The following is a 226167-nucleotide window of genomic DNA, read 5'->3' as shown; positions in this document are numbered from 1 at the left end:
GATCCAGGGAAGGTCCGCCAGATGGCCGCGCTGATCCCGGGGGCGATGCGCGGACTTATCTCCGAGCACACGTTGGGCACCTACGGCAACCTTGATGACGCCCGTGCGGGAATGTCGGGCGCTATCGTCGCCTATCTGTCAGAGTGACGCGGTGACATCGCCAGGTCCGCGTATGTGTGCTGCCCGCATCCGCATACTCGCCGCGTCGACCATCGTCGTCGCGATGCTCGCGGGTGCGATCGTCGGGGGACCTGCGGTCGCGGCGCCACCGACACACGGTTCGACGGCTCCCGCACCGGGCCCGGCGACCGGACTCGGTCCGGTCGGAACGTCGCTGATGCACGGTGACCTGTGGTCGTCGGACTCGACGCCGTTCGCCGGACCGGGAAAGTCCGCGCGTCTCGCGGCGTCGTCGATTCCCGGCGGTGCCTGCGCCGCGACGTTCGTGGGACGCGACGGGATGCCGGTGTCGCTGTGTACCCAGTTCGTCGGCACGGCGCCGCTGCAGGTCGCGGTGGCGACGGTGACGCTCTTCGATCCGACGACCGCGGTGCCGATCGCACGCAAGCAGTTGACCAAGGGTGGGCTGCTCGGAGGTGTGTACGGGTATCTCGACGATCGCGATCGCGTGGTCGTCGCCGACGGGTCCGGCGCGATTCTGCGTGTGGCACATCGGCATTCGACGCAGGGGTGGCAGCTCTACGTCGACGATCGCGTCGACCTGAAGGCGCATATCCCCGCGGGCGACGCCATCACCGCGCTAGCGCCGGACTTCGCGGGACGCGTCTGGTTTGTGACCACCCACGGCGTCGTCGGCACGGTTGACGCCGCTCGACGTGTGCGGTCGATGCATCTGCCCGCGGGCGAGGACCTCGGAAACGGCCTCTCGGTGCGAGCATCGGGAGTGTCGGTCATCTCGACGCACGCTCTCTACGAGATGCGAGCGGGCGTCGACGGAACACCAGAGGTGGTGTGGCGCCGCGCGTATGACCGAGGAACCGCACGTCGCCCCGGCCAATTGACCTGGGGATCCGGCACAACACCCACCTACTTCGGCCCCGGTGGCGACGGATGGGTTGCCATCGTCGACAACGCCTCCCGACCCCAGTTGATCGTCTACGACAGCAACACCGGCTCGACGGTGTGCCGCATGCCCGCGTTCGGCAGCTCAGGACAGGGCACCGAGAACTCGCCGATGGCCTGGGGCAACTCGCTCATCGTCCCCAGCACCTACGGCTACCAGTACCCGCCCATGGCCGTCAGCGGTCCGAGCGTGCCTGCCAGCGCGCCCTTCGTCGGCGGATCGACACGCATCGACGTGTCCGCGGGGGAGTGCCACCGCGTGTGGGAGAACGGCGACCGCCTCGCATCGCTGCCCCGACTCTCGCGCGCCGACGGACTCATCCACGGCCTCGGGTACGGGCCCTATCGACCGGGATCGATCCAGCAGGTCGGGCCGATCGACTACATCGCCACCGATTTCGCGACGGGCGCCCGCGTACGCACGTTGCGCGTCGGCGACGGACCGGTCGACGAGCCCCTCGAACTGACCGGCACCATCGCGCCCGACGGCTCGCTCTGGCAGGCGACGGTGAGTCGGATGCTGAAGATCGCGAGGCGTTGAGAAGTCGGCCGCCGGTCGTCGAGTCCCGGATGCTCAAGATCGGGCGCCGGTGACGGTGCGACAATCGTCACCATGACCGACCCTGATGAGTCCGATCGCATCCCGACGCAGGCCGAACTCGACGCCGAGGACCTGGCGGCGATCGAGCGTCGGTCGAAGGACAAGGACGAGGCGGTGCTCTATCCGTCGCGACCGACCGATCCGGGTCCGGCGCCGCGCGCGCTGACCGTCCACGCGCGCGTCGCGTTCTGGGGAGCAGCAGCCGCTGGACTGGTCGCGTTCGTCTACGGCTTCGTCAACGTCGGGACGATCAGAGGCCTGCTGAGGGACCGTCTGCGCGAGGGACTCGCAACCGATCCGCGCAACGCGGCGCCGGCCGACCGCATCGACCCGATGGCGAACTTCTTTCCGCCGTTCATGCTGATCATGATCGTCGTCTTCCTCGCGATCGAGTACGCGCTGCTGGTCGCCGCGGCCACGCATCACAGTCGCAACTGCCGCAACTTCTATCTCGCCGCGGTCGTCGTCAACCTGCTCTGTATCCCGATCGGGATAGATCTGCTGTTCCGCTACCCGGACGTGTGGTCGGCTCTGCCGGTCATCGGCTGGATTCAGTTCGCGCTTCTCGTGATCTCAGCACTGTGCACGATGCAGAAGTCGGTGAACCGGTGGCTCCCGCAGTCGACGCGGATGCGTCCGACACGGATGGTGAAGGGCCGCTGATACTGCGCGGCTCCATGCGCCGACCCCCGAGTGGTGTGCACCGCCTGCGGACGCGAGGTCGGCGCAGGCGGCACACGGGCGCAGCACTGTGACGTGCTTCCACTCTCGAGTCGAATGATGCGGAGATTCGAGTAGGCGGAGATTCGAGCTGTGCGAAGAGTCGAGCTACGCGAAGAACAGCGAACCGAACGTGATGGTCGTGCTCGCCGCGAGAAGCGTGAGTATGACGATCCCCGACCTGGCGGACGCGATCAGCGGGATCGGTTCGTCGATTCCAGTCGCTGTGGCAGCGGCCGGGACATGGTCTGAATCAGCGGTCGTCGTGATCTGCGACATGAGTCTCTCCTCACTCGAATGTCGTCACGAACGAGGCGCCGCGATGAACTGACGTCGACGTTACGGACCGCCGTGACGCGTTGACCAGGGCCGCGGCAGTACTGACACCGCACGGCAACCCATGGTCACGAGAAGGTCACGGCGGCCGTGTCGGGGACGGCGGCGACGGTGACTTTCGCCTATTACGTAAATGGATGGTTAGCTAAGAAGATGACGCGCCTATCTCGACGATCCACCTACCACTCGTCGGTGTTGGCCGCCGACGACTTGTCGATGGAGGTGGTCATGCAGTTCGCGCCGGTTCGCCGTCTGTCGGACGGTGCGCTCGCTGCTGTCGAATTGCAGGTTCGAGGTCTGGCCGGAAGCGCGATGGGTACCGCAGAGGCACTGCGTCGAGCCGCACGCCTGATGGAACAGAAGGCGCCGCTCGATAAGCAGAAGATGGTGTTCGCCGACTCGCCGCAGGCCGTGGAACTCGCCGAGATCCTCCCGGTGCTCGTCGCAGTCGACATGGACTCCATCCCGCAGCACGAACTCGACGCGTTGCCGTCACCGGCAGCCCTGCAGCGTCTGGTTTTCTCGGTATCGCCGGCGCAGTTGCTCAGCCGTCCGCACGAGGCGCTCGGCGCGGTGAAAGCGGCACGTAGCCGTGGCCGCGTGATCTGCGTCGACGGCATAGGTGTCGACCCGCACGCGATCTCGATGCTCCCACTTATCGAACCCGACGTGATCATCACCGGACCCGAGTTGCTCTCGGTTGCCACGGAACCCGACATGGCCGAGGTTGCGCATGCGCTCGCCGCGCACGTCGAACGCAGCAACGCTGTCGTCGTGGCAGAAGGCGTCCACGACGAGCAGTCGCGATCGGCAGCGATGACCATCGGAGCGACATTCGGCACCGGACGGCTCTACCCGGCCGTCGCCAACCCGTCGGAGCTTCCGGCTGACGAGGTGGTGCCCTTTCCGGAGGCGCCGGTGTGGTCGAGCCCAGCGCCGTCGGCCGACACCCCGTATGCACTCGCGTCGGTCATGCAGGAGCCGCGCCGCGGAACCAAACGACTTCTTGTCGAGATGAGCAAAGCGCTCGAAGCTCAGGCGGCATCTGCCGGCCAGGCGATGATCGTCGTCGGCACCTTCCAGCACGCGCAACACTTCACGGACACCACGTCACAGCGGTGGCGCGAGCTCGCAGACGTCACGGGCTTCGCCGGTGTCTACGGTGTCGGACTGTCGCACATGGTCGAGGGCAACGTCAGACACGCGCCGCTCGACGCCGCCGACGATCTCGTCAACGAGTGGACAGTCGCGATACTCGGACCTCACTTCGCCGCGCTGCTCTCGGCACGCGATCAGCACGACGATGGCCCCGACCTCGAGCGCACCTTCGACTTCGTGCAGTCGTTCGACAGGCTCACCGTGACGCAGGCGGTCCACAGCGTGCTGGCCCGTTTCAGCTGACCTTCGGCGAGTTGTGTGGGACCCAGAGGTGCACAATTGCACCCCCAGGTCCCACACAACTCGAAACCTTCACGTCCTATGACAGGGACGCGACCTCTTTGGTGAACTCCGCCTCGTCGATGCGAGTGCTCCGACCGTCCGCGATCACCACGTCGCCGTCGACCATCACGACGTCGACTATCGAGCGTGACCCGGTGGTCAGCAGTGATGCGCCGGGGTCGCGGACCGGCAACGTCGCATAGTCGCGGTCGAACCGGACAAGCGTGAGGTCGGCGGGCGCGCCGACGCTCACGCCGCCGATGACCTCGGGTAGACCGAGCGCCACATTCGCTCCGCCACAAGCGATGTCGAGCATCGTCTCGAAACCCATGAGGTCGGCGCGCTTGTGTGCCGCGCGTTGTAGATACGCTCCGATGCGGAACGTCTCGAGCATGTCCTGTGTGTCGTTGCTCGCCGCTCCGTCGACACCGAGTCCGACGCCGACACCGCGGTCGAGCATCGCGGGGATCGGCGCGATACCGCTACCGAGCCGCATATTCGACAACGGGTTGTGCGACACCGCAACTCCGCGTTCGGCGAGGATCGACTGCCCGACGTCGTCGAGTTCGACGCAGTGCACCGCGAGGAGCCTGTTCCACAAGAAGTCGTTGGAGTCGAGGTACTCGACCGCGCCGAGTCCCGCATGCTCGAGACACATCACATCGTCGGTCGGTGTTTCGAGCAGATGGATCATCACCGACATGTCGCGTTCCTGAGCGAACTCGCGCAGTGTGACCATTCCCGACTCGGTGACCGATCGCGGGTTCGGAATGGCAAGTGCCACACTGATCGTCGACTCTGCAGTCTGCTCGCGCAGGTGCTCGACATGGTCGAGCACCTCATCGAGCGGCTGCATCAGCCGTGGCTCGAATCCCCACTTGCGGGTGGCGTCTGGCCGATCGGCGACACCGCGTCCGAGAACCGCACGAATCCCGGTGTCGCGCAACGCCTGAATCACTGCGCCGTGGACCTCGGTGGACGGGTGGGGCCACATGTGCTCGACGACGGTCGTGGTGCCCGACCGAAGCATCTCCAGACTTGCCGCAACGGCCGCCGTGTACGCACGCTCGGGTGTGATGGCGACCGACTCCTCGCCGACCGCGAGTAGCCACTCCAGTAGCGGCGTGCACTCGGCGATACCGCGCATCAGCGACTGCTGCAGGTGGGTGTGCGTGTTGACGAAACCCGGAATCAGGTAGCCGCCGGTCGAAATCGATTCAGCGGCAGCAGTTGTCGACGACGCGTGGGGCGAGATCGATTCGACGACCCCGCCGACCACGCGAACATCCTGATGCTCGAGCCAGATGCCGCCCGTGTACACGGCGACGTCGGAGAACACCGAGCTGGATAACACCGAGCTCGACTGTTCTCCCGAGGTCACGTCGTCGCTCATTTGGCGAAGTTCGCCGCGATGCGCTGAGCGATGTAGTCGCCGCCGGTGATCGCCGGGTACTTGCCTGCGGCGCTCTCGATCAGGGCGTCGGTGTTGGCCTGCGCGAAGTAGGCGATGGTGTAGCGCGGGCCGGTGTACTCGCCACGACGCGGTGCGCGCACGCGATGGAAGTTCGACGGGAGCTTGTCGTCGGACCAGCGCATCAGCATGTCGCCGATATTGCAGGTGATCGCCTCGTCGGACGGCTCGACGGGAGTCCACGCCTGCGTGGAGGCCTCGGCACCCGGAAGCACCTGGAGGCCGCCCTGGCCCGCACGCTGGAACAGCAGCGTCAAGGCGTCGAAATCGGTGTGTGCGCCTGCACGCCAGACGTTCGGCTCGTCGAGCATGGCGTCGGGGAAGGCGTAGTAGTGCAGCAGGCGCAGTGTGCTCTGGTAGGTCTCGGTGCTGGGATCGTGTGCGCGAGTGAAGAACTCACGGTCGAAGCCGAGCTTCTCCGCGAAGCAGCCGAGGATGTCCATCGCGAGCTTCCAGCACTTGTGCTCGAAGTCGAGCAGCGTTGCCTGGAATCCGGCGAGTTCCTCTTCGGTAGGCCACAGACCGTCCATGCGGGGAGGGTGAGCTGGTAGGACTCCTTCTGATCAGGCGTGCCGACCGACGGGCGGACCTGGCTGGAGAACTCCCAGCCGGCGTTCTGGCCCTTCTTGAGGGGGAACTGCTCCTTGACCTCGCGGGGTAGCTCGAAGAACTTCGCCGACATCTCGAAGGCGTGGTTGACCTCGGCCATGTCGATGCCGTGATCGACGATCTGGAAGAAGCCGATATCGGTTGCGGCGGACCAGAGTTCGTCGGCGATCTGGGCGCGACGCTGCTCGAAGTCGGCAAGGCTGATGCGGCGGACCTCACGGTCGGTGGTCTCGGTGCCCACACCGCCCATCTGCGCTTCGCGATTGAGTTCTGTCATCGCGTACGAGTCGGCGGAGGCGGTGGCCCGAGTGGTGGTGTTGCTCATGGGTGTGTTCTCTCTTCACGAATGAGATCGCGTGCGCTTTTCGACGCGGGACCCGAGAGAAGGGCCGTCACGGACGCGAACATCGGGACTCTTCCCCGTTGCTACACGTGATCTCGTGGGAGCAACGATACGACAGCCGCGCAGAGGGCGCCACTCGAGAACGTGGCGGGTCTCGCGATGTCGTGCCGCGTCAGACGATCGGTAGTCCGAGGGTCTGGTCGGCTCCGGCGTCGATCGACACCGGAATCGGGCGCATCCCGCCGCGGTAGTTGGTCGATCCGCCGGAGACGACAAGGCGTAGTCGGTGTCCCGGAGCGAAACGGTGGACGAATGCGGGGATGGTGATGGTCATCGGTACGCGGGGGTCCGATATCCGCACGGGCGCAACAAGATTACCCACGGTCGTCGACGATCCGTCGGCGCCGACGTCGACGATTCGGGCGAAAAGGACAAGCTGGTCGGCCAGTGGCGCGCCGACGTCGAGGGGCGCGGACACACGCAGGCGCAGCGTCGGCGTTCCGACGACGTCGAGCGCCGACCGCAGGGGCGCGGTGTCCCACCAGGCGTACGTGCCCGCGACGTCGCGTTCGGGAAGGCTGACGAGTCCGAGTGCGTCGGGCACGTCGTGCGTGGTGGGCAACCCTGCCGGCGGTGTGGTCAAGCGCGCGGTGCCCGGTCGGGGTGGCGTGGCCGACGGCACCAATCCGGTGGCGCCGGAGAGGGCATACTGCGCCCGGCTGCCGACGTCGACGCTGCCTGCCGTCGCATAGGCGGGTGCGGCGATGCCGCGGTAGTCGATCCAGTCGCGGTAGTAGGCGAACCTCGGGCCGGTTCCCGGGCCGCTGCCCTTCAGGTAGTGGTCGAGCCATCCCACCGCGCGCTGGGTGACGTATTGGGTGTCGGGGTTCGGTGTCGTGGAGGAGTAGTCGCCGGCGGCGGGCGTGCCCGAGTGTCCGCCGGAGAACCAGATCATCGCCGTCGGAACACCTTTGGCGGAAAGGCCGCGGTAGGTTGCCAACGCCTCCTGGATGTTGAACAGGGTGTCCTTCTGGCCCTGTACCAGCAGAGTCGGAACGGTGACGCGGTCGAGGAACGATGCGACCGACCCACGCCGAAACCCGTCGAGGATCGACCGGTCGACTGTTCCGCTCGTCGCCGACCCGACGAGTGCGGAGCACACCGCGGCAGGGAAATCGGGGCAGCCCGTCAGGCGCTGCGGTTCAACCGATGCGTGCTGCACACCGGACATCAGTCCCGCAGCAGCCAGAGACGCGCTCCAGTTGATCTTGACCGCACCCTGCGTCGGGGTGGTGACACCGACGGACTGTCCGGTGTTGTTGGGGGACAACGAGTATGAGAGATCGTTCCAGGTCACCATCGGGACGATCGCGTCGATTCGGGGATCGACCGATGCTGCCGCGAACTGGATGTGGCCGCCGTAGGAGCCGCCGATCATGCCGACCCGCGGGTCGTCGGATCTCCGGGTGCCCCTGTGGTCGACGCCGTCATGTACGACGGCGTCGAGTCGAGGTGCCGGCTTCGTATGTGCGGCGTCGCGGAAGGCGATGCCGGTCGCGCCACCCAGATAGCTGACGAGGCGCGACGCCGCTGCGCCGTCGGGAATCGGACTGTCGAAAGTGATGCGACAACTCGATCCACCGAAGCCCAAGCCGGAATAGGCGAGCACGACGTAACCGCGCGAGGCGTACATCCGTGCCAGCGGTGCCTGACTGTCTTTACTGCCACCGAAGCCGTTCGTCGTCAGCACAGCCGGTGCGCGGTTACTCGGCGAAACACCGTGCGGAACATAGAGATCGCCGACGACGTCGCAGCGTGGGCCCGAGTCGTGAGCGGCGTCGAAGTGCAGTGTGATGACCGTGAAGGCGTCGGACGCATATGCCTGCGGCGCCACGGCGATCCCGACTGCCGCAAGCAGCAGTGCGAGTGTGCTGACGACGAGCGTGCGCATGAATCCCCCGATGCTTCGGACAACCCTGCGAGCATGACAGTCGGGGGCCCGCGCGCGGACCGGTTTGGCCGATCCCGAATCCATGTGCGGGGCCACGGGTGCTCCGGCACCCGATCTGATTCTGGAACTTCTCCAAACAATGGACTAATTCCAGAAACGTGGCTATGGTGGAGTCATGCAGGATCGACAGGCGCTCGTGCAGCAACTCCGTGAGGCAGGCATGCGGGTCACCGCTCCGCGCCTCGCGGTGCTCGAGGTCTTGGCGGAGCACCCACATTCGACGGCGGACGTCGTCGCGCGTGGTGTGCGCGAGCAACTCGGCGCGGTGTCGACGCAGACCATCTACGACGTCTTGCGCTCGTGCACCGATAACGGACTGCTTCGAAGCATCGAACCTGCAGGATCTGCGGTGCGCTACGAGACGCGCACAGCAGACAATCACCACCATCTCGTCTGCCGCACGTGTGGCGAGATCGTCGACATCGACTGCGTCGTCGGACAGGCCCCCTGTCTGATTCCCGACGATGACCACGGCTACTCGATCGACGAAGCCGAGGTGACGTTCTGGGGTCAGTGCCCGAGTTGTCGAGCGGCGGCGTCGAACGTGAAACCCGCGTAACACCAACATTTTTCACACCAGTGTGTTCTCGACCGCCGCGGCCGGCCCGCCGCAGCGGAAGCAGCGAGCGAGACGACGACGTCGTCGCTCGTGAACCGACCTCAGAAGCGAACAGCCCCGTCAACGAAGGAGATTCGCACATGACACCACGTACCACCACGAACACCGGAATTCCGGTCGCAAGCGACGACGAGTCGTTGACGGCGGGAACGCAGGGACCGATCCTGCTCCACGACCACTACCTGATCGAGAAGCTCGCCCAGTTCAACCGTGAGCGCGTGCCAGAGCGAATCGTGCACGCCAAGGGCGGCGGGGCGTTCGGCGAACTGGTGGTCACCGGCGACGTGTCGCGCTACACCAAGGCCAAGCTGTTCCAGCCTGGCGCGAAAACCGAATCGCTCGTGCGCTTTTCGACGGTGGCGGGCGAGCAGGGCAGCCCCGATACCTGGCGCGACCCGCGCGGATTCGCGATCAAGTTCTACACCGAGGACGGCAACTACGATCTGGTGGGCAACAACACGCCGGTCTTCTTCATCAAGGATCCGATCAAGTTCCCCGACTTCATCCGTTCGCAGAAGCGACTGCCCGGTTCGGGGCTGCGCGATCACAACATGCAGTGGGACTTCTGGACGCTGCGGCCCGAAACCGCGCACCAGGTCACCTGGTTGATGGGCGATCGCGGCATTCCGAAGTCGTGGCGGCACATGGACGGATTCGGCTCGCACACCTATCAGTGGGTAAATGCCGACGGCGAACGCTTCTGGGTCAAGTACCACTTCAAGACCGATCAGGGCATCGAGTTCCTCACGCAGGCGGAGGCCGACACGTTGGCGGGCAGTGATCCCGACTATCACCGCCAGGATCTCTACGAGGCGATCGAGAACGGCGAATTCCCGAGCTGGACACTCAAGGTCCAGATCATGCCGGTCGACGAGGCGGAGGACTACCGCTTCAATCCGTTCGATCTGACCAAGGTCTGGTCGCAGCAGGACTACCCGCTCATCGAGGTCGGCACCTGGACACTGAACCGCAATCCGCAGAACTTCTTCTCCGAGATCGAGCTGGCATCGTTCGAGCCGTCGAATGTCGTTCCCGGAGTGGGCTTCTCACCCGACAAGATGTTGCTCGGCCGGGTCTTTGCCTATGCGGACGCACATCGTTACCGCATCGGCACGAATTACGCTCAGTTGCCGGTCAATTCGGCGAAACGCGCGGAGGTCAACACCTACTCCAAGGAGGGCGCGATGGCATACAACTTCTCCGCTCCCGACGTTCCGGTGTACGCGCCCAACTCATTTGGTGGACCACACGCCGATCCGAGTGCTGCGGGCGACGAGGGGCTCTGGTCCTTCGACGGTGCCGCGGTGCGCGCGGGCTACATCGAGCACGCCGAGGACAGTGATTGGGCACAGGCGGGCACGATGGTGCGTGACGTACTCGACGATGCAGCACGCGAACGCCTCATCGACAACATCGTCGGACACGTACTCGGTGGTGTCAGTGAGCCGGTGCTCTCGCGGGTCTTCGAGTACTGGCGCAACATCGACGAGGATCTGGGCAAGAAGGTCGAATCGGGCGTCCGCGCAGGCCTGCAGAACTGAAATCTTGCTGAACATCCGCGATCTCGGAACACCACGGTCGCGAGAGCTGTTGTAAGACAAAGAAGTAGCACATCATAGGCAGTACCCAGTCACGCAGTATCTGAGTCTCAGAGGAGTACACATGGCTATCGAACCCGCTTACACCATTTCGTCCACGGCGACCGGCGGCGGCCGCGACGGCGAGGTCGTTTCCGCAAGCGGACAGATCGATCTGGACCTGCGCCCACCGAAGGAACTCGGCGGCAGCGGAGAAGGCAGCAACCCCGAGGAGCTCTTCTCGGCGGGCTACGCGGCCTGCTTCCTCGGCGCTCTGCGTGCGACCTCCAAGAACGCCGGATCGCCTGTTCCCGACGAGTCGACGGTCACCGTCACCATCGGCATCGGCAAGGACCCGGCCGACGGTGGGTTCGGACTCGTCGCCGACATCGAGACCTACATCCCCGGCGTCGACGAGACCAAGGCGAAGGAACTTGCCGAGGGCGCACACGCCTTCTGCCCCTACTCGAAGGCCACGAAGGGCAACATCGCCCACAACCTGACGGTCCGCGTCTGAGCAACTGACGCGCCCGTTGCGAGCCCGGCGCCACAGCCCGGCGTCGGGCACAACCGCAAGCCCGCCTACCGGCGGCAGCATTCAAGTCCGCCTATCGGCGGCAGCGAGAGAGAGTAAGGAGTCACACAATGACGAACACTCCGATCACGAGCACCCTGACCGATGAGCAGAAGACCATCACCGGCAACGCTCTGCAGCAGACCCTGGTCGATCTGATCGATCTGTCCCTGGTCGCCAAGCAGGCCCACTGGAACGTCGTCGGGCGGAACTTCCGTTCGGTCCACCTCGAACTCGACGAGCTGGTCACGGTGAGCCGCGAGTTCACCGATCAGGCCGCTGAGCGTGCCACCGCGATCGGCGTCTCGCCCGACGGTCGGGCCGAGACTGTCGCCAAGACGGCCGGCACCACCGGATTCGGTGACGGATGGACGTCCGATACCGAGGTCATCACGTCGATCGTCGAGAACCTCAAGGCTGTGATCGCCGGTCTGCGTACGCGGATCGACGAGACGGAAGAGGCCGATCCGGTCACCCAGGATCTGCTGATCTCATTCGCCGCGAAGCTGGAGCAACTCCACTGGATGTGGCAAGCGCAGATTGCGTGAGACGCCCGCGCTGTAGCGTCTAGTCCGTGAATGATCTGGGGGTCATGGTCGGCCTTGGGCTCGTTGCAGCCACGGTCGCGACCATCGCATACGTCCGAACCCGCGAGCGTGAAGCCGATCGATTGGCTCGCGCCGCGGGTTTGGCGCGTGAATTGCGCGAGCTCGCCGACGGCGATCCGGTCCGCCTCGCGGCCGTTGAGGAGTACGAGGTCACGCTCTATCAGCGGCTGTTCTACTCGTCGATCGTGACGCCGCGTCTGCGCGGCGCGGCCTGGGCGCTTCTCGCTGCCGTGCTCTCCGCGGTGGGAGCCGTCGCATCGCGCGGTGACGGAGTGGTGCTCGGCGCGGTGCACATCGGCGCCGTGGTGCTCGCGGTGCTCTTCGGAATCGCCGCGATCGTCTACGGCGTACTCGCTCTGATCCACGTCGCCACCACCCCGCGCGTCTCTTTCAGCGAGTCATACGACGACGCGCCGACCGGTGACGACGACGGCACCGAGACTGCGTCGAGCGTCAGCGCACCCGAGGCAGTGTCGGAGACCGCCGCGGCGTCGAAGAATCCCGAGGCGTCGAAGAACGACGGCTAGCCCGCCTGTTGGGCGGCGAAGCGTCGGCGATAGGTGGCAGGCGAGACGCCGACCGCTGACGCGAAATGGTGGCGCAGGAGGGTCGCCGACCCGAATCCGGCCTGCGTGGCGATCTGTTCCATCGGCAGAGATGTGGTCTCGAGTAGCCGACGCGCGTGTGCGACGCGCTGTTCGGTGAGCCATTTGTGCGGGGAAACGCCCACTTCGTCGCCGAAGCGCCTGGCGAAGGTCCGTGGCGACATGTGCATGCGGGCGGCCATCTCGTCGACCCGGACCTCGCGGTCGAGGTTCTCGACAAGCCAGTCGAGCATCTCGGCAAAGCCCTTCGAGCCGCATTCGGGGATCGGGGTGTCGACGAATTGTCGTTGACCGCCGTCGCGATGCGGCGGAACGACCATGCGACGCGCGATCAGATTGGCTGCCTCGTGCCCCATTTCCTCGCGGACGAGATGCAACGCGGCGTCGATCCCTGCCGCGGTGCCCGCGCTTGTGGTGACCGGGCCGTCGTCGACGAACAGGACGTCGGTGTCGACGCGGGCCGCTGGAAACATGTGCGCGAGTTTCTCGCCGTAGGCCCAGTGGGTAGTACAGCGTCGGCCGTCGAGTAGTCCGGCAGCCCCCGCGACGAACGCGCCCGAGCACACCGTCAGCACCCGTCCGCCGTTGTCGACGACCGCGCGCAAGGTATCGAGGATCTCCTCGGGATAGTCACCACTCGTGCTGCCGCCTGGGATGGCGACGAGGTCGACGTCGCGCGCGGCGTCGAGTCCATGTGTTGCGACGATGCTCGCGCCGTTGCCGATACTGAGCGGCTCGAAAGGGTCGGGTGCGCAGACGCGGAAGTCGAATGGCGGGCCACCGAGATCCGTGCGATCGAGGCCGAACACCTCGTTGAGCACGCCGAATTCAAAGAGTGCGACGTTACCGTGCAGGATCGCTGCCACCTTGCTGAGCACGCAACCAGTATGGCAGAAAATTGTCGAACGTTGGCTTTAGTGCCACTGGTGGCGGAATTTGTGCGGGCGGATGATTTCTGACATGACATTCTCAGACGTTCTTCTCCTCGTATTTCTCGTTCTCGTCTTCGTGGTCCCCGTCGTCTACGCGGTCATCCGCGTGCACTGGGATCGCGATCTGCCTGCGATACCGTTCGGCTTCGATCACTCCGGCGGACACGGCGACTGGGCGCGCGGTTCGGTGACACCGTCGGCCGACGCCGACGCGCAACGCATCGCCGACGAGCTATCGGTGCTGCGGCTGCACCGCCGCGACTGCGCGTGACGAGCCGTATGCGATCCGGGCGGGAACCTGGTTGTTACGTTGGTTGAGCACGTCGGCGCGAGTACTCTGCATCGGGGTCGTAGGGCAGCGGGGTCCTAGAGCACTCGAGTCGTAGGCAATCGGGAGGGGAGTGACGCGTCGGTGGTCTCACGCGGACGAGCAGTCGCCCTCGTGGCGGCACTCATCGTGATCGCACTCCTCACCGCCGCGTCGACGGTCCCCCGTATGTCCGACGTCGCGGTCTTCGCCGCCCCGGCGATCGAGCCGCAGGTCGTCGATGCGCCGAGCAGTCCCGCAGTTTCTTTGAGCAGCAAGCTATTTCGCAGCTCGAGTGACGCCGTGGTCGTCACTGACTCCGCGACGCGCGAGGACTGGAAAACTGTCGCCGAGACCGCTGCGACCCGGCACGTTCCGGTCTTCGCGGTACGCCCCGCGACCAGTGCGGACGTCGAAGCAGAACTCCATCGACTCGGCACGCGGTCGGTATGGGTCGTCGGTGCAGGCGACACGGGCTTTCACTCGACGTCGCAGTTCTCGACGACGCAGGTGTCGACGCCCTCGGCCGACCTCGCCGGACTCCGTGGCAACCCGGCCCCCGACGGTCCGAGGCCGCTCGTCTTCGCGGCGGGGCCGCTCGAACCCGACCTCGCAGCCACCGCGGCGGCAGGCGGAACACGACTCGTCGACGTCGCGGTACCGGACCCGCGCGCGAGCGGCGAATCGGTGCGGGCGCTGCGCGAGGCGCGCGGCACAGTTCCCGTGATCGCTGTGGGACGGGCGTTCGGCGACACCCCGACGTTCGCCAGGAACGTCGAGCAGGCCGTCACCCTGCCGGAGATCCCGGGCGGTGGGCAGCTCGTGGCATCCGGCAGGCGCATGGTGGCGCTGTACGGATCTCCCGGTTCGCCGTCGCTCGGGCCACTCGGCCGCCAAGGCCTTGACGCGACGATCGCACGGGTCAAGGGCATCGCGGCGCAATACCAACGGGTGAGCCGCGAATTGGTGGTGCCTGCCTTCGAGATCATCGTGACCGTCGCATCGGCGTCGCCGGGTGACGGCGGCGCCTATACCTCGATGATCGATCCCGCGCAGATTCGGCCGTGGGTCGAGGCTGCCGGGAGGGCGGGCGTCTATGTCACGTTGGATCTGCAGCCCGGGCGGATGAACTTCCTGACGCAGGCCAAGCGTTACGCACACCTACTCGCGATGCCGCATGTCGGACTCGCGCTCGACCCCGAGTGGCGGCTCAAACCCGACCAGGTGCACCTCACGCAGATCGGTTCGGTCGGGGCCGCAGAGGTCAACGCGACGTCGGACTGGCTCGCGGGCCTGACACGTGAGCATCGGTTGCCGCAGAAATTGTTCGTGCTGCACGAGTTCGACACCGACATGCTCGCGAACCGCCAACAGATCGTGACGACGCGACCGGAGCTCCAAACCGTTATCCACGCCGACGGACACGGGATTCCCACGGTCAAGATGGACACCTGGCGTCGAATTCTGGTCGACCTACCGCCGAACGTGGTGATGGGGTGGAAGAATTTTTACACCGAGGACACCCCGATGCTGACGCCTTCCCAGACGATGAATGTGGAGCCGCGACCATTCTTTGTGTCGTTCCAATAGATAGCAGAATCTGCGACCGCCGCTTTCGTGACACGATGACTCACTTTTTGTGTCGGAATCAAGAAGTTCCGTTCTCCTCGAACCGGATTGGGTTACGTTAAACATGAAAGTGGTTTCGAGAAGATGAGTGCCGCGATCCGTAATGGGTCGGCGGGCGTCAAGCTGCGGCTCAGCAGAGCCTCGGCCGCTTTGTCATGCGTGAAATATTGCTGCCAAATGGCTGTGAAATCCCTGTTAGGGCAATAAGTCCCGCTCTTGTTCGGATCTGTGTCACTCCGGCACAAAGATGGACATCGTCGCGAATCCGACGCTAATCTCTGGCCCATGCTTAGCCAGAACTCCTCACCGCGGACGGTAATTCGCAATGTGAATGTATTCGATGCTGTCGGTGATTCGGTGCGTAAGAACGCCGATGTTGTCGTAGAGGGATCGCGGATCAGTGCCATCTCCGACTCGCCCGTTGGCGAGACGCCCGGAACCCCGACGACTGTCATCGACGGTGGCGGACGCTTTCTCATGCCCGGACTCACCGACGCCCACGTCCATCTCATGGGAAATGCCAACAACTACCTCGACTTCGTGATGGGCGCGACTGGCTTGCTCTTCGGCAACACGATCGCCGAAGCCCGTCGTATGTTGCTCCGCGGGTTCACCACCGTCCGGGACATGGGCGGAGACACCGCTCCGGTGAAGGGCCTCATCGACAAGGGCGAGTTCGACGGACCGCGAATCTACCCAAGTCAGGCGATGATTTCGCAGACGTCGGGTCACGGTGACTTCGCGTTTGTGTACGAGACCCCGTACGCGTTCGACGGAGGTCCCAGCCGTACCGACTCGATCGGTTTCACGCGCGTCGCCGACGGTCCTGCGCATGTGCTGACGGCAGTGCGGGAGCAACTCCGCAAGGGCGCATCACAGATCAAGCTCACCATCGGCGGTGGCGCGGCGTCGATGTACGACCCGCTCTACACCCTGCAGTTCACGTCGGACGAGATCCGCGCGGCGGTTCAGGCTGCCGAGGACTATGGCACCTACGTCGCGACGCATGTCTACACCGTCGAGGGAATCCGACGGGCGATCGATGCCGGAGTGCGCTCTATCGAGCACGGGCATCTCGCCGACGAGCAGACAATCGCACTCATCGCGGAGAAGGAGATCTGGTTGTCGATGCAGCCGTTCTTCGAGCACGATCACAGCTATCCCGATGCCAACCGTGCGGGCAAGAATCGCGAAATCTGTAACGGCACAGGCGATGTGTACGCGTGGGCCAAGAAGTACGGGGTCAAGACGGCGTGGGGCACCGACCTGCTACTCGAGCCGGAATCTGCTCCGCGACAGAGTGAGATGGCCGCACGCCTGGGCGAGTTCTACCCGAATCAGCAGGCTCTCAAGATGCTCACATCGGGTAACGCCGCACTATTTGCCATGGCGGGCGACCGTGATCCCTACGGTTCCGCGCCGCTTGGTGTCATCGCGGAAGGTGCCTGGGCGGACCTGCTCGTCATCGACGGGGACCCCATCGCCGACATCTCACTCATCTCCGACCCGGAGAAGAACTTCTCGTTGATCATGAAGAACGGCTCGGCCGTGAAGAATAGCCTGCCCGTTCTCGAACCCGCCGTCGCTGCATCCGTGAGCTGAGCCGACCATGACAGACGGTGATCCGGTAACCGCGCCCATCGCGGTGGAAAAGTCCACTGGCAGCAGCGATGCCGCGGGTATCGACGACGAGGTGCTCCTGCGTGCCGACGGAATCGGTGTGCGCGCGTCGTGGGGCCACATCTTCGGCCCGACCGATGTGACGATTCGGCGCGGTGGCGTCACGGTGCTCGTCGGCTCCGGTGGGCGCGGTCGAACAGCGCTGCTGCTGACTCTGGCCGGTCGAATGCGCCCGTCGTCGGGAGAACTGCACGCGTTCGGCAGGGTCAACAACGCCCAGCATTTGTTCTCCCGCTCGGCGGTCGCGTGGATCGACGAGGTCGACGGCATCGAACAGACCATTCGGGTGCGCGACGTTGTGACCGAGCAAATACGTTGGGCGGCAAAGTGGTACAAGTGGGTGGGTCGTGCAACGCCAGATGACATGGAACGAATTTGCCGACCAGTCTTCGGTCCGTACTCCCTGCCGGACATCGACGACTACGTGGAGGAACTGCCCGAACTCACCGCGGCGATGTTGCGGATCGCCGTCGCAAACATCCGCAAGCCGCCACTTCTCGTGGTCGGCGGCATCGATCGGCTGACCCGAATCGACAGTGCGAAGAAGCTCCTCGATCGACTGGCGGCACTCGGTGAACACCAGACGGTTATCACCGCAGATGTCAACGGGACATTTCCCGACGCTCACGTGCGAGACGTGATCGAAGTTCACAATTTGACCGACCATGAGTTCGTGCAACTCGAGACCGAGGACCGTGTCTGACATGCTCGCAGCGTTTTCTCCGGGTAGCGATTTCAAGCGCTACTACCGCGGCCGGATGCCCCGCCTCGCACTCATCGTCATCATCCTCATGCCGCTGATGTATGGCGCGCTCTATCTCTGGGCCTTCTGGAATCCGTTCAATGCGGTCGACAAGATCCCCGTCGCCTTGGTCAATGCCGACGCGGGTACCACCGTGCAGGGCACCAAACTCGACGCAGGTGCGCAGGTTGCACAGGGCCTCATCGACTCGAAACAGCTTGACTTGCATGAGGTTTCGGAAAAGGATGCGGCAGACGGGGTGCGTGACGGGAAGTACTACTTCTCCATCACGCTGCCCAGTGACTTCAGCGAGTCCGTCGCGTCGCCGACCGGCGACAATCCGCGTTCGGCGCGATTGATCTTCACCTACAACGATGCCAACAACTACCTGTCGACGGTGATGGGGCAGGACGCGGCACAGCAGGTCGTCAACAAGGTCGGCGCGCAGGTGGGTGCTCAGACTTTCGATATCGTGCTCAGCGATGTCAGCAAGTTGATTCCCAAGCTCAAAGAAGCGCAGGCTGGGGTCAATCAGCTCAATGCCGGCATGAAGACCGCGAATCAGGGCGCGCAGGAACTCTCCACCAATCTCGTCACCGCGAAGAACGGAGCGGGCGAACTCGCCGGCGGACTGAACGAACTCGACTCGGCTGTCACCTCGGCGACGGACCCGATCCTGGCGGCGCTGAACAACGCTGGAGGTAGCGGACTTTCGACAGCCGAACTGACCGCGGCGGCTGATCGGCTGGGGACCAACTCCCAGACGGTGTCGACGCAGTTGGCAAGTGCGTCGACGACCCAATCTCAGGCGAGCACACTCGTCGACAACGCTGTCGCGCAGCTCGCGCAGAGCACCGATCCCAACATGAAGGCGCTCGCGGCTGCACTGGGGCCGGTCCAGAGCTTCCTCAAGACGCAGGGACTCGGTCCGGACGCGAATAATCAACTGACACAGGTGAAGAGCGACGCGGCCGTGGTCTCGGCGCAGATGAGCAATCCGCAGAGTCCGGTACGGCAGGCACTCACCCTCCTCGAGAGTGGAAAGCTGCGGAACGACGTCGTTGCTGCGCGTAGCGCGGCGAACGAGCTCAGCAGCGGCGCGAACCAGCTCAGTTCGGGTCTCGTCGAGCTGAGTAACGGTGCGAACGAACTATCCAGTGGTACTACGCAACTGGCGAACGGTACGCAGCAACTGGCGGGCAAGGTCAACGAGGGTGTCGCGGATATACCGAAATGGTCCGAGAAACAAAAGGAGCAGTTCGCGCAGTCCCTTGCGCAGCCCGTCGCGCTCGAGGAGAACACCCTCAATGAGGCGAAGACGTTCGGTACCGGCTTCACGCCCTTCTTCTTCGGGTTGGCACTCTTCGTCGGCAGCATCATCGCGTGGATGCTCTTCACCCCGCTGCAGGCGCGACCGATTGCTCAGGGGCTCAACTCATTCCGGGTGATCCTCGCTTCCTACGCACCGACCTTCCTGGTCGGGGTCCTGCAGGCCGCGATCTTGTATCTGGTCGTCGTGTTCGCCATCGGGCTTCGTCCAGCGCACCCATGGGCCACCTTCGGTTTCATGCTTCTGATGGTGGCGATGTTCATGGCGATGATCCAGATGTTCAACGCGTTGTTCGGCCCGGCTGTCGGCCGTGTCGTCACACTGGCCTTCCTGATGATCATGTTGACGTCGGCGGGAGGTATCTACCCCGTGCCGACAACGACGAAACCGTTCCAGTACATCCACTGGGTAGACCCGATGACGTATACGGTCACCGGCCTGAGGCAACTCACCGTCGGTGGCGTCGACAGTCGATTCTGGATCGCCCTGGCAGTTGTCATAGGCCTGACAATTGTGTTCCTCGCGGTCTCGACATTGGCCGCGCGAAGAAACAGGCAGTACAACATGGACCGCCTGTATCCGCCGGTCGAAGTGTAGGAGTGACTGCCTACGAAACCTCGCCTTCTGACGTCCCCCCGACCCACAAGCACAACGAAAACCCGAGGAGATCTCAATGTCCAAGTCACGCAAGCACACCAACGCGCGTGCGACCACCAACAACACCGAATCGATTGTCCTCAACCCGGTATTCGCGCGTCCGGGGGAGGCGACCGAGTATCCGAAGTTCACCATCCCGGACTCGATGAGTCTGCCCGAGACCGCCTATCAGATCGTCCACGACGAGGCGATGCTCGACGGCAACGCCCGGTTGAACCTGGCGACGTTCGTCTCGACCTGGATGGACGACGAAGCTCGTCGGTTGTACTCGGAAACCTACGACAAGAACATGATCGACAAGGACGAGTATCCGGCGACCGCGGCGATCGAAGACCGCTGCTGGAAGACCATCGCCGATCTGTGGCATGTGCCCGACGTCAGCTCGTCGATCGGAACGTCGACCATCGGTTCGTCCGAAGCCGCGATGCTCGGAGGCCTTGCGCTCAAACGGCATTGGCAGCATCGACGTAAGGCAGAGAACAAGCCGATCGACAAGCCGAACCTGGTGCTGTCCACGGCGGTACAGGTCTGTTGGGAGAAGTTCCTCAACTACTTCGAGGTGGAGCCGCGCTGGGTTCCGGTCTCCGAGGAGCACTTCGTGTTCGACGGCCACGACCTCGAAAAGTATGTCGACGAGAACACCATCGGAGTCGTCGCCATCCTCGGCGTCACCTACAACGGGCTGTACGAGCCGGTCAAACAGATCTCGGAGAAGCTCGACGAGATCCAGGCATCGACCGGCCTCGACATCAAGATCCACGTCGACGGGGCGTCGGGTGCAATGGTGGCGCCCTTCTGCCAGCCCGAGCTCGAATGGGACTTCCGCGTACCGCGCGTGGTGTCGATCAATACGTCCGGCCATAAGTACGGTCTGGTCTATCCCGGACTCGGATGGATCATCTGGCGCGACACCGAGGCGTTGCCCGAGAGCATGGTGTTCCACTGCAGCTACCTCGGCGGTGACATGCCCACTCTCGCCCTCAACTTCTCGCGGCCCGGCGCCCAGGTCCTGTTGCAGTACTACAACTTCCTGCGACTGGGGCGCGAAGGTTACCGGGCGATTCAGCAGGGCTCGATCGATGTCGCGCTGTATCTCTCGCACGCCATCGCGGGGATGGGACCGTTCGATCTCGTCAGCCACGGAGACACGATCCCGGTGTTCGCGTGGAAGCTCAAGGAGGGGTACACCGACAAGTGGTCGCTCTACGACCTCTCTGATCGCTTGCGGCTCAAGGGCTGGCTTGTCCCTGCCTATCCGATGGCCGACGGCCTGGCGGACTGGACGCTGCAGCGAATCGTGGTGCGGGCGGGCCTGAGTCACGACTTGGCTGCAGCCCTGCTCGCCGACATCGAGAGTGAAGTGGCGTTCCTCGACAAGCTCGAGACGGCGATGCCGCGCGAAGGAACCGGCTCGCACTTCCACCACTGATCGTCACCGCTACTGATCGCGGTCATCACTGAGCATTGCCCCCCTCCTGTTCTCGCAACTGCGGGGGAGCGGATACCCGCTTCCCCGCAGCCGGGCCGTCGTCGTGACGGCAGCAGGTGCGGAGTAGGGCGCGTGCTCTCGGTACCTGACAGAATGGAGCAGTTGTCGTGACCTCTGCCGCTGTGGAGACCCCCGACTGGCATCGCGCGTTGTTGACTCCGACGCTGACCAAGCAGTGTTGGGGCTTCATGATCGGCTCCGCGCTCTTCGCGTTGGGGTCGGCGCCGTGGATCGGCATTTGGATGGGCGCCTCCAATGCGAACATCTGTTACTTCATCGGCGCCTGGTTCTTCACCGCCGCAGCGTTGGTGCAATTGCTGCGTAGCGGCGCGATCACCGTGCCCGTGGACTACTCGCCGGGGACGATGGTGCGCGCGGAATGGCTTGCGGCGGCTACACAATTCTTCGGAACTCTGATGTTCAACACCAGCACCGCGGCCGCGCTGTCCGCGCGCAACATCGCATCGGAGAAGCACCTCGTGTGGTCGCCGGATGCCGCAGGCTCGGTGATGTTCCTCATCAGCGGAATATTCGTGCTCGTCGCGTACAACCATAACCACAAGGCCTGGAATCCCGGCGATGTCTCCTGGTGGTCGGGGCAGATCAACCTGTTGGGCTGCATAGCATTCGGTGTGAGTGCAGTGGGTGCGTACATCACGCCCGACGGCAATACTGTCGACAACGTCCTGGCGAATAGTTGCACGTTCATCGGTGCCGTCTGCTTCTTCGTCGCGTCGATGATCGTCCTGCCGCGTCGAACTTCTGAACGGTCGTAGGTGAATGGGCAAGCGCGCGGAGAAGCGATTCGATACCGGACGGGTGCACGACTGGTACCGCCGGGTGGGCACATCGCCCCAACTCGGAAGCGCCTCGTCACGGCATCTGCACCGCAGCGGAGCCGCCGACGCCGCGAACTACATGCCGACATTTGTGCTGGAACCCCATGGCGGAGAAGAGGATTTCGACGAGTATCTCTTCTGGCGTCCACTGTCCTTCGTCCTCACCTACGTGCTGCTCCGCACGCCGTCGACGATGCACAGGACTGCCCAGTGCATTTCGGAATACAACTCTGACTTCGTTCTGTTCGGTACAACAGACTCCATCGTGGACGGTTTTGTGACCTCCGGTGATCGCGACTATTCGTTCACCTACTCGAATCCACTTGCCGCGCTGTCGATGTCGGAGACCTTCTCGATCACCAACATGACGACCGCCGAGTACGCGAGCGTCTGGGTGCCCGCCGACATGGTCGACGACGCCGACCTCGCCGAAGCCGATCCCGTGATAGAGGACTCGCCACTGAGTCGGGCTACGGCGGTGTTCCTGCGCAACTTTGCCTACGACGTCGCGGTGCGGGGCGCCGACGTCGACCTCGACGCCGAGATGGCGGCGATCGACCTCCTTCGGTCCACCCTCAATCCACGTCGGTCACGGGAAGCGCACACCGTCGACAGTCCGGCCGTCTTACGAGGGCGGGTGACCGATGCGATCGACCGCAACTATCGGAACCCGGATTTCGACGCGGAGTCGCTCGCGGGTCTGCTTCATCTCAGTCGACGTCAGCTCTACCGGCGGCTCGCTGAATTCGACGAATCCCCAGCGGAGATGATCGCGCAGCGTCGGCTCGACAGGGCGCGGGAGTTGATCGCGCGCGGCGGTCCCTATGGTCTCAGCGGAATCGCGCACGCCTCGGGGTTCTCGTCCGTTGCCACCCTTCGAAATCGTTTCACGGCGCGGTATGGAATCACGCCGCTCGAGTATGCGCGAGAAGTCGCCGATGGCTAGCGAGGCGATGAACGGCATACGATCCGGCGACGTTCGGCCGTCGCTGACCCAGGATGTCGTCGTGCGGTGGAAACGGAGCCTCGGGGTTGGACTCCCCGGGCGTGCGCCGCGCACGCTGTCGGGGCGAAGCGGATTGGCGCAGTTCTCGGACGTGGCGATCGCAACTGCAGAGGACCCCAGCAGTTTCGATGCGCTCAGCTATCAGCGGACCCTGTCGATGCTGCGCGTGTACGCGCAGCTCGCCACCCCGTACCGATTGACACGCGGGGCGGGAGCGGGTCGGGGAACCACGGGCGAGGTTGTCGTTGTGGTCCACGGTCTGAGCGCGTGCAGTCACGTCAGAGTGGGCGACGACGTGGCCACGCTGAGGCCGGGACAGATGGCGGTGATCCCGTCTCACACTCCCTTCGCACTCTGGACGACGGCGGTCACGGACCCGAAGATCCTGCTGGTGCGTGAGGAGGCGCTCGGCGTCGCGGACGCGGTGCTCCCCGATAGCTCGGGTCTTCTTCCCCGCACGGTTGCGGCGTTCGTCCAACGCTTCGTCGCCGACGCCGCGACCGCGAATCGGCCGGTGGGTGCAGAGGCCGAACGCATCGTCGTCGAACTCCTGCGCGCCACCGTTACGCACGGCAATCAGCTCGGACGACACCTGTCGTCGAGCGCACCCGTTGTCCGTCAACGGGTGCGCGAAATGATCGAGGACCGGTACACAGATCCTGAATTTTCCCCGGATTCGATCGCGCAGGAATTGTTTATGAGTCGGAGGCAGCTCTACCGGCATTTCGACGACACGGGAACGACGCCGTCGAGGTTGATCAACGAACGGAGGCTCAGGCGTGCCCGCGAGCTTCTGAGTGGCGACCAAGCGATACTTCTCGGCGAAGTAGCGCATCGGTCGGGGTACACATCGGTCAGCACATTGCGAAACCGGTTCAAGTCCGAGTTCGGCATCGCGCCCCGGCAATTCAGCGAAAGAGCGATTGCGCAAGCGGAAGTATCCACTGTTTGGGACAATCACATCGATCCTCCGGGGATTCCGATCCATGACACCGATTTCGAGCCAGGTGACGATGTCCGAAAGCGCGATGTTCGAACGCACACCGAAGGCTGACGGCACACCGAAAGCCGACGGGGGTTCTGTGCGTGGCGCGGCAGGACGTGAGCTCACTCCGCAGGTCGTTGCCGACTGGCATCAGCGTATCGGCGCTACCGAAATGCACGGGGAGAACCTGCCGCGACACACCTGCTCGGCCGACAGCGGGGCGTCGGACTTCATCTCGGCAATGTCGGTCGAACCGCTACACGGCACGCAGCTGCAGCAGCACGTCTTCTGGCGCACCTTGGGGGTGACGTCGGTGTTCGCGCTGCTTCGCACCCCGTGCACGACGACGCGCACCGCCGAACTGATCAAGCAGCACCGCTCGGATTACGTACTCGTGGCGACGCAGCAGCTGCCGATGTCGGGTCAGATCCGCCACGGCCGTCGCACGCACCGCTACGGGAAGTCGGATCGACTGGCAATCATCGATAATCGCTCCCCGTTCGAGTCGGAATCCTTCGACATCACAGATCCGCTGGGCATGTGGGTGCCGACAGAACTGTTGGGTGATGATTTCCTGCCGGGCCGGCAATCATCGGCTCCTATCATCATGGGGTCGGCACTTGGTTCGGCGATCGCGGCTTTTCTGGTCACATTTGTCCGCGAAGCCGCGGTGCGCGGGAAGCACATCGACTCCGAAACCGAGATGAGTGCGGTGGATCTGATCCGAACCGCCATCCGACAGTCCGACCTGAGCTCCTTACGCGAAGAGGGCGATGCACGCTTCGCACAGGCTGCGGCGCGCAGGCTGATCGATCAGAACTATTGGGATTCTGATTTCGACGTAGATGTGCTCGCACGACGGCTGTATATGAGCAGGCGTCAGATCTATCGGTACCTCACGCCGTCGGGACATTCTCCTGCGGAGATGATCGTCGAACGACGGCTCGAATGTGCGCGAGAACTGCTCAGCGGCGAGGCCGATATCAGCGTCGCCCGTGTTGCACAGTTCTCCGGTTTTCCGTCGGCCAACGCACTGCGGAACAGGTTTCGGGCCCGCCACGGTGTCACGCCGCAGGAGTTCCGACGTCGTGTCCTGACGCAGCAGGCGAACGCCGATATCGCGAGCCTCACCCGCGACGATGGCTCGAGCGATGACTGAGGCTGCGTCGCCGCGACTCGACGACAGAGCCGTCGACGCGTGGAAACGTGAGTTGATGGCCGCAAGCCCCGATACCTCGATGCTGATGCGCGGTGAGCCGGGTGTCGCGGCCTATTCGGCCGGGTTCGGAAGGGTCACCGTGCCGGAACCGGCCTCGTTCATGGCCTCGGTCTTCTACCGTCCGTTGTCGACGGTGCACACATTCTGCGAACTGTCTGCTCCGCGGCGCACGGAACGCACGGCAGACGACGTAGCAGCGCAGGAGGGGCCGCCGCTGGTGATCGCCGCGGTACATCGCCTGGCCGGAACGCTGCGATTTCGCCAGTTCGGGAGGACGAAACGCTACGTGTCCGATCAACTGGCACTGATCACGACGGCGAGCCCGTTCGTGGGCGACTTCGACGCCGTGTGCGAATCGGCGATGCTGATGATCCCGGCTCACAAGATCGACGACCGCCTGACCTCTGCGCGTAGTGGCATGCTGCCGACTGTCGAGGACACGACGTTGGGTCTGGCGACCGCGGGATTTGTCCGAGCGTTCGCCGTCGATGCCGCGGTGCGCAATCAAGCCGTTTCCGAAGAGGACGAGTTGGCCGCGATCAGCCTGATCCGCAGCACGATCGGCTACATGGGTACTCACCACATCGGCAACACGCGTGCGGTCATCGCTGCCGCGCGTGAGACCACCGAGCGGCACTTCGCCGATCCCGAGTTCACTGCGGACGTGATGGCGGAAATGCTCGGAATCGGTCGGCGACAGCTCTACCGGCACTTCGTCACTTCAGAACAGTCGCCGGCAGAACTGATCGTGGCACGACGGGTCGCCTACGTGCGTGAGCTGCTCGACCACGACGATTCGTCGGCGCTTGACGTGATTGCAGCGAGGTCGGGGTTCACGTCCGCCGCGTTGCTGCGCAAGCACTTTCGTGACGAGTTCAAGATGACCCCCAGCGAGTATCGTGCCGCGGCCATCGAGGCGCGACGACAAGCCGACCACGGTACGGCGCCGTCGACGTGACACGATCCCCGCGATGTGAGTTACTCGAAGCATGACCGATTCCACGGCTGTCGACTCCATTCGCGCTCGCGTCCACGAGCTGATGCCACAGGCCCGCAGCGACCTCGCCGAGATGGTTGCCTTCAAATCCGTCTACGACCCCGCCGGAGAGCCACCGCCCGACTGCGACGAGATGGTCGAGTGGCTGATTGCGGCGTTCACCGAGGTCGGGGTGCACGACGTCGAAGCGCATGTGACCGCCGACGGAAGCAAGGCCGTGACCGGACACATCCCCGGACCGCCCGGCGCGCCGACCGTGCTGCTCTACTTTCACCACGACGTGCAGCCGCCGATGGACCTCAACGCGTGGAAGTCGCCCGCATGGGAGCTCACCGAACGCGACGGCCGCTGGTACGGGCGCGGTGCGGCAGATTGCAAGGGCAACATCGCCGTCCACCTCACCGCGCTGCGCGCACTCGCGGGCGAGGCCGGAGTGAACATCAAGATCATCGGCGAGGGCTCGGAGGAGCAGGGCTCGGGAGGCATCGAGGACTTTGTGCCGAAGCATCCCGAATTGCTCGACGCCGATGCCATTCTCATCTGCGACTCCGGCAATTGCACTGTCGGACAACCGACTTTGACGACGAGTCTGCGTGGTGTCGCCAACGTGGTCGTGAGTGTCGAAACACTGGAATCGGCAATGCATTCGGGCATGTTCGGGGGTGCGGCTCCCGACGCCTTGGCGGCATTGATCTCGATGCTCGCGAGCTTGCGCGACGAGCACGGCAACACCACGGTCCACGGGCTGGACGCCACACAGGAATTCGACGGTATCGACTACCCCGCGGAGAATTTCCGACGCGACGCCACCGTGCTCGACGGCGTCGATGTCGTTGGCTCCGGCCGTATTTCGGACATGGTGTGGGCGCGCCCCGCCGCCACGGTGCTCGGCATCGACTGTTCGCCGGTCGTCGGGTCGTCGGCCGCGGTGACTCCGCGAGCACGTGCACGCATCAACCTGCGGGTGCCGCCCGGCATGGACGCGAAGGTCGCACAAGACGCGCTGATCGCGCACCTCGAAGAGGTCGCGCCCTGGCACGTCAAGATCTCGATCGAGCGTGAGGCCATCGGGGCGCCGTTCTCGGGCTCGACCGAGGGGCCTGCTTTCGACGCGTTGGTCGACGCGATGAGTTCCGCATACGGGCGCGACGTGGTCATGCAGGGGCAGGGTGGATCGATTCCACTGTGTACCGTGCTGCAGCAGACCTTCCCCGACGCCGAGATCATGCTGCTCGGCGTCGAAGAGCCGTCGTGTCTGATCCACGCGCCCAACGAGAGTGTGGACCCGTCGGAGATCGAGAACCTGGCCATCGCGGAGGCCTTGTTCCTGCGCGACTACGTGCGGCCGGAGTAGTCGACGACTAAAGCTTCTCGCCGCTGAAGCGTTGCAGGAGTAGGCCTTTCAGTTCGGGGCGACTTGCGGCGACAAGGGTGAACGTCGCTTCGCGGGAGAGTCGGTCGGCGTCGCTTCCGACAATCAGTGCGCGGCCGCCGTCTGCTGCCACGAGCGCGGCGGCGGCGTCGACGGCCAGTTGCGCTCCGTCGGCGCGTGCGGCGAGCAACGCGTCGGCGTCGGCGAGTGAGGTGTCGAGGCGGGTGCGGATCTCGCTGCCGCGCTCGCGGAGTCGTCGTGCCTGCGCGGTTGCGCCACCGCGGTCGAGCAGCGCTGTGCATCGGCGGATAATTCCGAACGGCAGTGCGCCGTTGAGTCGGATGCCGATGTTCTGGTTGGCGAAGAAGGCGTCGAGCGCGACTCTGCTGACCACGAGTGCGTCGGGAACCGGCAGCGAATCGACGCGCAGGCTGACGGTGTGCGACGCGTTGGCCGCGGTGAGTCGCATCGGCGAGACCGTGATGGCTGCCGACATCGGGTGCGTGGGAACGATAGCGGCGATGACGTCGTCGGTGTCGACATCGCGCGCGGAGATCTGCAGCAGGTCGATGTGGCCCCACCCGCTGACGAACGGCGCGTAGCCCGAGAAGACCCAGCCGCCGTCGGTACGCGAGGCACTCATCCGTGGCGGTGTTGGCACGGCACCCGCGTAGGCGACGCCCGCGCGAGTGCGGCCTGTCACGGCGTCGTCGAGGAGTTCGGTGCGTAGGGCGTCGTTGGTGGTGCTTGCCAGCGAGATGACGACGCCGTGGTGCTGCAGCCAGGTGAACGCCGTGGAGAGGCAGCCGCTGGTGAGGACTTCGATGATCTCGATGACCTGAGTGAGTTCGAGCCCGGGCCCGCCAACTGTTTGCGGTGCTGCGACGCCGTACAGCCCGGCGTCGGCGAGTGCCGTCCAGTGGGAGGCAGGCACCTCTCCCGTGCGGTCGACCTCTGCTGCGTCGGGAAAGAGGAGGTCGTCGGCGATGCGGTAAGCGGCGTCGATGAGCGCGGTGGGGCTTGGCGCGGTGTCCACGCGTTCAGGGTAATCGGCCGGGCGGCGAACTCGAGCCGAGCTCGCCGCCCGGATTGATCAGACGGCCCGGGTGATCAGACGGTGCAGAGCGGCGAGTAGTCCGAGCGGCCACCCGTGATGGGGGAGATGAGGAAGGTGCACGAGTTGAAGCCCAACGACTCCGTCTTGAGCCGCAGCATGTGCAGCTGCTCGTTGCTCACGACCTTTTCTCGGCTCAGCACGAAGCCCGACAGTCGGTACGGGTCACCGACGATCGCGTACTCATAGGGACCCTTCGGATCCTTGCCATCCGCGACCCACGCGATCACGTAATTGGGGAACGAACCGGTGTTGATCGTGTTCGGGATTCCCGGAAAAGAGACTGCCAGCGCGGCATTGCTCTTCTTGGGATCGACGACCGTCGCTTTTCCCTTGATTCCGTCGGGTTGTCCGGTGAAGCTGGTGCATTTGTTGTCGACGCCGACCGTCGTCGAGTTGATCAGTGTGTAGGTGGCGTTGGTGTCCTTGGCGCAGCGGATTCCGTAAAACGCCGGAATGGTGGCCTGCTGCCACCAGGTTCCGAGGTAGCGCTCGACGTCGAGGTTCTTCACCGGCTGGAGCGTGGTGTCGGCGCGTGCGGGCGCGGGTATCGACAGCAGCGCTGTCATGGCGGCGAGCAGTGCTGTGGCGAGTACGACGAGAATCCGGACGGGACGCTGCGTGTGCATCGGACGACTCCTGGGGTCGGGTGGGGTCATGGAACGTTGCAGGATTCGACGCCGATGACACGGCGGATTGGTTCGCAGGCCACGTCTGTCTCGCAAAGAGTGCGGTCCCGATCAGCGGCTTGCCCGTTTTCAGTCATTTTCTCACCGACCTTCGATGACGACCTGGGCTTTTGCCGATCGACACCGCCCCAAATGACTGAAAACGGGAATGACTGAAAACGGGCGAGCCCTTGTCCAGGGCTCGCCCGCTTTGTTGTGAGTTGGCAGGTCAGGGAGTCAGCGTGTCAGACGACGTCGGGTTCCCAGGTGGACACGGCCCAGATGACCACGATGTCGAGGACGATGATCAGGATCGCCCACCACGGGTTGTAGGGCAGCCAGAGGAACTGCGCGATGATCGAGAGGGACGCGATGATGATCGCCGAGACTCGCGCCCATCCGGAGCCGACCGCCAGGCCGCCCGCGACGATGATCGCGATGATGCCGATGATCAGATGAATCCAGCCCCACGTGGTGAGGTTGAACTTGTAGATGTAATCGGGAGTGGCGACATAGAGGTTGTCGCCCGCGATCGCGGAGATACCGGCGAAGACTCCGACGATGCCCGCCACGAACAGAAGTGCAGCGGCCACGACGGTGATTCCGAATGCGGTGCCTTGTTTCGCCTCGTACTTCTCGAACTCACTACTCATGTGCCCGTACCTTTCGCATTGTCGATTCTGATGAATTGGTCGCGCTGGTCGAGAGGTGATTGTTCTGGTTCGGACACTAGTGACCACAGGGGCAGATGTGTCCTTTTTGTGTGGGAGTGATGCCAAACCTTGTCTCAGAATGCGTTGTTCTGAGTCCTTGGGCGATCACGGTGGTCGGATTGTGTTCCCGTGATTCCCGGTGCCCGCGTCTGAATTCGCGCTGTGCGGCCGCCTGTTCGTGTTGGCTGCAATCGGCACTCTGACCAGGCGATTTAGTGGCTGGGCGGTCGCGGGGGTAAGCTATCGCAGGTTGCACACGGGGTGTGGCGCAGCTTGGTAGCGCGCTTCGTTCGGGACGAAGAGGTCGTGGGTTCGAATCCCGCCACCCCGACAACGGATCTGGTTGAACCCGATCCGACAGAGCTTCTTGTGGTTGAGAAGTAGTAGCAGGCCCTGACCCGGAGTGATCCAGGTCAGGGCCTCCTCGTTTGTATGGGGCTATGGGTTTCTATGGGGCTATCGCGTTTTTCTGCGGGGCTGTCCGCCTCGAGCCGTCAGCTCGTCTCGGAGGCCAGCTGCGGCAGCGAGTGGTCTTCGTCGAATTCGGCGTCGCCGTGCGAGACCGGAGTGAGCGTCAGCAGGCTGGCCTCGGGGCGGCAGCAGAACCGCGCGGGCGCCCACGGTGAGGTGCCGAGTCCGGCGCTGACGTGCAACTTCATCGACGTGCCCCAATTCGACGGACCCTTGACGCGGGAACGGTCGAGGTGGCAGTTGGTGACAATGGCCCCGATGCCCGGCAGGCAGAGCTGTCCGCCGTGGGTGTGGCCGGCCATCACGAGGTCGTAGCCGTCGTCGGCGAAGCGGTCGAGGACGCGCGGCTCGGGTGAGTGCGTCAATCCCAGGCGCAGGTGCGCGAGTGGGTTCGGGCGCCCTGCGATGGTGTCGTAGCGGTCGCGCTCGATGTGCGGGTCGTCGACGCCCGAAGCGACGACGCGGACCCCGGACACCTCCAGCTCGCGTACGGAGTGCGTCGCGTCGAGCCAGCCGCGCTCGATGAACGCCGCACGCAGATCCTGCCAGGGCAGCGGGGTGCCGTGTGTGCGCTCGTGATCGGTCTTGAAGTACTTCAGCGGGTTCTTGGGGCTCGGACCGAAGTAGTCGTTGGAACCGAACACGAAAAGCCCTGGGCGCGAGAGCAATCCACCAAGCGACTGGATTACGGCAGGCACCGCGCCGGGGTGGGCGAGGTTGTCGCCGGTGTTGACGACGAGGTCGGGTTCGAGCGACTCGAGCTCAGACACCCACGCCTGCTTGAGGCGCTGGTTGGGCGTCATGTGGAGATCGCTGATGTGCAGGACGCGCAGCGGTGCGGCGCCCGGTTCGAGGACCGACATGGTGGCGTGCCGCAACGTGAAGGCGTTGCGCTCGATCACCGTCGAATAGAAGAGTCCCCCCGCGGCGAGGCCCGCCGCTGCGCCGACCGCACGCGCGGTGCGGTGCGACGCCAGTTGCTCACGGAACAGCCCCGAAGGAGTGGACGACGCGATAGACGAGATTGCGGCCCGCACCCGTGATGCGGCATCCGAGTGGACATCAGACATTCACCCAGGATACGCGCCACGGTGGTCGGCCAACCACCTCAACAGCACGCCTCGGCGAGCGCATGCCGGCGAGCTCAGCCCTCCGGCGTCAAAGCCGGGGAGCCCCACCGGTCGGCGTCAGCCGGGGAGCTGAATCACCACCGGACCGACGCCCGGTACCTGCACCGTGGTCTGTGTCGGGCCGGGGCTGTCGCCGCTGTCGTTCTTTCTGCCGTTGCTCACGTAGATCGTGACGGTGCTGCCGGGCATCGCCGAGTCGGACGGCGCTGTGAACACCACCGTGCCCTGCTGCCTGCCGCTGTCGACCTCGAGCTGGTTCACCTTGAAGCCCGCTTCTTGCAGACGCGACGTCGCGTCGCTGGCGGGCAGCCCCGTGACCTGCGGTATCCGACCGCTGTTGTTGCCGTTCATGTAGCGCGGGTCGGCGGGTGGGAGGCTGACCGGACCGAACTTCGTCGCGATCGGGGTGAGTGCCGAGTACCACGTCCGAGCGGGTTCCATGCCGCCGTAGATGTCGCCTTCGCCGCACAGCCGTGCCGGTCCGGAGCAGACACCCGACGGGTTGGGGCCGTCGGAGTAGACGTAGGTGGCCGCAGCCATCTGGTTGGTGAACCCGACGAACGCCGCCGAGCGGTGTGCTTCCGTCGTACCGGTCTTGCCCGACATCGGAAGGTTCCAGCCCGATGCGCCTGCCGCGCCCGCGGACGTGCCGCCGCCCCTGTCGTCCTGGCTCATCAGATTGGCCATCGTGTTGGCCATGCCGGGTTCCACGACCCGTTCACATCCGGGCGGATTGAACGCGACCGGAGTGGTCGCGGGCTTGCCGTCGGGGTCCAGGACCGGGTTGCCGTACTGGTCGCGCTTGATCTTGCTGATCGACTTGATCGGGTTCGGTGGGCACCACATGCCGCCGGAACCGAGGGTCGCGGCGACGTTCGAGAGCTCGATGGCGTTGACCGGCCAGGGGCCGAGGGTGAACGAACCGAGATTGCCGTCCTTGACGTACTGCGCGATGCTCTTGTCGCCGAAGCCCGATGAGCCGGGCACCGTGTACGAACGCATGCCGAGGCGGACGGCCATATCGACCGCGGGCTTCACACCGACCTGCTGCAGCAACTTGACGAAGGCCGTGTTGGGCGACAGTGCAAGTGCCTGCGTGATCGACATCGACGCCGGGTACTTACCGTCGTTCTTGACGCAGTAGAAGTTGACCGGGCAGCCGAAGGCTCCGCCGCTGTCGCCCATGCCCTCGACTGCGATGCTGCCGGGCACCGGGATGTTGGAGTTGCCCGGCAGACCCTTCTCGAGGCCCGCGGCAACGGTGAAGATCTTGAAGACCGAGCCCGCGCCGTCGCCGACCAGCGAGAAGGGTTGCGGCTGCACGGTCTGGGATGCGTTGGCGTTGAGTCCGTAGTTGCGGCTCGACGCCATCGACAGGACGTCGTGCGAGCGGGTGCCCGGCCGGATCACGCTCATGACAGCGGCGACACCGTCGGCGTCGGGGCTGACGTTGGCTTGCGCCGACCGCACGCTGTTGCGTTGCACCTCGGGGTTGAGAGTGGTCTGGATGATGTAGCCACCGCGCGTAACCGACGATCGCGACATGCCGTTCTCGGCCAGGAACTGCAGTGCGTAGTCGCAGAAGAAGCCGTTGTTGTCGGCGCCGATACAGCCCTGGACGGGCGTCCGCGGCTGGGGGAGAACACCGAGCGGAGCCTTCTTGGCTGCCTCGAGCTCTGCGCGCCGCTCGGGGAAGTTGACGATCATCGTGTCGAGGACGGTGTTGCGTCGCTCGGTCGCCGCCTCGGGATTGCTGTACGGATTGAGTGCAGAACTCGACTGAACCATGCCGGCGAGCAGTGCCGATTCGCCGACGTCCAGATCCTTGGCGCTCTTGCCGAAGTACGTCTGTGCCGCAGCCTCGATGCCGTACGCGTTGTTACCGAACGGCACCACGTTGAGGTAGCGGGTGACGATCTGCTTCTTCGCCTCCTGCTTGGCGGCGGCGTCGTCGAGTCCCTTTCGTTTCGCCTCGTCGCGAAGCGACTGTTCCATCGTGAGCGCCATGCGCACCTCACGCAGCTTGCGCGCGGGCGTCGTCTCGATGGCTGCCTGGCGGTCGGCTTCGGTGCGGGCGAGCACGAGGAGTTGGTAGTTCTTGATGTACTGCTGATCCAGCGTCGATGCACCCTGCTGTACTTCGCCCGACGACGAGTTCTTGAGGAATGCACGGATCGTGCCCTTCCAGTCGACGCCGTCGTGCTCGAGGAAGCGTCTGTCCTCGATCGAGATGATCGCGCGGATCATGTCGGGGGAGATGTCGTTGTATCCGACCTGGTACCTGTACTGGTCGAAGAGTCGCGCGATGGGTGTCCCCGCCGCGTCGGTCATCGTCGTGACCTCTGGCAGCGTTCCGCTGAGCAACTCCGACGAGACGTTCTCTACTGCCGACGCCGCGCGGTTCGACGCGATACCCACGCCGCTGGCCGCGGGATAGAGCAATCCGGCAACAAGCACGCCGGCCAGCACGCATGCCCCTGCGAGCGACCACAGCTTCTTCGACTTCGGCACATCGGACAGGATACGTGTGATTTCTGAGACAACCGCGTGGCCCGCCGATGAGGTGCCCGACGGTCTGCTCCGGCGCGCAACGTCGGCCTGAATCCGCACCCGGCGCGTCGAGTCGATGGGGTCTTTGTCGGCGGTTTTGTCTGTTTCCCTGCGAGTTTGCACGGTTGTGCCAGTTTTCTCCGGTTCAGGGGTTGCGGACGCATGCACAGATCCTTAGATTGAGTGCAGAATGTGACTCACATAACAACGGAGACCAGAAGTGGTACGGGCATCTACGAATGGTCGACCGCCGCGGAATCGGTGACGTGGTGTGGGAGGCGAGCATTCGCCGGCAACGACGCAGGGTCGTTGTGCCGGGCACGGGTCGCGCACAGCGCGCAACGACAAGGGGCGCGCACAGCGCGCAACGACAAAAAGACAGGGGTCGGCTCATGGCGACAGCGGCGGTATCGACCAACGAAACTCGACTGACGTGGGTGGCACGGGCGCGTTGCCGTGGCGAGGATCCCGATGAACTCTTCGTTCGTGGAGCGGCTCAGCGGAAAGCCGCAGTCATCTGCCGCCACTGCCCGGTGCAACTCGAATGCGGAGCCGACGCTCTCGACAACCGCGTCGAGTTCGGAGTGTGGGGTGGCATGACCGAACGTCAGCGTCGTGCGTTGTTGCGTCAGCACCCCGAGGTGACCTCGTGGGCAGAGTTCTTCGCTGCCCAGCGCCGACGCCGCGAGGTATCCGTCGGCTGATCTCGCCCCGGGTTCAACCCCAGGGTGAACGGGGAAACCCGTTGCGCAGGAACGAGATTAGCAATGCATTGAGTGCGTCGGGTTGCTCAGCGGGCACCATGTGACTGCCCGGCAGTACCGCCAGACGTGCATGCGGGAGTGCGGCTACGACAGCCGAACTGTGATCGAGTGTCACCTCGTCGCGGTCTCCCTGCAGAACCATCGTCGGAGTCATGATCGACGTCAACGAGTTCAGATCTATCCGCGGTTCCGTGGCGAACAGGTGCTTCATCTTCGCGTCGAACGTCGTGAAATGGTCGGCGCCGTCGGGCGAAAGCGCAGCGTACTGCGACCGCAGGCCCGCCATCGCACTCCCGGAATCGAGAAGTTCGGTCAGCGGGCTGTCGGCAACCTTGCCGTCGTCGTTGTAGTACTGGCCGATCAACACCATGCGCGTGATCTCCTCGGCGCGATCGCGCGCCGCCAATAAAGCGACAGCGGCGCCGTCGCTCCAGCCGACGAGATGTGCCGGACCCTCGACGTGACGCTCGAGGTAGGCGACCGTGTCGTCGGCCATCGCCTGATACGTGATCGGGCCGTCGACGTCGGGCGTGCGCGCGTGCCCCCGACGTTCGGGGACGTGCACGCGGAATCCGGCCTCGACCAACACCGGCGCGGTGAGCGCCCACGACGACGCCCCGCCGTACCCTCCGTGCAGCAGGACGACGGCCGGTCCACTCCCCGCGACCTCGTGCCATTCGCGGTGGCCTGCGACGTCGACGTAGGAGCCGTCGAATCCGCGGAGCGTGGCGGTCGGCTGCGTGCGTGCCTGCCGACGTTGCGCCATCAGATGTTCAGCCCCTGCCGGTGATCTCTTCCGCGACGGCGTGCAGCGCGTCGAGGTCGGCGACCTCGAACGGCAGCGACGGAACGCCGACGATCGGAACCGTCGGGTGCGACGCGGTAAATCGTTGCAGGAGGTGCAGTTCGCGCTTGCCGGTGGCCGCGCGCGCGGCGTGCAGTCTGAGCACGCCCTCGGTGAGGTCGTCGGTGACTCGTTCCAGAGCGACGTGGGCAGCCTCTTCGGAGATGCTCGTCAGGTTGGGGTGTGTGCGGTTGAGGATCAAGCCCGCCAGGGGCATCGACTCCTCGCTGAGACGGTCGACGAAGAACGCGGCCTCGCGCAGGGCGTCGGGTTCGGCCGCCGCGACCACCGCAAACCGGGTGCCGGGTTGTTTGAGCAGCTCGTAGGTGCGCAGTGCGCGCTCCTGGAAGCCGCCGAACATCGAATCCAGTGACTGCACGAATGTCGCGACGTCGCGCAGCATGTCGCCGCCGATGATCGTCGACACACCTCGCATCGCGAGGCTCATCGCGCCGGTGACCATGCGCCCGACGCCGCGTCCGCCGCCGACGAGCACCTTCATCAGGCGTCCCGACAGGAACGAGCCGAGGCGTTGCGGGGCGTCGAGGAAGTCGAGTGCATTCCGCGACGGTGGGGTGTCGACGACGATGAGGTCCCAGCGATCCTGCTCGAGCAGCTTGCCGAGCTTCTCCATCGCCATGTACTCCTGCGTGCCGGAGAACGACGACGCGACGGTCTGATAGAAGGAGTTCTCCATGATCGCCGCCGCGCGCTCGGGCGTCGAATGTTCGAGCACCATGTCGTCGAAGGTGCGTCGCATGTCGAGCATCATCGCGTCGAGCGAACCGGAGCCGTCTGCTGTGACCGGTGAGACGGTGACCGGCTGAGGGTCGTTGGTCAGCTCGGTCATGCCGAGCGACTGCGCGAGCCGTCGAGCGGGGTCGATGGTGAGAACCGCGACGTTGCGGCCGTGCTCGGCGGCGTACACAGCCATCGCGGCGGCGGTGGTCGTCTTGCCGACACCGCCTGCGCCACAACAGATCACGACGCGGGTTTCGGGGTCGGTGAGAACGGAGCCCATCTTGAGGTCGAGCGGCATCACGCACCGGCTTTCTGCAGCAGGTTGGCCAATTCGTAGAGCGAGCCGAGGTCGATGCCCTCGTCGAGCAGCGGTAGCTCGAGTGTCGGCACCTCGACCTCGTCGAGCTGAGCCTTGGCGACCTGCTGGGCCTGCAGGCGCGTCGCGTGCTCGATGCTCTCGGTGAGCAGACCCGCGAGGTCGGCCTCGGAGACCGGCATCTGCGCGTCGGCGAGACTCGACGCGATCCTCGGGGCGTCGATGACTCCCTCGGCGATCGCGTCGATCTCATCGGCAGGGAGGTAGACGGGACTGACCTTGTTGATGATGAGCGTGCCGACGTTGACGTCCTTGGACCGCAGGTCGTCGACGGCCTCGACGGTTTCCTGGATGGGCATCGCCTCGAGAAGTGTCACCAGGTGGACGACGGTCTCTTCCGAGTGCAGCAGCCGGGCGACGCCGTCGCTCTGATTGCGGATCGGTCCGGTCTTCGCCAGATCGGCCATCGCGGTGGTGACGTCGAGGAAGTTGCCGATCCGGCCGGTCGGCGGGGCGTCGACGACGACGGCGTCGTACACGCGGTTGCCCGCCTTGTCGGTGTGGATGATGCGCTCTTTGATCTTGCCGGTGAGCAGCACGTCACGGAGGCCGGGCGCGACCGTCGTGACGAAGTCGATTGCGCCGATGCGCTTCATCGCGCGCCCGGCGAATCCCAGGTTGTAGAACATGTCGAGGTATTCGAGCAGGGCGTGCTCGATGTCGATGGCGAGCGCCCACACCTCGCCGCCCCCCTCTGCGGTGGCGATGCGGGTGTCGTTCGGTGGGAGGGGCGGGATGTCGAAGAGCTGCGCAATTCCCTGACGTCCCTCGCACTCGACGAGCAGCACCCGTTTGCCGTCGGCTGCCAGCGCCAACGCCAGGGCTGCTGCGACGGTTGTCTTGCCGGTTCCGCCCTTGCCGGAGACAAAGTGCAGGCGCGCACGTGAAGCGCTGTCCGGCCAGGTGTTCTCGGCTTCGTCGGCGGTGCCTGGCAGTGTCTCCCCGTCGGCTGTTTTGTCGGCCACAGGTTCACCTTAGATGCTGGGTGTCTCGGGATAGGGTGGGTCCATGACTGAAGTGACCGCCTGGGAGTACGCGACGGTGCCGCTGCTGACGCACGCCACGAAACAGATCCTCGACACCTGGGGTGCCGACGGATGGGAACTGGTCAGCGTGCTGCCCGGTCCGACCGGCGAACAACACGTGGCATATCTCAAGCGACCCAAGGGCTGAGGAGCGTTCCATGAGCTGGAGTGAGCGACTTCCGCAGATCGGCATCGTCCTGCCTCCCGCAGCCAAGCCGGTGGCCAATTACGTTCCGGCCGTGCGCATCGGGAACCTGGTCTACACGTCGGGGCAGTTGCCCTTCGTGTCGGGCAAACTCGAGTTCCGGGGCAAGGTCCATGAGGGTGCCGACGGCACCGTCACCCCGGAACAGGCGGTCAGTGCTGCCAGGCAGTGCACGCTCAACGCGTTGTCGGCGATCGACGCGCTCGTCGGACTCGACTCGATCACTCGCATCGTGAAGGTGACCGGATACGTCGCCTCCGGTCCGGGCTTCTCCGGCCAGCCGCAGGTGCTCAATGGAGCGTCGGATCTGCTCGCCGATATCTTCGGCGAAGCCGGTGTCCACGCGCGTTCGGCCGTCGGCGTCGCCGAACTGCCGTTGGCGTCGCCCGTCGAGGTCGAGCTGATCGTCGAGGTCACGCCCGAGTCGTGATACCCACCGACTGGTGAGTCTCGACGTCGTAGTCCTCTTCGTCGCGGCTGTCGCCGCGGGTTGGGTCGACGCCGTCGTCGGCGGTGGCGGGCTGATCATGATCCCGGCGTTGCTGATCACCAACCCCGGACTGGCGCCGGCGACGGCGCTCGGGACCAACAAGCTGATGGCGATTTTCGGGACGTCGTCGGCCGCGTGGCGCTACTCGCGTCGGGTACCGATGGATATTCGACGTCTCGCCCCGGTCTTCGCCTGCGCGGTCGTCTTCTCCGCTCTGGGTGCGCTCGTCGCGGGTCTGCTGCCCGCCGACGTCTTCACCCCGATCGTGCTGGTCTTGCTGGTCGCCGTTGGTCTGTTCGTCGCTCTCAATCCGCGCTTCGGCTCCCACGAGATGACGGGAAAGTCGCGCCGGTCGATCATTCTCGGGCTGGCGATCTGCGGTGTCGTCATCGCGTTTTACGACGGCGTGCTCGGACCTGGCACCGGCACGTTCCTGATCATCACGCTGACGGCGCTCGTCGGCACGAGCTTTCTGGAGAGTTCCGCGATGGCCAAGGTCATCAACACCGGAACCAACCTCGGCGCGCTCGCGGTGTTCGCGGCGCAGGGGAACGTGATGTGGCTGCTCGGCCTGGCACTGGCCGTCGGAAACATCGCGGGCGCGCAATTGGGTTCGCACATGGCGCTCGGGCGGGGGAGCTCGTTTGTGCGGTGGGTGCTGCTCGCGGTCGTCGTCGTGATGGTCGCGAAGCTCGGCTTCGACATGTGGAGCAAGTAGGGAGCAGCGGTCGGTCGTCGTGGGAGGGCGGCCACATGCGGCCGATGTGAGCCGCATTACGCTGTGTGCATGACGAGTCCAGGCGATCGTGACGACCTCGCCACCACCGCATCCGACGCCACCACCGCATCCGACGCCTCCGGCACGCCCGACGCCGAAACCGATTCGGGCGTATCGCATCCCGCGTACGGGGTGCTGCGTGAGGTGACGCCGTTCGCGTCGGTTCTGTTGTGCGAGAACCCCGGAATGATGGAGCTCGACGGCACCAACACGTGGGTGCTGCGTGCTCCGGGAAGTGCCGAGTGCGTCGTCGTCGATCCGGGGCCGCGCAAGCACAAGAAGCATGTCAAGCGCATCGCGGAGCAACCGGGAATCGCGCTGACGCTGATCACGCATCGGCACGGCGACCACACCGGAGCAATCACGGCGTTGCACAAGCACACCGGCGTGGCGACGCGGGCGCGGCTTGCTGAACACTCGCGTGGCGCAGCACCTCTCGCCGACCGCGAGGTCATCGAGATCGCCGGGCTGAAGATCACCGTGCTGCACACGCCGGGCCACACCGGCGATTCGGTGAGCTTTCTCGTCGAGTGGGAGGACCAGCGCGCGGTTCTCACCGGCGACACCATCCTCGGAAGTGGCACCACCGTGCTGGATCCCAGCGACGGCACGCTGCGCGATTACCTCAACTCGTTGAACCGGTTGATCGTCGAAGGTGAGGGCGCGGCACTCCTACCCGCGCACGGCCCCGACCATCCCGATCTGGGTCCCGTTGCGCGGTACTACAAGAAGCACCGTGAGGATCGGCTCGACCAGATCGTCGCCGCACTCGACGACATGGGTGTCTCGGCGAAGAAGGCGAAGCCCATGAAGGTGGTCCGCAAGGTCTACGCCGACGTCGACAAGAAGCTCTGGCCTGCCGCACGTATGTCGGTCAAGGCGCAGTTGGAGTACTTGAAGGCGACGTAGGAAGAACTAGCGCGCGCGGCGTGCGAGGCGCTCGGAGTCGGCGATCAGGACGCTCTTGCCCTCGAGGCGCAGCCAGCCGCGCTGTGCGAAGTCGGCGAGAGCCTTGTTCACGGTCTCGCGGGATGCGCCGACGAGCTGGGCGATCTCTTCCTGGGTCAGGTCGTGGGTGACGCGCAGTGCGCCGCCCTCCTGGGTGCCGAAGCGCTGTGCGAGCTGCAGGAGCTGCTTGGCAACGCGTCCGGGAACGTCGGTGAAGATCAGGTCGGCGAGGTTGTTGTTGGTGCGGCGCAGGCGTCGGGCCAACACGCGGAGCAACTGCTCGGCGATCTCGGGGCGATCCTTGATCCAGGCGCGTAGCGCGTCGCGGTCCATCGACACTGCGCGGACCTCGGTGACCGTGGTGGCCGACGACGTGCGCGGGCCCGGGTCGAAGATGGAGAGCTCGCCGAACATGTCCGACGGTCCCATGATGGTCAGCAGGTTCTCGCGTCCGTCGGGCGAGCGTCGTCCGACCTTCACCTTGCCCGACAGGATGATGTAGAGGCGGTCTCCTGGCTCTCCCTCATGGAAGATCACGTGTCCACGCGGAAAATCCACGGGCTGTAGTTGCTTGGTCAGCGCCGCGACAGCGGAGGGCTCCACACCCTGGAAAATTCCCGCCCGCGCCAGTACTTCCTCCACCTAAGGAACCTTTCTCATCGGCCGCGTGAACGACACACGCACTCAGTAACGCTACTCTCGCCCTGAAGCATATGTGTTGGATGGGTCACTAGCGCCACTTTGGGGCCGTGTTGCGCGTGCTGAATTGATGTTCCGGCGGGGCCTTGTGGATCGTGGAGATCGGCCTACGAGGGCGTGATCATCGGATGGTCGACGACGTCGACGTGGTTCGCTTCGTGTGTCGGACGAGGGTTGCGCTCAGCTCGCGCGACGCTCGCGCAGCTCGTCGAGCGCTGCCGGAAAACCGTCCCTGGCCAGCGTGTCCACGTGCTGTGACTCGGCTGATTGCAGAAACTCCTCGACGTTGTCGCGGGAGACGCTGAGCCGGTCCGTGTGGTGCTGAACCTTCTCCATCGCGAGTGCGAAGAGCATCAACACAGCAGGGAAGAGCAGTGCGGCGAGTCCTTGCATACCGATCAGTAAACACCGACCGCCGACGAGGCTCATAACTGGAATCGTCGCCTTCACTGACTTGTTATCAAGCCGTCGCCACCGACCTGGTCGGAGTCGATGGCTAACCTGAATCGTGTGAGTGCACGTAAGACGGCTGCGGGAGCCAGGACAGAAACCCATCTCGGACTGGTTCGCCGTGCACGCCGCATGAACCGTGAACTCAAGGTCGAGTTCCCACATGTGTACTGCGAATTGGACTTCACCAACCCGCTCGAATTGTCCGTCGCGACCATCCTGTCGGCGCAGTGCACCGACGTCCGCGTGAACCAGGTGACGCCCGCGCTGTTCGCCAAATACCGCACCGCCGACGACTACGCGGGTGCTGATCGCACCGAACTCGAGGAGATGATCCGCTCGACCGGCTTCTACCGGAACAAGGCCAACTCGATCATCGGGCTCGGGCAGGCACTCGTCGAACGTTTCGACTCCACGGTGCCGCACACCCTGAAAGAGCTGGTCAGCCTTCCCGGATTCGGCCGCAAAACCGCCAACGTCGTGCTCGGCAACGCCTTCGACATCCCGGGCATCACCGTCGACACCCACTTCTCGCGTCTCGTGCAGAGATGGGGGTGGACCACCGAAACCGATCCGGTCAAGATCGAGCACGCCGTCGGCGAGCTCTTCGAGCGCAAGGAATGGACCAACCTCTCGCATCGCGTGATCTTCCACGGACGGCGCGTGTGCCATGCGCGCAAGCCCGCGTGCGGCGTCTGCGTGCTCGCCAAGGACTGTCCGTCCGTCGGACTCGGTCCGATGGACAAAACAGAGGCGGCAAAGCTCGTGAAGGGGCCGGAAACCGACCACATCCTCGAACTCGCAGGGATCTCCGCGTAGTGGGCACATCCGCGACGACATCGGGACCCGACGCCCCGACCCCGCACGACGACCCACCGCCGCAGCGTCGAGGCAGCCGTTTTCCGTCCTCACTGCGCTGGACCCTGGTGTTCTTCGTCGTCATGGTCGCGTTGATCGTCGCCATCTGGCCGCGCGATTCGGGATCGTCGAACAACCTCGGCAGCCCGACCGACAACTCAGGTGTCGCGGCGGTCCCCGACGCTAAGGTCGACGACGCCACGCTCGCCAAGGCGCGTGCCGACGCCGCCGTCGAACCCTGCCCGAACAACGGCTTGCCCGAATCGAGTGGCGCAGTGCTTGCGGGCGTCGTCGCGCCGTGTCTGGCGACCGGAAGTGCTTACAACCTCGGCGCAGGAACCGCCGGAAAGCCCGTGCTCATCAATATGTGGGCGGTGTGGTGCCTGCCATGCCGGCGCGAACTACCGGTACTCGCCGAGTACGCGCGGCGCGCGGGCGATCGGGTTACGGTGCTCACCGTGCATGCCGAACAGGGCGCGGGGAATCCGTTCGCGGTCTTGACGTTCCTGCGCGAGGTCGGCGTCCATCTCCCGACGGTCCTCGACGTCGACGGCAAGGTCGCAGCGGCACTTCGGGCACCGAGAGTCTTCCCCTCGACCATCCTGCTCCGACCCGACGGGACCATCGCCACAACACTTCCCAAGGAGTTCGGCAGCGTCGACGAGGTTGCCGACGCCGTGCGCGACGCCACCGGTGTCGCCACGTGACGCGCACCGATCAGCCGTCGCAGGAGCCGCACGTCGGGCAACTTGTCGACACAGCGAAGGTTCCTCCGTGGTTGCGGCAGCTCACCGGCAATGTCTCGGCCGTGACCGACAGCGTGCTCGATCGTGGTGGTGACCGCTCTCGCTGGGCGTCGATGCTGCGTCGCGACCGACGCGCGGCGTCGGTGCTGATCCTGTTCTCCGGCTCGTGGGATGCCGACCCCGACTATCCGGGCGGCCTGCCCGCCGACGCGGAGGTGCTGCTCACCGAGCGCGCCCCGACGCTGCGGCAGCACAGCGGGCAGGTGGCTTTCCCCGGCGGCTCGTTCGATCCGGGCGACGACTATCCGGTCGGTACCGCACTGCGCGAAGCGACCGAGGAGACCGGACTCGAGGCGAGCAGCGTCGACGTCCTCGCGAATCTGCCGAGCTTTCCCGTGCCGGTGTCCAATTTCGAGGTGACCCCGGTTGTCGCGCATTGGCGTGAACCGGGGCCGGTCGACGTCGTCGACTCCGCGGAGACGTCGCGGGTTGTGCGGGTGAACCTGCGGAAGATGTTGGCAGCGCAGAACCGTTTTCAGGTGCAGCGCTCGGTGCTCGGTGCGCGCGCCTATCGCGGTCCAGCGTTCTTCGTCGACGGACTTCTGGTGTGGGGCTTCACCGGCGGGCTCATCGCGGCGATCAGCGACGCGTCGGGGTGGGACGTCCCGTGGAACCACGACGACGTCCGGCCTCTCGAAGAGGCGATAGCTCGGGCGGGATCGCCTCAGCTGAGCGGATTTCCGACGCTGAGCCGCGCTGTCGACCACGGTGACGGGGATGCCGAGACGTCCGAGGATGCAGCTCGGTGAGCGGGTCGACGTGGGTTGACGTAATCGTCATCGCACTCGCATTGCTGGCTGCTCTGAGTGGATGGCGACAGGGCGCGGTGGCGTCGGGGCTGGCGGTCGTCGGCGTGATACTCGGCGCGATCGCAGGCATTTTGATTGCGCCACATGTGCTTTCGCGGATCGATGATCGGAGTATGCGGCTCGTCGTCGGGGTCGCGCTGCTGGTGGTGTTGGTGATCATCGGCGAGACGTCGGGCATGGTGCTCGGGCGCGCGGCCCGGGGCGGGATCAGGTCGACGGCGCTGCGGCACGTCGACAGCGTGATCGGGTTGATGCTGCAGGTGGTCGCGGTGTTGGTCGCGGCCTGGTTGCTGGCGATTCCGCTCGGACGCGCGTCGTCGCCCGAGATCGCAAGCGCGGTACGCGGATCCACGATCCTGGGTGGCGTCGATTCATTCGCCCCGACGTGGCTGCGGGATTTCCCGACCCGCGAGCTGGGGCCGATGCTCGACGATTCGGGTCTACCCCAGGTGATCGGCCCGTTCGTGCAGACTCCGGTCGCGAACGTCGGCCCGCCCGACACATCGCTCGAGGATTCCGCCGTGGTTTCGCGGGTGCGTCCGAGCGTCGTGAAGATCGAGGGTGTCGCCCCGAGCTGCCAGCAGGCGTTGGAGGGCAGCGGATTCGTCGTCTCGGCCGAGCGGGTCATGACCAACGCGCACGTCGTCGCGGGTACCCGCAGACTGACGGTGCAGACCGTTGGCGGCGACTCTCTTGCCGCGAAAGTGGTGCTCTTCGACAGCCGCAACGACATCGCGGTCCTCGACGTCCCCGGATTGCGCGTCAGCGCACTGCAATTCGACGACTCGTCGGCGAAGCCGGGAGCCGACGCCATCGTGCTCGGCTATCCCGAGGCCGGGCCGTTCACGTCGACCGCGGTGCGCGTGCGCGAGACGATCAACCTGTCGGGGCCGGACATCTATCGGACCGACCAGGTGCTGCGCGAGGTGTACACGGTGCGTGGCACCATCCGGCAGGGCAATTCCGGCGGACCGATGATCTCTCCGGACGGCGACGTGCTCGGCGTCGTCTTCGGTGCCGCCGAGGACACCGCCGACGACACCGGCTTCGTGCTCACCGCCAAGCAGGTGAAGTCCGACCTCGACGCCTCCGAGCGCCGCACCGCCCGCGTGAGCACGGGCCAGTGCGTGCATTCCTGACGCACACTCGGCCGTAGGAAGCGCACAGTCGACGGGTTTTGCGGTCGAGCGTGCGCTCGAGAGCGTCGACTGTGCGCTAGTCGTCGCGGTCGGTGTGGGCGAGAAGGTCGCCGAGCAGCTTGCTGACCTCGGCGGGCCGCTCCTGGTGGGCGAAGTGGCCGCTGCCGGGGATGGGGCGGTAGTCGAAGTCCGAGGCCCATTCGGCGCTGGCACCGACTGATTCGTCGGTGATGTAGGGATCGTCGACGCCGCGCACCGCGAGGACCGGGATGGACAACTGCTTCTCCATGAGGTCCATGAAGCGGACGCCGTCGGGTCGGAATTGCGACCGGAACACCCAGCGCTGGTACTCGAGGCTGCAGTGTGCCGCTCCGGGTATCTGGATCGCGGATCGGTTCTTGTCGACGGTGTCGGTGTAGTCGTCGGTGTCCTGCCATCCGAGGCCCGACCGCTCGGCGAAGTACTCGCCGATGAATGCGCCGTTGTGTCGGGTCAGTCGTCGTTCGGCCATGCGCGGCACCTGATTGCTCAAGAAGTTGCCGAGAAACGACGACCGCTGCTCGGCGTCGCGCAACACGTCGCGCCGCAGAACCCGCGGATGGGGTGAGGAGATGACCGCGATCGCGCGCACGGCGCGGGGGTGCAGCGTGGCGGTTGCCCAGCATGCCAACCCGCCGTCGGCATGGCCGATGAGCGTCGCGGACGTATGTCCGAGCGCACGGACGAGTCCGTTGGTGTCGCCGGCCAGGGTCCACCCGTCGTATCCGCGTGGGGGTTTGTCGCTGTCGCCGTAGCCGCGCAAATCCACCGCGACAGCGCGGTACCCCGCCTCGGTCAGGTCGGCCAGTTGGTGCCGCCAGCTCCACCAGAACTCGCCGAAGCCGTGAAGCAGTAGCGCGAGCGGGCGGTCGGGACTCGGCGACGACGTGGTTGGACCGTCGGCTTCGACAGCGTGGAACCGCACCCCGTTGGCGCGAACGTCGAGATGACGCCAGGGCCCGGCGAACCGGACACTGGACGGGTCGGGGGCTGCGGCCAAATCTCAGGCCTCGCGTGCGGGCGGTATCGCGGGATGACTACCGCCGTGCCCGATCGCCGCGTCGTCGTGGCGGCCCGGCAGCACGTTCTGCACTTCCTTGACGCTGCTGATCGTCTTCTTCGGACCGCGGACCCTCTTGAACACGAGGTAACCGACGAACGCTGCGATCAGCGTGATGAAAACGAGGATCGCGAACACGATCAGGAACGCGAGCCAGCGCGACACCCAGTTGTCGAGCAGTTCGGCGAGGAAGAAGAAGAAAAAGAAGCTCGCGTACAGAGCCATCACGCCCGCCACGATCAGCAGAGCGGTACCGGCACCCGCCTTCTTCGCGTCGTCGACCAGCTCCGCCTTGGCCAGCGCGACCTCGGACCGGAACAGCGTCGAGACACTCGCGGTGGCGTTCTTGACCAGGCTTCCGACGCTTGCCTCGCCGGACGAGTCGCGGTCGGCGTCACTCAGCGGGATCGACGGTGTCTTCCCCCCTGCGTTGCGGTAGTCGGACCGGCCGGACTCGTTTCCACTCACAGCATCCTCCGTCTTTGGCGTTCTCCTGCCATATGTTGCCATGCGCCGGTCTCTGCGGTCGTGCCCGCCGCCACGTCGACGTGGCGTGTGGTGCGTGCCGCCCGATCATGAGCGGTGTTGTCGCAGCGTGGCGAGTGCGGACACTGCGGGATCGTGGTCGGCGATGTGCGCGTCGAGGATGTGCGCGGCTACCTCGCCCGGCAGGTCGACGAGTGCCTGGGCGAGTCTGCTGCGCGCTCGCGAATCGAGATTGTCGCTGTCTAGGAGTCGGCCGAGTTCTGTCGCGATGTCGTCGGCGGTAGCGGCGGCGTGCGCGAGATCGCGGAGCCTCTCGGCGGCGTCGACGTCATGGCTGCCGTCGACGATCATGTCGATCAGCCGCGGAATCATGTCGGCGTGACCTCGTGATCCGAGGACGAGGGTCGCGGCATCGGCGACGGCGCGGTCGGAGTCGTCGAGTGCTCGCCGCAGGAGTTCGTCGGCCGTGTCGGTGCTCAGCTTCGAGATCGCCGACACCGCGCGGCGTCGAATCTCGGGGTCTGCGGAGTCGAGCCCCGAGCCGAGAGCAGCCTCGGCGGCGGGATCTGCGGCACTGGCGAGCGCCCAGACGAGCGTGCCGGCGACATTCGTATCGGTCTCGGCCAGAACGGCTTTCGCGAGCGCCTCCGGTGAGAGTCGCCCTTCGCGCGCGGTCAGCGCGGCCCGCTGGCGTAGGGCCGCGGAGTCGGAGTCGAGATCGTGGAGCAGTTTCACCGAGTTCAGCACGTCCTCCCAGTCGGTGGGCGCGGCGTCGGCGATGCGGGTCAGGAGCGTGAGCAACTCGGTCTCGCGCGAGATTCGTTGGCGCGTCTGCGCGATGAGCTCGTCGACCATGTCTGCGGGCTCGGCGGTCCCCGGGGTGTCGAGCAGCGTCTTGATGCCCGCCAGTGGCACACCGAGCGCGCGGAGCCCGACGACGCGGAACAGCCGCGCGATGTCGTCGGGGGAGTAGTCGCGGTACCCGCCCGTCGTGCGTGTCGCGGGTCGCACCAGTCCTAGCCGGTCGTAGTGCCGCAGCATCCGGACGCTGACGCCCGAATGCCGCGACACCTCACCGATCAGCATCGTCGACGCGGACGGGTGCACCACGCAGGGTCAGTGCGCGCCGTGCCTGCTCGACCGCGTCGGCGAAGTCGCCGTCCGGGTCGTTCATCAGCTGCCGGGTGGCGTCGGCGTGAATGCGCACCGCTTCGGAGTCGCTTGCGCTCGCCGCGTCCACAACGTCGGCTGCCGACTCACCGAGGGCACTCAGCGCCCGACTGAGACTGCGCTGCACCTCCCGGTCGCCGCGGCCGAGCTCTGCGGCCAGGGCGGCTGCGAGATCGGCGACGTCTTCATCGGCAACGAGCGCGACCGCCGTCCGCCACGCGGTCCGGGCCACGTCGTCGTCCGGATCGTGCAGTAGGCCCGTGACGTGCCGATAGACACTGCGATCGCCGATCTTCGACAGCGTGTGCAACGCCTGACTGCGCGCCTGCGCCGATGTCGAATCCAACTGCGCGAGTATTCGGGGCACCGTCGCTGACGGCGGTGTCCGGGTGAGCGCCCAGGTCAGCATGTCGCGGACGAAGAAGTCGGGTTCAACGCCGCTGCAGTGGACCAGTGCGTCGACCAGCGCTGGATCGGGTTCGGTCCCCGCCGCCAGTGCCGCCCGCAGCCGCGTCGACGAATCCGGCGCCGACAGCGCGTCGATCAGTGTCTGAGTCATTGTGATCACCTCCACGACCCAGTCAAAACCCTGTCACCGTGTCAGGGTCAAGAGCAAGACCGCCTTGAGATGGGATCGCCAGACGCGGCTCGCCCGTTTTCAGTCATTTTTTCGTCGGCCGTCGACGCCGACCTGGGCTTTTGCCGGCCGGCGCCGCGCCGAATGACTGAAAACGGGCGAGCAGTACGTGCGGATCAGCCTTTTCGGCTGCGAATCGCCTCGAACACCGATGGGTCGACCAGCGTCGAGGTGTCGCCGAGCTCGCGGCCCTCGGCGACGTCCTTGAGGAGACGTCGCATGATCTTGCCCGAGCGGGTCTTGGGCAGTTCGGGCACGACATTGATCTCACGCGGCTTGGCGATCGGGGAGATCTCCACCGACACCTGCTCGCGGAGCTCCTTGACCAGCTGATCTCCGGTGTTCTCGACACCTTCGCGCAGGATCACGAACGCGACGATGCCCTGCCCGGTGGTCTCGTCGGCGGCTCCGATCACGGCGGCCTCCGCGACACCGGAGTGTCCGACCAGCGCCGACTCGACCTCCGCGGTGGAGATGCGGTGACCGGAGATGTTCATGACGTCGTCGACACGGCCGAGGACCCAGAGCGCGCCGTCGTTGTCGTAGCGCGCGCCGTCGCCCGCGAAGTACCAACCCTGCTCGGCAAATCGCGACCAGTAGGTGTCGCGGTAACGCTCGTCGTCGCCCCAGATGCCGCGAAGCATCGACGGCCACGGCTGGTCGAGGACCAGGTAGCCCTGCTCGCCCGCTCCGACGGGTTGGCCGTTGTCGTCGACGATCTTCGCCGAGATGCCGGGCAGCGGTCCCATCGCCGAACCGGGCTTGGTCGCCGTGACACCGGGTAGCGGCGAGATCATGATCGCGCCGGTCTCGGTCTGCCACCAGGTGTCGACGATGGGTGCCGAGTCGGCCCCGATGACCTCACGGAACCACTTCCACGCCTCGGGGTTGATCGGTTCGCCGACGCTGCCGAGAAGTCGGATGGAGCTCAGGTCGTGGGCGTCGGGGATCTGGCGTCCCCACTTCATGAAGGTACGGATCAGCGTCGGGGCGATGTAATACGTTGTGACACCGTACTTTTCGATGATCTCGAAGTGGCGGTGCTCGTTGGGGGAGTTGGGGGTTCCCTCGTAGACCACCTCGGTCGCGCCGTTGGAGAGCGGCCCGTAGACGAGGTACGAGTGGCCGGTGACCCAGCCGATGTCGGCGCCGCACCAGAAGACGTCGCGGCCTTCCTTATGGTCGAAGACGTAGTGGAAGGTGTAGCTGGCCTGGGTCAGGTAGCCGCCCGAGGTGTGCACGATGCCCTTGGGCTTACCGGTGGTGCCCGACGTGTAGAGCAGGAACAGCGGGTGCTCGGCGTCGAAGGCTTCTGGTTCGTGATGAGTCGACGACTCGTCGACGGTGTCCTCCCACCACACGTCGCGACCTTCGACCCAGTTCAGATCGGGATCGTGGTTGGTACGACGCACGACGAGGACCTTCTCGACGGACTTCGCGGCGTCGTCGCCGGTGCCGAGTGCTTCGTCGACGGCGGTCTTGAGAGGTGCGGGCTTGCCGCGGCGGAACTGGCCGTCGGTGGTGATGACGAGTTTGGCCTCGGCGTCGTCGACGCGGGAGCGCAACGCGCCCGCGGAGAATCCGGCGAACACCACCGAGTGGGTCAGGCCGAGGCGTGCGCACGCGAGCATCGAGACGAGCGCCTCGGGAACCATCGGCATATAGATGGCGACGCGGTCGCCGGGAACCAGGCCGATCGAGGCGAAGTAGTTGGCCGCCTTGGACACCTCGTCCTTGAGCTGGCTGTAGGTGAGGTCACGCGAGTCGCCGGGTTCGCCGACCCAATGGATGGCGACGCGGTCGCCCTTGCCCGCGGCGACGTGGCGGTCGACGCAGTTGACCGCGACGTTGAGTTTGCCTCCGACGAACCACTTCGCGAACGGCGCGTCCGACCAGTCGAGGACCTGGTCGAAATCGGTGTCCCAATCCAGGCGCCTGCCCTGCTCCGCCCAGAACTCGAGGCGGTCGGCGTCGGCGTGGTCGTAGAGCGCGGCGGTGCCGTTCGCCTGCGCGACGAACTCGGGCGACGGCGGATACACCTGTGTGGTGGGGTGTGCAGCTGTGGACATCTCTGAGCAGGGCCTTTCACTCTCGGTGTGCATTCACGCGACTCCACCCGCAGTGAGGTGGGGCGTGCCGGGGTCTCATTGTGAGGGTAGTCACGTTGGGGTGGCGTTGCAGTCGCCGGGGGACTGGCGGCACAGCTCGCGCGCCGAGCTGTCGATCGGGTGCGACGAACGGTTCACACGGCGTCTGACACCGGAACAACGATCTGGGTGATCATGTCCTCGGGATCGGCGTCGGGAGTCGGCTGAGTCAGATAGATCTCCCACACGACGTCCCCGCGAACCAGCGAGTGATCGGCAATCCATGCGAACAACTCCGCGTAGACGTCGGACAGGTAGTCGTAGTTTCCGCGGTGGTCGTAGGTGACTGCGCGACCTCCCGGCGTCTGGAACGGCGCCACGTCATCGGTCACTTCGACGACTCCGTCGACGGGGAACCCGACACCGACATCAATGGTGTCGGTGGGGAGGCCGAAGGTCAGCCCACGTGGCGGGCCGGTGATCGCCAGCCCCGACGACGCGATCGCCGCGGGCAGTCTGCCGAACGCGTCGTCGTAGAAGCCGCGCAGCGCGTCAAAGGTCACGGTCGCGCGTATCAGCGCTAGTTGCTCGGCGTCTACGGAGGTGATCTGTGGTTCCTGCGTGAGAAGAGGCATGCTTCGACGGTGTCACAGTTGGGTGGCCGCGACCGGGTATTGGCCGGGCGGGCTCCAGCTGGGTGGGGGTATTTGCGGGGTAGGTGCGCGCCGGGGCACGATTCGTGGCTGCGCCGGCATCGATTACCGTGGCGAACTGTGACTACCGACCCTCTCGCGCCGCTTGTGGAGTTGCCCGGCGTGCGCGAGGCCGCCGACCGTGCGCGCGATGCGCTCGGCGCCGTGCACCGGCATCCGGCCAATTTGCGTGGCTGGAACAACACCGCGACAGAGGCGTCGTGGCGAGCCGGCCGATCGTCTGCGGCGATCGACGGGGGGAGCGTCGAACTGAGGCGCGACGGAGACTTCGACGACCCGATCCTTGCCGGCGCGATGCGGGTGGCCCAGGCGCTCGACGGCGATTCGCTCGATGCGTTGACGTCGGTCTACCGACGCGCACCCGCGCAGGCGTTCGCGCGACTGCACATGCTGGCCGCCGCCGACCTCGTCGACGACCCCGACCTGCTCGGCCGTCCGCGACCCGGCGCCGACGTCGCGACGCGCCTCGAACTCCTCGGCCAGTTGATCACCGGCGCGACGTCGGCACCTGCACCGGTGCTCGCCGCAGTGGTGCACGGCGAACTGTTGACGCTCGACGCCTTCGGTAGCGCCAGCGGTGTCGTCGCCCGCGCGGCGTCGCGCCTGACGTCGACATCGAGTGGTCTCGATCCACACAACCTCGGCGTGCCGGAGGTGACCTGGTTCAAGAAAGTCGACGAATATCATTCGCTGGCAACAGGATTCGGTACCGGTGAGCCAGCAGCGCTGGGCGCGTGGATCGTGTTCTGCTGCGAGGCGATGGTGGCGGGAGCGACAGAGGCGAAGTCGATTGCCGACGCCGCCCGCGCGGGATGATGGCTGCCTGATTGGTGCCGGGGAGCCGGATACTGATGAGCGAAGACTTGCCCCGGACAGCACTGCGGGCGGCCCACCTGTCTCTCGACAGGTTGCCGCCCGCGTAGCACGGACCCAAGTTACCAAGCGTGCTGCGGTGGGTTGTGGTCACCGCCTCGGCGAGGGATCACGTTCTGCGAGAACAGGTCTCCTCCGTCGCGCTGCCCTTGCTCTCTGGCCCGCTCACGGCATCCGTCGATGTCGGTGCCGGACGAACTCTCGGGCCAGGCGTGGCGCTGCAGTTGTCGGAGTTGTTGCTCGAAGCCGCGATGTCGCAGGCGCACAACACTTGTGCCTAATGCGGCGTGCTCCGCGTGGGTGCTTGCCGCCCGTGCTGGGAGTGCTCGCCGGGGGGTTCGGTCCTTCTCTTCCGGATCGGACTTTGCTCGACGAGGTTTCCGTGATTTACGTTTTACACCGTGATCGGCGTCACATCAACCCCCTCGGCGCACTGCTCCACAGAACTCATTCGAGGAAGCTCGGCGGACGGGAATGTGGACCCGAACCGGGGCTCGGGATCATGCCCGAAAGGCGCCCAGCGGTCGTTTGACCCACACGGAACCCTCGCGGATTCGGTTCGACATCTTTAACCTCGATCGACGCGCAAGAGGACTAGTCGGAATATGCGCAGGTCCAGGCCTTACGCGACTCAAACGCCGTTCAGGACGAGCGACCGCTCGGCGAACTATCACAAATGCTGCAATCACTATTCTCACCTGCGGTTCACATGTGTATAGTCAGTGCTACCCGGTTCTTTATTGAACCGGCGCCTTTCAGCCCGACCCCCCGGGGCTGAAACGCGACAACCCCGGCCCCCTCCCCCCCTGGCCGGGGTTGTCCTCTGTCCGGGGTCTTTCATTTTTCGGCGCGGCGGGTGGCCGCGTTCAATCGCCGGGCTGGGCGGATCTGGACGCGTCAATCTGCGGTCAATCAATGTGATGAGCGTACACCATTGTTGAGCAGATTCAGTATAGTGAATCTGCTTACATCGAACCGCCCATCGAGGCCCGCGTGCGTCTCATCCACAAGCGCGCCTGAGTCCACAGATGTGCCCACTCCTTGCGGTGTCGGGCGTACCGGCGACCGATGCGACGCATGCTCAGTTCATGTCCGACGACCTCCTCGCCCTCGTGGCCGAACACCTGCACGACGACGTTGCCCGGTGCGCCGCAGCAGCGGGATATCGGTTGATCCCAGGTGACGCACGTGAGTGCCGACGGGACTGGCTGAGAACGCGGGCGGTCGTGCTCGATCCGCCCGCAGTCACGACACTCGCGCCGAGCTCGCTGCCACGACGTGGCGGCGTCGTGCTGATCTCCGATACTGAACCCGCTTCCGCGACGTGGCGCGGTGCGCTTGATCTCGGCGCCGTCGACTCCGCGGTTCTTCCAGAAGACGAGTCTCACCTGGTGCGGATTCTCACCGAGTTGCGGCTGCCGGCGTCACGCCAGGCAGGAGCGTTGGCGTTCATTCCGGCGCACGGCGGGGCCGGAGCGTCGACACTCGCCGTCGCGAGCGCGCTGGCCGCCGTCGAGAGCGGAGAGCGAGTGTTGCTGCTCGACATCGACGAACTCGGGGCAGGGTTGGATCTCACGCTCGGAGTAGAGGCGCGCGAAGGGCTCCGGTGGCAAGACCTCTCCTTCGACGAGGGTGCGGTCAGCGGTGCCTCGCTCCGAAACGCGTTGCCGCGCTACAACGACAGGCTCGCGCTGGTGACCGGTAGGCGTGACGACATCCGACCGCTCACCCGTGGGCCCGTGCTCGCAGCGGTAGACGCCGGTCGCGCTCATGGCGACCTCGTTATCGCAGACCTCCCGCGTGCCGATACCCCCGTGGTCCGCGCGGTGGCCGAGTCGGCCGAGTTGGTGGTGGTCGTGACGACACCGACTGTCGCGGGAACTGCCGCCGCACGTCTGCTGATCGCTCGATTGTTGACGTCGTGCCCACGCGTCGAGCTCGTGATCCGCGGGCCGTCTCCTGGCGGGTTGCGAGCGGCTCAGGTTGCCGACGCCGTCGGTGTGCCGTTGATCGCCGCGTGCCGACCCGACCCGCGCCTGGCCATGCGCCTCGAGGCCGGACGCCTGCGGGTCGCGCCGCGCAGTCCGCTGGGCCGAGCAGCGTCGGCCGTGTACTCGCGATTCACCGACGCCCGAGTGGCGGCATCATGAGTAGTGCGGCACCACAGAGGGTGTCACGGCTGCAGTCGACCAATGCGACCTCCGACGACGCTCTGATCGATCGGGTGCGCGAGCGCCTCGCCAAGGAGTCGGCCGAACCGACGGCCGCGGTCATCGCGGAGGCTATTCGCGCCGAGTCGGGTGGCGTCCTCGGCGACACCGATCTGCTTGCGGCACTGCGACATCTGCAGACCGAACTGACGGGTGCGGGCCGACTCGAAGTGCTTCTCGCCGAACCCGGCGTCGCCGACGTGCTCGTCGTCGGACCGCAGCGGGTCTGGGTCGATCGGGGCGGTGGTCTCGAACCGACAGGTATCACCTTCGATGACGACGCGGCAGTTCGACGACTCGCGAGTCGGCTGGCGCTCGGCGCTGGTAGACGTCTCGACGACGCGCAACCGTGGGTCGACGCCCAGCTCACGTCTCTCGGCAGACGCGGACTCACCGTACGACTCCACGCGGTCATCCCTCCGCTGGCCGCTGACGGCACGTGTATCTCCCTGCGGGTATTGCGCACCGCCGGAATGGATATGGCGGGACTGATCGCGTCGGGGGCGGTCCCGCCCGAGTTGGTCGAGGTGCTCGAAGCGATGGTCGCCGCACGTCTGGCCTTTCTCATTGTCGGCGGGACCGGATCGGGTAAGACGACTCTGCTGAACGCGCTGATCGGAGCGATGGCCCCGACCGATCGGGTGCTGTGCGTCGAGGACGCCTTGGAACTCGCCCCTGCGCATCCGCATGTGGTGCGTCTCGTCGCGCGAACGTCGAATGTCGAAGGGATGGGCGAGGTTCCGGTGCGTGTTCTCGTCCGTCAGGCGTTGCGAATGCGTCCCGATCGCATCATCGTCGGCGAGGTTCGCGGCGCCGAGGTCATCGACCTCCTCACCGCGCTCAACACTGGTCACGAGGGTAGCGGCGGGACGTTGCACGCGAACTCGACGTCGGAGGTTCCCGCTCGCATGGAAGCGCTTGCGGCACTTGGGGGAATGAACCGGGAAGCCTTGCACTCACAACTTGCCGCAGCTGTTCGAATAGTTGTCGGGGTGAGTCGTACGGCCGGTGGCGCGCGTGGGATCGTCGAAGTCGGACTGGTATCACGGAACGCCGACGGGTGGGTCACGATACTGCCGATCTGGCTGCGCAACAGTGGGTTCACCGATCATCGTGCCGAGTTCGACGCGATGGTCGAGGAACGCACATGAGTATCGTGCTGGCGACGCTTGCGGTCGCGGTGATGTGGTGGCCGACGAGTCGGGTCGAGCACCGTATGTCCACGCTGACGGGGATGGCGGCGACGCGGTGGACCCGGTTGCAGCCGAGCACGTTTGGGTTGATCTGCGCCCCGTTGGTGGCGTTGCTCGTCGGAGGCATCGCCGGTGCGGTGGCGGCGTCGATTGCGGTGGGACTGGTCGTCTGGCTTCGTCGGCGCAGGGCTCGGGCGGCTGAACACGAGACTCAGCGCGACGAGATGCTGACGGCTCTGGCACTGATGATCGCCGAGCTGTCGGTGGGAGCACCTCCGGCCCACGCATGTGCTGTTGCAGCGCAGGAGATCTCGCGGGGACGAGAGGTGCCATCGGAGGTGGCCGAGGGGCTGACCGTCCTGGCCGCGCGCGCAGAGCTCGGCGGGAGCGTCGTCGTCGACGAGGTGTCTGACCGTCGAGGGCAGTTGTCCGTCTCGGATTCCGGGAGTTCGGTTTCAGGGGGCTCGAGGTCGGCGGCGCAGTCGTGGCGACGGATCGCCGTCGCGTGGCGGACCGCAGAGCATTCGGGCGTTCCGATGGGGGAGTTGCTCGAGTCGCTGCGCGCCGACCTCGCCGCGCGACGCGCATTCATCGAGCGCACGCGTGCCGGTCTCGCGGGTCCGCGCGCGACCGCCGTTGTCCTGGCCGGACTTCCGCTTCTCGGGATCGCGCTGGGCCAGGCGACGGGCGCACGCCCGATCCAGGTTCTACTCGGCGGAGGTCTCGGCGGCATGCTGTTGGTGATCGGCACGGCGCTCGTCGCGGCGGGAATGGTGTGGACCGAACGCATAACCGACAGGGTGGTGCGCGGATGACGGTGCCGATGTTGCTGCTCGCAGTGGCGTTGCTGACCCTGCCGCCGCGGCGGTGGCTGCTGTATCGGGTTGTCGAGCCCCCGGATCGTCCATCGGGCGAAGCGCGGTGGCTGGGCAAGAACCGTGAGGTCGACGATCCGTTTGCCGTTGCCGCAGGCCTCGACCTGTTTGCGGTGTGTCTGCGTGCGGGTCTCACCGTCCCGGCCGCCGCGCTCGCCGTAGCGCAGACGGCGCCTGCGGTGTTGGCGGAACCGCTGACCGCTACGGCAGAGCTACTCGAGCTGGGCGCTGAGCCCGAGCGCGCGTGGTCGACGCCGCTCGGAGATCTATCCGTGCGCCGAAAGTCCTCCGACACAGACTATTTCGAACAGTTGTCGATGCTCGCTCGGCGGTCGGCTCGTGCTGGGTCGGCGCTGTCGGCTCAGGTGGGTGAGCTCGCTGCCGAGACCCGACGTCGCGCCCACGACGACGCGCATGCTCGTGCGGAGCGGGCCGGCGTGCTGGTCAGCGGGCCGCTCGGCTTGTGCTTTCTCCCGGCGTTCGTGTGTCTCGGCATCGTTCCGGTTGTGATCGGCCTCGCAGGCTCGACACTGTCCGGTCTGTAGAAACTCGATGGATCTTTTCGTGGGTTCGCAGCGTCAGAGCAGTGCAGCAACAACTAGTTCCACCTCAACCGAAAGGCACATCATGAAGATCCTTGACGCGACCCGAAGCGGAATCGAGCGAATCGCGGGTCGTACCAACGCGAACCTGACCAGATTGATCACCGACGACGAAGGCATGAGTACGGCAGAGTATGCGACAGTTCACTTTTACACCCGTCCTGACGTGCGAATTTACTACCTCTTCTCGTAGCATCAGCGCATGCCAAGCACTGCGTAAAGGAGATTAAGGGGATGACACCGTGGCCAACCGCGCTCGCGACGCTCGTCGTAGGCCTGCTCGCTGGATGGGTTGCTACGAGGAATGCGCGCAAGACTCCGCACGAGAACCTGAAGGCACTTACCGAGATTCGAGCAGCGTTGGCCGATGATGATGAGACAGCAACCATGGTGCTAAACGAAGCGATCAAGTACGAGATCGATCGCTTGGCGCGCCTGAGTGCGGCGAGGCGGAGGGGTTCGCTCGCCTACGCGCGCGAGGTTCTGCGACAGCGCCCCGTGACGGTCGCCGTCGTCGTATCGCTGGCCATCACGTTGCCTTTTTCGTTCCTAGTGACTTGGGCAGTCGTCGCGGCCGGGGCCGCAGACAGCGCCGAGGGTCTCGGCGACTACGCAAACCTGGCAGCGCTGTTCGCCGCCCTTGCGGCATTTCCTATTGGCTGCGTGACCTACGTCGTGGTCGATAGCCGTTCTCGACGCGCTGATTAAGGACTTGCGTATCGACCTTATGGACTCGCTGTCAAAGTCTCTTACAGTCCTCACGTAACCGCCCCACCGACGAAAGGACACGACATGACCGCGCCCACACCCAAGATGACCGAAGCTCGCGCCGATGCGAAGCCTGCCAAGGAACCTGTCGACGTTGAGTGACGATGTGGCTGCGTCCCCGGCCAGCAGTGTGGTCGAGGGATGTGCCCGCTCCGTGACCGCGACCATCGTCGGTTCCCTGTTCTGCGAGCAGCACGAGCACTTCGGCGACGACCAATTCGACGAGCAGGACTACACGACGTAGCAGAACCGCTCCGAAAGAGACCCTCAGCGCAAAGCTGGGGGCCTCTCGCGTGGTCACGCGCATATCGACACATGCACTCATCACGTGGGCGCTATGATCGCGTCGATGATTCAGGATTCGATCCCGTGGAAAGACGAACTACTCAAGGTTGCGAAACGCCTTGAGGCGAAGGCCAAGCAGCGGCGATGGACCGAGCGATCGGGATTTCTCGTCGAACGTGACGTGATGGTGAGTGCATATGCAATTCGCAAGCTCATTGAGGGATTCAAGGTGTCGGATGCGCTGGCGGCTCGCCAGCTTCCCGTCACGAGGTTTGACCTAAGGGGCTCGAAAGCGCCAGATGTGTTGGACAAGTATGAGTTCTGGGAACACTACAATCTCGACCACGGAATTAGGGAAACACTCTCTGTAATTGGACTTTGCAATCAGCTAATTCATAGCTGGATGTGGTCGATTTCTGCAGACGAGCAGACTACTCTCTTTAACGGGCTGTATGTGTCGTCCGATCGACAGCGCAAGAGAAGTATCTACTTCCTTTCTATCTCTGACCTCATCCAGCTCATTTACGACGTCGGCAACGAGGATGTCTACTCCAAGACAATCACTCGGAACGCTGATGGAGCAGCCTTTACACAGATATTAGGCCGTCCGTATGCCTCAGACGCTTGATCGCGCACACCGCACCAACACCTGCTGCGTCGTTGAGCGACGACGCTCGTGCAGTGTTCAGCCCTTCGCACGTGCACAGGCGGAGGTGATTGCTTCCTCAGCGATGCGTCGCTCGAGCCCGGCGCCGAACTTCTGCAAATCTATGGATGAGGTTGGCACGCTGTTCATATGAAGCCCCTATGGGGTGGACCACACCAACCCAACTGCTGCCCCTCAGAGGGGCGGGTGTGGACGCGGCAGATGTCAGGTGAAGGTGAACTTGCCGAGGCGTGGGCACACGACGTTGTGGCCGACGCGAACGGTTGCACGTCCCCTCATGTGCGAACGCAACCATGAACTCATCAGCATCCGACCCCCACCGACTTGCCGATGCGGAGGCCGAGCGCGATCGGTTGGCTGGTGTTGTCGAAGCACTGCAGAAGCAGTCTGTGGAAACTCGATGGATCTTTTCGTGGGTTCGCAGCGTCAGAGCAGTGCAGCAACAACTAGTTCCACCTCAACCGAAAGGCACATCATGAAGATCCTTGACGCGACCCGAAGCGGAATCGAGCGAATCGCGGGTCGTACCAACGCGAACCTGACCAGATTGATCACCGACGACGAAGGCATGAGTACGGCAGAGTATGCGATCGGGACGATTGCGGCAGCCGCGTTCGGGGCGATCTTGTACACAGTGGTCAGTGGTGACAATATCGTCAGCGCGCTGACCGGGATCATCACCAAGGCGCTCAACACGTCGGTGGGTTGAGATGCGGCCGCGACGGATTGTCGACGACGAGTCGGGAATGGTCACGATCGAGGGAGCGTATGCGATCTCGGCTGTCGTGATCGTGGTGATTCTCGCGGTGGGTGTGGTTACGGCGGTGACAACCCAGATCCGCTGCACCGATGCCGCCCGCGAGGTGGCTCGGCTGACGGCTGCGGGTGATGATCACGCCCGCGCCGCCGGCGAGCAGATCGTGCCGGGGGCGCAGATCTCCATTGCGGCGCAGCAGGATCGGATCGTCGTCGAAGTCCGTCGTGGTGCGCCGATGGTGCCGGGTCTGACACTGTTGGCGCGGGCCGTCGCCGTTCCCGAGCCGGATGGTGCCGACCAGGTCGACGTCGCGCCGGAGGTGGTGCGGTGAACTGTCGCTGGTCGGGTGGAGCGCGGGCGCAGCGGGATTCACGCCTCACTCGACTTCTCCGCGACGAGGGCGGCTACGCCACCGTGGCTGCGGCGGGTGCGATCGCGGGTATCGCGGCACTGATCGTGTTGGTCATTTACGTGGGTGCGGCGACGCTGGCTCGTCATCGGGCGCAGTCGGCGGCCGACCTCGCAGCGTTGGCGGCTGCGGCAGATCATGTTGCGGCGCTGAATGATCCGTGTGCCACGGCAAGATCGCTCACCGTCGAGCAGCGGCCGCGGGCGGAGGTCTTCGAGTGCACGGTCGTCGGTGAGGATGTCGTGGTCGGTGTGCGTGTGTCGGTGTCGTTGGGGGCGTTGGGAATCCGAGCGGCGTCAGCGCGGGCGCGTGCCGGTCCGGCAGATGACCCGTGACGCCCTCCGCTCCCGCCGGCAGGTGGCGAGCCGTGTGGTCTGTTCGTACGCAAACGTCGACTTTCCCCTGATCGAGTGACATCGGCAGAGCGCCGGGCTGGGTACCGTCCAGTGGCGCAGTACTGTTCCGTTTGTCCGAATCTCGGAGGTCGTCCATGAAGTTCTCCCGTTCCGCTGGCGCTGCTGCACTCTGTGCTGCCGCGGTGGTCCTGTCGATGCCTGCTGCCGCTCACGCGGGGGGCACCAAGGACCCGCGGTACGCGGCACCGCCCGCTTCGTCGGCGCCGACATCAGCATGCTCGGATCGTGCGCCGTACACGGGGCAGTGGGTTGGGCACGGGCGGTCGATCGATCTGCGCGACAACGGTTCCGGAACCATCACACTCGGCAGCGGTGCGTCGAACAGTGAGACGTGGACGCTGGGCTGGAAAGCGCAGAAGACCACCGTGTTCCCCGACTGCGGCATCCTGACCGAGGTCAAGGCACAGACCAAGAAGATCGGTGAGGGCAGCTACGGACTGCTGGCCGCCGGGAAGCAGTTCGAGGGTGCGTTGGGTAAGCGGGAAGGACACACGGTTCTGCTGATGTCACTGCATCCCGGACAGGACTCGATTGCGTTCTGCCGCAAGGACGACTACGCCCGCGACTGCGGCGCGTAGTTCCCTATCCTCGCAAGGGTCTCTGTCATTGCGGGGGAGATCAGGCTCCGCACTCCCGTGAGTAGCCATACTTGTCCTGGTTGCACCAGGGCAGGGAGTGTCCGGCGGCGGTGAAGCCGGCCATCTGCATATAGGTGACTGCTTGTGAATCCTTCACCAGCACACCGTGATAGACGGCGCCCGCGTGCATCGAGTTGTCTCCCAGACCTTCGCCGTGCTTCGAGATCTGTTCTCCGAGCGTCATGGTGGCGCCGCTGGAGTCAGCGCTCCAGGTGAGTGCCCACTTCTCGCCGTCGGCGGCACCGATCGATACCGACATGTCGCCGGTGCCGTCGGCGTTGAGATTCATGTCTCGCGTGTGACCCACCCATGCCCCGGTGAAAGCGTCGGCACCCGAGGGAGCTTTCGGGGTTGCTGATGCCGTCACGGTATTCACGGGCGTGCCAGGGTTCACGGGTGCGGCAGAGTCGACCTCGGTCGGGTCCGTGGTGCCGGGGGCGGTTTCGGATTCGGTGACGGTCGACGTCACGACGACAGGTGTCGACGGACTGGGCGTCGCGGAGGAGTTCTCGTCGGGACTGCAGCCGGTCGCCGTCAGCGCCAACGCGATTGCGGCAGAACCGAGTACGCACGCCCTCGCGAGCCGTGTTCGGTTTCGTCTGATGTCGGGCTGATCGATGCGCATGACCGTTCCTCTCGATGACTGGACCCGATAGGTGCTCGATCCGACGACGACTCGAACAAGCAATCGTGACTCGACGAAGCGCGGGCCTCTCACCGACTATCGCAACCAATGGCCGCGGCGTATCACCACGTCATTCAGCTGAACGGCGGTCGGTACGGCGAGGTCGGCGCCATGTGGGGGCAGAACTCAGAGAGCGTCGTCGCCGATGTGGATGCGCTTGGGGTACACCCGTGTCGAATCCATCGGGGCGAACCAGACCTGCGAGAAGGAGACCTCGGCGTCGCCGCGGTAGGCGAGTCGGAGTCGGCCCGGCCCGGCCTTGGAAATCGAGCCGGGAATGGAGCCGTCGGCAAGGTCGGCACTTGCAACGCGGCTGTTCGGAATGCGCGGTGCCACTGCGTCGACGAACGGGGCCCAGTGCACCACCTCGCTCTCGGTGAGGAACGCGCCTGCGGCGGCGTTGACCTCGCCGGTCTCGGTGTCGGTGGCGAGATAGACCTCGCCGAGTGCGGTGGCGATGCGCGGCCCGACCATTGCGCTCTGCAGGTACCACTGCGCGTTGTCGACGACGTCGGCGTCGAAACGGGCGGCACACCAGGCGAAGTGGATGTCGAGTGCATCGAGTGCCTGCGCCTCGGAGTAGAACACGTCCGGCTCGCCGATCGACGCCGGCAGAGTATCAGCGGAACCCGTCGGACGAGCCAGTAGGAAGAACGCTGGGCGCGCGCGGGTAATGAGCGGCGACGGTGTCACGCGATCGGGGGTCCCCTCGTACATCGTTCAAGTATCCCTGAGAACAGTCTGTGACAGGCGGTAGTGACCGGATTGGTCAGATTCGACGTGTTGGGGAACGGTCCAATTCGCGGCTGACCTCGGCTGAGCGGTCAGCGGGACGGCACTGGTCAGACGCCCAAGCGGAGGAACACTGCCGCGTGTGGCGCGATTTGCAAGGTCCAACCTGAGAGTTCGCTGAGACTGTGCGCTGGGAGCCTTCACTGCACCTCCGCCACACCGATTCACACCCACACACCATGTCTGCAGACGGCACGCCTACAGTCACCACGCCCGCTACCACGCCCGCGGGCTCTGGCTCAGCGACCCCGCGATAAACTGCTGACCAGCGGTCGGGCGCTCTGCGGGGAGTGCCTGTCCGGTCCGCTCTCGCCTATTGAATTTGCTGCGGGCAGTGCTGCCTACGGGGCGTATGTCCGCGGCGTGTGTTGCCTACGGGAGATGATCGGGTGTCGGCCGAATGTGTCGCGGAGCGGTCCGGCGACGACGCACAACCCGACGACGCACAACCTGAGGACGCACAACCTTCAGGGCACGTGCGTCGCGGGACGTTGCTCGGTCGCGAACGTGAACAACGTGAAATAGGCGCTGTCATCGACTCCGTAATCGCAGGCCACTCGGGAGTCGTGCTGGTGCGCGGCGAACCGGGCGTCGGCAAGACGGCACTGGTGACTGCCGCGGCAGACGGTGCAGACCGGGCCGGGGCCGCGGTGTTGCTCGGGCGCGCGGTCGCCTTTGAAAAGTCCCTCCCCAACGCGCTTCTGCAGGTGCTTCTGTTGCATCTCGTCGATGGGTCGACAACTGTTGCATCGCAGCATGTCTCGACGCTGCGCCTCGCGCTCGGACTGGAGGCCGGGGAAATGCCGACGTCACCAGCGCTGGCGGATGCTGTTGTCTCCCTCGTTGCCGAGATATCTACTCGCGCAACGGTAGTCATCGTCGTCGACGATCTCCAACACGCGGACCAGAGCTCGAAGGAGGTGCTCGACGCACTCGTGATGGCGCGGCTGCCACGTGTGGCGGTGGTGGCAACCGCTCCGGCGCACACGCAGTGCGGGCTCGGCTCGTGCACGGTCATCGACGTCGTGCCACTCGTCGACGACGCCGCGTCGAAACTCCTCTCTCCGGCCCACCCGAACATGGCACTCGAGGTCCGGCGCCGCATACTGGCACTCGCCGAAGGCAATCCACTCGCGCTGCGCGCGTTGCCCGCCGAGCTGCGACACGACCACCTCGACGGCTCGGCGTCGTTGCCACCGGTACTTCCAATGTCAACTGTGCTGCGAGACAGACTTTTTCCCGACGTCGCGGAGCTTCCCGGTGTGACGCGGCGCCTGCTCTTGATGCACGCGTTGGCGCCCGATGTTCCGGTCAACGATCTTCTCGCGGCCCTCGGCAGTCGCACATACTCGGACGTCGTCACTCCCGCGCTGGACGCGGGGGTCGTCGAAGTGAGCGTCTTCGACGGCGAGGCCACGCCCGCGGAGCCGCAACGAATCCGCTTCACCCGAGCGCTCTTCGGCTCGGCGCTGATGAGCACGGCAACCGATGACGAGCGCTCGGCGACGTATCGATCGCTGGCACGGGTTACCTGCATCTCAGCCGGGATCGAATCCGATTTTTTCGAATCCGACTTGTCTACGGGAAGAACGAGATTCGACGACGCGCTGGCGACTCGACTCGAAGTGGCCGCGGAGGCCGACCTGTGCACCGGCGAGTGGCGTTCGGGGCTGGACCGACTTCAGCGAGCCGTCGAGCTGACCGGTGACCGCAGTGAGCGTCACCGGCGACTGGCTCGCGCAACGCAGGTTGCCGCGCGCGTCGATCGTGAAGTGGCGGCACAGATGTTCGTCGGAATGCAGACAGGGCAGCGGCATTTCGAGAATTCGATCACCGACGCACTCGCCGCGTCGGCTGTCATCGTCATCGACGACGACGGCGATGTCGACACGGCGTATCGAATGCTGATGGATGCCTTCGAACGCACTGCGCCGCATGACGCCGACGATCCGGTGGTTCTCGAGGCCGTCGAGGCGCTGCGCGAGTTGTGTTGGCTCGGTGGGCGGGCGGAGTTGTGGGACGGTTATCGGCGGGTCGTCGACGAGGTGGCTCCCGAGGCGTCGTCTGCGCTCGGACTTATGGCGGCACTCTGGAGGGGGCCGTCGACACTGTCAGCCGTGCAGCGGACCACTCTGGACGCGCTGATCGCCGGATTGTCGGTCGATCAATCTCCGTTGTGGATCGGCGAGGTCGCCGAGATGGCAGCGACATTCGACCGGATCGACGAATGTCGTGCGGTACTCGATGAGCTGATCGACGGCATCGACACCTACCGCGACGTGACGAGCAGGCCGTCGATCGCGGCGGTGTGGGCGATGCTGCTGCTGGCGCAGGACGCGTTCCACCGTGGTAAATGGTCCACCACAACCGAATTGGCGCGGCGAGCCAAGGCGGTCTGCGGCGTCGACGGCCACGATCACCTCGGCTGGCTCGCCGACTACCTGCTCGGTATGGTGGCCGCGGTTCGTGGTGAGGTCGACGTGGTGGATCAACTCGCGGCGCGCATGCGTGCCTGGGCGATCCCGCGCCGTGCCTTCGTGCTCATCCGGTTCGCCGAACACCTGTGGACGTTGGTCGCCGGTGGGCGAGGGGACGTCGGTTCGGTGTACATACATGCAACGGCGGTCAGTCCGGTCGGTCGGCTCGGACCCTACGTGTCGATGTCGGGAATGATTGCGCTCGATCTCGTCCGATCGGCGACACGCACCGGTCGTGACGACGACGCGCGGGCGCATGTCGCCGCCATCGAAGAAGCTCAGATCGGTCGAATCTCTTCGCGGCTGAACCTGATTGCGCTGGCGTGCCGGGCCATGATCAGCGGCGACGATTCGGGCCGCCTGTTCGAGGAGGCGCTGGCGTTACCCGGAGCCGACCAGTGGGTCTTCGAGTACGCGCGTATCCAGTACACCTACGGCATGGAACTGCGACGTAACCAGGAACTCGTCGCTGCCAGGAGGCAACTGCGAGCAGCATTGTCGACGTTCGTCGAAATCGGTGCCACGCCGTGGGCCACGCGCGCCGAGGCGGAACTCGACGCCACAGCACCGACACGCAACGTGGCGGCCGCAGACTCGGAGCTGACCGCCTACGAGCGGCGCATCGCTGAGATGGCCGCGGCCGGACTCACGAACAAGACTGTCGCAGAACGACTCGACATCTCTCATCGGACCGTCGGCAATCATCTGTATCGGATCTACGCGAAGCTGGGAGTGACATCACGGGTCGAACTGCGAGACGTGCTCGCAGTATCGAAGCCGAAGACCGGCAGCCCCGCCGGCCGACTGGTCAGGTGAAGAGGGCGCAATCACGCAGTGCCGTACGGGATCTGACTCCGACGGTGCGGTATACGTGCGAAAGATGGCTTCCGACCGTGCTCGGTGCAATGCCCATCCGAGCTGCGATGGCACGGTTCGACATTCCGGATACGGCCATCTCGGCGATGCGATGTGCCGTGGCGGAAATCTGTGGGGATCTACGTGGCGGCGTGAAGGTGGTGACCGACTCGCCGAGCAACCGTAGTTCATCGGCGGTTCGTGCAGACCAGTGGTCGGCGCCGAGCACGGTGAACGTCGAGAGAGCTTGGTAGAGTTCCTCTCTCGCGGCGCGACCGAGGCCGTTCATGCGCAACCGACGCCCGAAGTGTAAGCGCACTCGCGCGACGTCGAACGGCCATCGGTCGGCGCCGGGCGTTGCGATCGCAGAGCGATATGCCTCGACATCGTCGGTGACGATCGCGTACGAACCCGCACGCAGAAAAGCGAGCCGGAGATCGGGCCCTGGACCGACTGCGGTCAACGCCTGCGCCACCGACTCTGTTGCCGAACGTGATTCGCATTCGGAGGCGGCCTCGGCGAGGTCGATGATGGCGCGGTCGCCGCGAGTGATGACGTCGGCGGGCCCATCTTTGGAGGCGCGGAAGATGCGTAGCGCGCTCCGCGGATTACCCGCGCCGAGAGCCGTGACCGCCTGGAGGTGGCCATGGTGTCGCGTGACGCCGACCCCCTTGGATATCCACTCGGGTACCGCGAGGGATGCGGTCGATGTCGAGAGCAGCTCCCCGCGGTACGCCGACAACAGTTTTCGTGCACTGACGAGATAAGCCTGTGCGTAGAGCTGCAGGCCCGACTCGCGGCACAGGGCAATCCCGCCGTCGAGAATCCGCTGTGCCTCGTCCCAGCGTCCCGCACCGAGATAGTGCGAGCCGAGCATCCATGCGGCACACACCGACGAGGTAACCGACGAGCGGGGGTCGCTCCACACGCGATGCAACGCGGCACGCCACCAGTAGCTGCTGCTGCGCGAGGTTGCGACAAAAGCGCTGCGCACTACATCAGCGCTGTCGGTTGAGTGTTGCAGGGTGTCGATCAGTCGGTCGAGCCGAGTATCGAGGTGCGCATGCGATGCGCGATCGGGCGAAAGTGTCTGCGCCGCAATCAGTGCCCATTCCGGTGCTGTCGCCGCGTGTTGGGTTACCAGGGCGGTGAATTCTGACCAGTGCTCCGGCCGGTCGTCGAGATGGCACAGCTGGTAGTGCGACCAGAGTGCGTCGTCGAGGATGCGGTCGCCCGGAATCGACGGCTGTGCGCGAATCGCCCGCGCGAAGGTTCGCTGTGCCTCGCGGATCGACTCCGGCGCCTTCGCCGACAGGTACGAGCGCGCAACGACGGCTTCGAGCGAGCGCGTCGCTGTGGCGTCGGTGCTCAATGCGTCATCGAGAAGTGCACTGGCGGTGGGGATATCGGCGCTCACAGCAGAGACCAGAGCCGACGCCGCCGCCAGTCGTCGAGCCTTGGCAGGCGGGTCTGTCGTGCGGGCGGCGCTGAGTCTGAAATTGTCGGCGGCAGTGTGGGAGTCGCCGTGCCGAAGTGCCTGCGCTGCGGAACGTTGGAGAAGATCTGCGACGTCGTCGTAGTCCAGTCCGACTGTCGCGGAATCGCTCTCGGGAAGTGCTGACTCGGTCGACGCGATGGCGAGATAGCCTGCGCGGACCAGTTCGCGGGGGCGGCCGTCTCCGCGAAGCGTGATGCGACGACGATCGGCGGAATCAAGGCTCGGAAAGTGTAGGCGCAGAAAGCGATCGGACGACGACTCGTCGAGCGGATGGACCGCGAGCGCGACGTCGACCGCATGGCTGGGAAGACCTGCGACACCCGGCACGCAGGTGGTGACGAACTTGACCCGGCTGCCGGTCAGGCGTCGGCACAGGAACGAGAGTGTCTGTGCGGCAGTGTCGTCGAGCTGGTCGGCGTCGTCGAGTCCGATGAGTAGCGCGTGAGATCGAGGCCGACGCGCAAGGCTGAGCAGCGTCTGTCGCAGATCGGTGGCGGCATCGTCCGCGACTGTGTCCGAGTGGGACTCCGATGTGTCGGATTCGCGGAGGTGGGCGGCCAGTTCGGTCAGGACTGACTCGGAGCCGGCGCGGGTGTTCAGCCGCGCAAGTCGGTACCCGGCATTCGACGCCATACGTTCGGCCGCGGCCAGCAGTGCTGTGCGCCCGGTGCCCGGTGCGCCGACCAGCGCAATCGAATGGTCAGTCGGCGACGAGACGAATGAGCTCAGTGATGCAAGAAGCCGGTCGCGCGCCGTCAGGGTGTGTGACACCACCGCCCGGTGACCTCCCCTGTGAGCTAAGTTACTTGCAAGTACAAGCAACAATGTAGCTCACCCCGGGGGCGCGCAGATGTCCGGGTTGCCGGAAGCAGGAGTCGGCACGTCCGGCCTTGCACGGTGGCAGAACACAGCGACGCCCACGACCGTGGTGGTCGTGGGCGCCGCGTTGTTCGTGGAGATGCTACTTCGAGGCGGAGCCGCTCGTCGACGACGAGTTCGACGCGTTGCTGCTCGAAGCCGACGACGGTGACGACGTGGGGTCGGAGTCGGCCGAGGCGGTGGCGTCGGAGCTCGCGGCTCCTCCGGCTTCGGCAGAACCGGCGTCAGCAGAACCCGTGCCCGCAGAACCCTTGCCGGCAGTGTCGGTGCCGTTCGTCGTGCCGTTCGTCGTGGCGGGATTCGTAGCGGGGGAGTCGTCGGTCGCTCCGGCCGTGTCGTCCCCGGCGGTGGCGGGTGCAGAGGCGCCGCCCGACCCCGTCACACCATCACCCGTGGCACCTGACCCCGTGACGCTCTCGCTCGGCGTGACCACACCGGCGTCGGACGAACCGGAGTCCGTGGATTCCGACGAGGTAGCGGACTCCGCGAGATCCGTTGCGGCCGTTGCATCCTGGGCTTCGGACGCTACCGGCGTCGCAGCCCTGACAATCGGCGCGCTCGCGACTGACGACGCATCGACGGTGTACGACGTCTTCGGAGGTAGCGGAGCCAGCGCAGTCGCGATTGACGTCACGATGTGCTGCAGGGCGCCGAGCGTGCCCGGCAGGAGGATGTTGAGCTGACCGTCCTCGTCGAAGCTGCTGTCGAGCGCGGGGTGCAGCAGACCACCATTGATGACGGGGAAGTCGCCGAGACCGATGATGTTGCCGACGCTCGGGCCATAGCCGCCGTTGAGGAGGCCGTCGAGCATGACGCCCGGAGCTTGCATCAGCGCGGTCGCGACCTGCCCGATATCACCGGCTTCGGCGCCGTCGACCACGCTCTGGACAGCATGCCCGACCGCTCCGAGGCCGCCGGCCAGCGGACTGATGATGCCGATTCCGGCGAAGAGCACGACCTCGGGCACCTGATAGACCAGGCGCTTGCCCGCGGCGAACGGCTCCGACAGCGCGGCGCTGATTCGATCGTTCGGGATCGCCCCGGCGAGCGCCAGTCCGGCGTCGAGCGGCACGTCGAGGATCTTCATCAGTGCGGGCATCACCGATCCGGTGGACGGATTGATTGCCGCGTAGATCGGCGCGACGGCGACCAACAGGATGTTGTTCATCGCCGACTCGATGTCGCCCGCTTTCAGGGCAGCGGTGACGGCGGCGAGCAGTTGCGGAACGTCGTTGCGCAGTGCGTCGGCAACGTCGTTGACCGCGCCCGACAGCCCTGGGCCGACGCCGGCGGCGGCCTCGGACGCCTGCTTCCACAGCGCGGCGAAATCGGGGCTGGTGCCCGCCTTCCACTCGCCGTTTACAGCGCCGTCGGCGACGCCCTTGACGAGATTGAGCTGGTTCTCCAACACCTGGCTCAGTATCGGCAGCGCTTTGTCGGGCGAATTGGCTTGCAGCGTTTTGATATTCGCGAGCGCCCGCTCGATCGCGTCCGCGTAGATCTGCGTCGGGTCGGCATCGGCGGCCAGGGTGGTCAACGCATGCGCGCCGACGGTTGCGGTGTCCGCGACGAGCTGCGTCGTCGACGCTGCCCCCTCGGTTGCGGCCACCGTTGCGGCCTGGCTCATCGCCGGGACTGCTGCGATCACTGCGGCACTCGCGATGGACATTCCGGTGAGGGCCAACGCGCCCACCCCCGGGCGAACGACAGCGTTCTTCATGGTCACTCCTTGTCAGTGGCGGCACCAGAACCTCGTCCGCCCCCGAGCGACCCGATTGCGGCGCGCACCACCACCCGACGCGCCGTCGTCGAGGGTGCCTCGTTCGCACAGCGAAATGACGGGATACGCGCAAGCCGGTAGCCGCGTGACTCAGCTTGTGACGCGGAACACGTCGCACAAACGCCTCGACGCCCGCGGAAAACGTGTCCGCGGGCGCCGAGGCGTCGTGAGTGGTGTGGCAGATCAGCGTGTTAGCTTTCGCTCGACGCTGAGCTCCCTGCCGAGTCGGATCCGGACTTCGACGTTGCGGAGTCCGCAGACTCCGTGGTGTCTGCCGCGTCGGCGTCAGCGTCATCATCAGCGTCGGCAGCCGAGCCGGTTCCCTTCGACTCCGCAGAATTCGAACCCGTGCTGCTCGAACCCGCGCTGCTGGATCCCGCAGAACTCGAACCCGCGCTGCTCGACGTCGAGTCGGTAGCGGACTCCGAAACGTCTGCCGTGCTGGATGATTCGACGCTGCCCGACTCATCGCCGGAAGACTGCGCGGGTGCCTCTGTGGAATCGGCAACCGTTGCCGTCGGCGCAGCCGCATCCGAAGCAGCCGCATCGGAAGCGGTCGCAGCCGCGTCGGAAGCAGTCACGGTCGAGTCGGTCTGAGCCGCGACCAGCGTGGCCATGTCGGCGCTCACAGTCTTCGGTGGCACCGGCGTGATGGCCTTGAGGATGTCTGCCTGAAGGCGCTGAAGCACCCAGCCCGTCCCCGGAATGATGGTGGCGCGGTTGCCGTCGGCGTCCTTGCCGAAGAGCTGCAGCGCGCCTCCGAGCAGGCCGCCGCTGACGACGCGCACTCCGTTGACGCCCACCAGTCCGCCGACGCTCGGTCCGTAGCCGCCGTGCAGGAAGCCGTCGAGTGTGATGGCCGGCGCCTGGACGAGTGCTGTCAGTGCGCCTTCGAGATCGTTGGTGCCCAGGGCGTCGATCACGTTCTGCACGCCGCGACCGAAGCCGCCGATCCCGCCTGCGACCGGGCTGATGATCCCCATCCCGATGTAGGCGAAGTCGGAGCCGATCACGTTGTTCACCTTGATGGCGTTGCTGATCGGTGTCGAGATGGCGGCGGCGATGTCGGCGTTCGGGATCGCACCCGCGGCGATGAGGCCGGCGTTCAGCGGAACGTTGAGCAGCTTGACGAGCGTCGGGACCACGCCGCCTGCCTTGGTCGGCTTGATCACGGAATACACCGGCGTGACCACGGCGAGCAGCAGGTTGTTCATCGCGCCTTCGATGTCGCCGGACGAGAGCGACGTCGAGACGGCTTCGAGCAGCTTGGGGAGCTGATCGGAGAGTGCCGCGGTGACGTTGGCTTCGATGCCCGCGGAGTCCAAGCCGTCGAGTGCGGCCTGGATCTGGGTCCAGATCGGCGAGAAGTCGGCTGCCTTGCCCTCTTTCCACTCACCGGCGACGGCCCCGTTGATGATGCCGTTGACCAGCGCGGTCTGGTTCGCCAGCAGCTGGTTGAGGATCGGGTACTCGGTCTTCGACGCCGTCTTCTTCAGCTTCTCGATGGCAGCCTGTGCCTTGGTGAGCACCTGCTGGTAGATCGCCAGCGGGTCGGTATCGGTAGCGGAAGGTGTTGCGGCAGAGGGTGTTGCTGCAGAAGGTGTTCCGGCAAGTGGCGTCGCCAGCGCTGCGGCGGCCGCAACAGCGGCGTCCTGCGTCACGGCCGTTGGCGTTGCTGCGGCATACGTGGCTGCCTGGCTCATCGACGGGACGGCCCCGATCACCGCGGCACTCGCCACGGAGAACCCGGCGAGGGCCATCATGCTCGCCCGTGGGCGAACGGCAGCGTTCATCATTGTCACTCCTAGAAACCGGTGGCGAGCAGTCGTGAGTAGTCGGGGTCGCCAGGTGGACCCCGCAGGTGGACGCCGTCGCCACTCGCCGGCGCTCACCGCCGATGACTGTGCATGCCGAATCGACAAAAGGGACGAATCGTCGCAACGCCGTGGACAAATGACTCAGCTTGCGAGGTGGGTCATATCCCGCAGCAGGTGTGTGATAGATCGCAGCACGCTCAGGGCTCCCGCCTTGTCAAGCGGTTCATTACCGTTGCCGCATTTCGGCGACTGCACGCACGACGGACATCCAAGCTCGCAGCCGCATTCGGAGATGGCGTCCGCGGTCGCCGCGATCCAGGTCGCGAACTGCGCGTACCCACGCTCGGCGAAACCCGCGCCGCCGAGATAGCCGTCGTAGACGAAGACGGTCGGAAGTCCGGTGTCGGGGTGCAGGTTGGTCGAGAGCCCTCCGATGTCCCATCGGTCGCACGTCGCGACGAGGGGCAGCATGCCGATCGCCGCATGCTCCGCGGCATGCAGGGCACCCGGCAGGCGCGTGGCGTCGATACCCGCGTCGGACAGCGACTCCGGCGTCAGCGTGTACATGACCGCGCGCGTGTGCAGGGTCTGACGCGGCATGTCGAGTTCGACGGCGTCGAGCACCTCGCCAGACGGAAGCGACCGCAGATATCCGACGACCTGATGGCTGACGTCGACATCGACGAACGCCACCGACAGCGGTCCGTAGGTGTTCGACGAGACGACGGACGTCACCGATACGTCCGTGGTCTCACGCGCCGACGTCGTCCAGTCCGGCTCCTCGGGATGAGCCAGCGCGAGGCCCTCGTCGAGATCGAGTTCGTCGAGGACGTAGCTCTCGCCCTGGTGGATGTGTAGCGCTCCGGGATGCACCGTCGCGGGTGCGCGACCGGCGTCGACGGTCCCGAGCAGCTCCGACGTCGTCGCATCGACGATGAGGACCTGCCCGCCGATTCCACCGCGAATGTCTATGTCGCCGTGGGGTTCTACGCCCGCGGCCGGATACCAACCCGCCTTACGCTTGCGGAGTAGACCGTCGGCGGCGAGTTGCTGCACGGCGTCGCGCGCGCCCCAGCGCTCGATCTCGTTGTCCCCCAACGGGTACTCGGTGGCTGCGCACAGCAGGTGCGGCGCGAGGATGTACGGGTTGGTCGGATCGATCACGGGCGCCTCGACCGGCGTGGCGAGTAGCGCGTCGGGATGGTGGACCAGATAGGTGTCGAGCGGGTCGTCGCGCGCGATCAGGACGACGAGTGCATCGCCGGATTCACGTTGGCGCCCAGCACGTCCCGCCTGCTGCCAGAACGAGGCGATGGTTCCCGGGTAGCCCGCAATGATCACTGCGTCGAGTCCGGTGATGTCGACGCCGAGCTCGAGTGCGTTGGTCGTCGTCACCCCGACGAGCCTGCCGTCGGAGATCGCGGCTTCGAGTCGACGACGATCATCGGCGAGATACCCCGCGCGATACGCGGCCACCTTGTCGACGAGGTCGGGAGCGCTGTGCGACAACAGATCACGAGCCCGCAGTGCCGCGATCTCGACGCCCCGTCTGCTGCGTCCGAAACACAGTGTGCGAGCGCCCTCCACGACGAAGTCGGCCAGCAGGCGGGATGCCTCTGCATCCGCTGATCGTCGTACCGGAGCATTGTTCTCGCCGGTCACGCCCGGCACGAAATCGGGTTCCCACAATGCGACTGTCCGCTCACCTCGCGGCGATCCGTCATGTGTGACCCCGACCGCGGGTTCGCCGATGAGTCGTTCGAGTGCGGCGGCGGGATCGGCGACGGTCGCACTGGCCGCGATCACCGTCGGCTCCGAACCGCACGCACGTGCCAGACGCAACAGTCGACGCAGCACCATCGCGGTGTTGGACCCGAACACCCCACGGTAGTGGTGACATTCGTCGACGACGATGTATCGCAGGTGCGCGAAGAACTGTCGCCATTGGCCGCGCGACGGGCCGCCGGTGTGTGTGCCAGGCGTGGCGACGCCGGTGAGTATCCCCAGGTGCAGCATGTCGGGATTGGTGAAGATCCACCGTGAATGTGCGCGAGCCCACTGTCGGATCTCGGAATCGGTGTCGCCGTCGTACGCGCACGGTTGGAGGTGAGAAAAGTCGCGGCGTCCGGAGATGATCGACGTGAGTGCCTTGAGTTGATCGGCGCCGAGGGCTTTAGTCGGGCTGAGATACAGTGCGGTCGAGTGTGGTTCGGCGAGAAGCGTCGTCAAAATTGGCATTTGGTACGACAACGATTTGCCAGATGCAGTTCCGGTGGCAATCGATACATGTCGGCCTGCGAATGCGTGGTCGGCGGCCTCGGTCTGATGAATCCACGGTCGTTCGATTCCGCTATCGACGAGAGCGGAGCGGACCTCACTCGAAATCCATTCCGGCCAGGGCGCGAAAGTTGCTGAGCGGGAATCGATTACCGAGAGATGAGTTACCGGACTGGAGTCCGGATCTGTTCCGGCCAGTGAGCGACGAAGAAGTTCGGTGCCGAACGTGGAGTGGTGCATAGACGAAATGTCGTGGTGATCGGGCGATCTCGGTTCGCGAGGCCCCAATCGGTGCGAGTGCGTGATTATGTCCTAGAGCCAGCCGGTTTTCATTGCATACGATGTTACCTTTCGGTCTCGAACGTCGAAAAATCGGGTGCTTTTGGCTCAGAGTGATTGCGACGACTATCCAAGTCGCCCCGAACATGATTGACTGAGTTCGGCCGCAGCTCCCGGGCGGCCATCGCTGATTGCGGTGATCGCGCGGGATCGGGTTGCAGCCGTGGTACTGAAGTTGTCAGGCCGAATGGTGTTCGTCCACGAACTCTTCCATCGGCGTTCTCCGAGGTATGGCGGTACGACCGGCCGCGACACGTGACCAGCGTGTCGGGACAGTTTGAATGTATGTAAAGGATTGCAGGAATGGCACAGGGGACTGTGAAGTGGTTCAACGCGGAGAAGGGCTTCGGCTTTATTGCTCCCGATGAGGGCAATGACGACGTGTTCGTCCACTACTCGGAGATCCAGGGCAACGGCTTCCGTACCCTCGAGGAGAACCAGCGCGTGGAGTTCGAGGTCGGACAGGGCACCAAGGGTCCGCAGGCGACGGGCGTCCGCGCCGTCTGAGACTTCGGCTCAACAGACGAGCTTGATCGATGCAACGCTCCCGTCCTCTTTCGAGGGCGGGAGCGTTCGTCTGTCAGCGTTCCTTTGTCTCCGACGACGATCGGTGACGCGGCGTTCGACGTCCCCGCGTTCGACGTCCCGGTGTTCGACGCCCCAGTAGGCAAGGCACCAGTATTGTCTGGTGCGTGGGCCAATTGGCGTTCTTCTCCGCCGAACTCGACGAGCCGTCGCTCGACGACCTCGGTGGTCTTCTCGCAGCGCACGGACAGTCGTCGCGCGTCGCAGGTAGCGGGTCGGGCGCGGGTGGTACGCGCGTATCGATCGTGCTCTCGGCGCCATGGCGCGCGTCGGCCGTGGTGGAGGAGATGAAGGCCTGCGGTGTCGACACCGAGCTCGCCGAGTCCGACGAGGGCAATCCGCTCGCACGCACCGCGCTCACTCCGCTCCTCGACACTCTGCATGCAGCCTGGTCGCGCGGCGCGGTCAAGGCAGTTCCCGCAGGCTGGGTACCCGGCCCGCGTGCGCTGCGACTCTGGACGATCGCCGCGGGCTCGACCGATGCCGGGCACTACCAGCTCGGACTCGATCCACATGCGCCGGATACGCATGCGCAACTCGCGACTGCGCTGATGCGGACCGGGATTGCACCTACCCTTGTTGGCACGCGAATCCATTCGCCCGCTCTACGGATCTCGGGTCGTCGTCGACTCGCTCGTCTCTGCGAGTACGTCGGCGAGGCACCTCTTATCGCGGGGGCGCAGGCGGACTGGCCGGACGTCGGGGACTGACGAACGACACACATCGTTTCGCGCTCGGCATATTCAGCGTTGACCTGGCGTTATGGTCGGCAGCGTCGTCGAATCGCGTGGTGGATACCCGCCCATCGTGAATTCCGATGTGCAAATGGCGCTATACATAAGGTACAAACCTCAAACGAGACGAGACCCCACCCGCCGGCCAACCGGCACGCGGCGGGCGGGTCCAAACCGAAGGACACCCGTTGGCCGAGACCAGCACCACCGCACCCGCAAAAGGAGAAGCGATCCGACGACTGGTGATCGTCGAGTCGCCGACCAAGGCGCGCAAGATCGCGGGGTATCTGGGGGGCAACTACGTCGTGGAGTCCTCGCGCGGTCATATTCGTGACCTGCCACGCGGTGCCGCCGACGTTCCGGCGAAGTACAAGGGTCAGCCCTGGGCGCGGCTCGGTGTCAACGTCGACGACAACTTTGAGCCGCTGTACGTGGTCTCGGCAGACAAGAAGTCGACGGTCTCCGAACTGAAGTCGTTGATGAAGGATGTCGACGAGCTCTATCTCGCGACGGACGGCGACCGCGAGGGAGAGGCGATCGCCTGGCACCTGCTGGAGACGCTCAAGCCGAAGATCCCGGTCAAGCGCATGGTGTTCCACGAGATCACCGAGCCTGCGATCCGCGCCGCGGCCGAGAACCCGCGCGACCTCGACATCGACCTCGTCGATGCGCAGGAGACCCGACGCATCCTCGACCGCCTCTACGGCTACGAGGTCTCACCCGTGCTGTGGAAGAAGGTCATGCCGAAGTTGTCGGCGGGCCGTGTGCAGTCGGTGGCAACGCGCATCATCGTCGAACGTGAACGCGAGCGCATGGCGTTCGTGTCGGCCGAGTACTGGGACGTCGACGCCACGCTCGACGCCGGTGAGTCGACGACCCCACGCACCTTCTCGTCGCGGCTCGTGTCGGTCGACGACGCGCGGGTCGCCGCCGGTCGCGATTTCGACTCACGCGGCAACCTGAAGCGCGCCGACGGCGTCGTCGTACTCGATCGGGAGCGGGCGACGGCCCTGGCCACAGCCCTCGACGGTGCCGACATGACGGTCACCTCGGTCGAGGAAAAGCCCTACACGCGCAAGCCGTATGCGCCGTTTATGACCTCGACGCTGCAGCAGGAGGCGGGCCGCAAGCTGCGCTTCACCTCCGATCGCACGATGCGCATCGCGCAGCGCCTGTACGAAAACGGCTACATCACCTACATGCGTACCGACTCGACGACGCTGAGCGAGTCGGCGATCAACGCCGCACGAGCCCAGGCTCGCGACCTGTACGGCGCCGACTTCGTGCACGCCACGCCGCGGCAGTACACCCGCAAGGTCAAGAACGCTCAGGAGGCGCACGAGGCGATCCGACCGTCGGGCGAGACGTTCCGGACTCCCGGCCAGGTTGCCGGTCAGCTCGAAGCAGACGAGTTCCGGCTGTACGAGCTGATCTGGCAGCGGACCGTCGCGTCGCAGATGGCCGACGCGCGCGGCACCACGCTGAGCCTGCGCATCGCCGGAACCGCGAGCGGGCAGGGCGGCAACGGCGAGCGTTGCACGTTTGCGGCGTCGGGTCGGACCATCACGTTCCCGGGCTTCCTGTCGGCGTACGTCGAGACCGTCGACGAGCAGGCAGGCGGCCAGGCCGACAACGCCGAGACACGGTTGCCGCAGCTCACCGAGGGGCAGCACCTCACCGCCACCGACCTCGAGGCCGACGGTCACTCGACCAACCCGCCCGCGCGCTACACCGAGGCGTCGCTGGTCAAGGTGCTCGAAGAGTTGGGCATCGGCAGGCCGTCGACCTATGCGTCGATCATCGGGACCATCCAGGACCGCGGCTACGTGGTGAAGAAGGGCAGCGCGCTCGTCCCGTCGTGGATCGCATTCGCTGTCGTCGGGTTGATGGAGGCGTACTTCGAGAACCTCGTCGACTACGACTTCACGGCGTCACTCGAGGACGATCTCGACCAGATCGCCAACGGCAACGAGAACCGCACCCGCTGGCTGACCGAGTTCTACTTCGGCGACAAGGCGGCCGACGAGTCGTCGAGCGGTGATCAGGGCGAAGTGCCCGAGATCGCAGGCTCCGACATCGCCAAGCACGGTGGATTGAAGAAGCTCGTCGGGGTGAATCTCGAGGAGATCGACGCCCGCGAGGTCAACTCGATCAAGCTGTTCGACGACGAGCAGGGCCGCCCGGTGTACGTCCGAGTCGGCAGGTTCGGGCCGTACCTCGAACGCAACGTGGCGACGTCGCCGGACGCGGAACCGGATCTCCAGCGCGCCAACCTGCCCGCGGATATGACCCCTGACGAGCTGACGCTCGAGGTTGCGGAGAAGCTGTTCTCGACGCCGCAGGAGGGTCGCTCGCTCGGCGTCGACCCGGTCAGCGGGCACGAGATCGTCGCGAAGGAGGGGCGGTTCGGGCCGTACGTCACCGAGATCCTGCCGTCCGACGACGACGAGGACGGTTCGGGTGGCGGCGCCGCCCCGTCCACAATTCCTGCAGGTCCTACTCCTCGTGATGGTGGCGAAGGCGGTGTGGTGCCGCTCGACGACGCGCCCGCGGGCGGTGGCACGGCCACCAAGACGGTCGCGAAGAAGACTGCCAAGAAGGCCGCGAAGAAGGCGGGACCCAAGCCGCGGACGGGTTCGCTGTTCAAGTCGATGGACATCTCGACGGTCACGCTCGACGACGCGCTCAAACTGCTCTCGCTGCCGCGGGTCGTCGGCGCCGACCCGGAATCCGGCGACGAGATCACCGCGCAGAACGGCCGCTACGGACCGTATCTGAAGAAGGGCACCGACTCGCGGTCGCTGGCCAACGAAGACCAGATCTTCGGGATCACGCTCGACGAGGCGCTCAAGATCTACTCCGAGCCCAAGCGTCGGGGACGGCAGGCCGCAGCACCCCCGCTGCGCGATCTCGAGAAGAACGACGAGGTCAGCGACAAGCCGATGGTGATCAAGGACGGCCGATTCGGCCCGTACGTCACCGACGGCGAGACCAACGCCAGCCTGCGCAAGGGCGACGACGTCGCGACCATCACCCCCGAGCGGGCGATGGAACTCCTCGCCGACCGCCGCGCCCGCGGCCCGGCGAAGAAGGCCACGAAGAAGAAGGCCACCGCGAAGAAGACGCCCGCGAAGAAGACCGCAACCAAGACGGCCGCGAAGAAGACCGCGGCCAAGAAGACCACGGCTGCGAAGAAGACGACCGCGAAGAAGACTGCCGCGAAGAAGAGCACCCCGCCGGCCGAGGAATGATCTCGACAGGCTCGATCAGCGGTGCACCCCGCTGGTTGAGCAGGCCGCGAGCGTAGCGAGCTGCCGTGTCGAAACCACGTTGATCTCGACAAGCTCGATCAGCGGGTTGGCGCTCGATCAGCGGGTGGGGAGCTCGATCAGCGGTGGGGCCCGATCAGCGGGATGCTACCTAGCGCCGATACGGCGACAGGTGCGGGCGGGCGAGCAGCGTCTCGATGCCGCGGCCACGCAGCTCGACGCCTTCGCCGATGTCCCAGTTCTTCGCCTCCTCGCTGGAGGCGAGGAACACCGCGCGGGCCGAGCCGAGCACGCGGGTCGGTTCGTCCTTCGCCAGTTCGGTGAGGCGGGCGGCCTCGTTGACCGGGTCGCCGATCACCGTGTACTCCAGCCGCTGCTCCGAGCCGATGTGGCCGGCGATGGCCTTGCCTGCGGAGACGCCGATACCGATGTCGGTGTCGCCGAGTGTCTCGTACAACTCCTGGCGCATCTCCCGCGCCGCGGCGAGTGCCTGACCGGCGAAGTCGTCGAGGTTCAGCGGTGCGCCGAAGATCGCGAGCGCGGCGTCGCCCTGGAATTTGTTCACGAATCCGCCGTGACGTCCGACGACGGCCACCACGACTCGGAAGAACTCGTTCAGCAGGTCGACGACCTCTCGCGGTGGCCGATTCACGGCCAGCCGCGTCGAGCCGACGATGTCGACGAACAACACCCCGACGTAGCGTTCCTCGCCGCCGAGTTCTGTCCCGGTCTCGATGGCCTTGCGCGCGACATCCTCGCCGACGTACCGGCCGAACAGGTTGCGTAGCTGCTGCCGCTCGCGCAGGTCGGCGACCATGTCGTTGAAGCCTGCCTGCAGAAGCCCGAGGTCGGAGCCGTCGTAGATCTTGACGGCGGTGGTCAGGTCGCCTTCGCTCACTCGTGTCTGGGCAGCGCGGAGTTGCTTGATGGGGTCGTTGATGGCGCGTACGACGCGCACGATGGCCAGCAGACTGAACGCCAGCGATGCCAGGCACATCCACAGAATGGGGCGCAGCAGCCCGGTGGCGTCGGTCGCGATGAAGTGAATGCGCTGTAGCAAGATGAGGCCGACGATCACGACCATCGGCGCGACAACGCTGATCACCCAGAAGACGGCGATGCGTGTGGTCACGCCCGGCGCGATCGCGTCGTCGGGGTTGTTGGCCATCGCTGCGACGGTGATGGGGCGCAGCACCTTTTCGGACTGGAGGAAGCTGAGCACGCAGGTCACGAGTGCGCCGATCGCGCTGGCGACGGCAACGATGAACGCATCCTTGTGTGAGACGGTCAGGTTGACTGCGGTGAACAGCACACCGCCGATGACCCACAGACCCAGGTTGACCAGCGACAACGTCACCGGCAGACGCAGCGCCCGCTTGCGGGCCATGTCGTTGTCGAGTCGCGTTCGACGTCGGTGCCACACGAGTACCGGCAACGACAGTTTGATACTCAGCGCGCCGCCCACGATCATCGCCAGGAGAAGATAGGCGAGGAAGATGCCCTGATTGAGTGCGGTGATGTCGTTGAACTGGAACGAATCCTGCGACGGCATACCGAAGCGAAGAAACGCGAAGGTGAACAGCGCGCCAACGAGATTTGCGCGCAACAGGTCGAGAGCGAGGATCGGCCACGGCGTGCGCGCAAGCCATTTGGCCAGGTGCAAGCCGTAAGACAGCCTGGATCGACGTTCAACCACGACCTTTACGGTATCTGGCTGCTTGCAATTGTTAAACGTTCATCCACAAGCCGGGGTGTCCGAACTGCGGATTACGCTGGTGATGTGACAAATGTCTTCGACCGGCTCACCGGGCAGCGGGCTGTGGCGCAGGAGCTGACCGACGCCGCAACGGCGGCCAGGGTCCTCGCCACGCGCCTCGACGCAGGCCCGTCCACCCCCGCTGACTTCGACGCCGTAGAGCTCGACGCATCGGTCCTCGACGCTGCCGACTTCGACGACCCAGACATCGACGAGCCAGACTTCGACGACCCGACCTTCGACGGCCCCACTCCGGCGTCCCTCGTCGTGCCGCGTGCGTCGATGACGCATGCCTGGCTGTTCACCGGTCCGCCCGGGAGTGGTCGATCGGTCGCAGCGACGTGCTTTGCGGCCGCTCTGCAGTGCCAACATCCCGATGTCGTCGGATGTGGTGAGTGTCGCGCATGCGTGACGGTCATGGCCCAGACGCATGCCGACGTCCGGCACATCGTGCCGCAGGGACTGAGCCTGTCCGTCGACTCGATGCGCGAGATCGTGCAAGCCGCCGCGCGTCGGCCTGGTACCGGTCGCTGGCAGATCGTCGTCGTCGAGGACGCCGATCGGCTGACCGAGCAGGCGGCCAACGCACTGCTGAAGGTCGTCGAGGAGCCGCCGTCGCGCACGGTCTTTCTGCTGTGCGCGCCGTCCGTCGACCCGGAGGACATCTCCGTCACACTTCGTTCGCGATGCAGGCATGTCCCGCTGGCAACTCCGACCGTCGCCGACATCGAACGCGTCCTCATCGACCGCGACGGACTCGACGCCGAGGCCGCGCGGTGGGCGGCGTCGGTCTGCGGCGGCCACATCGGACGTGCCCGACGCCTTGCCACCGACCCCGAGGCTCGCGAGCAACGCGACAAAGCATTGGCACTCGCACGCGCGGCCACCCGCGATTCGACGGCCTACGCGGCCGCGGAGGAATTGGTGAAGTCGGCCGACGCTGCCGCGAAGGCGATCAGTGCCGAACGAGACGAAGCCGAGACCGAGGAGATGAAGACCGCGCTTGGCGCCGGCGGCACGGGTAAAGGCACCGCCCGACCGCCCCGCGGAACGGCGGGCGCACTCAAAGAGCTTGAGAAGCGCCAGAAGTCGCGCGCCACCCGCGTCGGACGCGACACCCTCGACCGTGCACTCGTCGACCTCGCGGCTCTCTACCGCGACGCCCTCGTCGTCTCGATGGGTGCACAGGTCACTGCGATGCACCCGGACAAGGCTGCCGACATCGCTGTTCCGATGGCCGCGTATGCCTCTCCGGAGCAATTGCTCCGCTGTGTCGAAGCCGTGCTGGAATGTCGTGAAGTCCTTGACCAGAACGTGAAGCCGAAATTCGCTGTCGACGCGATGGTTGCCACCATCGGACAGGTCATGCGCCCGAGCTGACCTCCGGGGTGGCCACTTGTCGCGCTCGGCGCCCGGAGTAACCGCCGGGTAATCACGGTGAAACACAACGCTTCTAGCGTGGCAACTCATGACATCTGCACAGGGGGCGACGTCACGCGCGTCAGAGCGGCCGCCGGGGACCGGCATCGACATCTCCGGATTGACCAAGACCTTCACCAGCCGATCGGTGCGTGGGACCAACACGGTCACCGCGCTCTCCGACGTGTCGTTGAAGACCTCGGAGGGTTCGTTCCTGTCGTTGCTCGGTCCGTCCGGATGCGGCAAGTCGACGGTGCTGCGCATCCTCGCGGGACTCGAGGAACCGACGTCGGGTACCGCGTTGATGAACGGCCAGTCGCCGACCGAACTGCAACGAGATCACTCGCTGGGCATCGCCTTTCAGGATTCTGCCCTGTTGCCGTGGCGGACCGTCGAATCCAACATCAGGTTGCCGCTCCAGGTCGGACACATGCCCTCCGACGACGCGTTGGTGTCGGATCTGATCGAACTCGTCGGCCTCACCGGATTCGAGAAAGCCAAGCCGGCAATGCTGTCCGGCGGTATGCGACAACGTGTTTCCATCGCGCGGGCGCTCGTCGTGCGCCCTACCGCGCTGCTGCTCGACGAGCCGTTCGGCGCCCTCGACGACATGACCCGTCAGCGTCTCAACATCGAATTGCTCCGTATCTGGACCGAGAAGCCCGCCACCACACTCATGGTGACCCATGGGATCGCCGAGGCGGTCTTTCTCTCCGACGTCGTCGCTGTGATGAGTCCGCGCCCCGGTCGCGTCGTGGAAGTGGTGCCCATCGACCTTCCCCGGCCGCGCGTTCCCGAGATGATGCGCACGCCGGAATTCCATGCGCTGCATGACCATTTGTCCGGCTTGCTGTTCGGCGGTACGACATCGGGCGGTCCTGTGAAGTCCCAACCCGCCGCGTCCGAGCCCGACAGGGATGTCCCCGACACCGCGGACGCCGACGCGATCTCCGAGGCCACGAGTGGCTAGCGCCGTGGTGGAACGGACGTCGTCGGCGCGCACGGTTGCAGGCGCCGACCGGTGGGCCGCGGGACTCATCGGCATCGTCGCCGTGCTGGTGCTCTGGTCGATGGCCGGAGCGTTGGAGTGGTTTCACGGGACGATTCCCACTCCCTGGGCCGTCGTGCAGACCATCGCCGACACCGGGTGGAGCTATTACGCCGAAAACTTCTCGTCCACAATCGGATTGGCGCTCCGCGGCTTCTTTTGGGGCAATCTGCTCGCGATCCTGCTTGCCTTGCTGGTGATCGTGATCCCCCCGATCGAGGGCTTGGCGACTCAACTCGCGATCATCTCCTACTGCACACCCATCATCGCCGTCGCGCCGATCATCCAGGTGGCCTTCGCGCAGGTGCAGACGATGATCATCTTCCTCGCGGCCATCTCGGTGTTCTTCACGACCATGATCGGAACGCTCAGTGGTTTGCGGTCTCCGAACAAAGCAAGCCTCGACCTGATCCGCGTGTACGGCGGTGGCCGTTGGTCGCAGTTGCGGCGCGTGCGGATCGAGGCTGCACTTCCGAACACGTTGGCCGCGATCAAGATAGCTGCACCGGCCGCGGTTCTCGGGGCCGTCCTCGGAGAGTTCCTCGCGATGCCGGACAAAGGCGCAGGCCCGGCGATGATCGTCGCGCAGCAGCGCGGCGACATCCCGCAGGTGTGGGCGATCGCGCTGATCTGTGGTGCCGTCGCGGGCGTCGGCTACGCGATCGTCGCCGTCGTCGCCCGGTTCGCAACGCGATGGGCCGCGGGCAAGGAGGTGTTCGGATGAGCGCTCCCACAACCGATTCGACGACCGACGTGGTGGTCGCCGGTACACCGACACCATCGAACGGACAGCCAGAAAGCGTTGCTACAGGTCCGAACATCGGAGCGCTGCTCTGGCAGATCACCAAGTTCCTCGGATCACTCGTCACCTCCTTTGTGTTGATCCTGGTGATCTGGTGGCTGTTCCTGCTCGCCTTCCCCGACATCGGACCCATCATCGGACGCACCCCTGTGCAGGTGTTCCAATACCTGTTCACCGAGCCCGGCGCTGCGGACGCGAGGTCGGAGATCTTCGACAATCTCGCCATCACCCTGACCGACGCCGCGATCGGCTTCGTCGTGGGAATGACCGCGGCGCTGCTCGTGGCGGCACTGTTCGTCGTATCACGCCCTGCCGCACAGACATTCATGCCGATAGCGATGCTGCTGCGCTCGGTGCCGTTGGTCGCGATGACACCGCTGATCACCCTCGTCGTCGGGCGCGGAATCGGGGTGGTCGCCGTGATGGGTGGCATCGTGGTGTTCTTTCCCGCGCTCGTCATGATCATGACCGGCCTGGCGAACGCGCCCACACAGATCAACGACGTGATCGCCGTGTACGGCGGCAATCGATGGACTGCGTTGCGACGCTCCGCGATTCCCTCGGCGGTGCCCTCGTTGTTCAGTGCCGCCAAGATCTCGGTTCCCGGTGCGCTCGTCGGCGCGACCGTCGCCGAATGGCTCGGCACCAACAAGGGACTCGGTGCAACGTTGCAGCAGGCGCTGCCCGCGGCGGCATACAACGAGCTGTGGGCGTCGGTACTCGTCATCACCGTTGCGTCGATCATCCTCTACGCGATCGTCGGCGTCGTCGAATCAATTGTCCTGGCCCAGATGGGTATGCAGCAGAACTGAGGCTGCTGATCGTGGCCAGCCCGGTCGGGTGATCCTCGCCCGATCCACCTGAAAGGAAGAACACCCAATGAGTAATTCCGTGCGTAACGGCGGCGGACTCGATCGTCGCGCATTTCTTCGGTACTCGCTCCTTGCGGGCGGTGCCGCGGGTGCACTGGGCGTGTCCGGGGCGCTCGCGGCCTGTAGCAGTGGCAGCAGTTCGTCCGGCGGGGCGTCGTCGGACAATCCCAAGGTGCAGCTCTCGTGGCAGAAGAACATCGAGTTCGCCGGGGAGTACTGGGCTTTGGAGAAGGGCTACTACAAGGCGGGCGGTCTCGGAACGCCCGAGCTGATCACCGGTGGCGGCGCCGGTACCGGTGTCGAGACCGGACTGACGTCGAACAAGGTGTGGATCGGTACCACCGCACCGCAGCTCACCGCGCCGGTGATCCTGCAGGGCGCCAAACTGATGACCGTCGCGGCCACCTACCAGAAGAATCCGTTCTGCATCGTGTCGTCGGCCGAGAAGCCGATCAAGACACCACAGGACATGGCGGGCAAGAAGATCGGCGTGCAGGCATCCAACGAGAATGTGTTCAAGGCACTGCTCACCGCCAACGGGATGAAAGAGTCCGACGTCCAGAAGATCTCGGTGCAATACGACCCGACGCCACTCACCAAGGGCGAGGTCGACGGCTGGGTCGCCTACGTGACCAACGAGCCGATCACGTTGGCCGAGAGCGGTTTTGCCAACACCAACTTCCTCTTCGCCGACTTCGGACTCCCGCTGGTCGCCGAGACACTCGTGGTGAAGCAGGAGACCATCGACAACGAGCGCGACAAACTCAAGGCGTTCCTCAAGGCCGAGGTGCAGGGCTGGAACGACGCCGTCGCCGATCCCGCGGGTTCGGCGAAGCTCGCCGTCGAGAAGTACGGCAAGGATCTCAAGCTCAACCTCGATGAGCAGACCAAGGAAGCGACGGCCCAGAACACGCTCGTCGTGTCGGAGGACACGAAGAAGAACGGTCTGCTGACCATGACCGACGCCCTGATCGCACAGAACATCGAGGCACTCGGCAAGGCGGGCTACACCCTCAAGCCCGAGCAAATCTTCGACATGTCGCTGATCAACGAGGTTTTCAAGGAGAACCCGGATCTGATCAAGGCCTGATCTCCTTCACGACACACCTGCGGGGCGGCGAGCGCGTGACGCGTTCGCCGCCCCTGTGGGTACGAGGACTGTCAGGATCGCGCAGCGGTGACCTCCGCGGACAGTGCTCGACGCAGCTTGGCGATCCGCCCGGGGGCATCGACGGCCACTGCTCCGACCACGCGGTCGCCGTCGGAGTAGAGCACGACGCCGTCGTCCAGGCTCTCGGTGACCGTGCCCGACGGGTCGACCTCGGTGGCGCCGACGATCTGGATGCGGTGACCGTGCCACGACGACCAGGCGAACGGTACCCCTGCATATGTCTGTTGCGCGCCAACCGCATTCGCGCCCGCGACGAATCCCTGCGCGGTGGCAGAGGTCCAGTGCCCGCCGGGGGCGCCGTCGACCGAAGCGACATCGCCCGCTGCCCACACCGCCGGCGCGCTGGTCGCCATCGTCGAATCGCAGATCACCGCACCCGACGTGGGATCGAGTTCGACGCTGCTCGCCGCGAGCCAGTCGGTGGCGGGCGTCGAGCCTATGCCGACGACGACGGCGTCGACCGGGACGTCGCGTCCGCACGATGTGCGGATCGAGTCGATCCTGTTGTCGTGCGACGAGATACCTGCCAGGCCGGAGTCGGACACGAGTGTCACGCCGGCGTCCTCGTGCAGTGTTGCGAGCATGCGTCCGGCGAGCGGGCCGACGCTGCGGGCGAGCGGGAAAAGCGACGTGCCGATCAGGGTGACGTCGATACCTCGCGCGGCAGCGGCCGACGCGATCTCCGAGCCGATGAAGCCGGTACCGAACACAGCCAGACGTGTTGCGTCGCGGAATGTTTCGCGGATTGTGACCGCGTCGTCGAAGTGACGGAGCGTGTGGACGTTGTCGAATCCGTCGAGCGCGCCGATCGTGCGGGCGCGATGCCCGGTAGCGAGTACGAGCGCGTGGTAGTCGATCGGGCCCGCGTCGGTGAGCAGTCTCCGGCGCGTGACGTCGATTCCCGTTGCCGTGGTGGACATTCGCAGGTCGATGTCGAGTGCTTCCCAACTCTCTGCCCGTCGCAGGGTGGGCAGTTCGGGTTGCTTGTCGGCGTCGAGCAATGCTTTGGACAGCGGCGGGCGGTCGTAGGGGAGATGCGGCTCGTCGCCGATCATGACGATGGCGCCGGTCCACCCTTCGGCGCGGGCGCCCTCGGCGGCGCGTACCCCCGACAAGGACGCGCCGACGATGACGAGCGGAAGAGTGTCAGATGACATGAGTGGTGCGGACACGGCGGACCTCAGTCGAGCATGCGTAGGGCGGATACCGGGCAGGAGTCGACGGCTGCGCGCACGTAGGTCTTGTCGCTGTCGGGGACGTCGGAGGTTGCTACCTCGACGATGCCGTCGTCGCCGATCTGGAAGTACTCGTTGGCCTGTGTTTCGCACATGCCGATGCCCTCGCAGGTGGGGCGGTCGACCTGGATGTGACTCATGATTCTCTCCTTCGATAGCGGGCTGATGAACGACTATCTGTTGTCATCTTGACCGGGAGATGCGTCACAAACATTGGTCCTCGCACCCAATCTGACGCTATCGACTGTGCAATCACACAGTCTCTGGCAGTTTGGGGTGATGACCGAGATCGCCGACTGGCTGGAGATGTTCGTCGCCGACCAGCAGAGCCCGACTGCGCTCGAGGACTGGGTGTCGACCACCGTCGATGCGATCATCGCCGGTGTCGATCTGCCCGCCGACATTCGTCCGGTGCTGGTTGCCGCGGTCGAGGAGCACTGGCTTGCGTTCCTCGGTGGCGTGACCGTCGACGCGGACGGGGCCACCGAACTCGTGCCGGCAGCGGGGGATCTGTCGATACAGATCGCGCGGCACCATCTGGGACTGCCGGTGCTGTTGAAGGTCTACCAGAGCGCGCAGGAGGCGTCGTGGGATTTCGCCGTCGACGTAGTCGGGCATGCGCCACAAGATCTCGATCACGAGTCGCTCCTGGTGTGGTTTTGGACCAAGGCCAACCGCTGGTTCGCCACCTCGGTCGAACTCTCCGTCGCGTTGTATCAGGACGAAGTGGAGCGGATTCGACGACGCGGAGATGCGCGACGCTACGAGTTGGTCGTCGATGTCCTCGATGGGAAAAGCGTTGGCTCGACGGAACTCTCGGCAGAACTGGGCGGCCATCCGATCGCCGGCGTCACACAGGTCGCAGTCATCGCGCACGCGATGGACGCCGACTCCATCGAGCGGCTCGAACCAGCGCTCGTCCGCCTCGCGTCGTCGATTCCCGGGGCACGGCTGGCCGTCGTCCGACCGGGAGGCCGCGAACTGTGGGGATGGCTGGCGCTGAGTACAGCGCCGAGTACTGCGGCACAGTGGGATTCGCGCGGCGTCGATCCCGCGCAGATCCGGTTCGCGATCGGAGAGGCGGCCGAGGGTATCGAGGGATTCGTCCGTTCGCATCGCGATGCTCGTGCGGCGCAACGTGTCGCGCTGTCGCCGCGTCGACATATCGCGCTGACCGTGTATGAGGACGTCGCCGCGCTGACTCTCCTGACCGGAGATCCCGACGCCGCAGGGCGTTTCGCGCGTGCGGTGCTGCGTGGACTCGCCGCACCGGAACTCGACGAACTGCGCGGCACCGTCCGCTACGTGTTGACCACCGCCGACAGTGCAGACCAGGTCGCGACATCGCTTGGTATACACAAGAACACGGTGCGCTACCGGATACAGCAAGCAGAACGCCTGCTCGGACATCCCATTCGGGAGCGAGCAGGCGATCTGGTGTTGGCGCTGGACTACTTCGACGCCTTCCTCGGCTGAGGCGGGTCGCGGGTGACTACGCGCTGGTCTCCTTCAGGGGGATGAAGTCGACTTTCTCGCGCACACCGCAGTCCGGGCAGGTCCAATCGTCGGGGATCTCCTTCCACGCGGTACCCGCGGCGAATCCCTCGAGTTCGTTGCCCACCGCGACCTCGTAGGTGTAACCGCAACCGGGGCAGCGGGCCGCGGCGATGTCGTCGTTGATCGCGCCGGGCGTCGCGTCGTCGAGAAGCGACTCGTCGAGCGTCGTCTCGCTGGGGATGGGGAACCTGCGGGTGAGACGGTCGAGCTTTCCGGGAGCGACGTTGGCGAGTCGGACGTCGCCGTCGAAGTGTTCGACGACGCGGTGGTCCATGACCCGGCGCCACAGCGGCGGGAAAAGCGCGAGGACGATCATTCCGGCGTAACCGGTTGGCAGTGCGGGTGATTCGCGATAGTCGCGCAGTGTCTGGTAGCGGCGAGTGGGGTTCGCGTGGTGATCGCTGTGTCGCTGCAGGTGGTACAGCAGTACGTTGGTCGCGATGTTGTTGGAGTTCCACGAATGCATGGGAAGCACGCGCTCGTAGCGTCCGGCTTTGGTCTGCTGCCGCAGCATGCCGTAGTGCTCGAGGTAGTTGACGATCTCGAGTAGCGAGAAGCCGACGACCGCCTGCAGCACGAGGTAGGGCAGAATCCCGACGCCGAGCCAGATGATCAGCGCGGCCCACAGCACGACGGTCATCAGCCAGGCGTTGAGTACGTCGTTGCCGATGTGGAACGGGTGAGTGTCCTTGCGGCGGTATCGTTTTGCCTCGACCTGCCATGCGCTGCGGAGCGAGCCCGACACGGTGCGGAACCAGAACCGGTAGAAGCTCTCACCGAGTCGCGACGACGCAGGGTCTTCCGGAGTGGCGACCCGCACGTGATGTCCGCGGTTGTGCTCGATATAGAAGTGGCCGTAAAAGCTCTGTGCCAGTGCGATCTTCGACAGCCAGCGCTCGTGGCTCTCCTTCTTGTGCCCGAGCTCATGCGCGGTGTTGATCCCGATGCCGCCGATGAAACCGAGTGTCACGGCGAGCCCGATGCGGTTGATGATCGGCCAGTCCGCGGTGGCGATGAGATACATCGAGAGGATGAAGCCCGCGTACTGGATCGGCAGAAAGGCGAAGGTGATGTAGCGGTAGTACTTGTCGTTCTCGAGTTCCTCGATCACGTCGTCGGGCGGGTTGGTCGGGTCGAAACCGGCGACGAAGTCGATCAGCGGGACCGCGCCGAGCACGATGATCGGACCGACCCACAGGAAGACACCCCACCCGGTGAGTTCATAACCACCGATGGCGATGAATGCGAACGACGGGACGATCAGACCGATCAGCCACAGATAGCGCTTGCGATCACGCCACCTTGCGGTGCTTCCTTCGGCAACGGTGCCGGTGGCCTCGAGTGCCATGATGTACCTCCTGAACACGGGCTGTATTTCTGAACTGTTGTCAGAATCCACGCGTTCTGGATCACAATCACCGTGCTATTCACCCAATGTGCGGAGTCGGACTGTGTGATCACACAATCAAGTCGTGGACGCCAGCGCGACGTCGAGAAGCTCTCGAGCAGGTCCGCGCACCGTGATGTGCGAGGTCCACACGGCACGGAGTGGACGCACCATCGACAACCCGTCGACATTGATGCGCACGAGGCGTCCGGCCGCGATGTCGTCGGCGATCGACAGTCGCGACAACACCGTCACCCCGTTCGACGTCAACACCGATGACCGGATCGCGGTGACCGACCGCAGTTCGATGAGTGGGTCGGCGGCGACGAGTCCGAGTTCCGACAGCGCCTTTTCGTAGGTGATCCGTGTTCCGGAGCCGGGTTCGCGCTGGATCAGCGGCGTCGACGCCAGTTCGTCGGCCGACACCATGCCCGTGCGTGACCACCGATGGCCGGGAGCGGCGACCACGTACAACTCGTCGGTGGCGACGAGCGCGGCGTCGAGGTCGGCTGTCTCGCCGGGACTTTCGACGAATCCGAGGTCGGCGTCGCCGGACCGCACCGTGTCGATGACCTCGGCGGAATTCATGGGGCGCACCGAGATTCGTGCTCCGGTGCGTGAGGTGAGCGTGGTGAGCCAGCTCGGTACCAGGTACTCGGCGACGGTCATCGACGCTGCGACGACGAGCGTCGCATGCCTGTTGCCGATCAGGGTGTCGACGCCTGCGACGAACTCGGCTGCCCGCTCGACGAGCGCGTTGGCCCACTCGAGGACCAGGCGACCGTTCTCGGTCGGTTCGACGCCCGCGGGGGAGCGTACGAAGATCTCGACGCCGAGTTCGTGCTCGACGCCGCGCACGCGCGAGCTGACGGCCTGCTGGCTGAGTCCAAGGTCGCGGGCGGCGGCGCCCATGCTGCCGAGCCTGCCGACCGCGACGACGACCTCCAGCGCTGTGATGTCGGGAAGTCGGCGTGCGGGCATGGCGATGACGTTAGGCAACGCCTCGTCTGGTCACAAGCATGATCTGTGGGCTTGTAGGGTGGTCACTGCGCGGCCTGCAGTGGGGTCGTGCGGTGCGTAGGATTCCCGACCACTGACGAGGGAGCGAGATGTCGGACTTCATCAAGAAGATCAAAGACGACGCGAAGGCCGTCGGTGCCGCCATCGACAACGAGCTGACCGTGCTCGAAGGCGTTCCCGGCTACGACCCGCTGGCCGACGACGATGCCACAGGTGACGAGACCGAGGCCGCTGCGGACGAGAGCGCGGCCGACACGCCTGAGGCTGAGCCGAAGAAGTCCTAGGGTCTCGGACCTCACGCCAACGCGGCGCTCGACTCTCGACGCCGCTGCGGGTCGGGATACGGCACGGCGTCGAGCAGTGCGCGGGTGTACTCGTCGCGCGGCCGGGTCAGCACGTCTCGCGCAGACCCGTGTTCGACGACCCGCCCGTTGCGCAGCACGTACACGCGGTCGGACACCTGCTCGACGACGGCGAGGTCGTGGCTGATGAACAGCGCCGCGAAGCCCAGCTCGTGCTGTAGGTCTGCGAACAGTTCTAGCACGCGTGCCTGTACCGACACGTCGAGCGCGCTGGTCGGCTCGTCAGCGATGAGCAGCTTGGGCCGCACCGACAGCGCCCGCGCCAGCGCGACACGCTGACGCTGACCGCCGGAGAGCTCATGCGGAAGTCGGTCGGCGAACGAGCGAGGCAGATGCACCGCGTCGAGCAACTCCTCGACGCGGGTCGATTGCTCTGCGCGCGTGCCGATGTGCTGGATGTCGAGCGGTTCGCGAATCGACTCGGCGACGGTGAAGCGCGGGTCGAGCGACGCGGTCGGGTCCTGCGGCACGAACGCGATGGTGTGGCGCAGCGAGCGCAACTGTGTTCGGTCGACGGCGTCGAGGTCGTGTCCGTCGACCAGGATCTTGCCACCGCTGAGATGTGTGAGCCCGCCGATAGACCGGCCGAGAGTCGTCTTACCCGAGCCTGATTCGCCAACCACCCCGACAACTTCGCCGGGATCGACGTGCAGCGAGACGTCGTCGAGTGCGACGACGGGCTTGCGTCCGAAACCGCCACGATGCACCGCGGTGACATGCTCGACGGCGACGATGGGAACGGGTGACCCAGCGTCGTCGATATCGGTGCTGGTGTCGGAATCTGATGCCGCGCCTGCACTCTCGTCGTCCGTGGAGTCGTCGTCGGTGGAGTCGTCGGTCGGCAGCTTCGGCACGGCGTCGAGGAGTTGGCGGGTGTACGGCTGTGTTGGCCGCGCGAAGATGTCGAAGACCGTTCCGCGTTCGACGACCTCGCCGAGTTGGACGACGACGACGCGGTCGGCGATGTCGGCGACGACGCCGAGATTGTGTGTGATGAGCAGGATTCCGGCGTCGATCCGGCCACGCAGCCGCAGCAGCAGGTCGAGGATCTCACGTTGGACCGAGACGTCGAGCGCCGTCGTCGGCTCGTCGGCGAGGAGCAGTGCTGGGTCGTTCGCGAGTGCGAGGGCGATCACCACGCGTTGTTTCTGGCCGCCGGAGAGTTGATGGGGGTAGTAGTCGACGCGCTGCTCCGGGTCGGGGATCTCGACGAGCGAGAGCAATTCGACGGCGCGGCGTCGAGCATCTCGTTTCGAGATCGACTGATGTGTCCGCAGCGCCTGGCGCAGTTGCCATCCCACCGTCTGGGCAGGGTTGAGTGCGGTCTGCGGCTCTTGGAAGATCATGGCGACACCGGTGCCACGGATCGTGTTGAGTTCACGTTCGGAGGCGTTCAACACCTCGACGCCGTCGACCTTGACCGATCCGGTCGCGACCGCGTGCTCGGGGAGCAGGCCGATCGCCGCGCGTGCGGTCATCGTCTTGCCGGAGCCGGATTCGCCTACCAGAGCGACGATCTCGCGCCGATTGACGCGCAGACTGATGTCGGAGACGGCCGGACGCGGGTAGTCGAAGGTGACTCGAAGGGAGTCGACCTCCAGTGCGGGTGCGGGATCGACTGCGTGGTCTTTGTCTGCAGCGTTGGTCATCTCACTGCCTCCTGCTGCGCGAAATGGACTGGGAAATCAGGTAGAAGCCGAGGACAAGTGCCGTGATCACGATGAGCGGCGCCACGGAGAACCACGGATTGGTCTCGAGGTAGCTGTTTCCCGACGACAGAATGCCGCCGAGGGACGGCGTCGGGGGAGTCACACCGATGCCGAGGAAGCTCAGTGCCCCTTCGACGAAGACGGCGAGCGATAGCGACAGCGCGAACTGGACCCCGAGTGACTCGATCGAATTGGGCAGTACGTGGCGGCGGAGAACGTAGCTGTTGCGCGCGCCGCTCACACGCGCAGCCTCCACGTAGGGCAGTTCTCTGACGCGCAGCACCGATGTGCGGGCGAGTCGACCGAAGATGGGAATCTCCGCGAGCACGATGACGATTCCGATTGTGGTTGCGCCGGGCGACAATACGGCGGTCAGGGCGATACCGAGGACGAGCGCGGGAAAGGCGAGGATGACGTCAAAGGTACGCTGCGCGATGACATCCGAAATCGGGTGAGAGACCGTGAGGACACCGATCGCGGTACCGAGAAGGGCGCCGATCGGTACCGCGATGAAGATGATCAGCAGATCCACCCGGATGCCGTAGAGCACCCGTGTCGCGACGTCGCGATTGAGGTCGTCGGTGCCGAACCAGTGGTCGGCGCCGGGCGGCAACAGGTATGCGCCGTCGATCTGCTGGTCCGGTCCATACGACGTCAGTAGCGGTGCGAGCAGGGCGAGCGCCACGATACCGAGCACCAGAACGCTTCCGACTAGGCCGCTCCCGGTGAGGAGACTGCGCCACAACGGCGTTCGGATTCGACGCCGCTCCTTGTCGATGGGCGACTCCGGGATCAGACCCGGTTCGATATCTACGGCGGAGGCCCCGGTCGCGGACGTCGAGCCGGACGAGGTGGTCAGTGAGGTCGACATCAGTTACCTGCCAATCGGATTCGGGGATCGAGCCACGCATGCAGCACGTCGGCGAGCAGTTGGAGCACGACGAACACCGCGACCGACAGCAGCACGAGTACCTGCACGAGCGGATAGTCGCGGGCGAAGATGCCCTGCTCGGTCAGGAGTCCGAGCCCGGGCCAACCGAAGATGGCCTCGACCAGGATCGCCCCGCCGAGAAGGCCTCCGGTCACCAGCCCGAGTGCGGTCAGGCTCGGTGGTAGCGCATTGCGCAGCGCGCTGTGAATGACGATGTCTCGCTTCGACACTCCGAGAGCTCGGGCCGTCGTCGCATACGGTTGCCGTAGTTCGGTGCGCAGCGCCTCGGTCAGGAAGCGGGCGAGTGTGGCGCCTGCCGGGAGCGCCAGAGCGACAGCGGGTAGCAGGAGGTACTGCGCGGTGATGCCTGGTTGGCTGAAGAGTCCGTCCGGCGGTGTGCCGCCTGCGGGGAGAAGTCGGAATTTGACTCCGAACACCAAGATCAACAAGGTGCTGACAACGAAGGTCGGAACCGCGATCGCTACCGCATTCACGCCGGTGACAAGGGAATTCACGAAGCGGTTCTCGTAGATCGTTGCCGACAAGCTCAACGCCAGTGCCAGGAGGACGGCGAGGATCAGTGCGGTGACGGTGAGCAAAATGGTGTGGACCAGTCCGAACGAGACGAGCGAACTGATCTCGCCACCGACCTGGTAGCTCTTGCCGAGATCGAACGTGAAGATGCCTGCGATCCAGGTGGCGTATTGGGCGATGAAGCCGCGATCAAGGCCGAGGTCGTGCCGGATCGCCGCCAACTGCTCGGGAGTGGCGTCGGGACCCGCAAGCGCTGATTCCGGTCCACCCGGGATCAATCGGACGATCGCGAAGATCAGCACGGAGGCCACGAACAGCACCAGGATCGCCGTCGGTATGCGGCGCAACAGATATCCGGTCATCAGGAGTTCCGTCCTTGCGTGTTGAGGTAGGTCTCGCCGAGGTGCAGTTGGGCACGCCTGTCCCAATCGACGTTTCCGACGGCGGGCGACGCCGCGGACTGTTGGAACACCACACCGATCTCGACGAGGAACAGATCGTTCAACCAGATGTCATCGAGCTGCCGATACGCGGCCAGCGCCGCGGGCGACGTCGGATCGGGAGCATTCCAGGCCGCGTTGGCGGCCTTCGCGTAGTCGGGGTTGACGTAGTTGGAGGAGTTCTTCGCCGCGTTGAACGGGTACGCGGAGACGGCGAGCGTCGACGGCGTGAACTGTGCAAAGGCATGCTGCAGCAACCAGATTCCGTCGAACTTGCCGCCGATCAGCTTTGACGACTGCACGGTGTTGTCGTTGGGGCGCAACTCGACCGGGATGCCGACATCCTTGAGGTTCGACTGCACGATCTGCGCCACCACCCGGTCGACTCCCTGGGTGGAGTAGTCGAGAGTGATCGGTGCAACCTGCCCGTGCTCGGCGACGAGCTGGCGGGCACGGTTCACATCGCGTGTGTACGTCGTGTTCTTCGACGCGTCGTATGCGGGAGACCACTTGGGCCAGGGCAGGTTGACGACGTACCCACTCTTGCGGAAGACGTCGTTGATGATGCGTTCGCGGTCGATGGCGAAGGCGATCGCCTTGCGCAGGCGGACGTCGGCGAGGGCCGGGTTGGCCACGTTGATTCCCACGTACTCCTGCTGTTCGGCGCCGGTGTAGGTGATGCTGTTGAATCCGTATCTGCGCGTTGCCAATTCCTGGTCGTGATTGTTGAGTCCGTAGGCGAGGTCGATCTGGCCCGTGCGTAGCCGGGTGTAGAGCGCCTGCTGGTCGGTGATGATGTTGAGGTCGATGGCGTCGAGATTGGCTCGGGGACCCCAGTAGGACTCGTTGCGCACCAGGCGAACATCCGAGTTCGGCTGCCACGACGAGAAGCGGAACGGTCCCGTTCCGTTGAACACCTTGCCCGCACGCAGCCCGTCGAGGGTGTTGCCGTCGATAATCGGTGCAGAGTCGAGCAGGTCGAAGACGTTGCTGAGCGGATGGTCGAAGGTCAGCACCACGCGGTGCGGATTGCTGGTGTCATATCCGGTGATCGCAGCGGCGGTCCGCTTGAACTGCGGTGTCCACGGCCCGGCGGTGTACGCCTTCAGCGAGCTCTCGACGTCGGCGGAGGTGAAGGCCCGACCGTCGTGGTAGCGCACGTCGTCGCGCAGATCGAGCGCGAGCGAGCGGCCGTCCGGGGCGAGTTGCCAGCGTGTGGCCAGCGACGGCCGGACGGTCAGATCATCGCGCGAGTAGCGGATCAGGGTGTCGAAGACGTTCGACACCACGTGGCCGTTCATGCTGCCCGTGCCGATCTGCAAGAAGGTCTTCGGGCTCAGGTCGTTGAGCACCCCGACGCGCAGCGTGCCGCCCTGTGGCGGCTTGTGACCCGGCGGCAGGGCAGTCGCTGTCGAGTTCTGCTGCTGTGAGACAGCGGAGGTGCACGCGGTTGCCGTGGCCATCGTCAGCAGTGCGACGAGCGCGAGCAGTGCGGCTCGTGTGCGAGTGGGCATGGTCTTCGGATTCTCTTCCGTCCGATGGGCTGGGGAATGGGGCCGGGGGTTGGGGCTGGGGGTTGGGCGTGGTCGGTCATGCGGCAGAAGCCGCTCCGGACATCGACCACCCGACGCACGGCCGCGGGTCGGTGTACGTCGTCGAATACGAGCAACTGTGAGGGCATACGGGTGGCGACTTCAAGCTCACGGCGCCTTTCTCGGCAGCGTCGGAGAAAGGGTTGACAGACCGACCCACCGTGCGAATGGTGTGTGATGCGTAACCGCGGACAGCGGTGGTCGCACGATCTTCGAGGAGTGACGATGGCAGACGGCAACAGCGAAATACCCGACTACGCAAGAGGTTACGAAGGCTTCGAGGGTCGGGTCGGACGCACGTCGTCGCAGTCGACACCCTGGTGGAAGCCCGAACCGAGTGCACCGGCGGGTGCTCCGAACATCGTCGTCGTGCTCATCGACGACATGGGCTACTCCGACATCTCGCCGTTCGGTGCGGAGATCGATACCCCCAACATCGCAGCGCTCGCAGAGCGTGGATTCCGGCTGTCGAACTACCACACGACGCCGGTCTGTTCACCCGCTCGAGCCGCTCTGCTGACGGGACTCAACCCGCATCGTGCCGGCTACGGCAGTGTGGCGAACTCCGATCCGGGCTTCCCCGGTCTACGTCTCGAACTCGCCGACGATGTGCTCTCCCTTCCGGAGATATTGCGCGCCAACGGCTATGCGACGTACGCGGTCGGTAAGTGGCACCTCGCCCGCGACGCCAACATGAGTCCCGGTCGTACACGCGACTCGTGGCCGCTGCAGCGCGGGTTCGACTCCTATTACGGCTCACTCGAAGGGCTGAATTCGTTCTTCTATCCCAACCAGCTCATCGCCGACAATTCAGTCGTCGACGTCGACGAGTACCCCGATGACTACTACGTCACCGACGACCTCACCGATCGTGCTGTCGCGCAGATCAAGTCGCTGCGGGCTCACGATGCCGACAAACCCTTCTTCCTCTACTTCGCGCACATCGCGATGCATGGTCCGCATCAGGTCAAGGAGTCCGACCTCGAGAAGTACCGCGGAAAGTACGCGGACGGGTGGGATGCTGTGCGCCAGAGACGATTCGAACGACAGGTCGAGGAAGGTCTCTTCGACGAGGGCACCCCGATCGCCGAACGCAACACCGAGCCCGGCTACGACGCGCCACCCTGGGACGAACTCGACGTTGCCGAGCAGGAGCGCTTCGCGAAGTACCAGGAAGTGTATGCGGCCATGGTCGATTCGGTCGATCAGAGCGTCGGGCGCATCGTCGACACCCTGACCGAGCTCGGCGAACTCGACAACACGATCGTCGTGTTCACGTCAGACAACGGCGGTACCGCCGAAGGCGGTCCGGTCGGAACCCGTTCGTACTTCAGCCAATTCGTGCACGGCCCGGTGCCGTCGGACTGGGAGCGCGACGTTCCCCACGACGAGGACCTGATCGGCAGTGAGGCTCTCGGGGTGCACTATCCGCGGGGGTGGGGCCAGGCGTCGAACACGCCCTTCCGCTTCTACAAGGGGCAGACCTTTGCCGGAGGTGTTCGGGTGCCGTTCGTGCTGTCGTGGCCGGACGGCCTGCCGCGTCGTGCGGACGACAGCGGTGTTCGCCGACAGTATGCCTACGTGACGGATCTGGTGCCGACGCTGCTCGAGTTGGCAGGCGTCGAGGCTCCGACCGAGCGGCACGGCAAACCCGCGCAATCGCGCGACGGTGTCAGTGCCGCAGTGTTTTTGCGCGATGGAGCGTCGAACTCGGATCACACCGAGCAGTACGCAGAGTTCGGCGGACACCGTGGGTTCTATCGCGAAGGGTGGAAGCTGCTGTCGCTGCACCGGGATCCCGATCGCGTCGACGACCCGGAGTGGGAACTCTACGACGTGACAACCGATCCCGCCGAGACGCACGACGTCGCCGCGGAACATCCGGACGTCGTTGCCGAGCTGGCGCGCGCGTGGGACGAAGCCGCATGGCGCAATACTGTGTTTCCGCTGTACGATTCGCCGGCCGATCAGGGACGTCGACGACCCGACGAAGAACGCTACAGCGACCCGGTGCGCATCCTCGCCGGCACACCGACACTCGAGCGGTACCGGTCGAGCAAGCTCATCGCATACCGAGACTTCGACATCGAGATCGAACTGCGCGACTGGACACGTGCCGACGAAGGTGTGCTGGTCGCACACGGCGATCCCCAGGGCGGCTATCTGCTCTACATCGAAGACGGCACAGCACATTTTGTGTTCAACAGCTACGGCCGTATTGCGCGCGTGTCCGGTGAGCTACCCGACGGTGTCGACACCGTGGTACTCCGTGCCGTCGCGACGCCCCAGGTGCGGTGGGACTTCGTACTCGAGGCGTCGAGTGGCGGGCAGGTCGAGGTAATCGCCAAGTTGGACAACCAGTTCCAGCTCGTCGGCATGGCCCCGTGGACGGGAATCTCCGTCGGGCTCGACGCGCGCGGTCCCGTCGATCTGGAGCTGCGGGAGCGACGCGGCGTGTTCCGCTTCGGCAGCGCACTGCGCGCGGTGACGTACCGGCCGGGCGCCGTGCGGGTTCCGGCCGCTATCCGCCGCGAGATCGACGAGAGCGCCGAATATCACGCCGACTGAGTATTACGTCGACCGGGTATCGCGGCGGCACAAGGTTGTAATCGGTGTGGGCGAGAACCTGTCGCCGCGCGCCGATCAGTGGAGAAATCGAAGTAACGACGACATCAGCCAAGGAGTACACCAGTGACACTGACCGACATCGAACGACGCACCGACAGCGAGTCCGCTGCGCAAGCCCTTTACGACGACGCGTCGATCACCGTGACCAAGCTCGGCGAGAACATTGGCGCCAGGGTCGAGGGCGTCCGTCTCGGCGGAGACCTGTCCACCGAGCAGGTCGAGGCGATCCGCACCGCGCTCGCCGTCAACAAGGTCATCGCCTTCACCGGACAGGACCACCTCGACGACGAGACCCAGTATGCGTTCGCGTCGCTGCTCGGTGAGCCGACAGCACCGCACCCCACCGTGACGTCGCGCGGCGATCAGTTGCTCACCATCGAAGGCGCCGCGAACAGTTGGCATACGGACGTGACCTTCGTCGATCGCATCCCCAAGGCGTCGCTGCTGCGGCCAATCGTGTTGCCCGCCTACGGTGGTGCGACCACCTGGGCGTCGACCGTCGCCGCCTACGAGCAGTTGCCCAAGCCGCTGCGCTCGCTCGTCGAGGAACTGTGGGCCACGCACTCTAACCTGTACGACTATGTGGGACAGAAGGAGCCGTCCGGCGGCGTCGACGTTGTGCAGAAGGAGGAGCACTACGCCGAGTTCACCAGCTCCGAGTACGAGACGCTGCATCCCGTTGTCCGCGTGCACCCGGAGACCGGTGAGCGGAGCCTGCTCCTCGGCCACTTCGCCAAGGAGTTCCGCGGCCTGAAGGCGTCGGAGTTCGCCAATCTGTACCAACTGCTGCAGGCTCGGATCACCAAGCTGGAGAACACCTTCCGCTGGAACTGGAGCTACGGCGACCTGGTCATCTGGGACAACCGGGCCACCCAGCACTACGGCATCGCCGACTTCGGCAACCAGAAGCGTCAGCTGCATCGGATCACCCTGGCCGGCGACGTGCCCGTCGACGTCAACGGGCAGCAGAGCCAGATCATCCAGGGCGACGCGTCGCATTACTCGTCGGTGGAGCAGCCCCGACGTCTGGCGGTGTTCGCTGCCTGATCCTGCTCGCCGGAGATTCTCCGGAGAATGCACGATGCGGTCGGACCACGTGCTGGGTCCGGCCGCATCGTGCGTTCTACATTGCGTCGTCTGGCCTGTGGATGACTCCCGTGGCATAGGGCTTTCTGCGCATTACACTCCTCGCATGTCGAAGAGGATAGTGGTCGGAATCTGTTGTGGTGCAGCGTTCGTGCTGTTGCTGGCCGGTTGTTCATTGCCGGGTGAGCCGGTGGCGCAATCGAATTCGGGTACCACCGATATCGCGACGAGCACCGCGGAATCCGCTGCGGCTCAACCGACCGGACCGTCGGTCGGCACTGCGACGATGAAAGTGGTCGGCGGTTCGACTCCTGTCACCATCCGCTACCGCATCAACGGCGGGCCGGAGACCACCGAGACCGCCGTAACGCTGCCGTGGAGCAAGGACTACCCGGTGTACAACGAGGTCTCGTCGAGCGTAAGCGTGACCGGCGGTACCGAGGTTGGTTGCGCGATCATGATGGGCAGCAGCCTGGTCTCGTACAAGACCGAAACCAACCCGACCTGCGAGTTCGCGTACTACGGGTGATCGCGCACCGGCACTAGTGGGCTGGTGTTCGCGGTTACGGCTGGTTCAGTGCGGCACCGAGTCCGCGTCGTTCCAGGCTGATTTGTAGGCTCTTGCTCGGCTCATTGGTTTGCAGCCATGCTCGAACACCCTCGATCTGCTCCTCGCGGGGCGCATCGAGCAGGCGGAGAATGGTCAGCAATTGACCTGCCATTGCGGGCTGCGGGAGATCGACGTCGACAGGGAGATACACGCTGTCGTCCCATAGACGATTCGCAATACCCATGATTCCATCCCGCGGGTCGACACAAATTTCAGATCAAACCCATGTTCTCGTTGATCCATATCGAGCGTACGGCTACACGAATCAGTGCGTCACTATGACGGCGCGAATTGTGGGAAGCGTCCCCGCTTCGTCGACGCCGACAATCTGAAGAACAACATACGACGAGAGCAGTAGCTCGCCTTGGTGCGAGCGCACCGTCGCCCAGCGGAGGTATCCACAGCGCTGGTGTTCCAGCGGGCACCTCGAGCTCGAGCAACGCCGGTCCGTCACCAGAAGGTGGACGCGTGAAGTCGATGGCGGCGACGGCCCTGTGAACCGACGTTGCGAAGTAGCCCGATAGGGGAACGGTCTGGCCAATCAGGTCACTGAGGGCGCTCGTATCCAACCCGAATACCTTTGGAGCGTTGCGAACGCCCCGGTAAACGAGCACTCGTTGCGCCAACCGATGTCGCTCGATCAGTACATCGAGAATGTCGGCCCGTTCGACCATGAGCGCGTCGTCGGACTCCCCTGCGGGCGACCCGTTGAAATTCTTGGTACGTGCGGTCGTCGCGCTGCCAGAGGGAGATTATGTGCCGACTCTCATCGTCGAGAATTGCTGCGTCGGAGGCATACTCGGCATCGAGGACACGAGCGGCAGCCTGTCCGTCTTGCCTGCCTGGACCGCCGATAGGCTGCGGTCCCGGTGGTAGCGTCAGCGTCTGCCCTTCCGGTCGTGATGACCAGAAGGTCACCGCGTCCGAAGAATCGTAGCCGTTGGTGTGGCCGGAGGGCACTGGAGCCGCCTAGGAGAATCGAACTCCTGACCTATTCATTACGAGTGAATCGCTCTACCGACTGAGCTAAGGCGGCGTGCTGCGCGAGGCAGCGCTCACGAGTGTAGCGAGCCGCGTCGGTGGAACCAAAACCGGCACCGAGACCGGGCATGGTGGGTGCCCTCAGAATGGGAAGTCGCGGCCGCACGGGACCGCGACCGGCGAGCTCGGGTCGAGTGCATTCAGCACCAGCGCGGCCACGGTCGGCGAGTAGATCATGCCCAGATGCCCGACCGTCGACGCCGGGCACACGTTCTGCACGACGACGTTCGTGACGTTCGGCGCGGGTTCCATCAGGGCGTTACGCAGCGGGAACACCACCTCGTCGTGCGTGGTGGCCAGGTTGACGTACTTGATGTTCGAGTGGTTGGGCCCGTTGTCGCCCTCGCCGCGCGGCACGGGCTTACCGCCGAACGAGTAGCCGCGATTCGCTCCGGATATATCGACGATGGTGCCGATCTGTGCGGCCCTGCCGGGCAACTGCGTGACCGACTGCGCAACCGCTGCGCCCTGCGAGTGTCCGACGAGGTCGACGGTGCTCGCGCCGGTCTCGCGACGGACGTGGTCGATGAAGGTGGCGAGCTGCTGCGTCGACGTCGCTCTGGGTGCCAATCCGCCGACCGAACCGCTTCCCGGTACCTGGCCGAACGTGAACGTGTAGACGCAAAAACCCGCGTTGGCCAGCGTCGGAGCGAGGAACGACCACGCCGACGACTGATTCGAGGTCGTGCCGTGCACCAGGATGACGGGATCGCGGTCGTACCGATCGTGACAGTCGGGTCGATTCGCGCCGGCGGGGGCGGCGTCGGCGGGCCCGGTCAGCCCGTCGCGTTGGGCGGCCACCACGTCGGTGGTCACCGGGAACGGGTCGGCGAGTGCCGCGCCGGCTCCGAATGATGTCCCCACCAGACCTGCTACCGCGAGCACCAGCGCCGCGCATGCGCGTGTGTGCATGCGGTCGATCATCCCAGAATGTGCCGTCTCGCGGCGGTTGGCGAAGAACTGCGTGAACTCCCGACAACCACTTCATCTCGATCAGACACAACCGCGACCCACATACGACGATCCGCCGTACCGTCGGGCTATGGCCCCTTCTCCGCGAAAGCCCGTCACCGCAGCAGACGCCAGCACTCGGCTGTCCGACCCCTGGCGGGTCATCGGCAACAGCGTGCGTGCGGGGTACGACACCGGGTCGATGGCTCGCGGCGTGCGCTTCCTCCATCGGATCGCGCAGGAAGCAGAGATCGCCGACCACCACCCAGACATCGATCTGCGGTACGGCACAATCCATCTCACTCTCTCGACGCACAGTGCGCACCGCATCACCGAAGCCGACGTCGGGTTGGCGAACCTCATCGCGCAGATCGCTCGCGAGCTTGAACTCGAACCGCTTTCCATGCCGGAGGCCCGCTTCGACGTCGCCATCGACGCCCTCGACATCGACAAGATCCGACCCTTCTGGATCGCTGTGCTCGGCTACAAGCAACTCGACGGCGACGCACGCGAGCTCGAAGCGGCCGACCTCGTCGACCCCGCCGGACGTCTCCCCGCGATCTGGTTCCAACAGATGGATGCCGAACGGGCTGAACGCAACCGGATACACCTCGACCTCTGGATCCCGCACGACGAGGTGGAAGCCCGAATGCGCGCCGCACTCGACGCCGGCGGCACGCTGGTCACCGACGAGTTCGCGCCCTCGTGGTGGGTACTCGCCGACGCCGAGGGCAACGAGCTGTGCCTATGCACCTGGCAGGAGCGCGACGACAAGGGTTACGTCGGCGCTTAGCACGCCTCACTGCGCGAAAGCGCCCACGATCTCGGTGATGTCATCGAGGGTTTGCTCCCAGCCGTACAGCACGTCGTCGTAGGTCAGCCGGAGGGTGGGTCGACCCTGCGTGAGTGATCTCCGGTCGCGGTGTCGATCGTTGGTGTAGTTCGCCGGGCTGAGGTGGTAGAGCTTGCTGTCGCATTCGATCAGTAGCCGGCCGATCCGCAGGTCCGCGTGCTCGGCTTCGGATATCTCGGGTTGTACCTCGACCTCGAAACCGGCTCGGCGACAACGGACTCGGGTCAGACTCTCGGTCCCGGACATCGACCGCGGATCGCATTCGAGAAGCAGGGCATCGATGAGTGGACTCGTCTGCGGCAGCATCAGGCGAAGGTCGTCGACATCGATGCCGAGGGTGTGCATCGCCGAATCGAGCGTGGCGATCGTGTCGTCGTCTTTCATGCAGCCCGCGGCGCACGCCAGAGACAGACCGATGGTGTCGGTGATGGTGGTGACGGGCAGCGCCTCGCCGGGAAGCCTGCAGTAGTCCGCGCGCCGCGGCGACGCGCTCTTGCCTGCGCGCACGTGGAGCGATTCATATCCGGGCGGCACCCACAACTTGTGTTTCGTAAGCGCAGACGCGCAGGAGAGCGCGCCATAACGTTTGGCTGCAGCCACGGCATCCGGATCGGCTTCGGGCTGGGCGTACCAGCCGCGACGTGGAACGAGGAGTTCGCCGCGACGCACCTTTCTGCGCAGGTCGGCGTCGGTGAGCCCGCGTGCCCGGAGCTCCGGCCGAGAAAAGACGCCGAGGTTGACCGCGTCGGGGTCGATTGCGCCGAGCGGAAGCGCATCGGGAGTGAGGTCGGGGTTCACCGGAGGTCGAATAACCATGGCATTTGGACGTGCACCGTCCGCAAAGGTTCCAAGCCGTTCCCGTTTTCAGTCATTTTCAGAGGCGCCCGGCCGCAAAAGCCCAGGTCGGCTCGCCGAGGCGGTTCGGAAATGACTGAAAACGGGAGACCTCAGAAACAGGAGGGCCCAGAAACGGGAGAGCTGAGGCGGCCTGGCGTGGCGCAAGCGAGCATGTCGCGCCTCCGCGGAGATGTTCGGTGTCGCTCCGCCCCGACCGGCTCACAAAGATTCGACTCGCTAAGCAATCAGGAGTACAACTTGTATCTATGTTGGATCTGAGCGCCACATCGGCGGCCGATCGGGTGTACGACGAGGTCAAGGAACTCATCCTGACCAACGCCATCGCCGGTGGTGAGCTGATCAGCGAGGGCGAAGTGGCGCAGCGCTGCGAGGTCAGTCGCACCCCGGTCCGTGAAGCGTTTCTACGGCTGCAGGCAGAAGGCTGGATGCGGCTGTACCCGAAACGCGGCGCGCTGGTGCTGCCGGTGACCGACACCGAGGCCCGCGACGTTGTCGACGCCCGGATTCTCATCGAGTCTCACGCGGTACGCGGACTCGTCGCCCGCGGCCTGCCCACCGGCGACCTGGTGGCGGACCTGCGCCGCAATCTGGCCGCACACGCGAAAGTGGGACCCGACGACATCGCCGACTTCTCCCGTCTCGACGCGCAGTTCCACCAGCTCATCGTCTCGGCCGGGGCCAACGGCGTACTCGCCGACTTCTACCTCGGTCTCGCGGAACGCCAGCGGCGCATGACCACCGCGAGCGTGCACCGAGAGCCGACCATGACGCCCCGGATCATTGCCGAGCACACCGCGCTCGTCGACGCCATCGAATGCGCAGACGCCGACAGATTCACATCACTGCTCGTCGACCACGTCGCGGGTGTTCATCGCATCGACGATGTCTACGCCGTCCACGCGACCGACGCGAGCGCCGCCCACACAGAGGAAGGACAACGGTGACGACCACCGCAGACAACGCCACCCCCACAGTGACCGGTCCGACGGTTCGTCGCACCGCGTGGATCGCGGTGGCACTCGCCGTCTTCGCATCGGCCTGGGGTGGAAACGAATTCACGCCGCTGCTCGTGATGTACCGCGAGACGGGCAATTTCGGGGCCGTCGCTGTCGACGCGTTGTTGTTCCTCTATGTCGTCGGCATCGTGCCGTCGCTGTTGATCGGCGGTCCGCTGTCGGATCGGTACGGGCGTCGCCCGCTGATGTTGCCCGCACCGGTGTTCGCCGCGGTGGGGTCGCTGCTCCTGGCACTTGGCGCGAATTCTGTTGTGCTGCTGTCGATCGGACGCGTGTTCAGCGGAATCGCGTTGGGACTGTCGATGGCGGTCGGCGGCAGTTGGATCACGGAGTTGTCGGTTCGTGGTGGCGCCGGGGCGGCATCAGGGGCCCGACGCGCCGCGATGAGCCTCACCGCCGGATTCGGCATCGGTGCGGGCGTCGCCGGTGCGCTGGCTCAGTGGGCCCCGTGGCCGCACGTACTCGCCTACCTGGTGAACATCTCGCTTGCGGCGATCGCGCTGGTGCTCCTGCTTGTCCGCGCGCCCGAAACACGTTCGCCCAGTAGCACTCCCGGACGACTCGTCGACGACCTGAAGATCCCGTCGGCGGCGCACCGTCGGTTCCTGTTCGTGGTGCTGCCGGTTGCGCCGTGGGTGTTCGGGGCGTGCGCATCGGCATACGCGATCATCCCCGCGCTGATGTCGGCGCGTACCGCGGGCGCGCCGATCGCATTCGCCGCGCTGTGCTGTGTGCTCGGACTCGCGGCGGGTTTCGGCATCCAGTCGCTGGGACGTCGCATCGACAACCCCGACGGTGTGCGCGGCGTCGCCGCCGCACTCACGGTGCTGGCAATCGGAATGGCGTTGGCGGCGTTGGCCGCTCACATGTTGACGATCTGGATGTCGCTGATCGCTGCGACGGTTCTCGGCTGCGGCTACGGCATGGCGATGATCGCGGGTCTACTCGAGGTGCAGCGGATCGCGGCCCGCAGCGGCCGCAACGACCTCGCCGGTCTCACCGCGGTGTTCTACAGCGTCACCTACCTCGGCTTCGCGATTCCGGCTGTGCTGGCGTTGATCACCGAGTTCTGGCACGCGGTCACCTACACGCACATGTTCATCTTCGGAATCGTCGCGGCGCTGCTGTGTCTCGCCGTCGCGCTGTACGGGCATCGTCGGCACACCGTGGCCGCCTGACCGATAGGGGTCAGGCCTCCCGTCCGGAGCTCCTGGTGAACATCTTGTGCAGCAGTTCCAGTTCGGCGGTGGAGGCCGTGGTCAGTACGTCGGGCGCCGGATCGTCGACGTCCCAGACGGTCTGGAGCACCTCGCGTCCGGCGTCGGTGATGCGTACCTCTTTTCGACGACGGTCGCTCGACGACGGCTCGCGCACCACATATCCCGCGGACTCGAGGTCGGACACCGCGACCGACGCCGCGGGGGCATCGATGGTGGCGGCGTGAGCGATCTCGGTGATCGTCAGCGGGCCGTTCCGCAACCGCTTCAGCACCCGAATCCTGCTGAACGGCAACCCTGTTTCGGCTACCACCGTGCGTCGCCACGCGTCGCGTGAATCTGTCACGAACGAGGTGAGTTCGCGCCAGACCTGCGCGACGAGTTCGTCGTGGGGGACAGCGCCGTGCTCGTCGGCTGCTCCGGGTTCAGGCATGGGACATCTCCGGTTCGATCAGCCGATCTGAGACGGTCTGCGCGGTGCGTAGCGCCCACGGTGTGGTGGACACGATACCGAGTACGAGAATCGCTGCACTGAAAGCGATCACGATCCACCACATGGCCGTCATCGCACTCGAGAAGTCGATGGCCGTGTGCGCCGCGGCCAAGCCGGTGACGCTACCCGCAAGTGCCACACCGAGACTCACGCCGATCTGACGGCTCGTCGACGCCACGGCGCTGGCAGCTCCGGCTCGATGTCGGGGCATGCCTGCGACCGCGGAGTTGGTGATGGGCGCGTTGATCATCCCGAAGCCGAGTCCGAAGATGAAGAACATGAAGGCCAGCAGGGGGACCGGGGTGGCGTCGTCGATAAACAGCATCATCGACGAACTGATGAGGAGTGCGATCCCGGCGATCACGAGCGACGGTCGTGTGCCCCAGCGACCGACCGCGCGCCCGGAGAGTGGCGAGCAGATCAGGACCGCTATCGCGGGTGGAACGAGCATCGCGCCGGTGCCGACGGCGCTGAACCCGCGGTCCTCCTGTAGGTAGAGCGACATCAGGAACAAGAACCCACCCCAGTTGGCGAACGCGCAGATCGCAATGACGGTTGCCGACGCGAACGGGACGCTGCCGAAGAATCGGAGGTCGATGAACGGGTCGTCGTGGCGTCGTTCCCACAGGACGAAGCCGACGAAAGCTGCTGCGGCGACGGCGAATACGATTACGGTTCGCGGAGATCCCCACCCGTGGCCAGGTCCCTCGATGAGGCCGTAGACGGCGCCGCCGAGTGCGATCATCGCCAACGCCTGCCCGACGGGATCGAGTGTGCGCATGATGGGCGAGCGTGATTCGGGGACCAGGATGGCGGTGAGCACGATCGCGATCAGACAGATCGGCAGGTTGATCCAGAACACCGCACGCCACCCGATGGTGTCGATGAGCACGCCGCCGACGATCGGGCCGGCGGCCATCGAGATTCCGACCACCGATCCCCACACGCCGATCGCGCGGGCGCGCTCGCGAGGGTCGACGAAGATCTGCGTGATGATCGACATCGCCACGGGGTTGAGCATCGAGCCACCGACGGCCTGCAGGGCGCGGGCGGCGATCAGGACGCCGACGCTCGGCGCGAGGCTGCACGCCAGCGATCCGATCGCGAAGGTGACCAGCCCGATCTGAAACAAGCGTTTGCGTCCGTATCGGTCGGCAGTGGCTCCGGACACCATCAACAGGCTGGCCAGCACCAGCGTGTAGATGTCGATGACCCACTGCAACGACGACACGCTCGCGTTCAGATCCGTGCGGATCGCCGGCAGAGCGACGTTGACGATGGTGGCGTCCATCGACACGATCAGCAGGCTCATGCAGCAGGTGCCGAGGATCGCCATCTTCCTGCGCGGCGTCAGCTCGACGGAGGTAGTTGTGGACATACAAAGATTGTAGAACTACAAACATTCGACGTCCAGGGGTCACGGCACACGGTCAACGGCGACAAAAGGGTGGCGCGGTAACCTGCACGAGGTCGACCGGTTCAACGGACCGGGATGAATCCGGTTCGGGCCGGCTGAGTGAAAGGACGGGTGTCAGTGCTGCTCGGGGCGTGGGTGAGTGTGGTGACCGTCGTCCTGCTCATTGTTCCCGGGGCGTGCGTCGGTCGTCGGCTGACGCTGAGCTGGCCCGTCGCGATCGCAGCGGGCGCGCCGATCACGTTCGCGATCGTGAGCGTGGCGACCGTGCTCTACGGCGCGATCGGTTTCGAATGGAACGTCATCACCGCGGTGGTCGCCGTCCTCGTCGCGTATGCGCTGGCCTGGGTTTATGCCGCGCTCCTGGGTACGCGGGCGGGACGTCGAATAGCTCCGGCGCCGGCCGCGACGTCGACCTCGGAGGACGGGACGGTCGACGGTCCGCTGAGCTGGCGTGCGGCGCTGCGCGGGGGCATCGGCATCGCGCTCGGGGCGATCATCATCGCGATCACGTGCATCAGGCCCATCGCCAATACCGCGTTCGCCGGACTAGGCAGCATTCCTCAGGTCTGGGATTCGCTCTGGCACGCGAGTTCGCTGCGCTGGATTCACGAGACCGGCGTCGGATCGTCGTTGCGCATGGGCGAGCTCATGAACTACGACACCCACGGCTTCAACTACTACCCGAATACGTGGCACGCGCTCGGCGCTCTGGAGATTCCGCTGACCGGCGCGAACCCGGTGCAGCTGTACAACACCTACTCGCCCGCGACGTTGGCGGTCACGGTCACGCTCGGCGTCGCGTCACTCGCGTACTGGTTTGCGCGCCACCGCTTCGACACCTCGACGTCGGCGTTGATCGCAGGTGTTGCGGGCGCTGTGGCGGCGCTGTTCCCGTCGCTGCCGTATGTCGAGGTGCAGTTGACCTCGGTGCCGAATGCCGTGGGTGTGTCGATGGCGCCCATCGCCGCGGTGCTCACGATCAGTGCGGTACGCGATCGACGTCGGGTGCTGCCCGCGGCCGTCGCGGTCTCCGGCGTCACGGCGACGCATCCATCCGGACTGATCCTGGTGGGTGTGATCGTCGGGGTGTGGTGGCTGTTCGAGGCGCTGCGTCGGCCCGTGCACAGCCGCGTCGGAGACTTCGTCACCCTGGCGGTCGCCGGGCTGGCGACGGTCGTGCTGGTCTTCCCGGTGGTACTGGGCACGATTCGCGTCGCCGATACCAACGAGCTGCCGTTCTTCGACTTCCGTGTCGACACCGTCGGTGTGCTCGAAGGACTTTCGCAGGCACTGTTCAACGGCACGGTGCCGTTGCAGACGCAGGACTATCCGGTGTGGGGTCTGGTGATCCTCACCGTGCTCGGTGCTGTTGCGCTGCTGTGGCTACGGTGTTGGGGCGGACTGGTGACCTGGGCCATCTTCGTGTTGGTCACCGCCAATTCGGTTGTCTCGCTTGGCCCGCTGTCGGCGCCGCTCGGGGTGATCGGCGGCTACTTCTACAACTCGCCGCATCGACTGACCTTTGTGGTGGCGCTGTTCTGTGCGGCAGCCGCGGGCGTCGCGGTGGGAATCGCGGCGTTGGCCGTGTCGCGGTGGGTGGCGCGGTCGGGGTCCGGCGACCGCGTTGCGACGCAGCGACGTTGGGCTGTACCGGTCACGTTTGCCGTCCTGCTGGTGTTGATCGCGGGCGCTGCTGTGTGGCGTTACCCGTCGAACGCGCAGATCGCGTCGAAGGAACGCGGCGAAAAGCTGGTCGGCAGAGACGATCTCGCCGCATACCACTGGCTCGATCGTCAGCCAGACGCGCACGACGCGCTGATCCTCAACAACCTCGATCAGGGCACCGGGTGGCTGTATCCGGTCACCGGACTGACCCCGTTGTTCTCGTTCTATCGGGCAAACGAGTTCTCCGAACGCCAGCGCGACTTGTACTGGGGGACAGCGCAAATCGGTGCCGATCCGCACGTCGATCAGATCGTCCGCGACATGAACGTGCACTACGTCATCGACAGTCCGCCGAGTTACTGGCCGTTCCAGAACGGCGTCCCCGACCCCGAGCACGGCGTGCAGGGCGACCCGTTCCTGGCGCTCCGGGAGCACGGCGCGCCGGGGCTGACGCCGGTGTTCAGGCAGGGCAACGTGACGGTGTATCGAGTTAACGAGAACGTGCTCACCGCGCCGCGCTGAACCGCTGCGAGCTGTACCCCTCAGGCGTCCGGGTAGCCCTTCGGGTTGTTCGACTGCCAGCGCCAGGTGTCGACGCACATGTCGTCGATTGTCTTGCCCGCGAACCAGTTCAGCTCCTTGTTCGCCCTCGTCGGGTCGGCGTACGACGCCGCGATGTCGCCGGCTCGACGCGGTGCGATCTCGTACGGGATCGGCTTACCGCTGGCGCGTTCGAAGGCCTGCACCACCTGCAGTACCGAAACGCCCTGTCCGGTACCGAGATTCCAGGTCGACATTGGTTCGGACCCTGCGCTGATTCGTTCCAGTGCCGCGACATGGCCTGCGGCGAGGTCGTCGACGTGGATGTAGTCGCGCACGCCGGTGCCGTCGGGGGTGTCGTAGTCGTCGCCGAAGATCGAGAGCTTCTCCCGACGTCCGACGGCGACCTGTGCGACGAACGGCATCAGGTTGTTGGGGATACCGCTGGGGTCCTCGCCGATCTGTCCGCTCGGGTGGGCGCCGACCGGGTTGAAGTAGCGCAGCGCGGCGATGCGCCAGGCGGGATCACTGGCGGCGACGTCGCGCAGCACCTGCTCGATCATCACCTTGGTCCAGCCGTACGGATTGGTCGCCGACGTCGGGGAGTCCTCGGTCATCGGGAGTACCGGCTCTGCGCCGTACACCGTGGCCGACGACGAGAACACCAACCGGTGCACGTCGTGGCGTCGCATCGCGCGCAGCAGCGAGAAGGTGCTGCCCAGGTTGTTCTCGTAGTACTCGAGCGGCTTCGCCACCGACTCGCCGACCGCCTTGAACCCCGCGAAGTGGATCACGGCGTCGACGTCCTCGTGGTCGAAGAACTTCTCCGTCTTGTCGACGTCGGTGAGGTCAAAGGAGTGGACCGGTATGTGGACGCCGGTGAGGCCCTCGAGTCGGCCGATGACCGTCGGCTTGGCGTTGCTGAAGTCATCGACGACGACGACGTCGTGTCCTGCTTCGACGAGTCGGATCACGGTGTGTGAGCCGATGTAGCCGGCCCCTCCACTGACGAGTACACGCATGACAATCACGGTAAGCGGTCGGACTGGGATTCATCCACGCGGACCCTGTGAGCTACCCCTCGGTGAACAGTTTGCTGCGAAGCACCCTCTCGGGTTGCGGTGTTCGAGCGCGTGAGGCCGAATGTGGTGATGGAGTCGTATGAACTCGTGAGGCTGAGGGGCGACGTGCGGTGCTGACTGCCGAGGTAGCTTCGTTCGACATCGCCGCTGCCGCGGGCTGGTACTCGGCGGTGGCGGGCCTGCTCGCGGGTTTCGCGCTGCTGGCGGTACTGCTGCCGCTCGACCATGACACCCGCGACGACGATGCCGAGGCTGCAGGGGCGAGCGGCGTGATCGTGTTCACCAGCGCGTTCTTCTCGCTGCTGATCCTCGCGTTCAGCTATGCGATCCTCTCGGGTCGGTCGAATGGTCCGGTGGCCGCGCATGAACAGCAGCTCAACGGTGCCGCGTTCGGCCTGGCGTCGCTGTTGCTGCTGCTCGGTCTGCGGGAGGTGCTGCGGCTTTACGGCACCAACCGGTCGATCATGCAGCCTGCGCAGAACCTTGTCGCTCGCACCACGGCTTTGTGGGGGCCGATGATCGTGGTGGCGTTGCAGTTCAGCAACACCCTCGACACCGAGGCGCTGCGCGAGGGCGGTCACCTGCGATTGGAGTGGCCATTCTCCACCGGCATCCGAATCAATGTCGTGGTGTCGATTGTGGCCATCATTCTGATCGTGTTGGTGCCCCTCGTCGGGCGGAACCGGCACGTCGCTGCAACGACGACGGCGGTGATCGGCAGGGTGACCCTCGGATTCACGGTGGTCGTCACCCTGTGGTGCGCGTTGGTGGTGCCACTGCTGCCGTCGGATTTTGTGCTCGGCGCAGTGCTGGAACACGTGACGCTCGCAGTGGCCGCGTTGGCCGCCGTCGTGTACTCGTGGGCCGCTTGGATGACCCGCTGAATTGCTTGGGTAGGCGGCCGCGCCGACACGAATGCGCGGTCTGACAAGCTGTGCTCACCGGAATGTGGTCGCAAGCGAGACGAGGGATCATGGGGTCAGAGCGCACCGACGTGGAGTTCACGTCCGACGGCGTCGTCATCCGAGCCTGGCTCTATCGACCGAAGTCGCCGAACCCGCCGATCATCGTGATGGCGCACGGCCTCGGCGGCATCAAGACAATGAGGCTCGACGCCTTCGCCGAGCGTTTCGCCGACGCGGGTTACGCATGCCTTGTCTTCGACTACCGACACTTCGGTGACAGCGATGGCGAGCCGCGGCAACTGTTGTCGGTGCGCAGGCAACTCGCGGACTACGACGCCGCGATCACCTATGCGAAGTCGCTCACCGGGGTCGACGCCGCTCGGGTCGTCGTGTGGGGGTCGTCGTTCTCCGGCGGACACGCGCTGACGTTGGCGTCGCGTCATCCCGGGCTCGCCGCGGCGATTTCGCAGTGCCCGTTCACCAGCGGTATCGCGTCCCTGACCGCACTTGACCCGATCTCGTCGGCAAAGGTCACGGCGCGCGCAATCGCCGACCTTGCGTCGAGCGCGGTGGGTCGCGACCCGGTGACGGTGGGGCTCACCGGACACGATCACGACGCCGCGCTGATGACCGCACCGGACGCCGAATCGGGCTACCTGTCGTTGGTGCCCGACGGGGCGTCGTTCTCCGATCGTGTCACCGCGCGCACCGGTCTCGCGATTCCGCTCTACTCGCCTGCGCGGAAGGCATCGCGTATCGGCATCCCCACATTCGTCGCGATCTGCGCGACCGACAGTGTCGCCCCATCCGGTCCGACAGTGCGTGCGGTACAAGGCAATCCGCACATCACAGCGAAGATCTACCCGTACGGACACTTCGATATCTACGTCGGTGACGCCTTCGAGGACGTGGTCGCCGACGAGGTGGCGTTCTTGCACGACGTCGTTCCCGTCAACCCTCAGCGAGCGAGCGCGGCCGACGCTCACGCCGGGCGGTCACCGATCTCGAGTCCCGCCAGCGACGAGGTGCCGTCGTAGATGACGCGACCCCATTCCCGCACGGTGCAGCGGAGGGTTCCGTCGAGGAATTCGTAATCGGTGTCCACGTTGCGCCGCTCGTGCGGTATCGGCACCGGCAGCACGGGCGGTTCTCCGACACCGTGGCCGTCGAGTTCGATGGCGAATCGCACTGTGCGCGCGGTGATGTGCCAGTGCCAGGTGTCCCGGTCGAAGTGGTAGCTGGTCAGTGCGGGCGGGGTGATGCGCAGCACCCGTAAGCCGATGCGCACGACCACTCCGGTGACTTCCTGCTTCACCGGGCCGAGTTCGAGTAGCCCACCGGAGAACGCGACGCAGACGTCGTCGTCGCCGAAGTCATGCGCCTCGCCCCACCACCACCGCTGCGGGAAACCGGCACCCCAGTTGCGTTCGCAGTAGAGCCGGGCGTCGTCGAACCGCCAGTCCACGCCGGGTCCGGTGACCGTTGCCGACGCCCGGCCGCCAAGACAGTAAGCGTGCCAGTACTGGTTGAGGAACGGGATCGAAGAGAACACCCCGCCGCCGCCGAACGCCTTCGGCCAGGGTCGGGTGTTGTCGACACGCAGGTCGACGGTGACGTCGTCGATGGTCAGAGTGACCCCGCCTCGATTGGCATCGAGGTAGTTCCCCTGTTCCTGCGCGCGGACGGAGAACTGGCGAGGATCGGCCACCGCAGCGCCGATCGCTGCCTGGCGGACGACGGCGCCGGGTTCGAGCACGATGGCCGCCGTCGACCAGTCCCCGGCGTCGTGGCGGTTGCAACTGCACAGTGCGACCACTGCGCGGCCGGTTGCCCGGTCGGTCAGCCGCCAGAACCAGCCCTCCATCTCGGTGCCGTGGGACGGCAAGGGGTCGCCGTATGGGACATCGGCACCGGTGCGGCGGTAGAGCGCCACGAGTTCGCGGAGCGGCCAGTCGAGGGGGCGCATACCCGAGTGTGGCATCCGGGCGGGATCTGCATGCGAGTCCTGCGTGATGTCGCGTCGAGTCACTTCGGGCAGGTGTGCGTCGCCACGGCACCACCCGCGAGCGTTCCGATCGGCCCGACAGTCGGCGGCGAGAGGCACTGCATCACGCCGCCGAGCGTCGGGGTGAGGGTGCGCGGGTCGAACTGGAATGTCCAGCGCAGGTGGAGATCCGACGACGGTCGTCGACCGGGGTACATGCCGAACGCCTCGGGCAGCGTCGAACCGGGTCCGCGCCCGACGAAGGCATAGCGCCGAGTGCCGGGGGCGCCCTGATTTGCACTGTGGAGCTTGCGCAACACCGTGAAGAAGTACGGGGCGCTGCCCGGACTGTCCTGACGGTAGATCCCCGCGAACTCGTAGACCTGGACGCCCGTGGCGAACAGTGCCTGGTAGGGCAGGTTCGCCACGTCGTTGACGATCGAAGGGTTTGTCGGTGCGGCGTCGGCGTGGGTGCCTCCGGTCAACGTCACGCCGCCGGCCACCGTCGCCGCGACCAGCGCCGTTGCGACACGGGTGCCGAGAAGCTTGCAGCCGGTACGGCGAGCCGAACCCATGCTGACCTCCGATGGTCGACGCCCCGACAGACCTCCCTCTCGATCCAGAGTGTCGACGGTCGACGGGTGTGTCATCCCACGCGACTCAATGAAACGAACCTGTTATCGGCGACAAGGGCTTAGCCGACCATTGGTGGCCTTTCGGTCACAGTGGCTCAGCCGCCGCAACGATTTCCGAGGATCGCGGCGCCGCCGGTCAGCGGTCCGATGGGGCCGGAGATGAGCTTCGGGCATGGCAGGGGGTGCGGGTCGTAGCTCAGTGGCTGCAGCGTCTGTGGGTTGACGCGGAAGTAGAAGTTGCCGAGGTTGTGCGGCTCGGGATGCAGGCGCGAGTAGAGGGCGAAGACCTCCGGCAGCTGTGTGCCGGGGCCGAGTCCGACGAACCCGTATCGCAGGCTCCCCGGCTTGCCATCGCGTGGGTTGTTCAGCTTCCGGAGCACGGTGTAGTAGTACCGCGGGGTGATTCCGGTCGAATCGGACGTGCCGCGAACCGTCGTCGCATACTCGTATACCTGCACGCCCGCGCCGAAGAGTGCCTGGTAGGTCAGGTCGCCGAGTTGGTCGACCTGGTGGATGCCGGGTTGTGTCGGCGCGGCGTGCGCGCTGGGTGCTGTTGCTACTGCCGCGCCGCTCGCGATGGTTGCCGCGGCGAGTGCGGCTACGACGCCGCGACGAATACGTGAAGCTGTGACCATGAGAATCTCCGATGCCGAGTGTGCTGGACGAACCCCTGTATTAGGGGATTCGTAGCGGCGTCGAAAATCGTTAGCCTGCGTAATTCAATGAGACGACGGCGGAGGCCTCGGTGTCGATAAATCCCATTCGGAGTGCTCAGTCACCCACCCGGCTCCAGAATTTCCCCTCAATTCCGTTGTCTCGCAGAAACTCCTCCAAATCGTCCGTGTATGTGAACCGATTCTTGATGGTCGGCAGCAGTTCGTCGTCGGATTCGAGGCCGAGTAGGTCCCGGAGCCGTGCGACCGCGTCGGACGAGAACTGCTTCTTGAACTCGTACTCGTAGGCACCGAAGAATTGCTCGACGCCGCCGCCGAGGTCGTGGCCTTCGATCATGAGTCCGCCGTCGTCGGTGAGCCGGACGACTCGCAGCATGGTGCCCTTACTGTCGTGGACGTTGGTGATGACGACGCTGTTCGGGGGTCGTTCGGGGTTCATCTGCCGCCTTGCGGTCGAGAGGGATTCAGGATGGGACTTCGCGGGAGAGTGGGGCCTCGAAAGGGCTTTTCTCGATTTCGAGAATAGCACTTAGCGCAAGTATGCGTAAAGTGTCCGACCGCGACGCTGACCTGGTGAACATGAGACGACGGGCCAGTCGTCGGGGGCGGCGCGCGGCGTGAGGGCTGATGTCGGCGGCTCTCCGTACAGCCACCTGATCTGCGTGCAGCCACCTTGGGCGGTGCAGAAGGTAGCTGTGCACAGATGAGGTAGCTGCGCGTCGAGTCGCGCCCAGTGCCAGCTAGTGCACGGCTCGGGCTAGTTCGACGGCTTGTCGGCCAGTGGTCGGGTGCTGGGCATGCTCGGGCGGCGCGCGGCGTGAGGGCGGCATTTCGTGCAGCGCTCGGTCCAGCTACCTGATCTGTGTGCAGCCACCTTGGGCGGTGCAGAAGGTAGCTGTGCACGGATGAGGTAGCTGCGCGTCGGGGTGCTGGCTCTGGGACCATCTCGTGCACGGCTCCGGCCGGTTGGACCCGGGATGAAGGCGCTACTTCTCGCGTTCGCGCCGGTTCGACCGTCGGATGACCATGTCGTCGGCGACGCTGAACAGCAGAACACGCGTGTCGTCCGACAGCGCCCGCCAGCGGTGGGGGACCCCGGCGTCGATGTAGAGCGAGTCGCCAGCACGGAGTGTCTCCTCCCGGTCGCCGTCGGCGCTGCTGAGTGTGGCGTACGCACTCCCATCGATCACGTACATGATCTCGTCGTGGGCGTGGGTGAACTCTCTGTCATCGTGTGCCGAACCGGTGAATTCCAGTCCCCGCAGCGCCTTCTTGCCCCGCACCAGTGAACGCACCTGGGCGTCCGGTTCGTCGGAAAGGGTGAGCAGTTCGTCGTCGGCCCTGGCAACGGGGTCGGCGTCGGTGTCGGCATCGGCAAGCAGGACAGTTGCCGTGGTGCCGAGGGCATCCGCGACGGTCTGCAGCGACCGGAGGCTGGTGTTGGTGCGGCCGTTCTCGAGCTGACTGAGAAACGACGCTGACAGTCCGGTCTGTTCGGACATCTGCGCCAGTGTGAGCCCCTTCTCCAGTCGAGCGGCGCGGATCACGCCGCCGAGTTGTGCGGAATCGAGGGTCTTGCCGCGTGTCAGTCCGGTGGTCACCGGTAGTCCTCTCGCCGTGGGTGCCGCTGCGCGACCCCATGTAAACGACGCTGCTCCGAACGGGAATCCAGAGTTAACGCCAGCGTGACCAGAACTCTGGCCAACTCTCCTAATGTGACTGAAGATTCAGTACTGAATATTCAGTATCAACTCTTCGGTACTGAACCTTTGGTCAGTTCGATTCTAGGAGATCCAGATGGAACAGAACACGCTCAAACGACGAGGTGTCGGCCTTATCGGCGTCGATCCTGCAGTTTCGGCGGGCGGCTACACGCTGTACGCGCCGCTGAACGGCTCGGGGCAGGTGTACTTGGTTGATGCCGAGGGCAACGAAGCTCACCGGTGGGACCTGCCCTACCGCCCGGGGCGACACGCGCGTCTGCTCGACGACGGCTCGTTGGCTTACAACGGAAGTCTCGTCGGCGCTGAATCGGGCGTCGAACCGCTCTTCGACATGTGGCGCAAGTACGGCGGGGGTTCGATGGCGCGATACGACGCGTCGGGAAACCTACTCAGCGAGCACGTCGACGCCCTGCAACACCACGATGCCAACCACCTCGACGATGGCAGCATCCTCTACGCCTCGGTCGAACCACTGACCGGCAACCGTGCGCGCGCTGTGCGCGGCGGATTCCCCGGCACCGAGGCGCTTGGTGGCGACAAGGGCGACGTCGTATACGCCGATGTCATCAACCATGTTGACGCGCAGGGGCAAATCGTATGGCAGTGGCGGGCGTTCGACCATCTCGACGTCACGAACTTCCCGCTGCAGCCGCACTATTGGCGCGAACACTGGCCACTCATCAACAGTGTTGCACCGCTCGGCGACGACAAAGTGGTGGCAAGTCTGCGCAGCGTGTCGGCGGTGATCGTCATCGACAAGGCCTCCGGAGATGTTGTCTGGCAGCTGGATTCGAGTGTTGTTGCGCAACAGCATCATGTGACGCCGCTGCCGAACGGCACTCTGCTCATCTTCGACAACGGCACCTTCCGTACCGGCGAGTCGGTCACCTATAGCCGCGTGATCGAGGTCGACCCCGAGACCAAGCAGATCCTGTGGAGCTACACGGACCCGATCCGTGAGACCTTCTTCACGCCCTATATGGGCGGGGCGCAACGACTTTGGAACGGAAACACTCTCGTCACCGAGGCGGCGTTCGGGCGGATCTTCGAGGTGACGCCCGACAAGCAAATGTGCTGGGAGTACGTCGTTCCCCACTTCTCTGCCTACGCCGATCCCGATACTGCTGCCCGCTTCCCCGCGTCGAGTAATGCGATCTTCCGCGCCTACCGCTACTCCGACGCTCAGGTCGAGTCATGGGGGCTGCTGTCGTGACCACATCTGACAAGGCTGTCGACGAGTCCAACGTAGCGGGATCACACGCGGGTCACCCGATATCCAATTCGATGGCGCTACAACAGGAAGAGACCACAGACATCCCCGTCTCGGAAACCGATACGCACCCGGTCGACACCAGGCCGCGGTGGCGCCAGCTCGTCCCGATGTCGATCCAGCACCTGCTGGTGATGATCGCGACGCCGATCTCGTCGGTGTTTCTGATCAGTGCGACGCTGGAACTCGACGCGTCGACCACCCGTGCGTTGCTGTGCGCGACGCTGCTTGCCTGCGGTGTCGGGACCCTGCTGCAGTCGATGGGATGGTTCGGGCTCGGCGCTCGACTTCCATTCGTGATGCTGCCGGGTGGCGCTGCGGTGGTGTTGTTCCTGCAGATAGCTCATACGTCGGGAGCAGCCACGGCCACCGGCGCGGTCATCATCACTGGTCTGGTGGGAATCGCGTTGTCGCCCTTCGCCGGTCGCGTGGTGCGCTTTGTTCCTCCAGGGGTGATCGCGGCGATGATCGTGGTGATCGGCATCAACCTGGTGAAGGTCTCCGGCGGACTCATCGTCGGCGCCAAGGCCACCACTGCGCCGATGTGGGCCGTCGGCTTGGCCGCGGTCACCGTGGCGTCGATCGTTGTGCTGCACAGGTTTCTTCCCGCACCGCTGAACCGGATCTCTGTGCTCGCGGGTATGGCGGTCGGCACGATGGTCAGCGCGGTGACCGGGCATCTTCATCTCGACACGGGGCATCAGGCGATTCAGGTGCCGTCGGTGTTTCCCTTCGGCACCCCGCATTTCGACATCCTCGCGACGATTCCGCTGCTGGTCTTCAGTATCGGTTCGATGGCAGAGGCGACGGGGCAGGTGGTGCTCAACGCCGACGTCGTCGGTAAACGGATCGATACCGGCGCAACGGTCGGGCGCACAATCCGCGGCGATGCGGTGACGTCGGTGTTCGCGGGGCTGTTCGGTGGGCAGACGATGCTCACCAGCGGGGAGAACATCGGCATCGTGCGTGCGACCGGCGTGCGCTCGCGGTATGTGACTGCGGGGACCGGCGTGCTCCTGGTGTTGATGGCGTTCGTGGCTCCGGTCGGCGCGATCATCAACTCGCTACCGGCGCCCGTGGTCGGTGCCACTGCGGCCTACGTGTTCGCGATGATCATCGTGACCGGGTTGAAGATGTTCACGGCGATCGACATGTCTGCTGACCGAAACTTCGTCACCGCAGTGGCAGCGCTGACAGCGGGCCTGCTGCCCGTCGTCGCACCCGGGCTGTACGGGGCGTTCCCGTCGACTCCGCGGCTGCTGCTGTCGAGCGGTGTCACCATGGCCGCCCTGGTCGGGATCGTGGTCGCCGCGCTCTACGCTCGGCGGGCGCGCGTCACGCTCAGCCGATGACCTGCTCGGTGGTGGCGTACTTCGCCTCCGCGTCGCCCTTGGCGGCCTGCCACCACGCGGCGTTGTCGCGGTACCAGTCGATCGTCGCCGACAGGCCGGAGCGGAAGTCGGTGTAGCGCGGTGACCAGCCCAGTTCGGTCCGCAGGCGCGTCGAATCGATGGCATAGCGGCGGTCGTGGCCCGGGCGGTCGGTGACGAAGTCGAAGGCATCGCGTGGCTGTCCGGCCAGTTCCAGAATCGTTTCGACGACGGTCCGGTTGTCGACCTCGCCGTCGGCGCCGATCAGGTAGGTTTCGCCGATCTCGCCCTTTTCGATGATCGTCCAGACGGCGTCGTTGTGGTCGTCGACGTGAATCCAGTCGCGGACGTTGCGGCCGTCGCCGTAGAGCTTGGGCCGTACGCCGGAGAGCACGTTGGTGATCTGGCGGGGGATGAACTTCTCGACGTGCTGGTAGGGCCCGTAGTTGTTGGAGCAGTTGGAGATGGTGGCGGGCACCCCGAACGACCGCACCCAGGCGCGAACCAGCAGGTCACTACCCGCTTTGGTGGAGCTGTACGGGCTCGACGGGTTGTACGGGGTCGACTCGGTGAACCGCGACGGGTCGTCGAGGTCGAGGTCGCCGTAGACCTCGTCGGTGCTGATGTGGTGATACCGCACGTCGTGGCGACGAACCCCTTCGAGCAGGGTGTACGTGCCGACGAGGTTGGTCTGCACAAAGGCCGACGGGTCGGCGAGCGAGTTGTCGTTGTGCGACTCCGCTGCGAAGTGGACGACGAGATCGGCGTCGGCGATCAGGCGGTCGGTCAGCGCGGCGTCGGCGATATCGCCCTCGACGAGGGTGATGCGATCCGCGACAGGTGCCAGCGTCGCGGGGCTCGCCGCATAGGTGAGCTTGTCGAGGACGGTCAACTGCACGTCGGGGCGCTGTTCGAGCGTGCGGAGGACGAAGTTCGCCCCGATGAAGCCGGCTCCGCCGGTGACCAGGAGCTTCAACGTCGTTCCCTTCGTGCGTTGTGGACCCGCGGGATGAGTCGCAGGGTGAGTGCAGCGCCATTAGAGTACCGAGCGTCCGACGAGATGTTCCGACGAGCAGTTCCGTTTAGTCTGATCTGCATGCGTGGAATCATTCTTGCCGGTGGTACCGGGTCGCGGTTGCACCCGATTACGCAGGGCGTGAGTAAGCAACTCGTCCCGGTTTACGACAAGCCGATGATCTATTACCCGTTGTCGACGCTGATGTTGGCGGGTATTCGCGACATTCTGGTGATCACGACCCCGCACGATTCGGCCGCGTTTTCCGGGCTGCTGGGCGACGGAAGTCAGTTCGGTATCGATATCTCGTACGTCACGCAGCCGTCGCCGGACGGTTTGGCGCAGGCGTTTGTGTTGGGTGCCGATCACATCGGGAACGAGTCGGTGGCTCTGGTGCTCGGTGACAACATTTTCTACGGGCCGGGCCTTGGATCGCAGCTCAAGGGTTTCGAGGCGATCGACGGTGGCGCGATCTTTGCCTATTGGGTGGCCAATCCGACGGCCTACGGCGTCGTCGATTTCGACGCGCAGGGGCGGGCGGTGTCGTTGGAGGAGAAGCCGACCTCCCCGAAGTCGAATTACGCGGTGCCGGGGTTGTACTTCTACGACAACGACGTCATCGAGATCGCGCGTGGCCTGCAGCCGAGTGCGCGAGGCGAGTACGAGATCACCGACGTCAACGCGCACTATCTCGATCAGGGCAAGCTCGCGGTGAAGGTGTTGCCGCGTGGGACTGCGTGGCTCGACACGGGGACGTTTGATTCGCTGTTGGACGCGGGCAACTTCGTGCGCACCGTCGAGCAGCGGCAGGGACTGAAAATTGCTGTGCCCGAGGAGATTGCGTGGCGGCAGGGCTATCTGTCCGACGACGAGCTGGCAACGCGCGCCGAGAAGCTGCGCAAGTCGGGCTACGGCAACTACCTGCTCGACATCCTGGCCCGCGGTAAGGGTTTCGAGTGAACACGATTCACGAAACAGAGGAGCGCGCGTGAAAATCCGTCCGTTGTCGATCGACGGTGCCTGGGAGTTCACGCCCGTGCAGCACGGTGACGCTCGCGGCCTGTTCGCCGAGGTGTTCAAGGGGGATCTGCTCGATGACGTGATCGGTCACCGACTCGATCTCGCGCAGGTCAACCTGTCGGTGTCGGCCGCGGGCGTCCTGCGGGGCGTGCACTTCGCCGACGTTCCGCCCGGGCAGGCGAAGTACGTGACGTGTCCGAAGGGTGCGATCCTCGACGTGATCGTCGACATTCGCGTCGGCTCACCGATTTTCGGCACCTACGACACCGTGCTTCTCGACGACGTCGACCGTCGTGCGGTCTACCTCTCCGAGGGACTCGGCCATGCGTTCTGCGCACTCGAAGACGGGTCGACCGCGACGTACCTGTGCTCGACCGGCTACAACCCCGGTGCAGAACACGGGATCAATCCACTCGACCCTGAGCTGGGCATCGAATGGCCGACGCTCGCCCGCGACGGCTCGCCCCTGGTCTACGAGTTGTCCGAGAAGGACACTGCGGCACCGGGTTTGACCGCCGCACGCGAATCGGGGCTGCTTCCGGACTACGCCGACGTGACCGCGTATCTGCGGTCGCTGGCCGAAGGGGCGTCGTAGACGCGGCTCGTTCTGGTGAACGCGGCTGGTGCACCAGCCGCGTTTACACGTTCGGGCGGCGTTTGGAGGCGGGCTCGGGCGGACGGGGCTCTCAGTCGCGCCGGTTCTCGACCTCGGCGTTCTGCAGTGCGACCGCGCGCGCGAGTCGTGCGTAACGGATCTCCAGCTCGCGAAACCTGAGATACGTTGCGACAGTGGTGAATGCGAACGCGATCACCAGGCAGTAGAGCACCAGGTCGGTGCCGCGGCCGACGCCCACCCAGCCCGCGACGGTCGTCAGATCGTTGGGGCGGAACATCGCGTAGACGCCGAAGACCACGAACGCGACGAACAGAAGCTTCACTCCCGCAGACGATCTCGCGTTGCCGCGGTTGGTGACGAAGAACCACACGAGTCCGAGGGCCGCGAGCAGGAGCAGTATCTGGATGATGATCATGGCTATCTCCTCATGCGCCCGTGCAGCAGACCGTCGGCGACGATGTTGACGCCGTTGATCAGCGACTGCCCCTTGGCGCGCGAGTAGTCGGTGTAGAGGATGGTGACCGGCTGTTCCGCGACCCGCCAGTGATGGTGGTCGATCAGCGCGACGAACTCCGACGCGTGGCTCATGCCCGCCATCAGCAGGTCGAGCTGGTCGGCGACGGTCTTGTTGAACGCGCGTAGGCCGTTGTGGGCGTCGGAGAGTCCGAGTCTGCGCGTGCGCGGACTCAGGAAGACGACGGTCCGCAGCACGATCCGACGCAGCAGTGGCACCGACTCGCTCCGGCCGTCGGCGAACCGCGTGCCGACGATGATGTCGACGGGTTCGGTGCGGAGTCGGTCGATCATCGCGACGACGTCGTCGACGCGGTGCTGGCCGTCGGCGTCGAAGGTGACGAAGTACTGGGCGCCGGGCCGTGACCGCGCATATTCGACGCCGGTCTGGATCGCGGCACCCTGCCCGAGATTGACCGGATGGCGCACGAGATGGATGCTGCCGGTCTGCGTGCGCGCGACGTCGGCTGCTGCCGATCGGATCTGAGCGACCGAGTCGTCGGAGCTGCCGTCGTCGACGCAGACGATGTTCGGGAAGGTTTTCGAGGCGTGGACCAGGACGTCTCTGATCACCTCGCCCTCGTTGTAGACGGGGATCACCAACCACACGTCGTCGTTGGTGGGGCGTTCCGTCATGGGGGTAACCCTATCGGAGCAGGTGCGGGGCACTTCGGACGTGCCCGGAAGGCGTGGGCGCGTCAACGTCTACCCTGATCGGGTGCCTATCGACGTCATGATGCCCTTCTACGGCGACGTCGAGCAGTTCAAGCAGGCGGTCACCAGCGTTCTCGAGCAGGCGGACCCCGACTTCCGGCTCGTCGTCGTCGACGATGGTTATCCGAGCGATGAGCCGCGCGAATGGCTGGCCGGCCTCGGAGACGCTCGCGTCCACTACGAGCGCAACGCGCACAACCTCGGCGTGAACGGCAATTTTCGACGCTGCGTCGACCTCGTCACCGCTGACCGGTACGTCGTGATGGGCTGCGACGACGTGATGCTGCCCGGGTACCTCAAGGGTGTCCGTGCGCTGGCCGACGCACATCCCGATGCCGCGGTGATCGCGCCGGGCGTCGAGGTGATAGACGCGGACGATCATGTTGTGCGCCCGCTCGGGGATCGGATCAAGTCGGTGCTCGCGCCGTCGTCTGCGACGGTCCTGCGCGGCGAGGCGATGGCCACCAGCCTCTATCGCGGCAACTGGACCTACTTCCCGTCGCTGCTGTGGCGCACGGATGCCGTGCGGACGGTCGGGTTCAGGGAGGGACTCGACGTCGTCCTCGACCTCGCGCTCCTCGTCGACCTCGCTTTCGCGGGGGAGGCGCTCGCCTACGACCCGCGCGTGCTGTTCCGCTACCGCCGCCACGACGCGTCGGTCAGCTCGGTGCAGGCGGTCGACGGTCGACGCTTTGCCGAGGAGAACGCCTTCTTCGACGGTGAGGCACAACGATGTGCAGCACGCGGATGGACACGCGCCGCGCGGGCGGCACGGCTGCACGTGACGTCGCGGCTGCACCACGGCATGGCGCGGATCGCGGGCGCGGCGTCGACAATCCGTCGCACGAATTGACGTCGCACGAATTGATTACGTCGAGAACGTAGCGAGCCGGCCCAGGTGCACGCTTGCCCCGACGAGCGGCCCGACGACCAAGGAGAGCGCGACGCGGTCGGTCACCTCGAGCGGCACGGTCAGCAGCGCGGCGCAGGCGATCGCGGCAACCCACCACCCGGCCGCGTACCACCGGTGTGCTCCGACAGACAGCGTTGCCGCACCGGTCACGGTCAGCAGTCCCAGGGCGGTGGCGCCGACCATGAACAACGCGATGGTGCCGCCGCCGAGCGTGAAGTCGGCACCGAAGATGTGTGTGAGCAGCCAGGAGCCGATCGCCCAGGCCGCGACCGCGCCGATCGCACCGACCACGACGACCGCGGCCAGCGGCACGGCGAGCGAACGCAGCAACGCGTCGCGCGCTGCGACGAACCGGGTGATCAATACCCCTTGAAAGCTGTTGAGCGGCACCAGTAGTGGCGCTCTGGTCAGTGTGACCGCCAGGATGACGGCACCCACGACGCGCGAATCGTCGTCGGCGCGCGCGGTGATGTTGATCAGCACCGGGAAACCCATCACCACCACCGCCGACGCCAGCGCGGCCGCCATCGCGGTGAGGGTGTTGCCCGCGAGGCGTCGGTCGTCGACGTCGCCGGGCAGTCCGACGGCGCGTCGGGCGGTCGACGACGTCGCGAGCACCACGATCCATGACACCGAGCCGACCACCGTGATCACCAGAAACGCCAGCACGCCCCAGCCGAAAGCGACCGCTATGCCCGCGCCGACCAGTCGGATCAACGCGTCGACGCTGAGCAGGACCGCGAACGGCGACCACGACAGCGACCCCGACAACGCGCCGCACAGGTGCGCGTACACCGCGAAGCTCGCGACCCCGACGGCGAGCAGCACCACCGACAGCACGCGGTACTGGTCGAAGACGTGGCCGCTCCACAGCGGCGACGTCGCCGCGACGATGACGGCGAGCGCCGCGCCGATACCGACGTTGACCAGCAGCGGTCGGCCGAGGCGTGTGCGTGTCTCCGAGGCGGCACTCACACGCGTCTCCGAGGCGGCGCGGATGGTGCGCGTCGTCTCCTGTAGCTGCCCGTTCTGTGCGCCGGTGACTAGGCCGTACGCCGCCCAGAAGACCGCGAAGACGGCGTATCCCGTTGCGCCGAGCTGCCGCGCGGCAAGGAGTAGAACCAGGTAGCCCGACGCCGCCGCGATGATCGTCGCGATCGTGACGCGCCCGACGGCACTGCGTCCGCCAAAACTGCGTCCGCCAGAACTGTGCCCGCTCGCATCGTCGGATACCGCGGAGATCTCGGGATCAGGACCAGAAGTCATCGACACACCGATGTGCCGGCGTCAGGACGGTTCGGGAAACGCGGGAAGCTCCGGGGTGAACAGCCAGGCCTGCCAGAGGTCGTTCAGCGGGGCGTCGGAATAGTTCGCGGCGAGCGCGATGAAGTCCTCGGTGCTGGCGGTTCCGTAGCGGTACTTGTCGGTCCAGCGACGCAGGAGCGCGAAGAAGTTGCCGTCACCGATGCGAAGACGTAAGGCGTGCAACGTGATTGCACCGCGCTTGTAGACCCAGTCGTCGAACATCTTGCGCGGTCCGGGATCGACGAGCGTTACCCGGACAGGGTGGGCGGCCAGCTTGGCGTAGTAGTGTCGCGCCCATTCGTCGGCGCTTCGCCCGCCCGATCGTTGGCTCCACAGCCATTCGGAGTAGCAGGCGAATCCTTCGTGGAGCCAGATGTCGTGCCACTGTTCGAGTGTCACTGAATTGCCGAACCACTGATGGGCGAGTTCGTGGGCGATCAGCCTCTCGGCGTCGCGGCTGCCGTCGCAGTGATTGGCTCCGAATGTGCTGAAACTCTGTGCCTCGATGGGGATTTCGAGCGAATCGTCGGTCACCACGACGGTGTACTTGGCAAACGGATACGGGCCGAACATCTCGGCGAACGCCTCGACCATCTCCAACTGCCTGCCGAAGTCGACGCGGAAGTTCTCTCTTAGTCGTGACGGCAGGATCGCTTCTACCGGAACGGGTTTGGACGCCAATCGAATGTGCTCGTATGGTCCGATCTGGATCGAGGCCAGATACGTCGACATCGGTTCGATCTGCTCGTAGACCCACGTCGTCTGTGCTGCCCGTACCCGCTTCGACGCGAGTACGCCGTTCGCCAGCGCGTAGTACGGGCTGTCGGTGGTGATCGAAATGCGGTAGGGCGCCTTGGCGCTCGGGTGGTCGTCGCAGGGAAACCACGACGCCGCGCCGTTGGGTTGGTTGGCACACAGCGAGCCGTCGGTCAGTTCTTCCCATCCGACAGTGCCCCACGGGCCGCGGATGGGTCGAGGGGTGCCGCTGTAACGGATGACGATCGTCATGGCTCCGCCCGGCGGGATGGGCGAATCGGGGGTGATGAACAGCTTGCGCTGGCGGTGGCTGTACCTGGCCCGCCTGTCGTTGACGGTGACCTTGCCGATGTTGAGCGTCGACGCCATGTCGAGGCTGAAACGTGCCAATTCCACATACGACGTCGCGGTCAGCGTCGCGGTGCCTTCGAGGCGGTTGCTGGCGACCTTGTACTCGAGGTCGAGGTCGTAGCGGGAGATGCGATAACCGAGATTGCCATTGTCTGGCAGGTAGGGGTCGACGCTGTCGGTCGGTGTACCGAGAACAGGTTGCCGTGAGTTCTTCCCCGACTTACCCGGCACGCAACGACTCCTGTCTCTGGCTCTACTGACTCACTCTTCGGCTCTGGCTACCGTCGCACTTCCCGAGCCTGTCCGGCTTGTCGGAAGTGGGCGTTTTCGGCGTCATTTTCTCGATCAGGACGCGAGAACTCACCCTACCCGTAGCGTTGCTTCTGTGAGGCGCGTCAGGTTGTAAACGGACTAGGGTCCGGTTAAATTCATGTTCGATACGTAAGGCAACAGGGGCGAACCACGTCCCGAGAAAGGTGACAGCATGTACCCGATCCGCAGTCTCGGACTCTTCGCCGCGAGGGTGATTCTCGGCATCATCTTCATCGCGCACGGCTGGCAGAAGCTCCACACCTTCGGACTCGACGGAACCAAGGCCAGCTTCACCAAGATGGGTGCACCCTTTCCCGAGTTCTCGGCGTACTACGCGACCTGGGTCGAGTTGATCGGCGGCATTCTGCTGATCGTGGGCGTTCTCCTGCCGCTCGTCTCCGTGCTGCTGATCATCGACATGGTCGGCGCGATCTTCGTCGCACACATCGATCAGGGCTTCTGGGCATCCGACGGCGGTTACGAGTTCCCGCTCGCGCTCATCGCGGGTCTCCTGGCGGTCGGCTTCGCATCGGCGGGCGGTCTGGCCTTCGACACCCACGTGTTCCGACGACGCAATCGCGTGGCCGACTAGCGGCAAAAGTGGTGCGCCCCGGGCGAAGCTGAGCGTCGCCCGGGGCGGTACGTACACAACTGTGACGTCAGCGGGGCGCGGCGACAATTATTGTCGTGGCCTCGCGCTGACGACCGGATTGTGTACGTGCCGGTCGGGCGACGTGCCCGGGGTTAGCAGTCTCGCCAAGTGGAGCAGGCCTACTTCTCGCGCCAAAGTGCTCAGGGCTGCGGGCTACGCGGTATACCGCGAAATTCTCAGTGGAGAAGGCCGTCGATGGTGACCCGTTCGGGAAGCTGCGCGACATCTGCGGGCGGTGTCGTCGAGATGAACTCCGCAAGCGTTGAGCCCAACGCTCCCGCGTGATGGATCGGTACGCCGTCGAGTCGGTCGTCGGCGAGCAGCGTCGTCGGGTCGGTGTCGCGGCGGTGAACGGCTGCGGCGCCGAGTAATCTGCGCGCTTGCGCCGGGTCGGTGTCCCAGAGGGCGTCGGCGGTCAACACGTAGAGGCGCAGCGCGCGTGCGTAGTCGGACAGGTGAACCAGTGCCCAGGCCCAGTGCTTGGCGACGTCGACGGTGTCGGCCTCGCCGCGGCCGTGTGTGTGCACGTACTTGCCGTATAGCTCGTGGCAGAGCGGGTTGGAATCGGCCCAGAGTTCGAGAGCCGACATGCAGCGCACGCAGTCGTGGACGTTGGCGAGGTACGACACCGAATAGGGGCCCTCGCGTCGTGAACGCATCTCGCGTAGCACCGAGAACTCGGCGAGGGCGTGGTCGTACTCGCCGGCGGCGTAGAGCGACTCGGCATCCTGTTGCATTTCTGCCAACATCTCCATAGTTTCCCTGATCGCGAGTCGTCGCGTGCCGTCTTCTGCGATTCGCTCCTGGGCCTATCGTGGAGGTGTGAGCGACGAAAACGAATCCATCATCGAAGGTGGCAGCGAGTACGCACTCGACCCCGACGATCAGTTGCAGCCTCAGGACTCACTCGACGACCGTGGCGTCGACGACGTCCTCGACGAGGGGTACTCACCGCCTGACTACGAGCCCAAGGCCGCGATGCGCGGGCTCACCGCATCCGAGATGCGCGAGGGCGAGTCGCTCGACGAGAAGCTCTCCGAGGAAGAGCCCGACCCGTGGCAGAAGGACGACCCGATCGACGAGATCGAGCGCGACGAGCACCCCGATTGGCAAGCGCACGAGAGTGATTCGAGCCCCGAGTTCGTCGAGGACGACCAGGTGGGCGATCGACGCGCAGGCCGACTCCTCGCACCCGATCAGGGTGGCGTCGTCGACAACGAAGCCGAGGCAGTGGCAACCGACTGCGGAATCGACGGTGCGGGCGCGAGCGCAGAGGAAGCCGCCGTGCACGTCGTCGACGAGGGCGAAGACGCCGCCGACGCCGAGTGGGAGGACGAGGCCGAGGGCCGCTGAGCGCTTCGGTGAGGGGTTGATGTCAGACCCCTGTGCTGGACTGGATGCAGGAGTACGCGAACCACCTGGTCGACGCCCACCGCGTTGACAGGGTGCGCGGCCCTGGCAACGATGGTGTTGTCGGCGAGTGATCGTTTGATCGCTTGTCCCGCGACGAACAGCCACCGGAGGTATTCCAGTGAGCATCACCAATCGCATATCCGCTGAGCAGATTTCGGCATCTGCCACCGACGAAGCGTCGAGAACACGGCGATTCCTCGACATCCGCGCACTGACAGATCAGTTGTGCTCGACGCTGTCGGCCGAAGACCAGACACCACAATCGATGACCGCGGCCAGTCCCGCCAAGTGGCATCGCGCGCACGTGACCTGGTTCTTCGAAGAGTTCATCCTGCGCAACGATCCGTCGTACGTGGTGTACGACGAGACCTTCCGCTATCTGTTCAACAGCTACTACGAGACCGTCGGCGAGCGACATCCGCGACCCGACCGCGGGCTGGTCACCCGCCCCGGCATCACCGACATCACGCGGTATCGCGAGTATGTCGACGCCGCGATGACCGAACTTCTCCAGCGCGGCGACCACGACGAGTCGACGCTGGGACTGCTCGAGCTGGGCTGCAACCATGAGCAGCAGCATCAGGAGCTGATCCTGATGGACCTCAAGCATCTGTTCTCCACGCACCACTTCGACCCCGTCTACGTCGACCGCCCCGCCGACGAGCAGGGCGAGCCCGACGCGTTGACATGGCGTGAGGTCGCAGGCGGCGTCGTCGAGGTCGGTACACCGTTCGCCGGGTCGGGCACCACGCCCGAGACCTTCGCGTACGACAACGAGGGTCCGCGGCATCGGGTGTTCCTGGAAGACTTCGAGATCGCCGAGCGCGCTGTCACCAATGCCGACTGGCTCGACTTCATCGCCGACGACGGCTACCGACGGCACGAGCTGTGGCTGTCGAACGGCTGGGCACACATCAACGAAACCGGCTGGCGCGCACCGGGTTACTGGTCGTTCGACGACGGCGAGTGGACCACGTTCACGTTGTCGGGGCGTCGACCTGTCGTGTGGGACGAGCCCGTCGCGCACGTGTCGTTCTATGAGGCAGACGCCTTTGCGCGGTGGGCGGGGGCGCGGCTGCCAACCGAGTTCGAGTGGGAGTACGCGGCAACGGGTGCGCCCAGCGTGCCGGGCGGCCCGAACCCGGCAGGCGTCGGCGGCGCGCGTGGCGAGCTCCTCGATCCGGCACGATGTCATCCCCGACGCGCAGGGTCGGCGATGATCGGCGACGTGTGGGAGTGGACGTCGAGTGCGTACCTGCCCTATCCAGGGTTCGCACCCGCTAACGGGGCTGTCGGCGAGTACAACGGCAAGTTCATGTGCGACCAACACGTGCTGCGTGGCGCAAGCGCGATCACACCTCGCGGACATGAGCGGGTCAGCTATCGCAACTTCTTCCCGGCCGATTCGCGCTGGGTGTTCTCCGGGCTGCGCCTGGCCCGATGACCTCAACCACAGCCAATCCAGCCCTGGCCGCAGATGCCGCCGAGGGACTCTGGCAAAACCCGCCTGTCCTGCCGACCAAGTGGCTCTACGACGAACGCGGCAGCAAACTCTTCGACGAGATCACCTTCCTGCCCGAGTACTACCCGACGCGCAGGGAGACAGCGATCCTCGCCGCGAACGCCGCCGACATAGCGTCGACGACGGACGCGACGATGATGGTCGAGTTGGGTTCGGGAACGTCGACCAAGACGCGACTGCTACTCGACGCCTTTGCCGCGCACGCCGCCGAACGTGGACGCGAGTTCACCTACGTACCGGTCGATGTGAGTGCCGAAATGCTCGCCGGCACAGCCGAGATCCTCGCCGCCGACTACCCGTCTCTGACGATCGAACCCGTGCTCGCCGACTTCACCGCACCAGGACTCCAGCTGCCGCAGTCCGACGGACCCAGGTTGGCTGCGTTCCTCGGCGGCACCATCGGAAACTTCGACGACCCCGCGCGCGACGACTTCTTCACCGCGCTGTCGGAGGCGTTGAGTCCGGGCGACTACTTTCTGCTCGGTGCCGACCGCATCAAGGACACCGGCCGACTGGTTGCCGCCTATGACGACAAAGCCGGTGTCACAGCGGATTTCAACAGGAACATGATCGAGGTGCTGCGCCGCGGACTCGACGCGTCGGGGTTGTTCGTCGACGACTTCGACCACATCGCCCGGTGGAACCCCAAGCTGCACCGGATCGAGATGTGGTTGCGGGCGCGGCGTCCGGTCAACGCGCACCTCGGTGCACTCGATCGCGAGTGGCAGCTACCCGAAGGTGCCGAGATCCTCACCGAGATCAGCACCAAGTTCGCGCCGGAGCAACTCGCCGCCGAGTTGTCCGACGCCGGGCTGCCGGTCGTGGAGACCTGGTCCGACCCGGCCGGCGACTTCCAGGTCACGCTGAGCCGGCGCTGACGCGTTGGGGCGCACCGCGACTGGGCGCGCACAGTCGACTGTCTCGAGCGCCCACTCGACAGTATGCGGCGCACAGTCGACGGTCTCGAGCGCACGGTCGACGGTCTCGAGCGCCCAGTCGGCAGTCGGCGGTCAGGACTCGGCGAGCAGCTCGCGGACGCGCGGGATCACCTGTGTCCCATAGAGTTCGACGCTGCGCATGAGGGCGGGGTGGGGGAGTGTGCCATGTGAGTACTTGAGGTCGAACCGGCTCAGGCCCAGCGCCTTCGCGGTGCGTGCGATCTTTTGCGCGACGGTTTCCGGCGATCCGACGTAGAGCGAACCGGCGGGTCCGGTCGACTGGTCGAACTCGATGCGCGTCGGTGGTGGCCAGCCGCGTTCGGCGCCGATGCGCCCGACGGTGACCCGGTAGTGCGGCCAGAGGTCGTCGCGCGCCTGCTCGTCGGTCTCGGCGATGTGCCCGGGGGAGTGGACGCCGACGGGAAGGTCGGTCGGCTTCTCGAGCTGTTCGAGAGCGCGACGGTAGAGGTCGACGTACGGCGCGAAGCGCAGCGGGTCGCCACCGATGATCGCGAGCATCAGCGGCAGCCCGTAACTGGCTGCGCGGACCACGGACTCGGGGCTGCCGCCCACGGCAATCCATGTCGGGAGCGGCGGATTCTCCAGCTTCGGATACACCGTCTGGTCGCGCAGCGGTGGTCGCAGCGCGCCTTCCCAGGTCACCGGCTCACCCGTGCGCAACTCGGCGAACAGTGACAGCTTCTCGGCGAACAACTCCTCGTACTGATCGAGTTCGAACCCGAACAGCGGGAAGGATTCGGTGAAGGAGCCGCGGCCGAGGATGACCTCCGCGCGCCCGGACGAGATCGCGTCGACCGTCGAGAAGCGTTCGAACACCCGGATCGGGTCGTCGGAGCTGAGGACGGTGACTGCGGAGCCGAGTCGTATCCGCTCGGTGCGCGCGGCGATCGCGCCGAGGACGACGTCGGGCGCCGAGATCGCGTAGTCGTCGCGATGGTGTTCGCCGACCCCCAAGAAGTCGACACCGACCGAATCGGCGAGGACGGCTTGGTCGAGTACGTTGCGGATCGTCTGCGCGTACGAGATGGTGTCGCCGGAGTCGTCGACAGTGACGTCGCCGAACGTGTCGAGTCCGAGTTCGATGGTCATATGTCTCATCATGCCGGACCTGCCTAATGGCCCGGGTGAGTGAAAGACATTTTGTGGAATTGGTGAATTCGCAGCTCGCGCTTACAGCGCTCGGGATTGCATGTACCGTCATCCACGGCCAATAAGGCCGATTCCCGCCAAGCTAGGAGAAACCGAAATGTGGGAAGGCTTCTGGAACTTCCTGTGGACGATGGTCGTGATCTTTGCGTTCGTCGCCTACCTGATCGTGTTGTGGTACATCATCGCCGACCTCTTCCGTGACCATAAGTCTTCGGGGTGGGCGAAGGCGATCTGGGTCATCTGCCTGATCATTTTCCCGTACATCACGGCGATCGTGTATCTGCTCGCCAAGGGCAAGGGTATGCAGGAGCGTGCGCAGGCAGCCGCCGCCGAGTACAAGAAGGAATCCGACAGCTACATCCGTAACGTCGCAGGCACCTCGCCCGCGCAACAGATCGCGGATGCAAAGTCGCTGCTCGACTCGGGAGCCATCACACCCGAGGAGTTCGAGCACCTCAAGTCCAAGGCCCTCGCCTCGAGCTGAGTTTCGACAACATGCAGTAAGTGCCCGCCCCGAACTCGGGGCGGGCACTTTCGCGTGCACCTCGGTGCTGTTCGAGAAGGCCGGCAGGCTACGTCGATGACTCCGGCGTGACGGCGTCGCCGAAGGGATCGTTGGTGTGGCCGACGAGGTCGTTGACCGAGTCCAGGATCAGTGTGGGGCGGTAGGGATATTTCTCGACGGACTTGCGGGTGGAGATTCCGGTGAGCACCAGGATCGTCCGCATTCCCGATTCGAGGCCCGCGATGATGTCGGTGTCCATGCGGTCGCCGATCATCAGCGTGTTCTCCGAATGCGAGCCGAGGCGTCGTAGCGCCGACCGCATCATGATCGGATTGGGCTTGCCGACGTAGTAGGGCTCGCGGCCGGTCGCCTTGGAGATCATGGCGGCCACCGCGCCGGTCGCCGGGATCGAGCCGTCGTGCGAGGGGCCTGTCACGTCGGGGTTGGTGGCGATGAACTTCGAACCGCGCTCGATCATCCGAATTGCGCTCGTGATCGCCTCGAACGAATACATGCGCGTCTCGCCGAGCACCACGTAGTCGGGGTTGGTCTCCGTCGTCACGAACCCCTTCTCGTACAGCGGCGTGGTCAGCCCCGATTCGCCGATGACGAAGGCGGTGTCGCCCTGGTCCTGTGACGCGAGGAAGTCGGCTGTCGCCATTCCCGATGTCCAGATCGATTCCTCGGGAATGTCGAGGCCGATCTGCAGCAATCTGGCGTGTTGGTCACGTGCCGTGCGGATCGAGTTGTTGGTGAGAACGGAAAAGGGAATGTCGTTGTTGCGCAATTCCGCGATGAATTCGTCTGCGCCGGGTACGAGGTGTTCCTCGTTCGTCAGCACGCCGTCCATGTCCATGAGAAACGTCCAGCCCATGACTCTCACCCTACGGTGAGCTTCGTGATGATTATCGCGAGATGTGGCGGACTGTTATTGGTCCGCTACCTCTCAGACGATTCCCGTTCACGCATGTCGGACGTCGTTGCCGACGCGCCACAACGGGTTGACGGGGCCGTGCCCGGCTCCCAGCGGATAGGCCGAACGCAGGCCGCGGGTAACCCACTGCTTTGCGAAATCGATGGCGTCCGGCACGGCATATCCATGCGCGAGAGCGCACGCGATGGCCGCTGCGAGTGTGTCGCCCGCGCCGTGATCGTGCGGGGTGTCGACGCGAGCTGTCGCGAACTCGAGAAAGTCGGTGCCGTCGTACAGCAGGTCGGGACTGAGCGCACTGGAGCGCAGGTGGCCACCTTTGACCAGTGCCCACTGCGGACCCAACCCATGCAATTCGACGGCGGCCTTGCGCTGCGACGCCGCGTCGACGACCTCGATGCCCGTCAGCAGTCGCACTTCGTCGAGATTCGGTGTGACAACCGTGGCAAGAGGAAATAGTCTGCGCCGCAACACATCCAGTGCTTCGTCGGCGAGCAATTGGTCGCCGTGCATCGACGCACAGACCGGGTCGACGACGAGCGGGGTGTCGCCGCCGCGCCCGATGCCGAGTTCCACGCAGGTATCGACGAGGGCGTCGATGATCGGTCCCGACGCCAGCATGCCGGTCTTGACGGCACTCGTCCCGATGTCGGTCACGACACTGCGGATCTGCGCCGCGACCGTCTCCGGATCGATCTCTTGAAAGCCGCTGACGCCCACCGAATTCTGGACCGTCACCGCGGTGACCGCGACGAGTCCGTGTAGTCCGAGCAACGCGAAAGTCCGCATATCTGCTTGGATTCCGGCGCCGCCGCCGGAGTCCGAACCCGCGATGGTCATCACCCGGACAGGTGTGACCCCCGGTTCGGTGGTGGGCAACAGTGGTGTCGTCATGATCTGCTTGCGGCTCCCGATGTCGCATCGATCGGCAGGTAGACGCGGTTGCCTGCGTCGGCGAACTCGGCGGACTTCGCTGCCATCTCCTGCTCGATTCGTCGGTCGATGTCTTCTGCCGTCACCAGATTGTGCTCTTCTGCATAGGCCCGCACGTCGGCGGAGATACGCATCGAGCAGAACTTCGGGCCGCACATCGAGCAGAAGTGAGCCGTCTTCGCGGGTTCCGCGGGGAGGGTCTCGTCGTGGTACTCGCGTGCCGTGTCGGGGTCGAGTGCGAGGTTGAACTGGTCTGTCCAGCGAAACTCGAAGCGCGCCTTGCTCAAAGCGTCGTCGCGTTCCTGAGCTCGCGGGTGGGCTTTGGCGAGATCGGCTGAGTGGGCCGCGATCTTGTAGGTGATCACACCGACTTTCACGTCGTCGCGATCGGGTAGCCCGAGGTGCTCCTTCGGGGTGACATAGCAGAGCATGGCCGTCCCGGCTTGCGCGATCATCGCCGCGCCGATCGCGGAGGTGATGTGGTCGTATGCGGGCGCGATATCGGTGGCGAGCGGGCCGAGGGTGTAGAACGGCGCCTCCTCGCACAACTCCTCTTCGAGGCGCACGTTCTCGACGATCTTGTGCATCGGGATATGACCCGGACCCTCGATCATCACCTGCACGCCATGGGATTTCGCGATGCGGGTCAACTCTCCGAGCGTGCGCAGTTCGGCGAACTGTGCCTCGTCGTTGGCGTCGGCAATCGAGCCCGGACGCAGTCCGTCGCCGAGTGAAAAAGTGATGTCGTAGCGCGCGAAGATCTCGCACAGCTCGTCGAAATGCGTGTACAGGAACGACTCTTCGTGGTGGGCGAGGCACCACGCAGCCATGATCGACCCACCGCGCGAGACGATTCCGGTCACCCGGCGAGCGGTCAGCGGTACGTAGCGCAAAAGCACGCCCGCGTGCACCGTCATGTAGTCGACGCCCTGCTCGGCCTGTTCGATCACGGTGTCGCGGTACATTTCCCACGTCAGCTTGGTTGGATCGCCCTTGACCTTCTCCAGTGCCTGGTAGATCGGCACAGTCCCGACCGGGACGGGGGAATTGCGCATGATCCACTCGCGGGTGAGGTGGATGTCGTCGCCGGTGGACAGATCCATGATCGTGTCGGCGCCCCAGCGCGTCGCCCAGACCATCTTCTCGACCTCTTCCGCGATGGAACTGGTCACCGCCGAATTGCCGATGTTCGCATTGATTTTCACCGCGAACGCCTTGCCGATGATCATCGGTTCGGACTCGGGATGACGATGGTTGGCCGGGATCACCGCGCGTCCGGCAGCGACCTCGCTGCGTACGAGTTCGACGTCGACGTTCTCGCGTGCGGCGATGAAGCGCATCTCGTCGGTGACGAGTCCTGCTCGTGCCCAGGCGAGTTGGGTCGACGCTCCGTCGACCGGGTCGGGACGGTGCCACTCGTCGCGGGTGCGGGCGAGGCCTGCCTCGACGTCGATCACGGCGGTGGAGTCGGTGTAGGGCCCCGATGTGTCGTAGACATCGAGGTGCTCGCCGTTGGTGAGGTTGATGCGTCGCTGCGGAACCCGTAACCCGTCGACGTCGGCGTAATGCTTGGTGCTGCCCTCGATCGGACCGGTTGTCAGGATGTCGGAGTCGACCTTGTACGCGGAATTGCTGCCGCCGGATACACGTGTGCCCATGAGATTCTCCCTACGCCGGCATTACCCGGACAGGTTCATGCGGTCAGCGGCCGCCTGCCGCCATCTCAGCCCTCGGTTACGTGAGAGCCCCCGCGTTGATTCGGTTGTGTGCAGTTCACTCTACTGGCTTGCTGCTGTTGCGTCACGAAACCGGGGGTAGCCCAACGCGAGTTCCTAACTTAGGATTGCCTTACCAACATACAGGGCGCTGTTCGAGCTCGCGACGATCCGGAAGGGTGCAACAGCGATGACGTTGGTGGAGATCGTAGGTCTGCAGAAGGATTACGGGGAGGTGCACGCGCTTCGCGGAATCGACGTCGAGATCTCCGAGGGAGAGGTCCTCGGCCTGTTGGGTCCCAACGGCAGCGGCAAGACGACGACCGTCTCGATCCTCGCGACGCTGCAGCGTCCGACCGCCGGGTGTGCACTCATCGCCGGACACGACGTCGTCGACGACGCGGCGAGGGTGCGCGAATTGATCTCTCTCACAGGGCAATACGCATCGCTGGACAACACCCTGTCCGCACGAGAGAACCTCGTCATGTTCGGCAGGCTCACCGGCCTGTCGTCGGCCGAGGCGAAGGGCTCCGTGGCACACGTGGCGGAGGCGTTCGGACTGAGCGAGTTCGTCGATCGTCGAGTGTCGGCGTTGTCGGGTGGCCAGCGCCGCCGGGTCGACATCGCGTGCGCACTCGTCACGCGCCCGCGGGTTCTGTTCCTCGACGAACCGACAACCGGACTCGACCCGCGTAGCCGTGCCGCGGTGTGGGAAACGATCGCGGCGCTACGAACCGAGGGCATCACCGTGCTGCTCACGACGCAGTATCTCGAAGAGGCCGATAATCTCGCCGACAACATCGTCATGCTCGATCACGGCTCTGTGGTCGCTCGCGGAACCCCCGAGCAGCTCAAACATCAAGCGGGATCGGCGATCTGCGAGATCACGCTGCTCGACGCAGCCGATGTGACACGGGTGCGGACCGCGCTGGCCGACCACGAATTCCTCGACGCCGCGACGTCGGCGCAGTCGCGTCCGGTCCTCGTCGTCGAGGCGCCGGGAGAACTCGACACTGTCGTCGCCGTCGCGTCGACGCTGCGCGCCGAAGGGGTGGGCGTCTTCGACATCGCGCTTCGCCGGCCGTCGCTCGACGAGGTGTTCCTGCAGTTGACCGACGAGAATCGCACTGCCAGTGAGGAAGTCGTGCCATGACGATCTCCGCGGAGCGAACGGCGGTGCGTCGGGGCGCGGCGCCACGCACGTCGGTCGGTTGGTCGACGGCATACGCTGTGCTGACCAGGAGGAGTCTCGACTCGTCGATCCGCACCGGGTTGCTCTTCTTCGCGATCGGCTCGCCGATCGTGTTCTTCACCTGCTTCTACGTGCCGCTGCACTCTCGCTTTGAACGCAGTGGCGTCGACTACGCGCAATACGTTGTGCCGCTGGTCATTCTGCAGGCCGCCATGTTTGTCGCCATCATTTCGTGTGAGATCGCGGGCGAAGAGGCGACCGGCGGTATGCGGGAGCGGCTGAGTTCGCTGCCCATCTCTCGCCTGACACCAGGGGCTGCGCGCATGACGAATGCTGTTGTGCGGATGTGTGTCTCGGCTGTATCGGTGTCGCTGTATGCGTGCGTGTTCGGCTTCAGGCTGCGCGGGAGCATCGTCGAATCGATCGGGTTCTTCGCGCTCGCAATCGTTTTCGCGCTCGCACTGAGCATGATGGCCGATGCTCTGGGTAGCGCCGCCACACACGCCGAGAGCGTTGGGCAGATGCTGATGATTCCGCAGCTGTTGCTCGTGATGTGTTCGACGGGCCTGGTGCCTGCCAATGCTTTTCCCGGGTGGATTGAGCCTGTCGTCCGCAATCAGCCCGTGTCGGTGTTCGCCGAGGCAATGCGCGCGCTCTCGACCGGTGCCGACGTCCAGACCGGGCCTGTCGTCGGGTGGAGCGTCGGACTGTTGGCCGTCGGAGCGCTGTGCTTGGCGCTGGCCGCACGAAAGGGGGAGCAGCGATGAGCGTCGACATCTCGCCGCGCGGTGCAGAAGGGCGCGGCGCGGCCGGAGCAGTGGAACGCAGAGCAGTGGATCGCAGGGCAGTGGGGTGGGGCGTCGGGGCGCGGGTGCTCGCGTCGACGCTGCTGCGGACGTGGTCGCGCGACCCCGGGGTGCTCATTCAGGCAGTCGTCTTTCCCGCCTTCCTTCTCGCGATGTTCCAGCTCGTGCTCGGCCGGATCACCACCGCCATCGGTGCCGGTCAGAGCATCTATGGCTACACCGGGCTCGTCGCGTTGGTCGGCGCGATGTTCGGCACGCTGATGACGGGCATCTACCTCGTGTCCGAGCGTGAGTCCGGGGTTCTCGGGAGGCTGTGGACGCTGCCGATTCCGCGGTCGAGTTTCCTGGCCGGCCGTGTGTTCGCAGAGATGGCCCGCACGTTGCTGGGCACGGTCGTGTTGTTCGGGGTCGCGGCGCTCATGGGATTTCGGTTCACCCAGGGGTGGCTCGCCGGGATCGGCGCGGTCCTGGTGCCGGTGGTCTTCGGTATCGGATTCGTCTTCGTGGTCATCGCGATCGCGACTGTCGCGCAGAAGTCCGTCGTCGACCATCTCGGGGTTCTGTTCTTGCTGATGCTGTTCTTCAACACGGGGTTCGCGCCGATCTCCGAGTACCCGGGATGGCTGCAGCCCATCGTGCGGTATCAGCCGATGAGTCCGGCGATCGACACCATGACCGGGTTGACCGAGGGCGGCCCGATTCTGGTTCCGTTCTGCCTCACCGTCGGATGGGCGGCGGCATTTGCGGTGGTTTTCGGCGTGCTTTCGATGCGTGGTTATCGACGGGCCGTCGAACGTGGTGCCTCGTAGCGAGCCGTCGACTCCCTGTCACAGGCGGGTGAACCGCAGACGAACGTTTGCCATGGATCTGTCTCGATACCGGCGATCTCGACTCAAAGTCCTTGAACCTACGCTCCCGCAGGTTACGATGTGACTGCGATCACACACCGTCGTGCCCGGAGGGGAACCGGACGCAGCAATCAGTGAGCTGTGTAGACGCTGCGAACGAGCCTGAAGAGGGGATGGACGAGCCATGCATCGGAAGAATCATCAACGGCCGACTCAGTCGGCGCGGTCGATCCTGCAGCAGATAGCGCAGGTCGTGCACAACCCGACGCGTGACAGATTCGAGCTGTGGGTTGCCGGTGACCTGGTGGGTGTTCTCGGATACTCGAGCGAGACGGTCGACGGCGAGACAACACTGACCGTTCTCCACACGGTGCTCTACGACGAGTACACCGGTCACGGCCTCGGTACCGGCCTGACGCGCAGCGTGATCACCTACGCCAGAAGCCAGGGCGCCCGGCTACGCCCGGTGTGCACCTTCACCAAGCACTATCTCGACGGCCATCCGGGGGTTGTTCCGCTCGCTCCCGCCTGAGAGCCGATCCCGAGAGCGGAGCCGGGCCTGCCCCCGCAGACCCGGCCCGATGAACTCAGCGCCCAGACGTCAGCGCCTGCTCTGAACCACGCCAACGATCCACAGCAGGATCACCGCGCCGAGAACCGCGGTGAAGAGTGTGAACCACCAGCCGCCGGACGCGGTGTCGACGAAGAAGCTCAGCAGGAAGCCGCCGATCAGTGCGCCGATGATGCCGATGACGATGTTCATCAAGATGCCGGAGCCGCCGCCCTTGACGATCTTTCCGGCGATCCATCCGGCAATGGCGCCGATGATGATGTAGCCGATCCAGCCGACGCTTGTCGTCGTCGTCGATCGTGCGAGTACCTCGGTTGCAGCGAGAATTGTCATGACCGACTCCCTATTTAGTGGTTCCCCGTCTGTCTGCAGGGGTGCTGTCAACGTAACCCGGTGTGGCGCGGTGCAACAAGCGTTCCGTCACATGCGTGGCAGTGGGTCGTTTGCCTCAGAGTAGTGGCCGTCACCGGCGGAGAAAATGGTCGTCACCGACGGTAACGACGGTGACGCCAGCTCGACGCCATCCGGTGATCACATCGCGTCGTCGGCTCGCCGACGTTTCGAGCAGTGTGGCAAAGGTGCTGCGCGGCACGGCAACGTCGCGATAGTGGTCGCGGAACCGTAGCTGCGACGTCGCGAACCAGCCGAATGCCTCACGGTCGGCGGTGAGCAGGCGGTCGGCGTCGACGATGTCGGTGAGGTATCCCGCGGGTTTGGAGGTGTGGTTGTCGGAGTCGTCGAGTTCGCGCATGCACTCGTCGAAGGCGTCGGCGTTGTGGCCGAAGTAGTCCGGAAAATCCCATGCGCGCGCATAGGTTTCGTAGAGACCGCGCAGGGTGGTCATCGTTCTGCCGGTCACTTCACGGAACTCGTACGACGACGGCGCGCTCGGTGGTCGGCTACCAACCCAGAGTCCGACGGCGGGCCCTTGTCGGGCTGCGTCGTCGAGGAAACGCGCTAAGGGAATTCCGGTGTCGGAGATGTTGTCGCCTCCCGTGCTGGGTGTCATGGTTTGCGGCTCACAGGTTGGCGGTCATCGGTTGGGGCCTCGGATCTGGACGAAGGTGTTGTAGTGGTCGGCGGTGTACCACGCGGAACCGTCGCTGCCCGTCACGATACGTTCCGCGTCGCGGCTCCTCCCCGCTTCGCGACGGTTGACGTCCCACTCGGTGTAGGTGATCCGTTTACCCGACGACGTCTTCTTCGGCAGCAGGCCCTCGAAGTTCCCGAAGTTGGTCCCGCCCTTGGTCCCCGACGCGTCGTCTGGCGGCCACTTACCGGCGTCGATGAGCGACAGCGTCTTGGTCACCTGCGCCGGAACCGATGCCGCCGCGGTCGGTGCCACCGTGGTCCGAGAAGCGTTGCCGCCCTGAGAAGCCGTGCCCGACTGCTTCTTCGACGACGGCTTCGCGGTGGATGACGTCGACGAGGCCGAATGGGTGGCGGAGCTCGAGTCGTCGGATCGGTTGATCAGCCACGTCGCCACGACGACGAGCCCGATGACCACCAGTGCGACGACCGACGCCACCGCTTGTCGACGACGCTGCGCGACCGTCGGTTTGCGTGCAGACATCAGGTCACCGACTCGTAGTGCGAGGTGTGGTGCAAGGCGAATCCCCTTCTGCGGTACCAGCGTCCGGCAACAGCGTTGTCTGCTTCGACTTGCACGTACGCCGACTGCGCACCGTGCGTCACGCCCCACGCCATCAGTCGAGCGAGCACGGCGTCGGCGATATGGCGCCGACGGTGCGCCGGGTCGGTCCACAGCGCGGTGACTCCGAGCCACGCGACGCCGGACGGCGACGAGGTGACGGCCGCTCGCCCGGTTGCGATCAGCGAACCGCTCTCGTCGACGACCGTCGCGAACGTCATCGGGCCCTGCGCCGAACCGGCAACCGCGGCAACGAGATCTGTGTCAGTACCGGGGCGGTACGACTGTGCCCAACGCGCGCTCGGCGTCGGAGCGAGTTCGACGTCGATTTCTGTCGAGGTTGTCGGGAAATCACTTGCGCTACTGGCGGAGTCGTCGAGGTCGCGGGTCAGGATGTGCACGGTTGGGCTGGCGGGTTCGCCCCCGACCGTGCGAGCGGCGATCAATCGCTCGGGAAGCGCGAGCAGGACGGGTAGTCCACGTTCGGCATACCAGGATCCGATGGCGTGCAAGGTCGGCGCATCCGCGTGTGCCGAACGGTCCAGTGGCACAGCAGAATTCGCGCGACGGGAGAATCCACCACCCGCACGCGCCAGCCAGCCGCCGATCCACGTCGACTCGACGCCCGGCCACGCGAGCGCCGCGGCATGCTCGAGGTCACGGATTGCACTGTTGCGCACAGGTTTTGCCGACAAGAGACGGATCGACACCACCGACTCGAGGGGGATGGACTCGACCTTTCCGTCGCGCTCGATCAGCAGCGTCGAGTCGAAACTCCCGGTATCGGCGCGTTCCACCAGAAAACCCGTGACATCGGACATCGTGGGCGCCGCCGCCGACGGGGGAGCCGGGTTCGGTGAGTGCCGCCAGTCGGCGGGCGCGGCGTCGCCGAGCAGATACCGCACGACGACGCGGTCGCCGGGGTAGGCGTCGGCGGGCAGACGTGCAGGGCGCAGACCGGCCGGGTCGCGACCCGAGGGTTGCTCGCTCATCGCGTGTCCCGTCGGTGGGTCAGTCGTCGTCGTCGTGGCCGAACGGGTCGGCCTGCTCGCCGGGAATCCAGGTCAGCCCCGGGATGCCCCACTTGTGCTTCTTGATCGCCTTCTTGGCCGCGCGGGCGTTGCGTCCGATCAGGACGTCGACGTAGAGGAAGCCGTCGAGGTGTCCGGTCTCGTGCTGCAGCATTCGGGCGAAGAACCCGTTGCCCTCGATCACCACCTCGTCGCCGTTGCGGTCGACGCCGGTGACCCGCGCCCACTCGGCACGGCCGGTGGGGAACTGCTCGCCGGGCACCGACAGGCAGCCCTCTTCGTCGTCGTCGGGATCCGGCATGGTTTCCGGGATCTCCGACGTCTCGAGGACGGGATTGATCACCTCGCCCCGTCGCCGCGCCGAGGCGCGACCCGCCTCGCCGTCGGGACAGTCGTAGACGAACATCCGTTTACCGACGCCCACCTGGTTGGCGGCGAGGCCGACGCCGTGCGCGGCGTCCATGGTCTCGTACATGTCGTCGAGGAGGGTGACGATCTCGTCGGACGGACGACCGGCGTCGTCGAGTTCGACCAACTCGGTCTGCTGGTGCAGGACCGGCTCGCCAACGATGCAGATCGGAAGCACAGACATGAGTGAAAAGCCTACTGCGCGCGGATGACGTCGACTGCCCTGGGCCTTGCGTGATCGGCTCGGTAAGAGCGACTCGACCGGGCGAGTCACACACGGTTGACGGCTTGCGGGCGTGGTTAGATGGTCACGAACCACATCGGTGTCATTCGACGGTCAGCGCACTCGTAGCCCGAGTTCTGTCACCGGGGTGGTACGCCGATTGACCCGGTCGAGGAGCCGACGCGGGTAGGGCCGGAGGCGAGCGTGAGGGAGCAAGATGGACGGCGCAGCAGCGCGTAGTCGCAAGCACGGTGATCAACCCGAGAACGCACCCCAACCGACAACGCAGAGCGCGGCCGGACAATCCGTCGATCCTCACGAGGTGGGTCCGGATGGTCTGTCGCGACGCGAGCACGACATCCTGGCGTTCGAGCGGCAGTGGTGGAAGTACGCGGGGGCCAAGGAAGAAGCGATCAAAGAGCTGTTCGGATTGTCGGCCACGCGTTACTACCAGGTGTTGAACGCGCTCGTCGATCGCCCGGAGGCGCTGGCTGCCGACCCGATGCTGGTGAAGCGTCTGCGGAGGCTGCGGGCATCGCGTCAGAAGGCCCGTGCGGCGCGGCGGCTCGGCTTCGACATCACGTAACGCTGAGCGCGGTTGCCCGCCGCGTGTGCGTTAAGGTCATCGGTGATGAATGCTGATCGCGAGCCCAATCGCCTTCCCTTGCGGGCGGGGGCCATGTTGCTCCTCGCGGTGGCTGTCGTGTTCGTCGGACTCGGCTGGCACTCCGCGGCGACCTCTGGACAAAGTCCGGACGAAGACCTGCGCGAGGCCCAGGCGAGCGTCGCCACCACGACGACCCCCGCGTCGTCGTCTGCCGCGAATGCCTCGACGAGCGAGCGTCTCTGCGTGATCAACGCGGGTTCGGTCTCTGGTCTCGCGTCGGAGGTCACTGACGATCTGAAGGCCAAGGGATTCAACACGGCCAGCCCGGCGAACTACGACGGCGGCAGCTTCACCGAGAACACCATCCTTTATCGCGACTCGTCGCAGAAGGCGGACGCGGAGAAGGTGGCGACCGCGCTGGGTTCAAACCCCAGCGTCGAGCAGCGCCCGTCGTCGTTCACGATGTGCCGGGACGGTCTCGCGGTGGTGGTGGTCACCCGATGAGTTCTGACGCGGCAAGACTTTTCATCCGACTTTGTTCACCCGACGGCCCAACGGATCTCTAGGAGCTTTCATGACCGGCAGTTCGACACTCGGCTCGAAGACCCTGCGCAGCGTGCTCGCGCTGGGTGCTGCGGGCGCCATCGCCGCGGCGCTTGCCGGCTGTACTCCCGACGAACCGCGGTCGGACACTCCCGGCACCACCCCGTCGGTCGTGACGGGTAATCAGGCTCCCCCCGGATCCGTCGACGACGCCGACGGCATCCCGAACTCGTCCAAGGAGTCGGCGACCGCCGAGCTCAAGGACACCAAGGGCGAGACCGTCGGCACCGCGACGTTCACACCGAGCGGGTCGTCGCTTCGCGTCGACGTCAAGGTCACCAACGGCATCGCGGCGGGCTTCCACGGCATGCACATCCACGAGAACGGCGTGTGCCAGGCGAGCGGCTCGACTCCGTTCTCGTCGGCGGGCGGTCATCTGCAGGTCGACGGCCGTACGACTCATCCGTCAAGCGGCGACCTCGTGTCGATCAACGTGCTCGCCGACGGCACCGGCGAGACCGTGACCACGACGGACTCGGTGAACCTCAATCAGGTCGCTGGTAAGTCGATCATCATCCACGAGAAGCCCGACAACTTCGCGAACATCCCGACTCGCTACGCACCGGCGCCCGACGCCGACACGATGAAGACCGGCGACGCGGGCTCACGCTTGGCATGCGGCGTCATCACCGTCGAGGGCTGACGCGACACCGGTACCGGTCTGACCGGCACCGGTCTGAGCGGAAGGCCTGATCGATGCCGAAGATCATCCCGATCGAGTTCTCCGGTTCGCCGACGCCGACGCTGGGTGTCGAGTGGGAGTTCGCACTCACCGACAAGGTGTCCGGCGATCTGTCGAACTCGGCGGCGGAGCTGTTCACCGAGGTCGGTCGTCGTGCCCCCGACCGTGCGGGCAAGGTTCACAAGGAGTTGCTGCGCAACACCGTCGAATTGGTGACCGGTGTGAGTACGACGACGCGTGAGGCGATCGACGACCTCTCGGCGACACTCGACGTCGTGCGGTCGATCACCGACGGACTCGGAGTCGACCTGTATGGCGCGGGCACGCATCCGTTCGCGGAGTGGTCGACGCAGTTGCTCACCGAGGGACACCGGTACGCGGAGTTGATCAATCGCACCCAGTGGTGGGGCAGGCAGATGCTGATCTGGGGTGTCCACGTGCACGTCGGCATCGACCGACGCGACAAGGTGTTACCGATCCTGACGTCGCTGCTCAACTACTACCCGCACCTCCTCGCGCTCTCGTCGTCGTCTCCGATGTGGTCGGGTCAGGACACCGGCTACGCGAGCAACCGCGCCATGATGTTCCAGCAGTTGCCCACCGCGGGGCTACCGTTCCAATTCCAGACGTGGCACGAGTTCGAGGCGTTCGTCGCCGATCAGAAGACCACGGGAATCATCGACCATCTCAACGAGATTCGGTGGGACATCCGTCCCTCACCGCACCTGGGCACCATCGAGGTGCGGGTGTGCGACGGGATGACGAACCTGGTGGAGCTGTCCGGGATCGTCGCGCTCATCCATTGCCTCGTCGTCGATCTCGATCGTCGGCTGTCGGCGGGTGAGGAACTGCCGCACATGGCGCCGTGGTTGGTGCAGGAGAACAAGTGGCGGGCCGCGCGTTACGGCCTCGAGGCCATCGTCATCCTCGACTCCGATTGCGATGAACGACTCGTGACCGACGACCTCACCGTGCTGCTCAAACGACTCGAGCCCATCGCCGAGGAACTCGGGTGCATCGATGAATTGGCGCGCGTGGTCGACATCGTCGATCACGGAGCCAGCTATCAGCGGCAGCGCAGCGTCCACGAGCGCACCGGTGACATGCGCGCCGTGGTCGCGTCAGTGGTTTCAGAACTGGATTGAAAACCCGCGGGTGACGCTGCCCGCGGCATTCTCGGTTGTCGCGAAATCACGTTTTGCGTACATAGCGTGCGTGATCGATTTTGGCGTTGTCATCGGTTTCACTTCTCGCTTTGCGGTCGGCAACCGGCACAATCAAGGGGTCGCCTTTAAAACCCTCTGAAGGAAATCAGCCATGCATGCTGTTGTGCCCTTGTCGAGTCCTGCCCCGAACATCGCCGGCCCGCTCGATCCAATCGTCGTCCCAGACGCGACGAGCGATGCGACGATGGTCGTCGCATCGCCGACAATCGTCCCCGACCTCTGGCGCCAGTACCTCGACGGCGCTCACGCCGCGTACTCCGCTCGTGGCGTCGACGATGCGCTCGACTACGACGCGATCAGCGACGGCTCGAGTACCACGCTGTTCTGCGCGGTGCTCGATACCGCCGGGGGCATCGTCGGTGGCCTGCGTGTTCAGGGACCGTACACGCTGCCGCATCAGTCGCATGCCGTCACCGAATGGGATGGCCAACCGGGGCAGTCGGAGCTGATCAGAGCGATCGGCGCGCGCCTGGCGGGAGGCCTGATCGAGGTGAAGTCGGCGTTCGTCGATCCGACGTCGAGCGACGCGGCGGCAGCCGCGGGCTTTCTTGCCCGCACACCGTTGATCGTGATGGCGGCCACCGGCACGCGACACATGCTCGCCACCGCAGCCGACTATGTGCTCGCCAGGTGGGAATCGGGTGGCGGTCGGGTTGATACCGACATTCCATACACGCCGTATCCCGACGAAAGGTATCGGACGCAGGCAATGTTCTGGGACCGCGACCTACTCGCACGTCATGCGAAACCGTCGGTGTGGCGAACAATGTGTACCGAATTCAGGCAAATTTCCCACACATTCGACGCTGGATCCGTCGACGTCGCGTGAAACACATCACCGACGCTATTCGGAAGTGAGCGGCCCGCTGGTCTTCGGTCGTTCACTCGTGCTCTCGCTGAAGACCGCGGCGAACACGTCGGGGGTCAGTTCGTTCCACTGCAATTCGTGGTACTCGCGTTGCGCCAGAATCATGCGCTCGATGTCGAGGACGTAGCGTCCGGACATCACCGGACGACCGCACACGATGTTGCGCGCGGCCGCGGCCGCGATACCACCCGACATTGCCGCGGTGGAGCCCAATTGCGGCCAGGAGGCGAGACTTCGACCGACCTGACTGGCGGAGAACGCCATTCGCGACGTCAGATTGTCGCCGACGATCGCCATGGCCATGTCGAGGCGCTGCACCGGGTCCGCAGCGTCGGCGGCGCTGAAGTTCTCGCCGCGTCCGTGGAAGATCGGGTACTCGGGATCGAGATCGTATCGTTCGATGTCGAGCATCACGTTCTCGCCGATGTCGGTGACGCTGACCACCGGAATGCGCGCCGCGCGTGCCCGACGACGCATGTCGATCTTCATCGCGATGTCGTCGATCTCCTCGATGATCACCGAGACCGGCTTGCCCGTCGCCACCCCGAGGAAGGCGTCGGCGACGTCGGTCGAATAGCCGTGCACGAACTGTGTCACCGACGAGTACGGGTCGCCCTCGAGGATGCGTCGTTCTGCGATGTCGACCTTGGCGAGCCCGACGTCGCAGATCGAGGTCGTCATGCGGTTGAGGTTGGTCGGTGAGAGTCGATCGGAGTCGGCGATGTGGAAACTGCGGGCACCGGTCAGCGCGCACGACGCCAACGCCGACGACCCGACGGAAAGGCCTGCGACAGCGACCGTCGCGTCGCGCCACGCCTCCTGCTCGGAAGTGGTCAGCAGGAATCGGTTGCGCGCGGTCTTGAGCCGATAGAACAGCTCGGCGTCGGGCATCCGGACGACCGTGTTGCGCCAGTCGATCACGACGTACCGTGTTCGGTCGTCGATGACGGCGGGATCGCCGAAGTCGACGAGGGTGTCCGGCGCCGGCCCCGGCTCGACATGCTCGAGCGCATCGAGCGCGCGAAGCTCTTCGAGCGCAGCGGGCCACATGTCGACCAGTTCGCGACGTGACGCGTCGGTGAGCTGCGCGATCCGCGCGGCGTCGTAGTAGGGGTGCAGGATCTCGATCATCGACTCTCTCCTGTTCCACTCTTTGCCGATGACCGTGGCAGTCACGGAGTCGGGCGGTGTGTCGGGTCCAGACCTCGCCGGAGCCGGGGTCGGTGCCGTACCGGCCTGCGCCGCCTTCATGTCGTCCGAGTGCCCATTGACCTCGGCGATCGAGGAGACGACCGACCGGTTTCTACCAAGGTGTTTTGCTGCGTAGAGGAGATGGTCGGCGGGAGCGATGAGCTGGTCGAGGCTCCGCGAGGTCAGCGTGGAGTCGCCGTCGTGGAGTTCGGCGGGGTCGGCGGTCACACCGCCGACGCTGATCGTGACTCCCGCGTGTGCATGCACCGTCAGACACAGCCGCGCAGCGATGTCGCGCAGTTGTGCCTCGTCGTCGACGGCCATCAGGATGGTGAACTCCTCGCCGCCCGTTCTCGCGACCAGAGCGTCGTCGGGGACGTTGTTGCCCAGCATGGTCGTCACGTCGACGAGGATCGCGTCGCCCGCGGCGTGACCGTGGGCGTCGTTGATGCGTTTGAAGTGATCGATGTCGATGACGAGCATCGCGATACGTCTGCCCGTGCGGTTCGCGGCGCGGAAGATCGGTGTGGCGCCGTCGAAGAGACCGCGTCTGTTGAGAGCGCCGGTGAGAGGGTCGGTGATGCTCAGTCGTGCCTGCTCATCAATCAACGACGACAGCGTGCGACGCAGCATCGTGACCATGATCGTCGGGACCGCGATTGCCATCAGCACCGCGCCACCACCGACCGCGAAATCGGTCACCGACGTGGCGCGTGCGGCCATGACCCCACATGCGAGAGCCATTGCCGCGACCACGAAACCGACAACGAGATGCTGTGGCGACGCCATGGCGGTGAGTGCGGGCACCGCAGCGATGAGGACGAGTACCGCGATTGCCGAGCCGTTGTCGGCGATTACCGCCGCAGAAGCCGCGATGCCCAACATTCCACCGAAACCGTCAAGCGTGAACTGCTGATCACTGAGCTTGCCGGCGCGGATAGTGAGCGCGACCGAGAAGAGCGTGAAAACCCCGACGAGTGCCAATACCCAGTGCGTACCAGGCAAGAGAAAAGAATCCGACGCGAGCCCGAATGCGATGAGCGGGACAGCGCCGACCTGGCTGCACAGCATCGCGAGCGAGCGCTGATCAAACCGCTGCGCCACCGACGACACTTCTCACCTCCGCGTGTGCTCTTCGTTCGCGCAGTCGGGCGCGAGGACGAATCCCCTACATGATTGTGACCGAACACTGTGTAGCGTGCGACGCTTCACAGGCGATTGTGACGAGATCAGTCGATATCGCCGCGGTCCAACCGTTCTTTGGCGATCAATCCGTCCTGGGCACGTTGTTCCTGATATACCAGTCGCCCGATTCTATGCGCGATGACCGGTGCAGTGATGATGGCGAAGAGGCCGGCGAGAATCAACATTCCGACGTCGACGTTGTCGCCGAGTTGGATGATCGCGCCGAGGAGGATTTGCAGCAGTCCGAAGGTCTGAGGTTTGGTCGCCGCGTGCATCCGGCTCAGGGTGTCGGGGAAACGGAACACGCCGAGCGCCGCGGTGAACGCCATCAACGCGCCGAGGATGAGGAAGACCGAGCTGACGATGTCGACGATCATGGTCGTTGCCCCCTCACGTCTGGTCGTCCCGGACTCGGAATCGGGCGATCGCGATCGACCCGACGAAGCTGAGTAGTGCCAGCGCCACGACGCCGGGCACCACGGTGGTGTCGCCGCTGTAGGCCGCCCACACCGCGAGACCGCACATCGCGAGCGCGATGAGAGTGTCGAGGGCGACGAGACGGTCGAGAGTTGTCGGTCCCATGAGCGCGCGGGCAGCGGTGAGCACGGCTGCGACGAGCAGCAGCGTGGCCACGATCACCCAGACGACGCTCATTGGTTCTGCTCCGCTTTGATCGACGCCCGCTCGGCGGTGCGCACGTGGTGATAGTCATCGTCGATGCCGTGGTACGGACTCGGGTGCCATTCGCTGTCACGCTCGAAGGCCTTGATGAACATCCGCTCGACGAACGCGATCTGCCGGTGGAACGCCCGCACCTTCTTGTCTGAGCGGACATCGAAGACGTGCACGTAGATCAGCCGTCGACGATGGTCGATCTCCAGCACCATCGTGCCGGGCACCAGATTGAGATAGTCGACGGCGAGGGTGAGCACCATGTCGGATTTGATTGCCACCCGCACCCGGATGACCGCTCCGAGTGGGCGATAGCCGGGTCGGATCGCGGCCCACGCCACCTGCGCGCTCGACACGAAGAAGTCGACGATCAGCCGTGCGATGAGCCAGAGCACCGACACGGGGTGGATACGGCCCTCGACCGGAACCCGCGGCAGCGGCAGCACGATGGAGATGACCAGCGCGAGCACGACGCCACCGATGATGTTGGCCCATGACACCGTGCCCCACAGCAGCACCCAGACAAAGGTGAGCCAGGCGAGGACCCACAGGCGGACTGCCAGTTCACGGCCGTCACTCGCGATTCTGCCGGGAAGCCGGATGTGTTCGCGAAGCCACACGAATACCCGGACGGTGTTCCAGAAGATGAACAGCAGCGTCACGCGCCACGCATTGACGAGGAACGATCTCACGGGTCCCTTGCCGGGCGCGCGTACCGCCCCGGAGCTGCGGCGCCGGGGGTCTTGATTGCCCTGGTCCTGGCTCGTCATCTGTCACCTCCCAGCACGCTGACGATGTAGTTGTCGCGGTCGGATATGTTGTCGGCCGCGCTGTCGGTGAAGCGCAGGATCGGGCCAGCCCAGAAGGTGAGCACGAGACCGGCCGCGACCATCAGCGCGGTCGGTACCACCATCGACGTCGGCATGCGGCCGACGTCTTCGCGGTCGTCGAAGGAGATGTCGGCACGCTCGTCGATGAGGGCAGACGGAGCGCTGTCGGCGAGCTCGCCCTCGGGAGCGTCGGCACGCGGTCGCCAGAACGCCTTGGTCCACACGCGGGCCATCACGTAAAGGGTCAACAGGCTGGTGATCACCGAACCAGCAACCAACAACCACGCGAGCACCGACCCGTCGCGAGTGCCCGCCTCGAGCAACCCGACCTTGCCGATAAACCCGGAGAACGGCGGGATGCCGCCGAGGTTGAGGGCCGGGATCAAGAAGAGCCCTGCGAGCAGGGGACTCGCGATCAGACCGCCGAGCCTGCGCAACGACGCAGAGCCCGCCTGTCGTTCGATCAGGCCGACGACCAGGAACAGCGTCGTCTGCACGAGGATGTGGTGCGCGACGTAGTAGATCGCCGCGGACAGTCCCAGTCGCGACGACAGCGCGATACCGAAGATCATGTAGCCGATGTGCGAAACGAGTGTGAATGACAGCAGGCGCTTGATGTCGGACTGCGCGATCGCACCGAAGATGCCGATCAGCATCGTCAGCAGGCCCGCGACCATCAGGATCGAATCCATCGATCCGCCGGGGAACAGCAGCGTATGTGTGCGCATGATCGCGTACACACCGACCTTGGTCAGCAAGCCGGCGAACACCGCGGTGACCGGGGCGGGAGCCGTCGGATACGAGTCGGGCAGCCACGACGACAGCGGGAACACGGCGGCCTTGATGCCGAATGCGACGAGGAGCACCGCGTAGAGCGCGTTGCGGGTGCCCTCTGCCACGGTGTCGAGTCGCAGTGCCATCTCGGCGAGGTTCAGCGTGCCGGTGGTCGCGTAGGCGAACGCGATGCCCGCGAGGAAGATCAGCGACGAGAGCATCGACACCATCACGTACGACGCTCCTGCACGCACGCGCTCTCCGCTGGCACCGAGCGTGAGCAGCACGAAGCTCGCCGACAGCAGGATCTCGAACGAGACGAACAGGTTGAACAGGTCGCCGGCGAGGAATGAGTTGCAGACGCCCGCGCACAGGATCAGATAGGTCGGCAGGAAGATCGACACCGGCTGCTGCGACGTGCCGTCGCGGATACCCTGCCCAATGGCGTAGCTCACCACGCACAGCAGCACAACCGTCGAGACCACCAGCATCAACGCCGCGAGCGGATCGACGACCAACGTGATCCCGAGCGGTCCGTTCGGGTACCCCTTCGACCCCCACCCGCCGATATGGACCGAGAACGTCCCGTGTTCGTCGGTGAGGTAGAGCATCATGCCCGACGCAACAAGTGCGGTACCGATCGCGACGAGAGCGACAGCACGCTGCAGGATGGGGCTTCGACCGGCGAGCAGCGTGATCGCGGCACCGAGCAGCGGTACGAGAGTCGGCAGCGTGATGAGAACCGGAATCCACGAGGGCTGGGGGATCATCGATCGTCTCCCGGCTGCGGGGGATCACGCGGGTCGGCCGTTCCGGGATAGGGCTTGTCCGGATCCTGCAGATCGTTGCCCAGCGGCCACGTCATGTCGACGACGTCGAGGCCGGCCTCTGCGAGTTCGTCCTCCTCGCGCGAGACCTCGTCGATGACGTCGTCATCGTCTGGCATGAGGTCGGTCTCGATCTTGGTCCGGTGCAGTGCGGCGTACTCCTCGGGTGTCAGTGGGTTGCCTTCGTCGTCGAACAGGTCGCCGAGTGGTGTGTCGGCGCCGGTCTCGGGGTTGTCGCTGCGGTCGCGGTCCGGTGCGGTCTGCAGGTTCGTGTTGAGGACCTTGCGATCCTCCACGTCGTCTTCGAGGTCGTCGTCGTCTCGGTTGAGGACGAACAGGCGGTAGACCATCGCGAGGATGAACGCGGCGACACCCATCGTGATGACGATCGCCGTGAGGACCATCGCCTGTGCGAGAGGGTCGGCGTCCTGCGTGCGGTGATCCGACGTCCTACCGAGGATCGGCGGGTTTCCCGGAGGTCCCGCGAGGGTGATGATCAGCAGGTTGATGCCGTTTCCGACGAGCAGCAGACCCAGCAGCATGCGGATCAGGCTGCGTTCCATGAGCAGATACGAGCCGCAGGCGGCGAGGATCGCGACGATGACGAGGAGTCCGAGATTCACGCTCATCGGCTTGCCTCCCCGGGTACGCGCATGATGGTGCCTGCCGGGATCGAGGTCTCGACGTCGAGACGCGCGCCGAGGCTGCGCAGGATGTCGAGCACCAGGCCGACCACGATCAGGTAGATGCCGAGGTCGAAGAACAGTGCGGTGACGATCTTGATGTCGCCGAGCAGCGGCAGCGTGACCTTGAGGACCGCCGACGACAGTGCGGGCGCGCCGAGCAGCATCGATGTCGCCGCGGTGCCCGCGGAGATCAACAGTCCTGTTCCGAGGAACTTGCCGGGTTCGATGGGTAGCGCCTCGCCGAGTTCGTAGCGGCCGCCCGCCAGATAGCGCAAGACGAGTGCCAGTCCCATCGTGAGGCCACCCGCGAACCCTCCGCCGGGAGCGTTGTGGCCCGCGAAGAAGAAGTAGATCGAGAGCACGACCATCGTCGGGAAGATCAGACGCGTCGTCGCCTCGAGCACCATCGACCGGTGGCGTGGGTCGCGGAACTCGCTGCCGCGCAGCCACGTCGTGCGATCCGGCGGGATCGGGTCGTCGTCTTCGTCGTTCTGGCCGTTCGGGTTGCCGTTGGGGCCATTCGCGAGCATGCGTGCGGCGTCGGACACGCGCGGCGCGGCACCGAACCTGCGGTTGCGGAACACCATCGACGCGACGCCCGTGGCTGCGACGATGAGCACGCTGATCTCGCCCATCGTGTCCCACGCGCGGATGTCGACGAGCAGCACGTTGACCGCGTTGGCGCCGTGGCCCCACTTGTACGCGGCTTCGGGGATGTCGACCGAGACAGGCTGTGAGTTGCGCGCGGCCGCGGCGAACAGGCCGATGACCACGAGGCTGACGCCGACCGCGGCGCCGATGAGTGCGCGGACCGCCTTGAACCCCGTCGCGTGGCGCGGCTCGGGTTCTGCGGGCAGCTTGCGCAGGACCAGCACGAAGATGACGAGGGTGAGCGTCTCGACCAGGAACTGGGTGAGCGCGAGGTCGGGGGCGCCGTAGAGAGCGAACAGCACTCCGCAGCCGTAGCCCGTGACACCGACGATCAGTGTTGCGGCGAGTCGGTTGCGCAGCAGGACTGCCGCGATCGCCGCGGCTGCCATGATCCCACCGATCACCACCTCGATCGACGAGTCGAATCCGCGCGGCGAGAGTCGATCACGTGCACCGAGGAACAGCACTGTGACGGGCAGGATGATCGCGGTGCACATGATCACGCCCTGCGTGATGGGCAGCGAACCGCGCTGGGTGTTGCGGGTCAGTGTCAGCGAGAGAGAGTCGGCCGTGCGCAGCGTGGCGTCGTAGATGCGGTCGGCGTTGAGTAGCGGGCGGTAGCGGAACAGCACATCCCGAAGACGTCGGATCAGCATGAACAGTGCTGCGCCACCGACGATGACGATGATGGAGAAGACCACCGGCAGCCCGAAGCCATGCCACATGGCCAGATGTTCGATCTTGTGGCCGTACGACGGCAGGGTCTCGGCGTAGGGCTCGAAGGCGGTGCCGATCAGCGGGCTCAGGAAAGCGGTGACGACACCGAGTACCGCGAGGATCGCGGGTGGCGTCTGGAACGCGACCGAGGGCGGATGCATCTGTGCGACGACGCGGCTCGGGAGCTGGCGCACCTTGCGACCGAACGCGCCCCACAGGAATCGCGTCGTGTACGCCATCGTGATGATCGACCCCGCCAGCAAGACGTAGTCGACGGTCTCGGCCTGCCAGTGCTGCAGCGATCCGGTATCCCAGATCGAGGCGAACGCGGTCTCCTTACCGACGAACCCCATGGTGAACGGCAACCCGGCCATGCTCGCACCCGCGATGGCGGCGATGAGGGCGAGGACGGGCAGACGGTGGCCGAGCCGGGCCAGCTTGCGGATGTCGCGTGTGCCTGTCGAGTGGTCGATGATGCCGACGACCATGAACAGCGCGGCTTTGAACATCGCGTGCGCCACCAGCATCGCCAGCGCGGCCATAGCGACGTTCGCGTCGCCCATGCCGAACAACACGGCGAGGAAGCCGAGCTGCGACACAGTGCCGAACGCGAGGATGAGCTTGAGATCGAGTTCGCGAAGCGAGCGCCAGCCGCCGAGCAGCATGGTGAAACAGCCGAGCCCGATCGTCATGACCTGCCAACTGGTGAGCCCGGAGAAGCCGGGAGCCAACCGCCCGATCAGGTAGATGCCCGCCTTCACCATCGCTGCGGCGTGGAGGTATGCGCTGACCGGTGTCGGCGCGGCCATCGCGCCGGGCAGCCAGAAGTGGAACGGGACGATCGCGGACTTGCTGACGGCGCCGATCAGCACCAGCACGATCGCGACGTCGACAAAGATGCCGCTCGACGGCGGGTGCGCCACCAGGTCGGAAAGCAGATACGACCCGGTTCGTTCGCCGAGCATGATGATGCCGACGAGCATCGCGAGTCCGCCGAGGGTGGTCACGAGTAGTGCCTGCGTCGCGGATCTGCGCGAGGTGGCGCGGACGTGATAGAAGCCCACGAGCATGAACGACAACACCGTGGTGAGCTCCCAGAAGATATAGAGCATCAGCATGTTGTCGCTGGCGACGAGTCCGAACATCGCCGCGGCGAACGCAATCATCTCGCCGCCGAAGATGGCGACCCGTGGGCGAGCGTCGTCGAAGTAATTGGCGCAGTAGCAGAGCACCAACGCCCCGACGCCGAGGATCAGCACCGACATGATGGCCGTGAGCGTGTCGAAACGCATCACGAAATCCATCTGCAGCGTCGGGGCCCAGGTGACCGTCTCGACGCGAGGAGGATCGTGCGCGTGTGGCCAGTTGAACAGGACCCAGATCAGTCCGCCGAGCGGAGCGAGCGCGAGTACGTAGAAACCCCTGGTGCCGAGCGCATGAACGATGGCGGGTGCGATGAGCGCACACACGGCCAACGCGGCCAACACCGAGATCAAAGGGCACTCCGTCTTTCGTCGTCTGGCGGGGTGTCACGGAGCAACTGCCCGCTCGACTATCTTACCGTTGCAGTCATGTCCCGCTTAGTCAGGTTCACAGTCGTTCTGCTGACGTGCACGCTTGCGCTGGTCATCGGTGCTTGCGGGTCCGACGAGGACAGCGGTCTCAAAGGAGTGGCACTACCGTCTGATTTTCCCTCCGATCAGGTTCCCCTGATCGACGGAACGGTGCTGACTGCGTCGGGTAATGCGACCAAGGGCTGGTCGGTGACGGTCCAGGCACCCGCGGGCGATTCCGGCGTCCTGGACACCGCGGTCAAGAAGTTGACCGACGCCGGCTACACCGAGTCGCAACGAACGTCGCAGAACGGACAGTCCGTCGTGGTGCTGACGGCGGATAAGGCAGGCAAGACGTACTGGGTGAGCGCGGGTGTCACCCCTGCCGCCGCGTCCGGCGGGTCGTCGGTGTTCTACACGATCACGACGAGCTGAGGTTCACAGCCGACTGCCAGAGAGCGGGCAGTCGGACGCAAGGGATGCCACGCACCGTGGACGGCACTGTTGATGCGTCGCGCACGCGCCGAACGTCGGCGCTGGTCGACGACGCACCCGAACGCAGGGAGTCCCCACGATGTCCGCACCCACCACCGGAGAACACTCGACGAACCCCGAGTACCCGACGAATCCCGATCACCCGACGAATCCCGATCACCCGACGACCGATCACCTGACGCCAGGGCAGTCGGCCTGGCAGGCGGAGGCGCCTCCGGCCGGTGACTCTGCGCAGCCACGAGCCGACCAGGTGCCGCCGAAGGTCAAGAACGCGATCATCGCAGGAGGGATCGGGCTGGCGGTCGGGTTCGGACTGCTCGGCTTCGGCGCCGGGTACGTCGTGGGCCACGACAACTCGTCGGGCCAGAGCCAGATGCGCGGCCCCGGGATGAACGGCGGCGGCATGAACGGGGGCGGCATGAACGGGGGCGGGATGCCCGGCATGAACGGTGGTGGCATGAACGGTGGCCAGATGCCCGGCATGAACGGCGGCACGGGCCAGAACGGGCAGCTTCCCAACGGACAGCAGGGGCAGATGCCGAACGGCCAACTGCCGAACGGCCAGCTGCCGAATGGCCAGCAGGGCCAGACCCCGAACGGCCAAACCCCGAACGGGCAGGTGCCCAACGGCCAGCAGGGTCAGACCGGGCAGGCAGGCACCCAGACCAGTTGAACCAGACCAGTTGAACCCAGCCGTTCACTCGCCCCAGCTGTTCACTCACTCCGTCGGTCGGCGTAGGCGCGCAGATCCTCGACCTGTGCGGCGTCGAGTGACGGTCGCACCCGGGTGCGGGCGTCGACGACGTCGTCGGCGGTGACGGTCGCGGCGTCGATGTCGCGGCGCATGGCTGCCAGTGCCGCCTCGCGCAGCAGCGCGGCGCAGTCGGCGGCCGAGTAGCCCTCGAGGTCGGCGGCGAGCGCGTCGAGGTCGATGCCGTCGGCCAGGGGCACCTTGCGGCCCGACGTGCGCAGAATCTCGGCGCGGGCTTGCGCGTCCGGTGGCGGGACGAAGACCAATCGCTCCAGCCGGCCCGGACGTAGCAGTGCCGGGTCGATGAGGTCCGGCCGGTTGGTCGCGCCGAGGACCACGACGTCCTGCAGCGGCTCGACGCCGTCGAGTTCGGTCAACAACGCGGCCACGACGCGATCGCCGACGCCCGCATCGGTCGACTGGCCGCGACGCGGGGCGAGGGCGTCGACCTCGTCGAGGAAGATCAGCGACGGTGCCGATTCGCGTGCCGCGGCGAACAGGTCGCGCACCGCTTTCTCCGACGACCCGACCCACTTGTCCATCAGCTCGGCGCCCTTGACCATGTGCACCGAGAGCATGCCCGACGCCGCGAGCGCGCGAACGACGAAGGTCTTGCCGCAGCCGGGTGGTCCGTAGAGAAGCACACCGCGCGGCGGCTCGACGCCGAGCCGCGTGAACGTGTCGGGGTGCTGGAGCGGCCAGAGCACGGTCTCGGTGAGCGCCTGCTTCGTCTCGGTCATGTCGCCGACGTCGTCGAGGGTGATGGATCCGACCGCGACCTCGGGGGTGCGTAGCCGCGAGACGGGTCGGATGACGTCGAGTGCCCCGACGAGATCATCGTCGGTGAGTGAGGGCGCCGCATCGGTAGCGCTTGCCCTCGCGGCCGCACGCAACGCAGCTTCGCGCGCGAGCGCAGCCAAGTCGCCTGCGACGAAACCCGGTGTGCGCGCGGCGATGTGGTCGAGATCGAGTGCACCGTCGGTGGGTACTCCGGTGAGGATCACCCCGAGTATCCGTGCGCGCCGGGCGGCGTCGGGTAGCCCGATGACGAGTTCGCGGTCGCACAGGTCGGGAGCGCGTAGGCGTTCGTCGAGCCCCGCGGGTTCAGCGCTGGTGACGATCAACGCGATGTGGTCGTCGGACGTCGACGTCGCGTCGGTGGGGCTGATCGCTGCGCGCAGTTCGTCGAGGATCAACGTCGAGACCGGCTCGGACTTCGCGGGCAGCAGGGCGTCGACGTCGGTGATCAGTAGCACCCCCGAGCCGGAGCGTCGGAGATCGGCGATCGCGTCGCTGACCGCGCGGAGGCGGGCCGAGGCCTCGAGCGATCCGATGGTCGGTCCGTCGATCGTCGTCAATGTCCTTGCGGCACAGACGGATCGCACAAGCGTCGCCTTCCCGGACCCTGCCGGACCGGAGAGCAGCACGCCGAGTCGGGGAGTGGCCCCGAGCGCGCGCAGCACGCCTGGCTCGTCGAGCGTGATGCTCAGCCACTCGGTGAGTTTCGCGACCTGCGCGTCGACCCCGACCAACTCCGACGCCGGGCGCACCACGTGCCCCGGCGATTCCGCACCCGGCGGTGTGGTGAGCCAACCGCGCCCGACTCCACCTGCTGCCGCGCCGACGGCGCCGCGACTCTCGCCGACAACGCCGGGACTCGTGTCCGCGGCGCGTGGTGCTGCACCGACGGCACCGCGTGTGACGTCGACGCCATCCGACGCCCACAGCACGGCAGTCGAGGGCTGCACGCTGACCGGCGACCCGGGATCGGTCGCGGTGACCGTCAGCAACTCGTTGGTCCACGTGATGCCGACCGACAACGTGAGCGCGCGGGTGGCGGCGCTCGCGGTGAGTTCCGGACCGAGGTCGCGTGGAAGCAGCGACACCGCATCCCCGACCGACAGCACCTTGCCGAGGAGCGCACGCCGCAGCGTCGCCTCGTCGACGCCTCGACTCGCAACAGCAGAACCGGTCACGACGACCCGTGCCGCACCGTGCACGGCAACCCCGGAGAGCACGACGGAAGCGTTTTCCTTGATGCCCGCGTTGGAGAACGTGATGTCGTCGAGCAGTAGCGTGCCGGTCGGCGTCCCCGACGGTGCTGCCGCGACGACGGCCGCGGTGACCCGTGCACCCGTGATCGACACCGCGTCCCACTCACGCAATCCGAGCGCCGTCAGCGCTTCGGGATGAGCGCGGACGATCCCGCGGCGCGAATCCGCAGCCGACGTATTGAGCCGAGCGGTCAGCGTGAGCTGCGCGTTCACCTGGCTTCACCGCCGGCCGGGGCATCGGTGACAGGGACGTCGGAAGCAGGGGCGTCGGAAGCAGGGGCGTCGGACACTGTGGTGTCGGAAACCGGGGCGTCGGAAACACTGTGGGGCGCCGTGGGTTCAGAGCCCGGGATGTGCAGGCCGAGTCGCGCGGTCGACTTGCGCGGTGGCAGCGTGCGGCGCGGCTGGCCGCGGGCGATCGCCCGACGTTCTGCCCGGCGCTCGGCGGGCGGAGCTTCCCAGTGTTCTGGCCGCGCCTGTACCCAGCGTCGACTGCGCCAGGCGAACGGAATGTGCACGGCGTATGCCGCCACCAGGATGATCATCAGCACGTATGGGTAGGTCAACAGCAGTGCTGCGCCGATCGCGACCAGGATCAACAGGCCGGCAAGCTTGCGCGGGTGCACAGACGACGTCTTGAGCGATGCTGTCGGAACTCGACTGACCGCGAGCAGCGCCACTATGACCAACCACAATCCGACGACCAGCGGCGAGGTCCACCATCCGTCGCCGAACTGCTGGGCGAGTCCGATCGGCAGCAGGGCCACCAGGGCTGCTGCGGGCGCGGGGACGCCGACAAAGAAGTCACGGGTGTAGCCGGGGGCATCGGTGTCGTCGAGCAGGGTGTTGAACCGCGCGAGCCGCAGCACGATCGCGCAGCAGTAGATCAGCGCGAATCCCCAGCCGAGGTCGTGTCCTTGCAGCAGATACAGGTACACGATCAGCGCTGGCACGACGCCGAAGTTGATGGCGTCGGCGAGTGAATCGATCTCGGCGCCGATCTTGGTTGTCGCGCCCATCAGCCGGGCCACGCGGCCGTCGATGCCGTCGAGTAGGGCCGCGGCGACGACGAGTGCCATCGCAAGGTCGACGTTGTCGTTGATGACAGCGCGTACCGCCGTCAACCCCGCGCAGATCGCGAGAATCGTCAGCGCCGACGGTACGAACATCCGCCCCGCGGCGGCCTGTCGCCGCAGTCTGCCCTGCTCGTCGTTCGACGCCGAGCCCCGGGGGACTCGACGTCGCGTCGACCTCATCGACGGATTGCGGTAGTGCAGCGGTGTGCGGTCTACGCCCGCTCGATTGTTGGTCGGCATGTCACCCGCCGTCGCGGACGCGGGTGGTATCCGAGGTACTCAGCGTGGCGAGCGGGGTCTCGGCGCCGACGGTGCGCTGCCCGACCAACACTTGTTGCTTCGTACCCGGCGGGAGGTAGACGTCGACGCGTGAGCCGAATCGGATGAGTCCGTAGGTGTCGCCGATGGAGAGGTGATCGCCGACCTTCGCGGTGCAGACGATTCGACGCGCAAGCAGGCCAGCGATCTGCACGACGACGATGTCGGAGTCGCGGGGTGTCGGGTCGGGATCGTCGCCGACGTCGGGGCGCACGACCATCGTCGTGCGCTCGTTTGCCGAACTCGCCTCCGGGAGGTCGGCGGACACGAACGAACCGGGCGTGTGCGTCACCGACAGCACGCGACCGCTGATCGGGACGCGCTGCACGTGGACGTCGAAAATCGACAGGAACGTCGAGACGCGCGGTCGGGGCTGGTCGCCGAGACCCGATTCCGCTGGGGGAACGGCGTCGTCGACGAGGCTGACGATTCCGTCTGCCGGAGCCACCACGACGCCCGGCTCGGTCGGCGGAACCCGTGAGGGATGCCGGAAGAAGGCTGCGCAGGCTCCTGCCGCGGCGGTCGCGGGTACCGCGATCCACCGATGTCGCCGACCAACCACCGCCACCGCCGATGCCGCGGCGACGAAAGGGAGGCCCGCCGGGTGGATCGGGGGAAGGGTCTCGCGCGCAAGAGCAACGAGGTGCGTCGGGGTCAGGCCGGAACGGATCGGACCGTCGGATTCGGTTGCCGGATGTTGTGCTGATGCGTCCGGTCGCGGGCGCCTGGCCACCTGATCATCCTCCCGAGTCGGTCGCGCCGGAATTGCCCGTCGCGTCCGTACAGCTTAGCGATGCCAGACAGCTGCGGTTCCGGGGTCTGGGGGTCGCAGACGTCACAGAACGACGACGTCGACGACCGAACCCGCAGGCAATGCGGTGGTCGCGGCCGGGATGTCGATCAACGCGTTCGCCCCCGCGAGGTAGCGCAGATGATGCGACCCCGGCGGACCTATCGGCTCGACGACCAGCCGGCCGTCGACGCCAGGGAGCAACGACTCGTCGACGACTCCGCGCATGAACTGCCTTTTGCCCTCCGGTGATCGGATGTCGCTGCCGAGCGTGGCTGCGACGTGCGGACGGTCGGGTGGCAGACCCATCGCCGCGCGCAGGGGAGGACGGATGAACACCTCGAACGACACGAGTGAACTGACCGGATTTCCCGGCAACGTGATGATCGGGACGCGACGGCCGGCCGGGTCGAGGTGATGCCCACACCCCTGCGGCATCCCGGGCTGCATGGCCACCTTCACGAACTCGACCGGTCCGGCGTCGAGTGCCTCCTTGACCACCTCGTACGCCCCGGCGCTCACGCCGCCGGAGGTGATGATCAGGTCCGCGTCGGCCGACGCCTCGTCCAGGCGCTCGAGGAAGTCCGCGACGTCGTCGGGAACGAAGTGAACGTGCCGTGCCAGTGCGCCCGCCTCGGTGAGTGCTGCGGTGAGCATGGCGCCGTTGGATTCGTAGATCTGCCCGTGCTGCAACGGTTTTCCCGGCTCGACGAGCTCGGAGCCGGTCGACAGCACCACGACCCGCAGCCGTCGGGCAACCGCGACGTCGGCGAGGCCGAGCGCCGAGAGGAGTCCGATCTGTGCCGCCCCGAGCACCGTGCCGGCGGGTAGCGCGACGTCGCCGCGCGCGATGTCGGAGCCTTCGCGTCGAATGTGCTTTCCCGCCTCGACGCCCGAGCTGAACCCGACCGTCGAGTCGGGCACGTGGTCGACCGAGAAGTCGCCGTCGGTGAGCTCAACCGGCACAACGGCATCGGCGCCGGCGGGCAGCGGTGCACCGGTCATGATCCGTGCGGTCGTCCCCGGTGCGAGTGTCACCAGACCCGTGCGGCCGGCAGGAATGTCGTCGACGACGGGCAGCCGGACCGGCTCCGTCGCACTGGCACCGGCGATGTCGTCGGCCCGCACCGCGTATCCGTCCATCGCGGAATTGTCGAAGGCGGGCATCGCGAATGCCGCGACGGCGTCGTCGACGGTGGCCATACCCAGCGCATCCGCAACCGCGACGCGGACCGTTTCCGGAGGCCCGAACAGCTCGCTGACGATCTTCTGATGCTCGGCGACGGAACGCATTGGCCCAGCATGCCACGTAGATCGAGCCCGTCCTGCGCTCGCGCCCGACGGGCACTAGATTCGATGCATGACGCTGGGGCTGCTGCTCGACATCGACGGGGTGATGGTCACCTCGTGGCATGCGCTGCCCGGCGCCGTCGAGGCGATCGAAGAACTCTCCGAGCGCGGCTACCCGCGAATGTTCTTGACCAACACCACATCACGGTCGCGATCACAGATCGCCGAAGCGCTCGGCAACTGCGGATTCGAGGTCGAACCCGACGAGATCCTCACCGCCGCCAAACTCACCGCCGAATTCCTGGCCCGCAACTATCCGGGCAAGCTCGCGTGGGTTCTCAATGAGGGACCGATCGCCGAGGACATGACCGGCGTGCCACTCACCGACGATCCGAACGAAGCTCAGGTCATCGTGCTCGGCGGCGCCGGGCCGGTGTTCACACACACTGCGTTGTCGACAGTGCTGGAGAAGATGCTCGCCGGTACCCCCGTCGTCGCGATGCACCGTTCGATGATCTGGTCGACGGCCCGTGGACTCTCGATCGACACCGGCGTCTACCTCGAAGGCCTCGAGAAAGCCTCGGGACGAAAGATCCGCGCGATCGGCAAGCCGTCGCCACTGGGTTTTCGCGCCGCCGTCGAACTCATGAATCTCGAGCCGACCCAGGTGGTGATGGTCGGCGACGACATGCACAACGACGTCCTCGGCGCCCAGGCCGCCGCACTCATCGGCGTGCTGGTGCGCACGGGCAAGTTCCGCGAGGACGCGCTGCGCGCCCTGCAGCGCGACGAGTTCGGGCCGGTGCCCGACCACATCATCGACTCCCTCGCCGACCTCCCGGCCCTGATCGAGAAGCTCGACGGCGCCTGAGGCGCCCACTCGACCGTCTGGGGCGCCCACTCGGCTGTCTGGGGCGCCCACTCGACCGTCTAGAGCGCCCACTCGACTGTCTAAGGCGCCCACTCGACGCGAAGTGCACCCGTCGACTGTGCGCTCGAGAGCGTCGACTGGGCGCTGTATCCCGTCGACTGGGCGCTGCACTCCGTCGACTGGGCGCTGTATCCCGTCGACTGGGCGCTGCATTCCGTCGACTGTGCGTTCAGGCGGCCCGGGCGGTGCTCGACTCGGCGGCGCGCTTGATCTTGCCGAGGGTCTCGGCCATCCCGACCTTGAGCTCCTCCTCGAACGAGTCGGAGCCGCCGAACACGAGGTCGACGAGCGTCGACGACACCTTGGTGGTCTTGCCGCCCGCGGCTTCCCGACGTTCCGTCACTGTCACGCCGCCCGACTGGTTCGGCTCGATGGTGTAGCTCCACACGGTGTGGTTCTCCGCGACGCGGAACCCGATCTCCTGGTTGGGTGCGAACCGCACGACCTTCGACGTCGTCGGCCACGCGAGCGGTCCGCGACGGTTGATGTTGACGGTGCGGGTGCCCAGCTTCACCGGCCCGCCGATGATGAACATCTTGGCGCACTGCGGACTCCACTCACCCATGCGGGCGAGGTCGGAGATCACGGACCAGACCTGCGTGGGCGTGGCGTCGATGTCGATGGACTCTTCGATCAGTGCGGCGGTCATGGTTCCCCCGGGTTGTGCGTTGCGGACGGTCGATGACCGACGGTGTCGCCGGTCACAGCTCGCATCACCCTAGAACGCCTATTGTCGGACAGTCAATAAGGCTCAGACGATGAGCACGGTCCCGATCATCGCCGCGACGCCGACGAAGACCGCGGCAGAGATCCATCCCGCGGGATGCGCGTCGTTCTCGAGCAGGATGGTCCCGAGCTTGCCGGGCGTGAGCCAGTCGATGAGCACGAATGACCACATCATCACCGCGATGGTCAGCACCGCGTAGGCGAGCGTGTAGAGCAGCGCCTTCCACAAAACGAGGGTCACCGTGTCGACCACCGAGGCGACCAGCACGAACGCGATTCCGACGACCATCGACGTCGTCAGGATCATCGCGTTGCGGTTGTTGTCCACCCAGACGAGCTGCCGAAGTCGGCCCGGAGTCACGAGGTCGAGGGCACCGAACCCGACGACCATGAGCGCAACCCCCAGGAGGCTGAACGACGCACCCCAGGCCAGATTGGTGCCGAACACTGCGTCCACCTGTGATCTCCCCTCGTCGCCGACCCTCTGGTCGGTGCGTGGTCGCCGGTGCACGCGGGCGCGACACCCACGAAAACCCTAACCCGCGACGACCCCTGCGAGCCCGAGGTTCTCACGCAGTGTCCGACCCGGATATTCGGTCCGATACACGCCGAGGTCTTGGAGCTCGGGAATCACGTCGTCGACGAAGCGGTCGAGGCCGCCGGGAGTGACGTGCGGAACGAGGATGAAGCCGTCACTCGCGTCGGCCTGCACGAAGCGGTTGATCTCGTCGGCGACGGTGCGCGCCGAACCGACGAACGCCTGACGCCCCGTGACCTCGATGATCAGCTCACGCGTCGTGAGCTTCTTCGACTCGGCCAACGCGCGCCAGCGGGCTGCGACGTCGCGTGGGTCCTCGTGGATACGCACACTGGCTCGCCCCTTCGCGACGGTGTTCTCGCCGGGCAGCGGGTCGATGCTCGGCAGCGGGCCGTCGGGATCGTGGTCGTGGAGGTCTCGATTCCAGAGTTGCTCGAGGAACTTGATCGCGGTCTGTCCGCTGACCTGCGCGAGTCTGATCTCGTGCGCGAGTTCCGCCGCGTCGGCATCGGTGTCTCCGACGACGAACGTCGCGGCGGGCAGGATCAGCAGATCCTCCGGTCTCCGCCCGTGAGCGGCGAGACGCCCCTTGACGTCGGCGTAGAACGCCTTGCCGTCGTCGAGCGTCGAGTGTCGCGAGAAGATCGCGTCGGCGCGCGCGGCGGCGAACTCCCGCCCCTCATTGGAATCGCCCGCCTGGAAGATCACCGGCCTGCCTTGCGGGCTGCGCGGCACCCCGAATGTCCCGCTGATGTCGAACTGCGAGTCGAGGTGCGCGAACTGGCCGGCGTGGGGCCTGCGTAGGAATTCGCCTGCGGACCGATCGGCGACGATGTCGTCGCGTTGCCACGAATCCCACAGCTCCACAGCGGTTTCGAGGAACTGCCGTGCCCGCACGTAGCGCTGATCTGCGGGAAGATATCCGCCGCGGCGGAAGTTCTCGCCGGTGAACGCATCCCACGATGTCACGACGTTCCAGGCGGCGCGACCGTCCGAGAGGTGGTCGAGCGACGCGAATTGCCTTGCCACCTCGACGGGTTCGTTGAACGTCGAGTTGATCGTTCCGGCGAGTCCGAGGTGTTCGGTGACGGCCGCGAGTGCGGCGAGAATCGTGAAGGTGTCGGGTCGTCCGACGACGTCGAGGTCGTAGATCTTGCCGTTCTGCTCGCGCAGCCGGAGCCCCTCCGCGAGGAAGAGGAAGTCGAACAATCCGCTCTCCGCGGTCTGCGCGAAGCGCGTGAACGACGAGAACTCGATGTGGCTCCCGGCGGCTGGATCACTCCAGACCGTCGTGTTGTTGACGCCGGGGAAGTGTGCCGCGAGGTGTACCTGCTTGGTCATCGGACACCGCCTGACACGGTCGCACGTGAGTATCGATTGACGGGATGGCGCAGACCCAAGGTCTCCCGAAGGGTGTGTGCTCCTGAGGTTTTCGCTTCCGAGTCGACGACCAGACCGCGTCGACGCAGCTCGGGGGCGAGGTCGTCGGCGATGCGGCGTAGGTCGTGCCCGATCGCGGCCGGGTGCAGCCGGATACCCTGTACCGCACCTGTACGCTCCTCGATGAGGTCGGCCAATCCTGCTGTGGTGCCGACGAATTCCTGTGTGCCGTCGTCGAAGTGAGTGCCGAGCCAGTCGTCGTACTGCGCTCGACGACCAGCCGCCGACGCCTGCGTGTCGTCGAGGTAGACGACGAGATCGTCGTAAAGTCGCAGGTCTTCTCGGCGATTGCTGTCCGACGTTGCGAGCACCCCGTCGAGCGTCGCGCGGTCATCCGGACTCGTGAAGAACCCGATATCGGCGCTGCCGCTGAGTAATTCGAGTGACGCGGGATCGCCTGCCGACACTGTCGTCGCGATGAGCGGCTGGCCCTGTGGGGGGCGTGGTGTGATCGACGGCCCGCGCACGGAGAAGAACTCGCCCTCGAAGTCGATGTAGTGCAACCGATCCCGGTCGATGAAGCGTCCGGTGGCGACGTCGCGGATCTCGGCGTCGTCCTCCCACGAATCCCACAGTCGGCCGATCACCTCCGCGTACTCGGCAGCTTCTCGATGCAGCGCAGCGCGATCCGACGCCACCTCGACGTCCCGACGCCCGAACAGGGAGACGTTCTCGGGCCGGTCGTCGACGGCCAGCACGACTCCCGCACGTCCACCGCTGACGTAGTCGAGCGTGGCGATCGCCTTCGACGTGTGGAATGGCTCGGTGTGTGTCACGGTCACGGTGGGCAGTAGCCCGATTCGCGAGGTGAGCGGCGCGATACGTGCCGCGATCAGCACGGTGTCGAGCCTGCCGTTGACGAGGTCGGTACGCACCGGCGGCGCGGCGGCCGACGACTCGCCGGGCAGTAGCGGCCGAGGCTCGAATCCGTCGTCGAGCGTGACGAGATCGGCACCAGCGCGTTCGGCGGCGACGATCGCGTCGCGCCAGTAGCTGGCGCTGAACAGTGCGTCCGGTCTGGCCTCCGGGTCTCGCCAGGCGGCCGGGTGTCGACCGGCGCCACGCAGTCCAATGGCCAACGACAGCGTTGAATCACTCACGACTCGTCTCAACGGTCGGCCCGCTCGAGCCTCTTCCCGACCGCGACCAAAAGATCAGCGTGAGCACAACCGTTCTCTCGATCGTCATATGGGTGCTTACTGGGACATTGCGGACTGGGAACAGAGCTGCCGAAATTCGAGCTGCGGGAGTGACGATGAGCTGGTTGTCCAAGGTGGGCGGGTTGTCGCAGATGGTCGAGACGCACCACCTGATGTTGTTGCGCGGAGCCGCGGGCCTGACGCCCGAATCGTCGGCGGCGTGCTACCCGGGATTCGGCGACGTCGACGCTGGCGTCAGCACACAGACCGCTCACACCAACCCCCAGCCTGTCCGCCGATGACAGCGAAAGGCGCTGCGCCGCTGCCACTCTCAGTCCTCGACCTTGCGCCGGTCAGTGAGGGGTCGACTCCCGCAGAGGCGGTGCGGCGCAGCATCGCGCTGGCGCGCGCCGCCGAGGGGTGGGGCTACCGACGCTTCTGGCTCGCCGAGCATCACTTCGTCTCGGTCGGTTCGTCGTCGACCGCCACGCTGATAGCCCTGGTCGCTGCCGCGACCGAGTCCATTCGGGTCGGCAGTGCGGCAGTGCAACTCGGGCATCACACGGCGGCGTCGGTCGTCGAGGCGTTCGGCACCATCGACGCCGTGTTTCCCGGCCGCCTCGACCTCGGGCTCGGGCGATCGGGGCAGAAGCGCACCGAAGCGCTCGCCGCGGCAGCGGCTGCGCCCAAGGGGCCGAAGGGGCCGCCACCCGCGGCCGAACCCGAACGCGTCGTCGACGGCCTGCTCCTACCCGAACCGTTCGTCCTCGCGAGCATTCTGTCGTCACCGCTGATCGGTGCCACCGCGGCGGCACTGGAGTTCGAGGGTGCCACGCAGCCCGACTTCGCCGACGCCGTCTCCGATATCCTCGCGCTGCTCGACGGTGGCCTGCGCGTCGGCGACGTCGAATTGCACGCTGTCCCAGGCGAACACGCCGACGTCGAGGTCTGGGTATTCGGTAGCAGCAAGGGGCAGAGCGCGCAGGTTGCAGGCGCCGAGGGTCTGCCATTCGTCGCGAACTATCACGTCAGTCCCGCAACGGTTATCGAGGCGGTCGAAGCCTACCGTGCCAACTTCCGTCCGTCGGCCCGACTGCGTGAGCCATACGTGGTGGTGTCGGCGGACGTCGTCGTTGCCGACGATGATTCGACCGCAACACATCTCGCGTCGACCTACGGCCACTGGGTGCACGACATCCGGACCGGTCGGGGAGCGCAGCCCTACCTCGATCCCGATAGCGCGGCGCCGCTGACCGATGAGCAACGCGCCGTCGTCGACGACCGGATCCGGACGCAGTTCGTGGGCTCGCCGTCGACCGTCGCCGAGCAACTCGACACCCTGGCACGCGTGACCGGCGCCGACGAACTCGTGATCACCAGCGTCACACACGATTTCGACGACCGGCTTCGTTCCCATCAGCTTCTGGCAGCAGAATGGGGGCTCACCGACTCACGTCGATGAACCCCCATTCGGTGCGAACCTAGTTGACGGTCACCATCTCGTAGTCGCCCAGCTTGCTCGAGAGCAGGCCGAGGTGTTCGTCGGCGTCTCCGAGCGTGCGAGAGATCGCGGTGAGGCGTGCAACGTAATGTCCCACAGGGTATTCCGCTGTCATGCCGATGCCGCCGTGCATCTGGATCGCCTCCTGGCCCACCTTGCGTGCCGAGCGGCAGATCTGCAGCTTCGTGCGGCTGTAGACCGACGGGTCGTCGACCTCGTCGTTGAGAGACGCCGTCGCGTACAGGCTCATGCTGCGTGCCAGCTCGAGCGCGACGTACACGTCCGACGCGCGCTGCGTCAGCGTCTGGAAGGTCTTCAGTGGCACCCCGAACTGCTTGCGCGACTTGAGGTATTCGGTCGTCAGTTCCATCGCGCGTTCCATCGCACCGACAGCCTCGGCGCACTGAGCCGTCTGCGCGAAGATGTCCGCGTAGGCGATCGCGTCGGACTGATCGCCGTCGGCCAGTTCGATCGCCGGGGCGTTGGTGAAGCTCACCCGGGCGGCACGGCGATCGTCGTAGGTGCGGAAACCGTCGACGGTCACACCCGACGCGTCGGCGTCGACGATGAACAGTCCGATGGTTCCGTCGGTGCGGCGGGCGCTGACGACGAACTTCTGTGCCACGTCACCCGCGAGGACGGGGTACTTCACTCCATCGAGAGTGACGCCGTCACTTGCGCCGGTCGCCGTGGTGGTGACTGCCGCTGCGGGCCAACGATCTTCGGGTTCTGCGTGTGCGTATCCGAGCAGCAGCCGCCCCTCCGATACCTCTGTCAGCAGACTGGTACGGCGGTCGCCGGATGCGACCTTGTCGATGACGACGCCCGGCAACAACGCGCCGTACAGCAGTGGCTCGGGTGCGAGGCTGCGACCAACCTCGCCCATCAGCGCGCTGACCTCGACCGGCCCTGCACCGGTGCCGCCTGCGTCCTCGCTGAACGGCAGTCCGAGGATGCCGATCTCGGCAAGCGATTCCCAAATCGACGTCGACCAGCCCGTGTCGGTCTCCGACACGGCGCGGATCTTCTCGATGTCATAACTCTTGAACACGCTGCGGACGGTGTCGCGCAGCAGTGACTGCTCTTCGGTGAGCTCGAAATCCATTGTGTTACTCCAAGTGTGGTTGTCGGGCTACAGGCCGAGGATCGACGACGAGATGATGCTGCGCTGGACCTCCGACGAACCGCCGTAGATGGTCACCTTGCGGTAGTTGAGGTATTCGGGCACCGCGAGCTGCGCCCACTCCGGAGTTCCGACGCCCGGCGCGTCAACGGCCAATCCGCGCGCGCCCGCAACATCTGCGAGCAACTCGGTTGCCGACTGCTGCAGCTCACTGCCACGCAGCTTGACCAGTGACGACACCGGATTCGGCTTGCCGTCGGCAGAGCCTGCGACGACGCGCAGCTGGGTGACCTCCAGCGCGAGCAGTTCGGTTTCGAGTTCGGCGAGGCGCGCGGCGAACAGCGGGTCGTCGAGCAAGGTGCCGGTCGCGGTCTTCGTTGCGGCGGCGAGCTTCTTGGCCTCGGCGAGCTTGGTCTTGGTCCAGCCGACGCGTGCGATACCGGTGCGCTCGTTGCCGAGGAGGAACTTGGCGTAGGTCCAGCCGGCGTTCTCCTCGCCGACGAGATTCTCGACAGGCACCTTGACGTCGTTGAAGAAGACCTCGTTGACCTCGACGCTGCCGTCGATGAGCTTGATCGGACGCATCTCGATGCCCGGGGTGTCGAGATCGATGAGCAGGAAGCTGATACCCGCCTGCTTCTTGACGTCGGGGTCGGTGCGCACGAGGCAGAAGATCCAGTCGGCGTACTGTCCGAGCGTGGTCCAGGTCTTCTGGCCGTTGACGATGTAGTGGTCGCCGTCGCGGACCGCGCGGGTCTTGAGTGACGCGAGGTCGGAGCCGGCCTCGGGCTCGGAGAAGCCCTGGCACCACCAGATGTCGAGGTTGGCGGTCTTCGGGAGGAATCGTTCCTTGATCTCCTGTGAACCGAACGTCGCGATGACCGGTCCGACCATGTTGACGTTGAACGTCAGAGGATCGGGCACGAAGTTCAGGCTGAGTTGATCGTGGTAGATGTTGCGCTGGATCGGCGTCCAATCGCGGCCACCCCACTCGCTCGGCCAGCCGGGTGTGGCCAAGCCTTCGGCATTGAGGATGCGCTGGGTGGTGACGATGTCGTCGGGCAGGTTCAGCGTGCCTGCAGCAGCACGCTGACGGATCTCCTCGGGGATCTTCGTCGTGAAGAAGCTCTGGAGTTCTTCGCGGAACTTCTGTTCATCTGAATCGAACTTCAAGTGCATGTAACCAGTCTTACCCTGTGGCACCTGTAGTGCGAAAGTGCGGCCCCGCGAGATTCCGCCAGATCGTGACCTCAAACCGTGGTCGCCACGGTCTGAGTTCCAACCGTAGCGAGTCCGTGCCTCGCGCTCAGTGTGACGTCGACTCAGGGCCGAACGCGGTCCTTCCTGGTCCGCGTCCACGCGGTGACCAGTGCGCCGAGCACCGTGATGGCGAGGACATACGCGACGTAGCAGACGACGGTCTCTTGCAAGCCGATGTGCGACACCACGAGTCCAGCGATCACGGCGGGAACGCTGAAGGCGATGTAGCTCGTGATGAAGACTGCCGAGAACACCTGTCCGCGCTGATGCGACGGGGTCTGATTGCTCAGGTTGTCGAGTGCCCCGAGGAACGTAGCCGCGAAACCGGAACCCGCGATGATCGATCCGACGATGTACAGCGGAAGCATCGACGTGAGGACGCCTGCGAGGGAGATGATCGCGCCTCCCGCGAGCGCCGGATAGCCGTAGGTCAGTTTAGTATTGGCGTCCCAGGTTGTGATCGCCAGAGAGGTCACCGCGCCGGAGGCGAAGAACACGAACAGGACGGCGCCCGCGGCCCCGTGGTTGGTGATCCCGAACACGCGCGCCACCACGGACGAACCCAACGAGAGGTAGAGGCCTCCCATCGACCAGGTCGCCACGAATGCGGGGATCGCCGCGAAGAACAGCTTGCGCAGGGCCGACGGCACCGACGCCTGCGGTGCGAGGGTTCGCCACACGTGGCGGCGGGAATCGAAACCGACGCGTTCCGACGTCTCCGGGACGATCAATAGCGCGACCAGCAGGATCGCGAACACTGCCAGCGTGACCTCGTAAACGAGGATTCGCGGCGCGGGTGCGTACTGGACCAACACGCCGGCGACGACGACTCCGGCCGCCAGTCCGATGGTCGGCCCCGCGCCGGTGATTGCCGAGCCCAGGCGCTGCGACGGTTGCATGTCGACGACGGTCGCGGTCAGCGTGCCGATCGCCGCTCCCGTCGCGAGTCCCTGTAGGGCTCGCGCGGCGATCAGGAGTCCGACGCTGTCGGCGACGACGAACAGCACCATGCTTCCGATGAGCAGTACGAGCGCGACCGCGAGTACGGGGCGTCGGCCGATGTGATCCGACAGCGACCCGACGGTGAGCAGGCTGACGAGCATGGTTGCGACATAGATCGCGAAGACCACGGTCAGGGTGAACGGCGAGAAGCCCCATAGCTGCTGGTAGACGGGATAGAGAGGGGATGGGGCAGCCGAGGCGAACAGGACCGTGATGATGGTTGCGGTGACGATCCAGAACGCGCGATGCGGATGCAGCGGCCGTGCGCCGCGGCGACGTCGAGCTGTGTTCTCCAACGTGGCTGTCACGACCGTACCTCCTAAGGCAAAGCTGGCTGCATTAAGGCCAATGTATGTGGTCGCGGTTGTAAAAGCAACGCTATTTGCAATAATGGTGACATGGCTGGAACGTCGCAGGCAACGGGTGGTTCGTCGACGCAGAGTGCGGCGTCGACGACTGCTCCATCAACGGCCCCATCGCACGGCAAGCGGCCCGGTGGCCGTAGCGCTCGCGTGCAGAGCGCGGTCTTCACGGCAGTCGGCCAGCTCGTCGGTAGCGGAGAACGCGAGACGATGACCATCCCGCAGGTCGCAGAGTTGGCAGGCGTGAATCCCACGAGCATCTATCGACGCTGGGGGACAATTGGCGATCTGCTCGAGGAGGTCGCGGTCGCTGCTCTGACGCAGGGAGAGGAACTGCCCGATCACGGCACACTCGCCGACGACCTCGGCGACTGGTCGCGGATCATCGCCGCCGACATCGGCCGTCCCAAACGTCGTGCGTATCTGCGGGCGATGGCGTCGGCTCGCGACGGCATCGTCGAGGTGTGTCCGTGTTGGGAGATCCGACGGCAACAGGCGACGGAGATGATCGAGCGCGCCGGCGCGCGCGGGGAGAGCACACCCAGCGTGCGGCAGGTGCTCAACCACATCATCGCCCCGCTCTACCACCACGCCGTGTTCGCGCTGCCGATCGACGACGAGTACGCCACCGACCTCGCGGCCGACGTCATGGCCATGGTCCGGTGAGTCGGGGTCCGGTGAGTCGGCATGCGGCGAGTGGTTGCGAACTGATCCGGTCCTGACGGCCGTCCGGTACGGCTAGGCTTCGGGCCATGCAGCACGTACATGCCTTTCGCGACGACGCGCTGGGCGAACTCGACGGCGTCGGCGTCGGCGCGGCCATTGCCGCAGGCGAGATCTCGGCGGTCGAAGCGGTCGACGCCGCGCTCGATCGCATCGACGCGGTGAACGCGACGCTCAACGCTGTCGCCTTCGACGATCGCGAGCGCGCCCGCAAGCGTGCGATCGATACCGATTTCGGTGCGGCGTCGTTCGCAGGGGTGCCCTCGATCGTCAAGAACAACACCGACTTTGCCGGAATCCCGACTCGTAACGGTTCGGCCGCTACTCCCGATACCCCCGCATCGACCACGGAACCGCTCCTCGAACAGCTCGTCTCGACCGGCGTGAACATCGTCGGAGCGTCGACCTTGCCCGCGTTCGGACTCACCGCGACAACGGAGTTCGTCGACAGGCCACCCACCCGCAATCCGTGGAACACCGAATTCTCCTGTGGCGCATCGTCGGGAGGGTCGGCTGCACTTGTCGCGGCAGGCGCGCTTCCGATCGCGCACGCGAACGACGGAGGCGGATCGATCCGCATTCCCGCGGCAGCCTGCGGGCTGGTGGGTTTCAAGCCGAGTCGGGGACGGCTGTTGCTGACAGCGGAATCCAAGCAGATGCCGATCGATCTGATCGCCAACGGAATCGTGAGCCGCTCGGTGCGCGACACCGCACACTTCCTCGCCGATGCCGAAAAGTATCGACCTGCAGCCGATCTGACCGCCATCGGTCTCGTGACCGGCGAGGGTCGACGCCGCTTGCGCATCGCGATGATGACCGAACCGATCACCGGACAGCTACTCGACCGCGACACCGAGAACGCGGTGGCGGGTGTCGCCGAACTGCTCGAGTCGCTCGGACACGGCGTCGAACATGTGCCGGTCCCCGTCGACAGGCGATACGTCGACGACTTCACCGAGTACTGGGCGCTGCTGGCATTCTTCATCGACCACTTCGGAAAGCGTTCCTATGGCAGGGGATTCGACCGCTCGCAGCTCGATGCGTTCACGCGTGGACTGTCGCGGAAGTATCTGCGGCGCATGTGGCACACCCCCGCGACCGTCCGTGCCCTCAAGCGCTCCACGGCGATGTTTCGGGAGATGTTCACGCGGTTCGACGTCGTGCTCTCGCCAACCCTTGCGTACACCACTCCGGAGATCGGATTCCTCGATCCCGCAGGCGATTTCGACGTCGTCTTCGATCGATTGATGCGTTACGTCTCGTTCACGCCGATCAACAACACCTCCGGTACGCCGGCAGTCAGCCTGCCCCTGGCGCAGTCGTCGGTGGGAATGCCTGTCGGAGTGCACTTCTGCAGCGATGTCGGCGACGAACGGACGCTGTTTGAGCTGGCATACGAGCTCGAAGCGGCCCAGCCTTTCGCGCGGATTCAGGACGCGGGCGCGACTGCTGGTTGAGCCCGCCCACCGGTTCACAGCACGATGCCGGGCACTCGATCTCGATCGAGCGCCCGGCATCGTCCGGTCCTATGAGGCCGTACTGCGTCGCAACATCAGTTTCGCTACATCAGTGCGCCACAGCCTTTTCGGCACCGATGCCGGTGAGCGAACGCACCTCCATCTCCGCGTTGCGTTCCGGAGTGCCCCGGTCCTTGGGTGCTGTCAGCGTTCCGACGATCCCGAGTAGGAACGCGACCGGGATTGCTACGATCCCCGGGTTCTCCAGCGGGAACCACGCGAAATCGGAGCCGGGGAGCATCGACGTCGACTTACCCGACACCGCCGGTGAGAAGATGATGAGGATCAACGTCAGCCCGAGCCCGCCGTAGATGCTCCACAGCGCACCGCGGGTGTTGAATCGCTTCCAGTACAGCGAGAACAGGATTGTCGGCAGGTTGGCTGCCGCCGCGATTGCGAACGCGAGGGCCACGAGGAAGGCGACGTTCTGACCGTTGGCGAGGATGCCGAGCACGATGCCGAGCACACCGAGAGTCACCGCGGCCATCCGTGATACGCGCACCTGGTCGGCCTCACTTGCCTTGCCGCGCTTGATGACACTGCCGTAGATGTCGTGTGCGAAGGACGCCGACGCGGTGATGGTCAATCCCGCGACGACGGCAAGGATCGTCGCGAAGGCGACCGCGGAGATCACTCCGAGCAGGATCACACCACCGAGTTCGAAGGCCAATAGTGGTGCTGCGGCGTTCTCTTTTCCTGCGGCCGCCATGATGCGGTCCGGTCCGACAATCGCAGCAGCGCCGTAGCCGAGCACCAGCGTGAACAGGTAGAACGCGCCGATCAGAGCAATCGCCCAGACAACGGAGCGTCGAGCCTCCTTGGCGGTGGGGACCGTGTAGAAGCGCATCAACACATGCGGGAGTCCCGCGGTGCCGAGTACGAGCGCAACTGCCAACGAGATGAAGTTGATCTTCGATTCCACCGAGCCGCCGTATTTGGCCCCGGGTGCGAGGACGTCGTGCGAGGCGATCTTCTCACTCGACGACCCTGAAATGGCATGCTGCGCAGAGCCGAGGATCTCCGAGAAGTTCATTCCGAACTTGCCGAGCACCATGAGGGTCATGAACGCCGCGCCCGCAATCAGCAGCACGGCCTTGATGATCTGGACCCACGTGGTTCCCTTCATTCCGCCGACGAGCACGTAGACGATCATCAGCGCGCCGACTACTGCGATCACGATCGATTGGCCCGTGCGCGACTCGACGTCGAGCAGGAGAGCAACGAGGCCTCCCGCACCCGCCATCTGCGCCAGCAGATAGAACAGGGAGACAACCAGCGTCGAAATCGCGGCGGCGAGTCGGACGGGGCGTTGCCTCAATCGGAAGCTCAGCACGTCGGCCATGGTGAACTTGCCTGTGTTGCGCAGCAATTCGGCAACGAGGAGAAGTGCGACGAGCCATGCGACGAGGAATCCGATGGAGTAGAGGAAGCCGTCGTAGCCGTAGACGGCGATGGCACCCGCGATGCCGAGGAAGCTCGCCGCGGAGAGGTAGTCGCCCGCGATCGCGATTCCGTTCTGCGGGCCGGAGAACGCGCGGCCACCGGTGAAATAGTCTGCGGCAGTTGAGTTGTTGCGGCTCGCGCGGATCACGACGAACATGGTGATCGCCACGAAGGCAGCGAAGATCGCGATGTTGGCGACGGGGTTCCCGACCGTTCCGGCGGCGAGATGAATTGTGGCAGAGGAGCTCATCGGGTCACTCCCTCATCGGTGCCCTGTGTGGTATCCGCGCCCTGGCTGCCGCCCGCGCACTCTGCGTCCATTTCTTCGCGGAGAGCGGCTGCCTTGGGGTCGAGCTCGCGATTCGCGAATCGCACGTAGGCGCCGGTGATCACGAATGTCGAGACGAACTGCAGCAGACCCAGAATCAGGCCGACGTTGATGTTGCCCCAGACCGGCGTCGCCATGAAGTCGTGCGCGAACGCGCCGAGGGCCACGTAGAGGCCGTACCAGATGAGGAAGAACGCAGTCATCGGAAAGACGAACCGGCGCAACGTCGTGCGAAGATCCTGAAACTGGTCACTGCGCTGCATGTCGATGAACTGTTGCCCCGTCGGCGCGGAATGCGCTTCGGGTACGTGCTCTGTGGTTGACACCGTGCCTCCGAAAGGAACTCGTGTGATGTGGATACCCGATAACTCTCGAAGAGACGGAGATCACTCACAAGGGGTGTTGCAGGTCACACGATGAAGTCCGCGAATCGTGCGCCGAGCGGTCGTTGAGCGCCGATGAACGGTTGCACTACGGGCCTCGTCAAGTGCTCGGACAGCCTTGTCGCCGCGGCGTCATGGCTCTTCTGGCACGCGTTCGACGCTCAGGCCGAGTCGCTCCGGCACATGCATCCGCGCGAAGATCTGCGACACGTCGGCGACCCTGCTGCGGCGGGTCATCGCGCTCACGCAGATCATGGTCACGAAGGCGAGCGGAACGGTGACGGCGGCCGGGTAGCCGATGATCGCCGACGGCCATCCGTTGCCGACCTCGTCGTCCACGACGTCCGCGATCGCCAGTGACGTTGCGATACCCGACGACAGCCCGCCGACGACAAGGCCCGCGATGGCGCCCGCGGGCGTCAGCCCGCGCCACCAGATGCCGAGTACGAGAAGCGGACACAGCGTCGACGCGGCGATGGCGAACACGAACCCCACGGTCCGCGACAGTTCGAGATCTGACGCGGCGAACGAGATGACGATCGCGAGTGCTCCACCGATCGCCGCCGCGAGTCGGAAGTCGCGGACCCGACCCGGCAGCACATCGGTCGACAGCGCGCCCGCAACGCTGATGAGCAGACCCGACGACGTGGCGAGGAACGCCGCGATGGCACCCGCCGCGACCAGCGCGGCGAACAGTTCACCGAGAATGCCCCCGACCGCTGCGCTCGGGAGCAACAGAACCGCGGCGTCGGCGGTTCCGGTGATGAGGAGTTGCGGGACGTACACCCGCGCCAGCACGCCGAGGAGCAGTGGAAAGAGGTAGAACACCGCGAGCAGGACGATGACGGTCACCGCGGTTCGACGCGCCGAGCGGCCATCCGGATTGGTGTAGAAGCGCACCAGCACGTGCGGCAGCCCCATCACCCCGAGGAACGTCGCGACGATCAGCGAGAAGACGGCGAAAAGTGCGTGCGGGCCACCGAATCCGCCGCCAGACGCGAGCCATCGCCGGCCTGTCGACGGTGCGCCCGCCACAACGGGCGTCGCCGCGCCTGCCCGCAGGTGGATCGTGCTCCCCGCCGCGACGGTGTGTTCACCCGCCGAGGCGAACGGAGCGTCGTTGACGGGCCGGCCGTCGACGATCCCTGTCACCTCGACACCGTCGGTTTCCGGTACTGCCACAACCACATCCGTGGTGACGTCGACCGTCGTCGCCTCGGACACGCGAGGAGGTGCGGGTTCGCCCAGTGCAGGCCGATCGGCGAAGAACACTACGACGAGCGCTATCGTCGGAATCCCGATGGCCGTCAGCTTGAGCCAATACTGAAACGCCTGGACGAAGGTGATCGACCGCATGCCGCCGCCCACCACGTTCACGACGACGATCGCTCCGACGAGAACCACCCCCACCCACACCGGAGCGCCGAGCAGAATGTTCAAAGTCAGTCCCGCGCCTTGGAACTGGGGAATCAGATACATCAGGCAGACCACGACGACGACAACCATCGCGGTCTGGCGTGCCGCTCGCGAACCGAGTCTGAATTCCGCGAAGTCCGGCACCGTGTACGCGCCAGATCGGCGCAGCGGAGCCGCAACGAACATCAACAGTCCGAGATAGCCCGCGGTGAAGCCGACCGGGTACCACAGGGCATCGGCGCCGTACTTCGCGACCAACCCTGCCACTCCCAGAAACGATGCCGCAGAGAGGTATTCACCGGAGATCGCTGTTGCGTTGCGCTGCGAACTCACCGCCCGCGAGGCGACGAGGAAGTCGGACGTCGTGCGCGACCTCCTGCCGCCGTAGACACCGACCGCCACCGTTGCGAGCGCAGCGAGAAGCAGCGCCGCCGCGGTGACGATGCGAATGCCGTAGTCGGTCATGGGCTCTGACCATCCTCGACGCCCGCGTCGCTGCCGCTGTCGACGCCCGCGTCGGTGTCCTCCTCGATGAGTCCGAGGAAGTCGTCCTCAGCCTGCTCGGCGATCCGCACGTACACCCTGCCGACCAGGTAGAGCAGGGGATAGATGAGCACGCCGAGAACAAGCCAGTTCAGCCGGATGCCGGCGATCGTTGCCTCGCCCAATGTGGGAAACACGGTGCCCAGCAACGGAATGGAGGCAATCAGCAGAGCCGTCGTGACGCCGAGCCGAAGCGCGAGACCGAGCTGGGCGCGCATCAGGCCACGCACCAAAGCGTCGCCGACCTCGGTCTGCTCTCGCACCTCGACGCGCGTGCGGACTCTCCTCGCGCCCCTTCTCTGTGCGAGTACCACCCGCTCACGACGAGGAGTCGACGGCTCGCTCATGTGTCGTCGCCGGACGGCGTCCGGTAGGCGCGCAGTGGATCGTGGACGAGGCGCTCCTTCAACTCCCGGGATTGACGTCGACTCACCGGCAGTTCCACCGCGGGCGACGTGCCGTTTGCCCGTACACAGACGAGGGTCTGGGACCCGCTGGTGCGCATTCCGCTGACCATCGGCAGATACACCAGGTACGAACGGTGCACGCGACTGAATCCGTGCTCACGCCAACGGGATTCGAGCGTAGAAAGCGGTATGCGCACCAGGTGCGCGCCCGAGTCCGAATGCAGCCGGGCGTAGTCGCCGACGGCCTCGACCCAGGAGATCGAATCACGCCGCACCAACGACGTCACCCCGGACAGCTCTACGGGGATCACATCGTCGCTGACGTCCTGACGTGAATCTCCACCGGCCGCCGACCGGGCGGCAACCGCACGTTCGACGGCCTGCCCGAGCCGCTCCTCGCGCAGCGGCTTCAACAGATAGTCGACGGCGCCGACGTCGAACGCATCCACAGCACGATCCTCGTGTGCCGTGACGAACACGATCGACGGCGGATCGGAGTAGTTGCCGAGCACGCGGGCTAGTTCGATTCCGGAGAGCCCCGGCATATTGATATCGAGAAAGATCGCCTCCACCGAGTTCTCGGCGAGTTCGCGAAGCGCGGCGGTGGCGTCACCTGCGCGGATCACCTCGCCGACGTCGGATCGCCGTTCGAGCAGGTACACCAGCTCGTCGAGCGCCGGAGGTTCGTCGTCGACGGCAAGAACGGTCAGGGTCATCGCGGGTTCGCCTCCTGCGTCGGCGTTGCTGGGTGCGTCGGCGACTGCTCCACACGCACTCCTGCGCGAAACTTCGGCACCCGCATGGTGACCTTCGTGCCGGCACCCACACCTGTCTCGACCACTAGACCGTAGTTGTTGCCGAACGCGGCGCGCAGGCGATGGTCGACGTTGGTCAGCCCCACCCGCGCGCCCGACGTCTCCTCCGTGGGTTCGGTCGACGTCGCGTCGAGTGCGTCGATGTCTCCGGAGCGCAGCAACTCCGGGTCCATCCCCACACCGTCGTCCTCGACGGCGATGACGCAGTCGGTGCCCTCGTCGCGCGCGGTGATCGAGATCGTTCCGCCGCCCCGCGCCGCGACGCCGTGCCGCACTGCGTTCTCCACCAGTGGTTGGAGGGCGAGGAAGGGGAGTACCACTCCGAGCACCTCCGGGGCGACCTGCAGCCGCACGTCGAGTGCTGAGCCGAATCGGGCACGCTCGAGCGTGAGGTACCGGTCGATGTTGCGCAGTTCGTCGGCCAGCACCGTGTACTCGCCCGCGGCGCGGAAGGAATAGCGGGTGAAGTCGGCGAAGTCGAGGATGAGCTCGCGTGCGCGGTCCGGATCGGTGCGTACGAACGACGCGATGGTGCTCAACGCGTTGTAGATGAAATGCGGACTGATCTGTGCGCGTAGAGCGAGAACCTCGGCGCGGTCGAGACGAGCTCGGGAAGCGTCGAGGTCGGCCAGTTCGAGTTGGCTGGACGCATAGCGCGCGACCTCCGAGATCGCGCTCAGCATGCCCGGGCCCGGCAGCCGGACAGAGGCGACGACGAGTACACCGACGGCGACATCGTCCACCACGAGCGGCTGGGCGATGAGAGCGCGTATCCGCGCGTCGACTCCGACAGGATCGCGGAGCAATACGTGCCGCAGTTCTTCACCCGCGGTTGCGGCGATGTCGTCGGCCCGGCTCAGCAGTCGTTCGTCCCACGTGTGTGGCTCGTCGTGGGCGAGCCGTGTGCCGTCCGCGTCGTACAGGGCAATCGCATCGGTAGCGGTAAGGGTTCGCAGCGGGGCGAGCGCCTGCTGTGCCGATTCGGTTGTCAGACCCCGCCGCAACGGGCGAGCGGCCCTCGACGCTGTGTTCAGCGTGGAGTGCACAGCGCGTTCGGTGGGTGTCGCTACGACGCGGCGCGTTCGGAGCAGCACCGCGATCATCGCGACGGCGGCAATGATGAGCACTGCGATCAGTACGGCCACACCGTCGGACATCAGACGTCGGCCTCAACGTCGGCCTCGGTGGGGGCAGCACTTCTCATGCGACCATTCTTGCGAGCACGCGAGCGATGTGTGGCCGAAACGGACGTCTGTGTCGACGGAGTACGTCGGACTTTGTGGCAGGGCGAGTGATCCGAAAGTCAACCAGGCGGGAGAGGAGCCGTTATGACACTGCTGTGGGACCAGCACGCGTGTCTGCCGTTGCAACCCGACGCCGACGTCGGCTACCTGACCAGGTTCTCGCGACCGGGCTCGACGTATGTCTCGGTCAACATCGGCTACGCGCCACAGACCTTTGCCGAATCGACAAACCTGTTGACGCACTTTCGTTCTGCCATCTCGCGCCACGGTGATCTGACGGTTGTCGCATCGCTCGACGACATCGACGCAGCGGGTGAACGCGGGCAGATCGCGGTCGGCTTCGATCTCGAGGACTCCAACCCGCTCGACGGCGACCTCGACAACGTCCACCACTTCGTCGAACTCGGCGTGCGCACCATGCTGCCCACCTACAACCACGCCAACGCGGCGGGTTGTGGGTGTCTGGATCCCACGGACACCGGACTCACCGCGTGGGGGCGACGGCTGGTGGCCGAAATGAACTCTGCGGGAATGGTTCCCGACGGTTCGCACTGCAGTGTCCGTACCGGCCTCGACCTGTGCGAGGTGTCGTCCAAGCCGGTGATCTACAGCCACTCCTGCATGCGCGCCGTCTGGGACCATCCGCGCAACATCACCGACGATCAGGCACGCGAATGTGCCCGCACCGGTGGCGTCGTCGGCATCACCGGCGTCGGAATCTTCCTCGGCCCCAACACGCCGACCCTCGATGCGATGACCCGCCACCTCGAGTACGCCGTCGACCTCGTCGGGATCGACCACGTCGGTGTCAGCACCGACCATTCGTTCGACGCCGCCGACTTTCTCACCGAGATCCGCGACCACCCGGACTCCTTCGACGACTCGTACACCCGATGGGGGCCGATCCAATGGATGGCTCCGGAGGTGTTCATCACCCTGGGCGCTCACCTCTCGCTGCGGGGCTGGGGCGACTCCGACATCGCCGCGGTGCTCGGCGGCAACTTTCGACGGGTGGCCGCGGAAAGCTGGTGACCCGTCGACCGTGCGCTCCAACCCGTCGACTGGGCGCTCCAAACCGCCGACTGGGCGCTCCAAACCGCCGACCGTGCGCTCGAGGCCGTCGACTGGGCGCTCGAGACCGTCGACTGGGCGCTCGAGGCCGTCGATTGGGCGCTCGAGACCGTCGACTGGGCGCTCGAGGCCGTCGATTGGGCGCTCGAGGCCGTCGATTGGGCGCTCGAGACCGTCGATTGGGCGCTCGAGACCGTCGACTGTGCGCCGCCGCAGCCTCCCGACCGATCGCTCGGTCTTGACCTTCCCTTGCGGATGTGTAAATCTCCTTGCAGGAGCGCTCAGATACACATCCGCACGTGAACGATGCCGATTGTGGCGGGCGCACAACTGATTTCGTAGTGGACAGCGCACAGATGGCAGTGCGCAGTCGGCGCCGGCCCAACGATGCCACGGAATCGACACACAGGAGAGGGGCCACAGTGGCCACAGGAATGTCGTCAACATCCGATCAGACTTTCGAGGGGCGCACCGCCGTCATCTCAGGCGGTAGCCGCGGGATCGGTCTTGCGATCGCGACCGCACTCGGAGCACGAGGGGCCAACATCGTGCTGCTGGCCAAGACCGACGCGCCGCACCCGAAGCTCCCCGGCACCATCCACACGGCCGTCGAGGAGATCGAGGAGGCAGGTGGCAAGGCGACCGGCGTCGTCGGCGATGTGCGCAATGAAGACGACGTCGCGCGTGCCGTTCAGACAGCGGTCGACACCTACGGCGGCGTCGACATCTGCATCAACAACGCCAGCGTCCTGAACCTCACGGCAACCGAAGAACTGCCGATCTCACGCTTCGACCTCATGCAGCAGGTCAACGTCCGCGGGACCTTCCTGCTCACCCAGAAATGCCTTCCCTACCTGAGGAAGTCGCCGAGCGCGCACGTGCTCACGCTGTCGCCACCGCTCAACATGAGCACGGAGTGGCTCGGCAAGCACCCCGGCTACATGCTGGCCAAGTACGGAATGACGCTTGCGGCAATGGGTTTCGCCGCCGAGTATGCCGACTCCGCCGTCGCGAGCAACTGCCTGTGGCCGGAGTCGACGATCGCGACCGCCGCGGTCCGCAACCTGCTCGGTGGTGACGAGGCCGTCGCGCACTCCCGATCGCCACAGATCATGGCCGACGCCGCTGTCGCCGTGCTCTCCAAGGACCCCTCGCAGACTGGGCGGTGCTACCTCGACGTCGAGGTGCTGGCCGAGGACGGCGTCACCGACTTCTCGATCTACGGCGGACAGGAGCCGATCGAGTACGACATCTTCGTCGACCCGCGGTAACCCCCTGCGTCGAGCACAAGGGCGGCCCACGATCTCGTGGGCCGCCCTTGTTCTGTATTCGATACGTTCGAGAAACAATCTCGAAACAGCGATAACGGAAGCTACAAGCGTCTACGATTCCGAATCGTAGGTACCGATGAGCAATTGGCACGGTTTTCGTAAACAGCTTGCGATCCTGGCGGGGCGTGTCGTCGGGCGGAGTGGGCACTGGCGTCAAGGAACGACATGTCAGAAGCATCAATGCCCTTTGTTGCAGGTCAGGCAGACCACGGGGATGCCGAGCTCAGGCGCGGCGTAATGAAGGTCCGCCACCTCGTTGTCTTCGTGGTGGGAGCCGCAGCGCCTCTCACCATTCTCATCGGCTTCGCGCCACTGGGGTTGAGTGTGGCCGGCGCGGCGTTGCCAGTGGCCTACCTGATTCCGGGCATGGTGTACATGCTGTTCGCAGTGGGGTTCACGGCGATGAGCCGCCACTTCCACGGGTCCGGAGCGTTCTACGCCTACATCGCCGAGGGGTTGTCCTCGATCGCGGGCGCCGGAGCGGCGATGCTGGCGTACCTGGGCTATCTGGGCGGTCAGGTTGGCTTCGTGCTGGCATGCGGGATATTCAGCTCAGCGGCAATCGCCACGCTTCTTGGTGTTACGCCATCGGTATATCTGTGCGCGATCGTGGTCGCGATATTGGTGGCACTCATCGGCTACTTCAAGGTCGACGTAGGGGCCAAGGTCTTGGCGGTGCTCATGGCACTCGAACTCGGATGCCTGGCGGTGTTCTGCGTCGCAGTTCTCTTCCGCGGCGGATACGAAGGTCTGGGATTCGACGGAATCACGATGAGCACGGTGTTCTCTGCGGGACTCGTCGGTGCGCTCCTGATCACGTTCACTGCTTTCATTGGTTTCGAGCAAACGGCAATCTACAGCGACGAGTGTGACAATCCGCGAAAGACGGTGTCCAGAGCCACTTTTATCGCGCTCGGGATCTTGACCTTCGTCTACACGTTCTGCGCATGGGTCATTGTGCAGGCCGTCGGAGTGAGCCGCATGACCGAGATGCTGAGCGGTGATCCGTCGCAAATGGTGCTGTCGCTCAACAGTGAGTTCGTCGGCACGGCGATGACGGACGTGCTCCAGCTACTCATTGTGACCAGCTTTTTCGCTGGTTGTCTCGCACTTCATAATGCGTGCACCCGATATCTGTTCAACATGGGGCGCAACGGGTTGTTGCCGCACCGTCTCGGGCGGGTCTCGCCGATGACGAGGACACCGAGTGTGGCTGGATTGGTCCAGAGCGGACTCGTAGTCGGCGTCATAGCAATCTTTGCGCTCACCCCTGCAGACCCCTACTCCCAGGTTGTGGTCTGGACCAACACTCCGACAATCATCGCGGTCCTGCTGCTGCAGATTCTCACGTCGATCGCGGTCGTCAGATACTTCAGGCGAGACGCCCGAGGCGAATCCTTATGGACTCGGGTAATCGCCCCGATGATGGCGACATTGGTACTCGCCGCGGTCGTTGTGAACCTTGTCCTCAACATGGGTCAACTGACAGGGCTGGGTCCACTCGGGAATCTGGTGATCAACATTCCCTTGGTCGTCGGGTTCGTCGTCGGTGTGATGCGTGCCCTCGTGCAGCGGCGACACACGGTTCGCCTGGTGGGCAGCGTGAATCCCTGATCCGCAGACACGGATGAATGTAGATATGTACGACGGTTTGAGTGAAGGAGTGAGGAAACCACATGGCAGACCAGGTTCCGTATTACGGATGGTCGGTTCCCGGTGGGTTGGTCGAGCGGCTGGGGGAGTACCCCGGAGAAGCTGAACTATGGTGTTACGCAGACAAATTCAGCTACATGCCTGGCGAGTCGGTGTCCATCAAGGTGCATACCAACGCGACCACCTACGATCTGGAAATCGTGCGCGACGGCGCCGAGCCCACCGTGGTGTTCACCCAGACGGGGTTGACCGGACAAGAACACCGGACTCCCGTCGACGCCTACGCTGTCGGATGCGGTTGGCCCGAAGCGCTGTCGGTCACAGTGGATCCCACGTGGAGTTCTGGCTTCTACCTGATCATCCTGCGATGCAACTACCGCGGTCGCTTGATCGAGCGGGAGGGATTCTTCGTGGTCCGCGCGGCGTCGCCCGCCGGCGCCGACATGGTGCTGATACACACCACGAGCACGATGCTGGCGTACAACGATTGGGGCGGGGCGAACCATTATCGCGGTCTGCCAGATGATTTGGGGAATGACGTTCCGTCGCCGGTCTCGTCGACGCAGCGCCCTGTTGCCAGGGGAATGCTGCGGAAGCCAATCGGAGCGCCTCGCAACGCCCACACTGACATGCCGGGACCCGGGTGGATTCCACGGCACCCGCCTTACGAGTGGGCGTGGCACAACGGCTATTCGCGACACCACGCCGACGCCTTCTGGGCAACCTACGAACGTCCTTTCGTCGTGTGGGCCGAAAATCAAGGATTTGCGGTTCACCACATCACCCAGCATGACCTCCACTATGACGTCGATGCATTGGCGGGCTATTCATGTGCGGTAATCGTCGGTCACGACGAGTACTGGACATGGGAGATGCGAGACCGCATCGATTCGTTTGTCGACGCGGGTGGTGGCCTTGCGCGATTCGGCGGGAACTTCTTCTGGCAGGTACGGCTCGACGCTGCGACGAACTCTCAAACCTGCTACAAAATACCGGATTTGGACCCACTCTATGGGGTCGATAACACGCGGGTGACTACTGCATGGGACTGGAATCCCATACAGAGACCCGCTGCCGCCACGATGGGGCTGACCGGTATGGGCGGGATTTATGCCCGCTACGGCGCAACAACCCCGCGATCGAGTGGTGGATTCACCGTGTATCGCCCTGACCACTGGGCGCTTGAGGGCAGTGATCTCTACTACGGGGACGTGTTCGGTTCTGCACCTATTGTCATCGCGGGATTTGAGCTTGATGGGGTCGATTACACCTTCCGCCAAGGGCTTCCGTATGCCACGGGTGCCGACGGCGCCGACACTGAACTGCAGATAATCGCGATGGTGCCCGCAGTCATCGGGTCACGCGATCACTGGAACGGAACTGTCCCGATAGGGTCCCCCTTGGCCGAAGCCGACGCACTCTTCGGCGCCATGTACGGCGACGAAGAGGTCCCCGCACACGTCGCGAGTGAATACGGATCCGGCATGGTCGCCGAATACTCGCGAGGAGACGGAATCGTGTTCAATGCGGGTTCTTGCGAATGGGTCCAGGGACTGGTCAATCACGACTTTTTCACCGAGAAGATAACCAGAAATGTGCTGACTCGATTGAGTGGCAGAGCGGCGAAAGGAAACAGAGCATCATGAGTATCGATCTCATCAGAACCATCGTTCCGGGTCAGGGCGAGCTGGTCAGGCCGGACTGGGGTGACGACGCTTCGGACAACTGGGCGGAAAGCGAGTGGCGCGCATTTGGCTCCGAGGAAGAAGGATGCTTCGGCGGTGCCTGGGAGGGCGAGCCCGGAACGCTTCGGTGCGACCCCTACCCCTACGACGAGGTATGTGTCATGTTCAGCGGGCGTGTCGCGTTGATCGACCTCGACGGTAGACGTCGAGAGTTCGGTGCGGGCGATGCCTTCTTCGTGCCGAGGCATTTCCAAGGAACCTGGGAAACAATCGAACCTTCGCGGAAGGTCTTTGTCGCGTTGCCCGAACTGTCCGGTGAAGCGGGCGCGGCCGAATCTGGTGAAAAGCGTTGATCACGAGCACCGTTGGTCCCGTCGATGCAACCGTCGTACCCCGCTTCGGTGGTGACACGACGTTCGCGCGACTGCCCAGAATGGCCGACATCGGCGACAGCGACGTCGTTGTGTGGGGAGTTCCCTTCGACACGAGCGTCACCTACCGCCCAGGAGCTCGATTCGGCCCCAACCATATTCGCCAGAGTTCGCGTTTGCTGCGCCCATATAATCCGGCACTGGACGCGTTTCCGTTCGGCCGCAATCAGGTGGTTGATGCCGGCGATATCGGAGTGAATCCCTACGACATCGCGGCAGCAATCACGACAATCGAGGGGGCAGCGACCAATTTGGTTGGTACCGGTCGCACGCTCCTGACGTTCGGCGGCGACCACACAATCGCGCTTCCGTTGCTCCGTGTCCAGCACGCGATGCACGGACCGATTGCGGTGTTGCACTTCGACGCTCACCTCGACACATGGGACACTCATTTCGGCGAACCCTATACGCACGGCACACCATTTCGCCGTGCCTTCGACGAGGAACTCATCGACCTCGAGCACAGCATGCACATCGGTCTACGGGGTCCTCTGTACAGCCACGTGGATCTCGATGAAAGCGCTCGAATGGGCTTCGCGGCGATACACAGTCGAGACTTTGCGCGCAAATCTCTCGACGAGCTGATCAACAGGATGCGTGACCGCCTCGGCGCACGCCCGGTGTATGTCTCCCTCGACATCGACGTCCTCGACCCGGCGCACGCGCCGGGTACTGGTACCCCGGAGGCCGGTGGGCTCAGTTCTCGCGAACTGCTCGAAATGCTGCGGGGTCTGGAAGGGATGAACATCGTAGGAATGGACATCGTGGAAGTGTCACCCGCGTATGACCACGCGGAGTTGACCGGCATCGCGGCGGCCCACGCGGCGTACGAGATGCTCAGCGTCATTCCGTCGCATCGTTGATGGGCAGCGGTGTAGTCGATGACCGGCCGCCGCAACTCTTATACGGTGGCTGCGTGGATCGAACAGTGAGCACCACGGCACCGTTGGACGAGATCGACCATAAGATCATCGAACTCGTCCAGGGCGACGGGCGGGCGAGCTATCAGAAGCTGTCGGAAGCCATCGGCCTGTCTCGGCCGGCCGCCCGAGCGCGGTTGCATCGATTATTAGACGCTCGGATCGTGCAGGTGCGTGGAGTGGTGCATCCGACCGTTTTCGGGTTGAATGCGTATGCCTCTGCTGCGATTTCGGTCAGCGGATCTGCACGAGAAGTGGCGCTCCTGCTGGCGGACGACGATGACATCCCGTTCGTGAGTTTGACGGCGGGTAACTGCGGACTGATCGTGGAGCTTCGCTGTTCGGATCAGCATGGCCTCGGTGCTGCGCTGAGTCGGATCAGCGAGATTCCAACTGTCACATCACTTCAGACGTCGATCTACTCGACGATCGCCAAGGACGCGTACTGGCCACCGAAACCGATCTCGGTCACCGAGATCGACGACAGCGACCGGCTGCTACTCGCCGCCCTGCAGCGTGACGGGCGGGCCAGCTATGTGGAACTCGGTGAACAGACTGGTCTCTCGTCCTCAGCGGCGCGCGCACGGGTTGCTCGCCTTGTCGATGGCGGTGCGATCCACATCGGTGCGCGCATCCGGCCCGACGTGCGCAACACCCAGCACGTTGTCGGGTTCGGCTTGTCGGTGCGGGGCGATCCCGCGACGGTCCTCGACGATCTGCAACAGCATCCGAACATCCAGTATCTCGCCTCGGCGATTGGGCATTACGACGTCATCGGTACCGCAATCGCTCGGTCGACTTCCGAGATGGTCGACCTACTCGACGACATTCGGTCAGTCGATCTCGTGCGTGCCGCACAGACCTGGGCGCACTTGACCTTTGTCAAAGAAGACTACGATCGGTCGCCCGTCGTGAGCACCGCATGACACGTCCGAGCGCCCTTGCGCGGTGGAGAGAAGGGCATTTACTCAGTAGGTCGCCCACTCGCCCTGCGCGTAGCGCAGAATGCGCGGGTCCATCAGCGTCGACGGCGGCATGTCGAGTGGTTGCCGGTCGAGCGGAAAGACCGCGGCCGCCGACAGCTCCGATTCGCTGAGGAAGCGCATCGGCCCCGGTGCACGCAGGTGGAGCTCCGGTGGTGCGCCCTGGTCGGCGAGAAAGAATCCCCAGTCGCCGAACGACGGGACGTCGACGTGGTACGGCGTTATAGCGAGCCCGGCAGAACGCAGCGTCGACCCGATGCACCAATACGATTTCGGAGCGAAATACGGCGAGCCTGACTGCACGACGATCCGACCTCCCGGTGCGGAATGAGCCTTCACGAGTGAGTAGAACTCCGTCGAATACAGCTTGGCCGTTGCTGATTCGTCCGCGTCGGGCATGTCGACGATGATCACGTCGTACCGCTCGTGCTGCTGCCGCAACCACGTGAAGGCGTCTGCGGTGACGACGCGTGCACGTGGATCGTTCATGGAGTTCCGGTTCAACCCGAGCAGTCGAGGATCGGTGCGTGCCAGGTGAATCATCGCGGGATCGAGTTCGACGAGGGTCGGCCGAACACCGGGGTAGCGCAACACTTCTCGTAGGGCCAGGCCGTCGCCACCACCGAGCACGAGCACCGACGCCGGCGTCGACCCGTCGTCGCTGCTGCGGGCCACCGCGTCGGCCATCGCGGGGTGGACGAGTGCTTCGTGATAACGGTATTCATCGCTCGATGAGAATTGCAGGTCGCCGTTCAGATACAGCCGCGTATCGCGGCCGCCCGAGCCGATACGTCGCTCTGTGATCACGATGTCCTGATACTGCGTGCGTTCAGCGGCCACGATCGGGTCCCGATACAGCGCTTGACGCGCGGTCACCTCGAAACGGTCGGCGTAGAGCAGCGCGGCTACCAATACGGCTATCACCGCGATGGCGACTGCGCTCAGCACTGCGAACCCGCTGCGCGTCAGCGACTTTCGGAACATCACGAAGACCAGGAAACAGCCGGCGATGGCGTTGACGAGGCCGACGACGATCGCGCCGCGCAACTGTCCGAACACGGGTAGCAGAACGAACGGAAAGCACAGACCGCCGATGAGTGCTCCGATGTAGTCGGCGGCGAACAGGTCGGCGGCCGCAGAACCCGCCTCCTGCTTGCGAATACGTTGCAGCAGCACCATCAGCAACGGAATCTCCGCGCCGATGAGCAGACCCAACACGAAAGCGACCACCACGAGGGCCTGGGTGTACAACGACAGATATGCGAACGCTGCGTACAGCGCCAGCACCGACAATCCGCCGAGCAGTGCGAGCGCGAGCTCGATGGCCGCGAACGCCGTGACCGCGTGGCGCTGTAGCGGTTTGGCAGCCAGCGAGCCGATGCCCATCGCGAAGACCATGACCGCCAAGACGATCGACGCCTGTGTTGCTGTGTTACCGATCAGATACGAGCCGAGTGACACCAGCGCCAGCTCGTACACGAGCCCGCATGCCGCGCAGACGAATACGACGGCGAGCAATCCGACACGGGCGAACCGTGATCGGGGAGCGGTGTGTTCGGCCAGCAGTGTCACAGTATGGCAGCGGCGATGATCACTGCGATGCCGACGTGCGAGATGCCGTGGACCCACACCGCGGGATGGCTTTCTGCCCCGATGACGATCTCACCGAGCTTGCCCGGGGTGAACAGGTCGATGACAAAGAACGTCGCGCACATCACCGCCAGACCGATCAGTGTGTAGATGACGGTGTAGGTCAACCCGACCGCGAGACGTCCCTCGCTCGCTGCGATCGCAGCGGTGACGATGATCGCGACCGCAATCAGATTGGAGCCGACGAGGATTCCCGCATTACGGTTCCGGTCGATCCACAGTTGATGACGCAGGTTGCCGGGCGTCAACGCGTCGATGACCGCGAAAGAGATCAGCATCAGCAAGACCCCGACACCCGCGTAGGCGGCGGCGTAGTAGGTGTTGGTGAGAATCGCGTCGGCCGAGATCATGTGTGTACTCCCGTGTCTGATGCTTGCTCTGGTCGGACTTCCGTGTGCGGGCACAAACTGCGCCCCGATGTCTTACTTTCCGGTTCCACTGCCACCACCGCGGTTGGAGCTTCCCGACCCGGAGAAGTCGGGCGTCGGGACCCAATAGCCGCCGACGTAGCTGTGATAGTGGTTGTAGCCCGACCGGTAGTCGCGGCTGACCATCACCTTGGTTTTGTCTGCGGCATAAGGGAAAAGGCCGATCAGGTAGCCCGGGTACTGCAGAAACTGCGTACCTGCGACGTTGCCCGCCCCAGCGGTGTCGCCGGAGCGCTGGTCGGTGGGATTCTGGGCCGACGCGAGTTGGGCTGACACAGTCGACGGGTCACCATCGGCGATGTATGCGTCGACGTCGGACTCGTCGAGCGAACTGTCGCGCTGATAGTGCGACGTCACGTACGCCCGTGCGTCCCCGCCGCCCGATCCGCGAAATGCGCTGACCGCGCACGAGCCGAGGGCTATCAACGCGACGATCACGATGAGCGCGATGATCGTGTTACGGATCCGCCGCAGCCTCCGGGTCGGATCAGCCTGCCCCTGTGGCCCGCCGGACCGGCCGGGTCCTTGCGGGCCACCCGGGGCGCCAGGCCATTGCCCTCCCGGGTCGTCGCCTCCCGGCGGGTAGGTCATGACCGGACCGCCAGGGCGTCACGGTCGATTCGGCTCGACGTGACCACCACCTCGCCCGCCTGCGGATAGGTGTGCCAGGTGCGCCAGATGAGCGCGTCGTCGTCGATGTCGGCGGTCACCGCCGTCACCGCGAGCTCGTTGCCGGGGAATCGCCCGAGGAGTGCGGGCAACCCGGCGCGCGCATGTCCTTCGACCTCGGATTCGATCTGTTGGAGCAGATCGGCCATCGCGTCGGAGCTGCACTCGATGACTCGCGACGAGAACACGTAGCCGTCGGCCTGAAAGCTGTCCGGCAGTGCGGTGGTGATGTCTGGCAGGCAGGCGACCGTCTCGCACAGTTCGTGTGCGTCGTCGGTGATGACGATCTGGTGGCTGGCGCCGAGGAGTCGGATGGAGAACGTCAACGCCCCGATCGTGTGGTCTGCCGCTGCGAGCGGCTCACGCTGCGCGGCGGTCAGCGAGAATCCGAGCTGACCTGCCCGGGTGTCGGAGAACGCGACGTCGAGGTCGGTGAACGGACTCACCGCTGCTCCGGGCCCGGATTCGACGGGTAGATCCGGTACTCCGAACGATCGAGCACCTGGCCGCGCGCGCATTCCCACCCGCTGCCGTAATCCTCGAAGGACAGCCTGTCGCCGCCCGCTTCGTAGTCGTGATAACGCATCCGGCCGACCTGCGCCAGACCTGTCGTACCGAACGACGTGAACTGTGCTGTACCCGCTTCGTCGTTCGTATACCGCCGACCTTCGAGATCGACGTAAGCCGGTCCGGGGGTCACGGTCACGCCGCTGAGCTCCTGCCAGAGGACCACTTCGAGATCCGGATCGTCCTCCACCGAGATCCAGGCCTTCCGGCCCAGACCGGTGTCGAGGAAGTTCTCGGCCCACGAGAAGCCGTCCTGTGAGAGCTTGAGCGCGCCCCGGACCGCGAACGTCTCTCCGCGGATCTCGACGAGGTCGCCGGGTTTGAGCTGGCGAGGATCGCCGCGCACGGCGTCGTCGTCTGCGGTCGAGAAGGGATCACGCGGCTGGTACGTGCGCGAATACAGCGCGTCCCGCTCGGCTTGCTCGCGCTTTCGTTTGCTCAAGACGTTGAACACGAGCACGACGACGATGATCGCCAGCAGAGCGATGACGATGATCAGCAGGAATTCCATTGGTCAGAGGATAGTGCGTCGGGCCGGACATTCGGGGCACCCAGTGTCGGTACCGCGAATGACATCCAGCCCGACGCACCGTCGCTACCGAACCGCTGTCCTACTGAACCCGGTTCTTCTGAACACCGGTCCTACTTGACGTTGGTGTCGATGAACTGGGTCGAGTACAGCTCGTTCGCGGGGATCTGCGCGGGCAGATCGGAGCCGGAGTTGTTGAGCACCGGGATCAACTGATTGATCGACTCCTGCGCCTTCGCCATGTCGATGCCGCCCCACACGCCCGCGGCGTCCGGGCCGATGACGCCCTTCTCCTTGAGGATCTTGGCCGAGTACGACGCCTCGCCCTCGCTGTAGGTGCTGAACGAGACGTCCTGCGAAACCCAATCGGTGATGGTCTTGTTGATCGCGTCGGGGGAGTTCACGTAATTCTTGCCGGTCTGCTGAATCATCGGGATCAGCTTCTGCAGGCAGGGAGTCAGCTTCTCCATCTTGTCGGGCCGCACACTCACATTCGACGCGTAGACGTCGTAACCGGCGTCGCGGACCATCGCGTAGGCGACGGGCTTGTCCCACGACGGGGTCTCATGCTCGTAGGTGTACGGCTCGGAGTTCACGAAGCCCTGCTGCGCGATCGACGGGTCACCGACGAATCGCGCTGGCGCGCCGTCGTATCCGGTGTCGAGCTGGCTCTGCTTCAGTAGCCCCTTGGCCACCAGCCATTGCGGGAACACCTGCTCCTTCGACACGACGACGGTGGCGTCGGACTTGCCGATGTCGGCGATGGTGCGCCAGTCGGGGTGCTTTTCCGGGTCCCACATCAGGATCGACGGGTTGTACTGCAGTAGTGGCGTCAGTGCTACGACCCGCTGCTTCGAGGCAGCCGAGACGAGCTGGTCGCCGTGGACGAGTCCGAGGTCGATGCTGTCGTCGGCGTGCATCACCGAGGGCACCGACTGGAATCCGATCGCGGGACCGCCCGCCCGCAGGGTGATGTCGACGCCGGTGTCCTTGCCGTCGTAGGCGAGCGGGCCGGTGGCCGACTTCTGATTCGCGTCGACGGTGTATCCGGGGCCCATCAGCCCGATCACGCCGGCCATATCCGACTGCGGCTGCCACTGGAGTTGCACCACAACGTTTTTCGGGCAGACGGACGCGAGGTTGTATTCGGCCGGTGCGGACGGCAGCGACTGCGCCGAGCTAGACGACGTCGACGACGAGTCGGTGCACCCGGCGAGTGCGGCGACACACGCGGAGGCGGTTGCCGCTACGACGCCTGCGCGTACTGACAGTCTGCGACGTCGCGAGGCGACGTGGGACGGCGAAGCTTTGGACACGGTGGAACTCCTCTTGCGGAAGGGTGAACGAGACCGACGACGCCGGCCCCTGGAGTGGATTACATGTAAATGTAGGGGCTGCTCGCGGATCGCGCGAGTCCGGTGCATGTAGCGCTGATTGGCCGGTCCGGCACCGGAAAACCACTTCTGACATGCGCTTTGATGGTGTCTAACCTGCGTGTACAGGGTTCGAGCCCGCGGTTCTGTCACATATTGTTTACGTCGGGACACGCGAGCGCAATGCATGTAACCAACAATCAGAAAGCGAAGTAAGTCCGACTCTTACATGTAGGCGCTCTCATGTGCCGTGGCTCTGATGGATGTACCCATGAACCTGATCGACACCGTCAACGACACTGACGCGAGGCATCTCACGAAGGGTGTGATGATCTCGGCGTCGGGAGTATCCAAGCAGTTCGACTCCGGCACAATCGCTCTCGCCGACGTCGACCTCGACATCGCCCGTGGCGACTTCGTCGCGATCGTCGGCCCCTCCGGCTGTGGCAAATCGACGCTCCTGCGCATGGCTGCGGGATTGGAGGCGCCGACAACCGGTAGCGTCGCGCTGGCCACCGATTCGGTCGGCGTGATCTTCCAGGAACCCACATTGCTGCCATGGCGTTCTGTGCAGGCCAACGTCGAACTATGTGCCGAGATCGCGGGTGAGTCCCGCTCGGAGCGTCGGGAACGTGCCGCCGCGGCCATCGACGCCGTGGGCCTCGCCGGCTTCGAGAAGCAGCTGCCGCGCACGCTCTCGGGCGGCATGAAGATGCGAGTCTCGTTGGCGCGCATGCTCACCAAGGAACCTGAGGTGATGTTGCTCGACGAGCCGTTCGGTGCGCTCGACGAGATGACTCGCCTCGACATGCAGGCAGAACTGTTGCGGCTGTACGGCGATCGGGGATTCACCGCGCTGTTCATCACCCACTCGATGCCCGAGGCGGTGTTCCTCGCCAACCGGGTGATCGTGATGTCGGCCCGACCGGGCCGAATCGCCGCGGACATCCGCATCGACCTTCCTTATCCCCGTCAACCCGACGTGCGCTTCGACCCGGCTTTCACGTCGTACGTCGCCGCGATCTCCGAAACACTCCGAGGTGCCTGATGACCATCACATCGACTGCAATGACACATGATTCGACGTCGGGCACCGCTGTCACCACAGCGTCGCCCGCTCCCTCGGCCTCGGGAACGGCGCCGGGCGGTAAGGCAACATCGTCGACGAGAACGCGGCTGCGCACAGCGGTGCGCATGGTCGCACCGCCCGCGGTGTCTCTCGCTGCGGCGATCGGGCTCTGGTACCTGGTCAGCATGGTGATCCTCTCTCCGCAGAGGCGATTCCTTCTTCCGCCGCCGCACGAGGTGTTGACCAACTCGTTGCTCGACAAGGCTCACGTCAACCCGATGCTGGAGGCACTCTGGGTCACCGCGAAGGTGAGCCTCGTCGGGTTCCTCTTCGCGGCTGTCATCGGCATCGCGATCGGCGTGCTGATGAGCCGCGGCTCTCTGATGGAGCGCGCGATCTACCCGTGGGCCGTTGTGCTGCAGGTCATTCCGGTACTCGCGATCGTCCCGCTGATCGGTCTGTGGTTCGGGTACGGCATGGTGGCACGCACCATCGTGTGTGTCATCATCGCGATCTTCCCGATCATCGCCAACACACACTTCGGACTCACCTCCGTCGACCGCGGCATGCACGAGCTGTTCACGCTGTCGAAGGCCTCGCGCACCCAGCGATTGGTGAAACTCGAGTTCCCCGCAGCACTTCCGGCGATGATGACCGGATTCCGCACGGCGTCGGGGCTCGTGGTGGTCGGCGCGATCATCGGCGACATGTTCTTCGCGAAGGGCGAACCGGGAATCGGGACCCTGCTCGACGTCTACCGCGCGCGACTGCAATCCGACGATCTCATCGCGGCCATCGTGCTCGCGTCGTTGTTCGGCATCGCCGTCTTCGCGGTGTTCAGCATGCTCAACGCCGCCGTCGCACGCCGCCGCTAGCCGCCGACTCTCACAAGGAACTCCAGACATGTTCACCGTTCCCATCATCGACATCTCGCCCTACGCCGACCCGCAGAGCACGCCAGAACAACGAGCACGGGTGGCGCGTCAACTCGACGAGGCCTCTGCCACAGTCGGATTCATGCAAATCGTCGGACACGGAATCTCCCAGAGCGTCGTCGACGGTCTCACCGATGCCCTCGACGCGTTCTATGCACTCCCGCTCGATGTGAAGAAGAACTACGTGCGGCCGGGTGCCAATCGTGGCTACAGTCCGCCCAAGAGCGAGTCGCTGAGCATGAGTCTCGGTGTGGCAGCGGCGAACCAGATGAACGACTTCTACGAGGCATTCACCGTCGGCTCGGAGCAATCCTGGTATGCGGCAACGGATCTTCCCGAGTCCAGCTATCCCGACAACACCTGGCCCGACGACGCGGTGGCGAGCTTCCGGCCGGCCGTCGAGGAGTGGTTTTCCCGGGCGCGAGGCGTGTCACGAATCCTGTTGCGTGCCTTCACCGAAGCGCTGGGCCTTCCGGACGGCTACTTCGACGCGCTCACCGATCACTCGATCGACGCGCTGAAGATGAACAACTACACGCTGCCCGAAGGCGAGATCGAACTCGCGGGCGAGTTGACCGGGATGGGCGCCCACACCGACTTCGGCATTCTCACCGTGCTGTGGGCCGATCGTGTGCCGGGATTGCAGGTCCTCGATCGCGACGGCATCTGGCACGACGTACAGCCCGAGCCCGGTGCTCTCATCGTGAACCTCGGCGACGCCATGGCCCGCTGGACAAACGATCGCTGGTTGTCGACCATCCATCGGGTCGATCCGCCCGTCGTCGACGGAAGGATCATCCGACGACGTTCCGCGGCCTTCTTCTTCGACGGCAACTTCGACGCCGTCATCGAAACACTGCCCGGATGCGCGCGCACAGATCAGCCCGGATACCCGCCGATCACTGTCGCCGACAACATCAACGCCAAATTGGCCGGAATGAAACAGGGGGTCGCGCCACAGGCCGCTGATCGGGAGGCGCAGCGGCTGACGTCGGCGCACACGGCGCGATAGGGCGTTACGCTCGATGACCGTGACGGTTGGAGGCGGTGAGGGCGCATTGTTGACGCAGTCGGTGGTGCGCCGACTCCGCGACGAGATCTTCGCCGGGCAGATGGCCCCCGGCACCCCGCTGAGTGTGCCGGGACTCGCCGCGCGTCTCGAAGTGTCGCGCAGCCCGGTCCGCGAGGCGGTGCAGCAACTCGTCGTCGAAGGACTTGCCGAGTACACACCGCGTGTCGGCGCCAAGGTCGCCGCGCTCGACGAGGCGAGTCTGCGCCACGTCTTCGAGGTTCGCGAGGTGCTCGACGGTCTCGCCGCCCGCCAAGCCGTCGAACGCGTGACCTACGCCGAGATCGACGACCTGTGGGAGCAGGTGCGCACCCAGGAGGCACTGCTCGCCGAGGCCGCAGATCACCACCGAGACTCCCAACTCGACCTCGACTTCCACACCGCGGTGCGGTCCCTGTCGGGCAACAAGCCGCTGTGCGACGCGTTGTTCAAACTCGACACACAGTCGCACCTGTACCGCTCCGACATGTGGCAGCACGACGTCAACCGACGTCTCGCGGTGGCAGAGCATCATCGAATCGTCAGTGCGCTGGAAGCAGGCGACGCCGCTGGGGCGCAGATCGCGGCACAGGCACACGCCGCCGGAGTCTTGGTTCGGTTGCTCAGATCGTGACTGCGCACAGCGTGACGGGAACAGGCGCGACGGGGGCAGGCGAACTCACTGACCTGCCGCCGCAGCTGTGGGTCGAGTACCCGGACACGCTCGCCGACGTGATGCCCTGGATCGGGCGGTGCCTCGGCGTCGACGCCGTGGGTGGCGATCTGCCGGCGGCAAGCGAGCGCAGTCGCCTCCCCGAACTCGACGCGGCGTCGGTGGTGCTGCTACTCGTCGACGGCCTCGGCGAACGGCAACTGGCCGCCCACGCACACCTCGCACCGACACTCGCCGGACTGCAGGGCACCGTGCTGCGGGCGGGCTTCCCGTCGACAACGGCGACGTCGATCACCAGCCTGATGCGCGGCGAACCGGCAGGCGAGCACGGGATCATCGGCTACAGCTTCGTGCCGGACGACGCGGCCCGCAGTCACGGTCCGGCCCGCACACTGAACATGCTGCGCTGGACACTCGACAGTGCAGACGGCCCGTCGGCCTACGACGTCTATCCGCCGACCGCACTTGCCCCGGGAGACGGCGACGGCGCGGTGGGCGCGCTCGAGCGGTCGGGGGTGCGCGTTTTTCAGGTGATGCCCGGCGAGTTCAAGGACACGGGTTTCACCTCGGTCGCCTCCGGTACCGCAGGCAGACACCTGCCCGCCAAGGCTCCGGCCGAGGTTCGAGCAGGCATCACCACCGCGCTGACCAGAACGCTGCCCCGCTCACACCGGCCGCGAGTGGTCTACGCATATCTCGCCGACCTCGACACCGCCGGTCACATCTACGGTCCGGGCTCCGACCCCTGGTGCGACGCACTGCGCACCGTCGATTCCCTTGTCGCCGACATCCTCACAGACCTTCCGTCCGACGCCACCCTCGTCGTGACCGGCGACCACGGGATGCTGCGCGCGGGAAAGGCCATCGACCTCGACGCCGAGCCCGCGTTGTCGGCGGGCGTCGCACGAGTCGCGGGCGAGGCTCGGGTGCGCCACGTCTACGCGATCGACGGGGCCGTCGACGACGTCGCGGATGCCTGGCGCGATCTCCTCGGCGACGACGCACACGTCGCGCCGCGCGAACAGGTTCTCCCCGAACACTGGTACGGACCCCGCACCGCCGATCGAACCGCTGCGCGCATCGGCGATCTCGTCGTCGTGGCGAAGGACCGTACGGTGCTGACCCGACCGGCCGCTGAGCCGGGGGAGTCGCGCATGCTCGGGCACCACGGTGGCTGGACCGCCGATGAACTGCTGGTGCCGCTGCTGATCGGCAACGATCCCGCGTAGACCGCTCCTCACCGTTGACCTTGCACTCACCGGGGTCGAGTGCTAAAACGGACGTTGGCACTCACGGATCGTGAGTGCTAGGTCGGGACGGTGAGATCGGTACCGAATGACACACCGGTCGTCCGTCGCGGGCACCGAGTCCGGCCATACAAACCTAGTGTCACCCCCTATCGGAGGATCACTTACCCATGGCCAAGCAAATCGCGTTCGATGAAGAGGCCCGTCGCGGCCTCGAGCGGGGTCTCAACACCCTCGCCGACGCAGTCAAGGTGACGTTGGGACCCAAGGGTCGCAACGTCGTTCTGGAGAAGAAGTGGGGCGCCCCCACGATCACCAACGATGGCGTGTCCATCGCCAAGGAGATCGAGCTCGAGGACCCCTACGAGAAGATCGGTGCCGAGCTCGTCAAGGAGGTCGCCAAGAAGACTGACGACGTCGCTGGCGACGGCACCACCACCGCAACCGTTCTGGCTCAGGCACTCGTGCGTGAGGGTCTGCGCAACGTTGCCGCAGGCGCCAACCCGATGGGCCTCAAGCGCGGCATCGAGCAGGCTGTCGACGCCGTCACCGAGTCGCTGCTGAAGAGCGCCAAGGAGGTCGAGACCAAGGAGCAGATCGCTGCGACCGCTGGTATCTCGGCAGGCGACCCCTCGATCGGCGAGCTCATCGCCGAGGCGATGGACAAGGTCGGCAAGGAAGGCGTCATCACCGTCGAGGAGTCCAACACCTTCGGACTCCAGCTCGAGCTCACCGAGGGTATGCGCTTCGACAAGGGCTACATCTCGGGCTACTTCGTGACCGACCCCGAGCGCCAGGAAGCCGTCCTCGACGACCCGTACATCCTGCTCGTCTCGGGCAAGGTCTCGACCGTCAAGGATCTGCTCCCGCTGCTGGAGAAGGTCATCCAGTCGGGCAAGCCGCTGCTGATCATCGCCGAGGACGTCGAGGGCGAAGCCCTCTCGACCCTGGTGGTCAACAAGATCCGCGGCACCTTCAAGTCTGTTGCCGTCAAGGCTCCCGGCTTCGGTGACCGCCGCAAGGCCATGCTCGCCGACATCGCCATCCTCACCGGTGGCGAGGTCATCAGCGAAGAGGTCGGCCTCTCGCTGGAGGGTGCCGGTCTCGAGCAGCTCGGCCAGGCTCGCAAGGTCGTCGTCACCAAGGACGAGACCACCATCGTCGACGGCGCGGGCGACGCAGACGCCATCGCCGGACGCGTGTCGCAGATCCGCACCGAGATCGAGAACAGCGACTCCGACTACGACCGTGAGAAGCTGCAGGAGCGCCTGGCCAAGCTGGCCGGTGGCGTTGCAGTCATCAAGGCGGGCGCGGCCACCGAGGTCGAGCTCAAGGAGCGCAAGCACCGCATCGAGGACGCCGTCCGCAATGCGAAGGCTGCCGTCGAAGAGGGCATCGTCGCCGGTGGCGGCGTGGCTCTGCTGCAGTCCGAGCCTGCCATCGACTCGCTGACCCTCGAGGGCGACGAGGCGACCGGTACCAACATCGTGCGCGTCGCGCTGTCGGCTCCGGCCAAGCAGATCGCCGTCAACGCAGGGCTCGAGCCCGGCGTCGTCGCCGACAAGATCCTCAACTCGCCGCTGGGCACCGGCCTCAACGCCGCCACCGGCACCTACGAGGATCTGCTCGCCGCAGGCATCAACGACCCGGTCAAGGTCACCCGCTCGGCCCTGCAGAACGCAGCGTCGATCGCGGCTCTGTTCCTCACCACCGAGGCCGTCGTCGCCGACAAGCCCGAGAAGAACCCGGCCCCGGCCATGCCCGGCGCCGACGAGATGGGCGGCATGGGATTCTGATCCCGTCACCCGCTGCATAGCGAACACCGAAGGCCGGTCACCCGAGAGGGTGGCCGGCCTTCGGCGTTCCCGTCGACCGGGCGCTGTATCGCGTCGACTGGGCGCTGTATCGCGTCGACTGGGCGCCGCATGACTGAATTCGAGACGCCGCGGAATGATTCTGAGACTTATCGCGCGCCGGGCTGATTCACGCGGCTACCGTGAAGTAAGCGACCCACGATTATTCGTGGGATGCTCGGATCGATATTTCGCACGTCGCGGTGAAGTGCCTCGTCGGTGTTGTCAACAACGAACGGAAGTGGATTCCTGTGTGTACACGGGTGATGTGGCCAGAGGCCAACGGTTCTGTGATCGTCGGCCGCAACATGGATTTCCACCAGGATCTCCACACCAATCTCTGGAAGCTCCCACGCGGCGTCGACCGTAATGATCGCGTCGAGGGAAAGCTGAAGTGGACGTCGAAGTACGGCAGTGTGATCGCCGGCGTCTACGACATCCTCTCGACCGACGGGGTCAACGAGAAAGGTCTGGCGGGCCACATCCTGTGGCTGGCCGAATCTGAGTACGGTGACCCCGACCCCGACCGCCCTCAGCTCGCGATGTCGGTGTGGCTGCAGTACTTCCTCGACAACTTCGCGTCGGTGGCAGAAGCCGTCCGGTGGGTAGAAGAAAACAACCCGCAGGTTATCCCCATGACGGACCCGACCGGCGGCAGCAAACCTGCGATCCACCTCGCGATCGATGACGCGACGGGCGATTCGGCGATCTTCGAGTACATCGACGGCAAGCTGGACGTCTATCACAGCGAGGACTACTGGGTGATGACGAATTCGCCCAGCTACGACCAACAACTCGAACTCGTGAAGAAGTATGAGGGTCTCGGCGGCGACCAACCCCTACCGGGTACATGCGCCGCCCCCGACCGTTTCGCGCGCGCCACCTTCTACGTGCACAACCAGCCAGAGCCGAAGTCGCGCGTGCAGGCCACCGCCGCCATGGCGAGCATTATCCGGAATGCTGCGCAGCCGTACCGGATTCCCGAACCCGGCAAGCCAGATGCGTCGACGACGCTGTGGCAGGTCGTCATCGACCTGACCAACCCGCGCTACATCTTCGAGTCCGTGACATGCCCGAACGTCGTGTGGGTCGATTTGAAGGACCTCGACTTCACCGAGGGTTCCGGCGACGCCAAGCTGGATCTGGTCAAAGGTCTCGCGGTCGAGAATGGGCTTTCGGGCAATGTGGCCCACAAGTTCGAAAAGCACAAGTTCCATATCGTTTCCATCGAGCAGGCAAAACTGATCGGCGAAGTAGCCGCCAAGGCAAAAGAAGGCTTGGACTCAACGAAGCCGATCGAGGATCGCATCAAGGCGGTCCAGGAAAAGGTGGACGCAAAGCTCGCGGAATTCGTCGACGCGACGTGAGGCGGTGTGACCTGACAGGTCACACGTTCCGTGCACATTCGGCGGTACCGTCGGCGCCGCGGAATGTGGCACCGACGCCTCGGCGTTGCACCGAGCATGAGTACTTTACCCATCGACGTCTGGTCGGATATCGCTTGCCCGTGGTGCTACATCGGCAAGCGGAACCTCGACGCCGCGCTCGCGCTCCTCGACGACTCCGACGACGTCGACCCCAACGTCGTTTCTGTCGACTTCCACAGCTACCTACTCGCTCCCGACACACCGCCGGAGACAGACGCTCCCGAGATCGATTTCCTGGTGCAGAGCAAGGGAATGCCCGCCGATCAGGTCAGGCAGATGTTTGCCCACGTCACCCAGGTCGCTGCCGATGCCGGCCTGCACTACGACTTCGACATCGCGCGCCACGCCAACACCCGCAAGGCCCATGAACTGCTGCACTACGCCAAAAGTGTTGGCTGGCAGGCTGATATGGCCGAGCGTCTGTTCGCCGCACACTTCACCGAAGGAAAGCACATCGGCGGCATCGACGAACTCGCCGACCTTGCGGCCGAGATCGGTCTCGACCGAGACGACGTCGAAAAGGCTTTGCGCGCAGGGACGTACGCGGACGCCGTCGACGCCGACCTCGAGCAGGCGAGTGCATACGGAATCAGCGGTGTGCCGTTCTTCGTGATCGACGGTCGCTACGGCGTCTCGGGTGCTCAACCGCCCGAGGTACTCGCGCAGGCCATCGGCCAGGTCCTTGCCGAGCGCGCTGAAACCTAGAACTCGTTACATTGATTCACCAATGTAATCCGATCGAATCACTTTGGTGAAGTTTCGTATCTTCGGGTGACACGAGTCGGCGCACGGACTCAATACGGTGGGTGCACAACAACTCTCACCGAAGGGGTTCCATGTCTCTCAACAGGTTTCGACGTTTCGCATTGGTGATCGGGGTCGCCTCGGCGCTTGGTGCGCTGGGCGTACCAGGGGCGGCCGTCGCCGATACCTCGACCGGAAGCAGTGTCGACACGGGGTCGGCCGAGGACCTGCTGAAGGCGGTGCCGCCGGAGGTCATCGAACAACTCGGGCTCGGGAGCACCGGTGGCGGTTCGCCCAAGGTTCAGCAGTGCAATCAGTCGACGAAGTCGGGTGGGCAGGGCGTGACCGAGACCAAGCACATCATCGGGCGTACCGGTCCGACGTCGTTCACCCTCAACTACGACACCCGAATTCAGCCGGACAAGATCGACGTGTTCTACCAGGGCCGGCTGATCCGCAGCACCGGATATGTCGGCGACCGCATCAACAAGGGCAAGGGCAGCATCGTGGTCAACGTTCCGCCGGGTGTCGCCAACTACGTGACGGTCAAGGTCACCGGGCCGGAGAGCGGCACCGTCTGGGATTACACAGTCAATTGCCCGCGCTGAACCAACTCAGCGCTGCGGTCGAAGTGAGTTCTTGGCGGTCAACTGGCCGTCGGGTTGATCGACGAACTGTCCGTCGCAGTGTCCGGCTGCTGCACGCGAAACAGCTTGGAATACTGCGGGATTGACGGCCTCGGCCGTGTGCTCGGTGTAGCCGGTCGGTGCGACGAATGCGGGCAACGGCGTGACACGGCACTGGCCGCCGTCGAGGTCGCCGGTCACCCATTCGTACGCGCTGCGAATGCGGTAGTACCTGGTGGGCCCGGGGGTGTCGTCTCCTGCATTGAGGTCACGCAGGAACGCACTGCCCGGGCACAACTGTCCGTCGGCGCCGGGTTGGTTGCATCCGCCCGGCGAGCCGTATTCCGGTGTGCCGACGGCGATTACGTTGGCCACCTTCGACGCGCCGCCGAGCTCCTTCACGTAGTAGCGCGTCGTCACGCCGCCGACGCTGTGTCCGACGAGCGACACAGGCGTCGACGGCCTGGCCTTCTTCTCTGCGTCGACGGCCCTGCCGATGGCGCGCGAGTCGGAGAGGAGTTGCGTGCCCATGAGGTCGAGGACGCGAACCCGGTAGCCGTCACGGCGCAGCGCGTCGGCCATCAGCGTGTACGGAGCGGCTCCGAACGACTGGCCGGGCACGATGAGGAGTGTTCCGCGCGGCGCAGCGGCATCTGCGGTCGTCGTCGGCGCTGCCAACGCAACCCCGGCGGCAGCGGCGGTGAGGGCGACGATCGCGGCAAGGCGGCGAAGAATTCTCATGCGGGCATTCTAGCCATGCTTAGCCTTGCCTTACTAACCTATGCGGTGAACCCGCTCGGAGGGCCGTCGTCGGCGACGGTCGGTAGCGTTGGTCTCCGAAGCCGATTTGGACCAGCGAGGGGAATTCCCATGTCGCACCACAACTCTGGGCCGCGGGCCCATCAACTTCCCGAAGCCGACATCACCGACATGTACGCGTTCACGGTCCCGGGAGCGCAAGGTCGGCTGGGCCTGGTGCTCAACCTCGTGCCGTGGACGCCCCCGAACGGACGCTTCTCGGATGCTCTGATCTATCGGTTCCGCATCCGCCCGATCACCGTCGACGTGTCCGAGCCCGCGCTCTTCTCGGCGGCCGATCCGGCTGCTGAGATCACGATCGACTGCACGTTCACCACCCCGGACGTCGCCCAGACCGGCACCTGCACGGTGTCCGTCGGTGGCAACCCCACGGGTACGTCGGTCACGTTCGCGGTCGACGACGAGGCGGGCGGTGCGACCGACGGGCTGCGTGCCTTCGGAGGCCCCCGGTGGGATCCGTTCTTCAGCGACGCAACCGCGCTGGTCAACACCATCTCGACCGGGAAGCTCTCGTTCACCGACCACGGCAGCATCCTCGGTGACGGCAAGAACGTGATGAGCATCGTCGTCGAAGTAGACCTCGAGCCGCTCGTCGGCGACGGCAGCATTGTCGCCGTCGTCGGGGAGAGCGTCATCGGCGGCAAGATCCCGGTCCGGTGGGAGCGATTCGGTCGACCCGAGTTCGAGAACGCGATCCTCGGTATGAAGAACTACGACACCGTCAATCGCGATCTGGAGATCCGCGACCTGTTCAACGCCGAGGACGCGTTCGCGCTCGGCCCCGACTACCTCGGCGCCTACCACGCGCGACTGAACGCCAACCTCGCCTACTGGGACGGTCTCGACGGCAACGTCGACTGGCCGGTCGACGCCGACGGCAACCATCCGCTCGCCGAGATGCTGCTTGCCGACTTCATGATCGTCGACGCGTGGAAGCCCTTCGGCGACAACACTTTTCTCGAGATCGAACGCGCCGTCCGCGACGGCCGACCGCACGAGACGATGGGCGGACGCTCGCTCAACGACGACTGCATGGACACCCTGTACACCTACCTCGTCAACGCTGCGAAGGGGCCGCGCATCAGCGATGACGTCGACGCCCCGACCCGCCTCGCAAGTGACACGTTCCCGTACCTCGCCCCCGCCAATCCGAATCCGCCGGAGGCGCCCGGGTCTCACTGAATCGCGACAGGTCATCTGGAAGACTCGTGGCCATGCCCTTGAAGCCCGGTGCGCCGAGTCCCGTCTCCAGCCTGCCCAACCTGCGCGACCTCGGCGGCTACCGCGGGCACGGTGGCAGGGTCGTCGTGTCCGACCGGCTGTACCGGTCGACGGATTTCCGTTCGATGGCTACCGCCGATCTGCCTACTTTCGAGAGTCTCGGTGTCCGCACGATCTACGACCTGCGTTCGGAGGCCGAGCGAACCGCACTTCCCGATCCGGCGCTTCCCGACGTCGCCGACATCCACCTCGACGTCCTTGCCGACTCGGAGACCGCGGTGCCGGCAAATCTGCAGCAGTTCTTCTCCGACCCGGAGACCGTGAAAATGGCCTCGCGTGAGCTCGCGGGCGGTAAGGCTGCCGACGCCATCGCTGCCACGTACCGCGGAATGGTCTCGCTACCGAGCGCTGTGCGCTCCTATCGCGGCTACTACCAGGGGCTCCTCGGCGAATACGACGGGCCGTCGCTCTTCCACTGCACCACCGGCAAGGATCGCACCGGCTGGGCCGCAGCGTCGCTGCTGGCGCTTCTCGGCGTCGACAAGGACGACATCTATCACGACTACTTACTGACCAACGAGCGTCTGATCCCGGCGTTGAAGCCGATCTTCGACGACTTCGCGGCTGCGGGCGGCGACCCGGACGTCCTGCTCCCGATCCTCGGCGTCGACCCGTCCTACCTCGACGGCGCGTTCGACGAGGTGCGGCAGAAGTACTCCGACATCGAGGGTTACTTCGTCGCCGGACTCGGGTTCGACGACGCCGCGCTCACCACGCTGCGCGACACCTATCTCGTCTCGGCTTAGCGGAACACGATGCAGGTGGTGCTGCCGTGCGCGACCAGCCTGCCGTCGGCCGAGAACACCTTGCCCTCGGCGGTGGCGGTGCGCCCGCCGACGTGGATGATCTCGCCGACACCGGTGAGTTCGCCGTCGTCGGTCTGCACGGCACGGATGTAGTTGACCTTCAGTTCCAGCGTCGTATAGCCCGCGCCCGCGGGAAGTGTGGTGTGGATTGCGCAACCCATCACGGAGTCGAGCAGCGTCGCGCAGATGCCGCCGTGGACGGTGCCGAGCGGATTGGCGAAGTCGGGCTGCGGGGTGACGGCGAAGCTCACCGAACCCTCGTCGACTCGGACCGGGCGCATGCCGAGTAGGCGTCCGATGCTCGGGCGTCCGTCGTCGGGATTGTCGGCCCAGGCGCGAAGCAACTCCAGTCCGGACATGGTTGCGAGCTCGCTTGGCGCTGCTGTATCAGCGGTGGATGGCTCCATGACTATGTATCCTTGCATAGAAGCGATCAACTATGAAGACCTGCATAGTCGAGTTCTGGGAAAGGCGGCGTGACGGTGGCTCACGATGACGGGGAACTCGGCCCGCGAGACCGGATGATCGTGTACGCCGCGGATCTGATCGGACGAGACGGCGTACCGGGAACGTCGATCGGCGACGTTCTCGCAGCCAGCAAGGCGCCACGCGGTTCGATCTATCACCACTTCCCGGGCGGGAAGTCGGAGTTGATGAACGAGGCCGTGCGGTATGCCGGGGAGTTCATCTCGTCGCGAATCGCCGACACCCACGCGGGTTCGGCCGCCGACGCCGTGGTCTCTATCGGAGACGTCTGGCGCAAGATGCTGGTCAGCACCGATTTCCAGCGCGGCTGCCCGGTGCTCGCGGGGGGACTCGCGCGGCGGGCCGAGCCGACGACGGCCGACGAGGCAGACGAGATCTTTCGACGCTGGCGCCACCAGATCGCGGCACGTCTCGTCTACGAGGGAGTCGACGACGCGCGCGCCGACTCACTGGCGAATCTGATCATCGCGGGTATCGAGGGGGCCGTCGGGCTGTCGATGACCCAGCGCAGCGTCGAACCTCTTGATCTGGTGATCGACGAACTCTCCCGACTGTGTGAATCCGCCGTGGTTGTGGGCTGAAACAGCCCACCGTGTCGACCGTCGCGGGCAATACTGCCCACCTCGGGCCGGAGGTCTCTACACGGTGTTGTGCGCCACATAGTAGGTTCTCCCACAGGCCCGGGCAGATTGTTGCCACCCGGGCAAGCTTGGGGGGAGGGAATCGTGACGCCGGTGTATCGGGAGGCGCTGGGTTCCGACTTCGACAAACTGCACCCCAACGTCGCATGGCGGTATTCGATCGACTCGACGTCGGGTGTGGCCCAACTCGGCAGCGGAATCTACGAGTCGGTGTACGTATCGTCGGCGCTGCCGCCACCGCTCGTCTGGTTCTACGCCAAGCGCAACGCGTTCCCGGCGCGGTCGAGTCGAATGGTGCCGTTCACCCAGAACCAGTACTGCTATGTCGACGAACTCGGCCGCGAATCGTTGGCCGTGCTGCGCACCTTCTCCTACACCAACGGCGACCGCGCGCTGAACTCGCTTCTGGTCGACGGCAGGTCCGGACTCGTCGACTACTTCGGCGACGGCCCCGACCTGCTGTGGCCCATCGAGCCGTCGGTGACGCGGGCCGGCGAACTGCTTCTCGAGAGCGGGCCGATGCGCTGGCTCGGTCGCGGACCCAAGGTCGGGATGAAGGGCATGTTCGCCACCCAGATGAAGTACATCGAGGGATGGGACGACGAGCATGAGCGCTTCCGCTGCGACGCCACGGTCCGGAATCCGGTCGTCGGCGAGGTCATCCACTTCCGCGGGTGGTTCACCGCCGTCGACGTCGCCTGCGGTCTACGTGATATCCCGGACGAGGCGTGGCCGCTTCGCCTCGTCGACCGCGAGCATTGACGTCATCCCGATCACACGCACAAGGTAGGTTGCTCAGCATGGCCGTCTCAGCAAAGACCGAATTCGATATCGCCGCACCGTTATCGGTGGTGATGGAAGTCCTGATGGACATCGAGTCACTCCCGGAATGGTCCGGCCCCCACAAAGCAGCGCAGATCGTCAGCACCCACGATGACGGCACGCCGGACGAGGTCTCGATGACCGTCAATGCGGCAGGCATCAACGACGATCAGTCGGTGAATTACTCGTGGACCGACACCACCTGCGAGTGGACGCTGATCAAGTCGACGACGCTCTCGGAGCAGCAGGGCAAGTACACGTTGACCGATAACGGTGACAGCACCCACGTCGAATTCGAGTTGCTGGTCGACCTCAAGATCAAACTGCCCGGGCTCATCGTGAAGCGGGGGCAGAAGGTCGCCGTCGACACCGCGCGCAAAGGCTTGACCGCCGAGGCGGAGCGTCGCGCAAAGGCTTGAGCCACATAGCTTTTCGTACTTCCTGACAACGACGCCGGAGTCCCGAGAGAGGGGACCCGGCGTCGTTTCCTATCCGTTACCTGAGAACGTGGGTTGCGCGGTATTCCTGATGGCGGTTGCGGGGTACGCTGATCGGGCTGCCCGCGTCTGCGTGACGCCCGATCATCTTCTGGAGGCCAAATAAATTGCGTATCAACACTTTTGCCGTCCGTGTCTTCGCCGTCGTCTGCGGAGGTGCGGGATTAGTTGCCGGGTTCGCGCTCGGTGGCGGTGATGCGCACGCGGGCACAGAATGCAATGCCGCCAACGGCTCTTCGGTACAGCACATTTCGGGCACGAGCGGTTGCGGTGCGCGCGCGGGAGCAGGCAGCTCGGCAAGCGCGACCGACGCTTCGTCGAGCGGCACCGCGGTGGCAGTCGCCGACGGTGGAGGGCATGCCCGCGCACACAATCTGCAGCCGGGATCGACCGCGCTCGCGGGAGCCAACTCGGGCGGTAACGCCTACTCGGTCACCACCGGCCCGGGCGCGATGTCGATCGCTCAGGCGCGTCGCGGGAGCAACTCGGTCGCCGTCGGCGGATGGGGCGGCCAGGCGGTCGCGACGGAGCAGGGCGTCTCGTGCTCCGGCGGGTTCGCGGCGGCAGCCGACTCGGGCAGCGGCAAGGCATGCCTGCGCTCGGGATCGATCAGCCTGCGCAACTGAACGTCTACTTCGACTGAACCCGCGCTACTGAAGTCTTGAGCAACGGGCCGACTGCCGGCGCTCCCACCAGGGGGCGTCGGCAGTCGCATTTCGGGACCAACGCCACGTTCTCGCCGAAGCCGAGTTCACCTCATTGCCACGCGGTGTTTGCCGGATACGCATATCTTTGGGTGGTGACCGAGTTACACGATCTCGAAGCCGTCGGCCCCGATTTCAGCAAGTTGAACGGACGTGAGGCCCTCCAGCAGCTCGTCGATCTGAAGGACACCACGCAGTTCACGGTGAACGACGATGACGACGACGACCCGATCCTCCTCACGCTTCCCGAGCGCAATGTGGTGGACACCTGGCGTGAGGACTACCCGTACGACGAGCGAATGAGCCGTCGGGAGTACGAGATCACCAAGCGTCGACTGCAGATCGAACTGTTGAAGATGCAGAAGTGGTCCAAGCAGACCGGCCAACGTCACCTGTGGCTTTTCGAAGGACGCGACGCCGCGGGCAAGGGCGGCACCATCAAACGATTCAACGAGCACCTCAATCCGCGCGGCGCGCACACCGTCGCGTTGGAGAAGCCGAGCGAGCGTGAATCCACGCAGTGGTATTTCCAGCGGTACGTGCAGCATCTGCCCGCAGGCGGCGAGATCATCTTCTTCGACCGGTCCTGGTACAACAGAGCGGGCGTCGAGCGGGTCATGGGATTCTGCACCGACGAGCAGTACGACGAGTTCATGCGACAGGCCCCCGGATTCGAGAAGATGCTCGTCGACGACGGCATCAGCTTGATCAAATTCTGGTTCTCGGTCACGCCGCTCGAGCAGCGCACCCGGTTCGCGATCCGACAGATCGACCCCGTCCGGCAGTGGAAGCTCTCGCCGATGGATCTGGCCTCCCTGGACAAGTGGGACGCGTACACCGCGGCCAAAGAGACGATGTTCGAGCGCACCGACACCGACCACGCGCCGTGGACCGTCGTGAAGAGCAACGATAAAAAGCGTGCCCGCATCAACGCGATGCGCTACGTGCTGTCGCTGTTCGACTACGAGGGCAAGGACGAAGAATTCGTCGGCCAGCCCGATCCGCTGATCGTCGGGCGTGCCCGCGACCTGGTCGGGGAGTGACCGCCGCCGAACGCACATCGAGAGGTCAGCATCGACCGGTAGCGTCATAGCCGTGCGAACCTTCCTCAGTGGTCTGGCGACGATCGTCGCGGTCGTAGCCATCGTTCTTGCAGTGCCCGCTGTGTGGATCAGCGAACGAATCGTCAGCGACGACGGCTTCAGCTCACTGATCGAGCCGGTCGGTCACGACCAGGCGGTCAAGGACTACCTCGCAGGTCAGATCACCGACGAGATCGCTTCGCGCACGTCGATTTCGGGAGCCGAGTCCGTCGTGCGGCCGCTCGCAAACGCCTACACCAACAGCTCGCAGTTCCCGGCCGACTTCGCCGACGTCGCCAAGCAGCAGCACCAATGGCTGTTCGACGAGGCGTCGGACCCGAATGCGCCGATGCAGCTCGACATCACACCGATGGTCAACCGCGTGCTCGCGAGCGCGCGTGTCGGTGTCACGGTCTCCGGCTCCATCACGATCCCGGTCTCCAGCGGCGACACCGGCCTGCACGCGGGCGCGTATCACCGGGCCGGGGAGCAGATCACCACGATCAGCAAGGTGTCGGTGATCGTGGGGATCATCGCTGCGGTCATCGCGTTGCTCGTGGCGAGGCGACGCGGGACCGTGATCGCGTGGCTGGGCATCGCGGCGGTCATCGCGGGCGTGGTGTGCTGGGCGGGCGCGAACCTCTACGGGACATATGTGAAGAACGACCTCTCGTCGTCGGAGAACAGCGCCAAACCAGTCGCCGACGTCGTGATCGACACCATCTCTCAAGAACTGCAATGGACCGGCGTGATCTCGATGCTGGTGGGTGCCGGCATCTTTGTGTTCGGCGTCGTGGTGCGTCTGGTCTTCGGCGGAAGGCGTTGACCTTCTCCAATGCGGGTGCCGGCTTCTCCACCCCGCAGCGCGCTCCCGACGTCATCGACGACGTCGTGCTCGCCGACGGCACCCGCACGCCGCTGCGGATCTTCGTCGCCGACTCGGTCGCCCCGACTCCGCTGATCGTTCTGTTTCCCGGACTGGGAACTCCGGCAAGCTACTTCGACCTGTTCGCCACCCGCTGCGCCGCCGCCGGGGTGTCGGTGGCGTGCGCAGACCTGCGCGGGCAGGGGGCAAGCAGGCCACGCCCGTCACGCGCCAGCGCGTTCGGCCAGCAGGAGATGGTTGTCGACGACGTGCCGTCGGCAATCGCCGTCGCCCGACGACAGGTCCCCGAAGGCCCGCTATTCGTCGCCGGTCACTCGATGGGCGGACACATTGCGTCGCTGTATGCGGCGCGGCAGGCGCACCTCGGCGCCGACGACAGTCATCGACTGAGCGGCCTCATTCTCATCGCCTCCGGTGTGCCGTTCCACAGGCTCTACCGCGGAGGCTCGGGTCTGCGGGCCTCGTTGGGGCCGCTCGCGATGTACCGCATTTCGCATGCTGTCGGCTTTTGGCCGGGAACGGTTGTCGAGGGCTACGGCAGGCAGTCCCGCGTGCTCATCCGCGATTGGACGTATCTGAATAGGCACGGCCGATTCAGTCCCCGCGGCGCCGACATCGACTACGAGGCCGCGTTCGGCGAGATCGACATCCCGGTGCTCGCGGTGACGATCGGCGCCGACACCGACGCACCGCCGCAGGTCATGGGCGCCATGACCGCGAAGTTCACCCGCGGCGCCGTCGACCATCGGCACATCGCAGCACCACTCGGGCACAACCGTTGGGCGCGCGATCCGGCCGCGCCTCGCCTGGTCAGCGAGTGGCTGCACGAGCTGTGAGGTTCCTCCGAGGATGACCTCGGTCAGTGTCGATCACGGGCGCAGCAGCCGTCGGTGCGTCACACTTGAGCACGATGACGCAGGCAACCGGTGACACGACGACGAGCCGGCGACCACGACGTGTGGCCGCCCACCTCGTGTCCTGCCTTCGCAGCGCACCACTGACGTTCCTGTGGCTCGCGGTCTTGTTGGCGACGACCATCGCGCAGCACCTGATGAGCCCGGCCGACCTCGATCGCGTGCTCGGCGCACGCTCGACCAACCTCGAACACCTCACGCACGATCCGATCCACGTCCTATGGACCAGCCTGTTCTGGATCGACGGCGCGTTCTGGCTGCCCTGGGCGGTGGCCTTCTGCATCTTCCATGTGCCCGCCGAGCGGTGGCTGGGCTCGTGGCGCTGGCTCCTCGTCGGAGCATCGGCGCACATCATCGCGACGTTCGTCAGTCAGGGTGTGCTAGGGCTCGCCATTCACGAGGGCGTCCGCAGCGCCGACATGATCCATGTGCAGGATGTCGGCGTCAGCTACTTCTTCGCCGGGGTCGTCGGAGCACTCACCTATCGGATCGCGCGACCCTGGCGATGGATCTACCTCGCGGGAGTGATCATCTACTACGCCGTTCCGGTGATCACCGACCTCAGTTTCACCAACATCGGCCATCTGAGCGCCGCGCTGATCGGGCTCGCGTGGTACCCGATCACGCGCGGACGCGGCGAGGCGTGGGACCCAGTTGCCTCGGCCCGTCGGTTGCGGGAGCGTTGGCGTCTACGGCATTCCGATTCAGTCGAACCGGCTGCACCGCAGTAGCGTACGGCGACAGCGCAGGAGCGTGTCGCCGATCAGTCGCGAGCCGGGAAGGCAACCATGCCCTCCTGGACGACGGTCGCCAGCAGCACGCCGTTCGAATCGAAGATGCGGCCGGTTGCCAGTGCCCGTCCGTTCCCGCTGATCGGTACGTCCTGAACGAGCGCGATCCACTCGTCGGCACGGCCGTCGTTGTGCCACCACATGGCGTGATCGAGACTCGCGGTCACCACGCCGTCGTCGGCCCAGGCAAAGCCGTGGTAGCGCAGTGCGGGTTCGAGGAGGGTGTAGTCGCACAGGTAGGCAAGTGCCTGCCGGTGGACGGCGGCATCGTCCGGCAGTGGTTGAAAAGCTTTGAGCCACACGACCTGTTGGTGTACGCGCGGTCCGGACACGGACGTGTAGACCGCTCCTGGGTGGTGCCGGATGTCGAAATGCCTTTCGTGTGACCAATACTGCGCGTCACGTACCCGGCTTCCGGCCAGTAGTTCGGCAGAGGTGGGCAACGACTTCGGATCCGGTAGGTCCGGCGCTGACAGCTGATGTGATACCGACTCGGAACCGGTGTGAAACGACGCCAAGCCGGTGAAGATCTGCTTGCCCTTCTGCGTGCCGGTCACCGCGCGGGCGGAGAAGCCGCGCCCGTCCCGCGTGGCATCGACGGTCCACGTGGTGGATTCGTTGACGTCGCCCGGTCGGAGGAAATAGCCGTGGAAGGAATGGATCGACCTGTCCTCACCGACGGTCCGTGTCACCGCGGTGACGGCCTGTGCCACCACCTCGCCACCGTACGCACGGCCGGAGGGGATCACCTGGTGTCGCGCCGAAAAGGCGTACTCGCCGGTGTCGGCGCGTTCACCGCCGGTGAGATCGAATGCGTCGAGAAGGCTGAACGTCGAGGTGCTCATGCGCGCGAATACCCTTCTAAGAGAGCATCATCGACGTCGTCGAGGTTGATGACGATGTTGTCGGGCGTGCGTGCGGTCAGCCAGACCAATTCGTCTGTGGTGCTCATGTTTGCCTCGACGTGAGGCATGAACGGGGGCACGAAGACGAAGTCGCCCGCACTCATGTCGATGTAGTCGGAGTAGTTGTCGCCGAAATAGATTCGAGCGTGTCCGGTCAGCACGTAGCCGCCGGTCTCTGCCTCTCCATGGTGGTGCGGCAGCGAGCGGTAGCCGGGTTCGTTGGAAACCTTGCCGTACCAGATCTTGGTGGCAGGGGTGTGCTGCGGGCTGACCCCGGAGACGCGCACGGCGCCGCCGGATTGTGCTGTCGCCTGGTGCTCTTGGCCGTGCCTGGTGACGACGGGCACGGTGCCGCAGGGGAATTCGGGTGAAGCAGTGAGCTTCTCGGAGGTGGACATGGTAGGTGTGCCTCTCAGTTGGCGGTCGAGTTGAGGACAGTCGAGTTGACGACGATGCGGTTCTCGCACCGTCCCAATCCCTCGATCTCGGTGACCACGACGTCACCGTGGCTCAGCGAGCGTGGCGGCGAGCATGCCGCACCTACGCCTGCGGGTGTGCCGGTCAGAACCACGTCGCCCGGTCGCAGGGTGGTGAAGGTCGAGATGTAGGAGAGGAGGGCCGCCGCATCGAACACGAGATCGGCGACGTCGGACTCCTGCTCGACACCGCCGTTGACCGTGCAGCGGATGTCATGGCCGTCGGCGGGGTCGAAGGCATCGGCTCCCACCAGTACCGGACCGAGGGGAGTGGTGGCATCAAATGCTTTGCCCGGCAACCACTGTCCGGTGTGACGCTGCCACGGTCGGACCGAAATGTCATTGGCGACCGTGTAACCGGCGATTGCGGTACGCGCGGTCGCGGCGTCGGCGTTGCGGATCGTCGCACCGACGACCACCGCGAGCTCCGCCTCCCAATCGAGTCCCTCGGCAACCGCGGCGTCGAAGACGACGTCGTCACGTGCGCCGGTCAGTGTGTCCGCGAACTTTGCGAACAGCGTCGGATGCTCCGGTGTCGGCCTACCCATTTCGGCGATATGGCCCGCGTAGTTGTGACCGCAGCAGAGGATCTTTCCGGGGTTCGTGACCAGCGGCGCGTAGTCGGCCTCGGCGACAGGAATGGATTGGGCGGCAGGTTCTGATAGAGCCTCGTCGGCCAGCTGTGCGCGCCAATCGGGTTCGGCCAGAAGCGCTCCCACATCTGGAGCAGACAGCAGCGTATAGGTGTCACCGGTGCGTACGGCGCAGCGTGTGCTCTCCGAGACACGCAGGGTCGCCAGGACCGTCGGATGTGGTCCGCGCCTGCCGCTTTCCACATCGCCGTCCGCGCTCGTTCGGGTCACACCGGTCTCCTCGGGTCCTTGTGGAACAGGCAACGCATATAGCGTGCAATTGACGCCAGTGACAACTACGATATACGACGTATCGATGTCGCGCACCAATTGAGGAGAAGTAGGCATGACCGTCTCGTTCGTGAATCCGCCTGAGTTGCTGAAGCCCTCCGGCTTCTCGCATGCCACCCGCCACGGCGATCTGATCTTTCTCGCGGGCCAAACGGCGTTGACCGCAGAGGGGAGGATTGTCGACGGAGGTATCGTCGAGCAGTTTCGCCAGGCGTTCGGCAACGTGCTCGCTGCGTTGCACGCCGCCGGTGGTGATCCGGCCGGGCTGCTCTCGGTCACCATCTACCTCACCGACATCCCCGACTATCAGACCCACGGGAAAGAGATTGGACGCATCTGGCGTGAGATGACCGGAGTGACCGACTATCCCGCGATGGCGGGCATCGGCGTCACGTCGTTGTGGCAGCAGGAGGCGATGATCGAGATTCAGGGGATCGCTGCTGCTGCAAGCTGATTCGGTGCGCCGTTGAGCTAGGAGATGTGCACGATCGACTGCACGTGTTCACGTGCTCTGGGCTGCAGTGATGCGTCGATCTCGCTGAAGAGTTGGGCGGCGTCGACTCCCGGCCATCCTTCGGGAAGCACTTCCAGTGGCAGACCGGGGTCGAGGTAGGGCAGTCGACGCCAGGTGGTCAGCATCGGGACGTATTCGACAAAAGCGCGACGGGTGCCGATCTCGCCCGAGATGTCTTGCGCCAGTAGGGCATAGTGATCGAGAAAGGCGGTGTACTGGTTCGCCAACTCCTCGAGGTTCCACCAGGACGCGACCTTTGCCGCGGCGTCGTCGGTGAGTACGCAGTGATCGAATAGACTTACGTAGGGTTCCATCTCGTTGCGCTGCAACATTTTCCGAACCTCGTCGAGGATGACGGCCGGGGCGATCCACACCCCGGGCGCAGCTATCCCGAATCCGAGTCGGGTCAGCGCTGTGCGCAGTGCGTGCCGTTTGTCTCGCTCGGACTCGGGTATCGAGAAGACCGCGATCACCCATCCGTCGTCGAGGGTCGCGCGCCGACGACCGAAAATGCGGTCGTCGCCGTCGTTGATGGTGTCGAGGACTGGCTGCGACAGTGAGTATCCAGCCTGACCATCATGGCGGACGCTGGTCAGAATGTTCTTGCGCTTGAGTCGTGAGATCGACGAACGGACCGATGGTCCGTCGACGCCGAGATCTTCCATCAGCCGGACGACGGAAGCCACCGAGAGCCAGTTGTTCTCGGGTCGGGCATACATCGCGAACAGAGTCACGATCAGGTGGCGCGGCGCCGGAGCTGTGAGGTCGGCTCCGTGTGGTGTGGCGACGGTCGTCATATTGACACCATACGACACGCCGGCGGCATGCGGCGCGTCTGTCGATGCGCCGCATGCCGCCGGAGTCAGTGATTGGCGAACGCCTCTTTCAGCCACCACGCGCCACCGTCGGAGGCGATCTTGGCGTCGATGACCAACGGGCCCGTCTGGGTGCCTGACCCGACCGCGGTGATCCACGCACGGACCGGATCCAGGTCTGCAATCGAACGTACGGTGACTCCTGTCGCGCCGTATCCTCGCGCGATCGCCGCGATGTCGACGTCGGGAAATGTCACCGTGGACATGTCGGCATCTCCGAAGTGATGGACCTCGGCGCCATACGCGGAATCGTTGTACACGATCACAACGAGCGGAATGTTCAGGCGCACAGCTGTTTCCAGCTCGGCGATGGCCATCAGGAAACCGCCGTCGCCGGTGCCGAGAACGGGGAGTCGATCGGGTTGCGCGGTAGCGGCCCCGATCGCGGTGTACAGCCCCAGTCCGATGGACTGGAAGGCCTGGGTGAAACAGAAACCGAACTCGTCGGGCACCCTCAGATGGGTGGACGGGTAGCCCATGAAGTTTCCGGAGTCGATCGAGACGATGCGCTCGGCGGGCAGGATGTCGTCGAGCGCGATGCTCAGCAGTCGGGGATCAACCCGTTCAGGAGTGGAGATGTCGTCGACGGGCACATCCCGCCAGCGCGACGATGCGGCGATGCGCGCCGCGATCTCCGGTGTGCGGTAGCCGACAGATGCTGGCGCGCCGTTGATTTCGAGTTCGGTCAGAGCGTCGGCCGCGGTGAGTGCGCAGTCTCCGACCAGGCCGAGTCGGACCGGCCGGTGCGCACCGATGGCGTCGACGTCGACATCGACCTGAGCGACGACGGTCTCCGGGCCGATCAGCGCACCGTGCCGCATCGTCCAGTTATTGAGTGCACAACCCCATCCGACGATGAGGTCCGCCTCGGTCAGTAGCTCTGCTGTTGTCGGAGAGGAGAATCCGCCGGAGATGCCCAGTGAGAAGGGATTATCCGTGAACAGGCCGTTGGCCACCGCCGACGTCGCGACGAGTGCACCGGTCTGCTCTGCGAGCGCCGCGATCTGAGGCCCGGCATCTCGCGCGCCGCGTCCGGCGACGAACACGGGACGCTGCGCGGCGTTGATGAGAGATACCAACTCCGCCAGACCTTCCCGGCTCGGACGTACCCGCTGAGCTGTGATGTCCGCAGTGACCGGGCCGACAACGGTCGCGGGCGTGGCGGCTACGTCGATCGCAACATTGAGGACCACCGTCCGACGTTGTGTGACCGCGGTCCGGACGGCTCGTATCACGTCGGCGACCACGGTTCGCGGGCCGTGCACGCGCATGCTGACGGCTCCTACGCTGGTGACGAGTGCGTCCTGATCGATCCGAAAATTCGAATGCAGATCCGACGCGGGGGCATCCGCGGTGAGCACCAGCATCGGTGTGCGACTCTTCGCGGCCTCGCCGATCCCGGTCATCGCGTTGGTCAGTCCGCACCCCTGGTGCAGCGAGACCACACCGACGTTGCCGGACATGCGGGTGTAGGCGTCGGCCATGGTCGCCGCACCACCCTCGTGGCGGGCAGCGGTATACCCGACGCCGCCCGCGCGCAGGGCGTTGGTCATGTCGAAATTGCCGCTGCCGACCACACCGAAGACGTGTCCGACGCCGAGGTCGGCGAGGACGCTGCCCACTACCTCGGCGACCGTCGGACCGTAAGTGCGACAGCCAGATTGGGGTTGGTGGCCGGAGTCATCGGATGGGGTGATGGTGGTCTGGGATAGTGATGTCACGAGAAGAACCTTGCGATCGGGTTGCGTGAGCGCGGGGCCAGCAACTGTTGGGCGACGAGATGTCCCGACCCGCCGCCGAGCCCAGGGCCTGGATGGGTGGATGCCCCGATATGCCAGAGGTGGTCGATTCCGGTGCGGTGGCGTCCCTGCGAGGTGATCGGTCGCCAGCGAAGATTCTGGTCGAGTTCGGCACTGCCGCAGTAGGGATCACCGTTGACAGCATTCACGTTGTGGCCTGCGAGATCTGTCGGCGAGATGATGTTGCGAGCCACGATGGTCGACGTCAGGTCGGGTGCGAGAGCGGCGATGCGTTCGAGGACGCGGTCGGCGTACGCTTCGGCGACCGCCGATGTCCAGGTGCCGGTGGTCGAGATCTCGCCCGCCGCATCGGCGACCGGTGCAAATGGCAGCTCCTGCAACTGAATCCAGAGGGTGGCAGCCCCGTCCGGGGCGCGCGATGGATCGAGCAGTGACTGCGCTCCGACGACGATCGTCGGTTGGTCCGGCAGCACACCTGCCTGCGCTTGGGCACACGCGATCCCGATCGTCGACGCGCCCTCGGTGACATGAATCAGCGGCACATCGCGCAACCGTTCGTCTGACCATGCCACCGGCCGATCCAGAGCGAGGTGGATCTGCATGGCCGCTCGCCCGTACCGGTAGCCCCTCGCCTGTTCGAATACCTTTGGCGGCACCATGTCTCGGGGCAGTAGCTCGTTGTAGAGCGCCTGCGGCGTGACCCCTGCGACCACAGCATCCCGAGCGAGCCACTCGTCGTCTGCGGTGCGGACTCCCGCCGCGACGCCGTCGCGCATCACGATCTCGGTGACAGGGGTGCCGCGCACCACCGCCACGCCGTGATCGTCGAACAACGCGGTGAAGGCGTCGATGAATTTCTTCGCGCCGCCACGTACCACCGGCAACCCGAATTGGTGCATGGTGCCCGCCATCACCGGAAGCATCACGCCGCCGGTCGCCGAGTCCGGACCCAGGCCGGCGTGCAGCAACCACGGAGACCAGAGTCGGTCGGTTTCCCAACCGTCGAAACGAGAATCGAGATAGCTGCGGCCGCTGGACAATCCGTCGCGTACCAGGGCCTCGGTACCGGCGGCGCGCTGACTGCCGAGGGTGCGCACTGCCAGTCTGGCCATCGACGATGGGTCGAGTTCGGTGCCGAGTGCACCGAAGATGGTGCCTGCTCTGGCTTCGAGATCTCCGAGCATGCCGAGGTAGGCGTCCTTGTCCTCGGGATGCTCGAAACCAGCCAGCGTGGCGTCGATGTCGCGGTGGGCGACAGCGACGCGCCCGTCGGGCCCTGCGCCTGCGGTCACCGGGCCGTCGGTGTTGTCGTAGACCAGTCCGCGCGCGTGTAGCTCGTCGCCGAGCGCCCCGTAGGCGGCGCCTGATACGAACAACGGATGCCACGACGAGAAGGTGTCGTGGATGAATCCCGGTGCGGTTCGTTCACCGGACTCGATGAAACCGCCGATCTCCGGGTTGGCCTCGATCAGCGTCACCGAGCGCCCGGCGAGTGCGAGTTCGGCCGTCACGACCAGCCCGTTGATGCCCGAGCCGATCACCACCACATCGCTGATCGAACTCATGCCGACGGCGCGTTCTCGACCAGGGCCAGCACCCGAGCCGGACTTCCGGTGCCGCCGACGATCGGCAGCGGCGCAACGACGATGACCGCACCGGTGGCGGGAAGCCGGCCGAGGTTGCGCAGCGACGTGACGCCGTACTTGTCGTTGCCGAGGAAGTGATAGTGCACGGGGAAGGCGGGTTCGAAACCGCCGGCCATTCCGGCGTCGACACCGACCGTCTCCACGCCGAGTCCGGTGATGGGCCGCTGGGTGGCCAGCCACTCGGCGCATTCGACGGAGACCCCCGGTGTGTGCGAACCGGTGTCGTCGACGTTGAGGAACTCGGCTTGCGAGCCGCCGCGTGTCTCCCAGCCGGTGCGCAGCAGCAGCCAGGCGCCCGCGGGCAGGGTCCCGTTCGCAGCCTCCCAATCCTCGACGTCGGCGACGCTGAGCAGGTAGTCGGGGTCGGTGGCGACCTTGTCGGTCAGGTCGATCACCGCGGCGGGTCCGATCAGTCGCTCGACGGGGATCTGCGACACGTCGTGGCCGTCGCGACCGCTGATCCAGTGGATCGGGGCGTCGAGGTGGGTGCCAATGTGCTCACCGGTGTGAATGTTGTTGTGCCGCCAGAAGGGGCCGGGTTCGTTGTAGGCGCTGACCTCTTCCAGACTGAAGTCGATCAGATTCACGAACGGGTCGGGAAGCACCAGGGCGGGCGTCTCGCTGCTCAGCGGAGTTGTGAGGTCGAGTACCGTCACCGAGCCGTCGGTGAGTGTGGCAAGAAATGATGCGAGCGTTGCCGACCCGGTGGTGAGTGACTCGGTCATGGCAGAACCTTTCGTCGGTCAGTGATGAGGCGCGGTGGTGGATGGACGCCGTGGTCTTTGGATGGCATGGGGTGGATGGTGGGAGCGAGTCTATTCGGGGGTGGCCGCGGCAGGTTGCCGATCGCTCGTGAGGTAGTTGGTGACGCGAACGGCCGACAACAGTGAGCCGTTGTCTGCGCGCAGCTCCACCTGGTGCACGGTGAGGCGTCTCCCGAGCGAGAGTGCCCGGCAGTCGGCATGGACCTCGCCCGCGTCGGTGCCGCCCACATGACTGGCGGCGAGCTCGGTGCCCAGCGCGATACGTCCCGGGCCCGCGTGTACCGCCGCCGACAGGGAGGCGATGGTCTCGGCGAGCGCCGCGTACGCGCCGCCGTGTACCCGTCCGCTGACCTGGGTGTTGCCCGCAGCGGGCATCACCGCCCGAGAATGCTCAGCCGAAAGTTCGACGACGCGGATGCCCAGGGTGCGGTCGAGTGCCCCCTGTCGGTAGCCCAGGGCGTCGAGGACGATGTCGCCATCCGCCTGCTCCGTGGTCACGGTGTCTGCTCTCGTCGACGGGCGCTGCGGCCGGACCGATACTGCGTGGGTATGGGACCCGCTCGATAGCCCTGGTCCAGTGCGGCATTCAGCGTCCAATAGGGATCGACCAGGTGCGGTCGGGCGATGGCGCACAGGTCCGCTCGACCCGACAGCACGATGGTGTTGACATCGTCGACAGACGCGACAGCACCGACGGTGATCGTTGGAATGCCCAGCACGTTGCGGATGCGGTCGGAGAACGGCGTCTGATAGAGACGACCGTAGGCGGGCTTGGCGTCGACCGAGGTCTGGCCCGTGGATACGTCGATCAGATCGGCGCCGTGCTCGGCGAAGATCGTCGACATGGTCATCACATCGTCGTCGGTGATGCCACCGTCGACCCAGTCGGTTGCGCTGATACGCACGCTGATCGGGCCGTCGAACACCTCTCGGACGGCGTCGAGTATCAGTGCACCGAAGCGTGCGCGGTTGGCGATGGAACCGCCGTATTCATCGGTGCGCGTGTTGGTCAGCGGAGACAAGAACGCCGAGAGCAGATAGCCATGGGCATAGTGCAATTCGATCATGTCGAAGCCTGCGGATACCGCCAACCGTGCAGACTCCCGGTAGGCGTCGACCATGGCGAGAGTATCGTCGACGCTCATCTCCCGAGGCACCTGACTGTCGCTGCGATACGGTTGCGGTGAGGGGGCGATGATCTCCCACGCATCCTCCTCCAGCGGGTCGTCGATGCCCTCCCACATCACCTTGGTCGCACCCTTGGGTCCGGAATGACCAAGCTGCAGAGCGATTTTCGCGTCTGATGACTGGTGTACAAAGTCGACGATCCCTGCCCACGCGTCGCGTTGCGACTCGTTCCAGAGGCCAGGACATCCCGGCGTGATCCGACCATCGGGTGTGGGTGCGGTCATCTCGGTGATGACCAGGCCCGCGCCGCCGACCGCACGTGATCCCAAGTGCACGAGGTGCCAGTTGTTCGGGACGCCGTCGATGGCGCTGTACTGCGCCATCGGGGAGACCACAACCCGGTTGGGTAGGGTCAGTCCACGAATGGTGAACGGATAGAACATCGGTGGCGTCGACGCCGGTACCCCGACGCCTGCGCGATTGTCGGACTGAGCGAACCACTCGTCAAGGCGCCCAACGAACTTCGGATCGCGCATCTTGAGGTTGTCGTAGGTGACGCGTTGGCTGCGGGTGAGTAGCTGGAACACGAACTGCTCGGCCGGGATCGAGCGGTAGCGATCGATGTCCTCGAACCACTCCATCGACGTCTGTGCTGACCGCTGCAACGACGCGGCGACGGGCATACGTTCGCGCTCGTAGGTGTCGAACGCATCGGTGACGTGGTCGGGTTCGGTGACCC

Annotated in this window: 218 protein-coding genes, 2 tRNA genes, 1 pseudogene and 1 riboswitch (2 of these 222 only partly in view); of the genes and pseudogenes, 116 read left to right on the top strand and 105 right to left on the bottom strand. The window is 65.3% G+C overall.

All coding sequences use genetic code 11. The features are described 5' to 3' along the window. The 3 genes from ACRVY7_RS05830 to ACRVY7_RS05820 form a co-directional block, all read left to right on the top strand. On the top strand, positions 1 to 147 hold the 3' portion of the coding sequence (locus ACRVY7_RS05830) for a TetR/AcrR family transcriptional regulator (RefSeq protein WP_431816325.1). The gene continues 471 nt to the left of window position 1, outside the view; the window shows 147 of its 618 coding nt (coding positions 472–618); the start codon falls outside the window, past its left edge; it ends in the stop codon at positions 145 to 147. 25 nt (positions 148 to 172) lie between these two features. Then, the gene (locus ACRVY7_RS05825) at positions 173 to 1624 is read left to right on the top strand and encodes a hypothetical protein (protein ID WP_431816407.1); all 1452 of its coding nucleotides are present in this window, start codon (positions 173 to 175) and stop codon (positions 1622 to 1624) included. Between the two features lie 72 nt (positions 1625 to 1696). Next, on the top strand, positions 1697 to 2347 hold the full coding sequence (locus ACRVY7_RS05820; RefSeq protein ID WP_049700544.1) for a hypothetical protein: 651 nt from the start codon (positions 1697 to 1699) through the stop codon (positions 2345 to 2347). A gap of 165 nt (positions 2348 to 2512) precedes the next feature. Here the strand turns inward: ACRVY7_RS05820 and ACRVY7_RS05815 are convergent, their stop codons facing one another. Next, positions 2513 to 2683, bottom strand: coding sequence for a hypothetical protein (locus ACRVY7_RS05815; protein WP_197494471.1), 171 nt, complete (start codon positions 2681 to 2683; stop codon positions 2513 to 2515). Positions 2684 to 2968: 285 nt separating this feature from the next. Between ACRVY7_RS05815 and ACRVY7_RS05810 the strand changes: the two genes are divergently transcribed. After that, the gene (locus ACRVY7_RS05810; RefSeq protein WP_431816406.1) at positions 2969 to 4141 is read left to right on the top strand and encodes an EAL domain-containing protein; all 1173 of its coding nucleotides are present in this window, start codon (positions 2969 to 2971) and stop codon (positions 4139 to 4141) included. A 76-nt stretch (positions 4142 to 4217) separates the two neighbouring features. Here the strand turns inward: ACRVY7_RS05810 and ACRVY7_RS05805 are convergent, their stop codons facing one another. From ACRVY7_RS05805 to ACRVY7_RS05795, 3 genes and pseudogenes are all read right to left on the bottom strand, one after another. Beyond that, positions 4218 to 5573 carry an amidohydrolase family protein gene (locus tag ACRVY7_RS05805; protein ID WP_431816324.1) on the bottom strand — a complete coding sequence of 452 codons (1356 nt, stop codon included), beginning with the start codon at positions 5571 to 5573 and terminating at the stop codon, positions 4218 to 4220. Then, positions 5570 to 6585, bottom strand: a pseudogene (locus ACRVY7_RS05800) (isopenicillin N synthase family dioxygenase). Before ACRVY7_RS05800 ends, ACRVY7_RS05805 begins: the two are co-directional and overlap by 4 nt. A 190-nt stretch (positions 6586 to 6775) precedes the next feature. Continuing rightward, positions 6776 to 8554 (bottom strand): CocE/NonD family hydrolase, encoded by a 1779-nt coding sequence (locus ACRVY7_RS05795; protein WP_431816323.1) that lies wholly within the window; start codon positions 8552 to 8554, stop codon positions 6776 to 6778. Between the two features lie 175 nt (positions 8555 to 8729). Here ACRVY7_RS05795 and ACRVY7_RS05790 point away from each other — a divergent pair, with 175 nt between their 5' ends. From ACRVY7_RS05790 to ACRVY7_RS05770, 5 genes are all read left to right on the top strand, one after another. Further along, entirely contained in the window at positions 8730 to 9173 is a 444-nt protein-coding gene (locus ACRVY7_RS05790) for a Fur family transcriptional regulator (RefSeq protein WP_431816322.1), read from the top strand. Between the two features lie 140 nt (positions 9174 to 9313). After that, entirely contained in the window at positions 9314 to 10774 is a 1461-nt protein-coding gene (locus ACRVY7_RS05785) for a catalase (protein WP_431816321.1), read from the top strand. Positions 10775 to 10895: 121 nt separating this feature from the next. Continuing rightward, positions 10896 to 11327: an organic hydroperoxide resistance protein gene (locus tag ACRVY7_RS05780; RefSeq protein WP_431816320.1), complete on the top strand. Its 432-nt coding sequence runs from the start codon at positions 10896 to 10898 to the stop codon at positions 11325 to 11327. 128 nt (positions 11328 to 11455) lie between these two features. Then, the gene (locus tag ACRVY7_RS05775; RefSeq protein WP_049700552.1) at positions 11456 to 11932 is read left to right on the top strand and encodes a Dps family protein; all 477 of its coding nucleotides are present in this window, start codon (positions 11456 to 11458) and stop codon (positions 11930 to 11932) included. Between the two features lie 44 nt (positions 11933 to 11976). After that, positions 11977 to 12519 carry a hypothetical protein gene (locus ACRVY7_RS05770; RefSeq protein ID WP_431816405.1) on the top strand — a complete coding sequence of 181 codons (543 nt, stop codon included), beginning with the start codon at positions 11977 to 11979 and terminating at the stop codon, positions 12517 to 12519. On the opposite strand, the gene ACRVY7_RS05765 is transcribed toward ACRVY7_RS05770, so the two are convergent. Next, positions 12516 to 13475, bottom strand: coding sequence for a GlxA family transcriptional regulator (locus ACRVY7_RS05765; protein WP_431816319.1), 960 nt, complete (start codon positions 13473 to 13475; stop codon positions 12516 to 12518). The genes ACRVY7_RS05770 and ACRVY7_RS05765 overlap by 4 nt on opposite strands. Positions 13476 to 13557: 82 nt before the next feature. Between ACRVY7_RS05765 and ACRVY7_RS05760 the strand changes: the two genes are divergently transcribed. The 12 genes from ACRVY7_RS05760 to ACRVY7_RS05705 all read left to right on the top strand — a co-directional run bounded on the left by ACRVY7_RS05760 (position 13558) and on the right by ACRVY7_RS05705 (position 27763). Next, positions 13558 to 13800 (top strand): hypothetical protein, encoded by a 243-nt coding sequence (locus ACRVY7_RS05760; RefSeq protein WP_049700555.1) that lies wholly within the window; start codon positions 13558 to 13560, stop codon positions 13798 to 13800. Between the two features lie 141 nt (positions 13801 to 13941). Further along, positions 13942 to 15426 (top strand): hypothetical protein, encoded by a 1485-nt coding sequence (locus ACRVY7_RS05755; protein ID WP_431816318.1) that lies wholly within the window; start codon positions 13942 to 13944, stop codon positions 15424 to 15426. 324 nt (positions 15427 to 15750) lie between these two features. Continuing rightward, positions 15751 to 17067, top strand: coding sequence for a metal-dependent hydrolase family protein (locus ACRVY7_RS05750; protein WP_431816317.1), 1317 nt, complete (start codon positions 15751 to 15753; stop codon positions 17065 to 17067). A 7-nt stretch (positions 17068 to 17074) separates the two neighbouring features. Beyond that, positions 17075 to 17848 carry an ATP-binding cassette domain-containing protein gene (locus tag ACRVY7_RS05745; protein WP_431816316.1) on the top strand — a complete coding sequence of 258 codons (774 nt, stop codon included), beginning with the start codon at positions 17075 to 17077 and terminating at the stop codon, positions 17846 to 17848. A gap of 1 nt (position 17849) precedes the next feature. Next, positions 17850 to 19814, top strand: coding sequence for a YhgE/Pip family protein (locus ACRVY7_RS05740; RefSeq protein ID WP_431816315.1), 1965 nt, complete (start codon positions 17850 to 17852; stop codon positions 19812 to 19814). 76 nt (positions 19815 to 19890) lie between these two features. Beyond that, positions 19891 to 21303, top strand: coding sequence for a glutamate decarboxylase (gene gad / locus ACRVY7_RS05735; RefSeq protein WP_431816314.1), 1413 nt, complete (start codon positions 19891 to 19893; stop codon positions 21301 to 21303). Positions 21304 to 21470: 167 nt separating this feature from the next. Next, positions 21471 to 22139 (top strand): hypothetical protein, encoded by a 669-nt coding sequence (locus ACRVY7_RS05730; protein WP_431816313.1) that lies wholly within the window; start codon positions 21471 to 21473, stop codon positions 22137 to 22139. Positions 22140 to 22143: 4 nt separating this feature from the next. Beyond that, positions 22144 to 23148 (top strand): helix-turn-helix domain-containing protein, encoded by a 1005-nt coding sequence (locus tag ACRVY7_RS05725; protein ID WP_431816312.1) that lies wholly within the window; start codon positions 22144 to 22146, stop codon positions 23146 to 23148. Positions 23149 to 23155: 7 nt separating this feature from the next. After that, on the top strand, positions 23156 to 24262 hold the full coding sequence (locus ACRVY7_RS05720) for a helix-turn-helix domain-containing protein (protein WP_431816311.1): 1107 nt from the start codon (positions 23156 to 23158) through the stop codon (positions 24260 to 24262). Further along, complete coding sequence (locus ACRVY7_RS05715) at positions 24222 to 25352, top strand: AraC family transcriptional regulator (protein WP_431816310.1); 1131 nt, start codon at positions 24222 to 24224, stop codon at positions 25350 to 25352. Before ACRVY7_RS05720 ends, ACRVY7_RS05715 begins: the two co-directional genes overlap by 41 nt. Next, positions 25345 to 26370, top strand: a complete 1026-nt coding sequence (locus tag ACRVY7_RS05710; RefSeq protein WP_431816309.1) for a helix-turn-helix domain-containing protein — start codon at positions 25345 to 25347, stop codon at positions 26368 to 26370. The genes ACRVY7_RS05715 and ACRVY7_RS05710 overlap by 8 nt, the downstream gene beginning before the upstream one ends. Before the next feature lie 31 nt (positions 26371 to 26401). Beyond that, positions 26402 to 27763, top strand: a complete 1362-nt coding sequence (locus ACRVY7_RS05705; RefSeq protein ID WP_431816308.1) for a dipeptidase — start codon at positions 26402 to 26404, stop codon at positions 27761 to 27763. 7 nt (positions 27764 to 27770) lie between these two features. On the opposite strand, the gene ACRVY7_RS05700 is transcribed toward ACRVY7_RS05705, so the two are convergent. From ACRVY7_RS05700 to ACRVY7_RS05690, 3 genes are all read right to left on the bottom strand, one after another. Then, positions 27771 to 28817 carry an acyl-CoA dehydrogenase family protein gene (locus ACRVY7_RS05700; RefSeq protein WP_431816307.1) on the bottom strand — a complete coding sequence of 349 codons (1047 nt, stop codon included), beginning with the start codon at positions 28815 to 28817 and terminating at the stop codon, positions 27771 to 27773. A gap of 74 nt (positions 28818 to 28891) precedes the next feature. Then, positions 28892 to 29524 carry a lipocalin family protein gene (locus ACRVY7_RS05695; RefSeq protein WP_431816306.1) on the bottom strand — a complete coding sequence of 211 codons (633 nt, stop codon included), beginning with the start codon at positions 29522 to 29524 and terminating at the stop codon, positions 28892 to 28894. Between the two features lie 284 nt (positions 29525 to 29808). Continuing rightward, on the bottom strand, positions 29809 to 30216 hold the full coding sequence (locus ACRVY7_RS05690) for a DUF7144 family membrane protein (protein WP_005208248.1): 408 nt from the start codon (positions 30214 to 30216) through the stop codon (positions 29809 to 29811). A 317-nt stretch (positions 30217 to 30533) separates the two neighbouring features. Between ACRVY7_RS05690 and ACRVY7_RS05685 the strand changes: the two genes are divergently transcribed. Further along, positions 30534 to 30607, top strand: a tRNA-Pro gene (locus ACRVY7_RS05685). A 163-nt stretch (positions 30608 to 30770) separates the two neighbouring features. Here ACRVY7_RS05685 and ACRVY7_RS05680 read toward each other — a convergent pair. Further along, entirely contained in the window at positions 30771 to 31817 is a 1047-nt protein-coding gene (locus ACRVY7_RS05680; RefSeq protein WP_270484645.1) for a metallophosphoesterase, read from the bottom strand. A 117-nt stretch (positions 31818 to 31934) separates the two neighbouring features. Next, a complete protein-coding gene (locus ACRVY7_RS05675; protein ID WP_431816305.1) occupies positions 31935 to 34388 on the bottom strand; it encodes a penicillin-binding protein in 2454 nt (817 codons plus the stop codon). A 431-nt stretch (positions 34389 to 34819) separates the two neighbouring features. Here ACRVY7_RS05675 and ACRVY7_RS05670 point away from each other — a divergent pair, with 431 nt between their 5' ends. Continuing rightward, positions 34820 to 35131 (top strand): WhiB family transcriptional regulator, encoded by a 312-nt coding sequence (locus ACRVY7_RS05670; RefSeq protein WP_049700561.1) that lies wholly within the window; start codon positions 34820 to 34822, stop codon positions 35129 to 35131. Between the two features lie 13 nt (positions 35132 to 35144). Here the strand turns inward: ACRVY7_RS05670 and ACRVY7_RS05665 are convergent, their stop codons facing one another. From ACRVY7_RS05665 to bagA, 3 genes are read right to left on the bottom strand one after another with little or no spacing between them, the layout of a single operon-like run. Then, complete coding sequence (locus ACRVY7_RS05665; protein ID WP_431816304.1) at positions 35145 to 35957, bottom strand: alpha/beta fold hydrolase; 813 nt, start codon at positions 35955 to 35957, stop codon at positions 35145 to 35147. Between the two features lie 7 nt (positions 35958 to 35964). Beyond that, the gene (gene bagB, locus ACRVY7_RS05660; protein WP_064867284.1) at positions 35965 to 37074 is read right to left on the bottom strand and encodes an ArsA family ATPase; all 1110 of its coding nucleotides are present in this window, start codon (positions 37072 to 37074) and stop codon (positions 35965 to 35967) included. Further along, positions 37074 to 38117: an ATPase BagA gene (bagA, locus tag ACRVY7_RS05655; protein ID WP_049700565.1), complete on the bottom strand. Its 1044-nt coding sequence runs from the start codon at positions 38115 to 38117 to the stop codon at positions 37074 to 37076. Before bagA ends, bagB begins: the two co-directional genes overlap by 1 nt. Before the next feature lie 43 nt (positions 38118 to 38160). On the opposite strand from bagA, the gene sp36 reads away from it, so the two are divergent. The 4 genes from sp36 to ACRVY7_RS05635 all read left to right on the top strand — a co-directional run bounded on the left by sp36 (position 38161) and on the right by ACRVY7_RS05635 (position 40559). Beyond that, positions 38161 to 38325 (top strand): Sp36 family protein, encoded by a 165-nt coding sequence (gene sp36 / locus ACRVY7_RS05650; RefSeq protein ID WP_005208255.1) that lies wholly within the window; start codon positions 38161 to 38163, stop codon positions 38323 to 38325. Between the two features lie 10 nt (positions 38326 to 38335). Continuing rightward, a complete protein-coding gene (locus tag ACRVY7_RS05645) occupies positions 38336 to 38812 on the top strand; it encodes a RidA family protein (protein ID WP_064867288.1) in 477 nt (158 codons plus the stop codon). Positions 38813 to 38825: 13 nt separating this feature from the next. Then, positions 38826 to 39590: a sulfite exporter TauE/SafE family protein gene (locus ACRVY7_RS05640; protein ID WP_431816303.1), complete on the top strand. Its 765-nt coding sequence runs from the start codon at positions 38826 to 38828 to the stop codon at positions 39588 to 39590. A gap of 69 nt (positions 39591 to 39659) precedes the next feature. Continuing rightward, on the top strand, positions 39660 to 40559 hold the full coding sequence (locus ACRVY7_RS05635; protein ID WP_431816302.1) for an MBL fold metallo-hydrolase: 900 nt from the start codon (positions 39660 to 39662) through the stop codon (positions 40557 to 40559). Between the two features lie 6 nt (positions 40560 to 40565). Here the strand turns inward: ACRVY7_RS05635 and ACRVY7_RS05630 are convergent, their stop codons facing one another. Beyond that, positions 40566 to 41240, bottom strand: coding sequence for a Crp/Fnr family transcriptional regulator (locus ACRVY7_RS05630; RefSeq protein WP_005171581.1), 675 nt, complete (start codon positions 41238 to 41240; stop codon positions 40566 to 40568). A gap of 237 nt (positions 41241 to 41477) precedes the next feature. Continuing rightward, the gene (locus ACRVY7_RS05625) at positions 41478 to 41690 is read right to left on the bottom strand and encodes a hypothetical protein (RefSeq protein ID WP_005171585.1); all 213 of its coding nucleotides are present in this window, start codon (positions 41688 to 41690) and stop codon (positions 41478 to 41480) included. Positions 41691 to 41789: 99 nt separating this feature from the next. Between ACRVY7_RS05625 and nth the strand changes: the two genes are divergently transcribed. From nth to ACRVY7_RS05605, 4 genes are read left to right on the top strand one after another with little or no spacing between them, the layout of a single operon-like run. Beyond that, positions 41790 to 42566, top strand: coding sequence for an endonuclease III (nth, locus tag ACRVY7_RS05620; RefSeq protein WP_431816301.1), 777 nt, complete (start codon positions 41790 to 41792; stop codon positions 42564 to 42566). Then, a complete protein-coding gene (locus tag ACRVY7_RS05615; protein ID WP_431816300.1) occupies positions 42566 to 43312 on the top strand; it encodes a TlpA family protein disulfide reductase in 747 nt (248 codons plus the stop codon). The genes nth and ACRVY7_RS05615 overlap by 1 nt, the downstream gene beginning before the upstream one ends. Next, on the top strand, positions 43309 to 44160 hold the full coding sequence (locus ACRVY7_RS05610) for an NUDIX hydrolase (protein WP_431816299.1): 852 nt from the start codon (positions 43309 to 43311) through the stop codon (positions 44158 to 44160). Before ACRVY7_RS05615 ends, ACRVY7_RS05610 begins: the two co-directional genes overlap by 4 nt. Then, positions 44157 to 45359 (top strand): MarP family serine protease, encoded by a 1203-nt coding sequence (locus tag ACRVY7_RS05605; protein WP_049700570.1) that lies wholly within the window; start codon positions 44157 to 44159, stop codon positions 45357 to 45359. Before ACRVY7_RS05610 ends, ACRVY7_RS05605 begins: the two co-directional genes overlap by 4 nt. A gap of 76 nt (positions 45360 to 45435) precedes the next feature. Here ACRVY7_RS05605 and ACRVY7_RS05600 read toward each other — a convergent pair whose 3' ends face one another. The 6 genes from ACRVY7_RS05600 to ACRVY7_RS05575 form a co-directional block, all read right to left on the bottom strand. Continuing rightward, entirely contained in the window at positions 45436 to 46398 is a 963-nt protein-coding gene (locus ACRVY7_RS05600) for an alpha/beta fold hydrolase (protein ID WP_049700571.1), read from the bottom strand. Positions 46399 to 46401: 3 nt separating this feature from the next. Then, positions 46402 to 46926, bottom strand: coding sequence for a phage holin family protein (locus ACRVY7_RS05595; protein ID WP_049700572.1), 525 nt, complete (start codon positions 46924 to 46926; stop codon positions 46402 to 46404). A gap of 105 nt (positions 46927 to 47031) precedes the next feature. Beyond that, entirely contained in the window at positions 47032 to 48030 is a 999-nt protein-coding gene (locus ACRVY7_RS05590) for a HEAT repeat domain-containing protein (RefSeq protein ID WP_431816404.1), read from the bottom strand. Then, the gene (locus ACRVY7_RS05585; RefSeq protein ID WP_431816298.1) at positions 48017 to 48673 is read right to left on the bottom strand and encodes a HEAT repeat domain-containing protein; all 657 of its coding nucleotides are present in this window, start codon (positions 48671 to 48673) and stop codon (positions 48017 to 48019) included. The genes ACRVY7_RS05590 and ACRVY7_RS05585 overlap by 14 nt, the downstream gene beginning before the upstream one ends. Before the next feature lie 194 nt (positions 48674 to 48867). Further along, complete coding sequence (gene acs / locus ACRVY7_RS05580) at positions 48868 to 50820, bottom strand: acetate--CoA ligase (RefSeq protein WP_431816297.1); 1953 nt, start codon at positions 50818 to 50820, stop codon at positions 48868 to 48870. Positions 50821 to 50993: 173 nt separating this feature from the next. Next, entirely contained in the window at positions 50994 to 51473 is a 480-nt protein-coding gene (locus ACRVY7_RS05575; protein WP_431816296.1) for a GyrI-like domain-containing protein, read from the bottom strand. Between the two features lie 138 nt (positions 51474 to 51611). On the opposite strand from ACRVY7_RS05575, the gene ACRVY7_RS05570 reads away from it, so the two are divergent. From ACRVY7_RS05570 to ACRVY7_RS05515, 12 genes are all read left to right on the top strand, one after another. Next, positions 51612 to 52367 carry a Fic family protein gene (locus ACRVY7_RS05570; protein ID WP_431816295.1) on the top strand — a complete coding sequence of 252 codons (756 nt, stop codon included), beginning with the start codon at positions 51612 to 51614 and terminating at the stop codon, positions 52365 to 52367. Positions 52368 to 53512: 1145 nt separating this feature from the next. Next, the gene (gene ssd / locus ACRVY7_RS05565; RefSeq protein WP_431816294.1) at positions 53513 to 54574 is read left to right on the top strand and encodes a septum site-determining protein Ssd; all 1062 of its coding nucleotides are present in this window, start codon (positions 53513 to 53515) and stop codon (positions 54572 to 54574) included. Next, the gene (locus tag ACRVY7_RS05560; protein ID WP_431816293.1) at positions 54571 to 55785 is read left to right on the top strand and encodes a TadA family conjugal transfer-associated ATPase; all 1215 of its coding nucleotides are present in this window, start codon (positions 54571 to 54573) and stop codon (positions 55783 to 55785) included. Before ssd ends, ACRVY7_RS05560 begins: the two co-directional genes overlap by 4 nt. After that, the gene (locus ACRVY7_RS05555) at positions 55782 to 56642 is read left to right on the top strand and encodes a type II secretion system F family protein (protein WP_431816292.1); all 861 of its coding nucleotides are present in this window, start codon (positions 55782 to 55784) and stop codon (positions 56640 to 56642) included. The genes ACRVY7_RS05560 and ACRVY7_RS05555 overlap by 4 nt, the downstream gene beginning before the upstream one ends. Beyond that, a complete protein-coding gene (locus ACRVY7_RS05550) occupies positions 56639 to 57247 on the top strand; it encodes a type II secretion system F family protein (protein WP_431816291.1) in 609 nt (202 codons plus the stop codon). The genes ACRVY7_RS05555 and ACRVY7_RS05550 overlap by 4 nt, the downstream gene beginning before the upstream one ends. An 82-nt stretch (positions 57248 to 57329) precedes the next feature. Next, complete coding sequence (locus ACRVY7_RS05545; RefSeq protein ID WP_431816290.1) at positions 57330 to 57497, top strand: hypothetical protein; 168 nt, start codon at positions 57330 to 57332, stop codon at positions 57495 to 57497. 41 nt (positions 57498 to 57538) lie between these two features. Beyond that, complete coding sequence (locus ACRVY7_RS05540; protein ID WP_431816289.1) at positions 57539 to 58012, top strand: hypothetical protein; 474 nt, start codon at positions 57539 to 57541, stop codon at positions 58010 to 58012. A gap of 388 nt (positions 58013 to 58400) precedes the next feature. After that, positions 58401 to 58985, top strand: coding sequence for a hypothetical protein (locus ACRVY7_RS05535; protein WP_431816288.1), 585 nt, complete (start codon positions 58401 to 58403; stop codon positions 58983 to 58985). Between the two features lie 514 nt (positions 58986 to 59499). Beyond that, complete coding sequence (locus ACRVY7_RS05530; RefSeq protein WP_431816287.1) at positions 59500 to 59733, top strand: DUF4244 domain-containing protein; 234 nt, start codon at positions 59500 to 59502, stop codon at positions 59731 to 59733. Between the two features lies 1 nt (position 59734). Further along, on the top strand, positions 59735 to 60112 hold the full coding sequence (locus tag ACRVY7_RS05525; protein WP_431816286.1) for a TadE family type IV pilus minor pilin: 378 nt from the start codon (positions 59735 to 59737) through the stop codon (positions 60110 to 60112). Next, positions 60109 to 60525 (top strand): Rv3654c family TadE-like protein, encoded by a 417-nt coding sequence (locus ACRVY7_RS05520; protein WP_431816285.1) that lies wholly within the window; start codon positions 60109 to 60111, stop codon positions 60523 to 60525. Before ACRVY7_RS05525 ends, ACRVY7_RS05520 begins: the two co-directional genes overlap by 4 nt. A gap of 155 nt (positions 60526 to 60680) precedes the next feature. Continuing rightward, complete coding sequence (locus ACRVY7_RS05515; protein ID WP_431816284.1) at positions 60681 to 61184, top strand: hypothetical protein; 504 nt, start codon at positions 60681 to 60683, stop codon at positions 61182 to 61184. Positions 61185 to 61224: 40 nt separating this feature from the next. Here ACRVY7_RS05515 and ACRVY7_RS05510 read toward each other — a convergent pair whose 3' ends face one another. Next, on the bottom strand, positions 61225 to 61869 hold the full coding sequence (locus ACRVY7_RS05510; RefSeq protein WP_431816283.1) for a RodZ family helix-turn-helix domain-containing protein: 645 nt from the start codon (positions 61867 to 61869) through the stop codon (positions 61225 to 61227). A 186-nt stretch (positions 61870 to 62055) separates the two neighbouring features. After that, positions 62056 to 62646, bottom strand: a complete 591-nt coding sequence (locus ACRVY7_RS05505; protein WP_431816282.1) for a hypothetical protein — start codon at positions 62644 to 62646, stop codon at positions 62056 to 62058. 464 nt (positions 62647 to 63110) lie between these two features. Between ACRVY7_RS05505 and ACRVY7_RS05500 the strand changes: the two genes are divergently transcribed. Further along, entirely contained in the window at positions 63111 to 66014 is a 2904-nt protein-coding gene (locus ACRVY7_RS05500; protein ID WP_431816281.1) for a helix-turn-helix transcriptional regulator, read from the top strand. Here the strand turns inward: ACRVY7_RS05500 and ACRVY7_RS05495 are convergent. The 4 genes from ACRVY7_RS05495 to ACRVY7_RS05480 form a co-directional block, all read right to left on the bottom strand. After that, entirely contained in the window at positions 66007 to 68322 is a 2316-nt protein-coding gene (locus ACRVY7_RS05495; protein ID WP_431816280.1) for a helix-turn-helix transcriptional regulator, read from the bottom strand. The two genes, ACRVY7_RS05500 and ACRVY7_RS05495, sit on opposite strands and share 8 nt — an antisense overlap. Before the next feature lie 190 nt (positions 68323 to 68512). Further along, complete coding sequence (locus ACRVY7_RS05490; protein ID WP_431816279.1) at positions 68513 to 70150, bottom strand: hypothetical protein; 1638 nt, start codon at positions 70148 to 70150, stop codon at positions 68513 to 68515. A gap of 251 nt (positions 70151 to 70401) precedes the next feature. Then, entirely contained in the window at positions 70402 to 72006 is a 1605-nt protein-coding gene (locus ACRVY7_RS05485; RefSeq protein WP_431816278.1) for a hypothetical protein, read from the bottom strand. Positions 72007 to 72168: 162 nt separating this feature from the next. Then, on the bottom strand, positions 72169 to 74544 hold the full coding sequence (locus ACRVY7_RS05480) for a DEAD/DEAH box helicase (protein WP_431816277.1): 2376 nt from the start codon (positions 74542 to 74544) through the stop codon (positions 72169 to 72171). 402 nt (positions 74545 to 74946) lie between these two features. On the opposite strand from ACRVY7_RS05480, the gene ACRVY7_RS05475 reads away from it, so the two are divergent. From ACRVY7_RS05475 to topA, 3 genes are all read left to right on the top strand, one after another. Continuing rightward, entirely contained in the window at positions 74947 to 75150 is a 204-nt protein-coding gene (locus tag ACRVY7_RS05475; protein ID WP_005171662.1) for a cold-shock protein, read from the top strand. 185 nt (positions 75151 to 75335) lie between these two features. Further along, positions 75336 to 75938, top strand: a complete 603-nt coding sequence (locus ACRVY7_RS05470; RefSeq protein ID WP_431816276.1) for a hypothetical protein — start codon at positions 75336 to 75338, stop codon at positions 75936 to 75938. A gap of 212 nt (positions 75939 to 76150) precedes the next feature. Then, positions 76151 to 79213, top strand: coding sequence for a type I DNA topoisomerase (gene topA / locus ACRVY7_RS05465; RefSeq protein WP_431816275.1), 3063 nt, complete (start codon positions 76151 to 76153; stop codon positions 79211 to 79213). 169 nt (positions 79214 to 79382) lie between these two features. Here topA and ACRVY7_RS05460 read toward each other — a convergent pair whose 3' ends face one another. Next, positions 79383 to 80927 carry an adenylate/guanylate cyclase domain-containing protein gene (locus tag ACRVY7_RS05460; RefSeq protein ID WP_431816274.1) on the bottom strand — a complete coding sequence of 515 codons (1545 nt, stop codon included), beginning with the start codon at positions 80925 to 80927 and terminating at the stop codon, positions 79383 to 79385. A gap of 84 nt (positions 80928 to 81011) precedes the next feature. Here ACRVY7_RS05460 and ACRVY7_RS05455 point away from each other — a divergent pair, with 84 nt between their 5' ends. From ACRVY7_RS05455 to ACRVY7_RS05435, 5 genes are all read left to right on the top strand, one after another. Further along, positions 81012 to 82367 (top strand): DNA polymerase III subunit delta', encoded by a 1356-nt coding sequence (locus ACRVY7_RS05455; RefSeq protein ID WP_431816273.1) that lies wholly within the window; start codon positions 81012 to 81014, stop codon positions 82365 to 82367. Between the two features lie 88 nt (positions 82368 to 82455). Beyond that, positions 82456 to 83376: an ABC transporter ATP-binding protein gene (locus tag ACRVY7_RS05450; RefSeq protein ID WP_431816272.1), complete on the top strand. Its 921-nt coding sequence runs from the start codon at positions 82456 to 82458 to the stop codon at positions 83374 to 83376. Continuing rightward, positions 83369 to 84178 (top strand): ABC transporter permease, encoded by an 810-nt coding sequence (locus tag ACRVY7_RS05445; RefSeq protein WP_049700595.1) that lies wholly within the window; start codon positions 83369 to 83371, stop codon positions 84176 to 84178. Before ACRVY7_RS05450 ends, ACRVY7_RS05445 begins: the two co-directional genes overlap by 8 nt. Beyond that, the gene (locus tag ACRVY7_RS05440; RefSeq protein WP_197494536.1) at positions 84175 to 85068 is read left to right on the top strand and encodes an ABC transporter permease; all 894 of its coding nucleotides are present in this window, start codon (positions 84175 to 84177) and stop codon (positions 85066 to 85068) included. The genes ACRVY7_RS05445 and ACRVY7_RS05440 overlap by 4 nt, the downstream gene beginning before the upstream one ends. A gap of 67 nt (positions 85069 to 85135) precedes the next feature. Then, positions 85136 to 86218 (top strand): ABC transporter substrate-binding protein, encoded by a 1083-nt coding sequence (locus ACRVY7_RS05435; RefSeq protein ID WP_431816271.1) that lies wholly within the window; start codon positions 85136 to 85138, stop codon positions 86216 to 86218. 71 nt (positions 86219 to 86289) lie between these two features. Here the strand turns inward: ACRVY7_RS05435 and ACRVY7_RS05430 are convergent, their stop codons facing one another. Further along, the gene (locus ACRVY7_RS05430; protein ID WP_431816270.1) at positions 86290 to 87456 is read right to left on the bottom strand and encodes an NAD(P)/FAD-dependent oxidoreductase; all 1167 of its coding nucleotides are present in this window, start codon (positions 87454 to 87456) and stop codon (positions 86290 to 86292) included. 23 nt (positions 87457 to 87479) lie between these two features. Next, positions 87480 to 87674 carry a ferredoxin gene (locus ACRVY7_RS05425; protein ID WP_049700598.1) on the bottom strand — a complete coding sequence of 65 codons (195 nt, stop codon included), beginning with the start codon at positions 87672 to 87674 and terminating at the stop codon, positions 87480 to 87482. Positions 87675 to 87813: 139 nt separating this feature from the next. On the opposite strand from ACRVY7_RS05425, the gene ACRVY7_RS05420 reads away from it, so the two are divergent. Beyond that, positions 87814 to 89010, top strand: coding sequence for a PucR family transcriptional regulator (locus ACRVY7_RS05420; protein ID WP_431816269.1), 1197 nt, complete (start codon positions 87814 to 87816; stop codon positions 89008 to 89010). Between the two features lie 16 nt (positions 89011 to 89026). On the opposite strand, the gene ACRVY7_RS05415 is transcribed toward ACRVY7_RS05420, so the two are convergent. Beyond that, positions 89027 to 90439: a fatty acid desaturase gene (locus tag ACRVY7_RS05415; protein WP_431816268.1), complete on the bottom strand. Its 1413-nt coding sequence runs from the start codon at positions 90437 to 90439 to the stop codon at positions 89027 to 89029. A 117-nt stretch (positions 90440 to 90556) separates the two neighbouring features. Next, positions 90557 to 91459, bottom strand: coding sequence for a LysR family transcriptional regulator (locus ACRVY7_RS05410; protein ID WP_431816267.1), 903 nt, complete (start codon positions 91457 to 91459; stop codon positions 90557 to 90559). Between the two features lie 128 nt (positions 91460 to 91587). Here ACRVY7_RS05410 and ACRVY7_RS05405 point away from each other — a divergent pair, with 128 nt between their 5' ends. Beyond that, complete coding sequence (locus ACRVY7_RS05405; RefSeq protein WP_431816266.1) at positions 91588 to 91782, top strand: hypothetical protein; 195 nt, start codon at positions 91588 to 91590, stop codon at positions 91780 to 91782. A gap of 11 nt (positions 91783 to 91793) precedes the next feature. Here the strand turns inward: ACRVY7_RS05405 and ACRVY7_RS05400 are convergent, their stop codons facing one another. From ACRVY7_RS05400 to ACRVY7_RS05385, 4 genes are read right to left on the bottom strand one after another with little or no spacing between them, the layout of a single operon-like run. Then, entirely contained in the window at positions 91794 to 93509 is a 1716-nt protein-coding gene (locus ACRVY7_RS05400; RefSeq protein WP_431816265.1) for a dipeptide ABC transporter ATP-binding protein, read from the bottom strand. A gap of 1 nt (position 93510) precedes the next feature. After that, positions 93511 to 94440, bottom strand: coding sequence for an ABC transporter permease (locus ACRVY7_RS05395; RefSeq protein WP_431816264.1), 930 nt, complete (start codon positions 94438 to 94440; stop codon positions 93511 to 93513). Then, on the bottom strand, positions 94440 to 95396 hold the full coding sequence (locus tag ACRVY7_RS05390; RefSeq protein WP_431816263.1) for an ABC transporter permease: 957 nt from the start codon (positions 95394 to 95396) through the stop codon (positions 94440 to 94442). Before ACRVY7_RS05390 ends, ACRVY7_RS05395 begins: the two co-directional genes overlap by 1 nt. After that, positions 95396 to 96988, bottom strand: a complete 1593-nt coding sequence (locus ACRVY7_RS05385; protein WP_431816262.1) for an ABC transporter substrate-binding protein — start codon at positions 96986 to 96988, stop codon at positions 95396 to 95398. Before ACRVY7_RS05385 ends, ACRVY7_RS05390 begins: the two co-directional genes overlap by 1 nt. Before the next feature lie 303 nt (positions 96989 to 97291). Here ACRVY7_RS05385 and ACRVY7_RS05380 point away from each other — a divergent pair, with 303 nt between their 5' ends. From ACRVY7_RS05380 to ACRVY7_RS05370, 3 genes are all read left to right on the top strand, one after another. Further along, the gene (locus ACRVY7_RS05380; protein ID WP_431816261.1) at positions 97292 to 99634 is read left to right on the top strand and encodes an arylsulfatase; all 2343 of its coding nucleotides are present in this window, start codon (positions 97292 to 97294) and stop codon (positions 99632 to 99634) included. Positions 99635 to 99757: 123 nt separating this feature from the next. Continuing rightward, entirely contained in the window at positions 99758 to 100741 is a 984-nt protein-coding gene (locus tag ACRVY7_RS05375; RefSeq protein WP_431816260.1) for a TauD/TfdA dioxygenase family protein, read from the top strand. 145 nt (positions 100742 to 100886) lie between these two features. Further along, complete coding sequence (locus ACRVY7_RS05370; protein ID WP_431816259.1) at positions 100887 to 101309, top strand: hypothetical protein; 423 nt, start codon at positions 100887 to 100889, stop codon at positions 101307 to 101309. A gap of 34 nt (positions 101310 to 101343) precedes the next feature. On the opposite strand, the gene ACRVY7_RS05365 is transcribed toward ACRVY7_RS05370, so the two are convergent. The 3 genes from ACRVY7_RS05365 to ACRVY7_RS05355 all read right to left on the bottom strand — a co-directional run bounded on the left by ACRVY7_RS05365 (position 101344) and on the right by ACRVY7_RS05355 (position 103343). Next, positions 101344 to 101574 carry a hypothetical protein gene (locus ACRVY7_RS05365; RefSeq protein WP_431816258.1) on the bottom strand — a complete coding sequence of 77 codons (231 nt, stop codon included), beginning with the start codon at positions 101572 to 101574 and terminating at the stop codon, positions 101344 to 101346. A 776-nt stretch (positions 101575 to 102350) separates the two neighbouring features. After that, a tRNA-Thr gene (locus ACRVY7_RS05360) sits at positions 102351 to 102426 on the bottom strand. Between the two features lie 86 nt (positions 102427 to 102512). Next, positions 102513 to 103343: an esterase/lipase family protein gene (locus tag ACRVY7_RS05355; RefSeq protein WP_431816257.1), complete on the bottom strand. Its 831-nt coding sequence runs from the start codon at positions 103341 to 103343 to the stop codon at positions 102513 to 102515. 130 nt (positions 103344 to 103473) lie between these two features. On the opposite strand from ACRVY7_RS05355, the gene ACRVY7_RS05350 reads away from it, so the two are divergent. Next, on the top strand, positions 103474 to 104175 hold the full coding sequence (locus ACRVY7_RS05350) for a 4a-hydroxytetrahydrobiopterin dehydratase (RefSeq protein WP_431816256.1): 702 nt from the start codon (positions 103474 to 103476) through the stop codon (positions 104173 to 104175). Positions 104176 to 104181: 6 nt separating this feature from the next. Here ACRVY7_RS05350 and ACRVY7_RS05345 read toward each other — a convergent pair whose 3' ends face one another. After that, a complete protein-coding gene (locus ACRVY7_RS05345; protein ID WP_431816255.1) occupies positions 104182 to 105051 on the bottom strand; it encodes a type IV toxin-antitoxin system AbiEi family antitoxin domain-containing protein in 870 nt (289 codons plus the stop codon). 287 nt (positions 105052 to 105338) lie between these two features. On the opposite strand from ACRVY7_RS05345, the gene ACRVY7_RS05340 reads away from it, so the two are divergent. Together ACRVY7_RS05340 and ACRVY7_RS05335 are read left to right on the top strand one after the other, a co-directional pair. After that, complete coding sequence (locus ACRVY7_RS05340; RefSeq protein ID WP_431816254.1) at positions 105339 to 106037, top strand: GntR family transcriptional regulator; 699 nt, start codon at positions 105339 to 105341, stop codon at positions 106035 to 106037. Continuing rightward, a complete protein-coding gene (locus tag ACRVY7_RS05335; protein ID WP_431816253.1) occupies positions 106034 to 107287 on the top strand; it encodes an MFS transporter in 1254 nt (417 codons plus the stop codon). The genes ACRVY7_RS05340 and ACRVY7_RS05335 overlap by 4 nt, the downstream gene beginning before the upstream one ends. Before the next feature lie 10 nt (positions 107288 to 107297). Here the strand turns inward: ACRVY7_RS05335 and ACRVY7_RS05330 are convergent, their stop codons facing one another. Continuing rightward, positions 107298 to 107759: a MarR family winged helix-turn-helix transcriptional regulator gene (locus ACRVY7_RS05330; protein ID WP_431816252.1), complete on the bottom strand. Its 462-nt coding sequence runs from the start codon at positions 107757 to 107759 to the stop codon at positions 107298 to 107300. Further along, the gene (locus ACRVY7_RS05325; RefSeq protein WP_082937818.1) at positions 107752 to 109155 is read right to left on the bottom strand and encodes an MFS transporter; all 1404 of its coding nucleotides are present in this window, start codon (positions 109153 to 109155) and stop codon (positions 107752 to 107754) included. Before ACRVY7_RS05325 ends, ACRVY7_RS05330 begins: the two co-directional genes overlap by 8 nt. Before the next feature lie 198 nt (positions 109156 to 109353). On the opposite strand from ACRVY7_RS05325, the gene ACRVY7_RS05320 reads away from it, so the two are divergent. Further along, positions 109354 to 111423: a DUF6541 family protein gene (locus ACRVY7_RS05320; protein ID WP_431816403.1), complete on the top strand. Its 2070-nt coding sequence runs from the start codon at positions 109354 to 109356 to the stop codon at positions 111421 to 111423. A gap of 20 nt (positions 111424 to 111443) precedes the next feature. Here ACRVY7_RS05320 and galE read toward each other — a convergent pair whose 3' ends face one another. Further along, a complete protein-coding gene (gene galE, locus ACRVY7_RS05315) occupies positions 111444 to 112463 on the bottom strand; it encodes a UDP-glucose 4-epimerase GalE (protein ID WP_431816251.1) in 1020 nt (339 codons plus the stop codon). Positions 112464 to 112633: 170 nt separating this feature from the next. Here galE and ACRVY7_RS05310 point away from each other — a divergent pair, with 170 nt between their 5' ends. Both ACRVY7_RS05310 and ACRVY7_RS05305 read left to right on the top strand, forming a co-directional pair. Beyond that, positions 112634 to 113407 (top strand): hypothetical protein, encoded by a 774-nt coding sequence (locus tag ACRVY7_RS05310; protein ID WP_431816250.1) that lies wholly within the window; start codon positions 112634 to 112636, stop codon positions 113405 to 113407. Positions 113408 to 113496: 89 nt separating this feature from the next. Beyond that, positions 113497 to 114465 carry an alpha/beta hydrolase gene (locus ACRVY7_RS05305; RefSeq protein ID WP_431816249.1) on the top strand — a complete coding sequence of 323 codons (969 nt, stop codon included), beginning with the start codon at positions 113497 to 113499 and terminating at the stop codon, positions 114463 to 114465. On the opposite strand, the gene ACRVY7_RS05300 is transcribed toward ACRVY7_RS05305, so the two are convergent. The 5 genes from ACRVY7_RS05300 to ACRVY7_RS05280 all read right to left on the bottom strand — a co-directional run bounded on the left by ACRVY7_RS05300 (position 114411) and on the right by ACRVY7_RS05280 (position 118322). Further along, positions 114411 to 115409, bottom strand: coding sequence for a tocopherol cyclase family protein (locus ACRVY7_RS05300; protein ID WP_431816402.1), 999 nt, complete (start codon positions 115407 to 115409; stop codon positions 114411 to 114413). The genes ACRVY7_RS05305 and ACRVY7_RS05300 overlap by 55 nt on opposite strands. 44 nt (positions 115410 to 115453) lie before the next feature. After that, the gene (locus ACRVY7_RS05295; protein ID WP_431816248.1) at positions 115454 to 116062 is read right to left on the bottom strand and encodes a hypothetical protein; all 609 of its coding nucleotides are present in this window, start codon (positions 116060 to 116062) and stop codon (positions 115454 to 115456) included. An 80-nt stretch (positions 116063 to 116142) separates the two neighbouring features. Beyond that, complete coding sequence (locus ACRVY7_RS05290; RefSeq protein ID WP_431816247.1) at positions 116143 to 116682, bottom strand: hypothetical protein; 540 nt, start codon at positions 116680 to 116682, stop codon at positions 116143 to 116145. A 136-nt stretch (positions 116683 to 116818) separates the two neighbouring features. After that, positions 116819 to 117160 carry a hypothetical protein gene (locus ACRVY7_RS05285; protein ID WP_431816246.1) on the bottom strand — a complete coding sequence of 114 codons (342 nt, stop codon included), beginning with the start codon at positions 117158 to 117160 and terminating at the stop codon, positions 116819 to 116821. Positions 117161 to 117707: 547 nt separating this feature from the next. Beyond that, complete coding sequence (locus ACRVY7_RS05280; RefSeq protein ID WP_431816245.1) at positions 117708 to 118322, bottom strand: helix-turn-helix domain-containing protein; 615 nt, start codon at positions 118320 to 118322, stop codon at positions 117708 to 117710. 196 nt (positions 118323 to 118518) lie between these two features. On the opposite strand from ACRVY7_RS05280, the gene ACRVY7_RS05275 reads away from it, so the two are divergent. Together ACRVY7_RS05275 and ACRVY7_RS05270 are read left to right on the top strand one after the other, a co-directional pair. Then, complete coding sequence (locus tag ACRVY7_RS05275; protein WP_064865789.1) at positions 118519 to 119658, top strand: aryl-sulfate sulfotransferase; 1140 nt, start codon at positions 118519 to 118521, stop codon at positions 119656 to 119658. Continuing rightward, the gene (locus tag ACRVY7_RS05270) at positions 119655 to 121067 is read left to right on the top strand and encodes a uracil-xanthine permease family protein (protein WP_431816244.1); all 1413 of its coding nucleotides are present in this window, start codon (positions 119655 to 119657) and stop codon (positions 121065 to 121067) included. Before ACRVY7_RS05275 ends, ACRVY7_RS05270 begins: the two co-directional genes overlap by 4 nt. On the opposite strand, the gene rfbB is transcribed toward ACRVY7_RS05270, so the two are convergent. Further along, complete coding sequence (rfbB, locus tag ACRVY7_RS05265; protein ID WP_431816243.1) at positions 121057 to 122061, bottom strand: dTDP-glucose 4,6-dehydratase; 1005 nt, start codon at positions 122059 to 122061, stop codon at positions 121057 to 121059. The genes ACRVY7_RS05270 and rfbB overlap by 11 nt on opposite strands. A 120-nt stretch (positions 122062 to 122181) precedes the next feature. On the opposite strand from rfbB, the gene rfbA reads away from it, so the two are divergent. Together rfbA and ACRVY7_RS05255 are read left to right on the top strand one after the other, a co-directional pair. Continuing rightward, entirely contained in the window at positions 122182 to 123060 is an 879-nt protein-coding gene (rfbA, locus tag ACRVY7_RS05260) for a glucose-1-phosphate thymidylyltransferase RfbA (RefSeq protein WP_431816242.1), read from the top strand. A gap of 28 nt (positions 123061 to 123088) precedes the next feature. Then, positions 123089 to 123715 carry a dTDP-4-dehydrorhamnose 3,5-epimerase family protein gene (locus ACRVY7_RS05255; RefSeq protein ID WP_431816241.1) on the top strand — a complete coding sequence of 209 codons (627 nt, stop codon included), beginning with the start codon at positions 123089 to 123091 and terminating at the stop codon, positions 123713 to 123715. 91 nt (positions 123716 to 123806) lie between these two features. On the opposite strand, the gene ACRVY7_RS05250 is transcribed toward ACRVY7_RS05255, so the two are convergent. Both ACRVY7_RS05250 and ACRVY7_RS05245 read right to left on the bottom strand, forming a co-directional pair. After that, a complete protein-coding gene (locus tag ACRVY7_RS05250) occupies positions 123807 to 124151 on the bottom strand; it encodes a DUF2304 domain-containing protein (RefSeq protein ID WP_431816240.1) in 345 nt (114 codons plus the stop codon). Between the two features lie 2 nt (positions 124152 to 124153). Beyond that, positions 124154 to 124885 (bottom strand): polyprenyl-phospho-N-acetylgalactosaminyl synthase PpgS, encoded by a 732-nt coding sequence (locus tag ACRVY7_RS05245; protein ID WP_431816239.1) that lies wholly within the window; start codon positions 124883 to 124885, stop codon positions 124154 to 124156. Positions 124886 to 124967: 82 nt separating this feature from the next. Here ACRVY7_RS05245 and ACRVY7_RS05240 point away from each other — a divergent pair, with 82 nt between their 5' ends. After that, complete coding sequence (locus ACRVY7_RS05240) at positions 124968 to 125816, top strand: glycosyltransferase family 2 protein (RefSeq protein ID WP_431816238.1); 849 nt, start codon at positions 124968 to 124970, stop codon at positions 125814 to 125816. A gap of 15 nt (positions 125817 to 125831) precedes the next feature. On the opposite strand, the gene ACRVY7_RS05235 is transcribed toward ACRVY7_RS05240, so the two are convergent. Continuing rightward, positions 125832 to 127142, bottom strand: a complete 1311-nt coding sequence (locus ACRVY7_RS05235; protein WP_431816237.1) for a lipopolysaccharide biosynthesis protein — start codon at positions 127140 to 127142, stop codon at positions 125832 to 125834. A 21-nt stretch (positions 127143 to 127163) separates the two neighbouring features. After that, positions 127164 to 128519, bottom strand: a complete 1356-nt coding sequence (locus ACRVY7_RS05230) for a M1 family metallopeptidase (protein WP_431816236.1) — start codon at positions 128517 to 128519, stop codon at positions 127164 to 127166. Positions 128520 to 128772: 253 nt separating this feature from the next. Here ACRVY7_RS05230 and ACRVY7_RS05225 point away from each other — a divergent pair, with 253 nt between their 5' ends. Further along, positions 128773 to 129192, top strand: coding sequence for a DoxX family protein (locus tag ACRVY7_RS05225; protein WP_064865778.1), 420 nt, complete (start codon positions 128773 to 128775; stop codon positions 129190 to 129192). A gap of 236 nt (positions 129193 to 129428) precedes the next feature. On the opposite strand, the gene ACRVY7_RS05220 is transcribed toward ACRVY7_RS05225, so the two are convergent. Beyond that, positions 129429 to 130001: a hypothetical protein gene (locus tag ACRVY7_RS05220; protein ID WP_431816235.1), complete on the bottom strand. Its 573-nt coding sequence runs from the start codon at positions 129999 to 130001 to the stop codon at positions 129429 to 129431. A 73-nt stretch (positions 130002 to 130074) separates the two neighbouring features. On the opposite strand from ACRVY7_RS05220, the gene ACRVY7_RS05215 reads away from it, so the two are divergent. The 3 genes from ACRVY7_RS05215 to egtD all read left to right on the top strand — a co-directional run bounded on the left by ACRVY7_RS05215 (position 130075) and on the right by egtD (position 133065). Further along, positions 130075 to 130605, top strand: a complete 531-nt coding sequence (locus ACRVY7_RS05215; RefSeq protein ID WP_431816234.1) for a DUF5709 domain-containing protein — start codon at positions 130075 to 130077, stop codon at positions 130603 to 130605. Between the two features lie 178 nt (positions 130606 to 130783). Next, positions 130784 to 132109 (top strand): ergothioneine biosynthesis protein EgtB, encoded by a 1326-nt coding sequence (gene egtB, locus ACRVY7_RS05210; RefSeq protein ID WP_431816233.1) that lies wholly within the window; start codon positions 130784 to 130786, stop codon positions 132107 to 132109. Continuing rightward, complete coding sequence (gene egtD / locus ACRVY7_RS05205) at positions 132106 to 133065, top strand: L-histidine N(alpha)-methyltransferase (RefSeq protein ID WP_431816232.1); 960 nt, start codon at positions 132106 to 132108, stop codon at positions 133063 to 133065. Before egtB ends, egtD begins: the two co-directional genes overlap by 4 nt. A 132-nt stretch (positions 133066 to 133197) precedes the next feature. Here the strand turns inward: egtD and ACRVY7_RS05200 are convergent, their stop codons facing one another. Further along, a complete protein-coding gene (locus ACRVY7_RS05200) occupies positions 133198 to 134235 on the bottom strand; it encodes an LLM class flavin-dependent oxidoreductase (RefSeq protein WP_431816231.1) in 1038 nt (345 codons plus the stop codon). Between the two features lie 157 nt (positions 134236 to 134392). Here ACRVY7_RS05200 and ACRVY7_RS05195 point away from each other — a divergent pair, with 157 nt between their 5' ends. Then, complete coding sequence (locus tag ACRVY7_RS05195) at positions 134393 to 134779, top strand: SHOCT domain-containing protein (RefSeq protein ID WP_431816230.1); 387 nt, start codon at positions 134393 to 134395, stop codon at positions 134777 to 134779. Between the two features lie 88 nt (positions 134780 to 134867). On the opposite strand, the gene ACRVY7_RS05190 is transcribed toward ACRVY7_RS05195, so the two are convergent. From ACRVY7_RS05190 to thiC, 3 genes are all read right to left on the bottom strand, one after another. Further along, positions 134868 to 135674: an HAD-IIA family hydrolase gene (locus tag ACRVY7_RS05190; protein WP_197494480.1), complete on the bottom strand. Its 807-nt coding sequence runs from the start codon at positions 135672 to 135674 to the stop codon at positions 134868 to 134870. A gap of 87 nt (positions 135675 to 135761) precedes the next feature. Further along, positions 135762 to 136625 (bottom strand): bifunctional hydroxymethylpyrimidine kinase/phosphomethylpyrimidine kinase, encoded by an 864-nt coding sequence (thiD, locus tag ACRVY7_RS05185; RefSeq protein ID WP_431816229.1) that lies wholly within the window; start codon positions 136623 to 136625, stop codon positions 135762 to 135764. Next, positions 136622 to 138322 (bottom strand): phosphomethylpyrimidine synthase ThiC, encoded by a 1701-nt coding sequence (gene thiC / locus ACRVY7_RS05180; RefSeq protein WP_431816228.1) that lies wholly within the window; start codon positions 138320 to 138322, stop codon positions 136622 to 136624. Before thiC ends, thiD begins: the two co-directional genes overlap by 4 nt. Continuing rightward, positions 138316 to 138426: riboswitch (TPP riboswitch) on the bottom strand. Its footprint overlaps the gene before it by 7 nt. Positions 138427 to 138569: 143 nt before the next feature. On the opposite strand from thiC, the gene ACRVY7_RS05175 reads away from it, so the two are divergent. The 4 genes from ACRVY7_RS05175 to ACRVY7_RS05160 all read left to right on the top strand — a co-directional run bounded on the left by ACRVY7_RS05175 (position 138570) and on the right by ACRVY7_RS05160 (position 141757). Further along, positions 138570 to 139532, top strand: coding sequence for an ATP-binding cassette domain-containing protein (locus ACRVY7_RS05175; protein ID WP_431816227.1), 963 nt, complete (start codon positions 138570 to 138572; stop codon positions 139530 to 139532). Then, the gene (locus ACRVY7_RS05170) at positions 139529 to 140338 is read left to right on the top strand and encodes an ABC transporter permease (protein ID WP_431816226.1); all 810 of its coding nucleotides are present in this window, start codon (positions 139529 to 139531) and stop codon (positions 140336 to 140338) included. Before ACRVY7_RS05175 ends, ACRVY7_RS05170 begins: the two co-directional genes overlap by 4 nt. Further along, the gene (locus ACRVY7_RS05165; protein WP_431816225.1) at positions 140335 to 141186 is read left to right on the top strand and encodes an ABC transporter permease; all 852 of its coding nucleotides are present in this window, start codon (positions 140335 to 140337) and stop codon (positions 141184 to 141186) included. The genes ACRVY7_RS05170 and ACRVY7_RS05165 overlap by 4 nt, the downstream gene beginning before the upstream one ends. A gap of 223 nt (positions 141187 to 141409) precedes the next feature. Next, positions 141410 to 141757: a GNAT family N-acetyltransferase gene (locus ACRVY7_RS05160; RefSeq protein WP_049697561.1), complete on the top strand. Its 348-nt coding sequence runs from the start codon at positions 141410 to 141412 to the stop codon at positions 141755 to 141757. Between the two features lie 69 nt (positions 141758 to 141826). On the opposite strand, the gene ACRVY7_RS05155 is transcribed toward ACRVY7_RS05160, so the two are convergent. The 5 genes from ACRVY7_RS05155 to ACRVY7_RS05135 all read right to left on the bottom strand — a co-directional run bounded on the left by ACRVY7_RS05155 (position 141827) and on the right by ACRVY7_RS05135 (position 145070). Further along, entirely contained in the window at positions 141827 to 142129 is a 303-nt protein-coding gene (locus ACRVY7_RS05155; RefSeq protein WP_049697562.1) for a GlsB/YeaQ/YmgE family stress response membrane protein, read from the bottom strand. A 130-nt stretch (positions 142130 to 142259) separates the two neighbouring features. Beyond that, on the bottom strand, positions 142260 to 142805 hold the full coding sequence (locus ACRVY7_RS05150) for a barstar family protein (protein ID WP_082937885.1): 546 nt from the start codon (positions 142803 to 142805) through the stop codon (positions 142260 to 142262). 24 nt (positions 142806 to 142829) lie between these two features. Beyond that, positions 142830 to 143369, bottom strand: coding sequence for a guanyl-specific ribonuclease (locus ACRVY7_RS05145; RefSeq protein ID WP_431816224.1), 540 nt, complete (start codon positions 143367 to 143369; stop codon positions 142830 to 142832). Next, a complete protein-coding gene (locus tag ACRVY7_RS05140; protein ID WP_431816223.1) occupies positions 143369 to 144439 on the bottom strand; it encodes an N-acetylglutamate synthase, CG3035 family in 1071 nt (356 codons plus the stop codon). Before ACRVY7_RS05140 ends, ACRVY7_RS05145 begins: the two co-directional genes overlap by 1 nt. Before the next feature lie 19 nt (positions 144440 to 144458). Beyond that, on the bottom strand, positions 144459 to 145070 hold the full coding sequence (locus tag ACRVY7_RS05135; RefSeq protein ID WP_431816222.1) for a peptide deformylase: 612 nt from the start codon (positions 145068 to 145070) through the stop codon (positions 144459 to 144461). Between the two features lie 256 nt (positions 145071 to 145326). On the opposite strand from ACRVY7_RS05135, the gene napA reads away from it, so the two are divergent. The 5 genes from napA to ACRVY7_RS05110 all read left to right on the top strand — a co-directional run bounded on the left by napA (position 145327) and on the right by ACRVY7_RS05110 (position 149056). Further along, a complete protein-coding gene (gene napA, locus ACRVY7_RS05130; protein ID WP_049697566.1) occupies positions 145327 to 145695 on the top strand; it encodes a nucleoid-associated protein NapA in 369 nt (122 codons plus the stop codon). A gap of 45 nt (positions 145696 to 145740) precedes the next feature. Next, the gene (locus ACRVY7_RS05125) at positions 145741 to 146220 is read left to right on the top strand and encodes a LytR C-terminal domain-containing protein (RefSeq protein WP_431816221.1); all 480 of its coding nucleotides are present in this window, start codon (positions 145741 to 145743) and stop codon (positions 146218 to 146220) included. Positions 146221 to 146290: 70 nt separating this feature from the next. Then, positions 146291 to 146962: a superoxide dismutase[Cu-Zn] gene (gene sodC, locus ACRVY7_RS05120; protein ID WP_431816220.1), complete on the top strand. Its 672-nt coding sequence runs from the start codon at positions 146291 to 146293 to the stop codon at positions 146960 to 146962. A gap of 53 nt (positions 146963 to 147015) precedes the next feature. Continuing rightward, the gene (locus tag ACRVY7_RS05115) at positions 147016 to 148146 is read left to right on the top strand and encodes a glutamate--cysteine ligase (protein WP_049697569.1); all 1131 of its coding nucleotides are present in this window, start codon (positions 147016 to 147018) and stop codon (positions 148144 to 148146) included. Between the two features lie 172 nt (positions 148147 to 148318). Further along, on the top strand, positions 148319 to 149056 hold the full coding sequence (locus ACRVY7_RS05110; RefSeq protein WP_053117358.1) for a hypothetical protein: 738 nt from the start codon (positions 148319 to 148321) through the stop codon (positions 149054 to 149056). 15 nt (positions 149057 to 149071) lie between these two features. Here ACRVY7_RS05110 and ACRVY7_RS05105 read toward each other — a convergent pair whose 3' ends face one another. The 7 genes from ACRVY7_RS05105 to ACRVY7_RS05075 all read right to left on the bottom strand — a co-directional run bounded on the left by ACRVY7_RS05105 (position 149072) and on the right by ACRVY7_RS05075 (position 158124). Next, positions 149072 to 151390, bottom strand: a complete 2319-nt coding sequence (locus ACRVY7_RS05105) for a diguanylate cyclase (RefSeq protein WP_431816219.1) — start codon at positions 151388 to 151390, stop codon at positions 149072 to 149074. A gap of 125 nt (positions 151391 to 151515) precedes the next feature. Then, positions 151516 to 151848, bottom strand: a complete 333-nt coding sequence (mnhG, locus tag ACRVY7_RS05100) for a monovalent cation/H(+) antiporter subunit G (protein ID WP_005206692.1) — start codon at positions 151846 to 151848, stop codon at positions 151516 to 151518. Between the two features lie 13 nt (positions 151849 to 151861). After that, positions 151862 to 152125, bottom strand: a complete 264-nt coding sequence (locus ACRVY7_RS05095; protein WP_049697570.1) for a monovalent cation/H+ antiporter complex subunit F — start codon at positions 152123 to 152125, stop codon at positions 151862 to 151864. Next, complete coding sequence (locus ACRVY7_RS05090; RefSeq protein WP_431816218.1) at positions 152122 to 152913, bottom strand: Na+/H+ antiporter subunit E; 792 nt, start codon at positions 152911 to 152913, stop codon at positions 152122 to 152124. Before ACRVY7_RS05090 ends, ACRVY7_RS05095 begins: the two co-directional genes overlap by 4 nt. Then, positions 152910 to 154517: a Na+/H+ antiporter subunit D gene (locus ACRVY7_RS05085; protein ID WP_049697572.1), complete on the bottom strand. Its 1608-nt coding sequence runs from the start codon at positions 154515 to 154517 to the stop codon at positions 152910 to 152912. Before ACRVY7_RS05085 ends, ACRVY7_RS05090 begins: the two co-directional genes overlap by 4 nt. Continuing rightward, positions 154514 to 155203: a Na(+)/H(+) antiporter subunit C gene (locus tag ACRVY7_RS05080; protein ID WP_049697573.1), complete on the bottom strand. Its 690-nt coding sequence runs from the start codon at positions 155201 to 155203 to the stop codon at positions 154514 to 154516. Before ACRVY7_RS05080 ends, ACRVY7_RS05085 begins: the two co-directional genes overlap by 4 nt. Then, entirely contained in the window at positions 155200 to 158124 is a 2925-nt protein-coding gene (locus tag ACRVY7_RS05075) for a Na+/H+ antiporter subunit A (RefSeq protein ID WP_431816217.1), read from the bottom strand. The genes ACRVY7_RS05080 and ACRVY7_RS05075 overlap by 4 nt, the downstream gene beginning before the upstream one ends. A 75-nt stretch (positions 158125 to 158199) precedes the next feature. Here ACRVY7_RS05075 and ACRVY7_RS05070 point away from each other — a divergent pair, with 75 nt between their 5' ends. Together ACRVY7_RS05070 and ACRVY7_RS05065 are read left to right on the top strand one after the other, a co-directional pair. After that, positions 158200 to 158616, top strand: coding sequence for a hypothetical protein (locus tag ACRVY7_RS05070; protein ID WP_431816216.1), 417 nt, complete (start codon positions 158200 to 158202; stop codon positions 158614 to 158616). A 139-nt stretch (positions 158617 to 158755) separates the two neighbouring features. After that, positions 158756 to 159349 carry a hypothetical protein gene (locus tag ACRVY7_RS05065; protein ID WP_431816215.1) on the top strand — a complete coding sequence of 198 codons (594 nt, stop codon included), beginning with the start codon at positions 158756 to 158758 and terminating at the stop codon, positions 159347 to 159349. A 41-nt stretch (positions 159350 to 159390) separates the two neighbouring features. On the opposite strand, the gene ACRVY7_RS05060 is transcribed toward ACRVY7_RS05065, so the two are convergent. From ACRVY7_RS05060 to moeA, 4 genes are all read right to left on the bottom strand, one after another. Next, positions 159391 to 161694, bottom strand: a complete 2304-nt coding sequence (locus ACRVY7_RS05060; RefSeq protein WP_431816214.1) for an AAA family ATPase — start codon at positions 161692 to 161694, stop codon at positions 159391 to 159393. Then, positions 161691 to 162797 (bottom strand): CDP-alcohol phosphatidyltransferase family protein, encoded by a 1107-nt coding sequence (locus ACRVY7_RS05055; RefSeq protein WP_431816213.1) that lies wholly within the window; start codon positions 162795 to 162797, stop codon positions 161691 to 161693. Before ACRVY7_RS05055 ends, ACRVY7_RS05060 begins: the two co-directional genes overlap by 4 nt. 1 nt (position 162798) lies before the next feature. After that, positions 162799 to 163608, bottom strand: coding sequence for a phosphatidylserine decarboxylase (locus ACRVY7_RS05050; protein WP_431816212.1), 810 nt, complete (start codon positions 163606 to 163608; stop codon positions 162799 to 162801). Between the two features lie 102 nt (positions 163609 to 163710). Then, entirely contained in the window at positions 163711 to 164958 is a 1248-nt protein-coding gene (gene moeA, locus ACRVY7_RS05045; protein WP_431816211.1) for a molybdopterin molybdotransferase MoeA, read from the bottom strand. Between the two features lie 67 nt (positions 164959 to 165025). On the opposite strand from moeA, the gene ACRVY7_RS05040 reads away from it, so the two are divergent. Then, the gene (locus tag ACRVY7_RS05040) at positions 165026 to 165826 is read left to right on the top strand and encodes an HAD-IIA family hydrolase (protein WP_049697580.1); all 801 of its coding nucleotides are present in this window, start codon (positions 165026 to 165028) and stop codon (positions 165824 to 165826) included. A 229-nt stretch (positions 165827 to 166055) separates the two neighbouring features. Here the strand turns inward: ACRVY7_RS05040 and ACRVY7_RS05035 are convergent, their stop codons facing one another. From ACRVY7_RS05035 to ACRVY7_RS05020, 4 genes are all read right to left on the bottom strand, one after another. Further along, entirely contained in the window at positions 166056 to 166535 is a 480-nt protein-coding gene (locus ACRVY7_RS05035; RefSeq protein ID WP_431816210.1) for an SRPBCC family protein, read from the bottom strand. Between the two features lie 102 nt (positions 166536 to 166637). Further along, positions 166638 to 167069 carry a DUF350 domain-containing protein gene (locus ACRVY7_RS05030; RefSeq protein ID WP_005206677.1) on the bottom strand — a complete coding sequence of 144 codons (432 nt, stop codon included), beginning with the start codon at positions 167067 to 167069 and terminating at the stop codon, positions 166638 to 166640. Positions 167070 to 167147: 78 nt separating this feature from the next. Next, on the bottom strand, positions 167148 to 168491 hold the full coding sequence (locus tag ACRVY7_RS05025) for an NtaA/DmoA family FMN-dependent monooxygenase (protein WP_431816209.1): 1344 nt from the start codon (positions 168489 to 168491) through the stop codon (positions 167148 to 167150). Next, on the bottom strand, positions 168488 to 169690 hold the full coding sequence (locus ACRVY7_RS05020) for an LLM class flavin-dependent oxidoreductase (protein ID WP_431816208.1): 1203 nt from the start codon (positions 169688 to 169690) through the stop codon (positions 168488 to 168490). Before ACRVY7_RS05020 ends, ACRVY7_RS05025 begins: the two co-directional genes overlap by 4 nt. A gap of 155 nt (positions 169691 to 169845) precedes the next feature. Here ACRVY7_RS05020 and ACRVY7_RS05015 point away from each other — a divergent pair, with 155 nt between their 5' ends. Both ACRVY7_RS05015 and ACRVY7_RS05010 read left to right on the top strand, forming a co-directional pair. Beyond that, on the top strand, positions 169846 to 170031 hold the full coding sequence (locus ACRVY7_RS05015; protein ID WP_431816207.1) for a hypothetical protein: 186 nt from the start codon (positions 169846 to 169848) through the stop codon (positions 170029 to 170031). After that, complete coding sequence (locus ACRVY7_RS05010; RefSeq protein WP_431816206.1) at positions 170028 to 171191, top strand: LLM class flavin-dependent oxidoreductase; 1164 nt, start codon at positions 170028 to 170030, stop codon at positions 171189 to 171191. The genes ACRVY7_RS05015 and ACRVY7_RS05010 overlap by 4 nt, the downstream gene beginning before the upstream one ends. A gap of 19 nt (positions 171192 to 171210) precedes the next feature. Here the strand turns inward: ACRVY7_RS05010 and ACRVY7_RS05005 are convergent, their stop codons facing one another. From ACRVY7_RS05005 to ACRVY7_RS04995, 3 genes are all read right to left on the bottom strand, one after another. Further along, complete coding sequence (locus ACRVY7_RS05005) at positions 171211 to 172335, bottom strand: acyl-CoA dehydrogenase family protein (protein WP_431816205.1); 1125 nt, start codon at positions 172333 to 172335, stop codon at positions 171211 to 171213. Positions 172336 to 172362: 27 nt separating this feature from the next. Further along, on the bottom strand, positions 172363 to 173532 hold the full coding sequence (locus ACRVY7_RS05000) for an acyl-CoA dehydrogenase family protein (RefSeq protein ID WP_431816204.1): 1170 nt from the start codon (positions 173530 to 173532) through the stop codon (positions 172363 to 172365). Between the two features lie 143 nt (positions 173533 to 173675). Continuing rightward, positions 173676 to 174923: an MFS transporter gene (locus tag ACRVY7_RS04995; RefSeq protein WP_431816203.1), complete on the bottom strand. Its 1248-nt coding sequence runs from the start codon at positions 174921 to 174923 to the stop codon at positions 173676 to 173678. Between the two features lie 90 nt (positions 174924 to 175013). Between ACRVY7_RS04995 and ACRVY7_RS04990 the strand changes: the two genes are divergently transcribed. Both ACRVY7_RS04990 and ACRVY7_RS04985 read left to right on the top strand, forming a co-directional pair. Beyond that, positions 175014 to 175643, top strand: coding sequence for a TetR/AcrR family transcriptional regulator (locus ACRVY7_RS04990; protein ID WP_235434281.1), 630 nt, complete (start codon positions 175014 to 175016; stop codon positions 175641 to 175643). A gap of 86 nt (positions 175644 to 175729) precedes the next feature. Further along, entirely contained in the window at positions 175730 to 177157 is a 1428-nt protein-coding gene (locus tag ACRVY7_RS04985) for an amidase (protein ID WP_431816202.1), read from the top strand. A gap of 109 nt (positions 177158 to 177266) precedes the next feature. Here the strand turns inward: ACRVY7_RS04985 and ACRVY7_RS04980 are convergent, their stop codons facing one another. The 6 genes from ACRVY7_RS04980 to ACRVY7_RS04955 form a co-directional block, all read right to left on the bottom strand. After that, positions 177267 to 178910, bottom strand: coding sequence for a solute symporter family protein (locus ACRVY7_RS04980; RefSeq protein ID WP_431816201.1), 1644 nt, complete (start codon positions 178908 to 178910; stop codon positions 177267 to 177269). Continuing rightward, positions 178907 to 179314, bottom strand: a complete 408-nt coding sequence (locus ACRVY7_RS04975; RefSeq protein WP_431816200.1) for a DUF485 domain-containing protein — start codon at positions 179312 to 179314, stop codon at positions 178907 to 178909. Before ACRVY7_RS04975 ends, ACRVY7_RS04980 begins: the two co-directional genes overlap by 4 nt. A gap of 189 nt (positions 179315 to 179503) precedes the next feature. After that, the gene (locus ACRVY7_RS04970) at positions 179504 to 181252 is read right to left on the bottom strand and encodes a sodium/solute symporter (RefSeq protein ID WP_431816199.1); all 1749 of its coding nucleotides are present in this window, start codon (positions 181250 to 181252) and stop codon (positions 179504 to 179506) included. Beyond that, entirely contained in the window at positions 181249 to 181677 is a 429-nt protein-coding gene (locus ACRVY7_RS04965) for a hypothetical protein (RefSeq protein ID WP_431816198.1), read from the bottom strand. The genes ACRVY7_RS04970 and ACRVY7_RS04965 overlap by 4 nt, the downstream gene beginning before the upstream one ends. Continuing rightward, positions 181674 to 182453, bottom strand: a complete 780-nt coding sequence (locus ACRVY7_RS04960) for a LytR/AlgR family response regulator transcription factor (RefSeq protein WP_431816197.1) — start codon at positions 182451 to 182453, stop codon at positions 181674 to 181676. The genes ACRVY7_RS04965 and ACRVY7_RS04960 overlap by 4 nt, the downstream gene beginning before the upstream one ends. Continuing rightward, the gene (locus ACRVY7_RS04955; protein WP_431816196.1) at positions 182450 to 183709 is read right to left on the bottom strand and encodes a sensor histidine kinase; all 1260 of its coding nucleotides are present in this window, start codon (positions 183707 to 183709) and stop codon (positions 182450 to 182452) included. Before ACRVY7_RS04955 ends, ACRVY7_RS04960 begins: the two co-directional genes overlap by 4 nt. A 171-nt stretch (positions 183710 to 183880) precedes the next feature. Here ACRVY7_RS04955 and ACRVY7_RS04950 point away from each other — a divergent pair, with 171 nt between their 5' ends. Continuing rightward, on the top strand, positions 183881 to 184828 hold the full coding sequence (locus tag ACRVY7_RS04950) for a dipeptidase (RefSeq protein WP_431816195.1): 948 nt from the start codon (positions 183881 to 183883) through the stop codon (positions 184826 to 184828). Here the strand turns inward: ACRVY7_RS04950 and ACRVY7_RS04945 are convergent. Further along, positions 184741 to 185124, bottom strand: coding sequence for an alanine-zipper protein (locus ACRVY7_RS04945; RefSeq protein WP_431816401.1), 384 nt, complete (start codon positions 185122 to 185124; stop codon positions 184741 to 184743). The genes ACRVY7_RS04950 and ACRVY7_RS04945 overlap by 88 nt on opposite strands. A gap of 177 nt (positions 185125 to 185301) precedes the next feature. Here ACRVY7_RS04945 and ACRVY7_RS04940 point away from each other — a divergent pair, with 177 nt between their 5' ends. From ACRVY7_RS04940 to ACRVY7_RS04915, 6 genes are all read left to right on the top strand, one after another. Next, positions 185302 to 186138, top strand: coding sequence for an SDR family oxidoreductase (locus ACRVY7_RS04940; protein ID WP_431816194.1), 837 nt, complete (start codon positions 185302 to 185304; stop codon positions 186136 to 186138). A 225-nt stretch (positions 186139 to 186363) separates the two neighbouring features. Further along, a complete protein-coding gene (locus tag ACRVY7_RS04935) occupies positions 186364 to 187812 on the top strand; it encodes an APC family permease (protein ID WP_431816193.1) in 1449 nt (482 codons plus the stop codon). Between the two features lie 107 nt (positions 187813 to 187919). Further along, entirely contained in the window at positions 187920 to 189497 is a 1578-nt protein-coding gene (locus ACRVY7_RS04930; protein ID WP_431816192.1) for a N,N-dimethylformamidase beta subunit family domain-containing protein, read from the top strand. Beyond that, the gene (locus tag ACRVY7_RS04925) at positions 189494 to 189889 is read left to right on the top strand and encodes a cupin domain-containing protein (RefSeq protein ID WP_431816191.1); all 396 of its coding nucleotides are present in this window, start codon (positions 189494 to 189496) and stop codon (positions 189887 to 189889) included. Before ACRVY7_RS04930 ends, ACRVY7_RS04925 begins: the two co-directional genes overlap by 4 nt. Beyond that, complete coding sequence (gene speB, locus ACRVY7_RS04920; protein ID WP_431816190.1) at positions 189886 to 190830, top strand: agmatinase; 945 nt, start codon at positions 189886 to 189888, stop codon at positions 190828 to 190830. Before ACRVY7_RS04925 ends, speB begins: the two co-directional genes overlap by 4 nt. Positions 190831 to 190895: 65 nt before the next feature. Beyond that, positions 190896 to 191813 carry an Lrp/AsnC family transcriptional regulator gene (locus ACRVY7_RS04915; RefSeq protein ID WP_431816189.1) on the top strand — a complete coding sequence of 306 codons (918 nt, stop codon included), beginning with the start codon at positions 190896 to 190898 and terminating at the stop codon, positions 191811 to 191813. 42 nt (positions 191814 to 191855) lie between these two features. On the opposite strand, the gene ACRVY7_RS04910 is transcribed toward ACRVY7_RS04915, so the two are convergent. The 6 genes from ACRVY7_RS04910 to ACRVY7_RS04885 form a co-directional block, all read right to left on the bottom strand. After that, positions 191856 to 193442 carry a polyamine aminopropyltransferase gene (locus tag ACRVY7_RS04910; protein ID WP_431816188.1) on the bottom strand — a complete coding sequence of 529 codons (1587 nt, stop codon included), beginning with the start codon at positions 193440 to 193442 and terminating at the stop codon, positions 191856 to 191858. Next, the gene (locus tag ACRVY7_RS04905) at positions 193439 to 193870 is read right to left on the bottom strand and encodes a DUF350 domain-containing protein (RefSeq protein ID WP_152929994.1); all 432 of its coding nucleotides are present in this window, start codon (positions 193868 to 193870) and stop codon (positions 193439 to 193441) included. Before ACRVY7_RS04905 ends, ACRVY7_RS04910 begins: the two co-directional genes overlap by 4 nt. 72 nt (positions 193871 to 193942) lie before the next feature. Then, complete coding sequence (locus tag ACRVY7_RS04900) at positions 193943 to 194539, bottom strand: DUF4247 domain-containing protein (RefSeq protein WP_431816187.1); 597 nt, start codon at positions 194537 to 194539, stop codon at positions 193943 to 193945. Continuing rightward, a complete protein-coding gene (locus tag ACRVY7_RS04895; protein ID WP_431816186.1) occupies positions 194536 to 195063 on the bottom strand; it encodes a DUF2617 family protein in 528 nt (175 codons plus the stop codon). The genes ACRVY7_RS04900 and ACRVY7_RS04895 overlap by 4 nt, the downstream gene beginning before the upstream one ends. Further along, on the bottom strand, positions 195060 to 195695 hold the full coding sequence (locus ACRVY7_RS04890) for a DUF4178 domain-containing protein (RefSeq protein WP_431816185.1): 636 nt from the start codon (positions 195693 to 195695) through the stop codon (positions 195060 to 195062). The genes ACRVY7_RS04895 and ACRVY7_RS04890 overlap by 4 nt, the downstream gene beginning before the upstream one ends. Positions 195696 to 195826: 131 nt before the next feature. Then, positions 195827 to 197029: a nitrate ABC transporter substrate-binding protein gene (locus ACRVY7_RS04885; RefSeq protein ID WP_431816184.1), complete on the bottom strand. Its 1203-nt coding sequence runs from the start codon at positions 197027 to 197029 to the stop codon at positions 195827 to 195829. A gap of 328 nt (positions 197030 to 197357) precedes the next feature. Here ACRVY7_RS04885 and ACRVY7_RS04880 point away from each other — a divergent pair, with 328 nt between their 5' ends. From ACRVY7_RS04880 to ACRVY7_RS04840, 9 genes are all read left to right on the top strand, one after another. Beyond that, positions 197358 to 198134 carry an ABC transporter ATP-binding protein gene (locus ACRVY7_RS04880; protein WP_049697601.1) on the top strand — a complete coding sequence of 259 codons (777 nt, stop codon included), beginning with the start codon at positions 197358 to 197360 and terminating at the stop codon, positions 198132 to 198134. 20 nt (positions 198135 to 198154) lie between these two features. Then, positions 198155 to 199030 carry an ABC transporter permease gene (locus ACRVY7_RS04875; protein WP_431816400.1) on the top strand — a complete coding sequence of 292 codons (876 nt, stop codon included), beginning with the start codon at positions 198155 to 198157 and terminating at the stop codon, positions 199028 to 199030. A gap of 28 nt (positions 199031 to 199058) precedes the next feature. Then, a complete protein-coding gene (locus ACRVY7_RS04870) occupies positions 199059 to 200102 on the top strand; it encodes an isopenicillin N synthase family dioxygenase (protein ID WP_431816183.1) in 1044 nt (347 codons plus the stop codon). Positions 200103 to 200115: 13 nt separating this feature from the next. Continuing rightward, the gene (locus tag ACRVY7_RS04865; protein ID WP_049697604.1) at positions 200116 to 200772 is read left to right on the top strand and encodes a GntR family transcriptional regulator; all 657 of its coding nucleotides are present in this window, start codon (positions 200116 to 200118) and stop codon (positions 200770 to 200772) included. 101 nt (positions 200773 to 200873) lie between these two features. Continuing rightward, entirely contained in the window at positions 200874 to 202040 is a 1167-nt protein-coding gene (locus ACRVY7_RS04860; RefSeq protein WP_431816399.1) for an alkaline phosphatase family protein, read from the top strand. Between the two features lie 188 nt (positions 202041 to 202228). Further along, a complete protein-coding gene (gene groL / locus ACRVY7_RS04855) occupies positions 202229 to 203854 on the top strand; it encodes a chaperonin GroEL (protein ID WP_007238086.1) in 1626 nt (541 codons plus the stop codon). Positions 203855 to 204162: 308 nt separating this feature from the next. Then, the gene (locus ACRVY7_RS04850; protein WP_431816182.1) at positions 204163 to 205278 is read left to right on the top strand and encodes a linear amide C-N hydrolase; all 1116 of its coding nucleotides are present in this window, start codon (positions 204163 to 204165) and stop codon (positions 205276 to 205278) included. 96 nt (positions 205279 to 205374) lie between these two features. Continuing rightward, positions 205375 to 206043 (top strand): DsbA family oxidoreductase, encoded by a 669-nt coding sequence (locus ACRVY7_RS04845; RefSeq protein ID WP_431816181.1) that lies wholly within the window; start codon positions 205375 to 205377, stop codon positions 206041 to 206043. Positions 206044 to 206174: 131 nt separating this feature from the next. Then, positions 206175 to 206690: a hypothetical protein gene (locus tag ACRVY7_RS04840; protein ID WP_431816180.1), complete on the top strand. Its 516-nt coding sequence runs from the start codon at positions 206175 to 206177 to the stop codon at positions 206688 to 206690. A 6-nt stretch (positions 206691 to 206696) separates the two neighbouring features. Here the strand turns inward: ACRVY7_RS04840 and ACRVY7_RS04835 are convergent, their stop codons facing one another. Continuing rightward, the gene (locus ACRVY7_RS04835; RefSeq protein ID WP_431816179.1) at positions 206697 to 207449 is read right to left on the bottom strand and encodes an esterase/lipase family protein; all 753 of its coding nucleotides are present in this window, start codon (positions 207447 to 207449) and stop codon (positions 206697 to 206699) included. Between the two features lie 129 nt (positions 207450 to 207578). Between ACRVY7_RS04835 and ACRVY7_RS04830 the strand changes: the two genes are divergently transcribed. Both ACRVY7_RS04830 and ACRVY7_RS04825 read left to right on the top strand, forming a co-directional pair. Next, positions 207579 to 208709 carry a DUF4331 family protein gene (locus tag ACRVY7_RS04830; RefSeq protein WP_431816178.1) on the top strand — a complete coding sequence of 377 codons (1131 nt, stop codon included), beginning with the start codon at positions 207579 to 207581 and terminating at the stop codon, positions 208707 to 208709. A gap of 32 nt (positions 208710 to 208741) precedes the next feature. After that, on the top strand, positions 208742 to 209554 hold the full coding sequence (locus tag ACRVY7_RS04825; protein WP_431816177.1) for a tyrosine-protein phosphatase: 813 nt from the start codon (positions 208742 to 208744) through the stop codon (positions 209552 to 209554). On the opposite strand, the gene ACRVY7_RS04820 is transcribed toward ACRVY7_RS04825, so the two are convergent. Continuing rightward, complete coding sequence (locus tag ACRVY7_RS04820; RefSeq protein ID WP_064869057.1) at positions 209551 to 210039, bottom strand: PaaI family thioesterase; 489 nt, start codon at positions 210037 to 210039, stop codon at positions 209551 to 209553. The genes ACRVY7_RS04825 and ACRVY7_RS04820 overlap by 4 nt on opposite strands. Before the next feature lie 96 nt (positions 210040 to 210135). Here ACRVY7_RS04820 and ACRVY7_RS04815 point away from each other — a divergent pair, with 96 nt between their 5' ends. The 8 genes from ACRVY7_RS04815 to ACRVY7_RS04780 all read left to right on the top strand — a co-directional run bounded on the left by ACRVY7_RS04815 (position 210136) and on the right by ACRVY7_RS04780 (position 216377). Next, a complete protein-coding gene (locus tag ACRVY7_RS04815) occupies positions 210136 to 210681 on the top strand; it encodes a TetR/AcrR family transcriptional regulator (protein ID WP_431816398.1) in 546 nt (181 codons plus the stop codon). A 144-nt stretch (positions 210682 to 210825) separates the two neighbouring features. Further along, a complete protein-coding gene (locus tag ACRVY7_RS04810) occupies positions 210826 to 211503 on the top strand; it encodes a DUF4166 domain-containing protein (RefSeq protein WP_049697614.1) in 678 nt (225 codons plus the stop codon). A gap of 38 nt (positions 211504 to 211541) precedes the next feature. After that, entirely contained in the window at positions 211542 to 211982 is a 441-nt protein-coding gene (locus ACRVY7_RS04805; RefSeq protein WP_049697615.1) for an SRPBCC family protein, read from the top strand. 185 nt (positions 211983 to 212167) lie between these two features. Continuing rightward, entirely contained in the window at positions 212168 to 212686 is a 519-nt protein-coding gene (locus tag ACRVY7_RS04800) for a DUF6764 family protein (protein WP_049697616.1), read from the top strand. A 173-nt stretch (positions 212687 to 212859) separates the two neighbouring features. Then, the gene (gene ppk2, locus ACRVY7_RS04795) at positions 212860 to 213807 is read left to right on the top strand and encodes a polyphosphate kinase 2 (RefSeq protein ID WP_049698008.1); all 948 of its coding nucleotides are present in this window, start codon (positions 212860 to 212862) and stop codon (positions 213805 to 213807) included. A 52-nt stretch (positions 213808 to 213859) separates the two neighbouring features. Continuing rightward, on the top strand, positions 213860 to 214672 hold the full coding sequence (locus ACRVY7_RS04790) for a hypothetical protein (protein ID WP_431816176.1): 813 nt from the start codon (positions 213860 to 213862) through the stop codon (positions 214670 to 214672). Then, positions 214669 to 215568 (top strand): alpha/beta fold hydrolase, encoded by a 900-nt coding sequence (locus tag ACRVY7_RS04785; protein ID WP_431816175.1) that lies wholly within the window; start codon positions 214669 to 214671, stop codon positions 215566 to 215568. The genes ACRVY7_RS04790 and ACRVY7_RS04785 overlap by 4 nt, the downstream gene beginning before the upstream one ends. A gap of 74 nt (positions 215569 to 215642) precedes the next feature. Then, complete coding sequence (locus ACRVY7_RS04780) at positions 215643 to 216377, top strand: rhomboid-like protein (RefSeq protein ID WP_431816174.1); 735 nt, start codon at positions 215643 to 215645, stop codon at positions 216375 to 216377. Positions 216378 to 216409: 32 nt separating this feature from the next. Here the strand turns inward: ACRVY7_RS04780 and ACRVY7_RS04775 are convergent, their stop codons facing one another. Genes ACRVY7_RS04775 through ACRVY7_RS04765 form a run of 3 tightly spaced genes read right to left on the bottom strand, consistent with a single transcriptional unit; the run spans position 216410 to position 218681 of the window. After that, positions 216410 to 217282: an acyl-CoA thioesterase gene (locus tag ACRVY7_RS04775; RefSeq protein WP_431816173.1), complete on the bottom strand. Its 873-nt coding sequence runs from the start codon at positions 217280 to 217282 to the stop codon at positions 216410 to 216412. Then, positions 217279 to 217740, bottom strand: a complete 462-nt coding sequence (locus tag ACRVY7_RS04770) for a cupin domain-containing protein (protein WP_431816172.1) — start codon at positions 217738 to 217740, stop codon at positions 217279 to 217281. Before ACRVY7_RS04770 ends, ACRVY7_RS04775 begins: the two co-directional genes overlap by 4 nt. Positions 217741 to 217754: 14 nt before the next feature. Continuing rightward, positions 217755 to 218681, bottom strand: coding sequence for a fumarylacetoacetate hydrolase family protein (locus ACRVY7_RS04765; RefSeq protein ID WP_431816171.1), 927 nt, complete (start codon positions 218679 to 218681; stop codon positions 217755 to 217757). A gap of 115 nt (positions 218682 to 218796) precedes the next feature. On the opposite strand from ACRVY7_RS04765, the gene ACRVY7_RS04760 reads away from it, so the two are divergent. Continuing rightward, positions 218797 to 219195 (top strand): RidA family protein, encoded by a 399-nt coding sequence (locus tag ACRVY7_RS04760; protein ID WP_431816170.1) that lies wholly within the window; start codon positions 218797 to 218799, stop codon positions 219193 to 219195. A 17-nt stretch (positions 219196 to 219212) separates the two neighbouring features. Here ACRVY7_RS04760 and ACRVY7_RS04755 read toward each other — a convergent pair whose 3' ends face one another. The 6 genes from ACRVY7_RS04755 to ACRVY7_RS04730 form a co-directional block, all read right to left on the bottom strand. Continuing rightward, entirely contained in the window at positions 219213 to 220052 is an 840-nt protein-coding gene (locus ACRVY7_RS04755) for a PaaX family transcriptional regulator (protein ID WP_431816169.1), read from the bottom strand. Positions 220053 to 220117: 65 nt separating this feature from the next. Beyond that, complete coding sequence (locus ACRVY7_RS04750; protein WP_431816397.1) at positions 220118 to 221752, bottom strand: thiamine pyrophosphate-binding protein; 1635 nt, start codon at positions 221750 to 221752, stop codon at positions 220118 to 220120. Positions 221753 to 221847: 95 nt separating this feature from the next. Beyond that, positions 221848 to 223455 carry a phytoene desaturase family protein gene (locus tag ACRVY7_RS04745; protein ID WP_431816168.1) on the bottom strand — a complete coding sequence of 536 codons (1608 nt, stop codon included), beginning with the start codon at positions 223453 to 223455 and terminating at the stop codon, positions 221848 to 221850. Next, positions 223452 to 224261 (bottom strand): cyclase family protein, encoded by an 810-nt coding sequence (locus ACRVY7_RS04740; protein ID WP_431816167.1) that lies wholly within the window; start codon positions 224259 to 224261, stop codon positions 223452 to 223454. The genes ACRVY7_RS04745 and ACRVY7_RS04740 overlap by 4 nt, the downstream gene beginning before the upstream one ends. Positions 224262 to 224351: 90 nt before the next feature. After that, positions 224352 to 224798 carry a PaaI family thioesterase gene (locus tag ACRVY7_RS04735; protein WP_431816166.1) on the bottom strand — a complete coding sequence of 149 codons (447 nt, stop codon included), beginning with the start codon at positions 224796 to 224798 and terminating at the stop codon, positions 224352 to 224354. Continuing rightward, positions 224795 to 226167 carry the 3' portion of an oxidoreductase gene (locus ACRVY7_RS04730; RefSeq protein WP_431816165.1) on the bottom strand. 913 nt of this gene lie beyond the right edge of the window, so only the last 1373 of its 2286 coding nucleotides appear in the window; the start codon falls outside the window, past its right edge; it ends in the stop codon at positions 224795 to 224797. Before ACRVY7_RS04730 ends, ACRVY7_RS04735 begins: the two co-directional genes overlap by 4 nt.

The organism is Gordonia jacobaea (assembly GCF_965344965.1).
Taxonomy (GTDB): Bacteria; Actinomycetota; Actinomycetes; order Mycobacteriales; family Mycobacteriaceae; genus Gordonia; species Gordonia jacobaea.
The sequence above is the reverse complement of the archived record's forward strand: the minus strand, read 5'-3'. Positions and strand labels throughout refer to the sequence as shown.

What these genes read in the sequence shown, in the direction of transcription:
- ACRVY7_RS05825 (WP_431816407.1), top strand. Translation starts at nt 173, where the DNA reads ATGTGTGCTGCCCGCATCCGCATACTCGCCGCGTCGACCATCGTCGTC.
- ACRVY7_RS05820 (WP_049700544.1), top strand. Translation starts at nt 1,697, where the DNA reads ATGACCGACCCTGATGAGTCCGATCGCATCCCGACGCAGGCCGAACTC.
- ACRVY7_RS05815 (WP_197494471.1), bottom strand. Translation starts at nt 2,683, where the DNA reads ATGTCGCAGATCACGACGACCGCTGATTCAGACCATGTCCCGGCCGCT.
- ACRVY7_RS05810 (WP_431816406.1), top strand. Translation starts at nt 2,969, where the DNA reads ATGCAGTTCGCGCCGGTTCGCCGTCTGTCGGACGGTGCGCTCGCTGCT.
- ACRVY7_RS05805 (WP_431816324.1), bottom strand. Translation starts at nt 5,573, where the DNA reads ATGAGCGACGACGTGACCTCGGGAGAACAGTCGAGCTCGGTGTTATCC.
- ACRVY7_RS05795 (WP_431816323.1), bottom strand. Translation starts at nt 8,554, where the DNA reads ATGCGCACGCTCGTCGTCAGCACACTCGCACTGCTGCTTGCGGCAGTC.
- ACRVY7_RS05790 (WP_431816322.1), top strand. Translation starts at nt 8,730, where the DNA reads ATGCAGGATCGACAGGCGCTCGTGCAGCAACTCCGTGAGGCAGGCATG.
- ACRVY7_RS05785 (WP_431816321.1), top strand. Translation starts at nt 9,314, where the DNA reads ATGACACCACGTACCACCACGAACACCGGAATTCCGGTCGCAAGCGAC.
- ACRVY7_RS05780 (WP_431816320.1), top strand. Translation starts at nt 10,896, where the DNA reads ATGGCTATCGAACCCGCTTACACCATTTCGTCCACGGCGACCGGCGGC.
- ACRVY7_RS05775 (WP_049700552.1), top strand. Translation starts at nt 11,456, where the DNA reads ATGACGAACACTCCGATCACGAGCACCCTGACCGATGAGCAGAAGACC.
- ACRVY7_RS05770 (WP_431816405.1), top strand. Translation starts at nt 11,977, where the DNA reads ATGGTCGGCCTTGGGCTCGTTGCAGCCACGGTCGCGACCATCGCATAC.
- ACRVY7_RS05760 (WP_049700555.1), top strand. Translation starts at nt 13,558, where the DNA reads ATGACATTCTCAGACGTTCTTCTCCTCGTATTTCTCGTTCTCGTCTTC.
- ACRVY7_RS05750 (WP_431816317.1), top strand. Translation starts at nt 15,751, where the DNA reads ATGCTTAGCCAGAACTCCTCACCGCGGACGGTAATTCGCAATGTGAAT.
- ACRVY7_RS05745 (WP_431816316.1), top strand. Translation starts at nt 17,075, where the DNA reads ATGACAGACGGTGATCCGGTAACCGCGCCCATCGCGGTGGAAAAGTCC.
- ACRVY7_RS05740 (WP_431816315.1), top strand. Translation starts at nt 17,850, where the DNA reads ATGCTCGCAGCGTTTTCTCCGGGTAGCGATTTCAAGCGCTACTACCGC.
- gad (WP_431816314.1), top strand. Translation starts at nt 19,891, where the DNA reads ATGTCCAAGTCACGCAAGCACACCAACGCGCGTGCGACCACCAACAAC.
- ACRVY7_RS05725 (WP_431816312.1), top strand. Translation starts at nt 22,144, where the DNA reads ATGGGCAAGCGCGCGGAGAAGCGATTCGATACCGGACGGGTGCACGAC.
- ACRVY7_RS05720 (WP_431816311.1), top strand. Translation starts at nt 23,156, where the DNA reads ATGAACGGCATACGATCCGGCGACGTTCGGCCGTCGCTGACCCAGGAT.
- ACRVY7_RS05715 (WP_431816310.1), top strand. Translation starts at nt 24,222, where the DNA reads ATGTCCGAAAGCGCGATGTTCGAACGCACACCGAAGGCTGACGGCACA.
- ACRVY7_RS05710 (WP_431816309.1), top strand. Translation starts at nt 25,345, where the DNA reads ATGACTGAGGCTGCGTCGCCGCGACTCGACGACAGAGCCGTCGACGCG.
- ACRVY7_RS05705 (WP_431816308.1), top strand. Translation starts at nt 26,402, where the DNA reads ATGACCGATTCCACGGCTGTCGACTCCATTCGCGCTCGCGTCCACGAG.
- ACRVY7_RS05695 (WP_431816306.1), bottom strand. Translation starts at nt 29,524, where the DNA reads ATGCACACGCAGCGTCCCGTCCGGATTCTCGTCGTACTCGCCACAGCA.
- ACRVY7_RS05690 (WP_005208248.1), bottom strand. Translation starts at nt 30,216, where the DNA reads ATGAGTAGTGAGTTCGAGAAGTACGAGGCGAAACAAGGCACCGCATTC.
- ACRVY7_RS05680 (WP_270484645.1), bottom strand. Translation starts at nt 31,817, where the DNA reads ATGTCTGATGTCCACTCGGATGCCGCATCACGGGTGCGGGCCGCAATC.
- ACRVY7_RS05670 (WP_049700561.1), top strand. Translation starts at nt 34,820, where the DNA reads ATGGCGACAGCGGCGGTATCGACCAACGAAACTCGACTGACGTGGGTG.
- ACRVY7_RS05665 (WP_431816304.1), bottom strand. Translation starts at nt 35,957, where the DNA reads ATGGCGCAACGTCGGCAGGCACGCACGCAGCCGACCGCCACGCTCCGC.
- bagB (WP_064867284.1), bottom strand. Translation starts at nt 37,074, where the DNA reads ATGCCGCTCGACCTCAAGATGGGCTCCGTTCTCACCGACCCCGAAACC.
- sp36 (WP_005208255.1), top strand. Translation starts at nt 38,161, where the DNA reads ATGACTGAAGTGACCGCCTGGGAGTACGCGACGGTGCCGCTGCTGACG.
- ACRVY7_RS05645 (WP_064867288.1), top strand. Translation starts at nt 38,336, where the DNA reads ATGAGCTGGAGTGAGCGACTTCCGCAGATCGGCATCGTCCTGCCTCCC.
- ACRVY7_RS05635 (WP_431816302.1), top strand. Translation starts at nt 39,660, where the DNA reads ATGACGAGTCCAGGCGATCGTGACGACCTCGCCACCACCGCATCCGAC.
- ACRVY7_RS05625 (WP_005171585.1), bottom strand. Translation starts at nt 41,690, where the DNA reads ATGCAAGGACTCGCCGCACTGCTCTTCCCTGCTGTGTTGATGCTCTTC.
- nth (WP_431816301.1), top strand. Translation starts at nt 41,790, where the DNA reads ATGGCTAACCTGAATCGTGTGAGTGCACGTAAGACGGCTGCGGGAGCC.
- ACRVY7_RS05590 (WP_431816404.1), bottom strand. Translation starts at nt 48,030, where the DNA reads ATGCTGATCGGTGAGGTGTCGCGGCATTCGGGCGTCAGCGTCCGGATG.
- ACRVY7_RS05585 (WP_431816298.1), bottom strand. Translation starts at nt 48,673, where the DNA reads ATGACTCAGACACTGATCGACGCGCTGTCGGCGCCGGATTCGTCGACG.
- acs (WP_431816297.1), bottom strand. Translation starts at nt 50,820, where the DNA reads ATGTCCACAGCTGCACACCCCACCACACAGGTGTATCCGCCGTCGCCC.
- ACRVY7_RS05575 (WP_431816296.1), bottom strand. Translation starts at nt 51,473, where the DNA reads ATGCCTCTTCTCACGCAGGAACCACAGATCACCTCCGTAGACGCCGAG.
- ssd (WP_431816294.1), top strand. Translation starts at nt 53,513, where the DNA reads ATGTCCGACGACCTCCTCGCCCTCGTGGCCGAACACCTGCACGACGAC.
- ACRVY7_RS05560 (WP_431816293.1), top strand. Translation starts at nt 54,571, where the DNA reads ATGAGTAGTGCGGCACCACAGAGGGTGTCACGGCTGCAGTCGACCAAT.
- ACRVY7_RS05555 (WP_431816292.1), top strand. Translation starts at nt 55,782, where the DNA reads ATGAGTATCGTGCTGGCGACGCTTGCGGTCGCGGTGATGTGGTGGCCG.
- ACRVY7_RS05550 (WP_431816291.1), top strand. Translation starts at nt 56,639, where the DNA reads ATGACGGTGCCGATGTTGCTGCTCGCAGTGGCGTTGCTGACCCTGCCG.
- ACRVY7_RS05545 (WP_431816290.1), top strand. Translation starts at nt 57,330, where the DNA reads ATGAAGATCCTTGACGCGACCCGAAGCGGAATCGAGCGAATCGCGGGT.
- ACRVY7_RS05540 (WP_431816289.1), top strand. Translation starts at nt 57,539, where the DNA reads ATGACACCGTGGCCAACCGCGCTCGCGACGCTCGTCGTAGGCCTGCTC.
- ACRVY7_RS05530 (WP_431816287.1), top strand. Translation starts at nt 59,500, where the DNA reads ATGAAGATCCTTGACGCGACCCGAAGCGGAATCGAGCGAATCGCGGGT.
- ACRVY7_RS05525 (WP_431816286.1), top strand. Translation starts at nt 59,735, where the DNA reads ATGCGGCCGCGACGGATTGTCGACGACGAGTCGGGAATGGTCACGATC.
- ACRVY7_RS05515 (WP_431816284.1), top strand. Translation starts at nt 60,681, where the DNA reads ATGAAGTTCTCCCGTTCCGCTGGCGCTGCTGCACTCTGTGCTGCCGCG.
- ACRVY7_RS05510 (WP_431816283.1), bottom strand. Translation starts at nt 61,869, where the DNA reads ATGCGCATCGATCAGCCCGACATCAGACGAAACCGAACACGGCTCGCG.
- ACRVY7_RS05505 (WP_431816282.1), bottom strand. Translation starts at nt 62,646, where the DNA reads ATGTACGAGGGGACCCCCGATCGCGTGACACCGTCGCCGCTCATTACC.
- ACRVY7_RS05490 (WP_431816279.1), bottom strand. Translation starts at nt 70,150, where the DNA reads ATGAAGAACGCTGTCGTTCGCCCGGGGGTGGGCGCGTTGGCCCTCACC.
- ACRVY7_RS05485 (WP_431816278.1), bottom strand. Translation starts at nt 72,006, where the DNA reads ATGATGAACGCTGCCGTTCGCCCACGGGCGAGCATGATGGCCCTCGCC.
- ACRVY7_RS05480 (WP_431816277.1), bottom strand. Translation starts at nt 74,544, where the DNA reads ATGCACCACTCCACGTTCGGCACCGAACTTCTTCGTCGCTCACTGGCC.
- ACRVY7_RS05475 (WP_005171662.1), top strand. Translation starts at nt 74,947, where the DNA reads ATGGCACAGGGGACTGTGAAGTGGTTCAACGCGGAGAAGGGCTTCGGC.
- ACRVY7_RS05450 (WP_431816272.1), top strand. Translation starts at nt 82,456, where the DNA reads ATGACATCTGCACAGGGGGCGACGTCACGCGCGTCAGAGCGGCCGCCG.
- ACRVY7_RS05440 (WP_197494536.1), top strand. Translation starts at nt 84,175, where the DNA reads ATGAGCGCTCCCACAACCGATTCGACGACCGACGTGGTGGTCGCCGGT.
- ACRVY7_RS05435 (WP_431816271.1), top strand. Translation starts at nt 85,136, where the DNA reads ATGAGTAATTCCGTGCGTAACGGCGGCGGACTCGATCGTCGCGCATTT.
- ACRVY7_RS05430 (WP_431816270.1), bottom strand. Translation starts at nt 87,456, where the DNA reads ATGTCATCTGACACTCTTCCGCTCGTCATCGTCGGCGCGTCCTTGTCG.
- ACRVY7_RS05425 (WP_049700598.1), bottom strand. Translation starts at nt 87,674, where the DNA reads ATGAGTCACATCCAGGTCGACCGCCCCACCTGCGAGGGCATCGGCATG.
- ACRVY7_RS05420 (WP_431816269.1), top strand. Translation starts at nt 87,814, where the DNA reads ATGACCGAGATCGCCGACTGGCTGGAGATGTTCGTCGCCGACCAGCAG.
- ACRVY7_RS05415 (WP_431816268.1), bottom strand. Translation starts at nt 90,439, where the DNA reads ATGGCACTCGAGGCCACCGGCACCGTTGCCGAAGGAAGCACCGCAAGG.
- ACRVY7_RS05410 (WP_431816267.1), bottom strand. Translation starts at nt 91,459, where the DNA reads ATGCCCGCACGCCGACTTCCCGACATCACAGCGCTGGAGGTCGTCGTC.
- ACRVY7_RS05405 (WP_431816266.1), top strand. Translation starts at nt 91,588, where the DNA reads ATGTCGGACTTCATCAAGAAGATCAAAGACGACGCGAAGGCCGTCGGT.
- ACRVY7_RS05400 (WP_431816265.1), bottom strand. Translation starts at nt 93,509, where the DNA reads ATGACCAACGCTGCAGACAAAGACCACGCAGTCGATCCCGCACCCGCA.
- ACRVY7_RS05395 (WP_431816264.1), bottom strand. Translation starts at nt 94,440, where the DNA reads ATGTCGACCTCACTGACCACCTCGTCCGGCTCGACGTCCGCGACCGGG.
- ACRVY7_RS05390 (WP_431816263.1), bottom strand. Translation starts at nt 95,396, where the DNA reads ATGACCGGATATCTGTTGCGCCGCATACCGACGGCGATCCTGGTGCTG.
- ACRVY7_RS05385 (WP_431816262.1), bottom strand. Translation starts at nt 96,988, where the DNA reads ATGCCCACTCGCACACGAGCCGCACTGCTCGCGCTCGTCGCACTGCTG.
- ACRVY7_RS05380 (WP_431816261.1), top strand. Translation starts at nt 97,292, where the DNA reads ATGGCAGACGGCAACAGCGAAATACCCGACTACGCAAGAGGTTACGAA.
- ACRVY7_RS05370 (WP_431816259.1), top strand. Translation starts at nt 100,887, where the DNA reads ATGTCGAAGAGGATAGTGGTCGGAATCTGTTGTGGTGCAGCGTTCGTG.
- ACRVY7_RS05365 (WP_431816258.1), bottom strand. Translation starts at nt 101,574, where the DNA reads ATGGGTATTGCGAATCGTCTATGGGACGACAGCGTGTATCTCCCTGTC.
- ACRVY7_RS05355 (WP_431816257.1), bottom strand. Translation starts at nt 103,343, where the DNA reads ATGCACACACGCGCATGCGCGGCGCTGGTGCTCGCGGTAGCAGGTCTG.
- ACRVY7_RS05350 (WP_431816256.1), top strand. Translation starts at nt 103,474, where the DNA reads ATGGCCCCTTCTCCGCGAAAGCCCGTCACCGCAGCAGACGCCAGCACT.
- ACRVY7_RS05345 (WP_431816255.1), bottom strand. Translation starts at nt 105,051, where the DNA reads ATGGTTATTCGACCTCCGGTGAACCCCGACCTCACTCCCGATGCGCTT.
- ACRVY7_RS05340 (WP_431816254.1), top strand. Translation starts at nt 105,339, where the DNA reads ATGTTGGATCTGAGCGCCACATCGGCGGCCGATCGGGTGTACGACGAG.
- ACRVY7_RS05330 (WP_431816252.1), bottom strand. Translation starts at nt 107,759, where the DNA reads ATGCCTGAACCCGGAGCAGCCGACGAGCACGGCGCTGTCCCCCACGAC.
- ACRVY7_RS05325 (WP_082937818.1), bottom strand. Translation starts at nt 109,155, where the DNA reads ATGGCGATCCTCGGCACCTGCTGCATGAGCCTGCTGATCGTGTCGATG.
- galE (WP_431816251.1), bottom strand. Translation starts at nt 112,463, where the DNA reads ATGCGTGTACTCGTCAGTGGAGGGGCCGGCTACATCGGCTCACACACC.
- ACRVY7_RS05305 (WP_431816249.1), top strand. Translation starts at nt 113,497, where the DNA reads ATGGGGTCAGAGCGCACCGACGTGGAGTTCACGTCCGACGGCGTCGTC.
- ACRVY7_RS05300 (WP_431816402.1), bottom strand. Translation starts at nt 115,409, where the DNA reads ATGCCACACTCGGGTATGCGCCCCCTCGACTGGCCGCTCCGCGAACTC.
- ACRVY7_RS05295 (WP_431816248.1), bottom strand. Translation starts at nt 116,062, where the DNA reads ATGACACACCCGTCGACCGTCGACACTCTGGATCGAGAGGGAGGTCTG.
- ACRVY7_RS05290 (WP_431816247.1), bottom strand. Translation starts at nt 116,682, where the DNA reads ATGGTCACAGCTTCACGTATTCGTCGCGGCGTCGTAGCCGCACTCGCC.
- ACRVY7_RS05285 (WP_431816246.1), bottom strand. Translation starts at nt 117,160, where the DNA reads ATGAACCCCGAACGACCCCCGAACAGCGTCGTCATCACCAACGTCCAC.
- ACRVY7_RS05275 (WP_064865789.1), top strand. Translation starts at nt 118,519, where the DNA reads ATGGAACAGAACACGCTCAAACGACGAGGTGTCGGCCTTATCGGCGTC.
- rfbA (WP_431816242.1), top strand. Translation starts at nt 122,182, where the DNA reads ATGCGTGGAATCATTCTTGCCGGTGGTACCGGGTCGCGGTTGCACCCG.
- ACRVY7_RS05250 (WP_431816240.1), bottom strand. Translation starts at nt 124,151, where the DNA reads ATGATCATCATCCAGATACTGCTCCTGCTCGCGGCCCTCGGACTCGTG.
- ACRVY7_RS05245 (WP_431816239.1), bottom strand. Translation starts at nt 124,885, where the DNA reads ATGACGGAACGCCCCACCAACGACGACGTGTGGTTGGTGATCCCCGTC.
- ACRVY7_RS05235 (WP_431816237.1), bottom strand. Translation starts at nt 127,142, where the DNA reads ATGACTTCTGGTCCTGATCCCGAGATCTCCGCGGTATCCGACGATGCG.
- ACRVY7_RS05225 (WP_064865778.1), top strand. Translation starts at nt 128,773, where the DNA reads ATGTACCCGATCCGCAGTCTCGGACTCTTCGCCGCGAGGGTGATTCTC.
- ACRVY7_RS05220 (WP_431816235.1), bottom strand. Translation starts at nt 130,001, where the DNA reads ATGTTGGCAGAAATGCAACAGGATGCCGAGTCGCTCTACGCCGCCGGC.
- egtD (WP_431816232.1), top strand. Translation starts at nt 132,106, where the DNA reads ATGACCTCAACCACAGCCAATCCAGCCCTGGCCGCAGATGCCGCCGAG.
- ACRVY7_RS05200 (WP_431816231.1), bottom strand. Translation starts at nt 134,235, where the DNA reads ATGACCATCGAACTCGGACTCGACACGTTCGGCGACGTCACTGTCGAC.
- ACRVY7_RS05195 (WP_431816230.1), top strand. Translation starts at nt 134,393, where the DNA reads ATGTGGGAAGGCTTCTGGAACTTCCTGTGGACGATGGTCGTGATCTTT.
- ACRVY7_RS05190 (WP_197494480.1), bottom strand. Translation starts at nt 135,674, where the DNA reads ATGGGCTGGACGTTTCTCATGGACATGGACGGCGTGCTGACGAACGAG.
- thiD (WP_431816229.1), bottom strand. Translation starts at nt 136,625, where the DNA reads ATGACGACACCACTGTTGCCCACCACCGAACCGGGGGTCACACCTGTC.
- thiC (WP_431816228.1), bottom strand. Translation starts at nt 138,322, where the DNA reads ATGGGCACACGTGTATCCGGCGGCAGCAATTCCGCGTACAAGGTCGAC.
- ACRVY7_RS05175 (WP_431816227.1), top strand. Translation starts at nt 138,570, where the DNA reads ATGACGTTGGTGGAGATCGTAGGTCTGCAGAAGGATTACGGGGAGGTG.
- ACRVY7_RS05170 (WP_431816226.1), top strand. Translation starts at nt 139,529, where the DNA reads ATGACGATCTCCGCGGAGCGAACGGCGGTGCGTCGGGGCGCGGCGCCA.
- ACRVY7_RS05165 (WP_431816225.1), top strand. Translation starts at nt 140,335, where the DNA reads ATGAGCGTCGACATCTCGCCGCGCGGTGCAGAAGGGCGCGGCGCGGCC.
- ACRVY7_RS05160 (WP_049697561.1), top strand. Translation starts at nt 141,410, where the DNA reads ATGCATCGGAAGAATCATCAACGGCCGACTCAGTCGGCGCGGTCGATC.
- ACRVY7_RS05155 (WP_049697562.1), bottom strand. Translation starts at nt 142,129, where the DNA reads ATGACAATTCTCGCTGCAACCGAGGTACTCGCACGATCGACGACGACG.
- ACRVY7_RS05150 (WP_082937885.1), bottom strand. Translation starts at nt 142,805, where the DNA reads ATGACACCCAGCACGGGAGGCGACAACATCTCCGACACCGGAATTCCC.
- ACRVY7_RS05145 (WP_431816224.1), bottom strand. Translation starts at nt 143,369, where the DNA reads ATGTCTGCACGCAAACCGACGGTCGCGCAGCGTCGTCGACAAGCGGTG.
- ACRVY7_RS05140 (WP_431816223.1), bottom strand. Translation starts at nt 144,439, where the DNA reads ATGAGCGAGCAACCCTCGGGTCGCGACCCGGCCGGTCTGCGCCCTGCA.
- ACRVY7_RS05135 (WP_431816222.1), bottom strand. Translation starts at nt 145,070, where the DNA reads ATGTCTGTGCTTCCGATCTGCATCGTTGGCGAGCCGGTCCTGCACCAG.
- napA (WP_049697566.1), top strand. Translation starts at nt 145,327, where the DNA reads ATGGACGGCGCAGCAGCGCGTAGTCGCAAGCACGGTGATCAACCCGAG.
- ACRVY7_RS05125 (WP_431816221.1), top strand. Translation starts at nt 145,741, where the DNA reads ATGAATGCTGATCGCGAGCCCAATCGCCTTCCCTTGCGGGCGGGGGCC.
- sodC (WP_431816220.1), top strand. Translation starts at nt 146,291, where the DNA reads ATGACCGGCAGTTCGACACTCGGCTCGAAGACCCTGCGCAGCGTGCTC.
- ACRVY7_RS05115 (WP_049697569.1), top strand. Translation starts at nt 147,016, where the DNA reads ATGCCGAAGATCATCCCGATCGAGTTCTCCGGTTCGCCGACGCCGACG.
- ACRVY7_RS05110 (WP_053117358.1), top strand. Translation starts at nt 148,319, where the DNA reads ATGCATGCTGTTGTGCCCTTGTCGAGTCCTGCCCCGAACATCGCCGGC.
- mnhG (WP_005206692.1), bottom strand. Translation starts at nt 151,848, where the DNA reads ATGATCGTCGACATCGTCAGCTCGGTCTTCCTCATCCTCGGCGCGTTG.
- ACRVY7_RS05095 (WP_049697570.1), bottom strand. Translation starts at nt 152,125, where the DNA reads ATGAGCGTCGTCTGGGTGATCGTGGCCACGCTGCTGCTCGTCGCAGCC.
- ACRVY7_RS05090 (WP_431816218.1), bottom strand. Translation starts at nt 152,913, where the DNA reads ATGACGAGCCAGGACCAGGGCAATCAAGACCCCCGGCGCCGCAGCTCC.
- ACRVY7_RS05085 (WP_049697572.1), bottom strand. Translation starts at nt 154,517, where the DNA reads ATGATCCCCCAGCCCTCGTGGATTCCGGTTCTCATCACGCTGCCGACT.
- ACRVY7_RS05080 (WP_049697573.1), bottom strand. Translation starts at nt 155,203, where the DNA reads ATGAGCGTGAATCTCGGACTCCTCGTCATCGTCGCGATCCTCGCCGCC.
- ACRVY7_RS05070 (WP_431816216.1), top strand. Translation starts at nt 158,200, where the DNA reads ATGTCCCGCTTAGTCAGGTTCACAGTCGTTCTGCTGACGTGCACGCTT.
- ACRVY7_RS05065 (WP_431816215.1), top strand. Translation starts at nt 158,756, where the DNA reads ATGTCCGCACCCACCACCGGAGAACACTCGACGAACCCCGAGTACCCG.
- ACRVY7_RS05055 (WP_431816213.1), bottom strand. Translation starts at nt 162,797, where the DNA reads ATGCCGACCAACAATCGAGCGGGCGTAGACCGCACACCGCTGCACTAC.
- moeA (WP_431816211.1), bottom strand. Translation starts at nt 164,958, where the DNA reads ATGCGTTCCGTCGCCGAGCATCAGAAGATCGTCAGCGAGCTGTTCGGG.
- ACRVY7_RS05040 (WP_049697580.1), top strand. Translation starts at nt 165,026, where the DNA reads ATGACGCTGGGGCTGCTGCTCGACATCGACGGGGTGATGGTCACCTCG.
- ACRVY7_RS05035 (WP_431816210.1), bottom strand. Translation starts at nt 166,535, where the DNA reads ATGACCGCCGCACTGATCGAAGAGTCCATCGACATCGACGCCACGCCC.
- ACRVY7_RS05025 (WP_431816209.1), bottom strand. Translation starts at nt 168,491, where the DNA reads ATGACCAAGCAGGTACACCTCGCGGCACACTTCCCCGGCGTCAACAAC.
- ACRVY7_RS05015 (WP_431816207.1), top strand. Translation starts at nt 169,846, where the DNA reads ATGAGCTGGTTGTCCAAGGTGGGCGGGTTGTCGCAGATGGTCGAGACG.
- ACRVY7_RS05010 (WP_431816206.1), top strand. Translation starts at nt 170,028, where the DNA reads ATGACAGCGAAAGGCGCTGCGCCGCTGCCACTCTCAGTCCTCGACCTT.
- ACRVY7_RS05005 (WP_431816205.1), bottom strand. Translation starts at nt 172,335, where the DNA reads ATGGATTTCGAGCTCACCGAAGAGCAGTCACTGCTGCGCGACACCGTC.
- ACRVY7_RS05000 (WP_431816204.1), bottom strand. Translation starts at nt 173,532, where the DNA reads ATGCACTTGAAGTTCGATTCAGATGAACAGAAGTTCCGCGAAGAACTC.
- ACRVY7_RS04990 (WP_235434281.1), top strand. Translation starts at nt 175,014, where the DNA reads ATGGCTGGAACGTCGCAGGCAACGGGTGGTTCGTCGACGCAGAGTGCG.
- ACRVY7_RS04985 (WP_431816202.1), top strand. Translation starts at nt 175,730, where the DNA reads ATGCAGCACGTACATGCCTTTCGCGACGACGCGCTGGGCGAACTCGAC.
- ACRVY7_RS04980 (WP_431816201.1), bottom strand. Translation starts at nt 178,910, where the DNA reads ATGAGCTCCTCTGCCACAATTCATCTCGCCGCCGGAACGGTCGGGAAC.
- ACRVY7_RS04970 (WP_431816199.1), bottom strand. Translation starts at nt 181,252, where the DNA reads ATGACCGACTACGGCATTCGCATCGTCACCGCGGCGGCGCTGCTTCTC.
- ACRVY7_RS04965 (WP_431816198.1), bottom strand. Translation starts at nt 181,677, where the DNA reads ATGAGCGAGCCGTCGACTCCTCGTCGTGAGCGGGTGGTACTCGCACAG.
- ACRVY7_RS04960 (WP_431816197.1), bottom strand. Translation starts at nt 182,453, where the DNA reads ATGACCCTGACCGTTCTTGCCGTCGACGACGAACCTCCGGCGCTCGAC.
- ACRVY7_RS04955 (WP_431816196.1), bottom strand. Translation starts at nt 183,709, where the DNA reads ATGTCCGACGGTGTGGCCGTACTGATCGCAGTGCTCATCATTGCCGCC.
- ACRVY7_RS04950 (WP_431816195.1), top strand. Translation starts at nt 183,881, where the DNA reads ATGACACTGCTGTGGGACCAGCACGCGTGTCTGCCGTTGCAACCCGAC.
- ACRVY7_RS04940 (WP_431816194.1), top strand. Translation starts at nt 185,302, where the DNA reads ATGTCGTCAACATCCGATCAGACTTTCGAGGGGCGCACCGCCGTCATC.
- ACRVY7_RS04935 (WP_431816193.1), top strand. Translation starts at nt 186,364, where the DNA reads ATGTCAGAAGCATCAATGCCCTTTGTTGCAGGTCAGGCAGACCACGGG.
- ACRVY7_RS04925 (WP_431816191.1), top strand. Translation starts at nt 189,494, where the DNA reads ATGAGTATCGATCTCATCAGAACCATCGTTCCGGGTCAGGGCGAGCTG.
- ACRVY7_RS04905 (WP_152929994.1), bottom strand. Translation starts at nt 193,870, where the DNA reads ATGATCTCGGCCGACGCGATTCTCACCAACACCTACTACGCCGCCGCC.
- ACRVY7_RS04900 (WP_431816187.1), bottom strand. Translation starts at nt 194,539, where the DNA reads ATGACCTACCCGCCGGGAGGCGACGACCCGGGAGGGCAATGGCCTGGC.
- ACRVY7_RS04890 (WP_431816185.1), bottom strand. Translation starts at nt 195,695, where the DNA reads ATGGAATTCCTGCTGATCATCGTCATCGCTCTGCTGGCGATCATCGTC.
- ACRVY7_RS04880 (WP_049697601.1), top strand. Translation starts at nt 197,358, where the DNA reads ATGAACCTGATCGACACCGTCAACGACACTGACGCGAGGCATCTCACG.
- ACRVY7_RS04875 (WP_431816400.1), top strand. Translation starts at nt 198,155, where the DNA reads ATGACACATGATTCGACGTCGGGCACCGCTGTCACCACAGCGTCGCCC.
- ACRVY7_RS04870 (WP_431816183.1), top strand. Translation starts at nt 199,059, where the DNA reads ATGTTCACCGTTCCCATCATCGACATCTCGCCCTACGCCGACCCGCAG.
- ACRVY7_RS04865 (WP_049697604.1), top strand. Translation starts at nt 200,116, where the DNA reads ATGACCGTGACGGTTGGAGGCGGTGAGGGCGCATTGTTGACGCAGTCG.
- ACRVY7_RS04860 (WP_431816399.1), top strand. Translation starts at nt 200,874, where the DNA reads ATGCCCTGGATCGGGCGGTGCCTCGGCGTCGACGCCGTGGGTGGCGAT.
- groL (WP_007238086.1), top strand. Translation starts at nt 202,229, where the DNA reads ATGGCCAAGCAAATCGCGTTCGATGAAGAGGCCCGTCGCGGCCTCGAG.
- ACRVY7_RS04845 (WP_431816181.1), top strand. Translation starts at nt 205,375, where the DNA reads ATGAGTACTTTACCCATCGACGTCTGGTCGGATATCGCTTGCCCGTGG.
- ACRVY7_RS04840 (WP_431816180.1), top strand. Translation starts at nt 206,175, where the DNA reads ATGTCTCTCAACAGGTTTCGACGTTTCGCATTGGTGATCGGGGTCGCC.
- ACRVY7_RS04835 (WP_431816179.1), bottom strand. Translation starts at nt 207,449, where the DNA reads ATGAGAATTCTTCGCCGCCTTGCCGCGATCGTCGCCCTCACCGCCGCT.
- ACRVY7_RS04830 (WP_431816178.1), top strand. Translation starts at nt 207,579, where the DNA reads ATGTCGCACCACAACTCTGGGCCGCGGGCCCATCAACTTCCCGAAGCC.
- ACRVY7_RS04825 (WP_431816177.1), top strand. Translation starts at nt 208,742, where the DNA reads ATGCCCTTGAAGCCCGGTGCGCCGAGTCCCGTCTCCAGCCTGCCCAAC.
- ACRVY7_RS04820 (WP_064869057.1), bottom strand. Translation starts at nt 210,039, where the DNA reads ATGCAAGGATACATAGTCATGGAGCCATCCACCGCTGATACAGCAGCG.
- ACRVY7_RS04815 (WP_431816398.1), top strand. Translation starts at nt 210,136, where the DNA reads ATGATCGTGTACGCCGCGGATCTGATCGGACGAGACGGCGTACCGGGA.
- ACRVY7_RS04805 (WP_049697615.1), top strand. Translation starts at nt 211,542, where the DNA reads ATGGCCGTCTCAGCAAAGACCGAATTCGATATCGCCGCACCGTTATCG.
- ACRVY7_RS04780 (WP_431816174.1), top strand. Translation starts at nt 215,643, where the DNA reads ATGACGCAGGCAACCGGTGACACGACGACGAGCCGGCGACCACGACGT.
- ACRVY7_RS04775 (WP_431816173.1), bottom strand. Translation starts at nt 217,282, where the DNA reads ATGAGCACCTCGACGTTCAGCCTTCTCGACGCATTCGATCTCACCGGC.
- ACRVY7_RS04770 (WP_431816172.1), bottom strand. Translation starts at nt 217,740, where the DNA reads ATGTCCACCTCCGAGAAGCTCACTGCTTCACCCGAATTCCCCTGCGGC.
- ACRVY7_RS04760 (WP_431816170.1), top strand. Translation starts at nt 218,797, where the DNA reads ATGACCGTCTCGTTCGTGAATCCGCCTGAGTTGCTGAAGCCCTCCGGC.
- ACRVY7_RS04755 (WP_431816169.1), bottom strand. Translation starts at nt 220,052, where the DNA reads ATGACGACCGTCGCCACACCACACGGAGCCGACCTCACAGCTCCGGCG.
- ACRVY7_RS04745 (WP_431816168.1), bottom strand. Translation starts at nt 223,455, where the DNA reads ATGAGTTCGATCAGCGATGTGGTGGTGATCGGCTCGGGCATCAACGGG.
- ACRVY7_RS04740 (WP_431816167.1), bottom strand. Translation starts at nt 224,261, where the DNA reads ATGACCGAGTCACTCACCACCGGGTCGGCAACGCTCGCATCATTTCTT.